Annotated in this window: 226 protein-coding genes, 1 tRNA gene, 1 other RNA gene and 5 pseudogenes (2 of these 233 cut by a window edge); 117 read left to right on the forward strand and 116 right to left on the reverse strand. The window is 46.1% G+C overall.

Going from position 1 to position 230686, the window contains the following annotated elements; all coding sequences use genetic code 11:
- Positions 1–879, reverse strand: the 5' portion of a protein-coding gene (locus TM_RS04920) for a M3 family oligoendopeptidase (RefSeq protein WP_004080599.1). 765 nt of this gene lie to the left of the window's left edge; only the first 879 of its 1644 coding nucleotides appear in the window; its start codon is at positions 877–879; its stop codon lies beyond the left edge, outside the window.
- A gap of 144 nt (positions 880–1023) precedes the next feature.
- Between TM_RS04920 and larC the strand changes: the two genes are divergently transcribed.
- Genes larC through larE form a run of 3 tightly spaced genes read left to right on the forward strand, consistent with a single transcriptional unit; the run spans position 1024 to position 3779 of the window.
- Entirely contained in the window at positions 1024–2232 is a 1209-nt protein-coding gene (gene larC, locus TM_RS04925; protein WP_004080598.1) for a nickel pincer cofactor biosynthesis protein LarC, read from the forward strand.
- Positions 2225–2980 (forward strand): nickel pincer cofactor biosynthesis protein LarB, encoded by a 756-nt coding sequence (larB, locus tag TM_RS04930; RefSeq protein WP_004080597.1) that lies wholly within the window; start codon positions 2225–2227, stop codon positions 2978–2980. The genes larC and larB overlap by 8 nt, the downstream gene beginning before the upstream one ends.
- The gene (gene larE, locus TM_RS04935) at positions 2973–3779 is read left to right on the forward strand and encodes an ATP-dependent sacrificial sulfur transferase LarE (RefSeq protein WP_004080596.1); all 807 of its coding nucleotides are present in this window, start codon (positions 2973–2975) and stop codon (positions 3777–3779) included. Before larB ends, larE begins: the two co-directional genes overlap by 8 nt.
- Positions 3780–3957: 178 nt before the next feature.
- Here the strand turns inward: larE and TM_RS04940 are convergent, their stop codons facing one another.
- Positions 3958–4719 carry a tyrosine-type recombinase/integrase gene (locus TM_RS04940; protein WP_004080595.1) on the reverse strand — a complete coding sequence of 254 codons (762 nt, stop codon included), beginning with the start codon at positions 4717–4719 and terminating at the stop codon, positions 3958–3960.
- Between the two features lie 63 nt (positions 4720–4782).
- On the opposite strand from TM_RS04940, the gene TM_RS04945 reads away from it, so the two are divergent.
- Positions 4783–5331, forward strand: a complete 549-nt coding sequence (locus TM_RS04945) for a GNAT family N-acetyltransferase (RefSeq protein ID WP_004080594.1) — start codon at positions 4783–4785, stop codon at positions 5329–5331.
- Here TM_RS04945 and TM_RS04950 read toward each other — a convergent pair.
- Both TM_RS04950 and TM_RS09805 read right to left on the reverse strand, forming a co-directional pair.
- Positions 5312–5596: a DUF234 domain-containing protein gene (locus TM_RS04950; RefSeq protein ID WP_010865227.1), complete on the reverse strand. Its 285-nt coding sequence runs from the start codon at positions 5594–5596 to the stop codon at positions 5312–5314. The genes TM_RS04945 and TM_RS04950 overlap by 20 nt on opposite strands.
- Before the next feature lie 9 nt (positions 5597–5605).
- Positions 5606–5791: a zinc ribbon domain-containing protein gene (locus TM_RS09805; protein WP_081434647.1), complete on the reverse strand. Its 186-nt coding sequence runs from the start codon at positions 5789–5791 to the stop codon at positions 5606–5608.
- 336 nt (positions 5792–6127) lie between these two features.
- On the opposite strand from TM_RS09805, the gene TM_RS04960 reads away from it, so the two are divergent.
- Entirely contained in the window at positions 6128–7378 is a 1251-nt protein-coding gene (locus TM_RS04960) for a sensor domain-containing diguanylate cyclase (RefSeq protein WP_004080592.1), read from the forward strand.
- Between the two features lie 170 nt (positions 7379–7548).
- On the opposite strand, the pseudogene TM_RS09810 reads toward TM_RS04960, so the two are convergent.
- Positions 7549–7728: pseudogene (locus tag TM_RS09810) on the reverse strand (methyl-accepting chemotaxis protein); the annotation flags it as partial.
- On the opposite strand from TM_RS09810, the gene TM_RS04970 reads away from it, so the two are divergent.
- Positions 7722–8108: a UTRA domain-containing protein gene (locus TM_RS04970; RefSeq protein WP_227738389.1), complete on the forward strand. Its 387-nt coding sequence runs from the start codon at positions 7722–7724 to the stop codon at positions 8106–8108. The pseudogene TM_RS09810 and the gene TM_RS04970 sit on opposite strands and share 7 nt — an antisense overlap.
- Before the next feature lie 65 nt (positions 8109–8173).
- Here the strand turns inward: TM_RS04970 and TM_RS04975 are convergent, their stop codons facing one another.
- A complete protein-coding gene (locus tag TM_RS04975) occupies positions 8174–9523 on the reverse strand; it encodes a hypothetical protein (RefSeq protein ID WP_004080589.1) in 1350 nt (449 codons plus the stop codon).
- Positions 9524–10113: 590 nt separating this feature from the next.
- On the opposite strand from TM_RS04975, the gene TM_RS04980 reads away from it, so the two are divergent.
- Entirely contained in the window at positions 10114–10359 is a 246-nt protein-coding gene (locus tag TM_RS04980; protein WP_015920043.1) for a hypothetical protein, read from the forward strand.
- On the opposite strand, the gene TM_RS04985 is transcribed toward TM_RS04980, so the two are convergent.
- The 6 genes from TM_RS04985 to TM_RS05010 form a co-directional block, all read right to left on the reverse strand.
- Positions 10356–10910 carry a sulfurtransferase TusA family protein gene (locus tag TM_RS04985; RefSeq protein ID WP_004080587.1) on the reverse strand — a complete coding sequence of 185 codons (555 nt, stop codon included), beginning with the start codon at positions 10908–10910 and terminating at the stop codon, positions 10356–10358. The genes TM_RS04980 and TM_RS04985 overlap by 4 nt on opposite strands.
- A gap of 86 nt (positions 10911–10996) precedes the next feature.
- Entirely contained in the window at positions 10997–11260 is a 264-nt protein-coding gene (tusB, locus tag TM_RS04990; RefSeq protein ID WP_004080586.1) for a sulfurtransferase complex subunit TusB, read from the reverse strand.
- Positions 11261–11271: 11 nt separating this feature from the next.
- Complete coding sequence (locus tag TM_RS04995; protein ID WP_004080584.1) at positions 11272–11625, reverse strand: hypothetical protein; 354 nt, start codon at positions 11623–11625, stop codon at positions 11272–11274.
- Between the two features lie 9 nt (positions 11626–11634).
- Positions 11635–11991, reverse strand: coding sequence for a DsrE/DsrF/TusD sulfur relay family protein (locus TM_RS05000; RefSeq protein ID WP_004080583.1), 357 nt, complete (start codon positions 11989–11991; stop codon positions 11635–11637).
- Between the two features lie 22 nt (positions 11992–12013).
- On the reverse strand, positions 12014–13012 hold the full coding sequence (locus TM_RS05005; protein ID WP_004080582.1) for a YeeE/YedE family protein: 999 nt from the start codon (positions 13010–13012) through the stop codon (positions 12014–12016).
- Positions 13013–13027: 15 nt separating this feature from the next.
- Complete coding sequence (locus tag TM_RS05010) at positions 13028–13267, reverse strand: sulfurtransferase TusA family protein (protein WP_004080581.1); 240 nt, start codon at positions 13265–13267, stop codon at positions 13028–13030.
- A gap of 199 nt (positions 13268–13466) precedes the next feature.
- On the opposite strand from TM_RS05010, the gene TM_RS05015 reads away from it, so the two are divergent.
- From TM_RS05015 to TM_RS05045, 7 genes are read left to right on the forward strand one after another with little or no spacing between them, the layout of a single operon-like run.
- Positions 13467–18077, forward strand: coding sequence for an alpha-2-macroglobulin family protein (locus TM_RS05015; RefSeq protein ID WP_010865234.1), 4611 nt, complete (start codon positions 13467–13469; stop codon positions 18075–18077).
- The gene (locus TM_RS05020) at positions 18055–18507 is read left to right on the forward strand and encodes a hypothetical protein (protein ID WP_004080578.1); all 453 of its coding nucleotides are present in this window, start codon (positions 18055–18057) and stop codon (positions 18505–18507) included. Before TM_RS05015 ends, TM_RS05020 begins: the two co-directional genes overlap by 23 nt.
- Positions 18449–19405 (forward strand): DUF1175 domain-containing protein, encoded by a 957-nt coding sequence (locus TM_RS05025; protein ID WP_004080576.1) that lies wholly within the window; start codon positions 18449–18451, stop codon positions 19403–19405. Before TM_RS05020 ends, TM_RS05025 begins: the two co-directional genes overlap by 59 nt.
- Before the next feature lie 50 nt (positions 19406–19455).
- Positions 19456–22482 (forward strand): DUF1156 domain-containing protein, encoded by a 3027-nt coding sequence (locus tag TM_RS05030; protein WP_004080574.1) that lies wholly within the window; start codon positions 19456–19458, stop codon positions 22480–22482.
- Positions 22482–25853, forward strand: a complete 3372-nt coding sequence (locus TM_RS05035) for an ATP-binding protein (RefSeq protein ID WP_004080572.1) — start codon at positions 22482–22484, stop codon at positions 25851–25853. Before TM_RS05030 ends, TM_RS05035 begins: the two co-directional genes overlap by 1 nt.
- Entirely contained in the window at positions 25850–26359 is a 510-nt protein-coding gene (locus TM_RS05040) for a hypothetical protein (RefSeq protein ID WP_004080570.1), read from the forward strand. Before TM_RS05035 ends, TM_RS05040 begins: the two co-directional genes overlap by 4 nt.
- The gene (locus TM_RS05045; RefSeq protein ID WP_004080568.1) at positions 26343–29384 is read left to right on the forward strand and encodes a helicase-related protein; all 3042 of its coding nucleotides are present in this window, start codon (positions 26343–26345) and stop codon (positions 29382–29384) included. The genes TM_RS05040 and TM_RS05045 overlap by 17 nt, the downstream gene beginning before the upstream one ends.
- 24 nt (positions 29385–29408) lie before the next feature.
- Here the strand turns inward: TM_RS05045 and TM_RS05050 are convergent, their stop codons facing one another.
- The 14 genes and pseudogenes from TM_RS05050 to TM_RS05110 form a co-directional block, all read right to left on the reverse strand.
- The gene (locus TM_RS05050) at positions 29409–31163 is read right to left on the reverse strand and encodes a GmrSD restriction endonuclease domain-containing protein (RefSeq protein ID WP_004080566.1); all 1755 of its coding nucleotides are present in this window, start codon (positions 31161–31163) and stop codon (positions 29409–29411) included.
- A gap of 293 nt (positions 31164–31456) precedes the next feature.
- On the reverse strand, positions 31457–35326 hold the full coding sequence (locus TM_RS05055) for a hypothetical protein (protein WP_004080565.1): 3870 nt from the start codon (positions 35324–35326) through the stop codon (positions 31457–31459).
- A 291-nt stretch (positions 35327–35617) separates the two neighbouring features.
- Positions 35618–35939, reverse strand: a pseudogene (locus TM_RS05060) (zinc ribbon domain-containing protein); the annotation flags it as partial.
- A complete protein-coding gene (locus tag TM_RS05065; protein ID WP_227738390.1) occupies positions 35939–36190 on the reverse strand; it encodes a hypothetical protein in 252 nt (83 codons plus the stop codon). The gene TM_RS05065 and the pseudogene TM_RS05060, both read right to left, overlap by 1 nt.
- 506 nt (positions 36191–36696) lie before the next feature.
- Positions 36697–36939, reverse strand: coding sequence for a thioredoxin family protein (locus TM_RS05070; RefSeq protein ID WP_004080561.1), 243 nt, complete (start codon positions 36937–36939; stop codon positions 36697–36699).
- Positions 36940–36952: 13 nt separating this feature from the next.
- Positions 36953–38041 (reverse strand): permease, encoded by a 1089-nt coding sequence (locus TM_RS05075; protein ID WP_004080558.1) that lies wholly within the window; start codon positions 38039–38041, stop codon positions 36953–36955.
- Positions 38042–38046: 5 nt separating this feature from the next.
- Positions 38047–38373, reverse strand: coding sequence for an ArsR/SmtB family transcription factor (locus tag TM_RS05080; RefSeq protein WP_004080556.1), 327 nt, complete (start codon positions 38371–38373; stop codon positions 38047–38049).
- 188 nt (positions 38374–38561) lie between these two features.
- On the reverse strand, positions 38562–38960 hold the full coding sequence (locus TM_RS05085; protein ID WP_004080552.1) for a HEPN domain-containing protein: 399 nt from the start codon (positions 38958–38960) through the stop codon (positions 38562–38564).
- On the reverse strand, positions 38957–39268 hold the full coding sequence (locus TM_RS05090; protein WP_004080550.1) for a nucleotidyltransferase domain-containing protein: 312 nt from the start codon (positions 39266–39268) through the stop codon (positions 38957–38959). Before TM_RS05090 ends, TM_RS05085 begins: the two co-directional genes overlap by 4 nt.
- A 196-nt stretch (positions 39269–39464) precedes the next feature.
- Positions 39465–40019 (reverse strand): PAS domain-containing protein, encoded by a 555-nt coding sequence (locus tag TM_RS05095; protein ID WP_004080548.1) that lies wholly within the window; start codon positions 40017–40019, stop codon positions 39465–39467.
- Positions 40016–40807, reverse strand: a complete 792-nt coding sequence (locus tag TM_RS09660) for an RNA-guided endonuclease InsQ/TnpB family protein (protein WP_015920032.1) — start codon at positions 40805–40807, stop codon at positions 40016–40018. Before TM_RS09660 ends, TM_RS05095 begins: the two co-directional genes overlap by 4 nt.
- Entirely contained in the window at positions 40804–41244 is a 441-nt protein-coding gene (locus tag TM_RS09665) for a transposase (protein ID WP_004080544.1), read from the reverse strand. Before TM_RS09665 ends, TM_RS09660 begins: the two co-directional genes overlap by 4 nt.
- Positions 41245–41274: 30 nt before the next feature.
- Positions 41275–42138, reverse strand: a complete 864-nt coding sequence (locus TM_RS05105) for a DUF438 domain-containing protein (RefSeq protein ID WP_004080542.1) — start codon at positions 42136–42138, stop codon at positions 41275–41277.
- Positions 42139–42218: 80 nt separating this feature from the next.
- Entirely contained in the window at positions 42219–43118 is a 900-nt protein-coding gene (locus tag TM_RS05110; protein WP_004080540.1) for an AraC family transcriptional regulator, read from the reverse strand.
- 128 nt (positions 43119–43246) lie between these two features.
- Between TM_RS05110 and TM_RS05115 the strand changes: the two genes are divergently transcribed.
- The 4 genes from TM_RS05115 to TM_RS05130 all read left to right on the forward strand — a co-directional run bounded on the left by TM_RS05115 (position 43247) and on the right by TM_RS05130 (position 46790).
- On the forward strand, positions 43247–44248 hold the full coding sequence (locus TM_RS05115; RefSeq protein WP_010865241.1) for an aldo/keto reductase: 1002 nt from the start codon (positions 43247–43249) through the stop codon (positions 44246–44248).
- A gap of 11 nt (positions 44249–44259) precedes the next feature.
- Positions 44260–45207: an MFS transporter gene (locus TM_RS05120; protein ID WP_244261680.1), complete on the forward strand. Its 948-nt coding sequence runs from the start codon at positions 44260–44262 to the stop codon at positions 45205–45207.
- A gap of 274 nt (positions 45208–45481) precedes the next feature.
- Entirely contained in the window at positions 45482–46342 is an 861-nt protein-coding gene (locus TM_RS05125) for an aldo/keto reductase (RefSeq protein WP_004080532.1), read from the forward strand.
- A gap of 40 nt (positions 46343–46382) precedes the next feature.
- Entirely contained in the window at positions 46383–46790 is a 408-nt protein-coding gene (locus tag TM_RS05130; protein ID WP_004080530.1) for a cupin domain-containing protein, read from the forward strand.
- A gap of 14 nt (positions 46791–46804) precedes the next feature.
- On the opposite strand, the gene TM_RS05135 is transcribed toward TM_RS05130, so the two are convergent.
- Positions 46805–47887 (reverse strand): AAA family ATPase, encoded by a 1083-nt coding sequence (locus TM_RS05135; protein ID WP_004080527.1) that lies wholly within the window; start codon positions 47885–47887, stop codon positions 46805–46807.
- A gap of 154 nt (positions 47888–48041) precedes the next feature.
- Between TM_RS05135 and TM_RS05140 the strand changes: the two genes are divergently transcribed.
- The 3 genes from TM_RS05140 to TM_RS05150 are packed head-to-tail and all read left to right on the forward strand — an operon-like array spanning position 48042 to position 52852.
- Entirely contained in the window at positions 48042–48518 is a 477-nt protein-coding gene (locus TM_RS05140; RefSeq protein ID WP_004080525.1) for a nucleotidyltransferase domain-containing protein, read from the forward strand.
- 4 nt (positions 48519–48522) lie between these two features.
- Positions 48523–51030, forward strand: a complete 2508-nt coding sequence (locus TM_RS05145; RefSeq protein ID WP_004080523.1) for a hypothetical protein — start codon at positions 48523–48525, stop codon at positions 51028–51030.
- Between the two features lie 49 nt (positions 51031–51079).
- A complete protein-coding gene (locus TM_RS05150; protein ID WP_004080521.1) occupies positions 51080–52852 on the forward strand; it encodes a DUF505 domain-containing protein in 1773 nt (590 codons plus the stop codon).
- A 36-nt stretch (positions 52853–52888) separates the two neighbouring features.
- On the opposite strand, the gene gdhA is transcribed toward TM_RS05150, so the two are convergent.
- On the reverse strand, positions 52889–54139 hold the full coding sequence (gene gdhA / locus TM_RS05155; RefSeq protein WP_004080520.1) for a glutamate dehydrogenase: 1251 nt from the start codon (positions 54137–54139) through the stop codon (positions 52889–52891).
- Between the two features lie 146 nt (positions 54140–54285).
- Between gdhA and TM_RS05160 the strand changes: the two genes are divergently transcribed.
- Positions 54286–54705, forward strand: coding sequence for a hypothetical protein (locus TM_RS05160; RefSeq protein WP_004080518.1), 420 nt, complete (start codon positions 54286–54288; stop codon positions 54703–54705).
- Here TM_RS05160 and TM_RS05165 read toward each other — a convergent pair.
- From TM_RS05165 to TM_RS05185, 6 genes are all read right to left on the reverse strand, one after another.
- Entirely contained in the window at positions 54685–55566 is an 882-nt protein-coding gene (locus TM_RS05165; protein ID WP_004080516.1) for a DMT family transporter, read from the reverse strand. The two genes, TM_RS05160 and TM_RS05165, sit on opposite strands and share 21 nt — an antisense overlap.
- A gap of 167 nt (positions 55567–55733) precedes the next feature.
- Entirely contained in the window at positions 55734–56735 is a 1002-nt protein-coding gene (locus TM_RS05170) for a hypothetical protein (RefSeq protein WP_010865243.1), read from the reverse strand.
- Positions 56732–58135, reverse strand: a complete 1404-nt coding sequence (locus TM_RS09670; RefSeq protein WP_244261681.1) for a hypothetical protein — start codon at positions 58133–58135, stop codon at positions 56732–56734. Before TM_RS09670 ends, TM_RS05170 begins: the two co-directional genes overlap by 4 nt.
- On the reverse strand, positions 58056–59882 hold the full coding sequence (locus tag TM_RS09675) for a hypothetical protein (RefSeq protein ID WP_010865245.1): 1827 nt from the start codon (positions 59880–59882) through the stop codon (positions 58056–58058). Before TM_RS09675 ends, TM_RS09670 begins: the two co-directional genes overlap by 80 nt.
- A gap of 77 nt (positions 59883–59959) precedes the next feature.
- The gene (locus TM_RS05180) at positions 59960–61228 is read right to left on the reverse strand and encodes an MFS transporter (protein WP_004080510.1); all 1269 of its coding nucleotides are present in this window, start codon (positions 61226–61228) and stop codon (positions 59960–59962) included.
- A 2-nt stretch (positions 61229–61230) separates the two neighbouring features.
- Positions 61231–61992 carry an alpha/beta hydrolase gene (locus tag TM_RS05185; protein ID WP_004080508.1) on the reverse strand — a complete coding sequence of 254 codons (762 nt, stop codon included), beginning with the start codon at positions 61990–61992 and terminating at the stop codon, positions 61231–61233.
- 97 nt (positions 61993–62089) lie between these two features.
- Between TM_RS05185 and TM_RS05190 the strand changes: the two genes are divergently transcribed.
- The 8 genes from TM_RS05190 (at position 62090) to TM_RS05230 (ending at position 68094) form a co-directional block, all read left to right on the forward strand.
- Positions 62090–62611 carry a VanZ family protein gene (locus TM_RS05190; protein WP_004080506.1) on the forward strand — a complete coding sequence of 174 codons (522 nt, stop codon included), beginning with the start codon at positions 62090–62092 and terminating at the stop codon, positions 62609–62611.
- Positions 62612–62679: 68 nt separating this feature from the next.
- Positions 62680–63141 carry a S24 family peptidase gene (locus TM_RS05195; protein WP_004080504.1) on the forward strand — a complete coding sequence of 154 codons (462 nt, stop codon included), beginning with the start codon at positions 62680–62682 and terminating at the stop codon, positions 63139–63141.
- Positions 63142–63458: 317 nt separating this feature from the next.
- Positions 63459–63740 (forward strand): hypothetical protein, encoded by a 282-nt coding sequence (locus TM_RS05200; RefSeq protein ID WP_004080502.1) that lies wholly within the window; start codon positions 63459–63461, stop codon positions 63738–63740.
- Positions 63741–63929: 189 nt separating this feature from the next.
- Positions 63930–65138 carry an RNA-guided endonuclease InsQ/TnpB family protein gene (locus TM_RS05205; RefSeq protein WP_004080500.1) on the forward strand — a complete coding sequence of 403 codons (1209 nt, stop codon included), beginning with the start codon at positions 63930–63932 and terminating at the stop codon, positions 65136–65138.
- 60 nt (positions 65139–65198) lie between these two features.
- A complete protein-coding gene (locus TM_RS05215; RefSeq protein ID WP_004080499.1) occupies positions 65199–65534 on the forward strand; it encodes a hypothetical protein in 336 nt (111 codons plus the stop codon).
- 277 nt (positions 65535–65811) lie between these two features.
- Positions 65812–66693 carry an ABC transporter ATP-binding protein gene (locus TM_RS05220; RefSeq protein ID WP_004080497.1) on the forward strand — a complete coding sequence of 294 codons (882 nt, stop codon included), beginning with the start codon at positions 65812–65814 and terminating at the stop codon, positions 66691–66693.
- Positions 66690–67481 (forward strand): ABC transporter permease subunit, encoded by a 792-nt coding sequence (locus TM_RS05225; protein WP_004080494.1) that lies wholly within the window; start codon positions 66690–66692, stop codon positions 67479–67481. The genes TM_RS05220 and TM_RS05225 overlap by 4 nt, the downstream gene beginning before the upstream one ends.
- A gap of 10 nt (positions 67482–67491) precedes the next feature.
- Positions 67492–68094: a TetR/AcrR family transcriptional regulator gene (locus tag TM_RS05230; protein WP_010865247.1), complete on the forward strand. Its 603-nt coding sequence runs from the start codon at positions 67492–67494 to the stop codon at positions 68092–68094.
- A gap of 24 nt (positions 68095–68118) precedes the next feature.
- Here TM_RS05230 and TM_RS05235 read toward each other — a convergent pair whose 3' ends face one another.
- Positions 68119–68361 (reverse strand): glutaredoxin family protein, encoded by a 243-nt coding sequence (locus TM_RS05235; protein ID WP_004080491.1) that lies wholly within the window; start codon positions 68359–68361, stop codon positions 68119–68121.
- Positions 68362–68505: 144 nt separating this feature from the next.
- Between TM_RS05235 and TM_RS05240 the strand changes: the two genes are divergently transcribed.
- Positions 68506–69615, forward strand: coding sequence for an MFS transporter (locus TM_RS05240; RefSeq protein ID WP_004080490.1), 1110 nt, complete (start codon positions 68506–68508; stop codon positions 69613–69615).
- Here the strand turns inward: TM_RS05240 and TM_RS05245 are convergent.
- Positions 69590–70597: a mannose-1-phosphate guanylyltransferase gene (locus tag TM_RS05245; protein ID WP_004080489.1), complete on the reverse strand. Its 1008-nt coding sequence runs from the start codon at positions 70595–70597 to the stop codon at positions 69590–69592. The genes TM_RS05240 and TM_RS05245 overlap by 26 nt on opposite strands.
- A 43-nt stretch (positions 70598–70640) precedes the next feature.
- Between TM_RS05245 and wecB the strand changes: the two genes are divergently transcribed.
- Entirely contained in the window at positions 70641–71777 is a 1137-nt protein-coding gene (gene wecB / locus TM_RS05250) for a non-hydrolyzing UDP-N-acetylglucosamine 2-epimerase (RefSeq protein WP_004080488.1), read from the forward strand.
- Here the strand turns inward: wecB and hisIE are convergent, their stop codons facing one another.
- From hisIE to TM_RS09815, 11 genes and pseudogenes are all read right to left on the reverse strand, one after another.
- Positions 71778–72368 (reverse strand): bifunctional phosphoribosyl-AMP cyclohydrolase/phosphoribosyl-ATP diphosphatase HisIE, encoded by a 591-nt coding sequence (hisIE, locus tag TM_RS05255; RefSeq protein WP_004080487.1) that lies wholly within the window; start codon positions 72366–72368, stop codon positions 71778–71780. It lies immediately after the preceding gene.
- Entirely contained in the window at positions 72368–73129 is a 762-nt protein-coding gene (gene hisF / locus TM_RS05260; protein ID WP_004080486.1) for an imidazole glycerol phosphate synthase subunit HisF, read from the reverse strand. The genes hisIE and hisF overlap by 1 nt, the downstream gene beginning before the upstream one ends.
- A complete protein-coding gene (gene hisA / locus TM_RS05265; protein WP_004080485.1) occupies positions 73119–73844 on the reverse strand; it encodes a 1-(5-phosphoribosyl)-5-((5-phosphoribosylamino)methylideneamino)imidazole-4-carboxamide isomerase in 726 nt (241 codons plus the stop codon). Before hisA ends, hisF begins: the two co-directional genes overlap by 11 nt.
- Positions 73823–74428 (reverse strand): imidazole glycerol phosphate synthase subunit HisH, encoded by a 606-nt coding sequence (gene hisH / locus TM_RS05270; protein WP_004080484.1) that lies wholly within the window; start codon positions 74426–74428, stop codon positions 73823–73825. Before hisH ends, hisA begins: the two co-directional genes overlap by 22 nt.
- Positions 74425–75012, reverse strand: coding sequence for an imidazoleglycerol-phosphate dehydratase (hisB, locus tag TM_RS05275; RefSeq protein ID WP_004080483.1), 588 nt, complete (start codon positions 75010–75012; stop codon positions 74425–74427). The genes hisH and hisB overlap by 4 nt, the downstream gene beginning before the upstream one ends.
- Complete coding sequence (hisC, locus tag TM_RS05280) at positions 75009–76016, reverse strand: histidinol-phosphate transaminase (RefSeq protein ID WP_004080482.1); 1008 nt, start codon at positions 76014–76016, stop codon at positions 75009–75011. Before hisC ends, hisB begins: the two co-directional genes overlap by 4 nt.
- Positions 76013–77299 carry a histidinol dehydrogenase gene (gene hisD / locus TM_RS05285; protein WP_004080480.1) on the reverse strand — a complete coding sequence of 429 codons (1287 nt, stop codon included), beginning with the start codon at positions 77297–77299 and terminating at the stop codon, positions 76013–76015. The genes hisC and hisD overlap by 4 nt, the downstream gene beginning before the upstream one ends.
- Complete coding sequence (hisG, locus tag TM_RS05290) at positions 77271–77897, reverse strand: ATP phosphoribosyltransferase (RefSeq protein ID WP_004080478.1); 627 nt, start codon at positions 77895–77897, stop codon at positions 77271–77273. The genes hisD and hisG overlap by 29 nt, the downstream gene beginning before the upstream one ends.
- Positions 77891–78718 (reverse strand): ATP phosphoribosyltransferase regulatory subunit, encoded by an 828-nt coding sequence (locus TM_RS05295; RefSeq protein ID WP_010865251.1) that lies wholly within the window; start codon positions 78716–78718, stop codon positions 77891–77893. Before TM_RS05295 ends, hisG begins: the two co-directional genes overlap by 7 nt.
- A 46-nt stretch (positions 78719–78764) precedes the next feature.
- Positions 78765–79973, reverse strand: a complete 1209-nt coding sequence (locus TM_RS05300; protein ID WP_004080474.1) for an RNA-guided endonuclease InsQ/TnpB family protein — start codon at positions 79971–79973, stop codon at positions 78765–78767.
- Positions 79921–80046 (reverse strand): annotated as a pseudogene (locus TM_RS09815) (IS200/IS605 family transposase); the annotation flags it as partial. The gene TM_RS05300 and the pseudogene TM_RS09815, both read right to left, overlap by 53 nt.
- Positions 80047–80406: 360 nt before the next feature.
- Between TM_RS09815 and TM_RS05305 the strand changes: the two are divergent.
- Entirely contained in the window at positions 80407–81672 is a 1266-nt protein-coding gene (locus tag TM_RS05305; protein ID WP_004080471.1) for an ArsB/NhaD family transporter, read from the forward strand.
- Here the strand turns inward: TM_RS05305 and TM_RS05310 are convergent.
- The gene (locus TM_RS05310) at positions 81655–82512 is read right to left on the reverse strand and encodes an alpha/beta hydrolase (protein WP_004080469.1); all 858 of its coding nucleotides are present in this window, start codon (positions 82510–82512) and stop codon (positions 81655–81657) included. The two genes, TM_RS05305 and TM_RS05310, sit on opposite strands and share 18 nt — an antisense overlap.
- Positions 82513–82571: 59 nt before the next feature.
- Here TM_RS05310 and minC point away from each other — a divergent pair, with 59 nt between their 5' ends.
- The 9 genes from minC to TM_RS05355 are packed head-to-tail and all read left to right on the forward strand — an operon-like array spanning position 82572 to position 89183.
- Positions 82572–83204 (forward strand): septum site-determining protein MinC, encoded by a 633-nt coding sequence (minC, locus tag TM_RS05315; protein ID WP_008193407.1) that lies wholly within the window; start codon positions 82572–82574, stop codon positions 83202–83204.
- 2 nt (positions 83205–83206) lie between these two features.
- Complete coding sequence (locus TM_RS05320) at positions 83207–84205, forward strand: M42 family metallopeptidase (protein WP_004080464.1); 999 nt, start codon at positions 83207–83209, stop codon at positions 84203–84205.
- A 3-nt stretch (positions 84206–84208) separates the two neighbouring features.
- Complete coding sequence (locus tag TM_RS05325; RefSeq protein ID WP_004080462.1) at positions 84209–85228, forward strand: M42 family metallopeptidase; 1020 nt, start codon at positions 84209–84211, stop codon at positions 85226–85228.
- Positions 85225–86220 carry a M42 family metallopeptidase gene (locus TM_RS05330; protein WP_004080460.1) on the forward strand — a complete coding sequence of 332 codons (996 nt, stop codon included), beginning with the start codon at positions 85225–85227 and terminating at the stop codon, positions 86218–86220. The genes TM_RS05325 and TM_RS05330 overlap by 4 nt, the downstream gene beginning before the upstream one ends.
- Positions 86221–86223: 3 nt before the next feature.
- Positions 86224–86925 (forward strand): hypothetical protein, encoded by a 702-nt coding sequence (locus TM_RS05335; protein ID WP_004080457.1) that lies wholly within the window; start codon positions 86224–86226, stop codon positions 86923–86925.
- Positions 86922–87467: a ComEA family DNA-binding protein gene (locus tag TM_RS05340; protein WP_004080456.1), complete on the forward strand. Its 546-nt coding sequence runs from the start codon at positions 86922–86924 to the stop codon at positions 87465–87467. Before TM_RS05335 ends, TM_RS05340 begins: the two co-directional genes overlap by 4 nt.
- 14 nt (positions 87468–87481) lie before the next feature.
- Positions 87482–87961, forward strand: a complete 480-nt coding sequence (locus TM_RS05345; RefSeq protein WP_004080454.1) for an OmpH family outer membrane protein — start codon at positions 87482–87484, stop codon at positions 87959–87961.
- On the forward strand, positions 87958–88671 hold the full coding sequence (lptB, locus tag TM_RS05350; protein ID WP_004080452.1) for an LPS export ABC transporter ATP-binding protein: 714 nt from the start codon (positions 87958–87960) through the stop codon (positions 88669–88671). The genes TM_RS05345 and lptB overlap by 4 nt, the downstream gene beginning before the upstream one ends.
- Positions 88668–89183 carry a TIGR00725 family protein gene (locus TM_RS05355; RefSeq protein WP_004080450.1) on the forward strand — a complete coding sequence of 172 codons (516 nt, stop codon included), beginning with the start codon at positions 88668–88670 and terminating at the stop codon, positions 89181–89183. Before lptB ends, TM_RS05355 begins: the two co-directional genes overlap by 4 nt.
- On the opposite strand, the gene cutA is transcribed toward TM_RS05355, so the two are convergent.
- Both cutA and TM_RS05365 read right to left on the reverse strand, forming a co-directional pair.
- Complete coding sequence (cutA, locus tag TM_RS05360) at positions 89164–89469, reverse strand: divalent-cation tolerance protein CutA (RefSeq protein ID WP_004080448.1); 306 nt, start codon at positions 89467–89469, stop codon at positions 89164–89166. The two genes, TM_RS05355 and cutA, sit on opposite strands and share 20 nt — an antisense overlap.
- Position 89470: 1 nt before the next feature.
- A complete protein-coding gene (locus tag TM_RS05365; protein WP_004080445.1) occupies positions 89471–90469 on the reverse strand; it encodes a potassium channel family protein in 999 nt (332 codons plus the stop codon).
- Positions 90470–90589: 120 nt separating this feature from the next.
- Between TM_RS05365 and TM_RS05370 the strand changes: the two genes are divergently transcribed.
- Positions 90590–92188, forward strand: a complete 1599-nt coding sequence (locus TM_RS05370) for an FMN-binding glutamate synthase family protein (RefSeq protein ID WP_004080443.1) — start codon at positions 90590–90592, stop codon at positions 92186–92188.
- 42 nt (positions 92189–92230) lie between these two features.
- Here the strand turns inward: TM_RS05370 and TM_RS05375 are convergent, their stop codons facing one another.
- The 11 genes from TM_RS05375 to TM_RS05425 all read right to left on the reverse strand — a co-directional run bounded on the left by TM_RS05375 (position 92231) and on the right by TM_RS05425 (position 105440).
- Entirely contained in the window at positions 92231–92494 is a 264-nt protein-coding gene (locus tag TM_RS05375; protein ID WP_004080441.1) for a stage V sporulation protein S, read from the reverse strand.
- 48 nt (positions 92495–92542) lie between these two features.
- Positions 92543–93877 (reverse strand): MFS transporter, encoded by a 1335-nt coding sequence (locus tag TM_RS05380; RefSeq protein WP_004080429.1) that lies wholly within the window; start codon positions 93875–93877, stop codon positions 92543–92545.
- 85 nt (positions 93878–93962) lie between these two features.
- Positions 93963–95117, reverse strand: a complete 1155-nt coding sequence (locus TM_RS05385; RefSeq protein ID WP_004080427.1) for a DUF2264 domain-containing protein — start codon at positions 95115–95117, stop codon at positions 93963–93965.
- A 5-nt stretch (positions 95118–95122) separates the two neighbouring features.
- Complete coding sequence (locus TM_RS05390; RefSeq protein WP_004080425.1) at positions 95123–96814, reverse strand: glycoside hydrolase family 2 protein; 1692 nt, start codon at positions 96812–96814, stop codon at positions 95123–95125.
- A 50-nt stretch (positions 96815–96864) separates the two neighbouring features.
- Positions 96865–97890, reverse strand: a complete 1026-nt coding sequence (locus TM_RS05395; protein WP_004080424.1) for an ABC transporter ATP-binding protein — start codon at positions 97888–97890, stop codon at positions 96865–96867.
- Positions 97877–98875, reverse strand: coding sequence for an ABC transporter ATP-binding protein (locus TM_RS05400; RefSeq protein ID WP_004080423.1), 999 nt, complete (start codon positions 98873–98875; stop codon positions 97877–97879). Before TM_RS05400 ends, TM_RS05395 begins: the two co-directional genes overlap by 14 nt.
- Before the next feature lie 11 nt (positions 98876–98886).
- Positions 98887–99990, reverse strand: coding sequence for an ABC transporter permease (locus tag TM_RS05405; protein WP_004080422.1), 1104 nt, complete (start codon positions 99988–99990; stop codon positions 98887–98889).
- A gap of 10 nt (positions 99991–100000) precedes the next feature.
- Positions 100001–100984 carry an ABC transporter permease gene (locus tag TM_RS05410; RefSeq protein WP_004080421.1) on the reverse strand — a complete coding sequence of 328 codons (984 nt, stop codon included), beginning with the start codon at positions 100982–100984 and terminating at the stop codon, positions 100001–100003.
- Between the two features lie 61 nt (positions 100985–101045).
- On the reverse strand, positions 101046–103010 hold the full coding sequence (locus tag TM_RS05415; protein WP_004080420.1) for an ABC transporter substrate-binding protein: 1965 nt from the start codon (positions 103008–103010) through the stop codon (positions 101046–101048).
- Between the two features lie 246 nt (positions 103011–103256).
- On the reverse strand, positions 103257–104657 hold the full coding sequence (gene aglA / locus TM_RS05420; RefSeq protein WP_004080419.1) for an alpha-glucosidase AglA: 1401 nt from the start codon (positions 104655–104657) through the stop codon (positions 103257–103259).
- 24 nt (positions 104658–104681) lie between these two features.
- On the reverse strand, positions 104682–105440 hold the full coding sequence (locus TM_RS05425; RefSeq protein WP_004080418.1) for a DeoR/GlpR family DNA-binding transcription regulator: 759 nt from the start codon (positions 105438–105440) through the stop codon (positions 104682–104684).
- A 107-nt stretch (positions 105441–105547) separates the two neighbouring features.
- Here TM_RS05425 and TM_RS05430 point away from each other — a divergent pair, with 107 nt between their 5' ends.
- From TM_RS05430 to TM_RS05450, 5 genes are read left to right on the forward strand one after another with little or no spacing between them, the layout of a single operon-like run.
- Complete coding sequence (locus tag TM_RS05430) at positions 105548–105892, forward strand: sensory rhodopsin transducer (protein WP_004080417.1); 345 nt, start codon at positions 105548–105550, stop codon at positions 105890–105892.
- A 5-nt stretch (positions 105893–105897) separates the two neighbouring features.
- Positions 105898–107040 (forward strand): L-rhamnose isomerase, encoded by a 1143-nt coding sequence (gene rhaI / locus TM_RS05435; RefSeq protein ID WP_004080416.1) that lies wholly within the window; start codon positions 105898–105900, stop codon positions 107038–107040.
- Positions 107037–107747, forward strand: a complete 711-nt coding sequence (gene rhaD / locus TM_RS05440; protein WP_004080415.1) for a rhamnulose-1-phosphate aldolase — start codon at positions 107037–107039, stop codon at positions 107745–107747. The genes rhaI and rhaD overlap by 4 nt, the downstream gene beginning before the upstream one ends.
- On the forward strand, positions 107738–109168 hold the full coding sequence (locus TM_RS05445) for a rhamnulokinase (RefSeq protein WP_010865260.1): 1431 nt from the start codon (positions 107738–107740) through the stop codon (positions 109166–109168). The genes rhaD and TM_RS05445 overlap by 10 nt, the downstream gene beginning before the upstream one ends.
- A complete protein-coding gene (locus tag TM_RS05450; RefSeq protein ID WP_004080411.1) occupies positions 109165–112125 on the forward strand; it encodes an alpha-L-rhamnosidase in 2961 nt (986 codons plus the stop codon). The genes TM_RS05445 and TM_RS05450 overlap by 4 nt, the downstream gene beginning before the upstream one ends.
- A gap of 71 nt (positions 112126–112196) precedes the next feature.
- On the opposite strand, the gene TM_RS05455 is transcribed toward TM_RS05450, so the two are convergent.
- Genes TM_RS05455 through metG form a run of 11 tightly spaced genes read right to left on the reverse strand, consistent with a single transcriptional unit; the run spans position 112197 to position 121780 of the window.
- Positions 112197–113108, reverse strand: coding sequence for an ATP-dependent sacrificial sulfur transferase LarE (locus TM_RS05455; RefSeq protein ID WP_004080410.1), 912 nt, complete (start codon positions 113106–113108; stop codon positions 112197–112199).
- 29 nt (positions 113109–113137) lie between these two features.
- Complete coding sequence (locus TM_RS05460; protein WP_010865261.1) at positions 113138–113611, reverse strand: metallophosphoesterase family protein; 474 nt, start codon at positions 113609–113611, stop codon at positions 113138–113140.
- Positions 113612–113615: 4 nt separating this feature from the next.
- Positions 113616–114458, reverse strand: coding sequence for a pantoate--beta-alanine ligase (panC, locus tag TM_RS05465; RefSeq protein ID WP_004080408.1), 843 nt, complete (start codon positions 114456–114458; stop codon positions 113616–113618).
- A complete protein-coding gene (locus TM_RS05470) occupies positions 114455–114967 on the reverse strand; it encodes a DUF501 domain-containing protein (RefSeq protein WP_004080407.1) in 513 nt (170 codons plus the stop codon). Before TM_RS05470 ends, panC begins: the two co-directional genes overlap by 4 nt.
- Complete coding sequence (locus tag TM_RS05475; RefSeq protein ID WP_004080406.1) at positions 114937–115731, reverse strand: 50S ribosomal protein L11 methyltransferase; 795 nt, start codon at positions 115729–115731, stop codon at positions 114937–114939. The genes TM_RS05470 and TM_RS05475 overlap by 31 nt, the downstream gene beginning before the upstream one ends.
- On the reverse strand, positions 115721–116152 hold the full coding sequence (gene rpiB / locus TM_RS05480) for a ribose 5-phosphate isomerase B (RefSeq protein WP_004080405.1): 432 nt from the start codon (positions 116150–116152) through the stop codon (positions 115721–115723). Before rpiB ends, TM_RS05475 begins: the two co-directional genes overlap by 11 nt.
- The gene (locus TM_RS05485) at positions 116149–116490 is read right to left on the reverse strand and encodes an anti-sigma factor antagonist (RefSeq protein WP_004080402.1); all 342 of its coding nucleotides are present in this window, start codon (positions 116488–116490) and stop codon (positions 116149–116151) included. The genes rpiB and TM_RS05485 overlap by 4 nt, the downstream gene beginning before the upstream one ends.
- An 11-nt stretch (positions 116491–116501) precedes the next feature.
- Complete coding sequence (gene lexA / locus TM_RS05490; RefSeq protein WP_004080401.1) at positions 116502–117095, reverse strand: transcriptional repressor LexA; 594 nt, start codon at positions 117093–117095, stop codon at positions 116502–116504.
- Positions 117092–117466, reverse strand: a complete 375-nt coding sequence (locus TM_RS05495; protein WP_004080400.1) for an archease — start codon at positions 117464–117466, stop codon at positions 117092–117094. Before TM_RS05495 ends, lexA begins: the two co-directional genes overlap by 4 nt.
- Complete coding sequence (gene gyrA / locus TM_RS05500; RefSeq protein ID WP_004080399.1) at positions 117463–119877, reverse strand: DNA gyrase subunit A; 2415 nt, start codon at positions 119875–119877, stop codon at positions 117463–117465. Before gyrA ends, TM_RS05495 begins: the two co-directional genes overlap by 4 nt.
- Before the next feature lie 13 nt (positions 119878–119890).
- Positions 119891–121780 carry a methionine--tRNA ligase gene (metG, locus tag TM_RS05505; protein ID WP_004080396.1) on the reverse strand — a complete coding sequence of 630 codons (1890 nt, stop codon included), beginning with the start codon at positions 121778–121780 and terminating at the stop codon, positions 119891–119893.
- Positions 121781–121840: 60 nt separating this feature from the next.
- On the opposite strand from metG, the gene TM_RS05510 reads away from it, so the two are divergent.
- The 26 genes and pseudogenes from TM_RS05510 (at position 121841) to TM_RS05635 (ending at position 143711) form a co-directional block, all read left to right on the forward strand.
- Positions 121841–122689 carry a DUF4438 domain-containing protein gene (locus tag TM_RS05510; RefSeq protein WP_004080391.1) on the forward strand — a complete coding sequence of 283 codons (849 nt, stop codon included), beginning with the start codon at positions 121841–121843 and terminating at the stop codon, positions 122687–122689.
- A gap of 4 nt (positions 122690–122693) precedes the next feature.
- Positions 122694–123362 carry a rhomboid family intramembrane serine protease gene (locus tag TM_RS05515; protein ID WP_004080389.1) on the forward strand — a complete coding sequence of 223 codons (669 nt, stop codon included), beginning with the start codon at positions 122694–122696 and terminating at the stop codon, positions 123360–123362.
- A gap of 19 nt (positions 123363–123381) precedes the next feature.
- Positions 123382–123813 carry a potassium channel family protein gene (locus tag TM_RS05520; protein WP_004080386.1) on the forward strand — a complete coding sequence of 144 codons (432 nt, stop codon included), beginning with the start codon at positions 123382–123384 and terminating at the stop codon, positions 123811–123813.
- Positions 123810–124466 carry a potassium channel family protein gene (locus TM_RS05525; protein ID WP_004080380.1) on the forward strand — a complete coding sequence of 219 codons (657 nt, stop codon included), beginning with the start codon at positions 123810–123812 and terminating at the stop codon, positions 124464–124466. The genes TM_RS05520 and TM_RS05525 overlap by 4 nt, the downstream gene beginning before the upstream one ends.
- Positions 124467–124484: 18 nt before the next feature.
- Positions 124485–125972, forward strand: coding sequence for a TrkH family potassium uptake protein (locus TM_RS05530; protein WP_004080375.1), 1488 nt, complete (start codon positions 124485–124487; stop codon positions 125970–125972).
- A complete protein-coding gene (gene hisS, locus TM_RS05535) occupies positions 125969–127231 on the forward strand; it encodes a histidine--tRNA ligase (RefSeq protein ID WP_004080372.1) in 1263 nt (420 codons plus the stop codon). The genes TM_RS05530 and hisS overlap by 4 nt, the downstream gene beginning before the upstream one ends.
- A 27-nt stretch (positions 127232–127258) precedes the next feature.
- Positions 127259–127780: a hypothetical protein gene (locus TM_RS05540; RefSeq protein ID WP_004080370.1), complete on the forward strand. Its 522-nt coding sequence runs from the start codon at positions 127259–127261 to the stop codon at positions 127778–127780.
- Positions 127773–128603 carry a hypothetical protein gene (locus TM_RS05545; protein ID WP_004080369.1) on the forward strand — a complete coding sequence of 277 codons (831 nt, stop codon included), beginning with the start codon at positions 127773–127775 and terminating at the stop codon, positions 128601–128603. Before TM_RS05540 ends, TM_RS05545 begins: the two co-directional genes overlap by 8 nt.
- A 37-nt stretch (positions 128604–128640) precedes the next feature.
- Complete coding sequence (argS, locus tag TM_RS05550) at positions 128641–130281, forward strand: arginine--tRNA ligase (protein ID WP_004080362.1); 1641 nt, start codon at positions 128641–128643, stop codon at positions 130279–130281.
- A gap of 3 nt (positions 130282–130284) precedes the next feature.
- Positions 130285–131604 (forward strand): 23S rRNA (uracil(1939)-C(5))-methyltransferase RlmD, encoded by a 1320-nt coding sequence (gene rlmD, locus TM_RS05555; protein ID WP_004080361.1) that lies wholly within the window; start codon positions 130285–130287, stop codon positions 131602–131604.
- A 414-nt stretch (positions 131605–132018) separates the two neighbouring features.
- Positions 132019–133314, forward strand: a complete 1296-nt coding sequence (purB, locus tag TM_RS05560; protein ID WP_004080360.1) for an adenylosuccinate lyase — start codon at positions 132019–132021, stop codon at positions 133312–133314.
- 5 nt (positions 133315–133319) lie between these two features.
- A complete protein-coding gene (locus TM_RS05565) occupies positions 133320–134513 on the forward strand; it encodes an adenylosuccinate synthase (RefSeq protein ID WP_004080356.1) in 1194 nt (397 codons plus the stop codon).
- Positions 134514–134516: 3 nt separating this feature from the next.
- Entirely contained in the window at positions 134517–135458 is a 942-nt protein-coding gene (argF, locus tag TM_RS05570; protein WP_004080343.1) for an ornithine carbamoyltransferase, read from the forward strand.
- Between the two features lie 288 nt (positions 135459–135746).
- Positions 135747–135998: pseudogene (locus tag TM_RS09680) on the forward strand (CPBP family intramembrane glutamic endopeptidase); the annotation flags it as partial.
- Between the two features lie 43 nt (positions 135999–136041).
- On the forward strand, positions 136042–136635 hold the full coding sequence (tmk, locus tag TM_RS05580) for a dTMP kinase (protein WP_004080341.1): 594 nt from the start codon (positions 136042–136044) through the stop codon (positions 136633–136635).
- Positions 136628–137728, forward strand: a complete 1101-nt coding sequence (locus tag TM_RS05585) for an ABC transporter permease (RefSeq protein ID WP_004080339.1) — start codon at positions 136628–136630, stop codon at positions 137726–137728. Before tmk ends, TM_RS05585 begins: the two co-directional genes overlap by 8 nt.
- A 2-nt stretch (positions 137729–137730) precedes the next feature.
- Positions 137731–138294, forward strand: a complete 564-nt coding sequence (gene yfcE / locus TM_RS05590; protein ID WP_004080337.1) for a phosphodiesterase — start codon at positions 137731–137733, stop codon at positions 138292–138294.
- A complete protein-coding gene (gene rnc, locus TM_RS05595; RefSeq protein ID WP_004080335.1) occupies positions 138281–139003 on the forward strand; it encodes a ribonuclease III in 723 nt (240 codons plus the stop codon). The genes yfcE and rnc overlap by 14 nt, the downstream gene beginning before the upstream one ends.
- Positions 139000–139953 carry an elongator complex protein 3 gene (locus TM_RS05600; RefSeq protein ID WP_004080334.1) on the forward strand — a complete coding sequence of 318 codons (954 nt, stop codon included), beginning with the start codon at positions 139000–139002 and terminating at the stop codon, positions 139951–139953. The genes rnc and TM_RS05600 overlap by 4 nt, the downstream gene beginning before the upstream one ends.
- Entirely contained in the window at positions 139938–140270 is a 333-nt protein-coding gene (locus TM_RS05605) for a Na+/H+ antiporter subunit C (RefSeq protein WP_010865264.1), read from the forward strand. The genes TM_RS05600 and TM_RS05605 overlap by 16 nt, the downstream gene beginning before the upstream one ends.
- Positions 140267–141625, forward strand: coding sequence for a cation:proton antiporter (locus TM_RS05610; protein WP_004080330.1), 1359 nt, complete (start codon positions 140267–140269; stop codon positions 141623–141625). The genes TM_RS05605 and TM_RS05610 overlap by 4 nt, the downstream gene beginning before the upstream one ends.
- Positions 141604–141975, forward strand: coding sequence for a Na+/H+ antiporter subunit E (locus TM_RS05615; RefSeq protein ID WP_004080328.1), 372 nt, complete (start codon positions 141604–141606; stop codon positions 141973–141975). The genes TM_RS05610 and TM_RS05615 overlap by 22 nt, the downstream gene beginning before the upstream one ends.
- Complete coding sequence (locus TM_RS05620; RefSeq protein WP_004080321.1) at positions 141972–142214, forward strand: hypothetical protein; 243 nt, start codon at positions 141972–141974, stop codon at positions 142212–142214. The genes TM_RS05615 and TM_RS05620 overlap by 4 nt, the downstream gene beginning before the upstream one ends.
- Entirely contained in the window at positions 142211–142447 is a 237-nt protein-coding gene (locus TM_RS05625) for a monovalent cation/H(+) antiporter subunit G (RefSeq protein ID WP_004080319.1), read from the forward strand. The genes TM_RS05620 and TM_RS05625 overlap by 4 nt, the downstream gene beginning before the upstream one ends.
- Positions 142444–143112, forward strand: a complete 669-nt coding sequence (locus tag TM_RS05630) for a Na(+)/H(+) antiporter subunit B (protein ID WP_004080317.1) — start codon at positions 142444–142446, stop codon at positions 143110–143112. Before TM_RS05625 ends, TM_RS05630 begins: the two co-directional genes overlap by 4 nt.
- Complete coding sequence (locus tag TM_RS05635) at positions 143109–143711, forward strand: Na(+)/H(+) antiporter subunit B (protein WP_004080316.1); 603 nt, start codon at positions 143109–143111, stop codon at positions 143709–143711. The genes TM_RS05630 and TM_RS05635 overlap by 4 nt, the downstream gene beginning before the upstream one ends.
- Here TM_RS05635 and TM_RS05640 read toward each other — a convergent pair.
- From TM_RS05640 to TM_RS05650, 3 genes are all read right to left on the reverse strand, one after another.
- Positions 143703–144149 carry a hypothetical protein gene (locus tag TM_RS05640; protein WP_015646145.1) on the reverse strand — a complete coding sequence of 149 codons (447 nt, stop codon included), beginning with the start codon at positions 144147–144149 and terminating at the stop codon, positions 143703–143705. The two genes, TM_RS05635 and TM_RS05640, sit on opposite strands and share 9 nt — an antisense overlap.
- Positions 144149–144414, reverse strand: an RNA gene (gene ffs / locus TM_RS05645) — signal recognition particle sRNA large type. The genes TM_RS05640 and ffs overlap by 1 nt, the downstream gene beginning before the upstream one ends.
- Positions 144415–144454: 40 nt before the next feature.
- Positions 144455–144724: a cupin domain-containing protein gene (locus TM_RS05650; RefSeq protein ID WP_004080314.1), complete on the reverse strand. Its 270-nt coding sequence runs from the start codon at positions 144722–144724 to the stop codon at positions 144455–144457.
- A gap of 129 nt (positions 144725–144853) precedes the next feature.
- Between TM_RS05650 and TM_RS05655 the strand changes: the two genes are divergently transcribed.
- The 6 genes from TM_RS05655 to TM_RS05680 all read left to right on the forward strand — a co-directional run bounded on the left by TM_RS05655 (position 144854) and on the right by TM_RS05680 (position 151163).
- Entirely contained in the window at positions 144854–145792 is a 939-nt protein-coding gene (locus tag TM_RS05655) for a hypothetical protein (RefSeq protein ID WP_004080312.1), read from the forward strand.
- A gap of 19 nt (positions 145793–145811) precedes the next feature.
- Positions 145812–146489: a hypothetical protein gene (locus TM_RS05660; protein ID WP_004080310.1), complete on the forward strand. Its 678-nt coding sequence runs from the start codon at positions 145812–145814 to the stop codon at positions 146487–146489.
- A 61-nt stretch (positions 146490–146550) separates the two neighbouring features.
- Positions 146551–147201 (forward strand): hypothetical protein, encoded by a 651-nt coding sequence (locus TM_RS05665; protein WP_004080308.1) that lies wholly within the window; start codon positions 146551–146553, stop codon positions 147199–147201.
- Between the two features lie 61 nt (positions 147202–147262).
- Positions 147263–148894 (forward strand): WxL protein peptidoglycan domain-containing protein, encoded by a 1632-nt coding sequence (locus TM_RS05670; RefSeq protein WP_010865266.1) that lies wholly within the window; start codon positions 147263–147265, stop codon positions 148892–148894.
- Positions 148891–150054 carry a general secretion pathway protein GspD gene (locus TM_RS05675; protein ID WP_004080304.1) on the forward strand — a complete coding sequence of 388 codons (1164 nt, stop codon included), beginning with the start codon at positions 148891–148893 and terminating at the stop codon, positions 150052–150054. The genes TM_RS05670 and TM_RS05675 overlap by 4 nt, the downstream gene beginning before the upstream one ends.
- A 2-nt stretch (positions 150055–150056) precedes the next feature.
- On the forward strand, positions 150057–151163 hold the full coding sequence (locus TM_RS05680) for a hypothetical protein (protein WP_004080302.1): 1107 nt from the start codon (positions 150057–150059) through the stop codon (positions 151161–151163).
- Between the two features lie 103 nt (positions 151164–151266).
- On the opposite strand, the gene TM_RS05685 is transcribed toward TM_RS05680, so the two are convergent.
- Positions 151267–152316, reverse strand: coding sequence for an AfsR/SARP family transcriptional regulator (locus TM_RS05685; protein WP_004080300.1), 1050 nt, complete (start codon positions 152314–152316; stop codon positions 151267–151269).
- A gap of 232 nt (positions 152317–152548) precedes the next feature.
- Between TM_RS05685 and TM_RS05690 the strand changes: the two genes are divergently transcribed.
- The 3 genes from TM_RS05690 to TM_RS05700 are packed head-to-tail and all read left to right on the forward strand — an operon-like array spanning position 152549 to position 155615.
- On the forward strand, positions 152549–153859 hold the full coding sequence (locus tag TM_RS05690; RefSeq protein WP_004080298.1) for an ABC transporter substrate-binding protein: 1311 nt from the start codon (positions 152549–152551) through the stop codon (positions 153857–153859).
- 45 nt (positions 153860–153904) lie between these two features.
- Positions 153905–154771: a carbohydrate ABC transporter permease gene (locus tag TM_RS05695; RefSeq protein ID WP_004080296.1), complete on the forward strand. Its 867-nt coding sequence runs from the start codon at positions 153905–153907 to the stop codon at positions 154769–154771.
- Positions 154772–154784: 13 nt separating this feature from the next.
- The gene (locus TM_RS05700) at positions 154785–155615 is read left to right on the forward strand and encodes a carbohydrate ABC transporter permease (RefSeq protein ID WP_004080295.1); all 831 of its coding nucleotides are present in this window, start codon (positions 154785–154787) and stop codon (positions 155613–155615) included.
- Here the strand turns inward: TM_RS05700 and fliD are convergent, their stop codons facing one another.
- From fliD to TM_RS05725, 5 genes are read right to left on the reverse strand one after another with little or no spacing between them, the layout of a single operon-like run.
- Positions 155616–157442 carry a flagellar filament capping protein FliD gene (gene fliD / locus TM_RS05705; protein WP_004080294.1) on the reverse strand — a complete coding sequence of 609 codons (1827 nt, stop codon included), beginning with the start codon at positions 157440–157442 and terminating at the stop codon, positions 155616–155618.
- 4 nt (positions 157443–157446) lie between these two features.
- A complete protein-coding gene (locus TM_RS05710; RefSeq protein ID WP_004080293.1) occupies positions 157447–157800 on the reverse strand; it encodes a flagellar protein FlaG in 354 nt (117 codons plus the stop codon).
- Positions 157801–157859: 59 nt separating this feature from the next.
- A complete protein-coding gene (locus TM_RS05715; RefSeq protein ID WP_004080292.1) occupies positions 157860–158264 on the reverse strand; it encodes a hypothetical protein in 405 nt (134 codons plus the stop codon).
- A gap of 1 nt (position 158265) precedes the next feature.
- On the reverse strand, positions 158266–160104 hold the full coding sequence (locus TM_RS05720; RefSeq protein WP_004080287.1) for a hypothetical protein: 1839 nt from the start codon (positions 160102–160104) through the stop codon (positions 158266–158268).
- Between the two features lie 13 nt (positions 160105–160117).
- Positions 160118–160612, reverse strand: a complete 495-nt coding sequence (locus TM_RS05725) for a prepilin-type N-terminal cleavage/methylation domain-containing protein (RefSeq protein WP_004080285.1) — start codon at positions 160610–160612, stop codon at positions 160118–160120.
- Between the two features lie 84 nt (positions 160613–160696).
- Between TM_RS05725 and TM_RS05730 the strand changes: the two genes are divergently transcribed.
- Together TM_RS05730 and mtnN are read left to right on the forward strand one after the other, a co-directional pair.
- Positions 160697–161188, forward strand: a complete 492-nt coding sequence (locus TM_RS05730) for a ferritin (RefSeq protein WP_004080283.1) — start codon at positions 160697–160699, stop codon at positions 161186–161188.
- 40 nt (positions 161189–161228) lie between these two features.
- On the forward strand, positions 161229–161882 hold the full coding sequence (mtnN, locus tag TM_RS05735) for a 5'-methylthioadenosine/S-adenosylhomocysteine nucleosidase (protein WP_004080281.1): 654 nt from the start codon (positions 161229–161231) through the stop codon (positions 161880–161882).
- Here mtnN and TM_RS05740 read toward each other — a convergent pair.
- Together TM_RS05740 and TM_RS05745 are read right to left on the reverse strand one after the other, a co-directional pair.
- On the reverse strand, positions 161879–162763 hold the full coding sequence (locus tag TM_RS05740; RefSeq protein WP_004080280.1) for a phosphate acetyltransferase: 885 nt from the start codon (positions 162761–162763) through the stop codon (positions 161879–161881). The two genes, mtnN and TM_RS05740, sit on opposite strands and share 4 nt — an antisense overlap.
- An 11-nt stretch (positions 162764–162774) precedes the next feature.
- Positions 162775–164010, reverse strand: a complete 1236-nt coding sequence (locus tag TM_RS05745) for a PLP-dependent aminotransferase family protein (protein ID WP_004080276.1) — start codon at positions 164008–164010, stop codon at positions 162775–162777.
- Positions 164011–164171: 161 nt separating this feature from the next.
- Between TM_RS05745 and TM_RS05750 the strand changes: the two genes are divergently transcribed.
- From TM_RS05750 to TM_RS05800, 11 genes are all read left to right on the forward strand, one after another.
- Positions 164172–165089 carry an AAA family ATPase gene (locus tag TM_RS05750; RefSeq protein WP_004080275.1) on the forward strand — a complete coding sequence of 306 codons (918 nt, stop codon included), beginning with the start codon at positions 164172–164174 and terminating at the stop codon, positions 165087–165089.
- On the forward strand, positions 165086–166324 hold the full coding sequence (locus tag TM_RS05755) for a DUF58 domain-containing protein (RefSeq protein WP_004080274.1): 1239 nt from the start codon (positions 165086–165088) through the stop codon (positions 166322–166324). The genes TM_RS05750 and TM_RS05755 overlap by 4 nt, the downstream gene beginning before the upstream one ends.
- Positions 166314–167570: a hypothetical protein gene (locus TM_RS05760; protein ID WP_004080273.1), complete on the forward strand. Its 1257-nt coding sequence runs from the start codon at positions 166314–166316 to the stop codon at positions 167568–167570. Before TM_RS05755 ends, TM_RS05760 begins: the two co-directional genes overlap by 11 nt.
- An 83-nt stretch (positions 167571–167653) precedes the next feature.
- Positions 167654–168766 (forward strand): ABC transporter substrate-binding protein, encoded by a 1113-nt coding sequence (locus TM_RS05765; protein ID WP_004080272.1) that lies wholly within the window; start codon positions 167654–167656, stop codon positions 168764–168766.
- A gap of 78 nt (positions 168767–168844) precedes the next feature.
- On the forward strand, positions 168845–169744 hold the full coding sequence (locus tag TM_RS05770; RefSeq protein ID WP_004080271.1) for a branched-chain amino acid ABC transporter permease: 900 nt from the start codon (positions 168845–168847) through the stop codon (positions 169742–169744).
- The gene (locus tag TM_RS05775) at positions 169744–170820 is read left to right on the forward strand and encodes a branched-chain amino acid ABC transporter permease (RefSeq protein ID WP_004080270.1); all 1077 of its coding nucleotides are present in this window, start codon (positions 169744–169746) and stop codon (positions 170818–170820) included. Before TM_RS05770 ends, TM_RS05775 begins: the two co-directional genes overlap by 1 nt.
- Entirely contained in the window at positions 170817–171671 is an 855-nt protein-coding gene (locus TM_RS05780; protein ID WP_004080269.1) for an ABC transporter ATP-binding protein, read from the forward strand. The genes TM_RS05775 and TM_RS05780 overlap by 4 nt, the downstream gene beginning before the upstream one ends.
- Positions 171664–172383: an ABC transporter ATP-binding protein gene (locus TM_RS05785; RefSeq protein WP_004080267.1), complete on the forward strand. Its 720-nt coding sequence runs from the start codon at positions 171664–171666 to the stop codon at positions 172381–172383. Before TM_RS05780 ends, TM_RS05785 begins: the two co-directional genes overlap by 8 nt.
- Before the next feature lie 12 nt (positions 172384–172395).
- Complete coding sequence (locus tag TM_RS05790) at positions 172396–173043, forward strand: CBS and ACT domain-containing protein (protein WP_004080265.1); 648 nt, start codon at positions 172396–172398, stop codon at positions 173041–173043.
- Between the two features lie 88 nt (positions 173044–173131).
- The gene (locus tag TM_RS05795) at positions 173132–173782 is read left to right on the forward strand and encodes a cytochrome c biogenesis CcdA family protein (RefSeq protein WP_004080262.1); all 651 of its coding nucleotides are present in this window, start codon (positions 173132–173134) and stop codon (positions 173780–173782) included.
- 15 nt (positions 173783–173797) lie between these two features.
- Positions 173798–174457 carry a thioredoxin family protein gene (locus tag TM_RS05800; protein WP_004080260.1) on the forward strand — a complete coding sequence of 220 codons (660 nt, stop codon included), beginning with the start codon at positions 173798–173800 and terminating at the stop codon, positions 174455–174457.
- A 20-nt stretch (positions 174458–174477) separates the two neighbouring features.
- Here TM_RS05800 and TM_RS05805 read toward each other — a convergent pair whose 3' ends face one another.
- From TM_RS05805 to TM_RS05820, 4 genes are read right to left on the reverse strand one after another with little or no spacing between them, the layout of a single operon-like run.
- Entirely contained in the window at positions 174478–176070 is a 1593-nt protein-coding gene (locus tag TM_RS05805; protein WP_004080253.1) for a methyl-accepting chemotaxis protein, read from the reverse strand.
- 1 nt (position 176071) lies between these two features.
- Positions 176072–176425, reverse strand: a complete 354-nt coding sequence (locus TM_RS05810; RefSeq protein WP_015646148.1) for a hypothetical protein — start codon at positions 176423–176425, stop codon at positions 176072–176074.
- 28 nt (positions 176426–176453) lie between these two features.
- Complete coding sequence (locus TM_RS05815; RefSeq protein WP_004080239.1) at positions 176454–177593, reverse strand: HD-GYP domain-containing protein; 1140 nt, start codon at positions 177591–177593, stop codon at positions 176454–176456.
- Positions 177594–177630: 37 nt separating this feature from the next.
- A complete protein-coding gene (locus TM_RS05820) occupies positions 177631–177921 on the reverse strand; it encodes a helix-turn-helix domain-containing protein (protein ID WP_407829906.1) in 291 nt (96 codons plus the stop codon).
- Positions 177922–178072: 151 nt separating this feature from the next.
- Between TM_RS05820 and TM_RS05825 the strand changes: the two genes are divergently transcribed.
- From TM_RS05825 to TM_RS05835, 3 genes are read left to right on the forward strand one after another with little or no spacing between them, the layout of a single operon-like run.
- A complete protein-coding gene (locus tag TM_RS05825) occupies positions 178073–179692 on the forward strand; it encodes a methyl-accepting chemotaxis protein (RefSeq protein WP_004080235.1) in 1620 nt (539 codons plus the stop codon).
- 12 nt (positions 179693–179704) lie between these two features.
- Positions 179705–180868, forward strand: a complete 1164-nt coding sequence (locus TM_RS05830) for a response regulator (RefSeq protein WP_004080234.1) — start codon at positions 179705–179707, stop codon at positions 180866–180868.
- Positions 180834–182033, forward strand: coding sequence for an NADP-dependent isocitrate dehydrogenase (locus TM_RS05835; RefSeq protein ID WP_004080233.1), 1200 nt, complete (start codon positions 180834–180836; stop codon positions 182031–182033). The genes TM_RS05830 and TM_RS05835 overlap by 35 nt, the downstream gene beginning before the upstream one ends.
- A 20-nt stretch (positions 182034–182053) precedes the next feature.
- On the opposite strand, the gene TM_RS05840 is transcribed toward TM_RS05835, so the two are convergent.
- The 7 genes from TM_RS05840 to zwf are packed head-to-tail and all read right to left on the reverse strand — an operon-like array spanning position 182054 to position 189626.
- Complete coding sequence (locus tag TM_RS05840) at positions 182054–183061, reverse strand: ABC transporter permease (RefSeq protein WP_004080232.1); 1008 nt, start codon at positions 183059–183061, stop codon at positions 182054–182056.
- A 43-nt stretch (positions 183062–183104) separates the two neighbouring features.
- Entirely contained in the window at positions 183105–184610 is a 1506-nt protein-coding gene (locus TM_RS05845) for an ABC transporter substrate-binding protein (RefSeq protein ID WP_004080231.1), read from the reverse strand.
- A gap of 15 nt (positions 184611–184625) precedes the next feature.
- Positions 184626–185603, reverse strand: a complete 978-nt coding sequence (locus tag TM_RS05850; RefSeq protein WP_004080230.1) for an ABC transporter ATP-binding protein — start codon at positions 185601–185603, stop codon at positions 184626–184628.
- The gene (locus TM_RS05855; RefSeq protein ID WP_004080229.1) at positions 185590–186561 is read right to left on the reverse strand and encodes an ABC transporter ATP-binding protein; all 972 of its coding nucleotides are present in this window, start codon (positions 186559–186561) and stop codon (positions 185590–185592) included. The genes TM_RS05850 and TM_RS05855 overlap by 14 nt, the downstream gene beginning before the upstream one ends.
- Positions 186558–187463, reverse strand: a complete 906-nt coding sequence (locus tag TM_RS05860) for an ABC transporter permease (protein ID WP_010865273.1) — start codon at positions 187461–187463, stop codon at positions 186558–186560. Before TM_RS05860 ends, TM_RS05855 begins: the two co-directional genes overlap by 4 nt.
- 25 nt (positions 187464–187488) lie before the next feature.
- Positions 187489–188151 (reverse strand): 6-phosphogluconolactonase, encoded by a 663-nt coding sequence (gene pgl, locus TM_RS05865; RefSeq protein ID WP_008195599.1) that lies wholly within the window; start codon positions 188149–188151, stop codon positions 187489–187491.
- Positions 188136–189626 (reverse strand): glucose-6-phosphate dehydrogenase, encoded by a 1491-nt coding sequence (gene zwf / locus TM_RS05870; RefSeq protein ID WP_004080226.1) that lies wholly within the window; start codon positions 189624–189626, stop codon positions 188136–188138. The genes pgl and zwf overlap by 16 nt, the downstream gene beginning before the upstream one ends.
- An 88-nt stretch (positions 189627–189714) precedes the next feature.
- Between zwf and TM_RS05875 the strand changes: the two genes are divergently transcribed.
- From TM_RS05875 to TM_RS05890, 4 genes are read left to right on the forward strand one after another with little or no spacing between them, the layout of a single operon-like run.
- Positions 189715–190098, forward strand: a complete 384-nt coding sequence (locus TM_RS05875) for a PspC domain-containing protein (protein ID WP_004080225.1) — start codon at positions 189715–189717, stop codon at positions 190096–190098.
- A complete protein-coding gene (locus tag TM_RS05880) occupies positions 190095–190892 on the forward strand; it encodes a hypothetical protein (RefSeq protein ID WP_004080223.1) in 798 nt (265 codons plus the stop codon). Before TM_RS05875 ends, TM_RS05880 begins: the two co-directional genes overlap by 4 nt.
- Position 190893: 1 nt before the next feature.
- The gene (locus TM_RS05885; RefSeq protein WP_004080220.1) at positions 190894–191577 is read left to right on the forward strand and encodes a GMP synthase; all 684 of its coding nucleotides are present in this window, start codon (positions 190894–190896) and stop codon (positions 191575–191577) included.
- A gap of 12 nt (positions 191578–191589) precedes the next feature.
- Entirely contained in the window at positions 191590–192312 is a 723-nt protein-coding gene (locus TM_RS05890; protein WP_004080218.1) for an arginase family protein, read from the forward strand.
- Here the strand turns inward: TM_RS05890 and TM_RS05895 are convergent.
- Genes TM_RS05895 through mgtE form a run of 3 tightly spaced genes read right to left on the reverse strand, consistent with a single transcriptional unit; the run spans position 192232 to position 195456 of the window.
- A complete protein-coding gene (locus tag TM_RS05895) occupies positions 192232–193176 on the reverse strand; it encodes an alpha/beta hydrolase (RefSeq protein ID WP_004080216.1) in 945 nt (314 codons plus the stop codon). The two genes, TM_RS05890 and TM_RS05895, sit on opposite strands and share 81 nt — an antisense overlap.
- A 6-nt stretch (positions 193177–193182) precedes the next feature.
- Positions 193183–194103, reverse strand: coding sequence for a prolyl oligopeptidase family serine peptidase (locus TM_RS05900; protein WP_004080211.1), 921 nt, complete (start codon positions 194101–194103; stop codon positions 193183–193185).
- A 12-nt stretch (positions 194104–194115) separates the two neighbouring features.
- Positions 194116–195456: a magnesium transporter gene (gene mgtE / locus TM_RS05905; RefSeq protein WP_004080209.1), complete on the reverse strand. Its 1341-nt coding sequence runs from the start codon at positions 195454–195456 to the stop codon at positions 194116–194118.
- A 207-nt stretch (positions 195457–195663) separates the two neighbouring features.
- Here mgtE and TM_RS05910 point away from each other — a divergent pair, with 207 nt between their 5' ends.
- The 7 genes and pseudogenes from TM_RS05910 to malP all read left to right on the forward strand — a co-directional run bounded on the left by TM_RS05910 (position 195664) and on the right by malP (position 204669).
- Complete coding sequence (locus TM_RS05910; protein ID WP_004080208.1) at positions 195664–196344, forward strand: metal-dependent hydrolase; 681 nt, start codon at positions 195664–195666, stop codon at positions 196342–196344.
- Between the two features lie 12 nt (positions 196345–196356).
- Positions 196357–197829 (forward strand): sensor domain-containing diguanylate cyclase, encoded by a 1473-nt coding sequence (locus TM_RS05915; protein WP_004080207.1) that lies wholly within the window; start codon positions 196357–196359, stop codon positions 197827–197829.
- A complete protein-coding gene (locus TM_RS05920; RefSeq protein ID WP_004080205.1) occupies positions 197826–199502 on the forward strand; it encodes a 2-oxoacid:acceptor oxidoreductase subunit alpha in 1677 nt (558 codons plus the stop codon). The genes TM_RS05915 and TM_RS05920 overlap by 4 nt, the downstream gene beginning before the upstream one ends.
- Positions 199503–200351, forward strand: coding sequence for a thiamine pyrophosphate-dependent enzyme (locus tag TM_RS05925; RefSeq protein WP_004080204.1), 849 nt, complete (start codon positions 199503–199505; stop codon positions 200349–200351). It begins immediately after the preceding gene.
- The gene (gene hemW / locus TM_RS05930; protein WP_004080203.1) at positions 200348–201472 is read left to right on the forward strand and encodes a radical SAM family heme chaperone HemW; all 1125 of its coding nucleotides are present in this window, start codon (positions 200348–200350) and stop codon (positions 201470–201472) included. Before TM_RS05925 ends, hemW begins: the two co-directional genes overlap by 4 nt.
- Complete coding sequence (locus TM_RS05935; protein WP_004080202.1) at positions 201469–202041, forward strand: hypothetical protein; 573 nt, start codon at positions 201469–201471, stop codon at positions 202039–202041. The genes hemW and TM_RS05935 overlap by 4 nt, the downstream gene beginning before the upstream one ends.
- 160 nt (positions 202042–202201) lie before the next feature.
- Positions 202202–204669, forward strand: a pseudogene (gene malP, locus TM_RS05940) (maltodextrin phosphorylase).
- 26 nt (positions 204670–204695) lie between these two features.
- On the opposite strand, the gene TM_RS05945 reads toward malP, so the two are convergent.
- Genes TM_RS05945 through TM_RS05955 form a run of 3 tightly spaced genes read right to left on the reverse strand, consistent with a single transcriptional unit; the run spans position 204696 to position 207860 of the window.
- Entirely contained in the window at positions 204696–205409 is a 714-nt protein-coding gene (locus TM_RS05945) for an SDR family oxidoreductase (protein ID WP_004080200.1), read from the reverse strand.
- The gene (locus TM_RS05950) at positions 205387–207243 is read right to left on the reverse strand and encodes an HD domain-containing phosphohydrolase (RefSeq protein ID WP_004080199.1); all 1857 of its coding nucleotides are present in this window, start codon (positions 207241–207243) and stop codon (positions 205387–205389) included. The genes TM_RS05945 and TM_RS05950 overlap by 23 nt, the downstream gene beginning before the upstream one ends.
- 11 nt (positions 207244–207254) lie before the next feature.
- Positions 207255–207860 (reverse strand): Crp/Fnr family transcriptional regulator, encoded by a 606-nt coding sequence (locus TM_RS05955; protein WP_010865275.1) that lies wholly within the window; start codon positions 207858–207860, stop codon positions 207255–207257.
- A gap of 89 nt (positions 207861–207949) precedes the next feature.
- On the opposite strand from TM_RS05955, the gene hcp reads away from it, so the two are divergent.
- The gene (gene hcp / locus TM_RS05960) at positions 207950–209245 is read left to right on the forward strand and encodes a hydroxylamine reductase (protein WP_004080194.1); all 1296 of its coding nucleotides are present in this window, start codon (positions 207950–207952) and stop codon (positions 209243–209245) included.
- A 25-nt stretch (positions 209246–209270) separates the two neighbouring features.
- Here the strand turns inward: hcp and TM_RS05965 are convergent, their stop codons facing one another.
- The 10 genes from TM_RS05965 to smc all read right to left on the reverse strand — a co-directional run bounded on the left by TM_RS05965 (position 209271) and on the right by smc (position 217780).
- A complete protein-coding gene (locus tag TM_RS05965; protein ID WP_004080192.1) occupies positions 209271–210245 on the reverse strand; it encodes an arsenic resistance protein in 975 nt (324 codons plus the stop codon).
- Positions 210246–210290: 45 nt separating this feature from the next.
- Positions 210291–210644, reverse strand: a complete 354-nt coding sequence (locus TM_RS05970; protein ID WP_004080190.1) for a hypothetical protein — start codon at positions 210642–210644, stop codon at positions 210291–210293.
- On the reverse strand, positions 210637–210849 hold the full coding sequence (locus TM_RS05975; protein WP_004080188.1) for an ATP-binding protein: 213 nt from the start codon (positions 210847–210849) through the stop codon (positions 210637–210639). Before TM_RS05975 ends, TM_RS05970 begins: the two co-directional genes overlap by 8 nt.
- Positions 210850–210852: 3 nt before the next feature.
- Positions 210853–211122, reverse strand: coding sequence for an ArsR/SmtB family transcription factor (locus TM_RS05980; RefSeq protein ID WP_004080186.1), 270 nt, complete (start codon positions 211120–211122; stop codon positions 210853–210855).
- A gap of 78 nt (positions 211123–211200) precedes the next feature.
- A complete protein-coding gene (locus TM_RS05985; RefSeq protein WP_004080184.1) occupies positions 211201–211878 on the reverse strand; it encodes a YjjG family noncanonical pyrimidine nucleotidase in 678 nt (225 codons plus the stop codon).
- Positions 211875–212714: a GNAT family N-acetyltransferase gene (locus TM_RS05990; RefSeq protein ID WP_004080182.1), complete on the reverse strand. Its 840-nt coding sequence runs from the start codon at positions 212712–212714 to the stop codon at positions 211875–211877. Before TM_RS05990 ends, TM_RS05985 begins: the two co-directional genes overlap by 4 nt.
- Positions 212711–213124, reverse strand: coding sequence for a flagellar export chaperone FliS (gene fliS / locus TM_RS05995; RefSeq protein WP_004080180.1), 414 nt, complete (start codon positions 213122–213124; stop codon positions 212711–212713). Before fliS ends, TM_RS05990 begins: the two co-directional genes overlap by 4 nt.
- A gap of 11 nt (positions 213125–213135) precedes the next feature.
- Positions 213136–213729 carry a hypothetical protein gene (locus tag TM_RS06000; protein ID WP_004080178.1) on the reverse strand — a complete coding sequence of 198 codons (594 nt, stop codon included), beginning with the start codon at positions 213727–213729 and terminating at the stop codon, positions 213136–213138.
- A complete protein-coding gene (locus TM_RS06005) occupies positions 213726–214265 on the reverse strand; it encodes an NUDIX hydrolase (RefSeq protein ID WP_004080176.1) in 540 nt (179 codons plus the stop codon). Before TM_RS06005 ends, TM_RS06000 begins: the two co-directional genes overlap by 4 nt.
- 2 nt (positions 214266–214267) lie before the next feature.
- Positions 214268–217780, reverse strand: a complete 3513-nt coding sequence (gene smc, locus TM_RS06010; protein ID WP_004080167.1) for a chromosome segregation protein SMC — start codon at positions 217778–217780, stop codon at positions 214268–214270.
- 73 nt (positions 217781–217853) lie between these two features.
- Here smc and TM_RS06015 point away from each other — a divergent pair, with 73 nt between their 5' ends.
- Genes TM_RS06015 through TM_RS06025 form a run of 3 tightly spaced genes read left to right on the forward strand, consistent with a single transcriptional unit; the run spans position 217854 to position 221414 of the window.
- Complete coding sequence (locus TM_RS06015; protein WP_004080165.1) at positions 217854–218993, forward strand: aldo/keto reductase; 1140 nt, start codon at positions 217854–217856, stop codon at positions 218991–218993.
- Positions 218990–220921, forward strand: coding sequence for a diguanylate cyclase domain-containing protein (locus TM_RS06020; RefSeq protein ID WP_004080164.1), 1932 nt, complete (start codon positions 218990–218992; stop codon positions 220919–220921). The genes TM_RS06015 and TM_RS06020 overlap by 4 nt, the downstream gene beginning before the upstream one ends.
- Complete coding sequence (locus tag TM_RS06025) at positions 220914–221414, forward strand: methylglyoxal synthase (protein WP_004080162.1); 501 nt, start codon at positions 220914–220916, stop codon at positions 221412–221414. The genes TM_RS06020 and TM_RS06025 overlap by 8 nt, the downstream gene beginning before the upstream one ends.
- Here the strand turns inward: TM_RS06025 and TM_RS06030 are convergent.
- Positions 221411–221617 (reverse strand): FmdB family zinc ribbon protein, encoded by a 207-nt coding sequence (locus TM_RS06030; RefSeq protein WP_004080155.1) that lies wholly within the window; start codon positions 221615–221617, stop codon positions 221411–221413. The genes TM_RS06025 and TM_RS06030 overlap by 4 nt on opposite strands.
- 4 nt (positions 221618–221621) lie before the next feature.
- Entirely contained in the window at positions 221622–222587 is a 966-nt protein-coding gene (locus tag TM_RS06035; RefSeq protein WP_004080153.1) for an AI-2E family transporter, read from the reverse strand.
- 43 nt (positions 222588–222630) lie between these two features.
- On the opposite strand from TM_RS06035, the gene TM_RS06040 reads away from it, so the two are divergent.
- The 3 genes from TM_RS06040 (at position 222631) to TM_RS06050 (ending at position 226345) form a co-directional block, all read left to right on the forward strand.
- The gene (locus TM_RS06040; protein WP_004080152.1) at positions 222631–223641 is read left to right on the forward strand and encodes an acyltransferase family protein; all 1011 of its coding nucleotides are present in this window, start codon (positions 222631–222633) and stop codon (positions 223639–223641) included.
- A gap of 90 nt (positions 223642–223731) precedes the next feature.
- Positions 223732–223807, forward strand: a tRNA-Asn gene (locus TM_RS06045).
- 381 nt (positions 223808–224188) lie between these two features.
- Entirely contained in the window at positions 224189–226345 is a 2157-nt protein-coding gene (locus tag TM_RS06050) for a KAP family NTPase (protein WP_004080141.1), read from the forward strand.
- 354 nt (positions 226346–226699) lie between these two features.
- On the opposite strand, the gene TM_RS06055 is transcribed toward TM_RS06050, so the two are convergent.
- The 4 genes in view from TM_RS06055 to lacZ are tightly spaced (at most 5 nt apart) and all read right to left on the reverse strand, a layout consistent with a single transcriptional unit that may run on beyond the window.
- Complete coding sequence (locus TM_RS06055) at positions 226700–227752, reverse strand: galactokinase (RefSeq protein WP_004080140.1); 1053 nt, start codon at positions 227750–227752, stop codon at positions 226700–226702.
- Positions 227749–228705 carry a galactose-1-phosphate uridylyltransferase gene (gene galT / locus TM_RS06060; RefSeq protein ID WP_004080138.1) on the reverse strand — a complete coding sequence of 319 codons (957 nt, stop codon included), beginning with the start codon at positions 228703–228705 and terminating at the stop codon, positions 227749–227751. The genes TM_RS06055 and galT overlap by 4 nt, the downstream gene beginning before the upstream one ends.
- On the reverse strand, positions 228702–230360 hold the full coding sequence (gene galA, locus TM_RS06065; RefSeq protein WP_004080136.1) for an alpha-galactosidase: 1659 nt from the start codon (positions 230358–230360) through the stop codon (positions 228702–228704). The genes galT and galA overlap by 4 nt, the downstream gene beginning before the upstream one ends.
- Positions 230361–230365: 5 nt before the next feature.
- Positions 230366–230686, reverse strand: partial view of a beta-galactosidase LacZ gene (gene lacZ / locus TM_RS06070; protein ID WP_004080135.1) — the 3' end only. The gene runs 2934 nt beyond the window's last position; 321 of the gene's 3255 nt are visible here — the last part of the coding sequence; its start codon lies off the right edge, out of view; it ends in the stop codon at positions 230366–230368.

Genomic DNA, 230686 nt, shown 5'->3' on the forward strand with positions numbered 1-230686 from the left:
GCGAAATCTTTCCGCGAAGGTGGGGTTCAACCTTTTGAGTGCTCTCTCGGTTTTTTCCATGAATTCTTCCACTGAGGAAAAAGGTTTCAAGACCTTTCCATCCACATCTACCGCTGTATCCCAGGGTCTGACGCTTTCGATTCCCAGCTTTCTCTGCCTGATTTTTGTTCTTTCCACCAGATAGGGAACGACTTCTTTTTCCACCGCTTCGTGGAAACGGTACAGGTCTTCCGGGGTGTATTCGAACCTGCTCTTAAGTCTGTGCATGTAATCTCTGTAGTTGGAAAAACCCGCGTTCAGGGCCTGCTGGTGCCTGATTTCTTTGAGTTCGTCGAAGAGTTTGTTGAGCTTGTCCCGTACTTCCCAGATTCCTTCGTACCTTTTCCTCCAGGCGAGTTCCCTCGTAGATCTGTCGGGATCTCTCAGGTACACGGAAAGCTGCTGAAGCGTCTTTTTCTCTCCTTCGAAATCGACTTCGATGTTTCCCACGATCGTGCCGTAGTTTCTAGAGAGGATACTCTCTTTCACCTGAAGAGGAACGTTTTCCTCTCTGAACAGTTCCACATCGTTTTTGATCACCTTTATCATGTGTTCGTAACCACGCGGAGCGAAGTGTTCGTTTTCTACGATTTTCTCTTTTATCTTCTGTTCGTAAGGCTTGAGTTTTGCCACGATCTCTTTTTGGAACTCCTCGTAAGCTTTTGCGAACTCTTCCTTGTCTGCGTTCACAGTCATTTTGATGTAGAGCCATCCGTGTTCTTCTCTTACCCGGTCGAAGAAGTCCGTCACTTTGTTGATGAAGGTTCTGAATTCTTCAGGAGAACTGATCTGAAAATCCAGAAGTTCTCGAACAACCGGTTCAACCTCTTCCCAGCGCATTGTACATGCCCTCCTTGTTGGGTTCTCCATTATTATTTTGCGGCAAGGATGCTTCGAAGCTTCCCAATTTAAATCAACTGTTACTTAGTTCGCATCAAGAATTAGTGTATACTTACTTAAAAAAGATATGGAGGTGCGAATACGATGAGGATACTATATCTCGATCCTTTCTCAGGGATATCTGGGGACATGTTCCTTGGCCTTTTGGTCGATCTTGGGGTGGATCCAGAAAAGATAAAATCCCGTCTTGAAAAGCTCAACGTCGAATTCGATCTCGTGGTGAAAAAGGTAAACAAAAAAGGAGTAACCGCCACAAAAGTTGACGTTGTTTTCCCTAGAAAAGAGCACCACGAGGATCACATTGTGTCGGATCATGATCACCACCATCACCATGGAAGACATCTCTCCGAGATCGTTGAAGTACTCAGCAGACTCGAAGATCCTTTGAAAGAGAAAGCGATAAGGATGTTTGAAGCTCTCGCAGAAGCGGAAAGCAAGATCCACGGCCTCTCAAAAGAAAAGGTTCATTTCCACGAAGTTGGGGCCATGGACGCTGTGATAGAGATCGCGGGAGCTGTAGTTGGATTGGAGCTTCTCGAAGTAGAGAAGGTTTTCTGTGGCACTGTCAACACGGGAAGCGGTTTTGTGATGACAGAACACGGCAGATACCCGGTTCCCGCTCCAGCCACCGCTGAGCTGCTGAAAGGCATTCCGATCTATATGGATCAGAAAGTGCGCGCGGAACTGGTCACGCCGACGGGAGCAGTGATCTTGAAGATCCTGGTTGACGAGTTCAGGACACCGATCTTGAGAGTAGAAAAAGTGGGATACGGAGCTGGGACGATGGATCTCGAAATACCGAACGTTTTGAGGGGGTATCTCGGTTACATCGAACCCTCCGAAAGAACCGGAGATGTTCTCATAGAAACGAATGTGGACGATATGAATCCACAGCTGTTCGGTCATCTCATGGAGAGACTGTTTGAAGCGGGGGCAAAGGATGTCTTCTTCACACCCATATACATGAAGAAGAACCGTCCGGCTGTCAAGGTTTCTGTTCTCTGTCACGAGTCGAAAAAAGATGAGATCCTGAAACTGCTCTTCAAAGAAAGCACCAGCATAGGTGCGAGGGTTTTCTATCCCGAAAAGGTAGAAGCGACCCGCACATTGAAGACGGTAAAGACCGAATACGGGGAGATTCCAGTCAAGATAGCGAGTTTCGATTCGGAGATCGTGAACATCTCACCAGAGTACGAGGCTTGCAAGAAGGTTGCACAGGAGAAAGGAATTCCTCTCAAAGAAGTATACAGAGCGGTCTACAAGAGTGTTTCGGAGGTTCGAAACGATGTTTGAAGATGTACTGAGATCTCTCGCAAGTGGTGAGATAACCATTCAAGAAGCGGAAGAGAAGATTTTGAGCAAATTTTTTGAAAGAACAAACGAGTTGATGCTCGACATGGAAAGAGACAAAAGGCAGGGATTTCCCGAAATCGTCTTTGCACTGGGGAAAACTAAGGAGCAGACGATAGCCGCTGTGGAGAAGTTTTTAGAGAGAAAGGGAATCGCCTTTGTCTCCGGTCTGGACGAGGAGAAAAAACGGGAGTTGAAAGATAGATTTTTTGGCTACGTGATAAAAGAAGCTGGGAGACTCGTGGTTTTAAAGAGAGAAAATACAACTCTGGAAAAGTTGAACGGAAAAGTTGGAGTGATAACTGCTGGAACTTCTGATGTTCCCTTCGCCGAGGAGACTTCTCTCATACTTGAAGAACTCGGTGTCAACGTTCAGAAGGTTTACGACGCGGGAGTTGCGGGGATACACAGATCCTTTTACGCACTCAGCAAGACAGAAGATTCTGACCTTCTCATAGTCTTTGCCGGAATGGAAGGAATTCTTCCTTCTCTCATAGCTTCTCTCACAGATCTTCCGGTGATAGCCGTTCCCACACCCGTTGGTTATGGATTCGGTGGAGAGGGACTGGGAGCGCTTTCCACGATGCTTCAAACGTGTGTTCCGGGTCTTGTTGTGGTGAACATAGGGAACACCGTTGGAGCCGCAGCGGCCGCCGTGAGAATTTTAAGGAGGATAAGGAAAGATGGATAAACTTCAGAGAATAAGTGAAGCTATTAAAAGCAAGAAAAAACTCGTCGTCATGTTCTCCGGTGGGGTCGACAGCACCCTTTTAGCGAAACTGGCACGTGAAGTGCTGGGAAAAAACGCCGTGGCACTCACGATAGACTCCCCGGTGATTCCAAGAAAAGAGATAGAAGAAGCGAAGAATCTGGCAAATCTCATTGGAATAAGGCATGAATTCATCGAACTGAACGAGCTCAAGAGCAGACACCTCATAGAGAATCCTCCAGACAGGTGTTACCTGTGCAGAAAGCTGAGAGACAACATCGTAAAGAACTGGGCAAGGGAGAATGGTTTCGATGTGATAGCTGATGGGTTGAATTTTTCAGACCTTCAGGATTACAGGCCGGGAGTGAAGGCATCCACGGAAGACGGCATCTGGCATCCCTTCATAGATTTTGAAGTGACGAAGGAAGAGATAAGAGAGTACTCCAAGAAGCTGGGGCTTCCAACTTGGGACAAACCCGCCATGGCCTGTCTGTGTTCGAGGTTTCCTTACGGATTTGGATTGAACGAAGAGCGCGTTCGAATGGTGGAAAAAGCGGAGAACTTTCTCAGAGAACTGGGATTCAGAGAGGTGAGGGTGAGATTTTTCCCGTACAAAACCGCTGTTGTCGAAGTGGGAAGAGATGAGATGGAACTCCTCATGGGCAAAAGAACAGATATTGTATTGGCACTTCAGAAGATCGGTTTTTCTTTTGTGACGCTGGATCTGGAAGGTTTTGCCAGCGGAAAGCTGAACAGGACGATAGAGGGTATGTCAAAGTAATGTTCTGGCAATGTTCCAGTAATATTAGTTTACGCAATCAAGTTGTACATAATTATAAATATTGAATAGTAAAATTTAGGGTAAATTAAATAACAAAGAGTATATTGTTTAATATTAGTTTAGATTAGCAAATATTAATATCTTCTTTGTTTCAAAATCGTTATTGTCATTTATTTCATTAAATAATTTTTGGAATCTCAATTCCTTCACTTGCTATCTTTAGGTATATAGAAGTGGTGGAGATGTTTGCGTGACCCAGAAGGGCCTGAATCTTGTTCAGGGGAACACCTCGTTCAATCAGCGCCACAGCGAAAGAATGTCTGAATATGTGGGGAGTCACTTTTTTCTTTATACCCGCTTTCCTTGCGTATCTTTTGACGGCTCTCTGTATCGATCGAACGGAAGGTTTCTTCTCGAAAAAGCCGGAATTCATGAGTTCTTCTACCAGTTCCTTTGAGACGTTGATGATTCTTTCCTTGTTTCCCTTTCCCTTTATTCTTATCCTGGCAGTTTCGTTCACCGAAATATCGTGAACTGACAGATTCACAATCTCCGATACTCGCATCCCGGTATTGGCGAGCACTTTGAATATCGCTCTGTACAGAGGGTTGTCACACGCTTCGATAATACGACGGACTTCATCGAGTTCAATGGCTTTTGGTAACACCGTATGACGGGGAGGCTCTGCTTCGTTCCAGAAGCGCTCTTCCGCGTTCAGCAGTCCTCTATCCGCTCTCCAGTTCAGGTAGTTCTTCACAACGACGAGCTTGTTCCTCTGGGTAGCGGGAGCGTTCTTCGATATTGTGTTGAGATACTCCTTCCAGGTTTCTGGAGTGATGGGCTCGAACCTGGTGAATTCTCTTAGAATAGATCTGTATTGATACAGCGTCCTTTCGCTTCTTTTTTTAACCACTTTGAGGTACTCCAGGTATTCGTCCACCGAAGATCACCTTCCCAATAATTTATGTTACACTATAAATCAAAAAACGAACGGAGGGATTCTATGTTTGAAGGAAAGCTGGTGAGGCTCAGGGCCTACAGAAAAGAAGACATAGAGAAAGCCCTGGAATTCGCCAACGATCCTGAAGTGAAGAAGTGCCTCGTTCCGGGTATTCCTTTTCCGTGGAGAAAAGAAGACGAAGAAAAATGGTACCAAAGTTTGAATCCCTTCAGCACAGATTCCTACTCGTTCGCCATCGAGAAGTTGAGTGATGGAGAGTACATAGGGGGATGCAGCATTAACAAAATCGACTGGAAAAACTCTGTGGCAGAGGTCGGCATATTTCTGGGGAGGCCTTACTGGAGCCAGGGATATGGAACGGACGCTATGAGGGTACTGGTGCGGTTCATTTTCAACGAGATGAATATGAACAAGATCAAGCTCCACGTGTTCAGTTTCAACGAGCGGGCAAAGAGAGTTTACGAGAAAATAGGCTTCAAAGTGGAGGGTATCTTAAGACAAGAACTTTTCAGAGAAGGAAGGTATCACGACGTTATCGTGATGGGCTTGCTGAAGAGTGAATGGGAAGACCTCACCGAAACAGATCTTTGAGTTCGACCAGTTTCACTTCTTCGGTCTCTTTTAGTCCATCGAAACCACTTCTGGAAAAGAGATAGTAAACAACGGAGAGATTATCTACTTGAAGATCCTTTAGAAGGTATGGAACTTTGCTTCTCAATCGATCCAGAACACGAACATCTATTTTCTTGTTTGACCACTTACATTCGCCAACGTATAGGGTGTTTCCTTTTATTCCTACGATATCTATCTCTACATCCTTGTTCATCGCCGAACCACAGTGTTTGCAAACGTACAAACCTCGGCTTCATCTGTCCACAGCACCGCATATAGAACATGTCTGTGAGGTGTGCGTTTCGAGCACTTCAATAACTCTGATTCCTACTTGATCGGCTTTGTACTTCAGTTTGCTGAGAAACTTTCCATACGGCATCTGGTGGAGTTTCTGGTTGTTGATCGAGTCGATGTCTATCTCGGTGATACCGTGGCTCAGTTTTTCAACAACTGATGATCAAAAGTTCTGATTTGTTGCTTGAAATCTTTCTTCTTAAAAACTCACATTCCCTTTCCCTGTCAATCAGCATGCCCATTCCCCCTTGAGATTCCTTACAATAAAAATTATAAATGATGATTTGCTAAATGTGAATTTAGTAAATTCAGATTTATATTTTTGGGAGGAAGACTTTGGTGTCGTAAAATGTCAATTTTACGACACCGCGATTTGAGAAACATCTACCGTTTAATTCTGGAGTGAAAAAAGCAGGTACATGCGGTCCTCTCACCATGATATAATTTCCTGTGATTCACTTTTGTGTGGAGGGGATTGGCTTTGAAAGCGATCACCAAAAGATTCATTTTCATTTACATACCAGTTCTCGCTGCGCTGTTTTTTCTCTCAAGGATAAACTACCTGCTTTATCATACAGTAATAGAGTTCTTTGCGATATTTACCGGTCTGTCGATTGGTTTAATAGCGTATGCCACACGTGGATTCAATCAAAACAGAATCTTCATAAAGTTTGGAATCGTTTATATATTCGTTGCAATTGTCGACTTCCTTCATACGCTTGCGTATAAGGGTATGGGAGTTTTTCCAAACTGGACGTCAAACCAGCCCACCCAGTTTTGGATCGCAGGAAGATTGCTTGAAACACTCGGTTTTGTTCTGATCCTGTATTTTCCTAAGCTCAGCGAGAGAACATTGTTTTTTCTGTTCGGCCCTCTGACCACATTTCTGATCACATCCATCTGGACTGGAGTTTTCCCAGACTGTTTCATCGAAGGTTTCGGTTTAACAGAGTTCAAAATATCAATGGAGTACATCATAATTTTTGTTCTACTTGCGGTGCTTGTTCGAACGCTCAGAAGTAAAGATATCTCGATCTCTACATTCCGAAAACCTCTCGTAGCTGCAGTAATTCTCACGATCTTTGGAGAGCTCTCTTTCACACTGTATTCAGATGTCTATGGTTTTTTCAATTTCCTGGGACATGTTTTCAGATTTCTCTCGTACATGGTGATTTTGAGGGGAATGATAGTGAACGCTTTGGCGAATCCTGTTCGAGCTCTATTGTTTGAACTTCACGAAGAAAAAGAAAAACTCAAGGAAATCGCTCATCGCGATAGTTTAACAGGGCTCTTCAACAGGGCGTTTTTCAACGAGTGGATTCAGGATCAAGTTCGAAAAGCGCAGTTCCAGAACGTTCCGCTGTCTTTCATAATGATCGATGTTGACGATTTCAAACAGATCAACGACACATACGGACATTTAACCGGAGATAAGGTGCTCAAATTCGTTGCAAGATGTATTAGCGATTCGATTCGCTCTTCGGATTTTGCAGTGCGCTACGGTGGGGATGAATTTTTAGTTGTCCTTTACAACACCAGCAAACAACAAGCAGAACGGGTCGCTTCGAGGATAAGGGAGAAAATCAGAAACTCGAATGAACTGGGAGTGGATGTCGATATCAGCTACGGTGTGGCTGAACTCAATCCAGGTGACAACTATTTGAAATTCCTTCAAAAAGCGGACGAAGAGATGTATGGAATGAAGAGAGAGAAAAAGTCCTGTTGTGATTAAGAAAAAGAGGAGCCAGAGGCTCCCCGTATTGTGGGTTTTTCCGCAGATTCACAGCACCATGTCCTCGAAGTTTTCCTTAATCATCGAAAGTAGATTTATGGTTTCGTTCACACTATCGAGAACAACCTTCAACTGGGAGAAGAAATTCTGTATCGTCGAATACCCGTGTTTATGGTCGATAGATATTCTGCTATCTTTGAAGAGGAGCTTCGACTCTCTTCGGCAAGCTTTCTGATTTCATCAGCAACCACTGCAAAACCTCTTCCGGCTTCTCCACTCCTTGCAGCTTCTATGGCGGCATTGAGGGCAAGTAAATTCGTCTGTTCGGCAATACTCGATACAGTTGCAACAACCTGTTGCAGACACAGCCTGGCAGTTTTGGTCTGGTCCTTCAACCGTACTGGGGTGGCGGCTCAGGTACGTCGACGAAGGCCCCATCGTGGTGGAAAAGTCCTACTTCCATCCTGAGGTTTCAAAATCGTTCGAAAACGAAGATTTGACAAAATCCCTCGCCAAACTGTTCTTCAACAGTTTGAAGGATGCAAAGATTTCCAGGATCGAGCAGGTCATAGAACCCTGCACCCGGCAGGAAGCGGAACACGTGCAGAACCTGATCGACGCCGAAGAATTTTTGAAGATGTCCCGCTGGATCTACGTTGAAGGCCGTGACGAGCCGGTTTATTACCTACTGCTATTCATGCGCGCCGACCTGGACAGGATTAGAAGTTGAGACAGACAACCCTGGGCTCATCTTTTGAAGCCCACACAGCAGCGATCGTTGTTCAACTATCCTACCTATGCTGAACCGCCGGCGGGAATCATACGCACTTCTTTTATCTGCTTGTGGTCTTGGTCCATGAAAACAACCAAGTTTACCTGTTTTTCCGCCTCAAGCTGGTTCAACCGTTCCTCAAAATTAGCTAAGGATTCGTACAGCCTTTCTCTCATTTCTTCAAGTTCGCGCAAATTCCTTCTGACGTCCTGTCTTAATGACCTTTTAATCTGGTTTTCCGTTTTTTCGCTTGTGAACAATGCCCAAAACTCTTCAATTCTGTCTAAACTTTGCTCTATGAATTCTTCGATCTTTCTTGTTCTTTCCAAAAATCTCAGTGATTCCTTCAGGTCATTGATTCTAACCCTCAAGATCGATTTACCAACTGGTAAGAATGTCTTAAGATAAATCGTGACTAACCTTTCTTGAAAGACCAACAAAAGATACTTAGAATAGTGGAAAAAACTGTTCAAGACCTTCCTGAATTCTTCTCCTTGCTTCTTTAGTCCCTTTCCAATCCAAGCGCCAATCTCGAATTCTTCCAATTTCTTGAAGCAGTTTTCCATATCGATTTGATAATGTAAGACGGCCTGCTGACATTGCCTTTCTATGGATTCAAGTTGGCTATTGAAACTATTGATATCGTACTCTGAAAGATCTCCGTTCTTCAAAGCCTCGTATACCTGTTTCAAGTAAAGCAGATTACCCTGAATTCCGGTATCCCGCTCTTTTTCAAGAAATTCCTTTATGTCAGCAACACCCTCTTCGATTTTCTTCAACCTTTGCTCGATATCGTGCAAATATTTCTGTCTCGTTATCACCGCCAGTATAGCCCAGACCGTTGCTGCCGAACCTAAGAATCTGTAAAACCCGGGAGACAAAACGTTGGGAAGCCCTGTGATCGTACCATCTGGTCTAAGTGCTACAGCTTTATAAACCCCATTCGAGCGCATGAGATGATCAAAAGGCTGACTGAATCTCACCAGGTAGACTCGAGGTGAGGATAGAGGAACGCTGAAAAGCAGCAATGGCATGCTCGAGAACGCTGCAGACAGTTTCGAGAGGACCTTTTGCGGTAATTCTACTTTCTCCCATCTCCCAACATAATCACCAGTGTATGGTTCAATCTGTAGTACTGGTGAATTGAACTCATCTTCTATGATCACTTTCTCAACCTTCTCTGGCTCCTTTGACGAACTGAGTGTTTTTTCCGTAGTATTGCTCATACCCATCGACGATTCTTCCGCTGCCGATTTTTTAGGATCTACAGTACGTTTTCTTCTCATTCTCATTGTACTTACGAATAAACCCACTGAGACCCCGAGTGCCAGGAAAGCAATCGCTACAAGGATAAACTGGAATCCCGTAACCACTCGACACAACCCCCTTTCAAAGAATCGCCGAGAATTTTCACGTGAACGGTCCAGCAAAGTTTTGCGTGAAGAGCGACTCGATACAAATCAGCTTTCTTCTGCTTGAAATTATAATCTAACTTTCTGACCGGATCAAGAGTATTTTTCATGACGTTGAGAATCTCGAGAAAAAGATGATAAACTGTGGTCAAGGCATTAAAAGTGGCACTAATCAAAAATCAGATCAGCAGTAATAATCAACATAACTTAAACACTCAAACCAAAAACCTGGCAGCGAAATGGCCGATTCTTGAGATGGTTAAAACCGCAATACCATCTCCAGAAAGAAATGAACGTCATTCAATACTCTGGTCGAGTACGCTTCAAAAAAATCGTTGAAGGGCTGAGATGATCTTCCAGTCCGAGTCTATGGCTTTGATACGCTTGTCTCCTTGCCCACCGCGCAAAAACTCATAGCATTTTCTTCTCACAACACCCTTGTTGTTCGGTAGTCCTTGCTTAAGTTCGTTTTGGCACCTCGCTATGCCAGACCCACACACTTGGTGATGAGAAAACGTGTTTGATTTTACAGCCTCACAAGCGTCAGAACGATGATTACACTTACTCTTGCCGTCGCGATCGGTGAGATTCTGTTTGTGAGGGTGTTGCATCTTGACAGAGGATTTGAGCGAACTCTGATCACCCTTATGGTTCTTCCGCCACCGTTTATAATGCCGCTGTTCATAAGTGAGAGGAATCAAAAAGACATGCAACTCGTTCTCAACACGCTCTACCTTCACGTTCTGGTCACTTTTGTGATTTTCACTCTTCTCTTTCCCATCCTTTTCAATTTTTAAAGAGATTGCGGTTTCTTTATGTAGATCTTGGTTACGGGTCCGATCTGTTCAGTGGCCACTTCATAGCCTTCCCTCAGAGAGAAACTTGTGATCCTCTCTCCCGAGAGTGGATAGTCGCACATCACGATCAGGGTTTCTCCAGGCTGGAGTTTTTCCAGTTCTTTTCTGGTCGTGATCTCTGGAACGGGACATATTTGTCCCCGCATATCGAGAAATTTCTTCGACCCAGGCGACTCTTCTACTGAGATGATACTGGAAATTTTCTTTTCTTTTTCGTTCTCGTGGAGCAATTCCACCGCTGCTTCGAGCATCCTGAACACCTGAACAGAAGAAAAATCGTACCTGTCACCCTCGGGTGTCTTTACGACTTTGAGGATCCCCGCTTTAACCATCTGGTTCAAATACCTGTAAGCGGTTGAGGGATTGATCTTCAGCTTCTCCGCCACTTCTGAAGCGGTGAGACAACTGTCTCTCAAAAGCATCAGGATGTCGAGTCGTGTCTGATTCGATAAGGTTTTAAAGAGTGTCAAAACGCTTCCGCGCTGTCCCATGGGTTACCACCTTCTGCAAAAGCCGCGGACGAGCCGCGGCCTGCTGTTGACTTAGCGTATTCTTATTTTATCACATCTAAATCTCATCAGCCGATGAATTTCTCTTCACCCTCCAGAAGATCTATGAATTCACTGTAAGTGATCAGTGGAACTTTTGAATCCTCTTCGGAATATCCTCTCGCAAGAAAATCGTCCTTGATTGCGTAGACCTTTGCTGGTGTTTCGAGTTCTTCCAGAGCCCAGAAGACACCGTTTTGTATGAGAACTATCTTATCTTCTGCCTTTGCAGATCTTATTTTGAGTTTTTCCACTGGGTGATCCGTTCCGTACTTAACGAGTACGAGTGCCATCTCCTATCACCTCACATGAATATAACGTAGTCGAAACTGTGTAAGAATTCTGGGAGATTCGCTTCGTCGATCACTTCTGCCCCGAAATTTTCGTCCAGTTCTTTTACCCTGTACTTCTCGAGATGCTGTTTGACTGCGTAAACTTTGGTACCGTATCTTTTGATGTATTTGTGACAGATCGAGAGAGGAAGTAGTCCCAGCATCTCCGGCTTCGTATTTTTGGATAACGCAACAGAAGCCTCTTCAATTAGGAGAACATTTGGTTCCAGATCCTCTCCGTACATTCCAAAGGCAGTTCTGAATGCTTCGTTGACCCAGACACTTCCAACCGGTGATTGATAGGCTACAAACAGAAGTTTCTTCATGATCTCACCTCAAGCCATCAGATTTATGAATCTGTCGCAGGTGGCAATCAGGTTTGCGAGTTCTGGAAGACCGCTCGGTTTCGAACCCTCTATTATCATGTCTGTGGTTATCCCTCTGTAGTCCATACATATTCCACATATGTGAACCTCGAAGTTTCCTTTTTGCATCAGTTCTACAAGTTTCTGTGGAATGTTTCTGTCGATTTTGATTGGCTTTATGTTCTTGTTAGTACAAATGACGGAATCCGCGAAGAGAAAGAGTGTTACTTCATGACCTTTTTCCATTGCGGCTTCAGCGATCTTTATAGCGGTATCCAGATCTTCATATGTATAGGGTGGAACCATCACCTGTATTCCTATCTTCATAGTTTTTCCTCCTCTTGAAGTTTCATTTCTGTCTTCCAAACAGGAACCAGGCCATTGTCCAGTTTCCGAGAATGAAAAAGATAGATGCTACTATCGATGAGATGGCCAGTGTCGGAACACCGGTGAGGAAATGACCTATATTACATCCTCCAGCTGTTACCGCACCGAATCCCATGAGAAATCCTCCCAGAAGAACCTGAGCGTAGGTTTTGGGGTTCTTTGGCATTCTCAGTTTGAACTCTTTTCCTGCAATGGCAGATATGGCGGCTCCTATTATTATTCCGAGAATCTCAGCACCTTCCCAGTTCAGAGAGGCGTTGTTTGCGTAAACAGAAACCAGATTTATCCAGCCCCCTGTGATACCAAGACCATAGTTTCTTCCTGTACTCGCACTTGCCCACCAGGCTATGGGTGCGAGTATCGCTATGAGAACAGAAGCAGCGATCCAGTTCAATTTGGAAGGCCTCTGGGACTTGTTTTTCACTCCGAAGGCGTACCAGAGCATGAGCGCAAGGAAGATAATTGAGGCGATCCATGGACTGATACCGAGCACCGTTGCGATAGTTGGCCCTGTCTTTGGTGCGTAAACGGGATTTGTGTTCGAAACTGTCACCGTGTAGTTGCTCAGCCACTTGATCCATCCCGAGAACAATCCCTTCTTTGTAGCGTGGGCCGTCAGAGCGTAGGCCAGAGCTGCGAACCACGCTGTTGTCATTCCTTCGCCGGTTCTGTAAGTCACTCCCGAAGCACATCCACCAGCGAGCACCATTCCCATTCCGAAGATGAATCCACCAATGATGTTTCCAATCCAGTTGAGGGGTTTGGGGTTGAGAGTTATGATGCCGGCCTGAGCGAAGATCAAGAGCGTGATGGATTCGAGACCGAGTGTCAGCGCAGCGAGCCTCATCAAGTAATTGTCCTTGAAGATCAGAACGTCTCTGAAAGCGGAGTTAAAGCAGATCCTGCCACGCTGAAGGATTACACCGAACAGAACTCCGATTAGTAGACCGGTCCAGACCATGACTTCTGCACCTCCTTATTTCACTTTGATGTAGATCTTCCATTCGCTCGGACCCACTTCTTCGATTTCCAGGACTTCGTGGCCAAGTTTTTTGACAGTTTCCGGGATTCTTTCTTTCGACATTGGATAGTCGATCCACACTTCAAGGATTTCTCCTGGCTTCATGTTCTGCAGAGCCCTTTTGGTTTCAACATCAGGCACTGGACAAACCTCTCCTCTCACATCCAAAGTCTTGGTGACCTGGTACTTCGCCATACTGCACACCTCCCCTTGAGTTTTTGTGAAAAAAATCTCAATCCTCGTGAAAATAATAATATTCTAATGTTACATAGACGTTGAATAATATTACGATATGGTAAATTAACCAAATGATCACGTTTAAAGATTGATCTTCTGATTTTCTTTCGTTAAGTGGTATCATAGTATTAACATTTTAAAAACGTGAAAGAGGGGGATGGGTATGAAGAGATTGATTTTCTTGGTTTTTCTTCTGATCAGCTTCAGTCTTTTTGGAGGATACGCCTATTTCTCTAGATATCCTGTTCTGCACCCAGATGAGGGGCTCTCCTTTGTGATCTCAGATCTGGAGAATATCACCCTGAACGTGTGGAAGATAAGTGAAGAAGACTTTTTGAAAGCAGTTTTTGATCCAGAAAGCTTTAACTTTTCACTGTTAGAGATAACACGTCCTATCTACAGTAAAAAGTTCTCCTCAGAAGAGTGGAAAGAATTCTCATTTCCGCTCAAAGACAGGGGATTTTACTTTGCGACTCTGGTTTCCAACGAGGGGACGGTTTTCAGAAGGGTGATTGACAGGAGCCTGTTCATCGTCACCGATCTGGAAGCGATCTACTTTTCCGACAGCGAAAAGCTGAGGCTCCACGTATTCGACTCAGACGGTGATTTTGTAGAAGGAGCGGAGGTCCTCCTCTTTGAAGATTCAAAACTGATCGACAGAGTTTTCACCGGCAAAGACGGGGTCGTTTCTATCACGAAACACTTCGACACGTTCTACATCAGGTACGGGGACTCTCGATTTTTTGGAGGGGTGTACTTTTCAGGTGGAGGGCTTGAAAGAGAAAAGCTTTTCTTTGTCACAGACAGGCCGATCTACAAACCGTCCGACACGGTCCACTTCAGAGGTCAGATCTTCTCTTTTGAAGAGGGTCTCTACAAAGCCTTTGAGAAGACGAAAGTCACCGTTTCCATCTTCGACACAAAGAAAAACGAGGTTTACAGATCGGAGTTCGAAACCGACGAGCTCGGTGGATTCAGCGGTTCCATGAAACTTCCAGACACAGCCTCGGTCGGACTCTACAAGGTGAATGTCGATCACGGAGGAAGACGCTACTACGAATATTTTCTGGTGGAAGAATACAGGAAACCGGAGTACAAAGTCGAAATCGAAACGGATAAAGACGTGTACATATCTGGCGAAGTTGTGAACTACCTTGTCAGGGTGAAGTACTTCAACGGCCAGCCCGTCGCGAAGGCGCAGGTTGCCTACTACGTTCGGGCCTTTCCAGAGGAAGGAAGCGGCTATCTAGTTTACAGGGGAACGGACTTCACGGACGAAGAGGGAAACCTCAGGCTCGGTGTGAAAACAGAAGAAGGGTTTCAGGGCTCTTACCGGCTGGAGGTGATTGTGACGGATGAGAGCCAGCGTCAGATCGAGGAAACAAGGTCTGTGAAGGTGTACGCCGACAACGTTCTGATATCTCCTCTGGATCGGTACGTTTCCACTTCACCGGGCAAGCAGGTGAGGGTGAAGGTGAAAGTGACGGATCTTTCAGGAAATCCTTTAAATGGACTGCTCACCACCTCTTCTGAGGATTCAACGAGCACGGTGGCCGTGGAAAACGGTGAGGCGATCGTCACTTTCACCCCAAAAGAGCCAAAAAGTTACAGAATAGAACTCTCCTTTGGAAAAGCGAATACTCACTTCTACGTGTACGCTTACTGCGGTGCAGGAACAAGCAGCGAGTTCGTAATCAATCCGGCAACGAACACAGTGAAACCCGGGGATGAACTTTCGGTTCAGATCCTTGCACCTGGTAAGGTGATGGGAGTTCTGGGAATCGTCTCAAACAGGGTTTACGACACTATTCCCGTCTCCTTCACCGGATCTGTCAACCTGCGTGTCAGAATACCGAAAGATATCCCCGAGAAGAATCTATTCATCAGCTTCGTTGGACTCGACGATAATGGGCGTATCTACAAGCTGGAAAGGCTGAACGTTCTGCTCGACACGAATTTCACCACCATGAAGATTCTGTTCGACAAAGATCAGTATGAACCTGGAGAAATGGCACAGATCACGATCGAATCGAATGTGGACAGAGTCTGTCTTTTCCTCGTTGATGAAGCGATATACGCCATGGTTGGAGCAGAACCACCGGTGCTCGAAAACTTCCTCTATCCATACATGAACTATCCCCGGACAAGAGGAGGATTTCCGCATTACTGGAGGCTCTACGTTTCAAGGAATTCGTTCCGAAACAAACTCGCTTCCCTCCCGGAGGAGAAGACCTTTGCCGATTTCAAGCAGAACGCCCTTCCATCCAAGTTGAACGTCAGGGAGTACTTCCCCGACACGGCCCTCTGGATCCCATCACTGAAGCTTCACAACGGAACGGCAAGGGTGAGCTTCAAGGTACCAGACAGCATCACTTCTTTCAGGGCAACGGCCTACGGTTTCTCAAAGGATCGATTTTCCCAGACAGAAAGCGAAATGGTCGTTTCCAAAAAGTTCTATCTGATGCCACATCTTCCATCTTTTCTGAGGGAGAGTGATGTGATAAAAATATCCGCAACCGTTTTCAACAGGACTTCAAAGACGCTTCCGGTTCAACTCACGGTGGAACTTCCCGAGAACATAGAACTCCTCGAGGGGAGTTCTTCAAGGCACTTTTTGATGGAGGCGAACTCCTCACACACAGAGACCTGGACAGTGAAGGCTGTCTCCGCTTCTGAAGGAAGTTTCGTGAAGTTCGTTGCGGTCGGAGAAGATCTGAACGATGCGGTCTCCATGAGACTGCCCGTTGAAAGATTCGCCTTCGAAAGGGAATTCTACCGCATCATGCTCTTGGACGGGAAAGAAACGCTGGAAATTCCAGGGCAGTTCATCTCATCGAGGATAAGGTTTCTGGACAGCATCGTTCCGCTTGTCGAGGATAGCCTGAAAAGGTTGATAGACTTCCCGTACGGTTGTGTCGAACAGACCATGAGCCGGTTCTTCCCGGCTGTGGTTGCAGCAAGCGCAGGAATAGAGGTGGAAAACCTGGAAGAGATCATCCAGAGGGGGCTGTTCAAACTCTACTCTTACCAGCACAACGATGGTGGCTGGGGATGGTTCAGATTCGGCGAATCCGATGACTTCATGACCTGCTACGTGATGGAAGGGCTGTACTTTACCATGAAGGCAGGATACGATGTCGCAGAAAGCGTTCTGCAGAGAGGAATAGAGTATCTCAGAAAACATCCATCGGCCTACGGATCGTATGTTCTCGATCTGTACGGAGTGAATCACGAGCCGTTCAAGCCAGAAAGCGAAGCGGATCTGGTGTTTCTGAGTTTGAGTTCAAAAGAGGCTCTGAAACAGCTGATGAACTACGTCGTCCAGGACGAGCAGAAGGCCTATCTGAATGTATATTCTAATAATCCCCTCATCAGTGAGATCCAGCTCAACAGCGTCTTCCTCAGGGCTCTTGCGAAGTGGAAAGAATTTCCAGAACTGGAAAGAAAAGTGACAAATTACCTTCTCTTGAAAAAAGACAGCGCTTTCTGGACTTCCACAAAAGACACGTCCTTTGTTATTTTGGCGCTCCTTGAGGCGATGCCGGAGTACGCTTCAACCACACTGAAAGTCATCAACTCCGAAAACACCTTCGAACTGAAGCCAGGTGAAGAAAGGTCCCTCGTTCCCGGTTCACTGACCGTCTCTGGAAAAGGCATTGTGGAAGTGGAGGTAGTTTACATCGAAGTTCCGAAAGAGGCTGTGAGCGAAGGTTTGGAGATAAAAAGAGAATTCTACAAAAGGTACGAACTGCTCATAGAGGAGAATAAAATGATTGTGGATGCCTTCGTGCCGATCGGGAGAGGATACGTACCGCGCTCGATACACCCTGTCGAGAAAGAGCAAACTGAAGAGCTCTACATCCTGCCGTACAAGTACTGGAAGAAGACAATCGAATACAGAGGAGTTCCCCTCGAGATAAACGGTGCAGAAGTGAAAATAAAGGGAGAGACTTACACGTTCTTCAGGATCGAAACGTTCAACGGCTTGATTCTTGTTTTTTTCAGAAACGAAGCGCTCATCTACGATACGGAAAAGAACACCATCACCAGGTATCTGGATGTAACGGACGCAGGTTTCATGAGAAGTGGTCCCGTCTTTCTCATGAAGGGATTCGTGCTGGTCGGTGATGAAAAGATACCCGTTCCCGAAGACGTTACGGGACTGTCCTGCACGATGGACGAAATCTTGCTGAGGGGAGAAAACAAAACGTACTGGTACAGGAACGGAGAGTTCGTGGATCTTCCGTTTGTTGCCAGAAGGGTATTCTTCTGGGATGGGAAGAAGCTGGTTGCGGAGAACATACGCTTCAGTGGATCTTCAAAAACTCTTCGGAACAGAGTTTTCGAGGTGGTCTTCGATGTTGGAGACGTGAAGATAGAATTGGGAGACATAATCAAAACGGTGGTGAGGGTTAAAGGAGATGGAAATTATCTCATAGTGGAGGATTTCATCCCGTCCTGTGCGCAGGTGCTCTCGAACTACAGAGAAAAAGGGATCGAGGAAAACAAGTTCTCGTACAGCTGGTACTCTTCATGGAACGCATGGTACTCTGGAAGGGAGATTCGAACGGACAGGGTGGCGCTCTTTGCCCGATATCTTTACGGTAATAGCTTTGACTACGTCTGGAGGGCGACTGCAGAGGGGGTGTTTCATCTTCTTCCGGCACGGGTTTATCCGATGTATTCTCGTGGTCTCTATGCTCATACAGATCCAGATGTGCTTTTCATCGGGGCGGATTTTATCGATGGAAGAGATGATCAACCTTGAGCTGGGAAAAGACTTTCTGGATCGCTTCACGAAGGTATGTGAATTCTTGAGGGTCGAGCCGAGTCTGGATGTGGTAGTCTTCGAGTGCGAAAGTCTTGAAGAGTTCCACGAAATTACGGGTATGCCGTACCACACAGGCGGGGTTTACCACGAAGGTGTCATATACACCCAGCCGCTCGATGTACTTCGAAGGAAAAACTCCCTCGAAGCGACGATCCTCCATGAGCTTCTACACCATGTTCTGGAGATGTATTTTGATCTGCCGCGGTGGATGGAAGAGGGTGTGGTCCTTGCAGTGCTCGGTGTGAAACCGGAAGAGGTCTTTGGCTACCACAGGGACTGTCTTCTGAGATTTATGGAGAAGGTGCGTTATGAAGAGATACCTGATCTTGTTGATCGTTACAGGCGTTCTTCTGTGGAACGTCGTTGAGGTTTTGAGGTTCAGGGTGGAGTTTTCTGGTGGGACTTTCGTTCTGAAGAACGTCCAGGACATTTTCGTTCCTCTTGAAGTCAGAGGAGCGAAGGTGGAGTGTTCCAAAAACTTCGTGCTCGAAGAAAACGGTGTTCTGATCAAGCAGGTGAGACCCGGCGAGACTGTGACTCTGCACTTTGAAAGCGGTGGCATTTTCAGGGTGAAGAAGGAGCTAAAGATCGAAGCCAGAGCCAGCGAAGAAGACAGCGACGGTGATGGATATCCGGACTCTCTGGAACTCGACAGTGAAGACAGTGAGAGGTTCAGAAACTGGTTCGTCTGGATAGCCCTGTCGGCGTTCAAGAACGATCCTCTCCTCTGGCCGAAAGAAGAAAGGGATTGCTCTGGTTTCGTCAGGTACTGCGCAAGAGAGGCACTGAAGAAACACACAGGAAGCTGGTTTTCTCTCTCAGGTTACAACGGACCCGTTTGGGAAGACGTGGAGAAGTACAACTACCCGAATCTTCCTCTTGTTGGAACGAAGATGTTCAGGATAGAGAAGGGAGCTTACAGGGGAGTTGAGGACTTTTCGAACTTTGCGGTTGCGAGGATTCTTGTGGAGTGCAGTATGGAGTTCGTCACAAAGAGTGTCTCGGAAGCGCTTCCGGGTGACATAGCGGTTTTCTTTCATCCGGAAGACGTTGAGATGCCGTACCATCTCATGATATTCGTCGGAAATCTGAACCTCGCTGATCATGAAGGATGGTTCGTTTACCACACGGGTCCGATCGGAGAAAATCCGGGAGAGCTCAGGTTCGTCAGATACTCCGAACTTGTGAACTACGACCCCTCCTGGGCACCCCTTGAGATAAATCCGTACTTTCTTGGATTTTACAGGTTCAGGTTTTTGAAGTGATTTTGTGTACAATTTAAGTTGGATACAGCAAATCCAAAGGGGGATGTACAATGAAAACATTCCTTGAAAGTCTCAAATTCCCGGTCCAGGAAGTAAATAAAAAAAGTTCCGGCGAGAAAGGACCTGGAAGGCCTCCGTACTGGGAGATGGTGTTTTACTGGACGAGGAAACCTCTCGTAGGTGCAAGGTCTGTAATAGCGGGGGCACTGCTTCCCGAAAACGTGGATGAAAATCTATTCAAAGCGGCTGTAAGACTTTCTTCGCCCACACCCCACAGAGAGAACCCTCAAATTCCCGCGGAATTTGCGAAGTACTTTGAAGGGAAAAAGTTGCTCGATCCCTTCGCTGGGTTCGGTTCGATTCCCCTCGAAGGGCTGAGACTCGGCCTTGATGTCACGGCTGTTGAACTTCTACCAACAACCTACATTTTTCTCAAGGCCGTTCTCGAATATCCAAAGAAGTTCGGGAAATCCCTCGTGAAAGACGTTGAAAGGTGGGGTGAGTGGATAACCGAGCAACTCAAGAATGACCCTGAAATCAGGGAGCTTTACGACGATGACGTGGCCGTTTACATCGGAACGTGGGAAATCAGGTGCCCTCACTGTGGGCGGTGGACTCCTGCGATAGGAAATTTCTGGCTGGCAAGAGTTAAGGACGGCAAGGGCTACAAGAGGCTCGCCTACATGAAGCCTGAGAGGAAGGGCGATGAGATTGAAATAAGGGTGATTGACCTCAACGAAATCCTGGACGATATTTCTAAAGCGAATGTTGACGGCAATGAGATCATCTTCGAAGGAGAAAACTACGTGAAAACAGTAGAAGAAGCTGTAAGAGATGGAAAGCTGAAACAGAGTGATGTGAAGATAGATGGAAACACGGTTATCTTCGAAGTTCCTTCGGCGAATATCGAATCAAGACGGGATCAACTCACCTGTCTTATGTGTGGAAATGTCATAAAGTACGCGGATGAAAATGGAAATCACCACATGAAGCTGAAAAACGGGGATTTTTATGTGAAGTTCGCGCTGAGAAAGTACCACGAAGGTGATGAGCGCTTCGCAAGGCAGAGACTGCTCGTGAAGGTGAAAGTCAAGGATGGAGATCTGATCTTTGAACCAGCGACAAAGGAAGACAGCGAAAAACTCTGGAAAGCGAAGGAGAAGGTCAGGGAGATGCTTGAGAAGGGAGATCTGGACGTGCCGAGTGAAGCAATACCTCTTTACGAGAACCGCCGTATTACTCCAATACTCAGTGCAGAAAAATGGTATCAGTTCTTCAACCCCCGTCAGCTTCTCACCCTCATAAAGATCGTGAGGCTGATAAGGGAAGTTGGCAGAAAGGTCGAGGAGGAAAAGATTGCCGAGGGCTGGAATAAAGAAAGGGCATTTGAGTATGCGGAGGCAGTGGCAACGTATTTGAGCACGGCGATGTTGAAGTATGCGTACTACAATTCAATCGTTACCCGGTGGGATTCTACTTGGTGGAAAATTGGGGAAACAATGTCCACCCGTGGAATCGCAATGAATTGGAACTGGACAGAAAGTCCTTGGTTTAGTAGTTTTGGTGGGATGATCAAAACACTCCTTGCAATATTAAGGGGTGTTAAATACCTCACCTCCGCTCTCTCCTCCTCCCAGAGAACCCTTGCGGATTTCACAGAAAACTCCGTTAAAGTTCTCCAGGGCGACGCGACCTCGCTCAACCTTGGAGAGAAGTTCGACGTCATCGTAACTGATCCACCCTATGCAGATGATGTCCCATACACAGAACTTTCTGACTTCTACTACGTCTGGCTCAAAAGGGCTCTGAGCGACGTTGAGAACGGAAAACTCATTCCAAGGTTCCACAAGGAAGCGTTTTTCAAAAGAATCGGCCCCAAATGGGTGGAAATCAAGACCCAGTGGCAGGAATTTGCGAAGAAAGAAGTTTCGACGAATCCGGGTCGTTTCATGGAAGACGAAAACAAAAAGGAGAAAGCCGTCCAACACTTCGAAAACCTCTTCAGTCAGGCCTTCGTGGCCATGAGGGAGCACCTCAAGGACGATGGGGTTCTTGTCACCTACTACGCTCACACAGATCCGGGAAGCTGGATAAACCTCATTGAAGCCGGCTGGAGGCGAGCAAGACTTCAAATAACGAGGGCAATCCCTCTGACAACCGAATCGGAAACGAGCATCGTGAGCAGGGGTAAAATGAGTCTCGACACCTCGATCGTTGCTGTCTGGAGAAAACAGAAAGAGGAAAAAACCGTTCAAATATCGACTCTGAAGGAAGAGATCGAGAGAAAAGCAAAGTCTTCGGCTCGTGAATTCATAGAGTATGGTTATGAAGGACTCGATCTGCTGTACGGTGTGATGGCGGCTGCCCTCGAGGAAGTCACAAAGTACAGAGAAATTTCCTCCCTGAAAGGTCCTCTTACGACAGAAGAAATTTTGAACGAATACGTATATCCCGCTACTATAAGAGGAATTGTGAACGCGATTGCGGAGATCGAAGGAACTGGAACACTCCATTCTGGCACTGCCATGTTCTACACCGCTTACAAGATACTATTTGGAAACGCATCTTTGAGCGCGAACGATATCGTCCTCCTCAGGCTCGCAACATCAACAGATCCGAGTGAGTTGATCAGCAGTGGAGTTCTCAAAGAGAAGAGATCTTCAAGCAGTAAAGAATACACGCTCTACACACCGGATCTTCTCGGCAAGAAAGCTTTGGACACGAAGGAGTTCCAGAAGTTCCTTCATGAAAAGAAACTCGATCCGGTAGAGCCAAAACCAAAAAACAGTGTGGATGTGCTTCAGCTTCTCGAGTACTACTCACTGCTTGGACGCTCCAGAGTGAAAGAGGAGATAGAAAAACTCAGAAAAATGTGGGCTGGTGAGGTAGAAGAGGCCCTTTTTATCGCGAGGCTCGTGTCTGAGTACTACGCGGAGATCTACATCAGGAAAATAGATCCTGTCAGGAGGATGAAAGAAGAGTTCGCTTCAGAGATAGACAGGGAGCTGGAAAAGGACGGATTCCTCGAAGTCGTTTTGATGAGAAGACTCCTGGGTTATGTAGGGGGTGCTGTGTGATGAAATTCGGTCCTTACGAAGTTTGGGAGGACGTTCTGGATGAGAGTTTTGATTCTCAAGTTGCGCCGGAATTAGGGGATGTGTACACCGGTGAAGCGCCGGAGATATACAGAGATCCGAAGGAGTTTTTCAAAAGGACGTATTTCACCGATGCAACGGTGGAGATATTGAAAAGAATCCTTGATACATTCGAGGGAAAAGAGAGAAGAAACATATTTCTGATCTACTCTCTCTTCGGTGGTGGAAAGACGCATCTGCTCCTCACCCTGTATCACGCCTTCAAAACACCTGAAGCTCTGGAAGACCCAGAGGTCCTCGAGGGATACATTCCCGAAAAAAGAGAAACCATAAGAGAACTGGCAGAGAGGATAAAGCTCCTTGGAGAAAGCGTAAAGGTCGTTCCCGTGTATGGTAAGGGAAGGGTAGGCCAGCCAAGTATCCCTCTGAACGTGGACCCCTACAGTGTGAAGACGATCTGGGGGTACATAGCACATTCCCTCGGAAAGTACTCCATCGTCGAGAAAAACGACAAAAATCTCACGGTGCCGGACATAGAAACCCTGAGAGATCTGTTCAAAGGTGAAAGAGTACTGCTTCTAATCGATGAAATTGCGGATTACGTTGACAACCTTCACAACTCCGGAGCAGAAGAGGACCGCCGCTACGCGGGAAATGTGGACAACTTCATCGACAGACTTTCCTCTGCTCTTTCAAATTCCACGAGTTCTATGGTGATCACACTTCCCATGACAGAGGAAAGAGGCAATCTGAGAACTCAGGAAGAATACAACCACAGTGTTGTAAGGGCTCTGTGGGATGCTGTCAGAAGAGTTGGTGGGGCTGATTCTTACACACCTGTGAGAACCGTTGGCATAAACGACGAGCTCGTCGAGGTCTTGAAAAAGAGGATATTCAAGCATGTGGATCCCGATATCCGAAGAAGAACCCTGGAAAGAATAAGATCTGAAACTAATGATGTGGAAATCTTCGGTCACGGAGGATTCGCTCAGGAAATACCCAGAACCTATCCGTTCCATCCCGAATACATACAGATTCTGAGAACGATCATAGAAAAGACGGATCTTCAGAGAACGAGGGACATGATCAGAATAACCAGAATCGTTGTGAGAAACCTGATCGATCGCTACGAGAAAGAGGGATTTGCACCCGCTATCATACTTCCTATTCACATCGATCTTACAAACGACAGAATAAGGGGAATGCTCTTTGGAGAAAAGTCGAAGTTCGCTGATTACGCTTCGATTATAGATGCTGAACTGGTCAACGATGAGAAGTACAGAGCTTTCAGACATCCAGAGCTTGCAAGGATGATTCTCACTTACATCTTTTTGAGAACATATCCATTCGATGCACCGACTCCTCTAAATGATTTCCCAACGCTGACCACTATATCGAGAGCGATCTACGACCCCGAAACTTTCTCCAAAAAACAGTGGATTCCCGCTGATATAAAAGACACCGTCGAAGAGATAGAATCCCATCCACACTTCGTCTTTCTGAACAGAAAAGACGGTGTTTTCTGGTTCTGGAGAGTTGCCAACGTGACAAAGATGGTTGACAGCAAGACTGAAGAGCTCATCCAAAGTAACTATGGTGAGATCTGGAACCAGCTTGTCCGATATGTGGACCAGTTAGTGAGGGAGAAGAAGAGCATCGCAACAACAAGAGGTAAGGGATCCACTGTAGAAGAACACGTGAGGTTCTTCGAACAGGTGATCGTTAGCAAAGAACCACAGGAACTTATGGACAATGAAATGTACAAGCTCTTCGTACTGGTGAGTGAGGATGTCGATGAGAAATTACTGAAAGGCATTGTGTTCCAGATCGGTTCTGGAAGCAGAACTTACAAGAACACTGTGGTTGTCTGTTATCCCATTCCGGGAACGATGAAACATCTGATAATGACGACGGCAAGAGATATGGCATGCCAGAGGGTGATGGATACGGTAAAAGAGATGTATGGAAAGTATGGAGAAGACGTGGTGAAAATACAGCTGAACCAGCTCAGAGATATAAGAAACAGGGCCCTTGAAGACCTTGAGAATCAAATTGTGGGCTCTTTCAGAAAAGTAGCTTACCCGGTTAAAGATGGTATAGACACCGCTGACGCTCCTGCCAGCTCGAAATCTGTTGTCGAAAACGTGTATTCTGCTCTGAAAGGCAGAGGAAAGATCGCAGAGGAATTCGATTTCATCGAATTCGCTAACTGGTTGAAAGAAAACATCGGCCTCAATATTCTGAAACCGGAAGGATACTGCGTGTCAGAACTGAGAAAAATCATCTGTTCGAATCCCTCTGCACCCATGGTGGACTTTGAGAATCTCAAGAAGTCGATAAAGGAGGCTGTTCGAAAGCTCAAGATCGGCCTTGAAAGAAAAGGAAAGATACTATTCAAAAGGGTCTATTCGGAGATTCCCGACTTTGCACAAGAAAGCGGTGTGGAGATCTCCAAAGTTGAGCCCGATGACATAATTCTGCCAGCTAATGAAGCCCTCAGAAGACAAGTCTGCGAGCTTTTGAAACAGGAAAAGGATGAGATTAGGGATGGAAAAAGATATCGCGTGTGGTACGAGATTTATCTTCCGAGTTCGGAATTTTCAGAGCTTTTGAAGAACCTGGTTACTGTGGAGAACGAGGAATGTCAGATAGGGGACGAAGAAGCCGTTATGTACGGTTTAATCCTGGAAAAAAAGGAAGAAGTGGAGATTAAAAAAGGAGAATTCGACCTTGAGGTAGCCCGACGAAGCGTTGAAGGAAAACCGGGCGAGAAAGTAGAGATCCCCGTTAGGATAACCGCTTTTGGTGATGCCGAGATCGAACTCTCATCCGAATACGGGGAACTTTCCTATCAGAACGTTTTTCTCAGAGAGGGTGAATCTCTTGAAATTCTATGGAATATGACCATACCGTCTGAGAAGAAAGTTGTGAAGATAGAGGCAAAAAGTGAAGAGAAAATGATTCCCAAGGAGATCGTTCTTGTACCGAAAGTTGAATCGAGTGTTCTTGAGACAAATACCTTGGACGAAACTCACAAAGGAATGTTTCTTGTTTCCGTGAAATCCATCAGAGATCTCGATACACTGAAATCTCTACCAGAGGACTTCGAAGGAGTGGTGAGTGGTCGTCTCGAAACGGAAAAGCCTGAGTGGAAAGTTCAGTTCAGTGAAACCGACAGAAAAACTTTTGAATACATTGCCGGTGAGCTCGAAGATTTTCTGGGAACAAAGGCTTTGCTCGATGTGAACTTCCGTTTGTCGGAACCACAGATGATCAATGACCTTATCTTTGAGAAACTGAAACCTCTGAATGGAAAAGTATCATTCATTCTAAAGAAAGGAGATCAGAAATGAACAGTGCGATCGAATACCGCATATCTTTGAAGTACGTCAAAAAGTCCACTCTTCCTGTGAAGAGAACTCAGAAGCTGGCGGAGTTCGTTCCGGTTTTTATCGCTGGAAAAAACGGTAAAGAAGAGCAGATACCCGGGAAAGCAGAGGCACGTGCGAAGGTGTTTTTGCCAGAGTTTTTGAACTTTGCGAAAAAAGTAGGAGCGATACACGATGAACAGATCAGCCTTTTTCAGATGGAAAATGATCGATCCAGAAAGCTTGTACTGAAGGTCTCGGATGACTACGCGTACTTGAGATTGATGATCTACGGTGTTTTGATGTCTGTTTTGAAGAATCCTGTGGAGTGGGGGTATCTCGAGGATCTCGTTCTTTCAATGGAACCTTTAACTCTACGGTTCTGGGGCTCGAAGATAAAATACACTTTCTGGAAAGCCAAGAATCGGAGAGTGCTGAATTATCTTGCAAGGCGTATCCTGGAGGTAGAAAGGCTTGGAAAGGTTACCTGAGGTCATACTCAGAAAAGTTACACTGAGCAATCCCGCTCTCTTTTATTCCTCGCTGACTTCTCCCTCGAACAGAAGGAGAATAGAAGCTTTCAAGCATCAGTTTCAGACGCTCTGTCATGCCATGCTTTCAAGGCCTGTGAGAATTCTAATAGCCGATGAGATAGGCCTCGGAAAAACCATCCAGGCTCTTGCAATAGCGAGATATTTAGAGCTTCAAGGTGAAGCAAAAAAGATTCTGATCCTCGTTCCCAAGATCCTCAGAGAGCAGTGGAAACAGGAGATAAGAAGATTGGGAGGAAAACCGGTTGTCATAACGAATGGAAGCGAAGTGGAAAGAAAACTTCTCAGAAAGGCTACTTTTAATAATGCTGCCGAGTATTTTGTGGTGTCAATCGATCTGGCAAAGAGTCAAAACCATTCAGAAAAGTTCTCGGCGATAGATTGGGATCTTCTAATCGTTGACGAGGTTCATAATGTAACTTACAACACACAGAGATACAACTTTTTGAAGAGTCTGATCGAAAAATCAAAAGAGGACCTCAACATCGTATTTCTCTCCGCAACACCGCACAGAGGTAATCCGAAAGACTATATAGAAAGGCTCAGACTCCTTGATCCAACACTGACAGCCGATTGGAACGCTCTGGACAGCGAGAAGTTCTACAGAAGAACTCACGGGGTTCTGGTTTTTCGTCGAACAAAAAAGGTTGTCAACGATCTGGAGAAGAGAGAGATCTTCAAAAAGTGCGATTTCAACGCTGTGATAGTTGATATTACCGAAGAAGAAAAACGTTTCTTTGAGGAACTGGATGAAGTGCTCTTTGAAATGGTCAAGGATGTTCATATGAACTCTCCTGTTGCTCTTCTTGCTGTACTTTTGAGAAAAAGAGCGGCTTCGAGTTACGAATCCGCTTTGAAAACTATAAACAACATCATCAAAAATCAGTATTCCGGGGCTTCAGGTGAAGACGTGCTGGAAGATCAGATCAAGCAGATATTCGGCCTCGGGTACGATGAGATGGAACTGGAAGAAAATTCAGAAATAGACGATCTGATCAGTAGCATAATAAACAGCGTGGCCAAAAGATACCCTCTTGATAAAGGACAGATTAACGCGTTAGAAAAGATCCTGAAGATTGGAAAGGCCATCGGAAAAAACGACAGCAAGTTGAAAACTCTTGCCGAAGTTCTCGCATATCACCTGAAGAAAAACGAAAAGGTGATCGTATTTACAGAATTCAAGGACACACTGGAATACCTTAGGAACAATCTTCCAACACTCCTCGAACAAGAAGGTATTCACCTTTCTGAGGAAAAGGATATATCTGTACTTCATGGCGGAATGAAAAGCGAAGAAATAGAAAAACAGGTGGAGAAATTTGCAAACGATGGAAAACTACTGATCTCAACCGATGTGGCATCCGAGGGATTGAACCTGCAGGTGGCAAACATCCTGATCAATTACGAAATCCCTTGGAGTCCGATAAAGCTCGAACAGAGGGTGGGAAGAATCTGGAGACTGAATCAGACAAAAGAAACGATCGCTTACACCCTTCTTCTCAACCACGAGGCAGATCTTCAGATACTGGAAAGCCTTTATCAGAAGATCCTGAACATAACTGATGCTGTTGGAACTGGGCCGAACGTTGGTAAGCCAGTTTTTGGAACGAGAACGCTCAGTGGAAATTTCGAGTATCGGCTGGAGAACGTTCAGGACGAGGAAACTTCGGATTCTCCTGTGTCCGAGTTCGAACTGATGCTCTCTGCCATCAAAAGGAGGAATTTAGATGAACAGACAAAACGTATAATCAGCACTTTGAAATCTCTCAGAACGAAGATCGAAGAAGTCGTTCCTTTGAACACCTGTAATGAAATTCAAGAAGAACTGAACAGTGTTCTTTTACCTGACGATATGGAATCGGAGATCGTTTTCGAGAAACTTAAAAAGTACATATCAGTTTTTGAAAATAGTTTTATCAATAGTATAGGTTCATACCTTTTTAAAATTCTGACAGATAGAATACATGAACCACTTCTGAACGAGAAGTGTTTAAAAATAGCCGTTAAAAATGAGTCAAAAGAATACAGACTTTTCCAGGTGGAAGTCATCGATCGAGGAAGAAAGATATACGAGTATCCTGTACTAATTGAAATCGGTGGAAACGTTTCACCTCAGCTCTACCGTGGTACTTCTCTTTTGGAAAAGCTGGCAGATGTGTTTTCAAAAGAATGGTTCGTTATTGAATGGGCAAATCCAAAAGAGAAGATGGATATTCAAACCGCGAAATTGATAGATCGGAGTGCCAAAGATTTACAAAGCATCATGGATAAACACACGGACTATGACATTAAACTGAATGAATCTCTCATGAAAACAGACTCACTGTTCAGAAGGTTGAACACGAGGTCATCTGAGATTTTGAGAGTTGAGGGTTTATCCGACAGGGAATTTTCCGTTTTTAAACTACTCCATCCTTCCATTCTTGAAATCCTTGGTCTTTCTCTGGACAGTATCGAACTTCCACCGAGCGACTATGAAAAATGGATGGAAAGAAGCTTCGTTCCGCTCGAAGATATTCTTGAAAGTGAAAGAAAAGCCATGGAAATAGTTATGGACATAGAAAAGAAGCGTCTAATTGAAAAGTATGGGGAAAGCTCTGACTGGAAGGTAGAGGATGTTTCTTTGAAGGAACACTACGATATAAAGGTCTCTGAACCAGAAGGTGAGAAGTACATAGAAGTCAAGGGACACAAACCCTTGTGGCTGTCCGCTGAGTTGACCGCGGCTGAGCACAGATTCGCAAATGACAATCGGGATAGATACTGGATCTACATAGTTTCCAACCTTGGAGGTAAAAAGCCCGTAATTTTAAAGATCTTCAGCCCGTTCGATGATGAAAAAAGAAAAATATACCTGGTTCACGAGAATAAAGACATTGATATCACCGAAATATTTGGATCGACAATAAAAACAAAACAACGATACGTCATTTCGCTCGGACAGAAAATATACCGCAGGAGATGATTTCTTCCAATTAGACTGACTTTTTCACTTCAAACTCTCAAACCCTTTTCGAATGATTTCTGCCATTCGACGTCGGCGTTCCTCCAAAAATGTCCAGTAATCCATGTTGTACCAGCCTTCGGGCAGTGCATGGTACCAGTACATTTCTGTGAGTTTATCGGGTGGGAAACGACGTTCATACTCGGGTGCGTAATCTGAGGGAGGGCGATCTCCTATTTCAACGTTGTCGTGCCATTCTACTAGTGCGAAGTTGGCAACCTGGTTTATGTCGTGGTTATCTTTGATGCCCAGTTTTTCAAGGTATTTGCGTGGAAAGAGATGGTGTCTTTCCAGGGCTGATCTGTGTGATTGTGATGTGGGATCGAGCAGATCGCGAACTTTCATGGATGAATAAAGTACCGGAGCGTCGAGCAAACAGAGAGCTGCGAAAAAGGCATATTGTCCCGGGTTGCGAGCGGAAGCTGTGGCCAATTCGTTGGGAAGCGTAACGTTCCAGTAATCATTTGTTAGAACCGCCGATATTTCCTGTTCCAGTGTCCGAACGAACTCTTCTGAACTGGAACAGCCTCGTATCAATGTGAGATCCTGTTCCATACGAGTTTCAGCAGAAGAGGAATAACGGCTGGTGAGCGAACTCATGAAGAACCATCGTGCCATCAAATCGCGAAGGGTGTGCTGGTCCAGACCAAAGTCTTGTTTGCCGATGAGCCAGAGGGAGTAAGTGTAGACCAGTGCCATTTCAGAGGTAATAAGACTGTGATGAATATATCCGGCACGTTTTATAACTTTCAAAAAGTCGTGCCAGTTTTGCAGGTTGAGAACTTCTTTCTGTGCTTTTTCCAAGCGATCAAACTGTTCGTCGCGACGTTCCGGTGAGAATTCACCGGTTTGAAGATCCTTGCCCCGTAGAATGGAATAAACGTATTCCAACCGGGCACGACGAAAAGCCAGTACTACATCGACTCTCAGTAGCTGATCTGGCTGGGGTTTGAAGTATGGGTTATAGGGTGAAGGACGATTATCCGAAGGTGGATTCTTAGCCCGCCGGCAGAATTCTTCCAGTTGTTTTCGCCCTTCATCCCAGAAAACGGACATCAACGTCAGGATGAAATCGGCCTGATTGAGTGTACGACCTCTGCTGTTTATGCGAACAAAGATCTCAGAAACCTGTTCTTCTGTGGCGCTGGCAGAAATTTCCAGAGCGGTCATTGGATAATTGACGAGGTTGACCAGCTTTTGAATGGATCGAGGAATCCGCTGCCGTTCCTCTTCGGTTAGACCACGCCGTTCTTCCAATCTCTTCATGAAACTGGAGATAAAATCGTACAGCGCGAAACCTTCCTGCCACAGGATACTGATATCAGATATCCAGGTAGGATCTCGTTCAATAGATGTATTGGTGACCTCGAATTTTTCTTCCAACGGATTGAAGGCTATTCTCAAGCGCCGTTGTCGAAAGTTCTTGTCTACGATGGGAACACCCTTCATTACGGAGTAAAGGGCAGTGAGTCGCTGTTGACCATCTACAACGAGCAGGCGAGGCACTTTCTTCTTGGGGCCTGTCCCGATAGTGCGGTGTTCACCAGGGAAACCATTTTCCCAGAAAAGAAGAGTTCCAATAGGATAGCCACGGTACATAGAATCAAACAGATCACGCACACGCGTTGTATCCCAGACGAAGGGCCGTTGAATATCAGGAAGACCTATTTCACCGCTATCGATATTCTCTAACAGTCCACCTACACTGTAATCTACCTTCTTGAACAAAAGACCGTTCACGATTTTTCCCCCAATCTCCTGGAAGAGGTAGATTCTTCACTCTTGATCCGTTAGAATTTTAACTAATATAGCTGTTTATCACAACCCCCCTCAATGGAATATGATTCCTGACTCGTATCCTGTAGCAGGAGAACCTGCGCTTTTTCAGGAGAATTCATGTAGCAAACCTTAAATTGCCTTGCTCCATACTTTTCATGTTCCTGTTCATTTCAATTTCTCATCTTTTCTTATCCAGTCTTCCACATCATCCTCTTCAAATCCAAGAATTCTTTGCACAACAATATTAGTTTGTCTTATTCAATTTCACAAATCTGCACTCCATAATCAAATGGCTCAGTGTGATGCATCCATAAAAGCAAAACAATATTTCCACGCAAGGGATATATTCCACTCAGAACGTTTGCTCCCTGTTCACTTTCGTTACCTTTCCACAGCGTGATTTTTTCAGACGTGCTCAGGTTTTGAGCAATAACTTCAAGAGAATTTCCATAAACAATCCATTTTCCACCTGGCAAAAGAGCGCAGACATAGTTTTCCAGCGTGACATCATACGTTTTAAGTGTTTTACTCTCAACATCGTAGATATTCATTTTTGAGTTCTGATCTTTGAAGAAAACGGAATCTGTTCCTGGCACCCACTGTAAAATACTTTTGTCATATGTGGTTCCAATTTGCTCTATCTTGGCATCACTAACTCTCAACACATGAATGGCATCACCATTTGAAGTTAATCTACTTGCAAGGATATATTCCCCTGAGGGGCTGAAACTGTGTAGTATAAAACCCATTCCCTGAATAGTTGTAACTGGTTTTTCTTTGTAGCTACCAGATTCATCGATTTCAAAGCCTTCACCATTGTACGCGTAGAAGTACACTTCATCTTCTGATATCCATTCGAAGTTGTAATCCCTTGAGAGAGTCGCTTTTACAGGTTCGGGCAGAGAAAACTCTTCCAGGGTCTTCGTCTCTATGTTGTATAGACTAAACCCGGTTTGACGCTCAATTAGTAGTTTTTTGCCATCAGGTGAAAGGCTGAATCTATGGGTGGGATACCCATCCTGCATGACGTTCAGCCATACAAGATCTCCAAAAATTATCCTCTCTGGCTTTTCAATCGAAGGAAAACTGCTTGCATTTCCCTCAACAGCTTGACCTACCTTTTCTTCAGGAACACTAATGCTTTCTATCCTGCGTTTCAAATCCCACCACCTTGATGAACGCCAGCTGGTGCATTCAAAACCGTAACTTTGGAATGCTTCGATTGCCTTTTTTTCCGCTTCAGTAAGTAATTCTGTAAGAGCTTCTTTCTTCGTAAGAGTTGTGAATCCCCCTGCTTTTTCAATAGATTCTACTTCGATTTCAACCTTATCCAGATAAGTATTCAGAACTCTGTCTGCTTCATTGGTTGCCTTTACACGTTCTTCAGCGTCTTTGATAAACTTTTCGAATCTTTGGCAAAGGTTGAGGGCTTTTTCGAGATCTCCACCAATAACTCCCATTATGTCTGGATCGTCAAGTATCAAAAGAAAAGATATTCCTCCTATCTGTGTGGAGATTCCTTTCCACAAATATGAGTTGTCATCCGATCTATAGTAATCCAGTATTAGAGCCTTCAGATCGTGAGAGTAGTCATGAAGAGAAGCCTTTTCATACTCTTCTATTACCTGAGAAGCACTCTTTTTAAGGCTCTTATTCTCTTCAATCATCGAATTTATATAACTGGAATACTCTTTCGATGGTTCAAGATTTAACATTTCTACACCAGCTGAGCTTATTCTGTAAAGATCTGAGGACATAACTTCCAACATATCGCGCATCTCAATCCAGTGTTCATACATTGAATCCACAGCTTCGGTGGTTTGGGAGATTCTTTTTAATTCATTCCGGGCCTCATCTGGAGTTATCTTCTGTTTCCACATATCTTTTATTGTGAAGGCCATTTGTTCGATCCTGTCTTCCCATTTTTCCAGATAGCTCGATTTTAGAGAGTCGAAACTATCGACAACAACCTGAAACGTTTCCTGGAATATTTTCACTTTTTCTCTTAGAAACGCCAAATAGACCTCAAGATACCGCTTCGTCATTTCGTTTTTCAATTCCGTCATGTACACCCATTGAGATATTGTAGTTTTCCATTCGAGTGTTTTTTCCAATCTCTGTAGTAAAGAACTTTTGAATTCCTCAATCAACATCGCATTTTTTGAATATGAAACTAAGCCATCTTCATCTGTGTAGCAATACCGAGGGAAGCTCTCATACAAAGCTTTGATTTCCTCAGATAATTTGTCAACCTTTTCAATCAGAGCTCTGGTTAGACGCTCGTCCTCTTGACAAATCGCCAGCAAGTTTTCCAGAATCCACCCGCCGTTCTGTAGCAAGAAAAATGAAGGTGATTTGGAGTTGAGTTCCTTCATGAATGCCTTGCCGATTCCATTAGTAAAACCTTCCATCATTTCTGAAAAGCTACTAAATGCAAACGACCAGACAGCCTGTCCTATTTTCTGCTTGTAGAGTTTCAAAAACTGATTGAATTTTGCCAACAAACTATCCTGTAATAGTTTCATTTCACTTCCTTGATCAAGGGTTTTGACCAGTTGTGATAGCTTTTCCTTGAACAACTGTCGCTGTTTCTCTATCTCCTGATGCTTCAAATAAACAAAATCGTTCAATTGTCTAATGTTTCCTTCGACATCTTTATCCAATTGTTTGAGCTTCTCCGAATATTCGCTTTGGCTGATCGATCCTTTATGGTATTCAGATTCAAGATTGTTGGCAATCGTCTTTTTAGCGGTATTTAATTGACCCGTATAAACGCTTACTATTCGATTGATTTCGTAGTTGTACTCTCCGAGAGTTATCTCATTGTTTTCAAGCTGTCCAAAGGTGTACTCGATTAATCTTTTGGCACTGTTAAGATCTGGCAGTGCATCCCTTAAAGACAAATCGTTCATCTCTTCAATCCTCGTCTCTATGTTCTGTACCGCGCTCACCTTGAGAAAGGGATCCTTTGCCAATACTATTTCCTCCGCTTTTGCTATGACTTCTTGAGGAATAACATCTTCTTCAGATTTTCTTTGTCCTTTTGTCGATCCCTGTTGTGTCTTCTCCCCGACATCGTTGATAGCAGCTTTCTTTGCGGCTTTCTTTTTTGATAGAAAATAAGCTCTGTCGAAGTAACATCTGTTTATCTCGTTTTCATCGTTACCAACTAACTCCCTGATCTGCTTGATAAACACAACCTCATTACTGGCTATATCGTTGAACGTGATCTGAAAATCGACAACATTGTAGTATTTTGTGAACAACTCTACAATCAATGATGGTGTTTCTATAATGTTCTTCAAAATCGATTCAGCGCTTTTCTTAGCAGTTTCTTCTATCACTTTTTCGGCCAGTGCGTTACCTTTGCTGACAATCTCCAATTTTAATCTTTCCGTCAACCTGTCTTTTAATCTATCTTTTAGTTCGTCTGAAGCTTTGGTGAGAACCTCGTCTAAGACTTTCTTTTCCTCTGAAGACTCAAAAGGTTCGACAAAATACGTTTTCCACCAGTACTGAGCAATTTTTTCAGTGGCACCATAATTTGCTTTGCAGTAATCAATAAACGTTATTTTGTACGTTGAATCTATCAGTTGAAGAATCGCATTTTTTATTACTCCACCGAAATCCCCTTCAAGTAACGGTTTTAAAATCTCTTTCCAGTTCTTCAAAACATCGTCTATTATCTTATTCGCTGTCTTCAAAGAATTTTTCAACGTTTCCGATGCAAGGTAGTCTATGGAGTTATACAAATTAGATTCAATTAAAGCGATAAATTGCTTGTTTTCCCGCAAACGAGCTTCTTGATATGCGAGCTGAAGTTTTAAGATCTCTTCATTAGAAGCCCCTTCTCTTCTTGCTTCTTGAACCTTTCGAATAGCCTCTTGGCTTTCTTTCTGATATCTGGCCAGAAGCGGGTCGTTTGAATAAAGCGTCTCTAAGAAAAAATCGCTTCCTGATTTGAACAATCCGTTGTATCCGACAATGTTTTGAATTGCTTTCAAATAGCTTTTATTCAGTTCGCTAATGGTGTTTAAGCGATACCGCAAAGCGTCGCTATCGTTTGAAAACACGCACAGATAAAATGTCAACAGAATAGCTACTACCACAGCAAGTTTTTTCATTATTAATCCCTCCAAAGTTCAGAATTCCTACCATTATAGCATTTGTTCTACGAAAGATACAAATAAGTTTTCACAATCTATGAAATTTTTCACACGTGTAGAAAAATCGATTGCAATAAAGAAGCTGGAAACACATATCCTCTCAGAAAATCTGTGTATTAACGGATAAAAAACTCAAAGGGAGATCAGAGTCCCTATGTATCTAACAGCGAGCGCTTTTACAGATTCAAGGAATTGAAAGAAGTCGACCTCCTTCCAATCCCCTGAAGAGGATGGGACTTTTGGTAGCTCTCAGGCCACCTTCCATGGAGTCAAAGATGCTCCATGACCACAGAAGTGAGGGTGGAACCTCACACCTCTGACGGGGGCCAAGCTCGCTACTACCTGGCCTGTGCCAGGATACCTTTTCCAGATGTTAATTGCTCCTACTCCGTCCCCGTGATACTCAAAATCACAGGCTTTGCAGTGGTATCTTCTTACGATTGGCTTATTCCTTTCACCACAGATGGGACACGTCTTGCTTGTGTTCACTTCCGGGATAATTCATCCCGATTAGCTTTCTGAACTGTCGTCGGTGGATTTTCTGGGTCGCGTTGTCTTTTAGTTGACTCTTCAAAGGGAAGGTGTTGGGTACATCCTCACCTCTGTGGCAGGTGTTGGGACAACATCCTTTTGTTCATAGGAATAGATATAAATTGTCCAGAAGTACAGTTCGCCGGAAACTTCTATCATTGGAAGCGAAAAGAAGGTCTTTGTTCCGTCCTGAGTGATTCCCTCTACCGTTAGAGCATAAACATTTTCCACAAAATCTGGTTTGTTGCTCAAACTCCATGGAATGGCCTTGGTGGTCTCGAGTTCGCTCACAGAAACCAAACTGCAACTGGTGATGGTGGAGGGAAATGTAAAATCATAACCCAAGATCTCTCCTGTTCCGAAAACGGTATTTTCGACATCGAAATCGTCTACATCAGATTGTGGAACATGGATGAGCTCTCTCAGGGATACATAGTCGATGTCATTACCCGTTACGATGTTTCTTGCCTGATCGATTAATTCCTGTGCCTTTGTTTTATGCCTTCTTCAGCGATGATGCCTACAACCGCTGTACATCCGGCGAGGACCACAAGAAAGGACAGAAGGACAAGTAACATTTTTCTGCTCATGAAAATCACCTCCCGTATATGGTGCAGTAATTATAACATAATTGTAAATGAATTTAATAGATGATGTCACAGTTTTTTGTTTTGTGAGGTAAGAGCTGTTAAAATGATGTCAGAGATTGAGGAAAACTCTTCAAAAAAGCTTTCAATGAGTTACGATGATAAAAAAGCCGCCTTCTCAGGCGGCTTTGTCGTAAACAGAGTTCTGTCTCAAGCCTGCTGAAGGACCTTTTTGACTTCATCTAGGGATGGAATTTTACCGGAGATGACAACTTTTCCATCCACCGCTACTGCGGGGGTTGCCACGACACCTCTTGAGACAATCTCGTTTATGTCCTGAACCTTTTCAACAACTGCATCGATTCCCAGTTCTTCGATTGCCATTCTCACGATTTTTTCTGTCTGTTTGCACCTCGGACACCCTTTTCCTAGTATCTCCACCTTTTTTGCCATGCTATCCCTCCTTTTAAATTACTCCGTATATCATTCCAAACAGAGTGGAAAAAACAACCACAAGGCCAAAGTAAGTGAAGGCCTTTTTCTTTCCAAGAAGCTTTGTGATAACGATCATGCTTGGCAGGCTGAGGGAATTACCGGCCATGAGAAGAGCAAGGGTTGGACCCTTTGCCATTCCAAGTTCTCTCAGAGCCTGAACTATTGGAACTTCCGTAAGAGTGGCAAAGTACATGAGAGTTCCTATGACGGACGCTACAAGATTTGACAAGAAACTGTTGCTTCCAAGAAGTGCCGTTACCACCTGCTGGGGCAGAAGTCTGGTCAGAACACCTGCGAAGAACACACCGATGAAGAGATATGGCAGTATTTTCTTTGCGAAGTCCCAGGTTTCGTACAGCCAGTTTTCAACGGTGTCTCTTTTGAAACCAAACAAAGCCATGAAAAGTGCGGAGATTCCGAGCAATGTCATCAGGGAATATTTGAGGGTCTGGTTGATACCAAGAGAACTCGTTACCAGAAATCCAAGCTGTATCAGGAAAAATATTATTCCTCTTACGCCGTATTGATCGTCATCGGAAGTGAACGCGAGTCCACCTTCTCCCCTTTCCTGATAGATCATTTCCATGATCAAGCCTATCAGGACAGCTGCTGTTATCGTTGCAATGAGACGGGCAAGTCCCAAATCCCATCCAAGAACTCGGGCTGTCAGAAATATCGCAGCGATGTTTATGGCAGGTCCGGCAAACAAGAAAGTGGTGGCAGGACCTATACCCGCACCTTTTTTGTAGATCCCTCCAAAGAGCGGAAGAATGGTGCAGGAACAGACAGCCAGAATACCACCGGAAATCGCAGCGACAGGATAAGAAATGATCCTTTTTGCGTTTGGACCAAGGAGTTTCAAAACGGCGTCCTTTTTGAGCATTACTGATATCGTTCCGGCGATGAAGAATGCGGGAACAAGACACAGAAGAACGTGTTCACGTGCGTATTCGTGAAGCAGGTAGAATCCGTTCAGAATACTCTGATCGACAATCGGATGCCCGAACGGAACGAAATAGAAAGCCACAAAGATCAGAGCGATCAGGATGAAGGTCGCCAAGTTTCTCACTCCTTATTTGATAGATTTTGTAAAGAGCAGGAGTTAACGGCTTTAACACCATATTCCTTTCTCGCACGTTCGAGAATAGTGATCAGAAAGGGATATTTTTCGAGGAATCTTTCATCGATCGAATAGTAAACGAAGGAATCTTCTCTGCGAGATTTGACAATGCCGTGGTTTTTGAGAACGTGGAGATGCTGTGAGATGTTCGGCTGAGTCGTTCCTATACTTGCCAGTATCTGGCAAACGCACATCTCTTTCTCCAGAAGAAGAGTTAAAATCTTCAGCCTGGTTTCGTTTGAAAGGATATGGAACAACTCGTGAAGCTTCATATAATCACCTTCTTATATAATTGATCACTTATATACTATCAGAAAAGATAAACTTCATCGTTTAGACTGAGCAACGAAGAGAAGACCTGTGAGTTACAAAACGAATAATTGAAAAAAGCACAGGTTCTCCTGCGCTTTTTCAGGAGAATTCATGTAGCAAACCTTAAATTGCCTTGCCTCATATTCTTTCATGCTCGTTTCAAATCCTCTATTAGTTTTTCAATAGCATCCAAGAATCCTTCCGCTTTTCTTATCCAGTCTTTCACGTTCTCCTCCTCAAATTCAACAAGCTCTCCATAGTCTCCTGTCTTTCTATGCTCAAACATGCGATTGTAGAACTTTCCCAGTTCCTTGTTTACTTTTCCAGTTTTTACAAACTCTCTGTTAAAAGCTGCCAGAACACCACTATGTTTGGAAAATGAAAGACCTTTGGCGAGAAGAAGCGCGGAAACTTGATAAAATAAAGCATAATAAATTCTGTTTACTGCGGAATGTAATCTCTCATTTTTTAAAAGCAGTTTCGCGTCGTCAAGACATTCTCTTGCTCTTCTTCTCCAATATTCAATGATTTTTTCCTTTTCGTTCATACGATTATACCTTCTTTTTCAACGTTGACGATGAAAGGAAGGATCTTCCTGTATCTATCCCACTCCTTCTTTGAATAAACGCTTACATCCAGAACAATGTCGTAGTTGAGGTTAAACTCATAAGCGATATCGTAAATGGATTCTTTTACTTTAATATCGACATCTCTATCCAGTATCACGAAAACATCAATGTCCGACTCTTCTCTGGTACTTCCCCTTGCACAAGAACCAAATAGAACAACTTCTACCTCACCGAATTTTTCAGAAACTCTTTTTTTGAATTCCGATAGTATTTGTAGTATTTCCATCATTTCACCACCCCAACACAGTCACAGAAAATCTATTGAATCCAAACTGCTCAAAAGTAGCAGGATTTTGTCAAACAATTCTTGCTCTATGGAAAATGATAACATAACATGGTTTTAAGGTAATGACAGGATTATGCTCACAGCATCAGAAGCAAACCTTGCCTCCGAACCTGAAGGTTTCAGGATTTCCCGAATATTAATTTTCCCAATCGAGGAGCCTCTTTTCTCCTTCGAGTTCTTTTATCCTCGTGATGTCCTGTACCACTTCCAGTGTTCCCAGATAGTTTCCTTCTTTGTCCAGGACCTGGAAATAGCGTATGTGGATCTTTCTGTCACCCATGTTGATCCAGAACTCCGCAGGTTCTTTCCTTCCCTCTTTGAAAGCTTTGAGGATTTTGTTCACGATATGAACGCTCCTTGGGGGATGACAGAACTGGACCGGTCTTCCAAGAACGGTGGGAGCTCTGTGGAAGATCCTGTGACCTCCAGAGAAGAAACGAACTCTGCCGTGTTTATCCACAAAGGTAATATCGAACGGCAACGTTTTGAAAATAGCATTCAGTTCTTCTAAAGATAGATAACCACTTTCTATTTTTATGTCGTTGTCTCGAACCAGCGAATATTCTGTGTCTGGTGTGAGCATTCCGGCAACCCTTTTGATCTCATCGGGAAGTTTCTCATAAGTTTCAGGTGAAACGACGGGATCTATCTCGTCAGCTACCCTCTCCCTGAAGGAGGAGGGCTTGCTCAACCCAAACGGGGAGCATCAGGCCGACTGACATCGGCCCCTAAAAGCTTTTCAAGATTACCCTGCTGGTCTTTGACAAGAACTCTCAGGGCTATGTTGATCGCACCAACTATGTCTGCGTGTTCTTCGTAGCCGCAGTTCTGACATACAAAACGCTCTCCATGGTCTGGTCTGTTTTCTTTCGAGACGTGGCCGCACCTGGGACAGGTTTGCGAGGTGTAGCTGGGGTCGACCTTTTCGGACTGAACTCCGTAGTACAATTTCGCTTTGTACTCTATCTTTTGCTGAAGACTTGCAAACGGCCATTGTTCTGACTGTCTTCTTGCTTCTTTGTCTTTGCCGCGGTAGGTGATTCTGTTAGCTCTGATCTGAGTCAGGTCTTCGAGAACAAACCTGGCACCAGGGTGGCTTGTGATGAGCTTTTTTGCAATGATGTGCAGTACGTTCTCAGTGAACCGTTTCTCTCGCCTGCTGATCCTGGCAAGTTTTCTCTTAGCAGAGCGAGTGCCTTTTGACATGAGTTCAGAGCGAAGACGTTGATAGTGTTGTTTTCTTTGTTTGAACTCTTCAGGAAGGTCTATCAGATACCTGGTGCCTTTGGTCGAGGTGGCAGCAGCAATGTGTCTTTCTCCAACGTCAACACCGAGGATTTCTTTTGGTTGATGTTCCTGAACTTCAAGCGTTACAGGAACAAGCAAGAAGAAGGTTTTGGATGATTTGTCGTAAGTCAGTATTGGATCGCCGATCTTGCCAGACTTGAGGTACTCAAAGTGTTTGGACCAGCCCTTCATCGGGATCCATTTGATTCGACCTTGAAGTGTGGAGAAGCGTGCCACTCTCCGTTGATCTTTTTGAAGCTTGCAGTTCTGTTGTACGTGTATTTGACGATCAAGCTCTTTCGCTTCGGTGGTTTATCCCAGAACTTCTTGACTGCTTTCGAATCGGGTTTTCGACGTTTGAGTTCTTTGAACTGAGCCCAGAGAGTTTTGTACATTGCAGAGACGTCTCTGTTCACATTGATGGCTATTTGAGCGGGAAGGCAAAATTTCTCACGGATGGTGCTGTAGTAAAGCTTATGGAGTTTTTTGACGTTCGTCGATTTGTCCTTGAGGTTTTGTTCGAGCACATAGTTGACGGCGTTTGTGTAAGCCGTCGCAATATCCAGGAACTGCTGTTTTTGGTCCTTGCTGAGTTCGAGTTTGAATCTACAGGTCAGAGTCACAGTCATTTGTTCAATCACCTCATCTATATATTAACACTATTGAATCTGGAGGTGGTACACATGTCTGCTTCCTCCCAATCCCCTAAAGGGGATGGGTCTCCGCAGACAATTTCTGTGAGGAAGGAGAGGTTTCTCAGGAGTTTCCCACTCTTCTGTCACTTCAATCTTGTAGTACCCTATGTCTTTTTCCAGCATCTTTATCGCTTTCCATTCTCCTTCGGTGAGTAACACCTTCAGCGTCGGATAGAGTATGTTGTTTTCTCTGAAGACCATATCTGAGAGCATTCTTGAAAGTTCCAGTGCTTCTTCTTTCAGCCGTTCATCGGATTCTTCTTTCTTCAAAAGATTGAGAAGGAGCCTTATCTTCAATCTGGTCTCATCGTGTTTGGACCAGAGGACTGTTGGAACGGCTGTGATGCCTCTTCTCTCAATGTATGGAAATATCAGCATCTCTTCCCTCGTGTAATGGGTGAGACCTATCCTGTGAAGCTCCGAGACGTGCTGAACGAGCTTTTCATAGAACTGTTTCCTGCGGGGATCGTCTTTTGGAAGAGAGAACATGCTGGAGGCGAGTAAACTCAAAGCTTCCGCATCTTTGAGTATCTGTTTGTTCTCTTCGTAGAGCGTTCTCAACGGGTGCCCATTCGGGAGCTTCTCTATTTCTCTTCCGGCTTCTGATACGGCTCCTCTGAAGAACTCAACATGAAGATCGCACATCTTGATGATGTCTCTTACGTCTATCTCTCCGCTTTTCAGCAGTTCCTGCTCGATGACGGGTATCTCGAACGGAGGAATCTGTGAGAGTAACTCTCCGAATTGTTTTTTCAAAGATTCCACGTCTTCACCTTTGTGGAGTTTTTTCAGCACTTCTTTAAAAAGTTCCACTTTTTCTCTTTCCATAGGAATCTCCCTTCTTTAATTATTCCTACCTAATTATCGATTCCAAGCATATTGTAGCACAGAAGCACCATTATCTGCAATCAATAAAGGATCCTCGTGTAAGGTTCTTCCTTCAGCTTCTTTGCATCCTGTGAAGGAGAGACACCGAAAAATCTTTTGTACTCTCTGCTGAACTGAGAGAGGCTCTCGTATCCCACCTGGTAGGCTGCGGTTGTGACGTCGCTTCCTGCCATGAGAAGCTTCCTTGCCTCGCACAGCCGAAGTTTCTTCTGATACTGAAGAGGAGTCATGCCAGTGAGAATCTTGAAGTTCTGATAAAAAGTCGATACGCTCATTCCCACCATCTCGGCAAGCCTTTTCATATTCACAGATTCATTGAAGTGTTCTTTCAGATAATTCAGTGCTGTTATCACATCGTTCTTTCCAGACAACGCGATCTGAATGAGTCTCGGGCCCTGTTCGCTCACAAGGAGCCTATAGATGATCTCTTTTTTTATCACGGGAAGGAGTGCGGAAATGTGTTCCGGTTCATCGAGGAGCTCCAGCATCCTTCTGAATGCGTCCAGGAGCTGATGAGTGACTTTTCCCAGTGATGTACCGCGGGATGACGTGATTGGTCTTGTATTGAGCTTTTGTTCAACAACGATTTCCATAAGGATCTCCATGTCTATCTCCCAAGTCATTCCGATATAAGGTTTTTCCTTAGAAGCTTCTATCACCTGAGCAACGACGGGAACATCGAAGGAGTTGAGAAGAAAATTCTCCACGTCGTAAACGTAGTACTCTTCTCCAATGAGAACGCGCTTTGCACCCTGAACAGCGATGCATATCGATGGCGGAAGGATGTAAGTGGAAGGTTCTGTAGGAGACTCCCTCCTGCCCACAGTCAGACCCGGAAGTGGCCTCACCACGGGTTGCTTTTCTGTGAGATGTAAAATCCTTTCAATCAGCTTTCTCCGAACGTAATCGAATTCATCCATGATTTCTTTCATCTCCTTTCTGCTAAAATTTTACCCTTTGATGGAAAATCAGGCAAATATTCGAGAATATCTTTCTAACGTTTGCGGAGTAGATAGCGGTATGTTTTAGAGCGAAAGGAGGGGGAAGTATGGGTATTCCGAAGAGAAAACTCGGAGAGAGAGGACCAGAGGTTTCTGCCATAGGGCTCGGCTGTATGAGAATGAGCTTCGGCCAGAAAAAACTTCCAGACAGAAAAGAGATGATCAAACTCATCAGAACGGCCGTGGAGCTCGGCATCAACTTCTTCGATACCGCAGAAGTTTACGGCCCTTACACAAACGAGGAACTCGTAGGCGAAGCACTCGAACCGTTCAAAGGTGAAGTCGTGATAGCAACGAAGTTTGGTTTTGAGCTGTACGAAGATGGAAGGCCAGGCTGGAAAGGACTGAACAGCAATCCGGAACACATCAAAAAAGCAGTGGAAGGTTCTCTGAGAAGGCTCAGAGTGGAAGCCATAGATATTCTTTACCAGCATAGGGTGGATCCAAACGTTCCAATAGAAGAAGTAGCTGGGGCTGTAAAGGAACTCATAGAAGAGGGTAAGGTGAAACACTTTGGACTTTGCGAAGCTTCTGCCGAAACGATAAGAAGAGCTCATAAAGTCTGTCCTGTTGATGTGGTGCAGTACGAGTACTCCATGTGGTGGAGAAAACCTGAAGAGGAATTACTTCCCACCTGTGAAGAACTTGGAATAGGCTTTGTGGCGTACAGTCCGCTGGGAAAAGGTTTTCTTACAGGAGCGATAGGTGAAAACTCCAAGTTCGATGAGGAAGATAGTCGAAGCAGGATTCCACGCTTTCAGAAAGAGAATTTGAGGGAAAATCTTGCACTCGTAGAACTCCGTAAAACGATCGCTGAGCGAAAGGGTGCGACACCATCACAGATAGCTCTCGCATGGCTTCTTGCACAGAAACCCTGGATAGTTCCCATACCAGGTACAACGAAACTGAGTCATCTTCTGGAAAACATCGGAGGGGCTTTTGTTGAACTCACACCGGAAGAGCTCCAGGAAATAAACGATGCTCTCTCAAGAATAGAAATAAAAGGTAGCAGGTATCCTGAGGATATGGAAAAGATGACGTATCTGTGAGGTAGAGTTTGATGGAAAGAACGGGAATTCTTCTTGGAATATGTCTTGGCCTCACCAGTTTTTCAATACTTCAGGGATCGGTGTTCGGAGCGGTTCTTCCCTCCATTGTGGAAGAATTCGGCGTGGATTGGAGTATCATAGGAGTTGCTATGAGTGTCTGGACGGTCATTTCTGCTCTCTCACCCATGTTATTTGGAAGATTTGTTCATAGATTATATCCAATGAACTCCATGGCTCTGGTCATGATGATGCTCTCTATTCCAACAATTCTTGTTGCTTTCGTGAAAGACTTTTTCTCTTTAAACGTTGTGAAGATAGTGGGGAGCCTGGCTGTTCCCTTCTCTTATCCTCTTGCTGCAAAAGTGGTGGAGATGTATGTGGACTCCAGAAAAAGGGGAATCGCAACTGCCATATACAACACTGGTTCTATGATCGGACTTGCACTCGGATACGCTGTTGTTGCGTTAGCAGGTGGTTATTGGAAAAGATCCATGATCACTGGAGGATTTCTCGGTGTTATTTATGTTCCTGTTGCATACATTCTGTGGAAAAGCTTGCTGGAGTCAAAGGTACAGAGAAAGCCGGAGTGGAACGATTCTCAAAAGAGATCACATGTTTCTTTCAAACGAGTGTTCTCCATCATACTGTGGCTTTCCTTCGGTCATTTTTCTGCTGTTTACACCTGGAATCTCATGTTCAATTGGCTTTCTACTTTCCTTGTTCGTGAGATCCAGCTGGGTTATAGTTTCATAGCCCTTGTGCTTGGAATCATGGCTGTTGTATCGAGCGTAATGGAGGTTTTCGTTGGATTGTGGTCTGACCGGGTGAGAGGAATGCGTGGAAGGTTAATTCCCCTGTATACCGGTTTATTTCCGTCGGCTTTTCTTTTAATACTTTCCACTCTTTCAACCAATCCTCTTCTGACATCCATTCTGGTGGGGTTCTCCATCCTCTTCTGAGACTTTCAACCCCTTCTTTCTGGGCAATATTTGGAGATCTCATTCCGCAGGAACACTTCGAAAAAGCGAGTAGTATCTACGTGGGAGCTGTCCTTCTTTCTGGTATTGCTTCTTCTATTATGAACGGTTACATAGTCTCGTTGACAGGTTCGATGAAGTACGCCATACTCCTTTCGGCTTTTATACTGATTCTTTCTCCGATTTTCTTCACGGTAGCGGGAAAAGTTGGTACGAGAATTTCAGGAGCATGGATCCATCTATAGGAGGTGTTAACATGCAGGTTCCAAAAGTTACTTTGAACAACGGTGTAGAAATGCCTATTCTGGGATACGGAGTTTTCCAGATACCACCAGAAAAGACGGAAGAATGTGTCTATGAGGCTATAAAGGTGGGATACAGACTCATCGACACAGCAGCATCGTACATGAACGAAGAGGGAGTGGGAAGAGCGATAAAACGCGCGATTGACGAAGGAATTGTCAGAAGAGAGGAGCTCTTCGTCACGACCAAACTGTGGGTGTCGGATGTTGGTTACGAATCCACAAAGAAGGCTTTTGAAAAGTCTTTGAAGAAACTGCAACTCGAATACATAGATCTCTATCTAATTCATCAACCTTTTGGAGATGTACACTGTGCCTGGAAAGCTATGGAAGAAATGTACAAAGATGGATTGGTAAGAGCCATAGGTGTGAGCAACTTCTACCCTGATCGGTTGATGGATCTAATGGTTCATCACGAAATTGTTCCCGCGGTGAACCAGATCGAGATACATCCGTTTTATCAGAGACAAGAGGAGATCGAATTCATGAGAAATTACAACATCCAACCTGAAGCTTGGGGTCCTTTCGCTGAGGGAAGAAAAAACATTTTCCAGAACGGAGTGCTCAGATCGATCGCGGAAAAGTACGGCAAAACGGTTGCACAGGTCATTCTGAGATGGCTCACTCAGAAAGGAATCGTTGCCATTCCCAAAACTGTGAGAAGAGAGAGGATGAAAGAAAACATCAGCATCTTCGATTTTGAACTCACACAGGAAGACATGGAAAAGATTGCAACGCTCGATGAAGGGCAGAGTGCGTTCTTCTCCCACAGGGATCCCGAGGTTGTCAAGTGGATTTGTTCACTGAAAAGATGAAAAATCATCGCGTGGACTATTATTGAAAGGAGGTACAACCATGGTGGATGATATCTTTGAAAGGGGTTCTAAAGGTTCGAGCGACTTCTTCACTGGGAACGTCTGGGTGAAGATGTTGGTTACTGACGAAAACGGGGTATTCAACACACAGGTATACGACGTGGTGTTCGAGCCAGGAGCGAGAACACACTGGCACAGCCATCCGGGAGGGCAGATTCTGATCGTGACTCGCGGAAAAGGCTTTTACCAGGAAAGAGGAAAACCCGCTAGAATTTTGAAAAAAGGTGATGTGGTGGAGATACCACCAAACGTGGTTCACTGGCATGGTGCGGCACCCGATGAAGAACTCGTACATATTGGTATCAGTACACAGGTTCACCTCGGTCCTGCTGAGTGGCTTGGATCTGTTACAGAAGAAGAGTATCGGAAAGCCACGGAAGGAAAGTAACGAATTTCTCCGTTTCATTCGCGCAGAATCCTCTCAAAAACCGGATCAACTATTCTGTATCCGCTCTGCGTTTTTTCTATGAAGGACATCTTTTCCAGAGTTTCAAGGAGGGAGTACAATCGGGAGTCACCGATGAAGTCGCCTTTTGCGCGGAAGATGTTTTTCAGGGCAGACCAGGTGTTTATTCCCCTTGCGATCTGTCTCAATATGAATGGATACCTTTCGCTCCTTTTTCTGAGCTCTTCCATTTCCTTTTCAAAAAGAGCCTTCACGGCATGGAACACCTCTTTCAGTGCTTCATCTTTTTTCTTCTTTTCGAGGTACTTCACTCCAAAAAGGACAAGATACCCCACTATACCGTCTATTTCTCTCACAATTTCTTCCACGTCGAAGTTGATCTTCTCTCCCACTTCGCGGAAGCCTTCCATGAGGAAATCCACGGATTGATCGAAGGTGAACGGTCTCACCGTGAGAAAACCTATTCCACGGCCATGGAGGGGTGAGCTGTAGTCTTCGAGTTTCAAAAAATCGTGAAGAACGCCGACTTCTGAACCACTGATGATGAAGCGCACGTTTTCGAAGTTGTCGTAGCAGTAGGCAAAGAGTGCCAGAAGATCGTTTCCACCGCGAGAACCGTAGTATCTGAGATACTGCGCCTCATCGAAGAAGATGACTATCTTTTTCTTCCGCCTCTTTGCCGTTTCGTTCAGCTTTTCGAGAAGATCGGAAAGACTGAATTCCTTTGGATTGAGTTCTATCGATGTTCCACTCACTGTGATTCCACGGACCCTCTTGAGAACGTTCAGAAGTTTCTGAGATTTCGATATTCTGGACAGCTCCTCTCCGAGAAACCTTGTGAGATGATGGGACGAGATGTTACCCCCCGATGTCTCGTAGAGTCTTCTTCCGTCCACGGTTATGTGTAGAAGATCGCTTTTGTTCAGAAAGACTTTCACAAGGGAGGACTTTCCAACCCGCCTCAGGCCGGTGATCACAACGATCGGATAGGTTTCGAGCAGTTTTTCGAGGTCTTTCAGTTCTCTTTCTCTATCGAAGAGATCTTCCTTTTTCGTCTTGGGAGTAAGGGAGAAAAGCAAGTCGATCACCTCCATTCTTATCATATCACTTCTGGGGTCGGAAGTTGCTTCCGGGGGCGGAAGTTACAAAAGTTTCTCTTTTTGACTTTCTGGAGTGATAACATAATGGTGAAAAGTATGATTTAGATGAAAAGCTGTCTGGGGAGATGAGAAGATGATAAGGCCCGAATATCTTCGCGTTCTTCGTAAAATATACGACCGACTGAAAAATGAGAAAGTGAACTGGGTAGTTACAGGTAGTCTCAGTTTTGCGCTGCAGGGAGTTCCTGTTGAAGTTCACGATATCGACATTCAAACTGATGAAGAAGGAGCTTATGAAATCGAACGCATTTTCTCTGAGTTCGTAAGCAAAAAGGTCAGGTTTTCTTCCACGGAAAAAATCTGTTCTCATTTCGGTGAATTAATTATCGATGGAATAAAAGTTGAAATTATGGGAGATATTCGAAAACGGCTCGAAGATGGAACCTGGGAAGATCCCGTAGATTTGAACAAATACAAAAGGTTTGTAGAAACACATGGAATGAAAATACCGGTTTTATCCCTGGAGTATGAATATCAGGCATATTTGAAACTGGGCAGGGTAGAGAAAGCCGAGACGTTGAGAAAGTGGTTAAACGAAAGGAAGGGGTGATACATTGATCAAGAGGTTGTTTTTTGCCGTCGTTCTTTTACTTGTTGCAGAACTCTTCTCCGGTGTTCTCCACTTCGAGCACGCGGATGTTGTTTATCCAGAAGGATACTTTGAAAACGCCGTTCTTGTTGGAAACATCTTCGAGGCGATCAGGCCGAAGGTGATAGAGCTCGTTGGAAACGACCCGGGACGGATAACTATTGTCCTCAAAGACAGGGGCACCATCTCGAATGGCTACACGATGCCTTTCTTTCATAAAACGATTGTGGTCTACCTGTGGCCCCCTGAAAGCTGGCTTTCCTTTCGCCTTTCTCTCGAGGACTGGTACGCTTACGTTCTCATTCACGAATTCTCCCACATGTGCCATCTCACCTATCAGGACGAAATAGGAAAGACGGTAACAAAACTCACGGGAATTCCTCTTTATCCCCAACTCTTCAGCGACCTGGTGGAGGGTGTTACCGTTTTCAACGAGAGCTCTTTCTCGATCTCATCTGGAAGACTAAACAATCCTTTTTTCTCGAATGGTCTGTTCTACTACTCACTTCCCAACTTTCCATCTCCTGGTTACATAAAAGTAGCACCCGATGACGACTACAGAGACGGGCTTCTGTACTACAACTTCACAGCCGGGTTTTACAGCTACCTTGTGGAGACGTACGGCCTTGAGAAAGTGAAGGAGTTTTTCAGGGAAACTTCCAAAACGTTCAGTACTTTTGCCTTTGAGGGTTTCAAGGACCCATACGAGAAGGTCTTTGGAAAAACGCGCGAAGAGATCTACACGGACTGGATCTATTCTCTCACAAAACACGAGTACCCTCAGGGAGATCTTGTATACAGCGCAAAAAACACCTGGCTTCACAAGATCGATTTGTACGGGGACCATCTGGTTGTCCTTTCGGAAGAGTACGGGCCCTCCACTTCGTACACGGGGATGAAAAAACAGATTTTGAAGATCCTTGACCTGGATGGGAAAGAAGTTCAGAAGATTCCCGTGAGAAACGTTCTGGACGTGAAGATCGATGGAGAGAAGATCTACGTGCTCACCAAAGAAAAATCTTTCAACCGTTACGAAAATGTCCTGTGGGATGTGAAGGGTGGAAGACAGATTTCAAAGGGGAACATAAGCGCTTTCGATGTGGAAAACGGAAAGGTTTACCTTGCCTTTTACGATACGAAGACAGGAAAAGCAACAATAGAAGGATCGGAGTTTCACACCACGCTCGACGAATTCATAAGGTACATGGACGTATCAGATCGTTTTGTGGCGCTCTTCACAGAGAAAAACGACATTATCGTTCTGAAAACAAACGGAGAAGTCATCCTTGAACTGAAAAACGAAACAATGAAAGGACCGTACGTGAAGTTCTGGAAAGATGGAATAATATTCGTTCAGGTGGAAGGAGAACACACCGTTCCCTGCTACTACGATCTTGAGAAGAAAGAACTCCACAGACTTTCATCGAAGAGCCTCGTGGAAGATTTTGTGATCCAGGGAAGTGAAATTTACTACATAAGTTACATCCCATACGGCCAGACAGGGGGAACGGGTGTTTACAGAAAAGATCTGAGTATGGAACCTGTGGTGGTCGAAGTGAAAAAGAGTGAACCTTTTGTGATAGAAGGCAAAAAGTTTTCCACTGGAAACGAGTTCGGCTTCAGACTGAGAAAGTTTTTCCAGCCTGCGATGTGGTTTCCAGTGTATTTTGACAACGCTTTCTCTCTTTTCCTCATGTTCTCGAACGTGGAAAACAACACCTTCCTGTTTTTGATGCCGTCTGTTGATTTGAAGGGAAATTTCAATCAATACACCGGCTTTGTGGCTTCCAGGGACAATTTCACAGCGTACGGTGAATACTCCTCTTCTGGGGATTACAGTTTCGGTTTGACGGGGGTTTTAGGTGATTTTCCTGTTTCCGCAAACACACGACTCGACGTTACCTTTGAAATGAACTTCAGTTCGACCCAAACATCTCTGAACAGTGAAGCAGGAGCCGCTAACAACATTGGAGTGGGTGTCGATCTCAGAACGTATCTGCTGGATATGCCTTCCTCTTTGAAGGTGTCCCTGAATCTTCTCAATGACGACCTCTCACACCTTTTCGATCTGAACAGTTTGTTCTGTTTCGCTGGCCTGACTTCAGCGCTTGGAAAAGACGGAAGTTTCTCCGCAAACATCAAGTTTCAGCTTTTAAACTCGGAGGATTTCTCCTACGACGTGTCTTTTGCCCAGACGCTTTTCAAAAACAGTGCAGAGCTTTTCGATGGTTTTATTCTTCTCAGAAACACGGGGAACACGTTGGGAATCGCTCGACTGAGATTTTCCAATGGAGAAGAGGAGCACGTTATCTATGATCACCTTTTCCAAGAGGTGTACATGGAAGGGCTCAAGTTCTATATCACAGTTGGCGGATTTTTGAACATGAACGATATTTCCTCCGGTAGTTTCTACGTGGGAATAAGTACCAGTCCGAATGGATTACCTTCTATTTCACTTTTCATAAGAAACTGAGTGGTAAAATATTAATGCGAGAAGACACATAGAAAAGGAGGTGGCATTAATGATTGTAACAAAAAGGCATGCGATCGTGCTGAAGAAGCTCTACGAGAAGGGAGAAGAGTTCAGCGTAAAGGAATGGGAGGACTTCGACAGAGAAACGCTGTGGCACCTTGAACTTGCTGGCCTGGTCAAACCCGTCGGTGTTGAGATGTACGATCTGACCTTTTCTGGTAACATCCTTGGAGAACTCCTCACGGACATGATAAGAGAAGGTGTCTTGAAGAATCCTGAGGAATGGGACGACTCGTTCAGGTGGATCGGCTCCGAAGTCATTTCCATGATCAGATACTCGAAGCTGGCTCAGTCGAGAGTGAGAGGAGAAGTCGCTAAAGCGCTTGAAGAGAGAGGATTCGCGAAGGAAGGAAATCTCACGCCTTACGCTTATACTCTCGATGAGATTTACCATGCGTCACATCCCAGACTGGTTGTGAACTTGAAAGTTGCGGAGTACCTGAGAAAGATGGTGGAGGGTCCGGGGGAGTCCAGCACGCTTCCTGTGGGAGGAGATGAACTCCTTCAGCTTGAAGCGATGAGGATGATAGCCTTCTCTGTTCCAAGGTCTGATGTTTACGCTCTCACAGGACTCGGACAGCAGATCAGGGCGGCACTCAGAAAGGGTCTTGTTGTGACGGATGAACTGATTCTCGACGAACTCATTCTGGACACTGTCGCGAAGGCTTACGAAGGGAACCAGTTGAGTGATTTTGAAAGAAACGCACTTCTCGAAAGAGGCCTCATTGACTGGACGGGAGAGCTTCACCCAATGGCGGAGCATCTCTACCTTGCGTGGAAGATATACAAAAAGGGTCCTTACCTCATGACCCCCGCTTTCCAGATCTCGGAGGACGAAGCGAGGCTCCTGGAAGTGATCGTCAAGCTCTGGAAGAGGCATGAAAAGGAAGATGATGTCTTCCCAGAACCGAAGCAGATAGAGAAGGCAGTGGACTGGGAGTGGAAGAGAAAGGATCTCACCGTGAAGCTTGCACTCTACAACCTTGAAGGTTTCGGCCTTTTGAAATCGAGAGAACACAAACACGGAGCAAGGAGGACGCTCGTTTACGAGTTGACCAGCTATGGTGAAGAAGTGCTTGAAGATCAGAGAAAGAGCCTCAGGAGTGTCACGGCTGTCGGTGTGAAATCAATTACCATGACGAAGAAAGAATTCGCAGCTCCAAACATGGAATGGTATGAACAGGCAAGAAAAGAAGGCCTCGTCAGCGATGCTGCTCCCACTTCTTCTGGTCGTCTCTACGCGAGGCTTTCTGTCGAAGCCGAGAGAAGACCGCTCATAACGAACACAGAAATGAAGGTTCTCAGAAAGGTTCCGTACAAAGCGGGTGTTTTCATCGAAGATATGAATCTTTCAGAAGAGGAAAGAATAGCACTCGACAGTCTCGAAGCGAAGAATCTGGTGGAGATTTTGCCCACAGACGTTGTCACGCTCACAGAAGCGGGTCAGCTCATGAAGAGAGCTCTCTCTGCTGTTTCCGATGATGTGGAAGCACCGGTGACACCCCTTGTGATCAGACTTCTTCAGGCTATAAGAACACACGGCGGACTTCAGATGAGGGAGAAAAGGATCAGGATAAACCCGGAAAGCTGGAAAGTCGTAGAAAGAGAACTCGGTGTCGACCCGGAAACTTTCGATGATACAGTCAACCTCGCCAGAATATCTAAATTCATCACAGAAAACGCACTGACAGAAGCGGGAGTAGCACTACTTCAGGCAGTGGATGAACTAGCAAGAAAAGAGTATCCATGGGTTGAAGTTTGATGAATACAAAGCCCCACCTTCCCGGTGGGGCTTTTTTCACGGATAGATACCTCTCTTTTTCGTGGCGTACGCAACTCGATCGATCGCAAGAATGTAAGCTGCTGTTCTCATATCGACGTTGTATTTCTCCTTTACTTTCATAACATCGTTGAATGCTCCTTTCATCATCTTTTCAAGGGCGTTTCTCACCTGATCCAAATCCCAGAAGAAGCTCTGAAGGTCCTGAACCCATTCAAAGTAAGAAACCGTAACTCCACCGGCGTTGGCGAGTATGTCTGGTACCACAAGAATTCCTCTTCTGCTCAGGATTTCGTCGGCTTCAGGTGTTGTGGGACCGTTTGCTCCTTCCACCACGGCTTTTGCCTTTATTCTTTCCGCGTTTCCAGCGTGGATAGCACCTTCCAAAGCTGCAGGGACGAGAATGTCAACATCCAGTTCCAGAAGTTCTTCGTTGGTTATTCTTTCACCCTTCGGATATGTAACGACCGTTCCGTGTTCTTTTTTGTATCTGATCAGCTCCTCCACGTCGAACCCCTCGGGATTGTAGATACCGCCTCTGCTGTCGCTCACCGCAACGACTTTCGATCCGAGTTCTTGAGAAATCAAAAGAGCGGCGAACTGACCCACGTTTCCAAATCCCTGAACGGCAACTGTTGCTTTCTTTGGATCTATTCCCAGAACATCCATTGCAAGCCCTGCACACACCTTAACACCACGACCCGTGGCTTCTTCACGACCCTTTGATCCTCCCAGTTCCACGGGTTTTCCTGTGACAATTCCCAAAACGGTGTGACCCACATTCATACTGTATGTATCCATGTACCACGCCATCACATCTGCGTTCGTGTTTACATCTGGTGCAGGTATGTCGTTGTACGGGCCTATTATCACCTGAATCTCTGAGAAGAACCTTCTTGAGAGTCTTTCAAGCTCGTTTCTTGAGAGTTTCTTTGGATCTACCCTGACTCCTCCCTTCCCTCCACCGAAAGGCAGATTCATCACAGCAGTCTTCCATGTCATCCAGAATGCGAGGGCTTTCACCTCATCGAGTGTGACATCGGGGTGGTACCTGATACCACCTTTGGCTGGACCTCTCGCAACGTTGTGCTGCACACGGTATCCTGTGAAGACTTCGACGTGGCCGTCATCCATTCTCACTGGGAATTCAACGATCAAAACACGTTTTGGTCTTCTGAGAACCTCTGCAAGGTCTGATTCCAGATCCATGAGTGATGCGGCACGGTTGAACTGTTCAACTGCCATCTCGTAGAGGCTTTTCTCCGGCATACATTTCCCCCCTCGAACAGAAGTATGCGATATAAACCATATCGTTACCTATTGTATCATTTTGGAAACAAAAATAAAAATTTCATGAAAAATTTCTTGAATTCTGTGACCAAAAGGGTTTAATATATAGCCGGAGGTGATGTGAGATGTATAGAGATAAAATTGCAAAAATTATCGGTACTGTCTTTTCGGCATTGACAGTACTTCCACTTGCGATTCCTGTCTTTCTCTCGTTGTTGGTTCTTGTGACGAGGGGAAAATTTCTCTACGATTTTTTCATGCCGGCGGAGCTCTTCGTTTTCACACTGGTGGGAGGTTTGGGTGTTATAGTTGTCCTTGCACTGATGAAAAAAGATTTCAGAAGGTTGGCAGTGGCTCTTTCGCTGGCGCTTCTCAATCTGATCGTTTCACAAGTCTATGCCAACGTAAGTGGGCTTGCACATGGAAGCACGGAACTTACAGGAACACATCTGTTCATTGTGAGCACATTCATCGTTCTTTACCACTTCTTTGCCTTCCTGGTGGTGTTTGAAAGTTTTAGATCGTTAAAGTTTCTGCGCTCTTGATAGCCTTTTATAACTCCTTCTGAGACTCATGATTATCAGAGAAGATATTATCAATCCCATCCCTGCAATCTGTTGAATCCCAACCGTTTCGTTTCTAAAAACAACCCCCGCTATCACAGAAACCACCGTTGTGAAGTTGGAGAAGAGGGTGGTGAAGATGGGAGACAGTTTCCTTATGGCGTAGTTGAGGAGGAAAAACGCGACGGTGGAAGAGAGAACACCGAGATACAGGGCACCGATTACCACATCAACGTTGAACACCGGTCTGAAATCACCCGTTGAAAGACTCAAAAGGGTGAAGAAAACTGCTCCGGTCATCATCATGAAGAAGGTGATTTCAGTTGGCGTGAACTCCTTTGAAAACTTTCTCGAGAACACACTGTACATCGCTCCAGAGAGTACGGCAAGGAGCATGAAGACTTTCCCAACGATGTTTCCCGGTGTGATGTTGAAACCAACTATCAATGAAACTCCAAGAAAACCCATTCCCACAAGAAGGTAGTGAAGAAGATCTCCCTTTTCTTTGAGAATGAAAGGAGCAAGGAGGTTGACAACGATCGGTATCAGGGCGATGATCATACCGGCTTCTGAGGAGTTCACTCTCTGAAGGCCGTACGTTTCGAAAAGAAAGTAGAGCACAGGCTGAAAGAGAACGAGTTTCCAGAGCTTCCAGTAGGGTTTCTTTCCAAGCTTCACAGCACCAGTTATCAAGAGGAGAAGGTAAGAGAGAAAAGCCACGATGAATCTGAATGAAAGAAAAGTCAGGGGAGTTACATAATCGAGAGCGTTCTTCGTGAAAAGAAAAGAAAGTCCGAATATCGTGGAATAAGCAAGACCTGAAAGAAGAACTCTTAGATCCATGTTATACCTCCAGCGTTTTTGTCTGTGATGGCATCACAGTTGAGATTTTACTATAAGAAATTCGAAAAGCTAACTACCATTCCACAGAGATTCTCTGGACCATTATTCCGCGATAATAATTGTACGCGGTGAAGCCAAGAAGGTAAAAGATGTGCAGCCTGTTGTTTTCATGTATCAGATTTATGCTCCAGGGGGCCAGGAAAGATCCTCTTTTCTCCGATTTCAAAGTAGTCCAGGCTCTCAAGACCGTACTTTTCCATGATGGCCTTTGTGAGGTCGAAGGTCTTTTTCAATTTTCCATCCAAACCGATTTCGATAACGACAGTGTGAAACGTTGAGTAATCTAAGCCCAGAGTGAAAAAAGAATCATCCGTGTGACCGAGAACCGGGTATCCACCGCCACCGCTTGGTATGGAGAAAGGAATCTTTACCGTTCTTTTCTTTTTCTTTTTTCCGAACTCGTAAACGGTCAGCTCTCTGTTCATCCATCCTTCCACTCTGTAGTACTTTCCGTCTGCGAAAAAGTCCGGAAGATAATCCAGCTTGAATTGTTTTCCTTTCTCAGAGAGAGAACCTGAATAAGAGAACACCTGACAGAGGTAAGCAGAGGAATGTCCAGAACCGGTGATCTTGTAGGCAAGAAATTCTACTCCCGATTCGCTCGCTTCGTTGACCAGAAAATTCTCGAAATCCAGTTCTTTCTCATCGAGAATGTTTCCTTCTCTGTCGATTCTCATCAGATATAGAAAATTCTCTCCATCGAGCCCGACACTTCCGAGAAACAGAAAGTCGTTGTCGAGTTTGTACAGTTCTCCGTGGTAGAACGATACATCTTCATAAGGAATGTTCCAGATGTTGTTGTAGGTTGGTTCTCTGTAATCCCAGACATTGGAGTTGAGTTTTCTGTATCTTAAGATGAACCCGTCTCCGCTTGCTTGCCTGTAAGCGTATATCTCGAGAACGTTCTCTCCATCAATGATGGCATCTTCAACGTAGTTGTAGTTGTTCCCGAGGTAACACAGATCCACTCCTTCGAACGAAACGGCTTCTTTCGACACAGATCCCACAAAAACCAAAAATTTCCCGGAATCAAATCTAACTTTATCGATGCTCTGAGCGAAGAGCACAGCCGAGAAAAGAACAAACAGGATCAAAATACCCCTCTTCATTGCTTTACCACCTCCTCGAGATACGCTTGAAGTTCAGAGGTGATTCTGTTCCATTCTTCGTAGAGATCCGGATGTGTGACATCCAAACGTCTCAAGAGCCAGTATTTAATTTCTTCTGGCACTTTTGCTCCCACGGCAGCGAACGGATCTGTCATGATTTTCTTCTGTATCTCTTCTTCTTTCCTCTTTCTTTTCATTCTGCTCATTTTTTTGAGGGAATCTATTTCCGACATTATTCCGGATTTGTAGTTCGGGAGGGCTTTTATTGTGGCTTCGACCAGGCGATTCTCGAGAACAACACTGGGATCTCGAATCTCGTAACCTTCCCTTGTTGGATCGTCAGTGATTCTTCTAAGATAGTTGTTGAGGATGTATTCCTGATTTTTTCTGTTTCTCTGTGAGAGCCATCTCAGAAAGTCATAGGTTGGATATGTTTTTTGAACTGTTCGACCGTCTTTGTTTATGTATGAGTAAGACAGTACGTTGGTTTTGAAGGGATCTTCCTGTTTGTAGGCTTCGTATAGATCTGTCCATTCGTCTATGATCGCGTTGAATTCCTCCACAGTGTCAAATGAAGACAGGCTGTAGAGTCTTTCGAGTGTTTTTCTCACTCTGTCTCCTTCCGGATCTTCTCCTTCTAGTTTCTCCCTGAGCCGGAAGAACTTTTCCAAAAGTTCAGGAACGTTTTCCAGTTTACGTGAAATCCCTATGCTCTTGTACGGAAAATTTTTGTCGAAGAAGTCGATCGAATAGCGATAATAATTACCGGCCAATCTGTAGTTCTCGTCAACTTTCAGCTCGTTGTCTGTCAGAGAGACGTAATAGTGAAACATGTGATACTGTTGTATTTGTTCTCGAGTCTTTCTCACGGCCTGGTTGAACGCTTCAGATCGCTCTGCGAGCTCTTCTTCTTTCAGAAACTCCTGGAAAGTTCTGGCTGCTATCTCGTCGATTCCGATCGCTCTAAGATGCTCGTTTTCTCTCAGATAAAGGAGGTTGATTCCATCGTATTTCATCATCTCTGTCAGATGATGAACGTACTCGGGTTTGAATTCTTCAATACTCCTTTTTATCTCATCGCCCTGTTTCATCAGAAGATTCCATTGATCGACAAGTGTATTGTAAATCTCTGCCTTTTTGTAGGTATTGTTCACCAGAGCCAAAAAGGTATCGAGATATTCTTCGGTTTTGATTTCCATACTCTCCAGATCGTTCAATCTGCTCATCGCCTCGTCGATTTTCTCCTGAATTTTTCTTATCAATTGTGAAGTTTTCATGATCAGATGAGTCTCGAAAAGAATATCGAGTGCGATCTTTTGATCAACATTCTTTCTGAGTTCTTCTGCTTGCTCTAAAATTTCCGAGAATTTGTTCAGAATTCCTTCCAGGTTGCTTTTCATTTCTTCTATTTCTTTCTGGTTCTGGAAGGTCTTCTTTTGCCTGTACGACGTACCTGTAGTAGGCCGGTATGACCGCCCCCTTATCGAGCGTTCTGGAAGAGATGTGTTCAAGGTTTCGAGCGTTGTAGCTGATTTTCCCCCATTCCGAATCGGTCTCCTGAAACTTCTGGTTCAGGGAGGAGAATTCGTCGTCGAGATTTTCGAAGAGAAGTTCTTCGTCTGTGAGTCTGTATTCATCACCTATGAATTTTCGCGAATACGCGATGACTTCAAAAGAAGACCGAGCGAGTGGGTTAGCGTGAAAAGCGTAGAAGGCTTCCTCCAGTTTTTTCCGAAGTACCTTCACGGCGTTTGGATCATCCACATTCTCGAGAAATTCTTTCTTTAATTCTTTGAGGTACGCACTGTACTCTTCTTCACTTTCGAATTGTATTTTGGACACCTTCGGTTCATCCAACATGATTTCACCGGACGATGGAACAAACGTTTCGTAAACCATCAGATGTGTTTCTGTGGCAGAATCGATTATCTCGGCTTCCACCCTTATTTCTTCGTCCAGGGTTAAAACCAAGTCTGACAGCGAGAAGGAAGGAGAGTTCTCAACGTGAAGATCTGTTTTTTGAGTCTTGATCGTAACCGTGGCGGATTTGACCTCCTCAGGAAGTTGAACGCGAAGATTTTTCACAATCTTTCTTTTGTAAGTGGGGATTATGTTAATGGTTTTAACGTAATAGGTGCTCTTCTTGTCTGAAAGCCACGGATCGTATCTTGAGAAGAGATCTTTCTCATCGAGTACCTTTGTGTAAACGGTGTTGCCTTTGAGATCTTTCAAAACGATGGTGATCTGTCTTGATTTCATATCTTCCAGCGAAGAAGAGATCTTGTGTTCCTTCTGTACCTGTGCACTCAGGTTGAGCTCAGGAACTGTGAGAACAAACACTTCAGGGCTGTTGATTTTTAGAGTGATGTTCACGGTGCTTTCTGAGAGAAAGTAGTTCAGCGCTTCTTTTTTTCTCTTGAGAACGTATTCCGCTCCACGTTTGAAAAGCTCCCTTCTCCACTGTGTGATCCAGAAGTGCTTGACTTCGTCCACTGTGTACGCTTTGTAGGAGAAGTTCAAATACAGCTTTTTCAGTTTCTCATACCACGGTTTGGATGCGAAGTCGCGTTCGTTCAAAACCTTGTTTCCCACGTTGTAGAGTCCATGCTTCATTCCCTCGTTTACGAATATGTCTTCAAGGAAATCTCTGACTTCGATGGAATCATCTGTCTCCAACCATCTTTTGAAATCCTCTCCCTTGAAAGCGAGCGGATCTTCCTCGAGGATTTCTTCCAGTTCTTTCATCTTCAAACTCACAAATTTCTGTGAATACTCTTTTATTCTCTGATCGAAAACGTACTTTTCCACTCTGTCCCAGAAAGGCTGGGAGAAGCTTAGAACGGTGAGCATTGTGTTGACGTAAGGAATCAGGTTCACAATCTGGGAGACGCCTACTTTTGAAAAATTTTCGAAAGCCTTGTCGTAGTTTCCTTCTTTCAAGTGAGAAATTCCTTCGCTGACATCGAGAACATCGAGAAAATTGGAAGCTCCTGAAACAAAGAAGCTGTACTCCTCAGCAGGTATTTCGAGAAGACTCGCAAAATCCTTTGCCATTCCAAAATCATTTCTGACCTCTTGGTAGGTAGTAAGTTGAGCAAAGAAAAGGGAGGCCACAAGAAGCAATGGAAGGATAACGAATCTAAACACCTTATAAACATCTCCCTTTGATTGAGATAACTCAGTATATCATTTTTAACTGCTGTTTGCCAAAGAAAAGCAGAGATTCATCTTGTCTGGGAATTCTTGGCAAGTTCTATCATGGTCTTCTGGAGCCTTTCCACGTCCTTTGCAAAGTAAAAAACCAGAACGAAAAGCAGCACCGCACAGATAAGCCAGAAATACGCAGAGACTTTCAAGGCAGCCCCGAGAGATCCGAGAGCAACGGACATCACTCCTCCCGCGAATTTTCCAAATCCCGTTCCGAGTGAATCGGTGAGGTTGAATATGGAGAATATTCTTCCCCTTTCCTGGGGTTCGTTGACGTTCAAAAGCATGAACTTCACGTTCGGGCCCGTGAGACTCGCGGTGAAAGAAGCGATGAAACCAAGTAACATGAGCACGAGAAGACTTCCCATGTAGTCCAGGGTCATAACAGTGAAGAAAGTTCCAAGAGCGGTTGTGATAGAGCAAAACAGCGGTAGGAATGGTCTGGATTTCGCGTAGATGCTCGCTCCCCACAGCCCTCCAAGGATGATCCCCACGATGTTTCCAAGACCGAACACGAGGAAAACGAGGGTGGCCGTCTCCACCGAAAGACCTCTTTCTCTTCTGAAGAATTCCACAAGGAAGTAAGGAATGGCACCCCAAGGAATCGTCCCTGCTATGCCCTGAAAGAACAGAAGAAGATTCGTTTTCACCTTCACGAGTTTCGCGTAATCAGAGAGTTTTGGTGCTTTTGGATATTCGTACCCGGACTGAACGAGCTCTCCAATTCCTTTTTCAAAAGCACCTCTTTTCGGTTCTTTCAAAACAAAGATACTGAGAACGGCAAAGAAGATATTCGGAACAGAAACAGCGATAAACGGGACTCTCCAGCCGTATTTCGGTCCCAAAAAGCCTCCAACGATCATTCCAAGAACACTTCCTATGGAAATCGCAGAAGATATGAGAGCCACGACTTTTCCTCTCTTTACCTCGTCGAACATGTCTCCTATCATTGAATAAACGATGGGAAAGGACGCTCCCACACCTATTCCGGTGAGGGCTCTCCAGAAAAAGAGTTCCCCATAAGAGCGAGAAAACGCGCTCATGAGACAGGGAATCTCACCGACAAGAATGGAGTAGATGAGCAGGTTCTTTCTGCTGTATCTGTCGGCGAGGTACCCCCATACGAGACTCACAAGGGCTCCTATCACCGTGAAAGACGAAGCAACGAGACCTATCTGAGCATCCGTGATGTTGAATTCCTGTTCTATCGCTCCTATGTTTGGAGACATCACCATCTGATCCGCGTTCAGGAGAACCATGAGAATCAGAATGAATATAACTGCCATATTCATTCCCCCTTCAGCCACTCGATAACTGCTCTGGTGACATCTTCCTTTTCCACATCGTTGCTCAGAACGTGACCGGATTTTTCAAAAACAAGAAGCTTCCTCTTTTCTGATCTGATGTTGTTGTATATGAACTCGGCTGCCTTCATGGGAACCATGTTGTCGTTTTTTGCCGCGACGACGAGAGTGGCTGATGTGATCTTTGAAACACTCTTTCTTGCCAGTTTCATGAGTTTGTAAAGCTCAGCTGCCTGTTTTGGCCAGTTGTAAGACCAGTACTCTTTTCTCAGGTATTCGATGTCCGGGTCTTCGTACTTTTCTGTGTTTTCACAAGGCATCTTCTTCGTAAACAACTTCAGAATCGGTGTGAGAACTATTCTTTTGTCGAACACATGAGTTGCTGCAGCCAGTGTGACCAGTTTGGGAGGATTCATCTGAGAGGCAAGGATCAGAGCAATCACACCACCCATGGAAAGTCCCACCACATAGACTCTATCGCATATGGCTTTTAAATCGTAATATGCATCGAAAGCGCGTCTCAGCCAGTCTCGAGCGGTTGTCGTCAGAAAATCCTCACCGCAGGTTCCGTGTCCTGGAAGTCTCGGAACAGAAACGGTAAAGCCGGCTCTGTTTACCTCCTTTGCCATGTACTCGAAATCGTGTGGAGAACCGGTGTATCCATGGATGAAAAGAACCCCTTCGTTTCCTCCCTCAAGAAAGATCGGAAGCGACTTCTTCACAGTTTTACATCGTGGAAAATTCATAGGAGCACCCCCTGTTGAGTTTTTGAATACAACAATATTTTAACATTTAGTTACAGGGAATATGAAACGATGGTAGAATTCCTGTTGAGGTGGTAGGATGAAAAGGTCTTTTCTGGTTCTAACCCTAATACTGATGTGGATCGGTCTTGTTTTTTTCTTTTCATCGCAGCCTCCCGATGTTTCTGGAAGGCAGTCCGGAAACGTCTATAAATTCCTCAAAAAGGTAGATAACGTTCTCGACTTCACCCAGACGAGATGGTACAGAAATCTGAGATCCCTACTCGAAAAATGGTGGTTCCCTGACAAGAAGCCAACGGGGGAAGATCTTGTCAGAAAATCAGCTCATTTCGGACTTTACTTTATAATGGGTATTCTTTCTTTCACATTTAGTTATACTTATCTTAGAAAGTATGTTTTTTCTATTTTGATGGGAGTGTCTTTACCTACATTGATAGCCGTTCTCGATGAGTACAATCAAAGTTTCAGAGGAAGAGGGGCTTCTTTGTACGACGTGATAGTGGACATGAACGGCGCTGTGATAGGAACCGTCTTGATTTTTCTATTTCTTCTCACCCTAAAGCTGTTCAAGAGGAGAGGCCTGCGCAGACGGATTCTGTGATATAATTGGCCGAGAAAATCTTCACCGAAAATGGCGGGAAACACTAGACAAAGGAGGGGGACAATAATATGGAAGAAAAGGTGGAATTCATTCTGGAGGTCAGATCGATTCCCGTCTACGGTGATGAGTTCTCTCCCAGGCTCAGAAAGTTTTTCCCGATCGATTACGAACCAGTAGAAAGAGTTACGGTTCCCACTAGCAAAAAAGCGGACTATGCCGTGATGATCTCCTCGAATTTGAAACCTTTCTCCATTAAGGAAGGAGACTACATCCTGATAAGCCTTGACGACGAACCTCAGGAAGGAGATCTGGTGGCGGTACTGGTAAAAGATTTCAGGATAACAGTAGGAAGAGTAAAGGAGAGGCAGGAAGACATCTTTGTGGTAGAGGTGGGCAACGAGGTCGGAATCTATAGGTGTTTTATATTCCCATATCTTGACCAGTTGCACAGAAGTTCATTCGAACTGAGTTTTAATCCTTATGTTCTTGGGAAAATAACAGCGATTCTCAGAAAAAAACCGGCACATTAATTTTCTCGTTTTCAAACACACTTTCCGCTTCCCTCCTGGAAAGAAATAGATTATTTGATGAGACAGAAACCTTCTCCCTCGTTATGGTTCCCAGAGAGAAAACTCACAAACGAAAATCTTGCCAGAAAAAATCATCCTGTTTTTGACTTTTTATAATGGGTATTTTTTGCAACTGAATCATACTAATATTAGTTAGTATGAATACAACCAATAGACATGAACGGTGCCATGTTTGGAGTGATGACTGCTCTTCTGGTGCTGGTCGTTGTGAGGTTGATCACCCGAGCGTACAATATCCGCCGGGGAGGGGGGATAGTATGAAAAAATTTGTGGTGTTGTTAGTGGTTCTTGTCCTTGTCTCGTGTTTCGCCCAGGTGCCAGACTTTCTTTTTTCCTCGAAATATCCCGTTTCTGAATGGATCAGGCCGGGTCTTGTGGTTGTGTACCAGCACGAGGGAGGTACTCAGTCTGGAGAAAGTGCTCTATACGCAACTGGTTACAGAATTTTGATAGTAACGGATGTTCAAAACAGCGTACCCTGTGGAATAGGCATCACATTATTCATCCATCTGACTGATTCATGTTTACTTCAGGGCTGAATCCCGTTCTGGTGTTCGTCCATCCTCAGGAAGTTCAGGCTACACTCGACAACGCAGATGTGTATGCTCAGCAGGAAACGGTTGTACAGGGTGGACAGAACCCCAACCACGCAAGCTATTCTCCTTCAGGGAGATAGTAAGTGGTTGTTGTAGCTCGACTGTGTTACAATTAGCACAGGGAGCGAGAAAATGCCCAGACGTGTGATACGAACCTACAAACTCGCCATACCAGGACATTTGAATCAAATATGCGAAGAACTCAACCGCATCGCAGCAAGAATCTACAACAAAACGATGTCTCTTGTGCAAAAGATACACCAAAAGAAAGGCTTCTGGCTGTCCTGGCCCACCGCAGACAAATACATCCTCCGCTGGGCAGAAAACATCAAAATCCACGTCCACTCAAAGCAGGCATTTGTTCAGCTCTACTTTCAAGCCCTCAAAGGGTACTTCAAAGCAGCCAAAAAGAATCAAGATGCAAAACCTCCCTACAAGAAAAAACGCTATCTACCGTTCATATGGAAAGAAAGCGCTGTAAAACTTCTATCAGACGGCACCCTGAGACTGTCTTTGGGCAAAGAACGAGAACCATTTGTTGTACAAACACCTCTCAAACCTCCCCTTCGCATCAAACAGGCAAGACTTGTCTTTGAAGATGGATACTATCTCCACCTTGCGATAGAGGTGGAGATTGAAGAAAAGAGTGCTAATTCTGGTGTTATGGCAGTCGACCTTGGAGTGCTCCGTCCCATCACGTGCTTTGATGGAAAAGAAGTCATCAGCTACCACGGAGGAGTCCTCAGTAGTGTTCTTCGCTATCGAAACAAACGCCTTGCAAGCCTTCAGTCTGCCATAGCAGAGTGCAAGAAAGGGTCAAGAAGGTACAACAAGCTTGTTCGTGCAAAGAAAAGAGTCCTGAGACGGCTCAAAAACCAGATCAACGACATCATGCACAAGATCACAAGCAGTTTCATCGGACTGTGCCTCAGAAAACAAATCGGAACCATCGTGATAGGAGACGTCACAGGGATCAGAGAAAGAGCGGACTACAGCGACAACGCAAACCAGAAGATCCACCAGTGGCAGTTCAGAAAACTCATCGAGATGATAAGGTACAAAGCAGAGCAGTTCGGAATCGAAGTAAAGCTCATCTCAGAAGCGAACACGAGCAAGACGTGTCCTGTCTGTGGTGCAAAGAACAAGCCGAACGGAAGAAGGTACCACTGCAAAACCTGTGGTTTTGAGTATCACAGGGACGGAGTTGGAGCAATCAACATCTGGAAAAGGTATCCTGGCACAGGCCAGGTAGTAGCGGGTTTGGCCCCCGTCAGAGGTGTTAGGTTTCACCCGCACCTCTGTGGCCATGGAGCGTCTTTGGCTCCATGGAAGGTGGCCTGAGAGCCACCAAAAGTCCCATCCCCTTCAGGGGATTGGGAGAAGGTCAATCCTCAGGGTAGTGTGAGCAGTGAATTTTTAGGGGTCCAGGGAAATATCGCAAGATACAGCGCCACGTACAGCATGGGAACTGTGTTTCCACAGAAAGCAGAATTGATAGGATTTCCCTCGATAGGGCCGTTCTACATACACCCTGATCTTTTGAAGAAGGATGTGGTTCTGGAAATACCCGATATCGGCTTTGTCTGGCAGAATGAACCCGGCAGCTACGGGGTGGACTCTGTCATCTACTTCAACGGTCAGGAATGCTACAGGGCATCATGCTACGAGAACGGCCTCGCTGCAGAGATAAAGACTGTCCAGACGGGTCTTGTTATCGTTCAACAGCTTGTTGAATGAGAAAGGGATGAAAGTGAAAATAGCTGGCTGGAATATATTAGCCAGTATCCGGAGCTTTTTGAAAAGCAGTTCCTGGGTTAGTATCTCGGTTGCAAATTCATTCGCTGGCTTGAGGATGAGCTTTCACTCGAGAGGATAGCAAAACTGAAAAGGGAAAAGATCGAGAGTAAAATTTTAGAGTTTCTTCGATTATGAATGCTTTCAATTCAGGAGATTTACCTTACTTGATTTTATTTTGTTATAATTTGACTGACCAGTCAATCAGGGAGGTGTTAAGGTGTCGGTAGTTGAGGTGAGAGATCTCACCAAGTACTACGGAAAGTCCAGAGGAGTGGAAGGTGTAACTTTCTCAGTTGAAGAAGGAGAGATATTCGGCTTCATCGGACCGAACGGTGCGGGGAAGACAACTACCATAAGGCTTCTCCTCGGTTTGATCTTTCCGGATTCTGGTCTGGCAGAGATTTTTGGGAAAGACGTCCTGAAAGAAGGAAAAGAAATCAGAAAGAACGTTGGCTACATTCCAGGTGAGGTGAGCTTTTACCCGGAAGTGACTGTGGAGGAATTTCTCAGGTACTCCGCCAGTTTCTATGAAAAGGTAGACTGGGATTATGTGAAGGAACTCTGCGGTGTTTTTTCGCTCGACACGAAAAAACGTATCAAGGAACTCTCCATGGGAAACAAAAAGAAAGTGGCTATCGTTCAGGCTTTGATGCACAGACCGAAACTTCTCATCCTGGACGAGCCCACGAATGGCCTCGATCCTATCGTTCAAAACACCTTCTTTGAAATTTTAAAAAACGAGAAAGAAAAAGGTACGACCGTGTTCTTTTCCTCGCACATATTAAGTGAGGTAGAAAGACTTTGCGATCGCGTTGCGATGATAAAGGATGGGAGAATCATCAGGGTGGAAAAGGTGGAGAATCTCAAAGGGGAAAGATACAAGGTGGTCCGTGTCAAAGGTGAAAATCTGGAAAAACTGAAAGATCTGGCTGAAGTGAATCGACTGAAGTTTGAAAACGGCACGGCGGAGTTTCTCTTTTCAGGAAACGTTGAAAGACTCCTCGAAATTCTTCGAAGTTTGAAACTGTCCGATTTCTGGGTGGAAGAACCTTCTCTTGAAGAGATATTCATGTCCTACTATCGGGAGGGAGAAGAATGAACATATTCAGGTGGGATATGAAGAGGTACATGAAGAGCACGATCGCTTGGACGGTCGTTCTCATTCTCCTTCAGCTCATGTACGCTGCGTTCTATCCGAGTATGGCAAAGGAGACAGAGTTCATAACGAAGTGGATGAAAGTGATGCCTAAGGCGTTCGTGAAGCTCTTCGGACTGGAAGACATGGACTTTTCCAACATCATGAACTACCTTGCCATGGTGTCCAGTATCTACGTGACACTCGTTGGAGGGGTTTTCGCTTCTTTGGTGGGTGTGAGGAGTGTTTCAAGAGAAGAAAACGAAAAGACCGTTGAGTTCCTCCTTTCGAAACCGGTTTCGAGGTTCGAAGTTGTGATCTCAAAGTTTTTCTCATCTCTGGTACACGTTCTCATTTTCGATGCGCTTCTGTTCAGCAGTTTGTTCATGTTTGCAAATATCTACAGTTCGAGCCCGGTTGAAGTAGAAAAATTTGTTGTCTTTGCTTTCAGTCAGGTGTTTCTTCACTTCACGTTGATGAACATTTCTTTCTTTGTGGGCACTTTGAGGTCAGACGGTGCGCTCTCTCTTGGGCTCGGTACAGTGTTCGTTCTATACGTTTTGAACATGATATCGAAGATCACGGACAAAGCGGAGTTTTTGAAGTATTTCACTCCGTTTTCCTATGCGGATCCTTCCACTGTTATAAGACACGGTTTTCCGGAATTCTCCGGTCTTTTCTTTGCGCTTGTGAACATAGCACTTCTGATCAGTTCGATCGTTTTGTTCTCGAAGAAAGACATTCTCGTGTGATGGAGGGATCGTGTTGTCGAAGAGGGATGCAATACTGAAGGCAGCGGTTGAGGTTTTCGGGAAAAAAGGTTACGATCGAGCCACAACAGACGAAATAGCAGAGAAAGCCGGGGTAGCCAAGGGTTTGATTTTTCACTATTTCAAGAACAAAGAAGAACTGTACTATCAGGCATACATGTCCGTTACAGAAAAGCTCCAGAAGGAGTTCGAGAATTTCCTTATGAAAAACAGGAATAGAGACATATTTGACTTCATGGAACGGTGGATAGAAAAGAAACTGGAGTACTCCGCTTCTCATCCCGAAGAAGCAGATTTTCTGATAACGCTCGTGAGCGTGGATGAAGGACTCAGGAAAAGAATACTTCTCGACCTCGAAAAATCACAGAGGGTCTTTTTTGACTTCGTAAGGGAAAAATTGAAAGATTTAGATCTCGCAGAAGATGTAACGGAGGAAATCGCTCTGAAATTTCTGATGTGGTTCTTTTCCGGATTTGAAGAAGTCTACCTGAGGACCTATCAAGGTAAGCCCGAACTGCTGAAAAGAGACATGAACACACTCGTTGAAGAAGTGAAGGTCATGCTCAGGATTTTGAAGAAAGGCATGACAAAATAATAAAGCGGGGGATTCCCCCGCTTTTTACGATATTCCAAGGAGTCTGTCGATTTTTGCCTTGTCGAATCCGATGACTATCTTGTTGCCGATCTCTATCACGGGAACTCCCATTTGTCCGGTCTTCTTCACCATGAGCTCGGCTTCTCTTGGATTTTTTGTTACATCGACTTCTTTGAACTTGAGCCCCAGCGATCTGAAGTATTCCTTCGCCTTCCTGCAGTACGGGCAGGTGGGAGTTGTGTAGATTTTGATTTTCAGGTGCTGCATCGCTTCACCTCCATTTTCTACTTTTTTAGTCCAAATTTATTCTATCACAGCTGACGGATCATTTCAATTAGTTCTCACAGAACTGAAAAGTTCAGGAAGCGAATCAATATGCTACAATTTCTTCTATGCAAAGGAGGGAGCTTTGTGCGGTACAGACTCATGTCGATAGAATTCTTCGTCTACGGCACGATGGCCGTTTATTCACTGTTGAGTCAGTTTCTGGCAAACGAAGAACTCTCGAAGTCTCAGATAGGGATCCTGATGGCTATCTTGCCGATCACATCACTCTACGCGAACCATCTGAATTTTGAAATCGCTTCCACCATAGGAAGGGTGAACTGGCTGAAAAGAGTGATTCTATTCGCTGGGATCCTTTTCTGGGGACTGTTTCTGTTCGATGAGTTCTACCTGAAACTCTTATTCATGGCTGTGTTCGCTTTTTTCTTTTCTGCAGTGACACCACTCTCCGAGTCTGTTATCGTGGACATCACATATCAGATGAAGATGAACTACGGCAGAATCAGATTGTTTGGAACCTTCGGTTTCTCTTTCACAGCTCTTTTAATGAGCGGACTCATCAGACTGGGCTTTGTCACGATATTCTGCACTTTCACTACCCTGATGTTTTTGACCTTCTTAATATTGAACCCAATGAAAGAAGTAGAACTCGGTGAAGAAGAAAAAAGAAAGAGTAAGAAACCTCTTCCCACTTTCTTCTGGCTTCTTCTTCCCGTTGTGATCTTTGGAATAGCAGCGAACAACTTCAATTTCGTTTTTCTGCCTGTTTTGATGAAGGAAAGAAACTACGACGTGTCTCTTGCGAGTATCGCCCTTTCTCTCATGGCCATCACAGAAACACCGTTCCTCCTGTGGGCCGATGAGATAGTGAAAAAGCTCGGTGTGGGATTCATGCTCGCTTCGGGTGTTTTCGTTGTGGGTCTCAGGAACCTGCTTGTGACCATGACAGGGTCTCCAGCTGCCTTGCTGATGGTTCAACTCCTGCAGGGATGGACCTACATAGTGATCTATTACTCCATGATGTTTCTCATTCGAACGTTCGGCTCCGCGAGGATCAGGGCACAAAAGTACTTCTGGGTCGCTATGGGAATAGGGCCATTCATAGGCTCATCGGTAGGTGGTGTGCTCGCAGAAAATCTTGGTCTTATCAATTCATACAGGATCCTCGGTTTGGTTCCTATGATTGTCTCTCTCTTTGTCTTTCTTTTCCTCAGGAAGTACGAAAGAGCTTCTTGACCACCTCTCTCACTTTTTGGGCATATTCTTCTTTGCAGATCAGAATTCCGTTCGGTGTATCGATCACGATCACATCAGAGAGCCCAACAACCGCTATGGGTTTGTTGTGGGTTTTCACAAAGACACGATCACTGTCCACGAGTATCACTTCGTCCGATTCTTCTGTGTATCCCTCTATTTCTCTCACAGAAGACCAGTTTCCCACGTCGGACCACTCGAAATCTGCCTTTACAACCCGCACTTTTTTCGATTTTTCCATAACTGCGTAGTCCACGCTGATTGAAGGTACTTTTTCGTAAGCTTTTTTGAGCTCTTCGAAATTTCTTGGATCGACATCCTTCAGATTTTCGTATATGGATGGTTCACACACCTTCACCTCTTCGATGAATTCTCTCGCTTTCCACAGGAACATACCGCTGTTCCAGAGAAATCTTCCGCTTTCGACGAATTTTTTGGCCGTTTCGAGGTCTGGTTTTTCCCTGAACTGAGCGACTTTGTGAACTCCTTCTTCCAGTTCTTCCCCGATCTCTATGTAGCCGTACCCGGTTTCCGGCCTTGTTGGAACGATACCAAACGTGAAAAGACCATCGTACTTCTCCAGGGCATCGAGTGCTTTTTTCACCGTTTTCCAGAATTTTTTTGTGTCCGGTATTCTGTGATCCGCAGGTAGAACAAGCACCGGCTCATCGTCATCTGCCAGCTTTGTTCCTATGAAACAGGCTGGAGCGGTGTTTTTCTTCATCGGCTCTGCGATGATGTTTTCGTCTGGAAGCTCTGGAAGCTCTTTTTTCGTTCTCTCAACGTAGTCTTTGTGAGTTACGACGATCACGTCTTTTGGGTCCATTTCCTCCAGAACGCGCTCGAAAGTCCATCTCATGAGACTCTTGTTTCCGAAGAGTTTCAAAAACTGTTTTGGAGTCTCAGGAGTGGAAAGGGGCCAGAATCTCTCTCCAGATCCTCCTGCAAGAATCAGTGCTTTCATCACTTCACCTCCTCGTGTACAATTTTAACAGGAGGTGGAGGACGTGATCAGAGTTCTCAGCGTCTTCGGAACAAGGCCCGAGGCAATAAAGATGGCACCACTTGTGAAAAAACTCGAAGAAGAACAAAACGTGGAAAGTTTGGTCTGTGTCACCGCTCAGCACAGACAGATGCTGGACCAGGTGCTGGAAGTTTTCGATATAAAACCGGATTTTGACTTGAACATAATGAAAGAAAGGCAGAATCTCTCCGATATAACCGTGAATGCGCTGTCTGGTCTTTACGATCTGATAGGAGAGTTGAAGCCGGATATCGTATTGGTTCAGGGAGACACGACGACCACGTTCGCAGGGGCGCTCGCGGCCTTCTATCACAGGATCCCGGTTGGCCATGTAGAAGCGGGCCTGAGGACGAACGACAGATACTCTCCCTTCCCGGAGGAGATCAACAGAAGACTAACGGGTGTTCTCTCCACACTGCATTTCGCACCCACAAAGAGGAACAGAGAGAACCTTCTGAAGGAGAACGTCATGGGGAAGATCTACGTGACGGGAAACACGGTGATAGACGCCCTCAGGTACACCGTGAAGGAGAACCACGTTTTTGAGGATCCGATTTTGAGGAATATGGATTTTTCTGACGGAAGGTACATCCTCCTCACTTCACACAGAAGAGAGAACATCGGAAAACCCCTGGAAAACATCTGCAGGGCAGTGAGAAGGATCGTTGAAGGCTTCGAGGATGTGAAGGTGATTTACCCGGTTCACATGAACCCCGCTGTGAGAGAGATCGTATTTCCGATGCTTGAAAACGTGGAAAGAGTTTTCCTAATCGATCCTGTGAATGTGATTGACATGCACAATCTGATGGCAAGAAGTTATCTCATTATGACTGACTCTGGAGGAATACAGGAGGAGGCACCGGCCCTTGGAAAGCCGGTGATCGTTCTGAGAAAGGAGACAGAAAGACCCGAAGCGATCGAAGCGGGTGTAGCCGTTTTGGGAGGAGTGGAGGAAGAGAGAATATTCGAACTTGCAAAAAAGCTTCTTGTTGACAGAGAAGAATACGAAAAAATGGCGAAAGCCGTGAACCCATTCGGAGATGGCAGAGCTTCAGAGCGCATTGTGAAAGCGATTCTTCACGAGTTCGGGCTTTCAGATCCACCAGAGGAGTTCTGCTGATCACTTTCTTCTCTTTTCGAGTTCTCTCATGACATCCTGGACAGTGACACCAGCGTCGGCCATGAGGACGGTGAGGTGATACATCATGTCGGCTATCTCCCAGACGAGGTTTTCCCTGTCGTTTTGAAGGTAGCCAGTTATCACCTCGACTGCTTCTTCTCCGAACTTCTTTGCGATCTTTCCCTTTCCTTCTTTAAAGAGTTTTACGGTGTAGGATCCCTCTGGCATCTCTTCTTTTCTTTTTCTCACCAGTCTGTACAGCTCAAGCCAGAAGGTGGGAGAGCCCGTTTCTTCAAACCTGTGCTCCACCTTGAAAAAGCAGGATCTGTTTCCCGTGTGGCACGCCACCTTATCTTCTGGAAAATCAACGATGTACAGGTAAGCATCGTCATCGCAGTCCCTTCTTATTTCAACCACTCTCATCGTGTTTCCAGAGGTTTCTCCCTTTTTCCAGATTTTCTGTCTCTCTCTCGAGAAGAAATGCGCGTATCCCGTTTTCTTGGTGAGCTCCAAAGCCTCTTCGTTCGCGTAGGCCAGCATCAACACCTCACCCGTTGTTCTCTCCTGAACCACCACCGGATAGAGCGTCATCACAACCCCTCCAGTCTCACGTTCACTCCGTGTTTTTTGAGGTACTCTTTCAGTTCTCTCACGTCGATCTCTCTGAAGTGAAAGACAGAAGCCGCAAGGGCAGCGTCGGCACCTGCCAGGAAGGCTTCAAGGAAATGTTCCATTTTTCCCGCACCACCGGAAGCGATGATGGGAAGTGTGGTTAGTGGCCTCACGAACCTTATCATCTCCGTATCGTAACCCGATTTTGTGCCGTCTCTGTCGATACTGGTGAGCAGGATCTCTCCTGCTCCTCTCTTTTCTACTTCAACCACCCAGTCTCTCAGAAGTATGCCCGTGTTCTTCTTTCCGGAGTAGGTGAAGACCATGAACTCTCCATCCACTCTTTTTGCATCTATCGCCACGACAACGGCCTGACTCCCAAAAGTTTGAGCGATCTGTGTGATCAAAGAAGGATTCTCCACAGCCGCCGTGTTTATGCTCACCTTGTCCGCACCACGGAGAATGAGCTCCGAGGCCGTTTCGAAGTCGTGGATACCTCCTCCAACAGTGAACGGAATGTCGATCTGCTCGGCCACCTTTTCGACCAGTTCCAGCATGGTTTTCCTCTTCTCAACGGACGCGGTGATATCCAGAAAAACGAGTTCGTCTATTCCAATTTCGGAATAGAACTTTCCCAGTTCGACAGGATCACCGCTGTCCCTGAGGTTTTCGAAGTTCGTTCCCTTCACCACACGACCGTCTTTCACATCGAGACACGCGATTATTCTTTTAGCGAGCATATCTCTTCATCACCTCAACTGTGAGAATTCCCTCCAGAAACGCCCTTCCCACGATCACACCTTTGAGAAGCCCGTTCGTTTCTGTGTGAACCTTCTGCGCTGTTTTCAAAGAGTTCTCCGAAGAGATACCACCCGCTGCGAGTACTTTCACTTCAGCTTCGATCGCTATCTTTTTGGTGAGAGAAAAATCGTGCTCCTGAAGAGTGCCATCTTTTTCGATCTCCGTGTGTACGATCTCTTCAAGGCCGTATTCTTTCAGTCTCTTCAGAAGAGAAACAGGGTCGATCTCCTCTTCCGCCAGCCACCCTTTGAACGCTACTCTTCCACCTCGAGTGTCCAGACTGAACACGGGCTCCACATCGATTTCTCTCAGGGATTTCAGGAAAGAAGGATCTTCCAGAACCTTTGAGCTCACGATCTGTCTTCTGTATCCCAGCTTTCGGAGTTTTTCCGCGTAATCGAGCGATCTGATCCCGCCTCCGATCTGTATGTGCTCGGCAAATTCAGAGAGTTTCTCGAGAACTGGAAGATTCTCGCCGCTGTTTTCTATCGCATTCGAGAGATCCACCACGTGAATCAGTGTGAATCCCTCTTCGATGAGTTTTTCCACCAGTTCTACGGGATCTTTTTCGTAAAATATGGTGTTCTCTTTTCTTCCTTTTATCATCCTCGCTACCTTTCCTCTGAAGAGATCTATCGCCGGGACAACGAGCATTCGATCACCTTCTCAAGCAGTTTTCTTCCGATTTTTGAACTCTTTTCGGGATGGAACTGAAACCCCAGAATTCTCCCCTTCCTCACCGCGGATGGAAAGATCTCACCGTCGTATTCAGTTGTTCCCAGAACGTGTTCCTCCTCGCACACAGCTCTGTAGGTGTGGACGAAGTAGTAATACCCGTTCGGAAACGTGTCTTTGAAGATCACCTCGTTCCAGCCCATGTGGGGAAGTCTTCTGCTCCTCAGTTTCACGACGTTTCCTTCTATGAGAGAAAGACCTTTCACGCCGGGTGCCTCTTCGCTCTCTTCAAAAAGAAGCTGCATTCCAAGACAAACTCCGACCACGTACCTCTCGTCTTCGACGTGTTTTCTTACGAAATCGATGAGATCATTCTCCCTGAGACGTCTCATCCCTTCGCCGAAGTGTCCCACACCCGGGATGAACAGAAGATCGTACAGGTCGTTTCGAGGTGATTCCACGAGCTCTATCGAAACATCCTCAAAATTCTCGGATGCCCTTTTCACTCCGCGATACAGATTCATTATGTTCCCCGGACCAACAGAGATTATTCCGATCCTCAATCTATCACACCCTTGGTGGTCTTTTTTTCTGAACTCTCCAGAGCCTTGGCAATCGCTAGTCCAAAAGATTTCATGGCAGATTCAGAGATGTGGTGGTCGTTCTTTCCGAAGAATTTGAAGAAATGAACCGTGATCCTTGCGTGGTTCACAAATCCGCACATAAACTCCTCGAATCCCTCGACGGGCATGTCCTCTATCTTTTCAACGGAGAATTCGAAATTCTTCTGGAAGAAGGGCCTTCCGGAAAGATCCACGTAGCATCCCACCAGCGCTTCGTTCATGGGAACGGTGGCTTCACCGAATCTTCTCACTTTCGTGTAGTCGAAAAGCTCCCTGAATGCAAGCCCCAGTGAAATACCGAAGTCCTCTATCAGGTGGTGAAGGATGCCGTCTTTGCTTTCGCAAGTGCTAACCCTGAGACCCAGGCCAGAGTAATGACAGAAGGTGTTCAGAAGGTGATCGAAAAAATTCACCCCCGTGCTTCCTTCGAGTTTTCCGTGTACCGTGTCGAGCGTTATGGAAATCTCGATCTCGTTGGTGTTTCTCTGAACGATCACACCGTTTTCCAATCTTTCTACCGTCATTTGAACACCTCCAGTTCTCTCAGAATCATATCGTTCTCTTCGCGTTTTCCGATAGTGATTCTAACACCTTCCCTGAAACTGCGAACAGCGACGTTCTTCGTCCGGAGGTGTTCGAGAAGTCTTTCTTTTTCTTCCTTCTCCATGAATACGAACACGAAGTTTCCTCTGGAGTCGGTGATTCGGTATCCCATTTCCCTGAGAGCACTCTTCATCCTCTCGCGTTCTTCCACGATGAACTTCGTTCTTTCTTCAAAGATCTCTCTGTGATCGAGAGCTACCTTTGCGAACATCTGGGAGACGTAGCTCACGTTGAAAGGAAGTCTCACCCTGTTGTAAGCGTCAATGAACTTCTCCGAGGCCACAACGTATCCGACACGTTGCGCTGCCAGGGAAAACGCTTTCGAGAAAGTCCTGATCACAGCGAGATTTTCGTATTTCTTCAGAAAATCCACATAACTTTCTCCGTGGAATTCGTAGTAGGCTTCGTCCAGCGCGACGAAGGCACCCGTTTTCAGGATTCTTTCTATTTCCTCTCTTTCGAAGACATGGCCCGTTGGATTGTTCGGGTTCGGAATGAAAACAACGTCTCCTTCTCCCACGTTCACCTCAGGTATCCTCAGATCTTTCGTGAGCGGCACTTCCAGGAATTTCGCTCCAACTGCCTTCGCAAAGATCCTGTAGCAGCTGTAGGTCGGGGGAAAGAAAACGGAACGGTCGAACATGAGCATCATCACGTAGATGATCTCATCCGCTCCGTTTCCCACAGAGACGTTGTTTTTCGAAAGAAAATCGGTGTCGAGGTATGAGAGTATCTTTTCTATTAATTCTTCATCGGGGGAGTCGTAGTAGATCCTCAGGGCGTCGCTGTTCAATCGTCGAAACACTTCATCCACGAGGTCCTCTGGAAAGGGAAACGGATTTTCATTCAGCGCAAGGTAGGTTTTGTCTCTCTTTTCGGTTTCGTACGGATACGCCCTCTTTGCAATCAAATCGAGAGGATTCACAGCTTTTCCCTCCTGACGTCTATCGCCCGAGCGTGGGCTTCAAAACCTTCCCAGCGCGCCATCTTCGAGTAAAGCTCGCTCTTTCTTCTGAAATCTTCTTCGGAGAGGTGTGTGATGAATATCTTCTTCGTGAAATCGGAAACCCTGAGTCCTGAGGAGAACCTCGCGGATCTGAAGGTGGGAAGAACGTGGTTCGGTCCCGCACCGTAGTCTCCCACAGACTCACAGGTGTACTTTCCGAGAAAGACAGATCCCGCGTTCTTTATGTGTCCCAGTGGCTCAAACGGGTTTTCCACGAGGACCTCCAGATGTTCGGGGGCGATGAGGTTGGAGATCTCAAAGGCCCTTTTCAGACTGTCCGTCAAGATGATGGTACCGAAATTTTCCGTTGAAATCCTGGCCGTTTTTCTTCTCTCTTCTGGAAGAGCTTCCAGGTGTCTTTCAATGACCTGAGGTAATTTTTCGAAGACTTCTTTCGAAGTGGTTATCACCACACTCATCGCGTTCTCGTCGTGCTCTGCCTGGGAGAGGAAATCCGCGGCTATGAGATCCAGGTCGGCACTGCCGTCTGTCACGATCGCAATCTCGCTGGGACCCGCTATGGAATCGATTCCAACGTCTCCGTAAACGTGTTTCTTTGCGAGCGTGACGAAGACTCCACCGGGTCCCACGATCTTGTCAACGGGTTTCACTGTTTCCGTGCCGTATGTGAGGGCGGCTACCGCGTGAGCCCCTCCCATCCGGTAGATCTCCTTCAGACCGAGGATTTCGCAGGTTTTCAGGATGTATGGAGAGATGCCTCCGTTTTCATTCGGTGGTGTTGTGACAGCGATCCTTTCCACACCAGCAACGATAGCGGGAACCGCGCACATGAGGAGCGTGGAAAAGTACGGAACCTTTCCCCCAGGAACGTAGATTCCCACACTCTCGAGAGGAACAACCATCTCTCCCAGGAAGCTTCCACCCTTCGTCGTGAAAAAGAAAGATCTTTCCTCCTGTCTTCGATGGAATTCCTTCAGGTCTTCTATCACGATTTTTATCGTTTCAACGAATTCTTCCTCTACTTGGGCTTCCGATATTTCCTTCTCTGTGACACGAAGGTTCTCGATGCCCACCGGGTGCTTCTCGAACCTTTTGAGGAATTCCTCGAGGGCTCTGTCTCCTTCTTCTTTCACTCTCCTGATGATTTCTTTTACGGTCTCTTCCACCTGCGATACAGATTCCATCCTTTGTTTCAATAGTCTGAGCACTTCTTTATCCCCGGGATTGTTCATTAGAATCATGTTCGATCACCTCCTGGAGCTTTTCAAGGAAGGAAACCACCTCTTCTCTTTTCGTTCTGTAACTCACCGGATTCACCACAACATGGGTTCTTATGACGAATATTTCATCGAGAATCTCCAGGTTGTTCTCTTTCAGTGTTCTTCCAGTTTCGGTGATGTCCACGATGAGATCTGAGAGTCCGGCTATTGGAGCGAGTTCGACAGAACCCTTCAGTGGTATTATGCGACAGTGCCATCCTTTGGATTCGCAGTATCTCTGAGTTACGTTCGGAAACTTCGTGGCGATTCTCTTTTCACCCTCTGGTATTCCCCTTCCCTTCGGACCGGCAAGAACCATTCTGCTAATGTTTGTGGGAATGAAGAAGGGCTGAATGAGACTAGTTTCTTTTTCGAGGAGTACATCGGTTCCACAGAATCCAATGTCTGCCACTCCGTGAACGAGATACGTTGGTACATCGAACGGTCTCACCATGAAACAGACGATATCCTTCCCTTCCCGAAGAATAGAAGACTCCCTTTCGAAAATAACTCCCGTTTTTTTCAGGTAGGTCATCACCTTCTCTTCTAACCTTCCTTTGGGGATTGCCAGTTTCAGCATGTTTTTCCCTCCAGAAAGATGGATCCACCCACACCTTTTTCTCCGTTCACTGTGTACTCTCCGCCGGCAGCTACGAGTCTGGAAGAAGATGTATCGTAGATGGTGAATATCAGGCCACAGTACTCTTCGATCGTTCTCGCAAGGGTGAGATCGATCTCAACGGAAACGGTGGGGAACTTCTCCTGAAGGAAGGAAGATGCCGAAAGCAGATCTTCCCTCACTGAAAGCGGGAGATCCATCGTCTTCAGATGTTCCGGTGATCTCCGGTATATGCTGTCTTCGATAATCTTCTCTACCCTGGAAAGATCAATTTTCTTCATGTGAGAGAGAAACTCGATTTCCGCGAGGTTTTTCGTGTCGATGAGATTCAGAACCTTCTCGTGGAGGTCCTTCGGAATTTCTTTCAGTAGATCCTCGTAAACACCGGTGTGTCCTATTTCCACTATCACCGGACCTTCAAAAAATTCCGATGCACTTTCGACGATGATCTCAAGAACTTCCAGCGAATCGTCCAAGGAGTTCCTTGGAACCTTTTCGAGTCCAAGTTGATACTCCGCCACCAAATCGCTTCCCGAGTATCTGTAAACGAAATCGGCGTACCAGACCTTGATTTGAGAATCGGGGGAATATCTTTTACGATGGTTGAGGACAGTTTTTGTGAAATCTTCTCTGATGGAGAAAAGATTGCCCTTTCTGTCGAGGAAAAAATTCCCCGCCGGCTCTTCTGCCTTTTCGAGCGCTGGGACGAAGAACGGTGAGAATCCTTTTTTCGTGGCTTTACTGTAGAACGAAAACACCTTCTCGAAATCCAAGAAATCCACCTCCCCAGTGAACTACCATGACTTATAGAAGTCATGGCTTCCCGCTTCAACCCGTGATAGCTCGTAGACCCCTTTCGGGTTCCGCCGCCAGAGCACTGTCCACAGGCGTAAATTCGGACGGTTCCCGCCCTATTGAAAGCATCAAGCCGTACCTGACCAAATTCTTCGCAGCGTTCACGTCTCTATCGTGATGCGCTCCACATACAGGACACGTCCATTCTCTAACGCTCAGGTCTTTGACTTCTTTGTTTATGTACCCGCATTCACTGCACATCTGACTTGAGGGATAGTATCTGTTCGCTTTTATCACTTCGATCCCACAGCGCTTTGCCTTGTACTCGAGAAGTTCTAAGAATCTCCTCCACGACTGCATGTGGATGTGCCTGGCAAGTCTGTGGTTTTGAACCATACCTTTGATGTTGAGGTCTTCCACCACGATCTTTCCAGCTTGGCTTTCGCTGACAAGATCGTGTGTGATCTTGTGAAGCCAGTCGTTTTTTATGTTGACTATTTTCTCGTACAGCTTTGCAAGACACAAACGTGCTTTTTCCCAGTTCTTTGAACCTCTCTGTTTCCTGGATAATCGTCTGTGAAGTCTTTTGATCTGTCTCTCGTATTTTGAAAGGTCTGGCATTTTATATTTCTTGCCATCGCTCAATGTGATTGTGTCTTTGATTCCAAGGTCTATACCTAGAATGCCGGTGGAAGTATTTTGTACTTCAGCATCTTGGACTTCAAAGACTATCGCAGCGTAGTATTTGTTCGTCGCTGTTTTGATGAACGTTGCTTGTTTTATCTTTCCGTCTTTCGGAAGCTTTCTGTGAAGCCGCACTTTTATCCCTTCTTTGAACTTGGGAACGAATATACAGCCGTATTTTGGATTGTCTTCTTTGATATACAGCTGAATGTGCTGTGGAATACGAAAGGTTTGGCGGGAGAATTTCTTTTTCTTGAACTTTGGATAGCCAGCTTGCTTTTTGAAGAAATTTTTGAATGCGCGTTCTAAATCTTTCAGCGACTGCTGGAGCGCTTGAGAGTTCACTTCGTTGAGCCATGAATATTTGTTTGTCTTTTTGAGTTTTACCAAAACAGATGCCCATTCGTTGTAGTATGTAGGACGTTCCATTACTCTGTAGATGATGTTGGCGTAGTTCAGAAAGAAGTTGTACACGAATCTGGTGTGACCGAAATGTTTGGCCAGTTTTTCTTCTTGTTCTCTCGTAGGGTAGATTCTGAACTTGTAGGTTCGAAGCATTTTTGTCACGTCCTTGAGATTTGATGTATTCTTTTAACACTTCCAAAGGTGATCCGCCTACTGTCAAAAGACAATCTTCTTCATTTCTCTATGATATATTAACATTTTGGCACATATTAAATTGCAAATTCATCCCCACCTTATAGAAAATGGTGTCTTCTTTGCGGTTTTATTCGATAAACAAAAAGGCCACGTCTTCTCGACGTGGCCCGTGCGATCTCCCACCATCACACACCCGGTGGAGAAACCGCCGGGCCGTAGCAATGATGGTGGTGTTCACCGAAAAACATTTTCATGATTGCATCCCACATTTTCATACCCTTTCACTCCTTTGGTTTTTATTCTACCATTCTTACCGTGGAATTCACTTTTTTGAATAATAATTTTAAAAAAACCGGTGTTAGAATAATCCCGTGACAGGGAGGCGAAGAGTATGAACGAAGCAATGTTAGTTCTATTGTTTGCGATCCTCGCTTACTACTTCATCATATTCGGAAAGATCGCCAAATCCGTTGTAACCCTGCTCATTGCACTCGTTCTCATGGCAATAAAAGTTGTCGAAGGCCTCGATCTTAAAAACATAGGTGAAGTGGTCGATTTCAACACACTGGGGCTTCTCTTAGGAATGATGATCATCGTTCACATATTGAAGGGGACTGGTTTTTTCGAATATCTTGCAATTTCCGCTATAAAGATTTCCAGGGGTAGATTCTGGCTTCTGTTCGCCTTCCTTATGGTACTCACCGCTGTAACCTCCGCGTTCCTCGACAATTTGATCACCATCATTCTCGTTTCTCCTATACTGTTTTTGATCCTCGATACGATGGAAGTGAATCCCGTGCCTTTCTTTCTCTTCACGATCTTCATAGACAACATCGGAGGAATGTCAACACTCATCGGAAGTCCTTTGAACATCGTACTTGGTTCGATAAGCGGACTCAGCTTCAACGATTTTCTGAAGAACATGGGGCTTGTAACTGTTCTCATGTTTGTAGTCGTCTTTTTCCTCTTCAAGAGGTACGTTCGCATCGATGAAAAAGCCTTTGAAAAGCTTAGAAATCTTCTCAGCGTGGACCCGAAACGATCGATCACAGACCCGGTGGTTCTCAAAAAATCGCTGTTTGTTTTCCTCTCGACTCTGGTGTTGTTCGGTCTTCATTCCTTCGTGGAAGTAGAGCTTTCGTTGATAGCGCTCATAGCTGCCTGTGCGCTTCTTCTCATGCTTGGAAAGAATTTCGAAAAAGTGTCAGAAGGAATAGACTGGGACACGCTGTTCTTCTACACAGGCCTCTTCATCATCTCGTACTCTCTGGAACAAATCGGTGTTATGGAAGTCATAGCCAGTTTCCTGAAAGCTCTATCTTTCAACAGATTCCTGTTCGTTGCCACGGTAACATGGATCTCCATCCTTTCCACTGCTTTCCTGAGTGCTGTTCCCGCAACTCTCATAATCGCTCCCACACTGAAAATTCTCGTCTCGCAGGGTTTCCCCGCTTCACTGTGGTGGGTGTACGCCGTCGGTGCGAATCTTGGAACGAACCTGACACCTCTTGGAGCCGTTCAGAACATAGTTGGTCTTTCCCTTCTGGAAAAGTACACGAAACACACGGTGAGTTTCAAGGAATTTTTCAAGGTGGCGTGGAGCTTCATGTTCATACCGTTCATAATCGCAACGCTTTACTCACTCATCATCTATTAAGAACCTCACCACTCTTTTTGCGATGTATCTCCTGAAGAAGTAAGAACCTTTGTGACCCGATGGAAGATAAACGGTCTTCTTGTTCTTGAGAAGCTTGTGAAGGCACGCGTAAGACTGGTATGGTATCACATGGTCGAAGAGCGCCCAGAAGAATAGCACTTTCTGGTCAACGAACGGAGCGAAAGATGCCGGGTCGTAGAAATAGCAACCCACCGGTGGTTTTTTTCTGATATCTTCGATGGAGTTGAACGACTTGATAATCTCAGGGGCATTCCTTCTGTTCTTGATACAATCCTTCTCCGATCTACAACCGTATTCGTTTCCATTCTTCCTGTAGAGTTCTCTCAATCTCTCCGTGTAAGGTGAATACCAGTTGATCCATCTCCAGTCTCCACCAGAACAGCAGATAACACCCTTTTCGATTCGTTTTTCACGGGCGAGTGCTATGGTTGTTATCATTCCTCCGAAGCTGAAGCCCATCAACGAAATGGGCTTGTCATTGTCTCTCTTCACAACATCAACCAGATCGATCACGTCCTGCACAGCCTCGTCGAATCGCTTCACACAGAAAGAGGGTGAAGAGTGGTAGAAAGGCTCTCCTCCAGACCAGTTCTCCGGTGCACGTTTTTCGTGATAGGGAAGGATGAGAAACCAGGTTTTGATGTTGTACTCTCTGAACTTCTCTCCAAACCAGAGAAGGTATGGAATATTTCCGTTTCCTATCCCGTGAAGGAAGATCAGATTGCGTTCAATCTTCTCCGGTTCAAAGACATAGACCCGCACAGTTTTGCTTTCTTCAGCGATGGGATCGTACGAAGCATCGAACGTTATCAGTCTCATTTCAGACACCTCCGATTATTATTTTAAACATGATAGAATCTAAAGATGAGGTGATAGGAATGGTGGATTTCAAGATGACGAAGGAAGGTCTCGTACTTCTCATAAAAGATTATCAGAACCTCGAAGAAGTCTTGAACGCGATCTCCGCTCGCATCACCCAGATGGGAGGATTTTTTGCCAAGGGAGACAGGATCTCTCTGATGATCGAGAATCACAACAAACACTCTCAGGATATACCAAGGATCGTTTCTCACCTGAGAAATCTCGGTCTTGAAGTCTCACAGATACTCGTTGGAAGCACTGTCGAGGGAAAGGAAAACGATCTGAAAGTGCAGTCACGAACGACGGTTGAAAGCACCGGTAAAGTGATAAAAAGGAATATTCGATCCGGTCAGACTGTTGTTCATTCCGGTGATGTGATAGTCTTCGGGAACGTGAACAAGGGGGCTGAAATCCTTGCCGGAGGTTCTGTTGTTGTTTTTGGAAAGGCGCAGGGCAACATACGTGCGGGATTGAACGAAGGAGGACAGGCCGTGGTAGCCGCCCTAGATCTTCAAACCTCCCTCATTCAAATAGCGGGTTTTATCACGCATTCCAAAGGAGAAGAAAACGTGCCTTCTATCGCACATGTGAAGGGAAATCGTATAGTGATCGAACCGTTTGACAAGGTGAGCTTTGAAAGGAGTGAATGAAGATGGAAACCGGAAAACTCTTGATGGAACTGTCGAACCTCGACGGCCCTTCAGGTTACGAGACGAACGTGGTTTCTTACATAAAGTCAGTCATTGAGCCCTTCGTGGACGAAGCGAAAACAACCCGCCACGGAAGTCTGATCGGATACAAAAAGGGAAAGGGGATAGGAAAACTCGCGTTTTTTGCCCACGTGGATGAAATCGGTTTTGTTGTTTCAAAGGTGGAGGGGCAATTCGCCAGACTCGAGCCCGTGGGTGGAGTGGATCCGAAGGTCGTTTATGCCTCAAAGGTGCGAATCTACACAAAAAACGGGATCGAACGCGGTGTGATCGGAATGCTTGCTCCACACCTGCAAGATTCGGAATCCAGAAAGAAAGTCCTCACATACGATGAAATCTTCGTCGATTTATCTCTGTGTGAAAGAGATGTTCGTGTAGGTGACATTGCAGTGATAGATCAGACGGCTTTCGAAACGAATGGGAAGGTGGTCGGGAAGGCTTTGGACAACAGAGCGAGCTGTGGAGTTCTTGTGAAAGTACTCGAATTTCTCAAAAGATACGATCACCCATGGGATGTCTATGTGGTCTTTTCTGTTCAGGAAGAGACAGGGTGCTTAGGGGCTCTCACAGGTGCGTACGAGATAAATCCCGACGCGGCGATCGTGATGGACGTTACGTTCGCTTCCGAGCCTCCATTCAGTGATCACATAGAGCTTGGAAAAGGTCCGGTGATAGGCCTGGGACCGGTTGTGGATAGGAATCTTGTTCAGAAGATCATCGAGATAGCGAAGAAACACAACGTTTCCCTTCAGGAAGAAGCGGTTGGTGGAAGGTCCGGCACGGAAACGGATTTCGTTCAGCTTGTTCGAAACGGTGTTAGAACGTCTCTCATATCCATTCCCTTGAAGTACATGCACACTCCCGTTGAAATGGTGGACCCGCGCGATGTGGAGGAACTCGCTAGACTTCTCTCCCTTGTCGCGGTAGAACTGGAGGTGTGATAGATGTATCTCAAAGAGCTTTCGATGATGCCGGGTGTGTCTGGAGATGAAGGGAAGGTCAGGGATTTCATAAAGTCAAAGATAGAAGGTCTTGTTGACAACCTTTACACCGATGTCCTTGGGAATTTGATAGCTTTGAAAAGAGGAAGAGATTCTTCGAAAAAACTGCTCGTTTCGGCTCACATGGATGAGGTCGGTTTCGTTGTGAGCAAAATAGAAAAGGACGGAAAAGTGTCGTTCTTGCCCGTTGGGGGAGTCGATCCCAGGATACTTCCCGGAAAGGTGGTTCAGGTGAAGAATCTCAAAGGAGTTATCGGCTACAGACCGATCCACCTTCAGCGCGATGAAGAGAACACTCCCCCAAGGTTTGAGAACCTGAGAATTGATTTCGGTTTTTCTTCGGCAGACGAAGCGAAAAAGTACGTATCAATAGGAGACTACGTCTCTTTCGTGAGTGATTACATCGAAAAGAACGGCCGGGCAGTCGGGAAAGCGTTCGACGACAGAGCGGGTTGTTCTGTTCTGATCGATGTTCTCGAAAGTGGTGTGAGTCCCGCTTACGACACGTACTTTGTCTTCACAGTTCAAGAAGAGACGGGTCTTCGTGGAAGTGCAGTTGTGGTGGAACAGCTGAAACCCACCTGTGCCATCGTCGTGGAAACCACCACGGCCGGCGACAATCCGGAACTGGAGGAAAGGAAATGGGCAACACATCTGGGTGACGGTCCTGCCATCACCTTTTACCACAGAGGATACGTGATCCCAAAGGAGATCTTTCAGACCATCGTGGATACGGCGAAGAACAACGACATTCCGTTTCAGATGAAGAGAAGAACCGCTGGGGGAACGGACGCGGGACGTTACGCCAGAACCGCCTACGGAGTACCAGCAGGTGTGATCTCCACTCCAGCTCGGTACATTCACAGTCCGAATTCGATCATAGATTTGAACGACTACGAAAACACGAAGAAACTCATAAAAGTACTTGTCGAGGAAGGAAAAATCGTGGAGGTGGTCTCATGAAGGAACTGATCAGAAAGCTGACGGAAGCCTTCGGCCCAAGTGGACGGGAAGAAGAGGTGAGAAGTATCATCCTCGAGGAACTCGAAGGGCACATAGATGGCCACAGGATCGATGGGCTCGGCAATCTCATTGTCTGGAAAGGAAGCGGCGAGAAAAAGGTGATACTGGACGCTCACATAGATGAGATAGGTGTTGTCGTCACAAACGTGGACGACAAGGGATTTCTGACAATAGAACCCGTCGGCGGTGTCTCTCCGTACATGCTTCTTGGAAAAAGGATCAGGTTCGAAAACGGTACAATAGGCGTTGTTGGTATGGAAGGTGAAACAACAGAAGAAAGGCAGGAGAATGTGAGAAAGCTCTCGTTCGACAAGCTGTTCATCGATATCGGTGCAAATTCCAGAGAAGAAGCACAGAAGATGTGCCCAATTGGAAGCTTCGGTGTCTACGACAGTGGATTCGTCGAAGTTTCCGGGAAATACGTCTCGAAGGCGATGGATGACAGGATAGGATGTGCCGTGATCGTGGAAGTTTTCAAAAGAATCAAACCCGCTGTTACGCTCTACGGTGTTTTCAGTGTTCAGGAAGAAGTGGGACTGGTCGGTGCCTCGGTGGCGGGGTACGGCGTACCAGCGGACGAGGCCATCGCGATCGATGTGACTGATTCGGCAGACACTCCGAAGGCCATCAAGAGACACGCAATGAGGCTCTCCGGTGGACCCGCTCTGAAAGTGAAAGACAGGGCATCGATCAGCAGCAAACGCATCCTCGAAAATTTGATAGAAATCGCGGAAAAATTCGATATAAAGTATCAGATGGAGGTTCTGACGTTCGGCGGTACGAACGCCATGGGGTACCAGCGGACTAGAGAAGGGATTCCTTCGGCCACGGTGTCTATTCCCACACGATACGTTCACTCACCCAGTGAGATGATCGCACCAGATGATGTTGAGGCAACGGTCGATCTTCTCATCAGGTATCTGGGGGCGTGAGAGATGGCCAGAATCACTCTTTCCGATGGCCAGTCAAGGTTTTTGTTCTGGCTGATCGTCGTTATTTTCGGTGTGGCTATAGCTCTGCTGTCCTGGAATATTTATTTGAAATTCCAGCTCAGAAACGTGAAAGTAGAGATCGTGGAGATAAAGCCCGTGGAGTTGAAGATACCTGAAGAAATAGAAGAGTCCTTCTCGGTAACACCTCCACCGACTCCCCTCCTCGTGGAATTCGAGGAGTTCGACTACGAGAAGTTGAGAGACGAGATGGCGGATTTCGTCTCTGAAGATCAGGTGGTTTCTTCCTTCGTTGTGAAGAAGGAAGATGCTCTGAGGATCATCAGGAGGTCGGGTCTTCCGTATCTCATTTCTCCTGTTTCAACGGACACCTATTCGGTGGTTCTCCTCGGTGAGTTCGAGGATTTCTCGCAGGTTGCCCAGAGGTCCCTTTATGGAGTCTTTGTGATAACAACGCTGTCTGAGAGTCTTTCAAAAGAACTCGCTTACGATTTGAGAGTGGCAGGTTATCCTTCCTACGTTTACGCCTTCCAGAAACTGGATAAGAAGTACTACTCCGTGGTGGTGGGAGCTTTTCCAACACTCCGACTTGCCGAAGATTACTTTGAAAAACTGAACTGGGAAGACATCATGAAGCGGGTGAAGGTGAACAGGCCGGGATACGCCGGGAGGCTGATCAGTCCTTGAGACTCAGAAAGCAACATCAAAGAACAATTCTGTTCGTGGCACTTGTTTTCTTCATATTGCTTGGAATTGTTATGGAACGAGAAACGAGAACAGAAGAGGACACAACAGCTTCTCAGAAGGTGGTCGCCTTTCCTGTGGAGCTGAACACCGCTTCTCTGGAGGACCTGATGTCGATTCCAGGGATCGGGCCTGTGAAAGCCCAGAGGATCATCGATTACAGAGAGTCACACGGTGGATTTTCGAGTGTAGAAGAATTGAAGAACGTCTCTGGAATCGGAGAAAAAACCCTGGAGAAGATTTCCAGATATGTGACCGTCGAAGGAGTTGAACAACATATCAAAAGAGAAGTCACAAAACTGAACGTGAACACAGCTTCGGTTGAAGAACTCGAAACCCTTCCCTACATAGGTGAGGTAAAGGCAAAAGCCATTGTCGAGTACCGAGAGAAAAACGGTCCCTTTCGTTCTCCCGAAGATCTTCTGGACGTGCCTGGAATAGGTGAAAAGACGCTGGAGAAAATAAGAGGAAAAATCACATTTTGAAAGGAGGAATAAGCATGAAGAAACTGCTCCTACCCCTCGTTCTGGCAGGTGTTCTCCTTGCAACGCTACTCGTTTCACAGAGTTCCTCGAGCCCTTCCCTGAGGGTAGCCTACGTCGATGTTGAAAAAGCGACAGAGAGTTACTACAAGTGGCAGGATCTGAACGAAAAGTACAAGAGAGACTATTCTTTCTATCAGAACAAGTTGAAGGAGATGGAGGATGAGCTCAAAAAGATGCAGGAAGAAGGAAGATCTCAGGAAGAGATACAGGCAAAACAGAAGGAGATTCTCTCGAAAAAGGCTGAATACGAAAATCTTCTGAAGACTGAATACCAGCAGAAGATTCAGGAAGTGATGAAAGAAGTTGTGAGTAAAATCCAGGAATACGCGAGTGTTATGGGATACGATCTTGTGATTGCGAAACAGATGGTTCTCTATGGAAAGCCATCTTACGATATAACAGACCAGGTGATCGCTTACATCAATCAGAAATGATGGACGTTTTGAGGTGCGAGAACCTCAAAAAGAGGTTCGGCAGAAGATACGTCGTGAACGGAGTGAATCTGGAGTTTCACAGGGGTGAGATAGTCGGTCTTCTCGGTCCCAACGGAGCCGGGAAGACCACTATTTTCAACATGATTCTTGGTGTCGTTGTACCGACTTCGGGAAAGATCATCTTCAGGGATGTTGATATAACGAAGTTTCCCGTTTACAGGAGAGCAAGACTCGGTATCACCTATCTTCAGCAGGAGACTTCGATCTTCGGGGGCCTCACTGTGAGGGAAAACATAGACCTCGTGCTTCGCTTCCATGAGAAAGATAAAGAAAAAAGAGAAAGAAAAATAGAAGAACTCCTCCACGAATTCCATCTGAAACACCTCGAGAATCAACCCGCGAGCTTTCTTTCCGGGGGAGAGAAGAGAAAGCTAGAACTCGCAAGAATGATGTGTTTGAATCCCGCTTTCATTCTGCTCGATGAACCCTTCAGCGGAATAGATCCGAAGACTGTGAAAGAAATTCAAAAAATGACCCTGGAATTGAAGCAGAAAAATTTCGGAATCGTCATCACCGACCACAACGTCGATGAACTCGTTGAAATCGCTGACAGGATCTACGTCATCTACAAGGGAGAGATCCTCGCCGAAGGTTCTCCTGAAAGAATTTTGGAAGACGAAACAGTGAGGGAGGTGTACCTCGGAACGTGAAAAAAGTCGTCGTTGTCGGATACTCCGGACCGGTGAACAAATCTCCGGTGTCGGAACTTCGAGATATTTGTCTGGAACTTGGAAGAACCCTGGCAAAGAAAGGGTACCTCGTGTTCAACGGCGGAAGAGACGGTGTGATGGAACTCGTATCTCAGGGGGTCAGAGAAGCGGGCGGAACCGTGGTGGGAATACTTCCCGATGAAGAAGCGGGGAATCCGTATCTTTCCGTCGCCGTGAAAACAGGCCTTGACTTTCAGATGAGATCTTTCGTTCTTTTGAGAAACGCAGATGTAGTTGTCTCGATTGGCGGAGAGATTGGAACAGCGATAGAGATTCTGGGAGCTTATGCGCTAGGGAAGCCTGTGATCCTGCTGAGAGGAACGGGTGGGTGGACGGACAGGATCTCTCAGGTTCTGATAGACGGAAAGTACCTGGACAACAGAAGAATCGTAGAGATTCATCAGGCGTGGACTGTGGAGGAAGCTGTTCAGATCATAGAACAGATTCTCTGAGCCAGTTCATGTATTCAGTCAGGACGTTTTCCACCTTCAGTGTGAAGATCGCGGGTGTTTCGTATGGATGAAGTTTTCTCAACTCTTCGTAGAGTTCCTTTTCTTTTTCTTCTGTAGTCTTGAAAATAGCCGCCCACTCTTTGTCTTGAACGATTTCACCTTTCCACCAGTATCCGGATCTGATTTCGAACGCGTTGAAGCAAGCTATTAGCCTTTTCTCGAGGAGTTTTCTTCCTATCTCGAGCGCTTTTTCTTCATTTGGAAAGGTCGAATACACGAGTATCATTCTATCCCTCCTCGATTAATCTGTGGAGTTTTTCGAAGTGATCGCTTTTTCCCACCACCATGAGCCTGTCCTCCGGGAGTATCTTCGTGTCTCCTGTCGGGTTGAAGATCACCTCTCCTCCACGTCTGATCGCAATGACGATGGTTCCGGCTCTCTTCGCAAGGTTTATTTCACCGAGCGTTTTGTTGGCAACAGGACTCTCTGGGGGTATTACCACTTCCTCTATTCTGAAGGATTCCTCGCCGAAGGAGAGAATGTCCAGGAAGCTTATAGTAGTGGGATTGAGAGCCATCTGAGCGAGCCTCACACCCGCGAGCTCCGATGTAGCGATCACTTTGTCCGCCCCCGCGTAAACGAGCTTGCTCAAAGCCTTCATGTCAGAGACTCTGGATACAATCTCGAGATTCGGATTCAAGGACTTTGCGGTGAGAACAACGAACGTGCTTTTCGCGTCGTCGGGAAGTGTCACCACAAGAGAACGAGCCCTTTCAACCCCCGCTTTCATGAGAATTTCTTCTTCTGTGGCATCTCCCACAACGTAGGGGAATTCCTCTCCCAGAAAATCTTTGAGTCTGGCGATTGCTTCTTCCGATTGATCTATCACAACAAAGGGCTTCTTTGCTTTCATTATCTCCAGGGTGGTGTGCCTTCCTGTTCTTCCCGCTCCCACTACGATGAAGTGATCTTTCAGTCTGTCGATCATCTTCCTCATCCTCCTGCTTTTGAAGTACTCTCCTATGTGTCCCTCAACGATCATCGATGTCACCGATGTGAAACCGTACAGCACGATCGTCACACCAGCGCTTATGAGAATGGAAGCTATCACCTTTCCAGCTTGAGAGAGGTTCTCAGGAATAGAGTATCCCACCGTAGAAACTGTGATGAGCGTGAAGAAAAATGAATCGAAAAGGTTCCACCCTTCTATCAGGTGAAAGGCAACCGTTCCAAAAACAAATACGAACACTATCATGAGTGCGAGTATGATTACATTTTTTTTCACACTTTTATACCTCCTCATACAAATATTACAATATTTTGACTGCCTCTTGTAGTCCTCTCTGTTTGTTTTATAATTAATCAAAATCTCTGGCATATAAATTCCATTTGGGGGGGAACGGTAGTGGGAAACCTCAGAAGGCCAAATGCGAACGAAGCGACTGGAACGTTCAACCGCTCAAGGGATGTTGTCCCTATGTCAGGCCTGTGCGCCAAGTGTGTAGATGGCTGTACCGGAGGATGTGAAACCTGGCTTGCGTCGTTCAGGGGAAGAGAGGTTCTCTATCCAGGTCCGTTCGGTGACATCACCGCGGGTGCCGTCAAGGACTATCCTGTTGACTACTCACACCTTAACATTCTCGGGTACGCACGCGGTGCGGAAGGTCTTCCCGAAGGAGTGGAACCAGGTCCTGACACCGCAATATTCACGAACGTTGATACAACCACAGAGTACGGCTGGGACATCAAAGTGAAGATGAAGGTTCCCATATTCACGGGGGCACTCGGTTCCACAGAAATCGCGAGGAAGAACTGGGATCACATAGCGGTGGGAGCTGCCATCAGTGGAATAACGGTTGTCTGTGGAGAAAATGTAGCGGGTGTCGATCCGGATCTGGAACTCGACAGCAACGGAAAAGTGAAGAAATCACCGGAACTCGACAGGAGAATAGAAATATACAAGAGATACCACGACGGGGAATACGGTGAAATACTTATTCAAATGAACGTTGAGGATACAAGGCTGGGTGTTGCGGAGTACGTTATAAACAAACACGGCATCGAAACCATTGAGCTCAAGTGGGGGCAGGGAGCCAAGAGCATCGGTGGAGAGATAAAGGTGAGATCCCTTGAACGCGCTCTGGAACTGAAAAGAAGAGGTTATATAGTTCTCCCCGATCCCGAACTTCCGGAAGTTCAGAGAGCGTTCAAAGAGGGAGAAATCAAGGAGTTCGAAAGACACTCAAGACTTGGTTTTGTCTCTAAGGAGTCCTTCCTGAAAGAAGTGGAAAGACTCAGAAAACTCGGGTTCAAACGAATCACCTTGAAGACGGGAGCTTACTCGGCTGTTGAACTTGCCATGGCTCTCAGATACGGTGCTGAGGCGAAGGTGGATTTGATCACCGTCGATGGAGCACCGGGTGGAACGGGTATGAGCCCGTGGCCGATGATGAACGAGTGGGGAATTCCTACGTTCTACCTTGAAGCTTTGACGTATCAATTCGCGGAAAAGTTGAGCAGGAGAGGAATCAGGGTTCCTGACATAGCCATAGCCGGCGGTTTCTCCACAGAAGACGGTGTTCTCAAGGCCATTGCGATGGGTTCTCCGTACGTGAAGGCCGTCTGTATGGGAAGGGCTCTCATGATACCCGCGATGGTGGGAAAGAACATAGGCGAGTGGCTCAAGAGCGGAAACTTGCCGAAGACAGTTTCGAAATACGGAACAACCGTAGAGGAAATCTTCGTCACCTACGAAGAACTGAGATCCCGATTTGGAGAGGAAGAAGTCAAGAAATTGCCTCTTGGTGCCATAGGAGTCTACACGTTCGTTCAGAAGTTCAAAACGGGTCTGCAGCAACTCATGGCGGGTGCGAGAAAGTTCAGGCTCTCTGCTCTTTCCAGGAAAGATCTCATCGCTCTCACAAAAGACGCAGCAGAAATCTCAGGAATTCCATACGTTATGGAATCTTACAGGGATGAAGCGGAAAGGATTCTCGAAGAGTGAAACAAGAAATGGGAAAAATCAAAGGGGAGCTGATGCTCCCCTTCAGCTTTTTGGAAAGACTATGAACTTGATGGCTGTCCGCTTTTCGTTTTCGATCTCGACGTCCGTGAAGGCAGGAACGAAAACGAGATCGATACCACTCGGTGCCAGGTACCCCCGCGCAATGGCGATGGCCTTCACTGCCTGGTTCACTGCACCGGCTCCAATGGCCTGAATCTCCGCTTTACCGTGCTCCCTCACCACACCGGCAATAGCACCAGCGACCTTGTTAGGATCGGACTTCGACGATACCTTCAGTACTTCCATGTTACTTACCCCCTTCGTTGTGTGATCTCAATATTATTTTACCATGTCTCAACGTTTTCTTCTAAAAATGTTCAGTGTGTTCAACCTTTCTCTGATCCACGGAACCGTTCCTGAGAAGAACGACTCCTTCACAGCCTGGATCAGAGAATCCACTTTTTGAGGTGTTCCAAGATCCATCCTGGATATTATGTACGCCGCCGATGCTCTCAAAAAGAACGATATGAACATGGTGAGTCTGATAGCGGATATTCCAAAGGGAAGACTGATGTTCTCCAGCGAGGCAACTAAAACGCTTGCAACTAAAGATCCAGCGAACAAAGAAAGATTGGACAGACTGTTGAACACAGAGAAGGCTTCAGTTTTGAGGGATGAAGGTGCTGTGTACATGAGGGTGTAGAAAACAAGCTGGCTCGTTCCTGCTGTTACGAATATACCAATTATTATCTGAAGGAAGAAGACGTAAAGGAACGATCTAGGAGTCAGTGTCCAGAGGAGAATAACAATCGCATGAATCCACAGACAGACTTTGAGAAAGTATTGAAATCCATACCTGTCTCCCAACTTTCCCCAGAAAGGTTGGAAGAGAGTTCCTATGAACATTCCCACTGCGTTCAGAACACTTATTTGAAGATAGGAAAACTCGACCTCTTTTAAAAGCATCACGTTTATATAGACCGTACCAACACCGATAGCGAAGTTCCAGAAGGCGAATCCAAAAAGAAAGTTTTTGAAGTGTTCTTCTTTCAGGAGAAACTTTACGGCTTTTGTTATGGAAACAGACGCCTCGCGTGGTTTGTACGGTGGCTCGTACTGTATCTTCAAGAAGTATCCGTTCAGGGCCCCGAGAGAACCCGCTATGAGAAAGAGTGTGCCAAAACCTTTCCAGTTTTCTCCAAGAGAATCGAGTATCGCACCAGCAAGGAACATAGCAGGAATCTGAACCGCTCCATGGATGAGATTTCTGAAACCAAAGTAGCTTCCAATCATATCTTTTGGCACAAGATCTGACATCCAGCTCTGCCAGAGAGGAGCAGACAGGGCACCTGCGATCTGGATGTAAAAATAAAGAAGATACGCAAGGAGAAGACCATGCTTGATAGCGGGAAATACGGCGAACAGCAATATGGACGTTCTGGCAGTCCACATCAGTGGAACGATGATCTGTTTCCTGGATTTCAAACGATGTGAGAATGAGAGTGTGAGAAGTTGGAGCGTGTTTGCCAAGAAGGGAATAGAACCGAAAAGGCCAATGAAGAAGCTTGAGGCTCCCATCCACAGGAAATAGCCCGTCAGATAAGCTCCACCGAAGAACTGGTTGATGAGAACAGCAAGCGCTCCCTCTATTATGGAAATGTTCAAGGCCTTCTTTACCTTGGGGTCCAAGTTCGTCTCCCCCCGGGAATGTTCTGACTTTAGTCATGATATCACCGGAAAATTAATGAACCGATTCATCAGATTTTAATGTGTGTTAATCCTCTAAGGCTCTGTCCGGAGCGACATCTTCTCCTTCCCATACCTTTTTATTCGTCCATTTCTTGCAGGGATCTCTCCAAAAGGGGTCTGAGGTGGGAAGTCCGAGAGGCAGAAAGACCGTTGTACACAGATACAGACTGCCTGTTGTGATGTACTCCTCACCGAGTGAGGGTTGAGAACCGATAACACCAATTTTCAACCAGCCGTTTTCATCGAACGTCGAGGGATTCTCAAAAATCCTTCTGAGAACTGCGGTGAGCGCACACCTGACCTGAGCTGGAGAAAGACTCGCTGGAAGAAGGTGAAGAAGTGACAATTGGCTCAAAAGATGAAAGACCGCCGTTCTGTAGGTTATCGATCTACCGATGATGGGAAAAGTTCCTTCAGGGGATATCATTCTCTCGAGAACAACGGCATACCTCTGAGCCCGCCTCAATACTTTCACGTACAGTTCTTTCCATTCTGTCTTTTCCTCGGAAATAATCCTCAGCACGTCTATCGTCATCGGATAAATAACGAAACTGTTGTAATAGTCCCACCTGAAAAAAGGACCATCACCGTAAGCTCCATCTCCTTTGTACCAGCTTTCTACATTTTTCAATATCAAATCGACTTTCGTGCTGTCCCATTCTTCCCCTGCGAAGAAGAAAAAAGTCTCAATCATGGCGGAAAACAAAAGCCAGTTGGAAAAATAAGGTTCTATCTTTCTTGTTGCCTTCAATTCTCTTATCAATCTTTTCTTTGTAGAAACATCGAGATCTTCCCAGAGAACCTTAGGAGCCCTCAATATAGCCTCTACAAGAAAAGCAGCATCAACCAGTGGCTGTCTTCCTTCTTTGAAGTTCATGTAATCTTTGCAGTTTGGATTCGTTGCAACATCGAGGGATTTGACTGCAAATTCTGATAATCGGGTTGCGATCTTTCTCTCCTCTGGATCCGTGCTCGGACTTTCCCTGTTCAATTCAAGAAACGGGGAGATTCCGCAGAAGATTCTCCCCAGAAGTTCTAGATGTGTGAACTTTCTCCTTTCTTCGCTCTTCTTTCCCTCCACAGGCATCGATTTCTTCAAGCGATCCGATGCGCAAAGTTCAAGAGGCATTTCACAAATTTTTCGAAGAAGAGAAATCCAGTAGCGCCGAACATCAGTCATAGACCTCAAACCTCACTCCACAGTCTTCTCAGTACATGAGCAACGAGTTTGGGTTGTCTGTCTCTTGTGAAAACACCCTTGTGGTTGAGAATGGGTCTTCTCACATTCTGAGGAGTCTTAAAATCTGCAAAGGCCCACACGTGTGTTCCGATGATGTAGTCTTTTTTCAAAAGGAGCCTGATCGTCTTTTCAACGAGCTCTGCTTGGTACTCTTCGGAGAACATTTGAGGTGGATCGTAGTGGATGCCAGCTATCGCGTCCGCACCGAATTCTGTGACAAAGATGGGCTTTCTGTGCCTTGCATAGAGCTCTTCTATGTCTTTTTCCAGAGCTTGAAGTCCTTCTTCTATCCTTCCCTGATAGATGTACCAGCCGTAGTACCTGTTCACACAGACGATGTCGAAGTACTTCAGCGCCACGTCTCTTGTTCTCTCGTCTGGTGCGTCCATCATGCTCACCATGACAACGGGGCGTGTTCGATCCATTTCATTGGCAGTCTCATAAAGGGCTTTGAAGAAACCCTCCGCGTCTGGATGGTTGGACTCTGGTTCGTTCGCCACACTCCACATGATCACACTGGGATGGTTCTTGTGTCTGTCGATCATTCTTCTTATGTTGTCTTCTGCTATCTTCTGAGTCTCGGGATTGTAGTGGTACCTTGTGATACCAACGTGCGGGGCTTCGTCTATCACAAGGATTCCGAGTCTGTCGGCAAGATCCAGCCACTCTTCACTGTAAGGATAGTGAGAGGTCCTGAAAGAATTCGCGTTGATCCACTTCAGAAGGTTGAAGTCTTTTATCATCAATGGATAAAAGGTGCCCTGCCCCAGAACGGGGAATTCCTCGTGCTTTCCAAAGCCCTTCAAAAAGACAGGTTTCCCGTTCAGATAGAGCCTCTTCTCGTCCCAGCTGATCGTTCTGATTCCGATGTCCAGAGTGTACTCGTCTTTTTCAAGTTCCACCTTGAGAGGATAAAGATATGGATCTTCGAGGCTCCAGAACCTGGCGTTTTCGAGGATGAACTCCCCTTCGACGAATCTGTTGGATGTTCTAATCTTTTTCTCTTCCTCTCCAAGTTTGATCGTCATCTCCTGTCCCACCGCTTCTTCTGAGACTTCTATCTTCACTTTCACTTTTCCAAGTTTCTTCTCCGGTTCAGACTCACTCGTGTCCACCCAGATGTCGAGTATCCTCGCGTGGTCTGTGAACTCTATCAGAACAGGCCTTATGATTCCACCGTAGGGGAAGAAGTCGAAGTTTGCAGGTGGAAAACTTCCAAAAAATCCCACGGTGTGAGTGCCGCTGTCTGGAACCTTCGAGGGAAATCCTCCCACTTTCAATCTGTTCTCAACAACCACCCTGAGTTCGTTCTCTCCGGATTTCACTTTCCCCGTCACATCTACTTCGAAGGGAAGGTATTCAATGTGATTCTCTCCCACTTTCTCTCCGTTGAGGAAGACCTCGCAGTCCGTGTTCACCGCAGCAAAGTAAAGTCTGATGTGTTTTTGTGAAAGTTCCTTCGGAACGTAGAAGGTGGTTTTGTAGGTGAAGGGTCCTTCTTCGTAGCACAGATCCTGGTACTGCTCATTCCAGCTTCCAGGAACGGCGATTGGTCTGTCTTTGCTGGTTACTTCAAGATTCCAAACTCCATTCAAGATAAGAATAAATCTCTTCTTGTTTCGTTGCGGTCTTACCATGTTTTTATCCTCCTTTATTATCCGTAATCACTTGTTGGATTAGAAATATCTTACATTGTACCTACTCCTTCTAATTTTAGCGAATCAGCGAAATGACACGCCACGAGATGAGGATTTTGATCAGTACCTACGTTTCTGAGGTCGGGATACACCTCCTTACAGATAGCTTTAGCGTAAGGACACCTGGGATGGAAATAACAACCAGACGGTGGATTCGAAGGATCCGGCACCTCACCTGTGAGCTGAGCTTTCTTTCTCTTCCTCTTTGGATCCGGTTTTGGAACAGCAGAAAGAAGTGCTTCCGTGTAAGGGTGCTTTGGAGAAGAGAAGAGTTCTTCAGTTTCAGCCAGTTCCACGATCCTTCCCACGTACATCACAGCCACCCTGTTTGTGATATGTTCCACCACCCCAAGATCGTGCGAGATGAACAGGTACGTGAGGTTGTATTCCTTTTGAAGATCCTTCAGAAGATTTATGATCTGAGCCTGAACGGACACATCCAGAGCGGAAGTGGGTTCATCGCAGAGCACAAGTTTTGGCTTCAGTGCGATCGCACGTGCGATGGCGATCCTCTGTCTCTGCCCCCCAGAGAAAGCGTGCGGGTATCTCTGCATGTACTCAGGCCTGAGACCGACTGCCCTCAAAAGATCAGAAACGATGGCGTCTATCTCCTCTTTTCCCTTTATAACACCGTTCACCACAAGAGGTTCCGCAATGATATCACGCACCGTCATCCTCGGATTCAAAGAAGAGTAAGGATCCTGGAAGATCATCTGAAGAAACCGCCTCACACCCTTCTCCCTGAGTTCCTTCTCAGACAACTTGGTAATATCGACCTTTTCTCCATCCATATTGAGAACAATCTCACCCTCTGTCGGTTCGATCCCTCTCATGATGAGCTTTGCCGTTGTGGTCTTTCCACAGCCGCTTTCTCCAACAAGTCCTAAGGTCTCTCCCTCTTCTATGTGGAAGGAGATACCATCCACCGCCTTCAGATACCCAACAACCTTCCTTCTAAAACCCCGCTTTATGATGGGAAAGTACTTCTTCAGATTCTTCACCTCAAGAAGCGCCATCTTTTTCCCCTCCATAGAGAAAACAACTGACTCTGTGTTCTGGCCCCACCTCAACCTCGACCGGCTCCCTCTCATCGCAGATTCCCTTCATCATGTAAGGACACCTCGGATGAAACCGGCAACCCTTCGGCATGTTCCTTGGATCTGGTACGTCTCCCTCTATCACCTCAAGCCTTTCTACCCTCTTTCCCACAACCGGAATGGACCTCAAAAGAAGCGATGTGTACGGATGTTTGGGATTGTAGAAGAGTTCTTCAACCGGAGCGCTCTCTACCACCCTCCCAAGGTACATCACCACCACATGATCCGCCATCTCCGCCACAACACCCATATTGTGCGTGATCATCATGATCGCCATTTTGTACTCCTGTTGCAGGTCCTTCAAAAGATCGAGAACCTGTGCCTGAATCGTCACATCCAGAGCAGTTGTCGGCTCATCCGCTATCAGAAGACGAGGATTACACGAAAGAGCCATCGCTATCATCGCACGCTGCCTCATACCACCCGAGTACTCAAACGGATAAGAATCTATCATCTTCTCCGGCTTTGGAATACCAACTCTTCTCAGAAGTTCTACCGCGCGCTCTCTTGCCTCCTGCTTTGTGATTCCAAAGTGGTAGATCATACCCTCCGTGATCTGATCTCCAATCGTGTACACAGGAGAAAAGGCAGCCATGGGCTCCTGAAAGATCATCGCAATGTGCCTTCCTCTGACCTTTCTGATCTCTTCCTTTGAGAACTTCACAAGGTCCACCATCTGACCGTCCATGTTGTAGAGGATCTCCCCCGAGACGATCCGACCTGCTGTACTCAAAAGCTTGATGATGGATCTTGCCGTGACGCTCTTTCCACAACCACTCTCTCCCACAACACCCAATGTCCTTCCTTCCTCTATCTCAAAACTCACACCATCCACTGCCTTCACAACACCTTCGTCTGTAAAAAAGTACGTTCTCAAATTTTTTATCTGAAGCAATGTACTCATTTCTGTCCCTCCTACATGTTCGCGTACGGATCTGCCGCATCCCTCAAACCATCTCCAACGAAGTTAAAACACAGAACAGTTGTGATCACAAACACAACTGGTATCAAAAGCCACGGATACAAAGCTACAACCGTGAGATTCTGTGCTTCCTGAAGAAGCACTCCCCAGCTGATCACAGGCGGCCTCAAACCAAGCCCCAAAAAACTGAGACTCGTCTCACCGAGGATCATCCCCGGTATGGAAAGTGTGATGCTTGCTATGAGATGACTCATGAAAGAAGGAAGCATGTGCCTGAAGATGATCCTCGCCTCCGAAGCCCCCATGAATTTTGCTGCCATAACAAAATCTTCTTCCCTCAAAGATAAGAACCTGCTTCTCACAACCCTTGCAAGATCTGTCCAACCTGTGAGAGAAAGAATTATCACTATTACAAAATAAACTCTCAATGGTGGCCAATTTTGTGGAAGAGCAGCACTCAAAGCTAACCATAAAGGTATAGTAGGTATGCTCTTTATAATTTCTATAGTCCTTTGGATGAAGTTGTCCACAGCACCACCAAAGTATCCAGAAATACCCCCTATGGCAACTCCAAGAATGAAGCTCAAAAACACCCCTATCAAACCTATGGACGTGGAAATGCGGGCACCGTAAATGATCCTTGAGAGCATGTCTCTCCCAAGACTGTCTGTTCCAAGAAGGAACATGTGACCATCTTCTACTCCTATGAAGTGAATGTTTGTTTTCCAAATACCCCAGAATTTGTACTCGTCCCCACGAACAAAGAACTTTATCTTGAAGATCTTGCTTTTATCTTCCTTGTATATCCTCCTCAAAGTCTCAAGATCCACCGTGTAGGTGTAACCGTACACAAATGGCCCTATGAACTTTCCCTCGTGGAAAAAGTGTATCCTCTGCGGTGGTGCGTAAGGGTATCTGTAGTTGTATTTGTTCGGATCGTACGGAGCAAAGAACTCACAGAAAATAGCAAAAACATAAATGATGAGAAGCACCACCCCTCCTATCACTGCAAGCTTGTGTTTTCTGAACCTCCACCAGATCAGCTGCCACTGAGACGCATAATAGAATTTCTCCTCCATCTGTTCTCTCTTCTTCATGTTTCCCCTCCTACTCGAACCTGATCCTGGGATCTACCCATGCAAGCAAAATGTCTGATATCAATGTCCCTATCACAGTGAAAAAACTCAAAAACATCACCAAACTCCCAGCAAGGTACATGTCTTGGTTTTTAAGAGCGTTTAAGAGTAATGGACCAACAGATGGTAAATTTAGAACGATAGCTGTTATTGTGGCTCCAGAGAAAATCCAAGGAAGGCTCCACCCCACCGTGCTGATGAAGGGTATCATCGCTATCCTCAAAGGATACTTCCAGAACACTTTGTTCTCCGGAAGCCCCTTGGAAAGTGCTGCCTCCACGTATGGCTTGTGAAGCTCATCCAGAAGATTTGCCCTCAAGGTCCTGATGAGTCCTGCCATTCCTGACGTTCCTAAAACTAATACCGGTATCCATAAATGATTCAGAATATCCAAGAACTTATCAATGGTCATAGGTGTATTCAAATATTTTACGGAATGCAATCCACTTAGATTTATCCCAGTTAGACTATAAATTCCCCACATCAAAATCAAAGCTAAAAGAAAATTAGGAACAGCTAAACCAATGTATCCCAAAATAGTTGCCAGGTAATCCCCAATTGAATATGGATGAACGGCCGAATACATACCGATGATAAAGCCAAAAATCCAGCTGAATATCAGGGATAAAGTAGCTACGAGGACAGTAACTCCCAATCTATTCCATAATAATTCATTAACAGGTTTTTTCCAGGAAAACGAATACCCAAAATCACCATGTAGGATACCCCATAGCCATTTCAAGTACTGAACATAAATTGGTTTATCGAGTCCATACTGTTTCTTTAAAGCTTCAATTGTAGCAATATCCACGTCTTCTCCGGATACTTTCAATTGGGCAATATAAGACGTTAAAAAATCTCCTGGAGGAAGTTGAATTATTACAAAGGATATTATTGATATTATCCATAACGTTATAAAAGCAGTTATCAGTCTTCTAAGAATATACGCTACCATGATTTACCACCTCGTTCTATCTAAGGTGTAAATAAAAGGGAGGGAGGCCCTCCCCTATCGTTCACTCAAAGTAAAATTGTTCAGGCCTGAAATTCTTCGGACTTCTTATCAGCGGAAAATCCCAGAGTAGACCTTGCGGAACATTTTTGAAATTCTCTTTCACCACGATAGGCTGGGGCAGAGCTCCTACAAAACCCACCATCCAAATATTTTTCTTATGAAGGTTGATTATTTCTTTCATTAGTTCATCTCGTTTTTCTGGGGCCACTTCTTTGACAATTTGATCCCATATTTCATATAGTTTCCACATATCGGTTCCCTCTTCTGGTGGCATACCAGTTTTTTTACCACTGTTGTACCACTGCCAGGTAAGAGGCGCCCATTGACTACCCAAAATGTGGGCAGGATCGCCAACAGGATCTATGTTCCTGTCGAATTCCCATACTCCTATTTGCAGTTGACCCGCTTCCAATCTTGTAACATACAATGATCTATCTATAGGTTTCAAAATAACACTTATTCCAACTTTCTCAAGATAAGATTTGACCATTTCCATTGTTTTTTCTCTAGTTTGGGAAGGAGTTGTGTATTCAATAACAATTTCCAATTTCTTACCATCTGGCCTTAACCTATAGGTACGAGAAGGATTCCATTTGAGCCCCATTTCATCTAGTAGTTGATTCGCTCTCTCTGGATTATATTCGGCAAATGCTTTTTCCCACTCTGGATCGTAATATTTTACGCCTTTTACGAAAGAAGCTTGTCGCGGTTCACCGAGCCCTTGGTAGACCAATTGCCATATTTCTTCCCTGTTTACAGCCAAGGAAATAGCTTGCCTGAATCTAGGATCCCTTAATATTTCACCTATAACAGGATCGTCAGTGTAGTTTTGATTTATCATGAGGGTATCGGCACTACCAACGGCCTGCCTTGCAAGGATCAATTTGTAACCGCCTTTTTCTCTATTAGCTGCAAGTATTGAATAATCTGCGACTGTTAAATGTCTCCCCTGCATATCTATTTCCCCAGATATAGCTTTCATCAACAACATCTGTTGATTTTCAACATAATGGAATATGATTCTATCGATGTACGGTAATTGATTTCCTTCAGGATCAACTTTGAAGTAATACGGATTTCTTTCAAGTATTAACGCTCTCTCTGAAGATTCTTTAGACAATTTCCAGGGGAAAAGAATCGGGAGGTCGGGATTAACCAGCCAAGAATTGGTTTGCAAGCATTTGTCACTAACGAATTGATACCAAGAACTATATCCATTTTCCTTTGCTATTTTTTCTGCTTGTTCTAAACCAATGTACTTTGGATGAAATTTTTTTATGTAATGTGAAGGAACAACGAATTCAATTCCCGCTCTTCCTCCATCACCAGCTAGAGCAAATGGAAATAGTGGATAAGGCTCTTCGAAAATCACTTTGAAAGTGTAATCATCGACAATCTCCAATTTGAAAACTTTCCCACCTGGCTGGAAAACTGAAGGTATGGAAGGAGTAAGTGATTCGTTAAGTAAAATGTCATGATACCAGAATTCAACATCTTTCGTGGTAACAGGTTCTCCATCAGACCACTTCAATCCTCTTCTAATTCTCATTGTATATTCTCTACCGTCTTTAGACACTTCTAAGCTCTCAAGAACATCAGGCAACAGGCTTTTACCCGCTTTGTCTGAAATTACCATAAACTCGTAACAAATACGACCAGCGTTCCATTCATCTGACAATCCGTACCATGCTCTGTTCCAGGTACCGCCATATTTTCCAATGCTTTCATACGGCGTTACCACAACCGGATTCTTCGGAAGCCTTTCCTCCACAGGTGGAAGCAGTCCTTTCTCAACCATCTCTTTCAGCATCGGTGATTCGTTGAATTTCGTGATCTTCTTACCCGTCAGACGTTCGTAATCAGTGAGATTGTAATACTCACCGGGAACGATTTCGTTGAGTCCAATGGCAAGAATCTGAGCTGTGAAGATTACTACAAGAAGACTCCACAGAACTTTCCTGAACATCATACCACCCCCTGCGTTATAGAATGATCATAAAAATGAACCATTATGATCTTGAAGTTATCAATATAATATCAACAAACATACAACAAGGTCAAGGGCTTTCAGTATAAAATAATCCTAATATCGAACTATAAGAGATAAATATGGTTGATTATTATTGATTATATTAGTTTTCCTTTTGCTTACAACCCCTTACAACAAAAAAGCGCCCCTTATGGGGCGCTACGGTTTTTACAAATCGATTTTTCAACTGCCGTAATGCTTCTTCATTTCCTCGTTGAAGGGGAGGTTAAGGATATCATCAATAACAGCGACGGCCTGTTCGTAGGATCTGGTTCTTGGATCCCTGACGAGGATCTCCTCCAGAACCCTCCTGTCACCAGATATGAACGCCTCAAGTGCCCACTCCATCCTGAGTATCCTCGGAAGTAAGTAGAACTTCTTGATCCTGTCTGTAAGATCAGGCTCTATCTTCTCCGGATGTATCCCCTCTTTATCAACTACCACCGGCACCTCCACCATTACATCGTCCGGTATTCCCTTTATCACCCCTCTGTTCTCTACGTTCAATACAAGCCTCGCCTTCTTGTCATTCACAAGCGCGTTGATGAAAGGTATATGCTGTTCTACACTCTCACTGCCTGTTGTGAACACCTCAGGCCACACCTTCGTCAGCTCTATCGTCGGATCTTTCTCCACTTCTTTCGCAAGTTCCATCAGCCTCTTCCTCTGCTCCCTCAAACTCTCGTAGAACTTCGGCCTTTCCACTTCGTTGTCTATCCCTCCAAACTTCCCGTACCATCTCTTCTTCGTCTCAAGATCGTAGTGGTATTTCCATGTCCCACTCCTCACCGTGTCCCCTATCGGGTACATCCCGTAGAACCTGTACATGTCTATCGCTGCAGGTGAAAAGTCCACATCCCATGGATTCTTCGGCTCCCATCGCGATGCGTTCTCCTCTATCCATTCGTCCAGCTTCGGATAGAGATCTTCCCCTCTGCATCTGAACCTGTTCATCCATATCGCATGGTTCACCCCTGCTACCTGCCAGTCTAATTCCTCTGGCTCCACACCGAGTACTTTCGCAAGGTGGAACACGTGCGCATACCCGTGGCAGAAACCCACTATCTTCGCCTTCGTAAGCCTCTTCACAAGTTGTGTGATCTCAAAAACAGGATTGGCCGTCTGCAGTATCCACGCATTCGGTGCTATCTTCTCCACTGCCTTTGCTATATCAAGGCTCATCTTCAGGTGGTTGTAGTTGCTGAGTGTGTAGTAGTCCGAGACCATGTTCAGCTCCTGGCTGTCTATCCCTCTGTAGTAGCCATGTCTCTCCCCTACTTCCCTCATGATCTCGTAGTGTACGTATCCGTCTTCGTGCCCTGGTGCCCTGTAGAGGGCTGTGTTGATGACAAAATCTGCCCCTTCAAGTGCCTCCTCAAGGCTTGTCGTCTGTTCCACTGTGTACTCTGCATTCAGTTCCCTGAGGTACTTTGTGACGAGAATGTACGTTGCTTTCAACCTTTCTTCGTCGATGTCCATCAGTACCAGTCTTGACCCATACAAATCCGGTGTCTTCGCCAGGTCCCCTACCAGCTTGATCGTGTACCTCACACTCCCCGCTCCTACAAATACTATGGTAGGCATGTGTGCACCTCCCTGTTGAATTAATCAATAAACAATTTCCACACCTTTTTCCCTGAATATTTCATATTGATTTTCTGGAGGTTTTCTGTCGGTGATGAGATGATCGATTTTTTCTGCGGGTATCAGATGTGCCAGCGATCTTTTTCCTATTTTGCTGAAGTCAGCGAGTACGAAGATCTCTTCCGCTCTTTCCACGAAAATTCCTTTTATTCCCATTTCCATGGTGTTTATTTCGTAGGTTCCTTCTTCCGCAGTCACTCCTCTACAGGAGACAAAGGCTTTTTTCACAGAGAATTTTTTTCCACACTCTATCGTCAGAGAGCCTTCCACAGCCAGGTTCTCCGGATTCACCTTTCCTGTGAGCAGAACAACGCTTATATCGGAGTTCTTCGAGAGCTCCATTGCAGTGAGCAGGTTGTTTGTGATGACATGAACGGACTTTTGAGACGAGGCCAGGTGTTTGGCAAAGATATGCGCAGTGGTGCTTGCGTCCAGAAAGATAATGTCTCCATCTTCAACGAAGTTCAACGCAAGTTGGGCAATTTTTTCCTTTGCTTCTCTGTTTATTGAGAGCCGTTTCATGAAGTCTGTTTCCTTTTCAAAATAATTCACCTTCCTTATGCCACCATGTACTTTTTTTACCAAATTCCTTTTCACCAGTTCTGCCACGTCTCTTCTCACGGTGATCATCGAAACGCCGAGTTGTTCCTGAAGATCCTTCATGCTGATGAAACCGTTTCTGTCAACGATATCGAGGATTTCCTTCAATCTTTCCTCTTTCATATCAACACCTCCTTTCCTTTCGAAAAATTTTATCACAAATATCGTTGACTTTTGTGATTAATTTATGATAACTTTATGTATGAATTCGTACCCAGAGGTGATGAATAATGAACGGTGCCAGAAAATGGTTCTTTCCAGATGGTTACATTCCAAACGGCAAAAGAGGATATCTTGTTTCTCATGAATCTCTGTGTATCATGAATACGGGTGATGAAACAGCAAAAATAAGGATCACGTTCCTCTTCGAAGACTCTAAACCAGTTGTTCATGAAGTAGAAATTTCACCAATGAAGAGTTTGCATCTGAGACTGGACAAACTTGGTATACCAAAATGTAAGCCTTACAGCATAATGGCGGAAAGCAACGTACCTGTTGTCATGCAGCTTTCACGTCTCGACGTTGGAAAAAACCACTACACTCTTATGACAACCATCGGTTACTGGGAGGAGTGATAAACATGGAAAGGATTTTTAAGGAGCTGGACGAGTTGAAGTTCGAACTTCCCTCCTGGGCGTTCAGCGATGCAGGAACAAGGTTTGCTGTCTTCCACGAAGAAGGAGCCGCCCGGAACGTTTTTGAAAGGATAGAAGACGCTGCTCTCGTTCATCGTCTCACAGGTTGTTGTCCTTCCGTTGCCCTTCACATTCCCTGGGACAAAGTGGAAAACTGGGAGGAACTGAGAGAGTTTGCTGAAGAGAAAGGCTTGAAGATAGGTGCCATCAACCCGAATCTGTTTCAGGATCCTGATTATAAGTACGGAAGCCTCACGAATCCCAGCGAAAAGATCAGAAAAAAAGCGATCGCTCACGTAATGGAGTGCGTGGACATAGCCGAAAAAACTGGTTCAAAGGTGATCAGTCTGTGGCTCGCGGACGGAACGGACTATCCTGGTCAGGACGATTTCCGCTCCAGGAAGAAAAGGCTCGAAGAGTCCCTGAGGTACATCTACGAGAACATGCCGGCTGATATGTACCTCCTCATAGAGTACAAGTTCTTCGAGCCCGCTTTTTATCACACTGACATTCCAGACTGGGGAATGAGCTATCTCCTTTCGGAAAAATTGGGAGAACGTGCTCTTGTACTCGTCGACCTGGGGCATCATCCCCAGGGAACGAACATAGAGTACATCGTTGCAACACTTCTGTCTGAGAAGAAACTCGGTGGTTTTCACCTGAACAACAGGAAATACGCAGATGACGATCTCACGATCGCCTCCATAAATCCGTACGAGGTGTTTTTGATCTTCAAGGAGATCGTCTTTGCGAAGAGAGATCCTGAACTCTCTGATTCTGCAAAGAAGGTGGTTCTCATGTTCGATCAGGCCCACATCACAAAACCGAAGATCCTCGCGATGATACAATCTGTTTTGATCGCCCAGGAACTTTTCACAAAGGCACTTCTCATAGATGAAAATCGACTGAGAGAGGCTCAGAAAAACTACGACGTGGTTGAAGCAGAAGAAATTCTTCTCGATGCGTTTCGAACAGACGTAAGGCCGATTCTGAGGGAGTACAGAAGGCAGAAAGGTCTTCCGGAGGATCCGCTCAGAGTCTTTCGGGAAGAAGACTACATGGAAAAAAGAAGGAGAGAGAGACGATGAGAGAGACGATAAGAGAGATTCAAAAAGTAGCTTACTGGCTTGCCATAAAGGGCCTTTCCGAGGCGAACGCAGGGAACATCTCTGTCAGACTGGATGAAAGACCAGAAGGATACGAGGTCAAGAGTGTGAACGAATACGGGTTCGATTACGACGGTCCCGAGATGTACCTTCTGATCACGGCAACGGGCTCGAGAATGAGAGAAGTCTACGAAGACGACAGCAAGATCTGTCTTCTTCACGTCCTTCCGGGGAAACACTACGAAATTCTCCACGGAAACGGAAAACCCACCAGTGAGTTTCCCACACACCTCATGATCCACGCAAAATTCAAGGAGATGAATCCGGAAAAGAAAGCCATCGTTCACACTCATCCTCTGAACCTGCTCACTCTGATGAACTTAGAGGAATTCCAGGAGCTTCTTCCGAAGATGATGAAGATTCATCCGGAAGTTTTGATCTTTTTCCCACAGGGAATCTCCGTCGTCGAGTTCGAAAAGCCAGGCAGTGTGGAACTCGGCCTGAAGACGGTGGAGAAGTCAGAAGGGAAAGATGCAGTTCTCTGGGACAAGCACGGTGTTGTGGCTTTCGGAAAAGATGTCGCAGAAGCGTACGACAGGGTCGAGATCCTGGAAAAAGCGGCGGAGATCCTTTTGAGAGTGCTCAGCCTCGGAAGAAATCCCACGGGTGTTCCGGAGGGATGGCTGTGAAGGTCCTCTCGATCGATCTTGGAGCAACGAACGGAAAGATCTACGAGGTGGAGTTGAAAGACAGGTTGACGGTGAAAGAAATAAAGAGATTCAGAACAGAAGGAACCTTTCTTCCTGGGAAGGATAGAGAACACTTCGTGTGGAATCTTCCCGGGTTCTACGAGGAGATAAAGGGTGTTCTTGAGGCCTCTGACGCACAATCCGTTGGGGTGGATACATGGGGTGTGGATTTTGCCTTACTCGACGAAAACGGAAGACTCGTATCTCTTCCCTATCACTACAGAGATGTGAGAACGAAGGGAGTCATGAAAAAGGCCTTCGAAGTGGTTCCAAAAGATGAGATATTCCAGAGAACGGGTATACAGTTCATGGAGATAAACACGCTCTATCAGCTGTATTCCATGGTGCTCTCGAACGATCCGTTCTTGAAGACGACAAAGCACCTTCTGATGATCCCCGACGTGTTCAACTTCTGGCTTTCTGGAGAGATGGTGAGTGAGTACACCATCGCGAGCACTTCTCAGTGCTACAGCGTGCCGGATGGGGAATGGGCGTACGACCTTCTCGAAAAACTCTCCATTCCCACTGAGATCTTTCCAAAGGTGGTTCCGCCGGGTACCATCCTGGGAAAATGCAGAGTGAAAAAAGGTATAAACGTGATCGCCACCGCCTGTCACGACACCGCTTCCGCTGTTGTTGCTGTACCGCTTGAAGGGGAAGGAATCTACATCAGCTCTGGAACGTGGTTTCTTGTGGGAACGGAGCTGGAAAGACCACTTCTGAGCAAAGAGGCACTGGAGAGAAATTTCACGAACGAAGGTGGGTACGGGAAGATCAGGTTTCTAAAAAACGCAACGGGCATGTGGCTTCTGGAAGAGTGTAACAGAATCTGGAAGAAGGATTATTCGGAGATCATCGAATCGGTCAGGAATGTCCCTGGTTTCCAGGCGTTTCTCGATCCCGATAGAGAAGAGTTTCTCCACCCTGGAAACATGCCGGAGAGGATCAGAAATTATCTTGAAAGAACGGGCCAGAAAATCCTGGAGAGGATCGGAGAAATCTCCCGGCTCATCTTCGAATCCCTTGCGTTCAACTGCAGATGGATCGTGGAGCAGATCAAAGAACTCACCGGCAAAAGATACGGGAAAATCCACGTGGTGGGTGGAGCTGTGAGAAACGATCTTTTGATGAGTTTCATAGCCAGTGCGACGGGGAAGACGGTGGTGGCGGGTCCTGTGGACGCCACTCCCATCGGGAACGCACTCGTTCAGCTGATCACCCTGGGAGCGATAGCAAACATCAACGAAGCCAGAAAGATCGTGAAAGAATCCTTCGAATTGAAAACGTTCGAGCCGAAGAATCCGGAGTTGTGGAGCGAAAAGTACGAAGAATGGAGAAGGTACAAGGGGATGAGAGTGTGAACCTGAAGGATCTGGAAAACCCTGGAGTGTGGTACAGACCCGCTCCCTTCTGGAGCTGGAACGATAAGTTGTGCGAGGAGGAACTTCTAAGGCAGATAGACGAAATGTATGAGAAGGGCTACGGAGGCTTCTTCATGCACTCGAGAGTGGGGCTTGTAACGGAATACCTCTCTGAGGAGTGGATGAGACTCGTAAGAAGCTGTGCAGAACACGCCAGAAAACTCGGGATGCTCGCCTGGCTCTACGATGAGGACAAATGGCCTTCCGGATTCGCTGGAGGAATCGTGCCACTCGAAAAACCGGAACACAGGCACAAATACCTCACACTCTTGAAAAAGGATCAGATCAAACCAGAAGATGAGATCCTGAAAAAGATAGAAAGAGACGGCGAAGAATTCTACGTGGTAAAACGCGTTATGAAGCTTGGTGATCCGTGGTTCAACGGAACCTGCTACGTCGATCTGCTCTCAAGAGAGACCACAGAGGCGTTTCTCAGATCGACACACGAGAGATACAAAAAATCGTGCGGTGATCTTTTCAGAGTCTCCATCCCCGGGATCTTCACCGATGAACCCACCTATCTGAGAGTGCATCACCCTAAAGAAACCACACTCCCCTGGACAGAACGATTTCCAGAGGAGTTTTTGAGGCGAAAGGGATACGACATCAGAGACCACTTAGAAGAACTCTTCTTCAACGTGAAGGACTACATGAAGGTGAGATACGATTTCTTCGATGTTGCGACGAGTCTGTTCATCGAAAACTTCACGATCCCGTACGCGAAGTGGTGTGAAGAAAACGGCATCTTCATGACGGGACACTACATGGCAGAAGATACACTCAGAGGACAGGTGGAGTGGATAGGTGCCGCGATGCCACACTACGAATACATGCAGATACCGGGAATAGACAAACTCGCCAGACACCTGGAACAGGTGGTCACGATAAAGCAGGTTTCATCGGCGGCAGAGCAGTTAGGGAAGAAATGGGTGCTCTGCGAAACGTTCGGTACAACGGGTCAGCACGTGAGTTTTCTGCACAGAAAATGGATAGCGGACTGGCAGGCGGTTCTCGGTGTCACGTACATAAACCCGCATCTCAGTCTTTACTCGATGAGAGGAGAGAGAAAGAGGGACTACCCACCGAATCTCTTCTATCAACAGCCTTGGTGGAAGAACGAAAGATTCCTGTCGGATTACTTTGCAAGACTGAACCACATCGTCACACAGGGAAAGAGAGAGGTCAAAGTGCTCATGATACATCCCATCTCCTCAGCGTGGTGTGTGTATTCTAAGTTCGATGACGAGATCGATAAGCTCAACGAGCTCTTCGATACGATCACAAAGGAACTCGTTGCGAACAAGATAGACTTCCACTTCGGCGACGAGATGATCCTCTCAAAACATGGAAGAGTGAAAGAGGCAAAACTGAGAGTAGGAGAGTACGAATACGAAGTCGTGGTGCTGCCACCGCTCCTGAATCTGAAAAGTTCTACTGTGGAACTTTTGAACTCACTGGCAGAAAACGGTGGTAAGGTCTTTGTTTTGAAGGATTTCAGGTACGGCAGGTTCTTCCCGGAAAGAGTGGAAGGAAAGAAGGGAAGAATCGAATTCCTCAAAAAGGCTCGTGTTTTTGAAACGCTCGAAGATCTCATCGAAGAACTCAAACCCTTCTTTTCTGTGGATGTTCTGGATACGAAAACGAAAGAGAATGCAAAAGCGGTGATCGCGCAGAAGAGAGTGCTGGAAGACGGATCTTATCTTCTCTTTCTTGCGAACACGGACATCGACCGGGAAGTGCACTGCCATCTGGAACTGAAGGAAAAGAGAAAACACACGTACGCGATAGACCTGTTCAATTTCAAATTGGTGGAGCTGAAGGAAAACGAGTTTGTCATGTTCCCAGCGTCGAGTGTTTGTATCTGGGTAACGGACGAGGAGGTTCCTGCAGAGGATGAGAAAGTGGTTTCAACAGGAGTTCTTCTGGAGAAAGAATTCGATTTCGAGACGGCACTGAACGACTTTGAAGTGAAGATGAACTCTTTCAACGTTCTTCCAGTGGACAGGGTGGAGTATTTTGAAGCGGGTGGAAGGGTTTTCAGGAACGAGTTCGTCTCGAAGATCTGGTACGAGTTCTACAGATTACCGGATGGTACACCGTTCAGGGTGGAGTACTCTTTCGAGGTCAGGAAAAAGCCTCAAAAACTCTTTCTCGTCGTTGAGTGCGCGGAAAATCTTGACAGAATCACGGTGAACGGTCGAGAGGTGAGGTACGAAAGAAAAAGCTGCATTTTCAACGAGGAACAGAATTTCCTGGATGTGAACTTTGGAAAGATGGAGATCACAGATCTCGTCAGAGAAGGAAAGAACACGGTTGTTCTGGAGGGAAGAAAAGAAAACAACATCACAGGCCCGGGGTGTCACACGAGGGTGAAAGATCCAGAGAATCACAGGCCAACAGAGGTGGAGACGATATATCTTGTGGGAGATTTTTCACTTGTGAACGTGGACGAGACGAGGTACGTGATCGATGCACCCAAGATACCGGATCACAGGGACATCACACGGGATGGGTACCCGTTCTATGTGGGATCCTTCACGCTCAAAAAGATATTTGAGTGTAAAAAAGACCCGGGGAAAAGATACTTCCTCAAGCTGAACGGTGTGGAGGCGGCCTCGGTCGAGGTGATCCTGAACGGGAAGTTCCTGGGCGTTCTTTTCTGGAGACCTTTCATGATAGATATTACAGATGCTCTGAGAAACGGAAAAAACGAACTCCAACTCGTCCTCACAAACACACTGTTCAACCTCATAGAGGCGAACCACAAGGCAGACGTTCTCGAGGAGACCTTCAGAAGACCGAAGAGCTTCATAGATTTCGAGCACCACACGGACAGATACATCCTGCTGCCCTTCGGCCTGGAAAACGTCGCCGTTCTCAGCTCTTCTTCACGATGAACTTCGGTTTTCTTCTGAACTTGAATATCTTTCTCAGAAAGAGCAGAAGGGGACACCTGAAGGCCATAGTCTCACTCCTTTCTGGCATCGACCACCTGAAAGGTGCGAAGTTTGTTGTTCTTCGATTCTCTCCACTCGATCTCGATGGGGAAGGCGAACTCCGGTTGAAGCCTTCCCTCCTTTATCCACTTTCTTGACTCTTCGTTCCTGTAGATCGCGGGACTGGCCAGAACCACGAGTTTCATAGGGCCATCGACCACGATGACCCCGTCTATCGTCTCTTCTGCGGAGAGCTTTTCGACGATCTCGTTCATCACCTTTTCTGGTGGAAGAGGTTTCACATTCACGAGGGCGATGTTTCTTGAAAGCGGCCCGATGATCTTCACGTTGGCGAGTTCCGGCTTGAAGCCATGTTCTTCGAGAACTCTGAGAAGGATCTCGTTTGCAGTAGAAACAGCTTTTCCGTGGTAATCCGGGTTTATGAGCATCTTCAGAAGGTGTTTCAGTTTGCATCCTTCTCTTCCCGCAGACTCACCGATCTTCTTCACTTCCAGTCCGAGGAACTTCAGCATCTCGTTTATCTCTTCTTTACCGACCCTGCAGAGTGGTGAGTAGACACCGTCGAAGACCTTCAGGCCCGTTTTTCCCCAGCTGTCGGAGGCGTTTGCACCGCTCGCAACGAGGTGACCCTGAGCGTATCTTTTCACCAAAACGGTCTTCACGTCGCGGGTGCAGGCGTTGCAGGATGGACCGTGTTTCCAAACCTTCTCCTGCATCCTGTTGGAAGGAATGAAAGTGTGTTTCAAGCCGTGTTTTTCTGCGAAGTTTCGAACAATCTCTCTCGATCTCTCGTAGGTGTAAGGGCTCCAGTCCACGGTGACGAGCTCCACCCTTTCTTCTCCGAGGGCCATCTTCGCCAGGATTGCCACCAGCGAACTGTCCTTTCCCCCGGAGAAGGCAACGTAGAGCTTTCCGTCTTTCACGGTTTCTCTTATGTCCTCGACGATCTCTTTTACAAGGTCTTCAACTCGAATCGTACTTCACCCCCGTCCAGTTCAAGGACGGCGTAAGAGCCTTCAGCGAGGCTTCCCGGGTTCAGAAATCTCACACCCGCTTTCACCGTGTCCTCCGGTTCGTGGGTGTGTCCGAAGAGTATCACCTGAGGTTTTTCGTTGAAGACCTTCAAAAGACGGTCTTTCAGATCCCACGGGGCACCCCACCCGTGACACATTCCTATGGTGACACCCTCTACAAGCAGGACTTTCGAGAACGGAAGGTGTTCTTTCACGTCTGGATAATCCATGTTTCCGTGAACTCCGTAGAATTCCTTAGAAAATTTCTCAAGAAGGATCACCGTGTCCAGATCCACATAGTCTCCAAGGCCTATCACGCCATCGTACTCTTTCAAAGAGTTCAGTATCTCATCCGGAAGACTGGCCATGCGCACGGGAACGTGTGAGTCGGAGATCAAAAGGAACCTCTTCACGTTCTCACCCCAGGATCGTGTTATCTATGAGTCTTGCATTTCCAACCCAGGCAGCCACCGCGACGATCACCTTTCGATCGATCTTCTCAACCGGCTCCAGAGTCTCCTCGTCCACGATCTCCACGTAGTCTATCTTCACCTTATCGAACCTGGAAAGGTGTTTTATCATCTCTTCTTTTATCTTTTCTGCGTCTCTTTCACCGTTCAGATAGAGATTCTCCGCTATTTTCAGAGACTGATAGAGCGAAAGCGCCTGCTGCCTTTCTTCGGGCGACAGATAAACGTTTCTTGAGCTCATCGCGAGGCCATCCGGTTCTCTCACGATGGGACACTCGATCATTTCCACGTCCATGTTCAGATCTCTCACCATCCTCCTCAGAACCCTGAACTGCTGTGCATCTTTTTGACCGAAGTACGCCCTGTGAGGTTTCACGATGTTGAAGAGCTTCGTGACCACGGTGCACACTCCACGGAAATGACCAGGACGGGATCTACCACACAGGTGTTTTGAAAGTTTCGTTTCTTCAACGTAGGTGGAAAAATCGGGAGGATACATCTCCTCGACTGATGGGTGGAAGATGCAATCCACGTTTTCTTTTTCGAGGAGCTTTCTGTCTCTTTCGAAATCCCTCGGGTACCTCTCGTAGTCTTCGTTGGGACCGAACTGGGTGGGGTTCACGAAGATACTCACCACGACCACGTCGTTCTCTGCCCTTGCTCTTCTCACGAGTGAAAGATGACCTTCGTGAAGATATCCCATTGTGGGAACGAAACCGATTGTTTTCTTCTTTTCCCTCATTTCTTCGGAGAATTTCTTCATCTCTTCGATAGTCTCTATGATTCTCATTCTCTCGCCTCCCCCGCTCTGCAAAGCTTCTCTTCGCAGAACTTTCTCTCCACAAGATCCCACACCATCTCCCCTACGGGGTTTTTCACTCCGGCCAGATAGTCTGCAAGATGAAGGTGGAGACATTTCAGTTTGGTGAAGTCTCTGATACCACCGGTTCCAACCTTTGAAAGAATCTCCCGGAAGGGGTGATCTTCTGGCAAGAGTTCTGCCCTTTTTTTTATGATCTCAACGTGAGCTTTCTTCATCTTTTCTCGAAGCTTGCCTTCTCTTTCCAGTTTTTCCTCGAACTCTTTTACATATCCCTGTGATTCGAGTTTTGAGACTTCCTTTCTCAGATGAGGGCAGGTGAGCCAGTAAAGTGTAGGAAAAGGCTTTCCGTCTTTGATGGGAAAGCTTTCTATAACGACGGGGTATCCATAGGGACATCGAAAGACAACGCGTCTCATGTTCGTGATCTTTCTACCAAGTTGCCATCCTACGATCTTTTCATCACGAGGGTCACCCATTCTCTCTCCTGCTTTCTCTCCAGAACGTTCCATCCGTGTTCACTGGCCTTTCTTTTCACCATGTCTTCTTTCCTGTCAACGATCCCTGAGAGTATGAGCATGGAATCTCTGTGTGTGACACGATTCACATCTTCGAGTAGCTTCACGTGAATCTCAGCCAAAATGTTGGAGACCACAATATCGAAAGTACCCTCCACCTCTGAGAGAAGATCCGACCATTTCACCAGCACGTCGACATCGTTCTTTCGAACGTTCTCTTCAGCCACCTCGACGGCCTGCTCATCTACATCGACCGCTACCACCCGAGATGCACCGAGTTTTTTGGCAGCGATGGCGAGTATTCCCGTTCCACATCCAACGTCGAGCACAGTGTTTCCTTCCTTCAGATACTTTTTCAAGAAGAAGACGCTCATTCTCGTGGTGGGATGGAGCCCTGTGCCAAATGCCACACCGGGAGACAGTTTTATCACGATCGCATCTCTTCTGTTTATCTTTTCAGTTGGATCTATGAATATTCCTTCGACGATTTCAAAGGGTTCGAGCTCAACTATCCAGTCTTTGGGAGTGGTGATCTTCTCGTCAACAATCTCCCAATCTTTCAAAAAATCGGGAAGGGGTTCGCCCTCCCTAAGGTAGATCTTCAACACCTTCTTTCCCTTTTTGTCCTCTTCTATCGCAAAATTGAAGAAACCCTCTTCGTAAAATTTCTCTACGAGTTCTTCCTCTTCGATTTTCAAAGGAAGTATCAGCTCTTTAAACCTCATCGATCTTTCTGATTCTCCTTTCGTGCCTTCCTCCATCGAAGGGTGTTGAAAGGAAGGTATCCACTATCCAGAAAGCGAGCTCTGCTCCGATGAGCCTTCCCGGAAGAACGAGGATGTTTGCATTGTTGTGCGATCTCGCGAGTCTTGCCATGTCCGGGAAAAGACAGAGAGCTGCTCTTATGCCCCTGTACCTGTTTGCAGCAATTGACATCCCGAGCCCTGTCCCACACAAAAGGATTCCAAAATCCGCTTCGTTCGACAGAATGGATTGAACAACTTTTTTTGCGTAGTCCGGATAATCAACGGATTCCTCGGAATAGGTACCGTGATCTTCCACTTCTATTCCCTTGCCCAGAAGGTAGTTCTTCACCTTCTCTTTCAGTTCAAAAGCTGCGTGGTCCGATGCAATAGCGATCTTCACTTTCTTCGCACCTCCTCCATGGCCTCCGATATCGTATCGTATATCTTCACTATGCGATCCAGATTCGTCAGAGAAAGGACTCGCTCTACCTTCTCGTTTGGAGACACCAGTGCAAAGAAACCACCACTGCTGCTGATACTCTTCAAGATGTTTACAATGACACCCAGACTGAAGCTGTCTATGCTCTCCACATCCGAGAGGACCAGAAATATCTTGTTGTAACCCTTGTTCAAAAACTCGTCAAAAACCCATTTTTTGAACAGATGCGCGTTCTCTATGTTGAGCTCTTTGTTCGGCATCAGTATCACCACGTCATCCACAATCTTGTAGGGAAACATTTTATCCCCCCTTAGAGTTTTCTGAAAACTCCCACCACTTTACCCAGGATTTTCACCTTTTCCGCCCTGAAAAACATCGACGACATCTCTCTGTTAGCGGGCCTCAACTCTACCGTATCACCCCTCTGATAGAACTTTTTTAGCGTCACCTCTCCGTCAACCATCGCCGCCACGATATCCCCGTTCTGCGCCCAATCCTGTCTTCTCACAAGAACTAGGTCCCCATCACAGATGTGTTCTTCTATCATGCTTTCTCCTTTTACCTTCAACAAAAAGTGATCGTAACCGCTCGAAAGAAAGCTCTCGGGAATTTCTATGTAATCTTCCAGATATTCGATGGCTTCTCTTTTTTCACCTGCACGAATCTCTCCAATCAGAGGTATTTTGTTCCTTATGCTTTTCGATATCCTCAGTGCCCGCGGTTTGCCGTTTTTCCTTTCGATGTAACCCTTCTTCTCCAGAGCAATTAGATGGAGAAGAGCGCCGCGCGGAGTGATCCTGAAGCGCCGCGCGATCTCCCTCACCGAGGGGGGATATCCATTTTTCTCTATGAACTCTTCTATGAACAGAAGCACCTTTCTCTGCCTTTCCGTGAGATCTTTCAAGTATCGAACACCACCTTCGTTTTCAGAACATCTCCATCACGCTCGAACTTCAGAAGATGGTATGTGAGAGCTTTTATTTCGGTTCCCTCTTTTTTTCTGATCTTCCTGAAAGTTACTTTTAACTCATTCCCTTCCCTTTTAATCCTCCAGGGAGCCCATCCTTTCGATATCTCAAGAATCCAGTCGTTCACCGTGTCAAAAAAAGCGTCTTCCGTCTCTTCAAGAGGATACATTTTCTCTTTCTCTTCGGTGTCGAGGACAATCCCTTCTTCTTCGAGAAGGATGTTTCTCGCCTCTTCCAGAAGTTCTTCGTAAGAGTTCCCGGATATCTCGTAAGCGATATCGGCGGTATGTTCTATGGGTTTCCTCAATCTTTCACCACCGCCACCTTCGATATGGTATCGTCTCCAAGTTCGATGAGTTTCACACCTTTCGTTACACGACCGATGACACCGATTTCAGACACGGGAAATCTGATCATCATACCGTTTCTTGTGACCACCACTATCTCTTCGTCGCCCCTCACGTACCTCACAGCTACTACGTATCCCGTTTTGTTCACATCGGAGATGTTTCTGAGACCCGTTCCTCCCCTTCTTTGAATCCTGTACAGCTGAACGGGTGTTCTCTTGCCGAATCCCTTCTCTGTCACGGTGAGAATCTCTCCTTCCTCACCTGGAGGTATCACGTCCACACTCACCACTTCGTCTCCTGGCTGAAGCTTTATCGCCTGAACTCCGGCCGCATTTCTTCCCATTCTGCGAACATCACTCACCGGAAATCTGATGGCCATACCCATCTTCGTTGCCACTATGAGTGTTTCTTTTTCGCTGTTAACAACCCTGGCGCTGACGATCTCATCTCCAGGTTCTATCTTTATGGCTCTGACACCGCGATTGCTGGTGGCGTTTTCAAACTCTTTGAGGGCGGTCCTTTTGATCTTCCCGGACTTCGTAGCGATCACAAGATCCCTTCCTTCACCGTTCAGAGAAGCGAGTGCCACGATCTTTTCTGTGTCTTCGAGATTCAGAAACGCGGTGATGTGTCTTCCTCTCGTGTTTCTTCCGGTAGTTTCCAGCTGATAATTCTTGAGAACGTACGCCCGCCCGAGGTTCGTTATAAACAGGGTCGATGAGGTGTTCTTCGCGACCACAACGAACTCGACCTCATCATCTTCAGAGAGTTTCGAGACGGTGATACCTTTACCTCCACGCTTCTGCGATCTGTAGCTGTTCAGCGGTGTGCTCTTCAGATAACCCTTATGACTCAGTGTGATCACCACGTCCTCTTCGACAATGAGTTCTTCTTCGTTGTATTCGATACTTTGATCTGTTACTTCTGTTCTTCTGGGATCTCCGTATTGCTGCTTCAGGTAGAGGAATTCTTTTTTCATTATCTCCTTTACTTTTTCGTCCTTCTCGAGTATTTCCTTCACTTCTGAGATCTTCCTGACCAGATCGGAGTATTCGTTTTGAAGGTTCTCTATTTCGAGGGAAGTCAGCCTCGAAAGTCTCATGTCGAGAATGGCTTTTGCCTGTTCTTCGGTGATCTCGAGTGTTTCCATGAGCGATTGCCTCGCACTTTCCACATCTTTGCTGTTCCTCACGATGTCCACAACAACACCTATCGCTCTTGCCGCTTTCAGGAGACCCTCGACAACGTGTGCCCTCCTTGTGTACTGCTCGTATTCGTACCTTGCTCTTCTTCTGATGACTTCAAAGCGGTGCTCAAGGAAAGCTTCCATCAATCCTTTCAGATTCATCAACCTGGGCCTTTTGTGTTTGTCTATGACCAGCATCTGAACGTTGAAGTAATCCTGAAGAGCGGTTCTCTTGTAGAGATTGTTTATTATGACCTCTTCGTTTGCGTCTTTTGGAATTTCTATGACTATTCTCATTCCGCGTTTGTCAGATTCATCTCTTATGTTCCTGATTGGGAGTGATTCGTCGTCTTTTGCAATCTTCGCTATTTGCTCTATGAGACCCGCTTTACTGACTCCGTACGGAATCTCCGTGATGACGATTCGCTTCACTCTCTTTCCATCCTCGACGTGCACCTTCCCTCTGACGATGATCCTGCCTCTTCCCTCTTCGTAAACCTTCTTCAACTCAGAAGCGTTCACTACCACGGCTCCTGTGGGGAAATCCGGCCCCTTTATGAACTGCATGAGTTCTTCAACCGTGGCTTCTGGATGGTCGATCAAATAAATCAGGGCATCCACGGTCTCGGAGAGATTGTGTGGAGGTATGTTCGTGGCCATTCCCACCGCTATACCGGAGGCACCGTTTATTATGAGATTTGGCACTTTGGATGGGAGGACTTCAGGCTCCTTCAGCGTGCCATCGAAATTGTCGATCATGTTCACCGTGTTCTTTTCTATGTCTTCGAGCATTTCTTCTGCGAGCCTCGTGAGTCTCGCTTCCGTGTACCTCATCGCGGCTGGAGGGTCTCTGTCTATGGAACCGAAGTTTCCCTGACCCTCTATGAGTGGATACCTCATCGTGAACGGTTGAGCCATCCTCACGAGGGCATCATACACGGGTGCGTCGCCGTGAGGATGGTACTTACCCATCACTTCACCGACGATTCTCGCACTCTTCTTTGTGGGTGAGTTGTGCTTGAGGCCGAGTTCGTACATTCCATAGAGAATTCTCCTCTGAACGGGTTTGAGGCCGTCCCGAACATCCGGAATGGCCCTTCCCACTATAACGCTCATCGAGTACAGAAGATAAGACTCAACAAGCTCATCCTCTACGGGTTTGTTTATCAGGATCTCTGGCATTCACATCCCTCCGTCAGGACACCTTCGCACCTGGTGTGATTTCTCCATCTACAGTCAAAAGTCTCAAGGTATCGCCGGACTTTGCGGCGAGAAGCATTCCCTGAGACTCTATGCCCATGAGTTTTGCGGGTTTTAAATTAGCGACAACGACGATCAGTTTTCCTACGAGTTCTTCAGGTCTGTAGTGTTCTGCAATTCCCGCCACTATCTGTCTCTTTTCCGTTCCAAGATCGATTATCAATCTGAGAAGTTTTCTGGAATTTGGAACCTTCTCCGCTTCGAGGACCTTTGCGATTCTGAGGTCTACTTTGGAAAAATCATCTATTGTGATCGCGTTCTGTTCGGCCGACACCGTCTCCACCACCTTTTTGAAGTCTTTCGCGTCGATTTTCTTGAAGAGAGGTTCGCCGTGGATCACTGTGGAACCAGGCTTCAGAACACCCCAGTTCTCCAGATGTTCCTTCGAAGGCTTTTCTTCAAAGGACACTCTTCTGAACACTTCTTCGGAGGTGTCTGGCATCACCGGGAGCGTCATCAGAGCCACCTTGAACACTGCCTCCAGTGAGTTGTACAGCACCGTTCCGAGCCTTTCCATATTCCCCTCTTTTCCAAGTATCCAGGGCTTCGTGTCGTTGAAGTACTTGTTTACGTCCGCTATGAACTCCCATATCTTGTCCAGGGCTTCTGTGAGCCGGTAGGAATCCATGAGTTCATGGTAAGCGTCTTTTGTTTCGAAGAACCTCTCCTTCAGCCAGCTGTCGAACCCTTCCTGAGCGGAAGGAGAAGGGAGTCTTCCGTTGAAATACTTCTTTATCATAGCCGTGATCCTGTGAAGGAGATTTCCGTAGTCGTTCGCGAGATCGGAATTCAATCTGTGGACGAGTCTTTCCTCCGAGAAATCGCCGTCTTTTCCGAACATGATATCCCGTATCAGGTAGTACCTCACCACATCGTTGCCGTATCTCTTCACGAAGAACCTGGGGTCTATAGCGTTGCCGAGAGACTTGCTGATCTTCTGGCCGTTCACCGTGAGCCACCCGTGTGCGAACACCTTCTTTGGAAGTGGGAGTCCAACCGACATGAGCATCGCAGGCCATATGATGGAGTGGAATCTGTTTATTTCTTTTCCTATCAGATGCAAATCTGCGGGCCACCATTTGTTGAACATCTCATCGTTCCAGCCGTACCCTATAGCGGATATGTAATTTATGAGAGCGTCCACCCACACATAGATCACGTGTTCCGGATCGTCCTTCATGGGAACGCCCCATTTGAAGGTCGTCCTGGTGATGCTCAGGTCTTTGAGACCACCTTCGAGGATCTTCAACATCTCGTTTCTTCTGAAGTCCGGTTCCACAAAATCGGGATGCTCCTCGTAGTACTTCAGAAGGGAATCTCTGTATTTCGAAAGTCTGAAGAAGTAATTCTCTTCCTCGACCCATTTGACGGGTCTTTTACACTCCGGACAGAAACGTTCTTCTCCTTCCTTTATAACCTCGTCCTCGTTCCAGAACGTCTCACAGGGAACACAGTACCATCCCTTGTAGATGCCCTTGTAGACGTCTCCGTTCTCCTTCATCTTCGCAACGAATTCCTGGACAGTTTTCATGTGCATTTCGTCTGTGGTTCGGATGAAATAATCGTTCGTGATCTTCAGTTCTTTCCAGAGCCGTTTGAACTTTTCAGCCAGTTCGTCACAGAATTCCTGCGGGTCCTTCCCCGCCTGCTGGGCTGCCTGCAGTACCTTCTGGCCGTGCTCATCTGTTCCCGTGAGGAAGAACACATCGTAACCCATGAAACGTTTGTAGCGAGCGATGATATCGGCTACAATAGTGGTATAGGCACTTCCTATGTGGGGCTCAGAATTCACGTAGTAGATTGGGGTGGTGATGTAAAATTTCAAAGTGTCACCTCCTTGTTTTCCCTATCTATTCAATGATACCACACACCGGAGGTGAGATTTGTGAGAACTAACAAAGACAGACTCGTTCGAATTTCGGTTGTTGGAGAGATCGCTCCAGCGAAAATGAGGTCTCCTTACAGTGTAACAACCGAAGGGACAGTGAGGGTAATTCCAGTGCTTGGAGGCATCACCTACAACGTGAAGGTGGGTGACAGTGCTTACGGATGGGCAGGAGACCATGTAGAACCGGGTGTGTCTGTCATGGCAAGAAGAAAAGAAGAGGAAATACCGCTGATGACTCTCTCGTGTATAGGAAACGAAGTGATCGTGATGTCTGGAGACGCGAAGGGAAGCAGAGGATTCGTCACGGGAAAACACGGAGGTGTGAACCACGTTCTCGTTCACTTCGAGGAAGAAGTACTCGGAAAGCTCATGGTGGGGGATAAGATATTGATAAAGGCCTGGGGGCAGGGACTGAAGCTTCTGGATCATCCGGATGTGAAGGTGATGAACATCGACCCAGATCTCTTCGAAAAACTTGGGATACAGGAAAAGAATGGGAAAATCCATGTACCTGTTGTTGCGAAGATTCCAGCGCACATGATGGGATCTGGGATTGGCGCTTCGAGCAGTGCTTCCACCGACTACGATATAATGGCATCGAATCCTGAGGATCTTGGAGTAGCGGATCTGAAACTTGGAGACATCGTCGCAATTCAGGACCACGACAATTCCTATGGAGTTGGAAAGTACAGAAAAGGGGCAGTATCGATAGGTGTTGTGGTACACTCTGCCTGCGTTTCAGCAGGACACGGTCCGGGTGTGGTTGTGATCATGACGGGAGACGAATCGAAGATATTACCGGAAGAGGTGGAAAGGGCGAACATATCTGATTATCTTGTGAGGTGATATCGTGTTTCCTCTTTACGATGTTCTCCCAAGTAGAAAGAAGCCTTACGTAACGATAGCTTTGATTTTGATAAACGTGGTTGTTTTCGTGTATGAACTCATGTTGAACGACAGAGAACTTCTCCTGTTCATGTACAGATATGGCCTCGTGCCAGCTCGTTACACGGTTGAGAGAGTAAAAGAAGCGCTCGGCTTTTCTCTTCTTCCTTTCATAACTCACATGTTTCTCCACGGAGGGTTCTGGCACATCCTGGGTAACATGTGGTTTCTCTGGATATTCGGAGACAACACAGAAGACGAGATGGGCCACGTTGGCTACACTCTGTTTTATCTATCCGCCGGTATTTTTGCCGCACTCACCCAGTTCGTTTTTACGCTTCATTCAACAACTCCCATGGTTGGGGCATCCGGGGCGGTGTCCGGAGTTATGGGAGCTTATTTCGTACTGTTTCCGTACTCGAGGATCGTGACTCTGTTTCCAATTTTCTTCTTCCTCACACTCGTGGAAATACCGGCGTTCTACTATCTGATGATCTGGTTCTTTATCCAGGTTCTGAACGGCCTTGTTGGATCCTACGGAATAGCGTGGTGGGCACACATAGGTGGATTTGTCTACGGGATGATTTGGGGATATATTTTAAGGATGAGAAGGATTCACAGATACAGATATTGAAGGTGAGGGAGTTAACATTATGTCAAAAAAACAAAAAAGCAAGTACATCGTGATATTCGGCTGTGGAAGACTTGGATCGCTGATAGCAAATCTTGCTTCCTCTTCGGGACACAGTGTCGTGGTCGTGGATAAAAACGAATACGCGTTTCACAGGCTCAACTCCGAGTTTTCCGGTTTCACCGTGGTGGGAGATGCCGCGGAGTTTGAAACTCTGAAAGAGTGTGGTATGGAGAAGGCAGACATGGTGTTTGCGTTCACGAACGACGACAGTACGAATTTCTTCATCTCGATGAACGCAAGGTACATGTTCAACGTGGAGAACGTGATCGCCAGGGTCTACGATCCGGAAAAGATAAAGATTTTCGAAGAAAATGGAATAAAAACCATCTGTCCCGCCGTTCTCATGATAGAGAAAGTAAAGGAGTTCATCATAGGGAGTGAAGAAGATTGAAAGTCATAATAATCGGTGGAGAAACGACGGCGTATTACCTTGCGCGTTCCATGCTGTCACGAAAGTACGGTGTAGTGATCATAAACAAAGACAGGGAACTCTGCGAAGAGTTCGCCAAGAAATTGAAGGCGACGATCATACACGGAGATGGAAGTCACAAAGAGATACTCAGAGACGCCGAGGTTTCGAAAAACGATGTGGTGGTGATCCTCACTCCAAGAGATGAGGTCAATTTGTTCATCGCACAGCTTGTTATGAAGGACTTCGGGGTAAAGCGGGTAGTGAGTCTTGTCAACGACCCGGGAAACATGGAAATATTCAAAAAAATGGGTATCACAACCGTCTTGAATCTCACCACTCTCATAACGAACACGGTGGAAGCTCTCATCTTCCCAGATGAGTTCTCCAGCATCATACCGCTGGAACAAGGTATTGAGTTTCTAAGTGTGAACGTGGAAGAAGACAGTCCGGTTGTGGGAAAGAAGTTGAAGGATCTTCCGCTTCCAAGGGATAGTATCATCGCTGCCATCGTCCGCGGTGGAGTGCTTGTGGTTCCGAGAGGAGATACGGAGATCCTCTCCGGTGATAAACTGTACGTGATCGTAAGTGCAGAAGCCAAAGAAACAGTCGAAGAGACACTGCTTGGAAGGTGAGAAAAATTGGAAGACCTAATGACCAGTACCAAATACAGACTCAAGGTGATTTTCTGGTACGTAGGTCAGCTTTTGATATGGTTCCCTGCGATCCTTCTTCTGCCAACAATTTTTGTGATTTTCTATCCTGAAGAGTGGATATACATCGAGTCTTTTTTGGTTCCTTCAATCATTTCCTTTGCCTCTGGTGTTGTTCTTAAAAAAGTTTCAAAATTGAACGAGACTCGTGTAGTGGGGTATCAGGAAGGAGCGGTGATAGTTGTCACAACGTGGTGCGCCGCGGTAGTCCTTTCAGCACTTCCGTTCGTTATAGAGGGTCTTTTGAATTTTCACCAGGCAGTATTCGAGGCCACAAGCGGCTGGACCACAACGGGGCTCACCATGTTTCCTGACGTGGAGAGTCTTCCCCATGTGTTTCTGGTGTGGAGAAGTGTCATGCAGTTCATTGGAGGTGCGGGATTTGCCGTCATAATGCTCGCCACATTGATCGGACCTCTCGGAGCTTCCCTTTACAGTTCCGAAGGTAGGGTGGACAACATACTCCCAAATGTGACCCACTCCACGAAGGTGATCATGGTCATATACGTGGCGTACGCCGCCGCTGGTATGTTCTTTCTTCATATGGCCGGTATGCCCTGGTTCGATGCCTTCAACCATTCTCTCACCGCTCTCGCAACGGGTGGTTTCTCGGTGAAAAACGCGAGTATTGGATACTACGGCAGTGTATCGATAGAAGTGATAACCATCGTTCTCATGCTGCTCGGTGGAACGGGTTTTGGAATCCATTACACCCTCTGGAAGGGAAACTTCAAAGCCTTCGTCAAAAACGGGGAACCCTGGATCATGGGATCCACCATTGTCATCGCATCGCTGTTTCTACTGCGACCAGCCGAAAAGGTTTTTCACGAAAAGGCGCTCAGATACGTGGTGTTTCAGGTAGTCTCTGCAATAACGGGCACCGGGTTCTCCAACGCCGATCTTGTTCCGTGGGTTACTCTCTTTCCAATCGGCGTGTATCTTCTCACCGTTATCATGATGCTCGGTGGAATGATGGATTCAACGGCTGGTGGTTTGAAACAGTTCAGAGTGTTCGTCACACTGAAATTGATATATCGATCTATCATCAATTTCATGGGACCGAGGCGAAAGGTTGAAAAGATCATAGTTTGGAAAGGTGAAAACAGGAAAACCATAGACGATGGGATCATAAAGGACATGTTCGTCTTCTTTGGGGTCTACGCCCTGACCTATCTGGTGGGAACCTTGATCCTCATGAGTTACGGATACGATCCACTGGTTTCCATGTTCGAATTCTCCTCCGCAATGAATGGAGTAGGTCTCTCGGTGGGGCTCACCAGTCCGAATCTTCCGGTGGGTGTAATATGGACCATGACGGTGGGCATGTTCCTCGGAAGACTGGAATTCCTCGTCGTCTTTTACGCAATTGTGAGAATCATAAGAGATGTGAAGATTCTTCTCGAGGAAAGGGGAGGTGTGAATAGTTGAAATACAGAAGGATAAAGGGAACAAACGATATCTTCGGTGAAGAGATATGGTACTGGAGGTACGTCGAGGAAACCTTCAGAAATGTGTGCGAAAGCGCGGGAATAGAGGAGATCAGAACTCCCATATTCGAACAGACGGAACTTTTCGTTAGAAGTGTGGGAGAAGAATCAGACATCGTTCAGAAAGAGATGTACACCTTCCAGGACAAAGCGGGAAGGAGCATCACTCTGAGACCAGAAGGTACCGCGCCCGTCGTCAGGGCTTTTCTGGAGAATTCTCTGATAGATAGGGGGTTTCAACAGAGATACTACTACATAGGTCCCATGTTCCGATACGAAAAACCACAATCGGGGAGATTGAGACAGTTTCACCAGGTGGGTTTCGAGATCATCGGCCCCGAATCTCCAAAAGCGGATTTCGAGGTGATCATGCTGGTTGATACCTTCTTGAGAAGGCTCGGACTCACGAAATACAAGATTCACCTGAATTCCATAGGCTGTCCGGTGTGCAGGAAAAACTATCGCGAAGCCCTCAAGGAGTATTACGGTCGAATCCTGGACAATCTCTGTGACGACTGCAAAAGACGTTACGAGACGAACATTTTGAGACTGCTCGATTGCAAGGTGGACCACGAATACTCTCTGAATGCACCAAAAAGCGTCGACTATCTCTGTGATTCCTGCAGGGCACACTACAAGAAGTTGAAAGAGTACCTCAACACTTTCGAGATCGAATACGTGGAAGATCACACCCTGGTCCGCGGGCTCGACTACTACACCAGAACGGTTTTTGAGGTGAGGCACGAAGGTCTTGGAGCCCAGAGCGCCATCGCGGGTGGTGGAAGGTACGATGGCCTCTTTGCGGAGCTTGGGGGCTCTTCCGTACCCGCCCTTGGTTTTGCAGGTGGTATAGAGAGAATTATACTCGCTTTAAAAGCAGAGGGAATAGAAATCCCGATGAAAAATGTTCATCTTGTTTACATCGCAACTCTTGGTGAAAAAGCCTTTATGGATGGTGTTCGGCTTGCGGGTGAATTGAGAAAGAAAGGCCTGAGTGTGGATGTGGACATCATGGATAGAAAGCTCTCCGGTCAGCTTAAGCACGCCAGCAGAATGGGATCGAGGTATGCGGTCATTATTGGTGATGAAGAACTGGAAAAAGGAATCGTCATTCTCCGCGACCTCGAGACGGGAGACCAGGTTGAAATCGATCGGGACTTCGCCGCTGACTACATCGCTGAAAGGGTTTCAAAAGATTGATGCTATACTTGAAATGGGTGGATCAAGTTGAAAATTCTGGTTGGATCACCCGTATCTCTTGAGGAGTTTGAAACAATAGACCTTTTCATATCATGGCTGGATGTGATTCCAGACAACGCCAGATTTTCCATTGTGGGTACCAGCAAATTTTTCATCATCGGAAAGAACGGAAGGGAATGGAAGAAAGGTTACGAATTCGGAATCGTAGATGCTGACATAAATATTTTTGTGGTGGGTGGGGATCTTGCTCTCTACCCGGAAGTCTTTTACATTGCAAAAGAGAACGGTGCGAAACTGGTGGTTGGTTTCTGTGAGATTCAAAACTTCATAGATTTTAATTTTGTAAAGGCAAAGTTCTGGGCACACACGCAGGAAACATCTCTGGCCTCCATAGTCTTGTTGAATTTCCTGGGAAAGGTTCACAACAATATCTACTTTCCTCTCGAAAAAACAAAAAACCAAACGGGGGTCGTGGCAGAGGGAGTAGCTCCCGTTTTTCTGGAGTTGAAAAAGAATTTCTTCTCTTCGGAGGAAGCCGAAGATGTTTGAGAACATTCTCTGGAAGATGGTGAAAAAAAGGTTGATCCCGAAAAGAAAAATCTCAAGAGTGCACCGAAGCAGAAAAGGTGTAAAAAGGGTAGTGTGCGTCGCGTTTCCTCTGGACCAGATGTTCAAATCCGCGGACGATTTCATAGATGCTCTGATGGAAATCTTGCAGGAGGATCTTCCTTTTGTGGACCTTCTCATTTTCCCAAGACTGACAGGTAATCTCCTCGCCGGGGTTTCTCCGATAAGAATAGAGAATTTTGAAAAACTCGATCCATTTTACACAGATCTGCTTCGATACATTTCGAAAGGACTGGACGTACCAATTGTCGCTCCAGGTGTGGAGACTTTTCGAACATCTCCCGATGTGCTGGTGATAGAAAACGGTGAAGTGTTACATCGATACACCCTCAGAGAAAGGTTCGCAGTTGCGGATTTTGGGGAATGGTACGCCGCAGTTCTCAGAAAGGAAGACACACTCTCTTCAAAGGCTCTGAGGCCGCTCGTGGAAAAGAACGTCTTTGCTTTCATCCACTTCGATCTGGAAACGGAAGAAAACGACTGGTGGAAAGAGAAAAAAGGTCTATGGGCACGTTCCCAGAGTCTCGAGGTTTTTGGAATCAAAGTTTCTCCAAGAGGAACTTTTCTTGGAAAAACTTACCGAGGGAAAAGCTACGTGAGCGCACCTATCCCGCTCACCCCGAACCTGACGGGTTTTCTGCGACAGGATTGTGGTGTGAAAATGTCCGTGGACCTCGAACTGGATCTTCTAAAGGGAAAGAGGCACAGGATAGATACGGTGAAACACATTCTCTTCAGAGGGTAACAGATCAGCAGAATCCGAAACATGGAGGTGCGGTAGAGTGCTGGTGAACGCGATCAGGCAAAAGGTGTCCGAAGTCATCTCTAAAGCGTACGGTTCAGAAATCGAATTCGAGGTCGAAATTCCACCCAGAAAGGAATTCGGAGATCTGTCCACCAACGTTGCCATGAAGCTCGCAAAAACTTTGAAGAAAAACCCGCGGGAGATAGCTCAGGAGATCGTAAAAAGTCTCGATGAAGATCCCTCGTTTGACAGGATAGAAATCATGGGACCCGGTTTCATAAATTTCTTCCTGTCGAACGAACTGCTCCGTGGAGTGGTTAAAACCGTGCTGGAGAAAAAAGACGAGTACGGGAGAGAGAACGTTGGAAATGGAATGAAGGTGCAGTTCGAATACGGAAGTGCAAACCCAACGGGACCATTCACCGTTGGGCACGGTAGACAGATCATCATAGGTGACGTGCTTTCCGAGGTTTACAAAGAGCTCGGTTACGATGTGACGAGGGAAATGTATATAAACGACGCCGGAAAGCAGATAAGGCTTCTCGCTCAGTCGCTTTGGGCAAGGTACAATCAGCTTCTCGGAGTTGAAAAAGAAATTCCCGAAGGGGGCTATCGCGGGGAATACCTCGTGGACATCGCGAGGGATCTGGTGAACGAAATCGGAGATAGATACAAAGATCTGTGGAACGAAGAAGTGGAGGAGTTTTTCAAACAGACAGCGCTGAACAGAATTCTCTCCTCCATGAAAGATACCCTTGAAAAGATTGGTTCTTCGTTCGATGTGTACTTCTCAGAAAAGAGTTTGATAGAGGATGGGACTGTCGAAGAGGTGCTGAAACTCCTCAAGAACAAGGACGTTGTTTACGAAAAAGACGGTGCTGTGTGGTTGAAAGTCTCTGCCTTCATAGATGAGGAAGACAAGGTTCTTGTGAGAAGCGACGGTACATACACGTACTTCATGACGGATATCGCGTATCACTACAAGAAATATAAGAGAGGCTTCAGGAAGGTTTACGACATCTGGGGTAGTGACCATCACGGTCACATACCAAGAATGAAGGCAGCGATGAAAGCCCTCGACATTCCCGACGATTTCTTCAACGTTATACTGCATCAGTTCGTTACTCTGAAACGTGGTGGGGAAATCGTTCGCATGTCCACGCGAGCGGGAGAATTCGTCACTCTGGACGAACTTCTCGACGAAGTGGGAAGAGACGCCACCCGATATTTCTTTGCGATGGTGGACCCCAATACCCACATGGTGTTCGATATCGATCTGGCGAAGGCCAAATCCATGGACAACCCAGTTTACTACGTTCAGTACGCACATGCCAGGATCCACAATCTCTTCTCCAACGCGGAAAAGAAAGGTGTGAAGTTTGAAGAGGGAAAACACCTTGAACTGCTTGGAAACGAAGAAGAAAGGGTTCTGATGAGAAACCTCGGTATGTTCAACACCGCTTTGAAAGAGGTCGCGCAGATGTTCGCACCAAACAGGCTCACGAACTATCTCCAGTCGCTTGCTGAGTCCTTCCACGCATTCTACACCAAACACGTGATAGTGGATCCTGAAAATCCCGAACTTTCGAACGCGCGACTCAACCTTGCCCTCGCAACGGGTATCGTTTTAAGAAAGGGTCTGAAACTCATAGGAGTTTCCGCACCAGAGAGGATGTGAAAGATGCTGGAGCAGGTGAGGATACAGAAGATGGTCAACGGAGGTTACGGCCTTGCCCATCTTTCAAACGGCAAGGTAGTTCTCGTAGAAGGAGCATATCCCGGTGAGGAAGTCCTGATAAAGACCTACAGAGAGAAAAGGGATTTTTCTTTTGGAAAGGTTGTTTCCCTTCTGAAAGAATCCGAAGATCGAATAAAACCACCCTGCAGATACTTTGGAAGATGCGGTGGCTGTCACTGGATGGATGTGAAGTATGAAACCCAGCTTCGTTACAAAAAGGAGGTATTGATCGATCTTTTCGAACGCTCAAATCTGAAGGTAGAAGTGGAAGATGTGGAGCCGAGTGATCTTGTTTTTCACTACAGGACGAAAATGGAGTTTCATTTTCAGGGGAGAAAATTGGGTTTGAAAAAGAGAAACTCCGATTTTGTGATTGACATAAAAGACTGTGAGGTGGCACCGGAAGGCACGGGTGAGATTCTGAACACTGTAAAAGAGGCCGTTCAGGTACTCAACGTTCCTGTTTACAACTGGGAAACGAGGAAGGGAGTGCTCAAGCACCTCGTGATCAGGTACGCATTCAGCACGGACCAGTTCATGGTGATCTTTGTGACAAAGACAGAATCCTTTCCCTGGGGAAGAGATCTGGTTCGCGCTGTGTTAAAGAGATTTCCAAAGATTCACTCCATCATTCATGTGATGAACTCTAAAGACTCTGTGGTCCTAAGGGGGCCGTACAAGACTCTCTACGGTGAAGGAGTAATTGTGGAAGAGTTCGACTGGGAAAGGTTTCAAATTCCACCGACCGCCTTTTTCCAGAGCAACTACTCCATCACATCCAAACTGATAGATCACGTGTACAGAGAACAGGCACTTCAGGGTAACGAGGTGGTGCTGGATCTGTACGCGGGTATCGGTACGTTTTCTGTGAGGACTTCCTTTTCGGCAGCAAGGGTGATCTCCGTTGAATCCAGCAGGGTCGCTGTGAAGGCTGGAAAGGCTAACGCGAACATAAACAGCAGAAAGAACATAGAATACGTGGAACAGGATGTGCTAGACTTTCTGAAAAACTACAGCGGAAGGGCAGACAGGATAATCCTGGATCCACCGAGATCAGGTGCGGGTCCAGAAGTGATGAAAGAAATAGCGAGACTTTCACCTGAAAGGATCGTTTACGTTTCCTGTGACCCTTCTACTCTGGTGAGAGACCTCAAGGTGCTGGTGGAAAACGGCTACTCTATTGTCAGGGTGAAGCCCTTCGACATGTTTCCTCAGACTTACCATGTGGAAACTGCTGTGACTCTCGTGAAAGGGGATCGATGATGTTAGGCCTGGGACTTTCTCTGATCTTCGCTGTTCTCTCGTGGAAAGACAGTGCTTTTGTATCGATACTCGCTCTTGTTGCTTCTGTTATTTTCTTCTTCACCAGAAGTGAGAGAGAAAAGACCCTGTTTCATGTGAGTCTGATCTTTCTCCTCGTCCTCGAGGGGTTCGAATATTTGAAAGGGACAGATTACGATCGAGCCGAGTTGTTTCTGGTGCTGTCCTTCTTTCCTCTGATCGCCACCAGTTTCGCAAAGAAAAAAACCGTGAACATACCTCTCAAATCGCTTTTCTGGTTTCTCGTTGCGATGGCGTTGTGGAAGGTAGCGAGCATTAAATATCCAACGGCTTCTTATCTTGTTTTTCCTGTTGTTGCGCTCGTGTTCACGAGAGATCTGTTTGGGAGGGAAAAAGATGGTAGAAAGGTATTCGCTGTCACCGATGAAGGATCTCTGGACGGAGGAAGCGAAGTACAGAAGATGGCTGGAAGTGGAACTGGCAGTGACGAGGGCGTACGAAGAACTGGGAATGATTCCGAAGGGAGTCACAGAGAGGATAAGAAACAACGCTAAGATAGATGTGGAACTGTTCAAAAAGATAGAAGAGAAAACAAACCACGATGTGGTGGCGTTCGTCGAAGGAATCGGCTCGATGATAGGAGAAGACTCGAGATTCTTCCACTACGGTCTCACCTCGTCAGATGTTCTCGACACCGCAAATTCCCTCGCTCTCGTGGAAGCGGGGAAAATCCTGTTAGAGTCTCTAAAAGAGTTCTGCGACGTGCTCTGGGAAGTCGCGAATCGGTACAAACACACTCCCACCATCGGAAGAACACACGGAGTCCACGCGGAACCCACCTCCTTTGGCTTGAAGGTCCTTGGATGGTACTCCGAAATGAAAAGGAACGTTCAGCGCCTTGAGAGGGCGATAGAGGAAGTTTCTTACGGTAAGATCAGTGGAGCTGTTGGAAACTACGCAAACGTACCACCGGAGGTGGAGGAAAAAGCGCTTTCGTACCTGGGCTTGAAACCTGAACCCGTCTCCACACAGGTTGTACCGAGGGATCGTCACGCTTTCTATCTGTCCACGCTCGCGATCGTGGCAGCGGGGATAGAAAGGATCGCTGTCGAGATCAGACATCTTCAGAGAACGGAAGTGCTCGAGGTGGAAGAACCGTTCAGGAAAGGTCAGAGGGGCTCGAGTGCCATGCCCCACAAGAAGAATCCCATCACCTGCGAGCGGCTCACGGGACTTTCCAGAATGATGAGGGCGTACGTCGATCCTTCCCTTGAAAACATCGCGCTCTGGCATGAGAGGGACATTTCGCACTCTTCCGTCGAAAGATACGTTTTTCCTGACGCCACGCAGACTCTTTACTACATGATCGTCACGGCCACAAACGTGGTGAGGAACATGAAAGTGAACGAAGAAAGAATGAAGAAGAACATAGATCTCACGAAAGGTCTCGTGTTCTCCCAGAGAGTCCTGCTGAAACTCATAGAGAAAGGACTCACGAGGAAAGAGGCTTACGATATCGTCCAGAGGAACGCTCTGAAAACCTGGAATTCCGAAAAACACTTCCTCGAGTACCTCCTCGAGGATGAAGAGGTTAAGAAACTGGTTACCAAAGAAGAGCTCGAAGAACTCTTCGATATCTCTTACTACTTGAAACACGTAGACCACATCTTCGAACGCTTTGAAAAGGAGTGAAGCGAATGAACCGTGTTGTGGTGGGTCTTCAATGGGGAGACGAAGGAAAGGGCAAGGTGGTAACGTATCTTTCCAGATATCACGATATCGTGGCGAGATTTTCAGGTGGAGCGAATGCCGGGCACACTGTGAATTACGGAGATTTCAAGGTGATACACCACCTCCTCCCTTCGGCCGATTTCACAAAAAACAGAGGAATCGCCATAGGAAGCGGGGTTCTCCTGGATCCTCAGGTGCTGACAGAAGAATTGAGGGAATTGAAAGAGAAATTTCCCGATTATTCAGGTGAAATCTTCATCTCTGAGAGCGCACACGTGGTTCTTCCAGTGCACAAAGAAATGGACAGGATAATAGACGAAGTGTTGAAAATAGGCACTACGAAAAGAGGAATAGGTCCCGCTTGTGCTGACAGGGTTATGAGGGTGAACGTGAGAGTTGCAGAGCTCGGCAACGAAGAAAAACTCAGATATTTCCTCGAAAAGAATCTCTCTTTGAAGAAGATCTACGGGGTGGATTTCGACGCAGAGAAAATGATGGGAGATCTTTCCACCTTCTATGAGACAATAAAAGACTTCGTCGTTTCACCGGTCCAGTTGAAAAGAATCCTCGAAGAGAAGAGCGTTCTCTTCGAAGGAACACAGGGGGTCCTTCTAGATCTGGACGTGGGAACGTACCCGTACGTCACGAGCATGAACTGTTCCTCCTCAGGCGTGAGCGCGGGAATGGGCTTTCCTGTGGAAGTAGATGAAGTTTTAGGCGTCTTCAAGGCGTACACAACACGAGTCGGAGAAGGTCCCTTCCCGACGGAGCTCACAGGAGAAGAAGGAGAGAAGTTGAGAAAAGCGGGACACGAATACGGTTCCACGACCGGTCGGCCGAGGAGATGCGGCTGGCTCGATCTGCCGCTCCTCAGGTACGCCATTGAGATCTCCGGTGTCGACTCTCTGGTCATGACCAAGGCAGATGTGCTGAACGGTTTTGAAAAGATCAAGGTCTGCGTGCGCTACTCCGATGGAAGAGATCTCGTTTCACTCAGAGATCTGGAAAAGAAAGAGCCCGTCTACGAAGTCTTCGATGGCTGGAAATCTCTGGAAGACAAGAACTTCGAGCGCTTTGTTGATTTCATAGAAAGAGAGACAGGAAGACCGGTAAGGTACATATCCACAGGTGAAAAACTCGAGGATATAGTGGAGGTGTGAAGTGTGTCTGTGAATCTGAAAGGGAGATCTCTTCTCACTCTTCTTGATTTTTCTCCTGAAGAGATCAGATACCTTCTCGATATCTCAAAGCAGGTGAAGATGGAGAACAGATCCAAACTGAGAACCGAAAGGTTCAAAGGAATGACCCTCGCCATGATCTTCGAGAAACGATCAACGAGAACGAGACTCGCCTTTGAAACCGCTTTTGCAGAAGAAGGAGGACATCCGATCTTTCTTTCACCGAACGACATACACCTTGGAGCAAAAGAATCTCTCGAGGACACCGCACGCGTCCTTGGAAGAATGGTGGACGCCATCATGTTCAGGGGCTACAAACAGGAGACTGTGGAAAAGCTGGCTGAGTACTCCGGTGTTCCCGTGTACAACGGACTCACCGACGAGTTCCACCCAACGCAGGCGCTCGCCGACCTGATGACCATAGAGGAAAATTTTGGCAGATTGAAGGGTGTAAAGGTTGTTTTCATGGGGGACACCAGAAACAACGTTGCGACCTCCCTCATGATCGCCTGTGCGAAGATGGGGATGAATTTCGTGGCGTGTGGTCCCGAAGAACTCAAGCCCAGATCTGACGTATTCAAAAGGTGCCAAGAAATAGTGAAAGAAACCGATGGGAGCGTTTCTTTCACATCGAATCTGGAAGAAGCACTCGCAGGTGCCGATGTCGTCTACACAGACGTGTGGGCATCCATGGGTGAGGAAGACAAAGAAAAGGAGAGAATGGCTCTTTTAAAACCTTATCAGGTGAACGAGAGAGTGATGGAAATGACGGGTAAATCGGAAACGATTTTCATGCACTGCCTCCCCGCGGTGAAGGGCCAGGAGGTCACCTACGAGGTAATCGAGGGAAAACAGAGCAGGGTCTGGGACGAGGCGGAGAATAGAAAGCACACCATAAAAGCGGTCATGATAGCAACACTGCTGTGAGGTGAAGCCGTGAGCGTTCTTTACTCAATAATAGCCCTTGCTTTGTATCTTGCGTTCATGTTTTCGATAAATCTCTTCAGGATACGCCGATTCGAGAAGGCGATCTTCTATCAGTCCCTGCTGGGACTCGCCGGCGCTGTGACGGTGTGTGTGGCCTTTCGATACGTTCCATCGTTCAGAGTAAGCTTTGTCGATCTACACTGGTTCCTGATTCTCCTCTTCGTGAACGTGTTTTTCTTAGGAGGCAGTGAAGTTCGATTTCCACCCTTCATGAACCGCTTCATCGTGATGGTTTCGGTGGTGTTTCTGTCTCCTTTCTCGGAAGAATTGTTCTTCAGGGGAGTTTTTTTGAAACTGAACGGAAACGACATATGGACCAACGCACTCGTTTTTTCTTTCCTTCACCTCTTCAACGTGATCGTGGGCTTCGAAAGATTTTCCTTTGCGAACCTCGTATACAGATTCGTCGTTGCACTCATATTCGCTCACAGCGCAGCCGTCAGTGGTTCTCTGTTTCCCGCTGTTCTGTACCATACCACCAACAATCTTGTCGCCTTCATCCTTATGACCAGGAGGGGAAGGAATGTTCATAACGTTCGAGGGAATAGACGGATCCGGGAAGAGCACACAGATCCAACTTCTGGCTCAATACCTGGAGAAGAGAGGAAAGAAAGTGATCTTGAAGAGAGAGCCGGGCGGAACGGAGACGGGGGAGAAGATCAGAAAGATTCTTCTGGAGGAAGAAGTGACTCCCAAAGCTGAGCTCTTCCTGTTTCTCGCCTCGAGAAATCTCCTTGTGACAGAAATAAAACAGTACCTTTCCGAAGGATACGCCGTTCTTCTTGACAGATACACGGACTCCAGTGTTGCATACCAGGGTTTTGGAAGAAACCTGGGAAAAGAGATCGTGGAGGAGCTGAACGATTTCGCCACGGATGGACTGATTCCTGACCTGACTTTCTACATAGACGTGGACGTCGAAACGGCCCTCAAAAGAAAAGGAGAGCTCAACCGCTTTGAAAAAAGAGAGTTTCTCGAACGTGTAAGGGAAGGCTACCTCGTGCTCGCCAGAGAACATCCCGAAAGGATCGTGGTGCTGGATGGAAAACGCTCCATAGAGGAAATCCACAGGGACGTGGTGAGGGAAGTTAAAAGAAGGTGGAAACTCGATGTTTAGAATAGCCATTGTGGAACTGAAGAGGATCTTGAAGAAAAGATCTTCACTGATGATGATAATCGCTGCACCCGTTCTGGTTGTGCTGATCTCTCTTCTCTTCATGCAGGGGTACAACCTTCAGACGATGAAGCTCGGAATATACAACGAAGACAACAGCATCTGGTCCTCCCTCGTCATGAGATTCATTGGAACCATCCTGAGACAGGAAAACATAGTGAAAGTCGATCAGAACTACGAGAAACTTCTGAAGGAAGGAAAGCTGAACGCGGTCATAGTGATTCCAAAGGGCTTCGCGGCGAAACTGTATTCCAAACAGCCAACCCAGATGATCTTCATCCCGAGTCCCATCGATCTTCACCTCGCCGCCGCGATATACAACGTTCTCGATTCTGTTCTGGCGGATTTCCAGGGGAGTGCCTTCTTCGATCCAAAGGTGCTCCGGTACATATTCACAGAGTCCGATTATCCCGTACCCAGATTGAAATTGAAAGACTCAGAACTCAGATTTTCTGATCTCATCTCCCCGTTCGTCGTCTTCTTCACGGCGATTTTGATAACCGTATCACTGGCGAGTGTCTCCACCTTTCTCGACAGAGAGAAGAACCTGCATGAGATGTTCCTCGTGTACAACCTTCCGGCATGGAAATACGCCTGCGGGAAGATACTCGCTTACACCATCATTGGAGCATCCGTTTCTTTCATAGCCTACTCCCTGACGGTGATACTGACCGGAGACAGCCTGGATTTCTTCATTACGTCTGTTCTCATCCTTCTCAACGCTCTTCTTCACACGTCTGTAGGTTTTCTGGTTTCTTCCATTTCTCCCGACAAGAGTCTTGCAAACATACTCGGTGTTTCTGTTATAGGAATATCCCTGTTCTCAAGCGGTTTTGCCATTCCTATAAGTAACTTGCCAGATATCTTTCGAAGAATCGCCATGTCAACGCCCGTGTTCAGAACCATGTACGCCCTCAGGGTGTACCAGCTGGAACATACCGTCGATAATCGCTCGATCTTTGTCGTCTTGCTCTGGACAGTTGTTTTGTTCTCCATTTCCATTCTATCGGGAAAGTTCGTTATCAGGAGGGGTTGACCTTGAGGATTCTTGTGATCTCGGATACCCACGGTTCACTTTCTTGCACAGAGAAAGCTTTGAAAAGTGCGGGGAATTTCGATGAAATCTGGCATCTAGGTGATGTTCTCTACCACGGCCCCAGAAATCCGCTTCCCGAGGGATACAGTCCAAAGGAACTCGCATCACTTTTGAAGAAACACCGTGTGAAGTACATACGCGGAAATTGTGATGCGGATGTGGATATAAGGGTTCTGGAAATTCCGGAAATGCCCAGGATCGGAATGGAATTTTTAGGAGATGTGAAGATACTCCTTGTTCACGGCGACCAGTTCGAATACGAAGGAGGAGATCCTGTGAGCCTGGCACAGGCTCATGGATGCAGTGTGGTTCTCTTCGGTCACACTCACGTTCCTCTGGCAGAAAGGTGCGAAGGGGTGCTGCTTTTGAATCCGGGATCGGTTTCTCTTCCAAAATCTGAGGCCGGTCCGACTTTTGGTATCATCGATATGGATGAGAAAAAATTTTACCTCTGCTCGCTGGAAGGTGATGTTTTGAAAGAGGTGATGCTCGTTGAACGAGAGTGAGAGAAAGATCGTGGAGGAGTTTCAGAAAGAAACTGGAATCAACTTCAAGAACGAAGAACTTCTCTTTCGGGCTCTGTGCCACAGTTCTTACGCGAACGAGCAAAATCAAGCGGGAAGAAAGGACGTGGAATCGAACGAAAAGCTGGAGTTTCTGGGGGACGCCGTTCTAGAACTCTTCGTGTGCGAAATACTTTACAAAAAGTATCCGGAAGCGGAAGTGGGAGACCTGGCCCGGGTGAAATCCGCAGCGGCGAGCGAAGAAGTTCTCGCCATGGTTTCCAGGAAGATGAATCTTGGCAAATTCTTGTTTCTTGGAAAGGGAGAGGAAAAAACTGGTGGACGTGATAGAGATTCCATACTCGCCGACGCGTTCGAAGCGCTTCTGGCTGCCATATACCTCGATCAGGGCTATGAGAAGATAAAGGAGCTATTTGAGCAGGAATTCGAGTTCTACATAGAAAAAATCATGAAGGGTGAAATGCTCTTCGACTACAAAACGGCTCTCCAGGAAATAGTTCAGAGCGAACACAAAGTGCCACCAGAATATATACTGGTGAGAACAGAAAAAAACGATGGTGACAGGATTTTTGTTGTGGAAGTGAGGGTGAATGGGAAGACCATCGCCACAGGCAAGGGTAGAACAAAGAAAGAAGCGGAAAAGGAGGCCGCAAGAATCGCCTACGAAAAGCTTTTGAAGGAGAGATCATGAAGATAATTCCCGTTTTTCTTCCATACGCGGGTTGTAAGAAAAGGTGCGTCTTCTGTGACCAGATAAAAGCCACGGGACAGGCAAAAGTCCCGTCTCTTGATGATATTGCACGAATCATAGAAGAGTACTCCAGAACGTCGAATGAATACGAACTGGGATTCTACGGAGGAACGTTCACCGGTCTCTCAGAGGAAAAGATGGAAGAGTACCTGAGATTCGTGAAGAGATTCCCCGTGGTGAAGTCAGTCAGAGTCTCGACGCGCCCGGACGAGATAAACGAAAGAAAACTGAAGATTCTGAAGAAATACGGTGTGAACGTGATCGAAATAGGAGTACAGTCTTTCTTGGATGAGGTTCTCGAGAGGTCGAAGAGAGGTTACACCTCCGAAGAAGCTGAGGGAGCCTGCAAACTCATCAAGAAGAACGGATTCGTTCTCAGTGTTCATCTGATGGTAGGACTTCCGGGAAGTGATCGAAGAGGGGAAATTCTGTCCGCGCTGAGGACCGTAGAATGTGGAGCGGATATGGTGAGAATACACCCGACACTCGTTTTCGAAGGGACAGAACTCCACAGGATGATGGAAGAAGGAGAGTACACACCTCTGAATGTCGAAGAAGCGGTAGATGTCTGTTCTGATCTCGTCTGCATTTTTGAGGGCTGGGGGACAAAAGTGATCAGAATAGGATATCACGTTCCCGTTGAGCTGCGAAAGTACGTGGTCGCGGGTCCCATCGATCCATCTCTCGGTGACAGGGTGAGGAGAACAACGATGAAGAAGGTAATTGAAAGTTTGAAACCATCGAGAATTGTTGTTCCGAAGAATTACCTCGTCTGGTTCGAAGAAGCAAAAGTAGAAGTAGGAGATGAATTCAGATTCGATGACCTTTCTTACGCGGACGCTCTCTTCTTTACCGGAAAAGAGGTGGTTGAGAGGTGGCTGAACGGTTGACCCTTCTTCTTGTCCTGATTGGGCTGTTAGGAGTTCTGATCAACAGAGATCTGATAAAGAAGATCATCTCGCTCGATATCATGGGAACGGGTGTTGTCAGCTTCTTTGTTCTCATCTCCAGAAGGCAGGGAGAAGCCGTTCCGATACCGTTTCAGCAGAACTCAGCCGACCCTGTCCCACAAGCTCTGATCATCACCTCGATAGTGATAGGGTTCGCCACCGTAGCGCTCCTTGTCACCACCGCGAGCGTGATCGCTTCCAAATACTCTTCGGTCTCTTCCGACAGGCTCGACAGAGAAGGGGGAAAGAAAGAGTGATCTTTCTTGTTTATAATTTCCTCATTATATCGCTCGGGATTGTCTTTCTTTTCTTAAAGAGGAAAGCTCCCTGGTGGACAGCACTGGTGAATCTTGTTTTCACAGTCACGATGGTACTTTCTGGATATCGTTTCGATCTTGTTTTGACAGGAAACTTCGGTGTCCACCTTCTGTTAGATCAGACATCATATTTCTTTCTCATCCTCACGGCCGTGGTTCTTCTCGCAGTCTTCACGAAAGGCCTGAACGTCAGTCTTTCGAACCTTCTTCTGATACTCCTTGGAGCGCTGAACCTTGCGTTCGTGAGCTACGATCTCTTCAACATATACGTCACGGTTGAGGTGGTATCCCTCATCACTTTCCTTCTCGTCGTAGAGGGAAGAAAGAAGATTCAGTACTGGTCCGCTTTCAAGTATCTGATCCTGGGTACTGTGGGTATGAATCTGTACCTGATAGGAATCGGCGTTCTATACGCGGGAAACGGCACACTCTCGATCTCTGACATCTCGAAGGTTGATTCATTCGCCTCCGTTCTCGTCGCAGTTGGACTTCTTTTAAGAGCCGGTGTGTTTCTCTTCAGTATGTGGCTTCCACAGGTTCATTCGGAGGCAGAAACACCCATTTCGGCAGTTCTATCCGGTGTCGTTGTGAAGAGTGCTGTGTACGCACTCGTTCGGCTGGAACACGTGGTGAACTGGGATGTGGTAAAGATCTTTGCCATCTTTTCGGCACTTTCAGGTGTTTTGTTTGCCTTTCTTTCGAAAGATTACAAGAGGATACTTGCCTACAGTACTCTTTCACAGATAGGGATCGTCCTTGCGTCACCGGTTACAGCTCCAGTTTACGCCCTCGCACACGGTGTTTTCAAATCCTGGCTCTTTCTTCTGAAAGATGAACTTCCGGAAAGGGACGTGACGAAGTGGAAAAGGCTTGATTTCTGGACGTGGCTTTCTCTTTCGCTGGCAAGTCTTTCTATCATGGGACTTCCCGGCCTTGCGGGTTTTTCGAAGAATCTGGTTCTCGAACAGCTTCACGGATGGGAGAAGATCTTCATGGAAGTTGTTTTCGTTGGCACCGCGGCTTCCTTCTGGAAATTTCTTCTGAAACCTTTTGAATTCAAAAAGAAGCTACCAGGGATGTACAATCCCGTTCTGCTCATTGCTTCCCTGACGATAGGACTCTACTTTGCCAGCTGGGAAAGAGTTCTTGAAAGCTTTCTCTTAATGGGTGCAGGACTTTTGGTTCATTTCCTCTTCAAGAACTTGAAGATAGAAAAATATCCGCTTGAAGACTTCGAGTCCATGCTCGGGGTCTATCTTCTGGGGGTGGTGGTTTGTCTTTTCTTGTCGCTGTGATAACGGGAACCGTTTTCTTCATGGTTTTGTCCCAGAAAGCGACCTTGACAACAATCGTACTTGGAGCTGTGATGAGTGTTGTCACATACATCTTCACAAGGCCTATCCACTTTGAGAAGTTTCCCGTTCTTGTGTTGAAACTCTTCTACAACGTTCCAAAAGCGGTTTTTGAATCTATCTTGGTTTTGCTCTTCCACAACGGGGCTAAAAGAGCTTACGAAGTTCCGGTGAAAGATGAGTGGGAGGAACTCGAGAAAACACTCACTATCACACTCACTCCGAAAACACTGGTGATCGTCTCAGAGGAAGGTTACATGGTAGTCCACCAGGTGGGGGAGAGAAAAACATGAAATGGCTTCTCGTTTCTCCGTTGATCTTGAGCGTTCTTCAGGTGCTTCTGGGGAAAAACCAGTGGGAAAAACTTCTGGGGATTTCGTCGCTCTCGACGAAGGTCGGTGTCTTGATCTACGCCCTTTCGTACCTCGTTCCGGGGCTATCTCAGGCAAGAGATGTCGCGGTGTTCTATCTGCTCGCCGGTGGAAGCGGAGTCATCTTGTTCTCCTACTTTCTGAGGAGGAACAGAGAATGATATACGTCGGTGTGGTTTTGATGTTTCTCGGCACTCTTCTTTCGCTTCTGAAAAAAGACTTCCTTCTGAAAATCCATCTCATAGGAATTTCAGACACGGTGGGATCCCTTTTCATCGTACTCAACTTCTGGGAAGACGTCTCGAGAACGATCCTCATGGTGGTACTCCTTCTCGTATGGGGGCCTTTCGTTTCACACGTTATAGCGCGCATGTACACGGAGGGATCGTCTTGATAGAAAATCTGGTACTGATTCTGATGGTCTCTGTATCTCTGTACACGATCTTCACCCCGATAAGATTGAACGCGGTCATTGGAAGAACGGCCTTGAGCGTTCTGGCAGTTCTTCTGTACACACTCTTTTCTTCTCCCGACGTGGCCATCGCGGAGGCCCTCCTTGGAGCACTTCTCACCACCCTCGTTTATCTGATCGCTCTGAAATCGAGAGATCGAGTGAAGATCGGTTTCACATCCGTCAGGCTCCTGTTCGAGAAATTGGGAGAAGCGTTCATGGGTTTCGAATACGAACTTCTGAAGAGGTTCTGTGAAAAGTACGACTACAGATCAGAATTCGTCGAGTTTTCCTCTTTGGAAGATCTCCTTGAGGCTTTGAACGATGGAAAGGTGGACGTTGCCTGTGGCGGAGTGTTCAGTGAAGACAAAAAAGGTTATCTGGAAACAAAGATCTTCTACCTCGAGGATGAAAAACTCGATCTGCTGAGGTACACAGAGAGGGTGTACAGAGGCGAGCGATTGAACCACGTCTTACACAGAGATGGGAGTTATCACATTCTTTTCGCGGACGAGGAGTTGAGAATGAGATTCAGAGAATTTCTCAGAACCGAAAGGGAGTTCGTAGAAGAATTGAAAAAGAAATACTTTGGGGAGGAGATCGGATGAAATGGGTGTGGATCACCATCTTCGTTGTTTTTTGTTTTGCTGTTCTGCTGAACGGTAGTTTTGAAAAGGTTCAGGTGAAATTTGAAAACCCTGTGGTGAAGAATCCCATCACCCAGATCTACCTTCTGAACAGGGTGTACGATACGGTCTTCGAGGTTCTTGTCTTCTCGCTCGCAGTACTCGGAGTCTCCCTCCACATGGCCTACCTTCCCACTCCAGAGGAGATAAGAGGCATATCGGACGTCACGATCAGGATCTTTGCCAGATTCATAGCGTTCTTTCTCCTCGTGGGATCGCTCTACCTCGCGCTCGAAGGCCATGTGAGCCCAGGTGGTGGATTTTCTGCTGGAGTTGCGGGCGGAACGGCGCTCGCTCTGATTGCCATGGTAGAAGATTTTGAAAACTTCGAGAGAAAGTTCGAAAGAACGCGAGCGTACTTTCTGGAAAAGTTCATCATGATCGTTTTTCTTTTCCTCGTTGTTCTGATACTTCCCGGAAGAAACCTCATAGTTCCGGCGAACATGGTGGTGTACCTGAAAGTGATGCTGGGTAGCTGGATCATCGTGTACTACTTCATAAAACACAGAGGGCTACTCTGAGATTCCGAGGTCATAGATAGTGTCCCCTATCATCACGGAGAATACCTTTCCTTCCTGTGAAAAGTGAATTTCCTTTTTTGTTTCTATCAGGTAGTTGTTTCCCTCTCCACTCAGGCCGAAACGAACGATTTTGTACAGACCGTCTTTGAACATCACAAGGTAAGAGATTGTACCACTTTTCTTATCGTAGCTCGCGTTAAAACTCAAACTGTTCGATGTGACAGAAACAGAAGGAGACGCTGCGGCTTTAACTTCGTATTCGTGTTTCATAAAATCCACTGCGTAGAATTCGTCGGTTAGAAGATCGATGTCGTAAACAAGACGGGCGCGTGTTTTCATGGCAAGAGATAGTGAAAGAAGACCTATCATCACAACTGTGCAGATGCAGAACATGAGGGCTAACGTTTCAACGAGGGAGTAACCAGAAGAAAAATGCACCACGCACCCACCGTCGACTTCTCCGGACCGGGGCGTGCATGATCGGAAGGCTCCAACCGGGCTCCCCCACGGCACACGGAAACACCTGCTTATGGCTGCTCCCTCCCGGGCCTGACCAGGTTCACAGGGTTCCGTTGCGTGGGACCCGGTCTTCATCGCCCCCGAGTCACGCCGTTTCCCGACCCGAAGAGCCTCGGGTGGGAATTCGGCCCCGCGTACGGCGGATTTCGGGTACAGGGGACCGCCAGCCCCCCGCCTAGCGTGGTGCATCAGTATTCTACAACACTTTCCAGAAGGTTTCAAGTTCAGAAGAGGTTGTAGTGCTTTCTGACCGGCTCTAAAACCTTCCACCTGCACCTCAAACCTTTCGGAAAGGTGACGAGATCACCTTTCTCTATGACGTACTTTTTTCCATCCTCTGTTGTGACTTCCACCTTGCCTTCCAGTATGTAGCAGGTCTCGTTCGTATCGTAGTACCAATCGAACTCGCTGACCTCTTTTTCCCAGATGGGCCATTTCTCAACGCTGAGTTCCTTGAGTTTCTCGGGTGTGGGCTTTTCTATCTTCACTTCCACGTCTATCACCTCCCATTGGAAGTCTACCAGTTTTTATTGTTTTTTCATTGAACACTCATTGAAAATTTCTTTCAATTTCAACTCTGTTTCATTCATTTGAATAGAGTTTGAAACGTAGGAGGCGGTACCGTGAGAAAGTGGGGATTGGGGATACTCATTGTTTTTCTTTTCGCTTTTTCTTTTTCCACAACGATCTACAAATATAACAAAGAACTCGGGAGGTGGGAAAAGGAGGTCAAAAAAGACGTGTTCGTTCTCCCACCTGCTCAGAGACAAACCACAGGGAGCGTAGTTGAAATGAACTCCTATCGCGGAAAGGGTCAGTGGTACTACTACATGGAATACGATCTGGGAGATGGGGAGGAACTCTTCAGCTTCTGGGCAGGCCAGAACACAGTGGTGGGAACCGTCACCGTCTGGAACGATTCAGAATACCTCTACGTCAGAGTGGATATCGACGATGAGTGGTATCTGGAAGAAACACATCTCAACGTTCTCTCCGAAGAGCCCGAGGGAAATCAGGCACCGGGTCAGTTTCCGTTCAAGGAAGAATTCGACTCACCTGTGAGCACCTACACCTTCGAGGTTCCTCTCTCCTTTCTTTTCCAAAACAGTTTCACCAGGTTGAACAGACTGAACAACAAATACTACATCCTCCTTCATGGAGTTGTAAACAGCAGCGGAAGAGAAGAAACCGCATGGGGAGGAAGGCTTTCACAGTGTGTAAAGATCCATCTGAGCGGTACAAGGGTCACCTGGTTTGTGAAGAAACCCGGCGTGTACGTTGCGAAAGTGCTCGAAGTTGAAGCGAACACACACCTTTCCATCTACGTGAATTTTCCCGATCCTTCGAACGAGAAAGATAGTGTGGATCTGAAAGTGGCCTATGGTGACGAGATTCCCACAGAGTGGTTCGACGACCTCAGTTTTCTAGAAGACAGCTTCTCTCTGTGGCAAAAAATCAACGTTCCAAGGAGTCTGTCAGCGGACACCTACACCAGCACGGGTGTTATAACCTTCACCATCAACAATTCGAAACTCTACATCGATGTCTCACCTGAAAGGTGAGTAGAAGGAGGGGATTTTTATGAGAAAGTTACTCTGGTTAGTTTTGATGGGAGCACTGTTCACGTTTGCACTGGCACAGTCAGCACTCGAAGTCTGGAAGTACGAGAATGGTCAGTACATCAGTCTGCCTGCAACAAACGATCTGGCGAGGGCATTCAGTGCGTTCCCGGCCGATGGATCCTGTAACAAACCCGAGTGGCAGATTGAGTTCACAACGGAGGTTCAGGTCGCCCAGTGGCTCGAGTGGAGTCTGAGCGCAACGAAGTGGACCTGGTTCGTGAGAAAACCCGGAGATTACTACGCGAACTCTGTTACAGGAACAATCGCGAGCAACGGTGATGTTATTGTGAGCTTCAGCGGATTCGACGATCCAACCTACACAGGAACAAGCAGTGTCAATCCAGAGATCGAAGCTTATTACACAGTGATGACAACAGAAGGTATGCCAGATCAGAACAGCTGGGTGAGAGCACCAGACGTCAACAATCTTTCCTACACACTGGTTGACAGCGAGGCGCTCCACAACGGTATGCTTTTCTACCTCTGGAACAGAATCAAAGTGGTTAACTGTAACAGTGCGTCCACCTACAGAAACACCGGATACATCTATCTGACACTCCAGAATCAAAAACCGTGGATCGACGAGGAAGGAAACTATGTGGAAGATCTTGAAAATTACGTGACCAGTGAAAGATGAGAAAGAGGAAGTCAATGATAGGTAATGAACTCTATCGAGGATAATTGAGGAGGGGATTGGTATGAGAAGACTTTTGTTGATTATGCTGGCTTTGGTAGTGAGTTCCATGTTCTTCGCTGGATTTGTAGACGTTTACGCTTATGAGGGAGACCCAGATAACGCGAAAGCGTTCGTCAGTATGGGTGATAGTGGCCACTGCAACAGACACGTATGGGAAATTCCCATGACTCTCGAAGTTCAGGTTGCCCAGTGGGTGCACTGGAATCTCACGGGAACGAAATGGACCTGGTTCGTGAGGAAACCCGGAACGTACGTTGCCAATTGTATCACAGCCACGCTTCAGAGCAACAGCGATCTTGAGATCACTTTCAGCGGGTTTGATCACCTGAAGTACGCGACAGGAACGAGTGTCAACGATACCATTGAAGTGGAATACGCTTTTGGTCAGCAGGTTTATAGTATACCAGAAGACAACTGGACACCAGCACCTGATTTGAACAGTGTTGAGCTCCTGGTACCTGACAGCCGAGTTCTTCACAATGGAGCAACCTACAAACTCTGGAACAGGATACACGTTGTAAGATGCAACAGCGCATCCACCTATAGAGATTCTGGAATAATAATGCTCACCCTTAAGAATCAGAAGCCGTGGATAGACGACGAAGGAAACTACGCGGATGATCTTGAAAAATACGTGAACAACCAGAGATAAATCTTTCAAAAAAGGAAGGCGAGGGGTCTTCCCTCGCCTTTTATTTTTTTATGGGAGAGTGATGGGGATGAGAAGGATAAGTTTAATGGTTTTGATTCTGATGAGTGGTGTTTTTCTCGCGCAGGGTATCTCCGTTAGAATGGATCCCATCGTGGTGAGTAAAACCGTGAACCCGGGAACGAGTTTCAACTACGAGATCTTTCTGGAGAACGACAGCGAATTCGAATCCATCACACTGAAAGCGATGGTGATGGACATAACGGAAACTGAGGATGGAGCGTACGACCTGAAACAGCCGGGAAGCACAAAATATTCGATCGCAAGGTGGGTGAAGGTGGAACCCGACACGATCACCGTTCCTCCCAAAGAAACCAAAACTGTCATCGTTACGGTGAACATTCCAAGGGGTGTTTCTGGAGGACTCTACGGTGCCGTTACCTTTGAAATCCAGACGCCCCAATCGCAGGAGACACAAAGACCCGCCGAAGAGGGAGCATACGGTGAGATCGAATTCAAATACAGAATGGCGAGTTTTTTAGAAATCGTTGTTTCCGGAACGAGAAAGAGGATAGAGGCATTTCCCGCTTACTTCAAAGTGGAGAGGTCCGATGATATACCTTCCATAAGGATGCAGATAGGCGATGGTGCCCTTGTCTTCACGCTCGGCGTGCTGAACAAGAGCAACGTTCACATCGTCACGAAGGGTACACTCACGATAAAGACAAAAGAAGGTCGAACAATAGCGAAGATGCCTCTTGGTGCGGGAAGAGGTGTTGTTCTTCCCGACATCACGGTCAACATGAGAACGATCACAAGAAGATTCTTTCCTCCCGGAGAATACGTCGCGAGGGCCGTTGTCGATTACGGTGGAAGAAGACCGATCGTGGCAGAGACCACGTTCACAGTAACGTCAGAAAAAGTGGAGACTAAAGAAGAGAAAGAGGAAGCAAATCCTGTGATGATCACCGTGGATCCAGCAGATATCGAAATCAAAGCGATTCCAGGATCTTACAGATCAGCGATAGTGAAAGTATCGAACTTGGGAGAAGAGACCCTTCAGGTAGAAGGAAAGATTCTGCCCCTGGTTTATGACCTCTACGGAGAGATCCTTCCGGAAGAAGAAAGGGGTACTCCTCCCGAGTGGATCAAACTCACCCCAGCTTCTTTCAGTTTGAGACCTGGACAGTCCAGAAACGTGCGCGTCGCCGTGAGAATTCCAAAAGATTTCACGGGAGGTTATTACGCAGATGTGATCTTCAAAACAGAAGGTGGTTTACAGACGGAAGTGGGGGCAAATCTTCTCGTGTTCGCTGGAAAGGACGAGGATATAACTAAAGAAGCGAGCGCCGATCTGGTTTACACCGTGAAGGAAGATGGTATTTACGCGGACATCGTCTTTGAGAACACGGGGAACTATCATCTTCTGCCGAAGATCACTTTCGGTTTGAACAGGATCACACCTCAGCAGGTGACGGACGAAGGTCTCATAATACCAGAAAAAGTGGAAAGTCTCATCCAGGAAGAGATCTCGTCGACGAATCCCGTACTTCCAGGAACGAAGAGGATCTTCAGCATCTTCATACCCGTCGTTCTGGAAGAAGGTCAGTACGAACTGCTCGCGAGGTGCGACTACGGTAAGTCACCGATCGTTTTGAGAAAGTCTTTCCAGATGGAAGGGAGGAATGGGGAATGAGAAAACTCGGTTTCGTTTTATTCGTGTTGATAACGGCGGTGATGACGGCACAGGAGGAACCCCTGGTGAGCAACATATTCCAGGACACCTACATTCTGGATGCTCTCGCTGATATATCCGCGCAGACAGGAATTCCAATCATAGCGGACACGACTGTGACTGGTTTCATCACTATGGAGCTAAACGAAGTACCCCTGGAACAGGCACTGAAGATGATCCTCATGCCTGGAGGATACGTTTTCAAGAAGATGGACGGCTTTTATCTTGTGGGATCACCAGATCCAGCGAATCCTGCCTTCAGATACCTTGCAGTTACAAAGACCTACAAGCTGAAATACATAACCACAGCCGACGCACAGGAACTTCTACCAGCAGTTTACAAGAGCTACGTCAAATTCAACGAGAAGAACAACATGGTAACCATCACAGCACCTGAAGAGATCATACAGGAGTTCGAAGAAGATCTCAAAAAGATAGACATCCCGATACCGCAGGTGAAAATCAGCGTGATCGTCACAGAAGTTTCCAAAGATTACTCGAACGAACTGGGGTTGAACAGTTTAGATTACTCCTTCGGCTCTGGTCAGGAATTCAACGAGAACTGGTCGGCCACCCTCGGTCTGGTAACAGGTATCATCGACGTTCAGACAGATGTCTTCGGTCAGATTCTAGCTCAATTGAAACTTCTCGAGGAAGATCAGAAAGCAAAGATTACAGCCGATCCCTGGATCATTGTGAAGAGCGGAGAAAAGGCTTCTCTCTTCTTGGGGGAAAGACAGGTTGTTCTCCTTCAGGCTGAAGGAGCGGTGAGCAGGATCGAGTCCATAGACGTTGGGGTGAGCATCGACATTCAGCCACGTGTGATGGACAAAGAGGAACTCGAGCTCACACTCTCACCAAAGGTCAGTCACTTCGCAGGAGAAAAACTCGGAACATTTGCTGTAAAACAGAACGAACTCTCTACAACACTTTTCCTGAAAAACGGTCAAACTGTTGTGATCTCCGGTGCCACCATCGAAGACAGCGCCCAGACCAGCTCCGGAGTGCCCATACTGAACAAGATTCCACTCATAAGATACCTCTTCGGTGGTACGACGAAAAAAGATTCCCAAAAAGAACTCTACATATTCATCAAGGCGGAAATCCAGGGAAGTGAGTGATTATGAAATGGTCGTTGATGATCTTTCTGATTCTCGCTGTTGCAACGGTGTTCTCAGAGTCCATGATCATGTATCAGTTCGTGATGGCAGAGGTGAAAGAAAGCACTGGAACTGGAGTTTCTCTGGAGGAGCTCTATCTCAGTACCGATGAGTCCAGCGAGGGTTCGATACACTACTCGAGTGATACAGTAGAATTGAAGCTTTTTCCACTCTCTATAAAGGTGAAATTTCCCGTGATACGCGATTCCTACAGAATTCTTTCAAAACCCTGGATCCTCACTGTCCTCGGAAAACCTGCCGTTGTACGTGTAGGAAGGGAGGAGATCCTCACAGTAACACAGGGGATGACAACGGTCCAGGAAATGTACCTTTCGATAACACCACAGCAACTGGATAAAAAAAGCGTTCTATCTGAGATCGAAATGAAACTGGATGGTGCGCATCTTCGAACGAAACTCTGGATTTCCCAGGAAGATTTCCAGCCGATAGCCTACTCCAAATTCAAAACGGATGAGAAAGAACACAGGATGATCGTTTTCTGCAGGTCTCTCGTTGTAGAAAAACCTCCTGAAGAAAAAGTCTTCGTTGCGGGGAATGTTTCTGGACTTGAGGAGTTCATGGGTAAAGAAGAAGAAGAAAGATCTGAAGAGAGTTTCATACTGCTTTCCTCTCATCCAGAAGCCAGAGTAAGTCTCTGGTTGAACAAAAACATCCACTTTTCCGCTTCTTTTCCCGATGGACTTCTCATAGAAACGAAACTGTTTGGAGAAGAATTGAAACTCGGGGCCATCTACTGGCGGTTCAGATATTTGGGAGTAGGATTTTCAGATCGTACCAGTGTGGGAAACCTTTCACTTTCAGCTGGTGTGTACGCACTCTTCGATTTCACAAAATTCTCTGGAATACTCTGGTGGGGTAGGGGGGATCTGAAACTCAACAGATTTTCCGCAAGCCTTTCTTTCAGAAGTCACTGGACACTCGAGGAAACGCCGTGGGAAGTGTCATTAAGTGCAGGGTACGATCTTAGCAAGAATATAACTGTTCTTTTAGGAGTAACATATGACTCTACAAACTACAAGATTTTCGTTGGGGTGAGGTACTCATTTTGATCCTTCTCTATCCCCATTTCTCCCGATACATTCATTAACCACATTTCTTTGAGCGTCGCTGCTTCAAATGCGAGGCAGCGGCGCTATTTTTTGATCTGTGTTTTCAGGAAATTTCGTACTGACCTTTCTTCACTCCAACTTTCTCAAGAGCGTCTACCACACGTTTTTCCATTGTTGGACGACGCTGTTCGGGACAGTGGAAGAGAATTCGGATAGTTTCACCTGAGAAGGTAATCACGTCTCCCTTTCGAAGCTGAGATGCTACCCTTTGGGAAACATCTTCAGTGCTGATACTCTTATCTGTCAGTTTCACCTCGACGAGGACAAAGGATTTTTCTCTTCTTCGACTCTCCAGAAAGAGGAATCTTTCAAAGAGCTTTTCATCGACCACCACTGCTTTGTTACCGTTCAGCATGAATTCTGAATCTCTTTTGGAGAGAAAGTCATCGAATTTCAATCGAGGCTTGATCCCTATCTCCATAAGATGACTCGAGAGCTTGTCGTATACACGTTTTGCCCTTGTGATATCACCCTTTTTCAAAAGAACTTCAATGGCTCTGTAGTACATATCCTCGTCGTAAGGCTCTCTCTGAAAATAAGCGTTTACCATCTCGAGAGCGGCGTCGTAATCTTTTTTCGATAGATACAACTTGAAGAGCTCTTTTAGAACATCTGAGTACCACGATTCGTAGATTTCTCTGATTTCCTGCACCCATTCTGCGAAAATGTCTTCGACTAGAAATGGCCCTGTGTAAATCTCGAACATCCTCTTAAGGAGTTTTTCACGTTCAGCATCTGATGTGGCTTTCATCAGATTTCTGTGACACTCTTCGAAAATATCTGCGTCTATGGTGATTTCACCTCCCGGGAAGAAACAGCAGAGGTCTCCCTTCACAAAGAGTTCTTCGCTCGTTATTCCGGTAGTTTTCCTTATGATATGGAGTGTGGTGTTCAGATTGGATTTCGCGAATGTGTCGTCCATGTCTTCCCAAAAGAGGTTGTAGATCTCTTCGACGGACACTTCTTCGTTCCTTCTGAAAATGAGATACCTGAACAGGGCAAACGCTTTTTGTGATGGCCAGTCTCTTGCGCTCACGATATCATTGTCTTTGATAACCCTTGTCCCGCCAAAGGTTTTCACAAAAATGCTCATAATCCCCCCTCCCATCTATTTAAAATAATTTGAAATTTTTTAGAGTTATTTTACTATCATTATATCACAGATAGAGTATTTTTTGTGTTTCTCTACGAAGAAACATATTATTGACATGGCAATCTCTGTGTTGTAAAATACTAAGGCACGGGGGGAGAACTAGAGAAGCAACCCTGGATGGGTTGCTTTTTGTTTTTTTCAAAATCAATCCTATTCAAAGGGGGGATATGTTATGAAGAAGTTTTTTGTTCTTCTGATGATTCTTCTCGTAGTTACCAGTTTAGCAAAGGTCAAGATTCAGTTCTGGCACGCCATGGGAGGATGGAGGATCGAACTTCTTCAAAACATGGCAGAGGACTTTATGAAGACCCATCCAGACATTGAAGTAGAAGTTCAGTACACCGGAAGCTACAGAGATACTCTGAACAAACTCGTAGCAGCTGTACAGGGAGGAACCCCTCCACACGTTGTTCAGATATACGAAATTGGCACCCAGTTCATGATCGACAGTGGTATAGCCGTCCCAATTGGTGATTTGATCGAGAAAGATCCTTCCTTCGATGTTGGAAAATTCCTTCCACAGGTTCTGGACTACTACAGAGTGAAGGGGAAACTCTACTCGATGCCGTTCAACTCTTCAAATCCGATTCTCTACTACAATAAAACCCTCTTCAAAGAAGTGGGTCTCGATCCAAACAAACCTCCCAGGACATTCAATGAGTTAATAGAATACTGCAAAAAACTCACGGTTAAAGATGAAAAAGGAAATATCGTTCGTGCTGGCATCACTTGGCCACTCCACAGCTGGTTCTTCGAACAGTTCGTAGCTCTTCAGAATGCTCCTTTAGTTGACAACGAAAATGGAAGAGCGGGAAGAGCAACAAAGGCGGTTTTCAACCACGAAGGGGCACTCAGGTTTCTCAAACTCTGGGATACACTTACAAAAGAAGGTCTTATGATCAACACAACAAAAGAAGACTGGACAGGAGCAAGACAGCTCTTTATTTCTCAAAAAGTTGCCATGCTCATCAGTTCTACCTCTGACGTGAAACTGATGATGGACGCTGCCAAGGAAAACGGATTCGAGCTCGGAACAGCGTTCCTTCCAAAACCAGAGGGAGTTGAGCTTGGAGGAACACCAATAGGTGGTGGAAGCTTGTGGATCATAGGAGGCCATCCAGAAGAGGAGATAAAAGCAGCCTGGGAGTTCGTGAAATGGATGGCGGAGCCAGAACAACAGATACGCTGGCATCTTGGAACAGGTTACTTCCCGGTAAGAAAAGACGCAGTAGAGACACTTCTTTACCAGGGTTACTATTCTGAATATCCTCATCATCTCACGGCGCTTTTGCAGCTTCTGTTGTCGGTTCAAACACCGAACACCAGAGGAGCTGTCATAGGACCATTCCCAGAGGTGAGAGACATAATAGAAACCGCTATTGAAAAAATGATTAATGGAGAAATGACGCCCGAAGAAGCTCTCGCTTGGGCTGAAAAAGAAGCTACAAGAGCCATTAGAGAATACAACGAGCTCTACGAGTGAGGGGTGTTCCCCCTCACTCCTTATCATTTTTCTGGGGGGATTAAATTGAAAAGAGTTCTCCCGTACTTACTCCTTCTTCCGACTTTTGTGATCATTACTCTTTTTATCTACTGGCCTGCTGTTTATTCTTTGAGGTTGAGTTTCTACAGAATTACCCCATTTGGAAACAGAATGGTGTTTGTGGGGCTTAGAAACTTCCAGAGGTTGTTTCAAAGTCCAGAGTACTTAAACGCCATAAAAGTGACGGTTGTTTACGTTCTTGCATCCCTCTTTCTGACCATATTTCTTGCATTCTTTATAGCACTGCTTCTGAATATGAACCTCCCTGGAAACAGAATTTTCAGGGCACTGATTTTCACTCCTTATGCTATTTCTCCAGCAATAGCAGGTGTTCTCTGGTCTTTTCTGCTTAATCCTGTTGTAGGGCATGTCAACTACATTCTTTCCAAACTTTTTGGACTACAGGTGGAGTGGCTTACCACAAAGCCGTACGCACTCATAGCAGTTATAATAGCTACTGTCTGGAAAACTCTTCCTTTCGATATTATCTTTTATCTTGCAGGTCTTCAAGATATTCCTCAGGAATTGATAGAGGCCTCTCTTGTGGAAGGAGCCAATTCCTGGGCCAGAACCTGGAAAATCGTTTTTCCGCTTCTTTCACCGATTACTTTCTATCTTGTTATCATGAATCTTGTAAGTTTTATGTTCTCCTCCTTTGCTATCATTGATGTCACCACAAAAGGTGGACCGGGAAATTACACGACCACATTGATATACAGATTGTATCTCGACGCCTTCGCCTTCCAGAAAATAGGCCCGGCCGCAGCACAGAGTGTTATTCTTTTTCTGATAATGGCGATCGTTACGATCTTCTATTTCAAATTCGGTGAAAGAAGGGTCCACTATCAATGATGGGGGAGAGAACATGAGGAGGAAGAGATCAATCACAATCCTCTACGAAATAATTCTTGTAATGGTGACTTTCATAATGGCTCTGCCATTGTTTCTTGCGATAACTATAAGTTTTCAAAAACCTGAGGCTGTATTTTCATACCCCCCGAAGTTTTTTCCAACGAGTTTTTACTGGAAAAATTATGTAGAAGCTTTCAAATATGTTCCGCTGGCAAGGCTTTTTTTGAACAGCTTGATCGTTGCATCACTTATAACGCTTGGAAAACTTACCACTGGAGCGCTCGCGGGTTTTGCTTTTTCTCATTTCAATTTCAAGAGTAAAAAAATTATGTTCGCTACTTTGTTTGCCACTCTATTCCTTCCCGCAGAAACTGTTATGATTCTCCCCCTATTTCTGATCATGAAAACCTTTGGCTGGGTCAATACTTACTGGGCTCTGACAATTCCTTTCATGGCAAGCGCAACAAATACCTTTCTCATGAGACAGCATTTTCTTACGATTCCAAGAGAACTCCAGGACGCTGCACTTATAGACGGAGCAAGTTACATGCAATTTTTCTGGAAAGTGCTGATCCCCCTCTCAAAACACATGTTAGCAGGTGCTTCCATAATAAACTTCGTTTATGCCTGGAACATGTATCTCTGGCCTTTGATAGTGAGCATGGAAGACAAAATGAAAACGGTCCAGGTAGGAGTGAAGATGCTCATGCAGGCTGAATCAGCCAACAACTGGGGTGTAATAATGGCGGGTACCGTGGTTGCTCTAGCGCCAACCGTTGTGATGTTTCTCGCTCTTCAGAACCTGTTTGTGAAAAGTCTTGTGAGGAGTGGTATGAAAGGGTGATCACTTGTTGCTACTGCCCTGCAACGCCTGAGAGATCCAGCTTCCCTGGGACTGAAGCTGAGAGATCACTTCCTCCATGACCGAAAACTTCCTCCAGAGTTCCTGTTCTCTCTTGGAGAGCCTTTCAATCCAGCTCGCTATCTGTGTGGCGAGGAATCTCTGTTCTCTTTCTATTCGACCGCTTATTCCCGCGACCTGGTCGATTCTACCGTTGAATTTCACCAGTTCCCATAGATAATCGTCGAGCTGTGTGGCAAAACCGTTCTCCCCACCAAAGAATTCCCACACCTTGTTCGGATCCTCTTCCACTATCTGCTTCAGTTTCTCCTCATCCACTTCGAGATGACCCTTCATCATGTTCTCGTATCCGGTTCCTATGTCTCCTGTACTGATCCCAAGTTCCCAGAGATAGTTTATGTCTCCTTCGGCTTTATACGTGATGAATCCTCTGAGACGAGAGAAGATCTCTTCTAACAGATCATCTCCTTTCAGAACCCCTTTCATCTTCTCTTCTTCTGTCATCTCTTCTTCGTCTTTGTCAGTTATCGACTCTTCTGTGAGCTTTTCGTTCAGATAATCCATCGTTTCGTTCCATTTATCCACGAATTCTTTTATCTTTTCAACTATCGCATCCGTGTCGACTCTCACATCAACGGTGATCGTCTCGGATGTCATTCCAGAGATGTGGAAAGTGACACCGTTGTACTCCACGTCATTCGTGTCTGAATACACATCCGCCCAGTTCGTGCCGTCCATACTGATCTGAAGATGAGCCTTCTGACCCACGTAGAGACTGTGATTTTCTATTCCAAGAAGCGAGAACAAACCCGTCCCGTATGTGTCTTCCAGGGTGATGGCCTCGGGACCAGAGGTCTTTGAAATGATCACAACTCTGTTCGCATGGTAATCATAACTGGCGGTAACCCCGGCTTCGCTGTCGTTTATCTTCTCTATAAGAGAAGACAACGTGTCGTTCTGATCCACATCTATCTCCACACCGTTTATCTTCACCTTTCCGCTTATTATGGTCTTTGAAGTGTACGTAGCAATCTGCTGAAGAGTTTTCGCTGTGGAAAGCCCGCTCACAGAGGCGGTGCTGGTGAAAGAATAATTTCCTCCACTGTAGTTCAGACTGGCTTCATCCAGATGAAATACCTTCGTGAAGTTTCCTGTGATGTCAACGAGCGAGAAATTCTTATCGGAAGTGATGCTGATTTTGCCGGTGCTGGTATCGTAGCTGACGCTTCCCGTTATTCCAGCAGAGGAAAGAGCGCTGTTTAACTTGCTGACAATATCGTCTATGGTATCTGTGGAGAGAACCTGGACTTCCACGTAGTTTCCCGTTTCGTTGTTGTACAGTCTTACAGTTCCTTCCTGAGGTGTGTACATGTAATCGAGTTCCCCAAACGTCTTCGTTGAATCGGGAGGTGGAACAACTTCACTCGCTCCAGCCAACGTGGTGTAAGTTGCGGTCTGAACGATCTTCACATGGTATACACCCGTGACGGCCACAGAGGAAGCCTCAGCTGAAAGAAGAGAGCTGGAAGAAACGGCTGTTTTCTGGACAACGGTACTCTGGAGTTTGAAACTGTAGACCAGATCTCTGAACTCTCTGAGTTTGGTCTTCACTTCTGTGTAGGCTTCTTGCATGAGCTCGTACTTTTCGTACTTTTCTGTGAGATTCTGAAGCGGCTGGCTTTCTGCTTCGAGAATAGCGTTTATGATGGACTGGGTGTCGAGTCCGCTGACAGCTCCCCCCACCTGGAAACCACCCAGCTGTGAGTAATATCTCATATTTATGGTGCTCGCTATTTTACTCAGGTCCATACGATCACACCCTTTCGTCTACGAGGATCCCAAGCAGCTCGTTTATGCTCTTTGCGATCTTCACCATCACCTCTGGAGGGATCTGTCTTATGATCTCTCCTGTTTCGGTGTCTTTTATCTTCACAATCACCATGTTCAATTCGCTGTCGTATTTGAATTCAGCCTCTCCTCTGAAGATCTTTCTTAGTTTCTCCAGCTTCTTCGAGAATTCTTCTATAGCTCTCTGAACGTCCTCTTCCTGCTGTTTTTTCATCTCAGCAACAGGTGTCGACTCGTTCTCTTTCACATGTAGCTCCCTTCTCGTTATTTCTCTACGAAGCACCTCGTTTCCTTTCCCATCCGTGGGATCGATCCTCATCGTGGATCCCTCCGAATCTAATCTTCCATTCATATATATCGGTCAGTTGGCAGGAAAATTTAATCCCCTATTATAACAATTCTCTCTATTGAAGCTCCTTCGTTGATTTTTATCTTCAACGTGATCTTTTTGTATTTCACGTCACTGCTGCTGGGCAAAGCAACATCCTCAACGGTTGAAACTGAAGGATCAATATGAGGAAAAGGAGGATTTTGATCGTTCCATTTGTCTTTCCAGAATTCTCTGTTTATCTCTTCGTACACACCTTGTTCTATCTCATGTCCAACCTCGTACTTGGAAAGAAAATCGTACGCAAAATTGGTAAAAAGAAAGGTTTCAATGGATTCTTCGGTGAATGTCACATTTTTTGCCACTCCCACAATGATCGTTGTGAATATAACGACGGTGAGAAGAATGAGAAACAAACTTATCAATGTTTCAACTATAAGACTCCCATTTCTCATGTCAATACACCTCTCTCACATTGAGTATGTTCGATTCCTTCGGCACAGTGGGGGTACCAAACACAGAAAACCCCTTGAGGATTCTCCAGTCGTAGATGTAGTTTTTACGGTAACCAGTTTTGATGGTAGGTTTGCCATCTCTTGACCAATAGAAAGTTCCAACGGCTCCTCTCACGTACTGTGCAAGAGAACCAAAAATAGTAAGCTCACGCTCAGTAAGCTCACGCTCATTGTTCTTGAGGAAATCCTTTTCGTTGTAACCTTTTACATAAAAACTTCCGGTGAAAGCGTATATACTTGCAAAAATCTTCATATTAGGCTTTTTGTCAGTTATCACCACATTTTTGTACGCTACCAGATTGAGGAAATCGTCTGATTCGTGATTTTTCAAAAGCTCTGAGTAATCTTCTTCGATGTTTCCGTCCACACCGAGCTTTCTGATCACAGCCTGTGCGATCTTCTGATCAGAGTTCCCGCTTATTTTTTCCTTATCGGCGATCTCTTCCAGAACTTCTCTGTAATCGTTGTAGATGATGTGGTCTTCTATATATATGTTGTTTGCAACGATGGTGTACCTTCCATCAACGAACATGGGTTTTATGTTCCCTTCGCTCATATTTTTCAGATAAACATCGTTGTCTGTTTTGATAACACCGTTGAAGTATATATCGTACTCGTTTCTGTCAAGGCCAAGAAATTCTCTTGCTTCATTCCCCTGGAGAACAAGATGATATTGATCGCTGTTTGGTTTGGATTTGATGTGGAAAAGTTCTCCCTCACCTAACACCTCTTCTCTAACAAAATTCCATTTTTCCTGGTCTTCACTCTTGTAGATTCTGTAAACTTCCTTGTATGATACTTTTATCAAGTAATCATTCCCACTACTTCCTTTCGGAGTATTGAACTCTAGCGTGTAAACAATTTCTCGTTGTTTTTTGTAATATATGGTCTTGTCATTCTCTTTTTCTTCCCAACTTTCAACGAATTCATTAATCGACGGAAGTTCTATCCCAACTGGTTCACTCGAAAGAACAACTTCAGACGCTGGCTTTACTATTCTCTCGATCTGTTGTGAGTAATAGTCTTTTATCTTTTCTATGTTGTATTTCTTTATGTCCTCTTCCGTCAGATACTTCGGAGGCGGATTTTCGTATCTTGGACCTTCTCCTGCTTCCAAATCGATATCCTTGAACTCCACGCTTCCTTTGAAAAGAGGCTCTCCTTTCACGTGTATCACATCGTTGGATCTGAAAGGCCCATCGATAATATCTTGGGTGATGAAGTATATCTTATCTCCATCCGGTCTTGTTTCTTTTTCTGTGAAATACGCGTACTTGTTCAGAAAGTCTGAAGAAAGAACAGCGTATTTATAAACCACAGCCTTTCCGACTTGTGCTCTTACAACAAGCAGAGCAAAGAACGGGTTGTTCTTGAACGGAATGGCTACTGCTTCAAAGTTAGAAAATCCCAATTTTGATGCTTCAGTAGAGAAATCGATGTCTGAAGAAAGATTGTAGTATTTTTCTGTGTCCAGCAATGAGAACACATTCTCCCAGGCATCTCCATCTGACTGAAGCAGAACTCTTTTTCTGAAATCATCAAACCATGTCACACTTCCAGTGGACCAGTTGATTTCCATCCCCAAAAAACCGAAGTGTTTTTTTAGACAGGCAACACCAAGGTTCAAAATGTTCGAAGCTCTGTAAGTAGCCTCCAGTCTCTGAGCGGTCAATTCCACATTTTCACGGTATTGATTGAACGCGAAGAACACAGAGATTCCCAGAACGGAAACGATGACCAGAATTATCACAGTGGTCACAAGAATGGAACCATTCCTCATAAAGATCACCCCTTCACTTCAGATTGGGAAGTGCTACGCTCATAAAATAGGTTCTTTCGATGTTGTGTTTTTCTTTTCCTATAACAAAAGAGACAGTACCGGTACCCGCCAAAAATGTGCAGGTTGAAATATCTGTCACGAGTATCCTCGTATCTGTGCTGTTCGAATCTTCCTGGAAGATGTACAATTTGATGTCCGGTTTTTCAAATGCAATGGTGTATGTGTAGTTCCTGGAATAGTACTTTTCTCCACCGAAAGGAACGTTCACAAGGAAAGAAATTTTTTCAGGATTTTCCGGATAAATCTGATCCGCTCTGGGACCTGCTTTCAAAATCTCCTTTCTTATTTCCATCGCTGCTTTCAAAAGATCGTCCGCTAACTCGATCGTGGTAAACGACTGAACAGTGGCAACAATTGTTCTCGCTGTGAATCCCAGAACCAAGAGTATTCCGATGAGAAGAACAGCTATAGTTATCAAAAGCTCTACGATCGTGAAACCATTCCTCATCGTATCACCCCCATTTTGATTATTAACAGAAAAATGTGGCAAAACTGTGGCAAGTGGTAGAATTGTACAGTAGGAGGTGAGATGATGGTTATCTCAGAAAAAGTGAGAAAAGCGCTCAACGATCAGTTGAACAGGGAGATCTACTCTTCCTATCTCTATCTTTCGATGGCAACTTACTTCGACGCTGAAGGATTCAAGGGTTTTGCCCACTGGATGAAAAAGCAAGCGCAGGAAGAGCTCACTCACGCGATGAAGTTCTACGAATACATCTACGAAAGAGGAGGAAGGGTCGAACTCGAAGCCATAGAGAAGCCACCTTCGAATTGGAATGGAATAAAAGACGCCTTTGAAGCGGCTCTGAAACACGAAGAATTCGTCACCCAGTCGATTTACAACATCCTGGAACTCGCTTCGGAAGAGAAAGATCACGCCACCGTGAGTTTCCTCAAATGGTTCGTTGACGAGCAGGTGGAAGAAGAAGATCAAGTGAGAGAAATCCTCGATCTTTTAGAAAAGGCAAATGGTCAGATGTCTGTGATCTTCCAGCTAGACAGGTATCTTGGACAGAGAGAGTGAAGGGGCACTGCGCCCCTTTTTCTCATCTGGAGGTGGGAACGTGATCCTGGTTCTCGGTGTGTTCAAAATAGAAGTGGAACCCATGCTCAAAGAGATGGAAGTCCTGGAAAAAGGACGTCTCTTGAAAAGATACTACCAGCGGGGAGTTGTAGGAAGAAACGAGGTGGTCGTGAGCTACGGTTTCATTGGGAAGGTCGAAGCCGCGCTCGTTACTCAGGCTTTTCTGGATAGGTTCAACATAGATGCTGTTTTTCTAACGGGAAACGCCGGTGGTCTGGAAGGTGTTGAAGTTGGGGATGTCGTGATAGGAGATTCCTACGTTGAGTATGATTTCGAAACGGCCCTTGGTGATGAAGGAATCATCGTCTCGGGCAGTGAGGATCTTGAAGACAAGGTGATCGCTTATTCAAACAGAGAGATCAAAACGGGATTGATAGCAAGCGGGGACGCCTTTGTGACAGTGAAGGAGAAAGCCGAGGAGATAAAAAGAAGAACGGGAGCCCTCTGTGTCGATATGGATTCCGCCGCCGTGGCAAAGGTGTGCTATGAAAACGAGAAAAAGTTCCTCGCCATAAAGACGATCGTTGACATATGCGGCAGAGAAACGGAAGAAGAGTTCAGAAAAAACTACGAGAGATACGGCTTTCTCTCCAACCTGATCCTCCTCGATGTTCTGAAAAAGTGTGTCTTCTAAGCGAAGACCGCCGAGAGGGCTATGGAATAAAACTTCGTTTCTTCCGAGTCTGCACGTGATGTGAGAACTACAGGGACTTTCCCACCAAGAATGGTAGACGCGGATTTCGCTTTAGCAAGAAAAACCAGAGCTTTGTACAGAATGTTCGCCGCCTCTATATCTGGCAGTATCAGGATGTCGGCTTTTCCCGCCACAGGGCTTTGTATCCCTTTCTTTTTCGCCGCTTCTTCCGACACAACGTTGTCCAGCGCGAAGGGACCATCGACGATACATCCCTTTATCTGCCCTCTCTGGTTCATCTTCGAGAGGATGGCCGCTTCCATCGTGATGGGCATCTTTGGATTCACAACTTCTATGGCACCGACAACGGCAACTTTCGGTGTTTCTAAACCCATGACGTTTGCCACTCGAACACAGTGTTCTATCATGTCCACCTTCTGTTCCAGAGTGGGGCTTATCAGCATACCGGGATCGGAGATGATGAGAGGCCTCGGAAAATCGGGTATCTCCATCACGCTCACCATCGCCATCGTCTTTCCCGTTCGAAGACCGTACCTTTCGTCCAGATAGATCTTCATCAAATCTCCTGTCTTTATCTTTCCCTTCATGAGAAAATCGCATTCTCCCTTTGAAACGGCCTCCACAGCGAGTCTTCCCGCTTCTTCTGGGGGACAATCTATGATTTGAGGGTTCTTCCATTCAGGGACGAGTTCCTCGATGATCCTGGTGATCTCTTCCTCTGGACCGAACAGAACGGGCTCGCACACTCTCTCCCTCCAAGCCCTGTATACGGCTTCTATCACGTGATCATCGTTCGCAGCCGCAACCGCGAGCTTTTTTCCTTTTCCCCGAGCCATCTCAACCAGTTTTTCCAGAAACATTCTCTCACTCCTCACAGAAGGTGTTTTTCCTTGCCGTACTCGAGGACAACTTCCCTGAGCCTTTTGATCCCTTCAACGATCTTTTCATCCGGCGGCAGACAGAAGGAAAGCCTCATAGAGGGACTCGGCTCGTCGTACACTTTGAAAACCCTTCCAGGAACGTAAAACACCTTCTTTCTCTTTGCGTACTCGAACATCTCCCAGGTGTCGAAACCCTCAGGAAGGGTGAGCCAGATGAAGAGACCGCCTTCCGATTTCACCCATTTCACGCCTGGTATGTCGGAGAAGTACTCTTCGAGAGCGTTGAGCATCACCGTTCTCTTTCTTCTGTAGAGTTCGATGGTGGGTTTCAACTGCTCGAGAAGATCGTACCTCTCCAAATAACGGGCAGCGAGACGATGAGTGATAGCGGGACTGCACAGATCCGCTGACTGCTTCGCCTGAACGATCTTTCTGATGAACTCCTTGCTTCCCGCCACCATTCCTATTCTGAGACCCGGAGCGAGGACTTTGCTGAACGTGTTGAGAAGAACCACTCTTTCTGGTCCACCTATCTTGAAGATGGGATCCACAGTTTCTCCTTCGTACCTCAAAGCACCGTAGGGATCGTCTTCCACTATGAAGAGGTCGTACTTCTCTGCGATCTCGACGAGCGCTTTTCTCTTTTCCAGAGAAGTTGTGACTCCCGCTGGGTTGTGGAAATTTGAAACAACGTAGATGAACTTCACCTGTTTTATCTTTCCGTTTTTGTCGAATTCAGAAAGCTTTCTTTCCAGAACGTTGAGATCCATTCCGTCGTCTTCGAGCGGGACCACAACGAAGTTCGCAAGATACTGCCTGAACGCGTTTATGGCTCCGAGGTACGCGGGATCATCGAGAACGCAGTAACTCTCATCGTCGAGGAAGAGCTTTCCAATGAGATCCAGCGCCTGCTGGGATCCAACGGTGAATATCAGATTGTCTTCGTCGAGTCCTGTGATGCCGTACATCCTCTCCAGAAGCTTCAAAATTTGCTGTTTAAGAACGGGATCTCCTTCTGTTGTGGAGTACTGAAGAGTGTAATGGTACTCTTTTTCTATGATTTCCTTTGCGATTTCTGCGAGTTCTTTTCTCGGGAAAGTCTCAGGATCGGGTACTCCCCCTCCGAAAGAAATGGCGTCTTTGTCCGCGGCAAATTTGAGAATTTCCCTGATGATGGAGGATTTCATGTTTTGGCCTATCTTTGAGATCTTGCCTTCTAGATTCACGACCACACCTCCTGGAATATCTTTTCTTCTGAAAAATTATACACCAGTACTGGCGAAATTTCTGCATTAAAATTCAACGTGTATTCGAAAAATTGAGAATTTGATAGAAAAACTGGTATACTTTGAAGTATGCAAATACTTCTATCTGGAGGGATCCTCGGTTGATAGAGCGGGTGATAAACAACATCGAAAAGGTGATAAAAGGAAAGAGAGAAGCTATCGAAGTTGTTGTCGCAGCGCTTCTCGCAAAAGGACACGTTCTCATGGAAGATGTGCCGGGAGTAGGAAAGACGATGCTTGCAAGAGCCCTTGCGCTATCCCTTGGAGTGGACTTCAGACGAGTTCAGTTCACACCGGACCTCCTTCCAACGGATCTCACAGGTCTGTACATATACGATAGAAAGAAGGAAGACTTTGTCTTTAAAAAGGGGCCCGTGTTCACCGATGTTCTCCTCGCGGACGAGATAAACAGGGCAACACCGAGAACACAATCTGCGCTCCTTGAGGCAATGGCAGAAGGTCAAGTGACCGTGGATGGAGTCACACATAGGCTTTCTGAGAGATTCTTCGTGATCGCCACACAAAACCCAATCGAGTACGAAGGGACCTTCCCTCTCCCGGAAGCTCAGCTCGACCGTTTCATGATCTGTGTGAAGATGGGGTATCCCGATGAGGAAGCAGAGATTCAGATGCTCACATCCCAAGAAAAAGAGCATCCCATAAGCCAGCTGGAACCGGTCATGAACCCTGATGAGCTTTCAGAACTTCAAAAAAAGGTGAGGAATGTTTTTGTGAGCGACGAAGTGAAGAAATACATCGTCGATATAGCCAGTGCCACAAGAAATCACCCATCGCTTCTTTTGGGCATGAGCCCCCGTGGAAGTATAGCCCTCATGCACTTTTCCATGGCTCTCGCTTTCATGGATGGGAGAGATTTTACCCTTCCAGACGACGTGAAAAGAGCCGCTGTGTACGTGATACCCCACAGAGTGATCCAGTCTGCGGAGTCCAAACTCAAAAGGGAGAAAAAGGAGGATATAGTGAGAGAAATTCTCGACCGTGTGAAGGTGGTCAAATGAGGGTAAGAAAGAAACCACTTGTGATTCTCACAATCTTTTCCGTTGCAGTATGGATCCTCACACAGAACAACATTTTTCTTCTGATGGTTTTCTTTACCGCAACGAGGTGGCTGGATCTTCTCTTGACTCTGAAGGCCATTCCAAAAATAAAGATAGAAAGGCACATCACAAAAACCAGACTCTTCGTGGATGAAAAGGCAGAGATGATCTACAAGATCAGATATTCTGGTCATTTGCGGATTTCGATGAAACTCAACCCGAGTTTTTCTCCCGTCAGATTTTTCAAAAAAGACACCGAAGAAGTTTCTCTGACACCATCTTCTTCAGAAAAGCTGGTGTTCATTTTCTCGTTTGGAACACGTGGAAGAAAGATCCTGAAGGGATTTTCTATAAAAATCGAGGACACGTTCGCAACTTTTTCTGTGGAAAAGGAGTTCAACGCAGAGGACGAGGTGATCGTTTTTCCCGAGTACGTGCCGATCGAATTCTACAAAGAGGCCCTGAAAGAGCTCCTGCCGGGTAGAAAAAGCCCCCAGAGACTTCTCGAGGACAACACGATGCTGAAGGGACTCAGAGATTACAACGGAGAACCGATGAACAGAATACACTGGAAAGCCTCCGCGAGATATGGAAGGTTGCTCGTGAAAGAGCACGACCACACCGCGCTGGGAAGGGTGAAGATTTTTCTCGATCTGAACCTTCCAAGAGATGTCCAGCTGGGAGAGGTCTGGAAAGAACTGAGGAGGTACTACGAAGAGGAAGCGGTGCGGTTCGTGGCGAGCGTGGTGAAAGACCTGAAAGAACGTCACACACCAGTGGAATTAACGGTCATAGGTGAAGAAATCTGGAAGAATCACGATCGAGACTGGGTGATGGATTTTGAACTGCTCGCCACCGTGAGAGGAACGGACAATTCTCGTTTCGATACGAAGAGTGTCCTGGAGACGGTCGTATTTGATCCTTCAGATACTGTTCTCCTTTTCTGCGTACACCTGACGGAGCAGGAGCTTCCCTTACTTCTCAGAGTGAGGTCTCAGGTTTCAAAATTGATCGTATTTGTCATACCATACGGTTTACGCGATCCAAACACGAAGCCTTTCAGGAGCTATCTCCTCATGAGGAAGGATCTCCTCGATCTTCTGGAAAAGGTGAAGCTGCTCGAAGAGAACCACGTGATCGTGAGGGGAGTGCGGGAGAACATGACCGTTCAGGAGGTTGTAGAAAGTGTTCCATGATGTGTTGTTTGGTAGCGCTTTACTTCTGGTTCTGATGAAAGATATCAACCTCTACTCTCTGTTGCTCCTTTCAGGCTCAGCGGTAACGGCGATACTAAAGAGAATCTCCAGAGCCTACCTGATCGTTCTTCCGGTCTCAGGGATCCTCCTCTGGATACTTTCGAAAGAAAAAGACCTGGTTTTCGCATCTCTCATAGTTACTTTCTTCCTTGTGTTTTCAGATTTCGAAAATGAAAGGTCAAAAGTGTATTCGCTGGCCTTCTTTTTCGTGCTTTCGTTGATATTTGAGAAAAATCCATCTTCATTCCTTTTTGTCTCCGGAGCTATGGCCCTCTTTTTCCTTCATGAGAAGAAGTTCCTCTACGCTTCTGTGATTCCACTTCTGGCTTTTGTTCCAGAATTCAGACTTCCATTCCTTCTTCCAGAAACGCATCAGCCAGAAAGTGGTGAATCGGTCCAACAGATGGTGAAAAACGTTGTGGTCGTGATAGAAAAATTCACCCAGAGTGGTAGTCTTGCTATGAAACTTCTCTGGGAAGTCATTTTCTGGGTCGCTGTGGCAGGTGTGGTGCTACTCGTTGTTGTTTTCTTCAAAGAGTTTCGAATGAATTTAAAGGTGTCACATTACGTCTTTGCCGCTCTCGGTGTTTTTGTGGTTAGCTTTTATCTGTTCGTGTTGTTCGTGAACATGGTGGTTCAGAACGTGAACCTCGACGTAGGAATTCCAGAGCTCACACCAGTAGGTCAGATGCTTTCGTCCACCTCTTCCGCATCTGTGACCGTCGTTGAAATCGAAAGAAATCCTTCGTGGAATTCGGTAAGATGGGTTTTAACCGCTGTTTCTCTTTTCGTGGTGGTATTGTTCTTCCACACCACTTTGAAGCTCTTCCTTAGAACGTTGAAAACGTCGAGCGAAGAAATTGAAACGGAAGAATCGAGAGAGGAAGAAAAAGAAGATATTGAAGAAAAGGAACATCACACTGAACGAAGAGTAATACACACGTTAGAAGACGCGTACCTCTTCCTGAGGTGGAAATATTTTCCAGGAAAGGAACATCTCACTCCGTACGAGTTGATATCCGGGAAAAAGTTTCGACACTTTAGAGATTTGACCGAGCTGTACGTCGAAAGTAAATATGCAGGAAAAGGAATAAAACTGCCTGAGAAAGAAATAGCAAAGATTTTCTCGGAATCAGAGAAAGAACTGAAAAAGACAAACATTAACCTCCAGAAAAATCTGCATTAAGATTCAAAAGGATTTCTTGACCGTTTCGTGGTGAGCCTGTAAAATACTTATAAAAATCATTCTCATGAGGGGAGGGAAGAGATATGAGGAAGGTACTGGTAACCGTTCTTCTTGTATTGACAGTTTTGAGTCTTTTCTCCGCTGTTAAGATCGCTGTGATTCTTCCAATGACGGGTGGCATTTCCGCTTTTGGAAGGATGGTGTGGGAAGGGATTCAGATCGCTCACGAAGAGAAACCTACGGTTCTGGGAGAAGAGGTAGAACTCGTTCTCCTTGACACCAGAAGTGAGAAAACAGAAGCAGCGAACGCAGCAGCAAGAGCCATTGACAAAGAAAAGGTCCTCGCAATAATCGGTGAAGTGGCCAGTGCACATTCTCTCGCCATAGCACCTATTGCAGAAGAGAACAAAGTTCCTATGGTGACTCCTGCCTCCACGAATCCACTCGTAACACAGGGAAGAAAGTTCGTCTCCAGGGTTTGTTTCATCGACCCGTTCCAGGGAGCAGCCATGGCAGTATTCGCTTACAAAAATCTGGGTGCAAAAAGAGTGGTTGTGTTCACAGATGTCGAGCAGGACTACAGTGTCGGACTCTCTAATTTCTTCATAAACAAGTTCACTGAACTCGGAGGACAGGTGAAGAGGGTGTTCTTCAGAAGTGGTGATCAGGACTTTTCCGCACAGCTTTCCGTTGCGATGTCGTTCAACCCGGATGCAATCTACATAACAGGGTACTACCCGGAGATCGCCCTCATTTCCAGACAAGCAAGACAGCTTGGATTCACCGGTTACATTCTGGCAGGTGACGGTGCAGACGCACCGGAACTCATAGAGATCGGTGGAGAAGCAGTGGAAGGCCTCCTCTTCACCACACACTACCATCCGAAGGCAGCCAGCAACCCTGTTGCAAAGAAATTCGTTGAAGTGTACAAGGAGAAATACGGAAAAGAACCAGCTGCGCTCAACGCTCTCGGATACGACGCTTACATGGTGCTTCTCGACGCGATCGAAAGGGCAGGAAGCTTTGACAGGGAAAAGATCGCTGAAGAGATCAGAAAAACGAGAAACTTCAACGGTGCCAGCGGTATCATAAACATCGACGAGAACGGAGACGCTATCAAATCTGTTGTTGTAAACATAGTGAAGAACGGTTCCGTTGACTTTGAGGCTGTCATCAATCCTGATGACCTCAAGTAAAAACTTCCATTGAAACAAGCAAAAGCGAGGCCCCTCAGGGGCTTCGCTTTCTTTGATTGAAGAAAGGAAGGTGAAAGAGTGGTATTCTTTCTCCAGAATCTCTTCAACGGAATCATGCTCGGAGGTTTGTACGCGCTCATAGCGATTGGTTACACCATGGTTTATGGTATTCTGAGGCTCATCAATTTCGCCCATGGCGATGTTATGATGATGGGTGTCTACTTCGCCTTCTACGCTGCTACTCTTCTTTCTCTGAATCCACTTTTTTCTGCCATCGTAGCGATCCTCGGAGCAGCGCTATTGGGTTTTCTCATAGACAGAGTTGCTTACAAACCTCTGAGAAACGCTCCCAGGATTTCCGCTCTTATCACCGCTATCGGAGTTTCTTTCTTCCTTGAGAGTCTCGCTGTGGTCGTTTTTGGAGCCATTCCCAAGTCTTTTCTGAAGGTCTTCAAGGACAGGACCATACTGAACAAAGTGCTGACTGTAGCGGGAGCCAGAATACCACTCCTCACGTTCCTCGTGATCTTCATCACCGCCGTCATTCTGATAGTCCTGTTCTTCATCGTTTATAGAACGAAGATCGGTATGGCTATGAGAGCGATTTCCATGGATATTCCAACGACTGCCCTCATGGGTGTCAACGTGGACGCCGTCATCGGTTTCACGTTTGCCCTCGGTTCGGCACTCGCTGCTGCGAGTGGGATCATGTGGGCAATGAGATTTCCGAACGTACATCCTTACATGGGTTTCATGCCAGGTCTCAAGGCTTTCATTGCGGCGGTGTTTGGAGGAATAGGTTCGATCCCCGGAGCTGTTCTCGGTGGCGTTCTTCTCGGTCTCATTGAGATATTCCTCGCAGCTTATTTCCCAGCTGTTATGGGTTACCGGGATGCGTTCGCTTTCATCATCCTGATCATCATACTGCTCGTGAAACCTTCTGGACTTCTCGGTAAAAAAATCGTGGAAAAGGTGTGATGAAGATGGAGAAGAAACTATCTGCACGAACGAACTTCATTCTCACGGTTGTTTTCCTGATCTTCATGGCCCTTCTTCTCTATCTGGCTGATAGATACATGGACAGCTACAAGCTGAGAGTAGTGAGGCTCATCGCCATATACGGTATCATGGCGGTGAGTTTGAACCTGATAAACGGTATCACGGGTATCTTTTCTCTTGGACACGCCGGTTTCATCTTGATAGGTGCTTATACGGCGTCTCTTCTCACACTTTCACCAGAGCAGAAAGCGATGTCTTTTATAATAGAGCCGATCGTTCCCTGGCTTGCGAACGCGCACACCGACTTCTTCACCGCCACAGTGGCAGGCGGTGTTCTGGCAGCCGTCTTCGCTTTTCTCATAGGGTGGCCGGTTTTGAGGCTTTCCGGTGATTACCTCGCGATAGCGTCCCTTGGGTTCGCAGAGGTGATAAGGATCATCGCTCTCAACGCCATCAGCATCACAAACGGCCCTCTCGGTCTCAAGGGAATTCCGGAATACTCAAACATCTGGTGGTGTTACGGCTGGCTATTCGTAACGGTTCTGTTCATGGCAAGCCTTGTGAACAGTAGCTACGGAAGAGCTTTGAAGGCCATCAGAGAAGACCGCATAGCAGCCGAAGCCATGGGAATAAATGTTTTCAAACATCAGCTTCTTTCTTTCGTCATAGGAGCCTTCTTTGCGGGTGTTTCTGGTTCGCTCTACGCGCACTGGCTCACCACGATAGATCCCAGAACGACCACACTCGGTCCCATGCTCACTTTCTACGTTCTCATCATGATAGTTCTGGGTGGACTCGGCAGTATTTCCGGTTCGCTCATAGGAGCCGCTCTCTTCGCTATACTCTTCGAGTGGCTCAGGGATCTGGAAGAGCCTTTCACGTTCTTCGGCATACACGTTCCCGGTATAAAGGGAATGAGGATCCTCGTGATATCCGCCATTTTCATCCTTGTGATGATCTTCTGGCAGAGGGGTATCATGGGAAGAGAAGAACTCACCTGGAACAACCTTTACAGATGGCTCTTTGCTCGTCGCAGGGGTGGTGAAGAGAAATGACGGTCACGGATCTTTCCAAGAAACCTCTCCTCCTTCTGGATCATGTGACGATGCAGTTCGGTGGACTCGTAGCGGTGGACGATTTCACGAACGAAATCAGAGAGGGAGAACTCGTCGGTCTCATAGGACCAAATGGTGCGGGAAAGACAACTGTATTCAACGTGATAACGGGTATATACACCCCTACGAAGGGAAGAATCGTGTTCAACGATATAGATATCACGGGGTTGAGACCGTACCAGATCACACACCTTGGAATCGCAAGGACTTTCCAGAACATCAGGCTCTTTTCTGACATGACCGTTCTCGAGAACGTTCTTGTGGCTCAGCACCACGTTCTCTCCAATCCCGATGCAGATAGAATTCTTGTGAAGCACGGAAAACCGAGAAAGGGCCACGGACGTTTCTGGTTCTGGAGGGCTGTCACGAAAATCGGATACTTGAAGAAAGAAAAAGAAATGGTGGAAAGAGCCAAAGACCTCATCAAGAGGGTAGGACTCGAAAAGGTGATGTACGAGAAGGCTTCCTCGCTTCCGTATGGAGAGCAGAGAAAGCTGGAGATAGCCAGAGCTCTCGCAACGGAACCGAAACTGATCTTGCTGGACGAACCCGCCGCAGGTATGAACCCGAAGGAAACAGAGGACCTCATGGAGTTCATAAAACAGATCAGAAAGGACTTCAACCTGACGGTGCTTCTCATAGAGCACGATATGAAAGTGGTCATGGGAATTTGTGAGAGAATCATAGTGATGGACTACGGCAGAATCATAGCGGAAGGAACGCCGAAGGAAATTCAGAACGATCCGCGCGTGATAGAGGCGTACCTCGGAAGGGAGTGGGAGAGTGTCTGACATCGTCCTTGAAGTCCAGTCTCTCCACGTTTACTACGGTGCGATCCACGCCATCAAGGGAATAGACCTGAAAGTCCCGAGAGGTCAGATCGTAACGCTGATCGGAGCAAACGGTGCGGGAAAAACCACAACGCTCTCCGCGATAGCAGGACTCGTAAGAGCGCAGAAGGGAAAGATCATCTTCAACGGCCAGGACATAACAAACAAGCCAGCCCACGTGATAAACAGAATGGGAATAGCTCTGGTTCCCGAAGGAAGGAGAATCTTTCCAGAGCTCACCGTCTATGAGAATCTCATGATGGGAGCGTACAACCGGAAGGACAAAGAAGGAATAAAACGTGACCTGGAATGGATCTTCTCGCTTTTCCCGAGGTTGAAAGAGAGACTAAAACAGCTGGGAGGAACTCTTTCCGGTGGAGAACAGCAGATGCTCGCAATCGGAAGAGCTCTGATGAGCAGACCAAAGCTTCTGATGATGGACGAACCTTCTCTGGGTCTTGCTCCCATCCTGGTCTCCGAAGTTTTCGAGGTCATCCAGAAGATCAACCAGGAGGGAACCACCATTCTCCTGGTGGAACAGAACGCCCTCGGTGCTTTGAAGGTTGCCCACTACGGTTACGTCCTCGAGACTGGACAGATCGTTCTCGAAGGAAAAGCCAGCGAACTTCTGGACAACGAAATGGTCAGAAAGGCCTATCTCGGTGTTGCATAAAGGGGGGAAAACATGCTTGTCAAGGATTTCATGACGAGAAATCCCATCACCATCGCTCCAGAGACCTCTTTTTCTGAGGCCCTCAAACTCATGAAACAGAACAAAATCAAACGCCTCATAGTGATGAAGAATGAAAAGATCGTCGGTATCGTGACAGAAAAGGACCTTCTCTACGCATCTCCCTCCAAAGCCACGACACTCAACATCTGGGAACTCCACTACCTTCTTTCCAAACTCAAAATCGAGGAGATCATGACAAAAGATGTCGTCACAGTGAACGAAAACACACCGATAGAAGATGCGGCAAGGATAATGGAGGAGAAGGATATAAGTGGGCTCCCTGTAGTTGACGACGCGGGACGTCTTGTTGGAATCATCACACAGACTGATATCTTCAAAGTCTTCGTGGAGATATTCGGAACCAAGAGGGAAGGAACCATAAGGTACACGATGGAAATGCCAGACAAACCGGGTGAACTTCTCGAAGTGGCAAAGAGAATCTACGAAGCAGGCGGGAACATCATCTCCATCGCAACACTTTTCGAAGAAGGGAAGGATTCTTACCTTGCCACACTCAGGGTGGAAAACATCGACCATGAAAAGTTCGTGAAATCCCTCGATGAAATCGATGTGAAGCTTCTGTACTACCATTCAAACTGAATCGTTAGCCCCCTCGTTGTGAGGGGGTGTTTCTGTGTTATAATTATTTTGGACTTTTTCAGTAGAAAAAATGAAGAGGAGAGAGAACATGAGTTTCGCCGTTGCAGAAGTGAGTTACTGGATGGCTCTTGGATACGGCCTCCTCGCATTTTTCAGCCCATGTGTTCTGCCCCTGATCCCCGCTTTTCTTGGCGTGCTCTTTGCCTCGAAAGGAGATTTCCTGAAGGTCATAGGTTTTTTCGTGGGAATATCTTCTCTCTTTTCAGTCATAGGAGTCCTTTTTGGACTGTTTGGAAATTTCATTCCTACTTACATACTCACGTGGATTTCCGGGCTTGCTCTCGTAGTCTTTGGGCTGTTTTACCTGTTCGATGTTGAACTTGTGAAGATGAAAAAGAATCCCAACGTGTGGCGCTACAAAGGGGAAGGATTCCTGAACGGTTTCTTACTCGGTGGTAGTGTGGGGCTCGTGTGGATTCCCTGCTCGAGTCCCATACTGGGAAGTATCCTCGCGATAGTGGCGAGTGGAAGAGAACCGGTGAAGGGGGGAGTACTTCTTTTCCTCTACTCTCTGGGTATTTCGATTCCGTTCATCCTGATGGGAGGATTCGTCAACAAGCTTTTGAACCGCGTCAGCTTCAAAAAGCCTGTGTGGATGAACGTTCTCAAAATAGTGGGTTCTCTCTCACTCATTCTCGTTGGAGTGCTCATTCTCACGGGAAGATTCATCACATACTGATGGGAGGATGGTACTGTGAAAAGGTTCTTAATCATCACAATTTTGGCTTTGAGTGTGTTCTCATTGGCCCTCACTTTAGATGACGCCTACAGACTCGCGAACATCACCCAGAGAAAGCTGATCATGATGTTCTCGAGTCCAACCTGTTACTACTGTAATCTGTTCAAAAAAGAAGTATTCCCGAAAGAAGATTTCCAGGAAATTCTGATTCCAAACTTCGTCTTCGTTGAGCTGTACGCCACAGATGAAAAAACCACACTCTTTGCGAAGGAAGTTCTGGGAGAGGAATCGGTTAGCTACAGAGATCTCTTCGCTGGATTCGGTGTGAGAGGAACGCCTACGTTTTTCTTTTTTAAGGGAAAAGAAGGTCTGGGATACCTTCCTGGCTATGTGGACAAAGACAACTTCATAAAGATTCTGAAATACGTTGCTCAGGAGTTGAAAGAAGACTTCCAGACCTACCTGAAGAAAGACGATCCGTTCGTGGGCGAACCGTTGATCATCGAAATTTTCAAAGAAGACGCAGATTTTGTTCTGGAAAAAGACGAAAACGCCGTGAAAGTGGATACCGTACCGAACGAAGTGAGAAGAGACAGGATATACGTGACGGATTCACCAGATGTTGCAAAGACCCTTCAGGAAAAAGGCGCTCTCCGGGTTCTGCTCGCTAAATGAAAGAGGGTGCGGAAGCACCCTCATATTTTGTATCTTGCGACGATTTCTTTGAGCATCTGTACATTTTCCCTGATGGTCTGTACTCTGCTCGTAACTTCTTCTGTCGAGGCACTGATTTCCTGAAGCCTTGCGTTCACTTCCTTGACACTGTTTGTAATTTCTTCTGCGTTTTTCGCGTTTTCTGTCATAGCGGTTGTGATCTCGTCCACAGCTGCTGTCTGTTCTTCTATCGCCGCTGCTATATTCTGAAGCATCTCGTTTATTCTCTCCACAGCTCCTACAATGGAGTTCAGTTTTTCATCAGCTTCGTCAGCCAGTTTTGTACCCTCTTCGACACGCGCTGTGATTTCAGAAGACACCTTTCCTGCATCTTCGGCTATGCTTCTGATCTCGTTGACAACTCTTCTGACGTTCTCTGAAGCCTGCTGACTTTCTTCAGCGAGTTTTCTTATTTCATCTGCGACGACCGCAAAGCCCCTTCCCGCTTCTCCCGCTCTTGCCGCTTCTATCGCCGCGTTCAACGCGAGCAAGTTCGTCTGCTCTGCTATTGCATTGATGGTTTCAACAAAGCTTGTGATCTCTTCGGCTCCCTTCTGGAAACTCTCCACAACCCTTTCCACGTCTTTGGCACTGTTCGATATCATTCGAGTGACTTCTATGACTTTCTTCAAAGCATCTCCAGCTTCTTTCGCTAGTTGTGTACTTTGGTCGGCGAAACTTGCTGCCTGCTGGGCGCTGTCTGCTATGTTTTTAGTGGCACTGCTGATCTCTTCGGATCCCGCTGTGGTTTCCTGAACCGAGGCAGAAATGGACTCTATCCTCGTGGAAATGTTGTCCATTTCCTTTGAAATTCCAAGAAGCTGGTTTGTGATCTCTTCGTTTGCCTTGGAGATCTCCTCGATACTCTCGGCAACTGAGAATGTCTCTGTCTGTACATCTTTGAGATTGTTTCTCAGATATTCTATGGAAGCTTTGAATTCATTTAAGAGAGTGCTTATCTCGTCTTTTCCTTTCGCTTCCTGTATGTTAATTGTGAGATCGTTGTTCCTCAAAGATCTTGACGCTTCCATAACAGGTTTCAAGAGTCTCAGACTACGAGATATCATGACGAACAGAAATACTCCACTTGCCACCGCTACGATTGGAAGAACAATGAAAAGAACGTTTCTGATGAGCTCAGAACTGTACGAAATCTCTTTGTCAAGGTTTTCTCTGGTTCTGTCCAGATTCGCCATGATATCTTCCTTCACCTGATCCACAGAACTTTGAATGCGAGAAACCACTTCCGTTTTTCCGGAAATTATCTCTGAAATGTTTCGCTCCAGAGCGTCCATATGCTCCTTCAAAGAAGGTATCTTATCGGCTACTTTCTTCAATTCATTGAAGAGCGATGATACCTCCTCTATTTTCGCCGCGTTGTTTACAAACAGAGCAACTTTGGTTTCAAGTTCACCCAGTTTATCCAGGGCTTCCACTGCGAGTTCGTACTCTTCAAACGCTTTTCTCACGTTCTGACCAGCTTTCAAGAAGACACTACCCCCCAGGAGGGCTACAAGAACTACTGCAGCTAATGTTATAGTCGATACTAGAAGTGTTTTTCCTTTTAAACTCATACTATCTATCCCTCCTTTCTTCGATTTTGAAGACAAAATGTGGGACGCCCGCTATCCTGATTTTACCAGTGATGAATCCTTCGTACGAACCTTCGGGGGTCTCTATTCTGGAGATTTCTCTTCTATCTACTTCCATGTCCCTAACTCCCGAGAGAATAAAGACAATTTCTTCGTTCGATGTATTCGATATGATGATATTTCTTTTCCTTCCCTTTAATTCGAGAATTCCTATGGTAGGATTCCACCACTTCTGCTGTGTTGTGATTGGTACTTCTACGATTTCCAACCTTGCTTTGTCATGATCCAGTGGAAATAACTTCACATCGAGTTTGTGCAAAGAATTGTATCTGGACACAAAAAGTGTCCCTCTTTCCTCGTTAAATTCAAACGTAATCAGAAATAAAAACATGATATCCATCGTTTTTTCGCAGAATACCTTCATGTATCCCTTCACCTGCGATCAGTGTAGCAGGAAGTATCCTTCCTTCGAAAAGACCTAAACTCTCTTTTTTCTCCCTCAATAGATCAACAGTTAGATCCGCGAGCAAGGGGTCGAAATCTTTTCCTCTAAGTCTCTCGATTTCTTTGATCACATCATCCAAAGGAAACGGATTTCTATACGATCTGGGAGAGAGCATCGCATCCAGAGTATCCGCTATCTTGAGTATCCTTCCTTCGGGCGTTATCTCTTCTTCCTTCAATCCGAACGGATACCCGCTCCCGTCGAATTTCTCGTGGTGTTGAACCACCCAGAGAGCCACATCGTCCTCAATATCCCAGATCATCAGGTCTTTTACCATGTTATAGCTGTAATCCACGTGTTTTTTCATCTCCTGGTACTCCTGGAGTGTTAATCTTCCTTCTTTGTTCAAGATGCGCTCATCTATATACACTTTACCTATGTCATGAAGAAGACCCGCCAGATACAGCTTCGCAAGTCTTTTTTCATCCAGACCCACTATCTTTCCGATTTCTTCCGCCCAGAAAGCCACGTTGTATATGTGGTTCAGCGTGTAGCGGCTGACTCTGGAAAACAGTCTGTCTATCAGTATCGCCACGGTGGTTAAAAGCTGATCCAGGACGACAGAGTACTCCAGGAAGTAGTATTCGAGTCCGTGTGCTTTCAAAAAATCTTGAAGATCCCTAATTATTCCCTCTGTTTTCTCTGCATCCCTCTTTTTCTTCGAGGCAACGTACACAAACCCTGTGGGAAATTCTTTGAAAACAACGGGAATGTAGAGCTCCCATTGAACATTCTCCACAAGAGCGAAACGAGTTTTCTGTGGATGATTCTCGAAAGTTTTCACATTGAACAGAAATTCCTCAACCAGGGGAGTTAAAGTAAGATTGAAAATTGTTCCTGCGCTGAAAGAAACGGGATTGTCGGCCGAGTTGATCACATGAATCGCCAAGCTCTGCCTGATCGCAAACAGGGCAATGATATCTACTCCGTGCTTTTTTCTGATCTTCTCCAGTGTTTTCACGAAATTATCTTTGACACTGGCTACTTGGATTGCTTCCATGTTTTCACCTCCCATGCTGGTAAGATAAAACCCTAGTTTACTTTTTCATACTTAAGAAGAGTCTCGACAGTTCCAAGGGATCAACGTTCAATACCTTGGCGAGTTTCACCAGATTCTCCGGAGAAGGAACGCTTTTCCCCTGAAACCACAGATTCACGGTTCTTGGAGTTACCTTAAGAATTTTAGCCAGTTTTCTCTGACTGTAACCTGAAGCGTACAGAACCCGCACTAGATCCTCTAAAGATTCTAATTTCATATTCTCACCTCTCTGGCGACGTAGTAATAAACAAAGTAAAACAAGCACATTTCCCATGTGTAATTGTACCATCACGATCTCAAGGTCAATAAATTGTAAATTATTGTAAACTATATAATAACGATGATGTTACGGATATTATAACGACGATGTATAATGATGTATGAATTATAATAGAATTATAATACTAATAAGATCATAGTGTGGTGGGGGTGTTGAAACTATGAAATCGGTTGCATCGAAACTACTCCTAGGTTTTGGACTCGTATGCGCAGGACTCGTGCTGTTCGGCCTACTGACGTTCTACAACATTCTTTCTCTTGAGAAGATAGTCGCCGACACTGCAAACATCAACAGAGCCATCGTGGAACTGGCGATAAACCAGGCAGGAGTACTCGTAGCGGTTCAGAACAAGGATAAATCGCTTCTTTCATCTTCTGTGGAGGGACTTCGAACAAGCCTTGATGATATTAAAGCGTATCAGAGTGATTTCTCTGGAGAGAACCTGAAACTTCTCCAGGAGTCGATAGCTCATCTTGAAGAGATGATACGGATAACAGATTCACTGATAGTAGACGGTGTGGATCAGTCCATCTATGACCGTTTCGTGGAGTTGCAAGCAGAGATCAGGAATCCTTTGAGGAAACTAGTTCAGAATCTCGGTGTTGAAAACGTTTCCATGACGAAGAACATCAAAAGGAACATAATCTTCTTCCTCGTTGTGGTATGTGCCGCAGCCATGTTCATCGCCATCTTCACTACACGGAATCTCACGACTCCTCTGAAAAAGCTCGCCGTCCTCGTCGAAAACCTCAGCCACGGTGTACTGAATGTGGAGATAGAAAAAATCCGTAGCAAGGACGAGATAGGAAAAGCAGCTATGGCCGTTGAAAAGCTGAGAGAAATCCTTCTTGACATCATCACAGGAATAAACAAAGCTTCGAGCGAGGTGAGTTCGTCCAGCGAAGAGCTCTCTGCGACTTCTGAAGAACTCTCTGCCAACGTGAACAGCATATCAGAAGCGTTGGTGTCATTGAACAAAGAAGCAGACGAGAACTCTGCAACACTCGAAGAGTTCACTGCGAGTATAGAAGAACTCTCTTCCACAGCAGACAGCAATTCCAAATCTGCCCAGGCCATGCTTGAGTCTACTCAGAGGGTGCATGAACAGGTAGAAAAAAGCACGGAGAGAATAAGAGAAATCACAGAAAAGGCTCACAGCACAAGAGAGATGAGCGAGAACACAAAACAAGCCCTCAACAGGCTCCTGTCTATGGCAGAGAACATAAACAGCATCGTGGACACGATCAATTCCATAGCAGAGCAGACAAATCTGCTCGCGCTGAACGCGGCGATAGAAGCAGCAAGAGCGGGAGAAGCGGGAAGGGGCTTTGCGGTCGTCGCAGATGAAATAAGAAAACTCGCTGAAGAGAGTAAAGCGGCAACCCAGCAGATAGGAGAAATACTTGGAAAACTCAGAGATGAAATTAACAATTCTTCCAAGATTGTAGAAAGCACAGCCAGCGCTATTGAAGAAACAGCATCGCTTGTAGAAAGTATAAAAGACGTGTTCGAGAGCATCAGAATCGCCATGGAAGATGTTCAGAGTAGGGTGGAAAGTGTCGCTGCGAGCACCCAGGAACAGAGTGCAAGCCTTGAAGAACTTTCCGCAGGAGTTACTAGACTCACCGAACTTCTCAACAAAACAAGAGAGAACACAAGCAGTGCCAACAGTGCTCTCCAGGAAGCCAACGCTGCCCTTGAAGAACTCTCTGCTTCTGCCCAGAGCCTTGCTGAACTTGCACAGGAACTTCAGAGGAGGATCGAATTCTTCAAGATATAAAGAGGTGGTTCTGTGAGGCTGCTTCTCTACACAGAAGACAGTAGCGTGGAATGGATAAAACCTCTCTTGACGCAGATTGGTGTGGAAATTGTAGAGTGTGAACACGGAGACATAAACGGAAAGCTTCAGGATGTGGATGGAGTTTTCCTTGTACTGAACACTGTGACGGATGAAATAGTGGAAAAAATAAAAAGTGTCAGGCGGAAAACAGACAGGTTTGTTCTTGTGGCCGTTCCGCACAATGAAGATTGGTTCGAAGCACTAGAAGATGCAGGTGTTGACGACTTGATTTTCCGCCCCATCAATCCCTCTGAGCTCGTTAGCGTGATTGAACACATGTTTCGTACAAGAAAATTCTATGAAACGAAAACTTCTCATAAGAGAACGAGGGAGGAAAGCTGGATGAACATCATAAAATCACAGCAGAAAGAAATAGTAGAGTATGTGAGAAGAGAAGAAAGTTACATACGTGAGAGGGACAAACTGAGAAGAGAAAACAGAGAACTCCTTGAAGAACTGTACACACTTCTGCTGCGCGTCATAGAGCTCAAAGATTACGAGACTCATGAGCACACTTTGAGGGTTGGAAGGATAAGCGCTCTTGTAGCGGAGGCGATGGGCTGTTCCTCAGAATTTGTGGAATTGATAGAAAAGGCCGCTCCTTTCCACGACATAGGAAAAGTGTTCATCCCAGAATCGATCCTGCTGAAAAGAGGCAAGCTCACCAGCGATGAATACGAAATAATGAAACTTCACACGATATTCGGATACGAGCTGCTCAAAACCTCAAAAAATCCCGTTTTATCGCTTGCCGCTGAAGTAGCCCTGTTTCACCATGAAAAATACAACGGAAAGGGATACCCACACGGACTAAAAGGAGATGAAATACCCCTTTCCGCACAGATAGCTGCAGTAGCTGACAGTTTTGATGCTATGGTGTCTCACAGGCCTTACAAGATCAGAAAAAGTTTTGATGAAGCCATCAGAGAGATTAAAGATCTTTCGGGAAGATTCTATTCTCCCTTCGTTGTCAAAGCTTTCGTGCAAACAATAGACGAGATAAGGAAACTTTACAACTGGGGAACGAAAGGGGATGATATCATTAGTAATAGCAGCCATCACAGAAAAGGAGGTACAAAGGATGGAGAAAGTCAAAGTCAAAAATCCTATTGTTGAGCTTGACGGTGACGAGATGGCACGCGTGATGTGGAAGATGATCAAAGAAAAACTCATCCTTCCCTATCTCGACATCCAGCTGGTTTACTTCGATCTCGGAATAAAGAAGAGAGACGAAACAGACGATCAGATCACGATCGAAGCGGCAAAGGCCATCAAAAAGTACGGTGTCGGTGTCAAGTGCGCAACGATCACCCCGGATGCGGAAAGAGTGAAGGAATACAACCTGAAGAAAGCCTGGAAGAGTCCAAATGCCACCATCAGAGCGTATCTCGATGGAACGGTTTTCAGAAAGCCCATCATGGTGAAGAACGTGCCACCGCTTGTGAAGCGCTGGAAGAAACCGATCATCATAGGAAGACACGCCTACGGTGACATATACAACGCTGTGGAAGCAAAAGTAGAAGGCCCAGCAGAAGTGGAACTTGTGGTGAGAAACAAAGAAAACAAAACACTCCTCGTACACAAATTCGAAGGAAACGGTGTTGTCATGGCAATGCACAACCTGGAGAAATCGATCAGAAGCTTCGCTCAGTCGTGTATAAACTACGCTATCTCTGAAAAGGTCGACATCTGGTTTGCGACGAAAGACACGATCTCCAAGGTGTACCATGCGTACTTCAAAGACATATTCCAGGAAGAGGTCGACAAAAGAAAAGAAGAACTCGAAAAAGCTGGAGTGAACTACAGATACATGCTCATAGATGATGCGGCTGCGCAGATTTTGAGAAGTGAGGGCGGCATGCTCTGGGCCTGTATGAACTACGAAGGGGATATCATGTCCGATATGATCGCCTCAGGATTCGGCAGTCTCGGCCTCATGACGTCGGTTCTTGTCTCTCCCGATGGGGTCTACGAGTTCGAGGCAGCCCACGGCACGGTGAGAAGACACTACTACAGATATTTGAAGGGAGAAAAGACCTCGACGAATCCAACCGCATCGATCTTCGCGTGGACAGGTGCTATAAGGAAAAGGGGAGAACTCGACGGAACACCGGAGGTGTGTGAATTCGCAGACAAACTGGAGAAGGCTGTGATAAACACCATAGAATCCGGTGTGATCACAAAGGACCTTCAGCCTTTCACAGAACCACCGATCGACAAGTATGTCACTCTCGAAGAGTTCATAGACGAAGTGAAGAAGAATCTCGAAAAATTACTGTGAGCGGGCGTGTCCCGCTCTTTTCAATATCTCACCCTGGGATCTATCAGAGCGTTGATCACGTCGACGAGAATGCTTATCACCACCACGATCAAAGCGAAGAAAACGACCGTGCCCTGTATGGCAGGAAAGTCCCTGTACCTGATCTTCATCACAAGATAACTTCCAAGACCGGGCCATGAGAAAGTGGTTTCTGTGAGGACCGCACCTCCCAGAAGGAGTGCGAACTGCAATCCCATCATCGTGAAGATGGGTACCAGAGCGTTTTTCAGGGCGTACCTGAACAGAACCACCCTCTCCTTCAAACCGCGAGCACGAGCCGCCTTCACGAAATCCTGGGCCAGTGTTAAAACGGTGTTGTTTCTCACCATACGGACAAAGACGCTGGAGATCACAAGGCCGAGCGTGAGTCCCGGAAGTAAGAGATGTTCGAAAACGTCTTTCAGCGCTTCCCAGTTTCCTGTGAAAAGCGCATCTATCGAATAGATACCCGTTATCACTTTCAAATTCATAGTGGGTGACAATCGTCCGCCAACGGGAAGCCATCTCAAGATAACTCCGAAGATGTACTGCATCATCAAACCGAACCAGAAAACCGGAACCGCGTACATCACCATTGAAAACATCCTGGCACCTATATCAACTCCACTGTCCCTTTTGTACGCAGCGAAGCTTCCCCAGAAGATGCCTATGAGAACGGCTACGATGAAAGCGAAGAGTGTCAGCTCCAAAGTCGCGGGAAATCTCTCCTTTATTTCTTCCCAAACGGGTCTTCCCGTCAGTGTAGATTTTCCCAGGTCACCTTTGAGAAGATCTCCGATGTAATCGAAAAACTGGACGATGATAGGTTTATCGAGACCGAGTTCGTGTCTCTTTTGTTCGATGACCTCCTTCGGTGCTTTCCCTCCGAGAATAGCGAGCACCGGATCCCCGGGTATGATCCTGAGCACCAGGAATATGAGTGCCAGAAGGATGAATATCATGGGGGCAGCGAGGAGAATTCTTGTTATCACGTAGTTTTTAAGAGACATCACGGCACCTCCGAAAGCCGCCCCGGGAAGGGGCGGCGGGAGTTCACTCTTCCCAGTAGAGTATGTAGTATCTGAATATCTGTGTGGGTTCAAGCAGAATTCCTTTCACCTGTTTTTTCGCTGCACAGGTTGCAACTCCCTGCCAGAGCGGTATGTAAGGAACATCCCTTGCAAGAATCTCCTGGACTTTGTAGTAGATCTCTGTTCTCTTTTCCAGATCGGTGAGTTTTCTCGCTTCTATCATCAGGTTTTCTACCTCAGGATTCGAGTAGAAGCTACCGAGGGATTTCGCACCACTCTCACTGAGGAACGGCCAGACGTAGTCATCCGGATCAAGGTAATCGGGGTACCATCCAAGGAGGAAGAGACCCATCGTTCCGTTCAGGAAGTACTCCACGTAGGTGGACCACTCCGCATACTTCAGGTTCACTTTTATGACACCGGTTTCTTCGAACGACTCTTTCAGCACCTGAGCGACATCCGCTTCTGTCGTTCCGTAGTGTGAAGGTGTGTACCACAGGTCTATCACGAGGGGATTGTTCTCATCGTAGCCAGCTTCCTTGAGGAGCGCTCTTGCCTTTTCTAGGTCTCTTTCAGGGAAAACATCCTTGTGTCCCCACATGCCTTCCGGGATCATCGAGTACAGTGGTTTTGCAAGTCCCACGAACACATCTTCAACTATGACATCTCTGTTCACCGAATAGGCGAGTGCCTGTCTCACCTTCACGTTGTCGAACGGGGGTTGTGTGACGTTGATCACCAGATATCTGATCTGTGGACTGTTACCTTTGTAAACGACGATGTCTTCTCTTCCCTCGAGATCGATAACATCTCTGGGGTCGAGATGTCTGTAAGCGACATCGATTTCTCCCGTCTCGAGTGCCAATCTGAGTGTGGAAGCGTTCTCATAGAAATTGATCACGATGGTCTTTGTCTTTGGTTTTTCACCGAAGTAGTTCGGATTCGCTTCGAGAACGATTCTCACATCTCTGATCCATTCCTTGACCCTGTATGGACCAGAAGCTGACGGGATACCTTCGTAGAAGGAATCAGCTGGATAAACCTTCGGATTCACCGGATACGCAACGGTGTAACCGAGGACGGAAACGAACGCAGAGAATGGATACTTCAGAGTTACACGGAAGGTGTAGTCGTCCACCACTTCTGTTTTTTCGACGACATCAGAGAGTAAGAATGCCGGATCTCCATTCAGTTTCATCACCCTGTCGAAAGAGTACTTGAAGACGTGTGCATCGATGGGTGTTCCATCCTCGAACTTTGCATCCTTTCTCAGATAGAACGTGTAAACCGTTCCTGTTTCATCGACTTCCCATCTCTCTGCCAGAACGGGCTTGAGAACGCTGGTTCCTATTTCGTAATCAACCAGTCCAACCATGACGTTTTGAAGGATGTTTGAAGAAAAGTAATCGTAACAGTTGGCAGGATCGAGAGTTCTGATTTTGTCCGTTGTACCCACCACGATGATGTCTTTTGCCGCGAAGGAGAGCGTTACTGTTAAGATCAGAAACAACCAGACTAACTTTTTCATACCCACTACCTCCCTTCAGTTGTAAAGATGACATGCCACCTTATGATTTTCCTCCACAGCCTTGAGTTGAGGTTCTTCTTTCATACAGATATCCATTCTGTAAGGGCAGCGCGGGTGGAATCTACAACCAGATGGCACGTCTATCGGGTTTGGTGTTTCTCCCTCAGGGATGAACTTCTTTTTCTTCTTGAGAGAAGGTTCCGGTACGGCGGATATAAGAGCCTGTGTGTAAGGATGCTTTGGATTGAGGTATATGTCCTCAAAATCACCGATCTCCACAATCTTTCCGAGGTACATCACCGCGATTTCGTCGCAGACGTATTTGGTCGTAGCGAGGTCGTGTGTGATGAAGAGCATGGTGAGGTTGAATTCCTTTCTGAGTTCCTGAAGGAGCCTCAACAACTGCGATCTCACGGAAACATCGAGCATAGCCACCGCTTCATCTGCCACCACCAGACGGGGTTTCAAAATCAAAGCACGGGCAATGACAACTCTTTGCCTCTGGCCACCGGAAAGCTCCCTCGGATACCTTCTGTAGATATCCTCCGCGGGCTCCAGATTCACTCTCCTCAACATCTCAAGCACCATCTCTTTTCTCGACGATCTGTCTCCGATTCCGTGAATTTCAAGGGCGTGTTCTATGGCTTTTCCCACCCTCATATATGGATTCAGAGAGGCCATTGGATCTTGAAAGATGATCTGCATTTCTTTTCTCAGCTTCCTCATTTCTTCTTTTGAGAGTTTTGTGATATCTCTACCATCAAAAATGATTTTGCCATCGGTGGGTTCTTCAAGTCTCAGAATGACTCTTCCCGTTGTGGTTTTTCCGGATCCCGACTCCCCCACCAGCCCCAGACTCTTTCCTTCATCAATCTGAAAATTCACACCATCCACCGCTTTCACAAACTTCCTGGGTTTTCTCAAAAGCACATCTATCGGTCCCTGTTTCACAGGGAAATACTTTTTAAGGTTCTGCACTTCAATCAGTGCCATTTTGATCTCCTCCGTAAAGCCAACATTTCACGCGCGTTCCATCTATTTCGAACTCCGGTGGTTCTTTCTCCCAGCAAATTTTCATTGCCTTCTCACATCTTGGAGCGAACCTGCAACCTTCAGGGGGATTCGAAAGATCAGGAGGAGAGCCTGGAATGTATCTCAGTTCTTTATCGTTCACGTCCGTGTTCGGAATAGACCTCAGAAGACCAACGGTGTATGGATGAAGAGGATTGGTGAATATCCTCTCTTTCGATGCGAGTTCCACGAGGTGCCCTGCGTACATCACCCCTATTCTGTCTGCGGCTTCCGCGACCAGTCCCATATCGTGGGTGATCAGAATCATGGCGGTTCTGTGCTCTTTCGTCAACTTCTCAAGCAGTTCCATTATCTGAGCCTGAACTATCACATCCAGAGATGTAGTGGGTTCATCGGCGATCAAAACAGCGGGATTGAGAACTATGGAGAGGGCGATCATCACCCTCTGTCTCATTCCACCGCTGAACTGAAACGGGTAATCCTTCAGTCTGTTCCTGTTTATCCCGACATCTTCTAAGGCCTTCGCTGCAAGTTCTCTGGCGTCCTCCTTACTCAGTTCGGGTCTGTGGGTGAGGATCATCTCTACAAAATGATCCTCTATCCTGAGAATCGGATTGAGCGACGTCATCGGATCCTGGAAAATCATCGCAACTTTTGAACCTCTTATCTGTCTCATTTCCTCGTCCGAAAGAGATGAAATATCTATTCCTTCAATTTTTATACTCCCATCAATCTTTGTTCCTTTTGGAAGAAGCCGCATTATGGAAAAACCGAGGGTAGACTTTCCACAGCCGGATTCACCGACGAGACCCAGGGTTTCTCCTTTCTCCAGGTGAAAGGAGACGTTTTCGACGGCGTTCACAGTTTTTTCTCCAGTTTTGTATCTCACGCTCACGTTTTTCAGTTCGAGCACCTTCATTTGCTTCTCTCCCCGATATTCGGATTGAGAATTTCGCTCAATCCTTCACTGAACATGGAAAAACCAAGAACGGAAGTGATGATTGCAAGGCCGGGGAACAACACTCCCCACCAGGCTCTACTCAGGATGAACCTCTGGCCGTTGCTGAGGTCGAATCCCCAGTCCGGAGTGGGAGGAGCTATTCCAAGTCCAAGAAAACTGAGTCCCGCTTCCGTCATGATCGCATCAGCGAGGTTCATTGAGAGAACCACCACTATCGATGGGAAAACGTTGGGAAGCACGTATTTGACCAAGATTTCCCAATCTTTCGCACCGAGCGCCCTTGCCGCTTCCACGTAGAGTTCGTTTTTCACACTCGTGACCTGGTTTCTCACCACTCTGAAATATGTGGGCGCATAAACGACGGCGATTGAAACGGCTATGTTCATCATTCCGGGTCCCAAAACTGCCGCAACTGCTATGGCAAGAATCAAACCCGGGAAAGAGTAAACGGCGTCCATCACAAGAGTTAAAACGCGATCGAAGATACCTCCAACGTAACCAGAGATCAAACCGAGGGGAATACCTATCGCAGACGCTATAACAACAGCGAGAAACGCCACCATCAGGGCAATTCTCGAACCATAGATCACCCTGCTGAAGATATCCCTTCCAAGGTTGTCGGTGCCGAATAAATGCTTTTCCGAAGGAGGTTGCAAAGATCTTCCCACCCGTACGGTGGGATCGTAGGGAGCAAGAACTGGGGCGAAAATGGCCAAAAAGATGTAAAACAAAAGAATGATCATTCCGACGAAAGCCAAAACACCTGTTCTTCGTCTGAATAGTTTGAAGACCGGTCTGAAGATTCTCTCAGAGACCACAACCTTCGACCTCGCTTCTCTTTTTTCATAATAATACCACATACAGGAATAAGTTTCAATTTCCGAATTATTTTCCCACAAACCAGACGGTTTTCTCTTTGCCTCTCACGAAGTAAGCGGGAAGTGGTGTATCTTTTAAGATCTCCGTTAGTCTGTTTATCTTTTCTTTTCCCCTGATGAGAAAGAGCACGTACAGTGATGTGTTCAGTGCACGAAACGTCAGGGTGACTCTGGGAACCTTAGGGTCACCGGAAGGATCTGTGAAAGTCACAAGGTTGTCTTTATTTCCCGTTTCCAAGTCGAATATGGACGCGACATGGCCATCGGGACCCATTCCAAGAATAGCGAGGTCGAACTGGTCAGTAGCTGATCTTATTTCCCTCTCATATTTCTCGCAGGCTTTTTCAATAGGAAGAGAAGTGTCAACGTAGTGAACATTACCGGAAGGGATCTTTGCTCTGCTGAAAAGAACCTCGTTTATGTTCCTGAAATTGCTTTGATCTGAGTCGAGGGGCACGTACCGCTCGTCGCTCAAAAAGAAGTGGATGCGATTCCATGGGAACTTCTGTTCTGCCAGTTTCTCATAAACGGGAAGTGGGGTTCTCCCGCCGGCGAGAACGACGAAGATCTTATCCTTTTCCTCGAGAAGTTTTTCCATCTTTGTGCGAATTTTCTCGACTACAAAATCAACGTACCCATCTTCGAGCAGGTATATCACAGTTTTCTCCATTTTCTACCGTCCCTTTCTATGAGTAGATCGGCTTCTCTCGGTCCCCACGTTCCCGCCGGATACACATAAGGTGAAAAGCGAACGGGATCGTTTTCCCAGGCTTTGAGAACGGGATCGAGAAGTTCCCAGGAAACTTCGAGGTCGTCTCTTCTCATGAAAAGTGTAGGATCTCCAAGTATCACGTCCAGAAGGAGTCTTTCGTAAGCGTCGGGCAGTTTCACTCCAAAGTAATCCTCGTATCTGAAGTCCATACTGAGAAGCTGTGGAAACATGCCGGGACAGGGCCTTTTCACCTGAAACTCAAGAGAGATTCCCTCGTTTGGCTGCAAGGTGAAAACTATCGTGTTCGGCTCCAGTTCATCAGAAGGTACACCGGCAAAGATCGAATGAGGAATCTTCTTGAAAACAACAGCAACCTCGGTTATTTTCTTGGGGAGTCTCTTCCCGGACCTCAGATAGAAGGGTACACCGCTCCATCTCCAGTTGTCTATGAAGAGTTTCATGGCAACGAAGGTTTCCACGTTGGAGTCTTTGGCCACACCCGGTTCCTCTCTGTAAGCCGGCACTTCTTTTCCGTTCACAACCCCTCTTCCATACTGGCCTCTGACGATCCAGCTTTCCAGTTCCTCCACAGGGAACGGTCTGATCGATCTGAGAAGCTTCACCCGCTCGTTTCTGAAATTCTCTCCATTGAAAGAAGAAGGAGGTTCCATGGCGATCAGTGCGAGGATCTGAAGCATGTGGTTCTGGAAGATATCCCTGAGGAGTCCCACGTTTTCGAAGTATCCTGCCCTGTGTTCAACACCTATGTCTTCGGCCATCGTGATCTGAACGTGATCCACGAACTTGTTGTTCCAGATTTCCTCGAATATGAAGTTGGCAAACCTGAACACCAGTATGTTCTGAACGGTTTCTTTTCCAAGGTAATGATCGATTCTGAAAATCTGATCTTCCTGGAAGTATTTCTGAAGAGTGTCTTCCAGTCTTCTGGCCGATTCCAGGTCTTTCCCGAACGGTTTTTCGATCACAACGCGCGCAGGTTTTTCGTTCAATCCAGTTTTCGAGAGGTTTTCCAGAATAGGGATGTAAAGATCCGGAGGAACAGCGAGATAGAAGACCAGATTGCTGGAATCGATCCTTTTTATGAGAGTCTCGATGGTGTTTTTCAACTGTTTGAAGCTCTCAGGATCCTGATAATCCACGCTGATGTAACTGCAATGTTCCAAAAAATCAGGGTTGGCATCGAATCTGGATCTGAATTTCTTATCGTCCATTTTCGTTCGTGCCGCACCGAGAACGAAAAAGCGTTCGGGCAGAATACCTGCCTCGAACAACCTGTTCAAAGCGGGAATGAGCTTTCTTTTTGTGAGGTCACCAGAAGCACCGAAGATCACAATTCCGAAAGGTTGTTCGATCTTTGGAAAACACCGGAGGGTATCATCCGGACATTTCTCCAATCCCAGACTGCACTTCATGATCTCACCTGCCTTTCTGGATTTTTACCACGAAATGAGGAATAACTAATTTCCTTTGTGTTAAAATTCCTTAAAAGGGGGGATGTTCATGAAACAGCTCAGACGATCAAGAAAGAACAGGATCATAGCGGGTGTTTGCGGCGGCTTTGCAGAGTACTTCGGGGTCGATCCGACCCTTGTAAGACTGATCTGGGTTCTCATCACACTCGCGTGGGGAGCGGGTCTTCTGCTATACATCATCGCCTGGTTGATCATGCCTGAAGAAGAGGGAGAAACAGAGAGCGAAAAAAAACCACTTCAGAACACAGAAGGATTGAAAGTATTGGTCGGTGGCCTTCTCATCTTCCTGGGAATCGTCTTTCTCGTGTCCGCTTTCTTTCCAATCTTCTTTGGAGTGGCATGGAAGGTGGTTCTTGCCCTTCTGTTAGTGATTTTTGGTGTGCTCCTTCTTTTGAGGAGAGATGAAAAATGAAGATAATATTCGGTATCTTTCTCATTTTCATTGGAACTCTGCTCCTTACAACGATTTTTCTGGATGTCTTTTCTCTTTCATTCCTCACAAGGATATTCCACAATCTCGGCCTCTTCTGGCCTCTGATACTGATAACTTTCGGTGTTTATTTCATCTATCTCAGCGTGAGGAAAAGATGGTTGTACTTTTTGAGTGTGGGTGTGTTTTCTGCTTTTCTTATATTACTTCTTGTGTGGCCATACGAATCTGTTTCAACACCCGGGAAATATCAAGTTTTCACTGGTGTGAAGAGGATCTCGCTCAAGAGCGGAGGGTTCACCGTCAGGTTCATTGAAGGTGAAGAACTCAGAGTGTACGCGTCCAGCGGAATAGAAGTATCAAAACTCGGTTCAGATCTGATCGTGAAGGGTTCTCTCTGGAGAAAACTCGGTCCAAAGATAGTGGAGATCGAACTACCGAGGGATACCTTCGAACTTTCTTTCGAAAACGGTGCTTTCACGGTGAAGGGTGAATTCGAAGAAAACAGATTCACGCGAATTGAAACAAAAGACAGCGTTTTGAATATAAGATTCAATTTCCAAAAGATGAACGTTCCGCTTTATTTCGAGGCAGAAGATTGCGTTCTGGAGGTCCTGTTCAGACTACCCACTGGGGTCTCTTACTTCATCGATAAAAAAGACGGACTTCTTTTGAAGACCATCGAAGGGAATATAGTTGAATCGGATTTCAATCCTGATCTCTTCTTCAAACTGAAAGACGGTGTCTTTCGAGTTCATCTTGAAGGAGGAATATAGTGTGAGAGTGCTCGCTATTAGACACGTCGAGATAGAGGACCTTGGAATGATGGAAGATATCTTCAGGGAGAAGAACTGGAGTTTCGATTATCTGGACACTCCAAAAGGGGAAAAACTCGAAAGGCCTCTCGAAGAGTATTCTCTCGTGGTGCTTCTTGGAGGGTATATGGGAGCCTACGAGGAAGAGAAATACCCTTTTTTGAAGTACGAATTTCAGTTGATAGAAGAGATCCTGAAAAAAGAAATCCCGTTCCTTGGAATATGTCTGGGTTCTCAGATGCTCGCTAAAGTCCTTGGGGCGAGTGTCTACAGAGGAAAAAACGGAGAAGAAATAGGCTGGTATTTTGTTGAAAAGGTCTCCGACAATAAGTTTTTCAGAGAATTTCCAGACAGACTGCGGGTGTTTCAGTGGCATGGAGATACTTTCGATCTTCCACGCAGAGCAACCAGGGTCTTTACTTCTGAAAAGTATGAAAACCAGGGATTCGTCTATGGCAAGGCTGTGGGGCTCCAGTTCCATATAGAAGTGGGAGCCAGAACCATGAAACGCTGGATAGAGGCATACAAAGATGAACTTGAAAAAAAGAAGATAGATCCCAGGCTTCTCCTTGAAACGGCGGAGAGGGAGGAAAAAGTCCTGAAAGGCCTCTTGAGGTCTCTTTTGGAAAGGATGGTGGAAAGCTGAGGAGGTGTTATTGTGATACCTCCTCACATCCACATCCTCGATTTCAACGGAATTTACGAAGAACAGCGGATCCTAAAATCTCTCGCTGAGTTTGTGTTTTCCAAAAAAATCGAAGGCATCAGGTACATGGTCCTTCCCGAAAAGATTCCTGAAATTGAAAACATCCTTCCTTCACATCTGGGAGTGACGTTTCTGGGCGATGGAGAGTTCCACCACCTCACCTACTTCATCATCAAGAAAATAAAGAGACCTTTCGTACTGGTTGTTTTCGACAATCACCTCGATGCCAGAGAGGAAGAGTTCCTCACCTGCGACAGCTGGATCAGAAAAGCTCTGAAGCTGAAACATCTGGTGAAAGTGGTGGTTGTTGGCACTCAGGAACAGGAAAAGATCCACAGAGTGTTTTACTCTGAAACGGATCCGCAGAAGATCCTGAAACTCCTCGGAAGACATCCGGTGTATCTGAGTATTGACAAAGATGTTCTGGATATCGGGATAACGGGATGGGAGAGCGGGAGAGTTTCGCTGGAAGATCTTCTCAACGTGCTCCGTCACATCCCCTTGAGAAAGATCCTGGGAGCGGACATCTGCGGTGAACCGGATCCTTTGGAATTCTGGAAGATGCAAGAAAGTGAGAAGGTGAATCTTTCAATTCTAAGCGCTTTGTTCTTTGAGAAGCTTCATTATGTACCTGGCAGCGAGCACCTGGAAGGGAAGCCAGCTCACGTGACTTGATGGAACCTTTATCCTTTTGGGCTTTCCAAGATGCTCCCATAGAATGTCTCTTGTGCTCTTTGGGAGCGCTTTATCGAACATCGCTTCCAGCATCACGATCCGTGAGGTATCCACGAACTTCGCGTAAGCGAGCGGATCGAGTTTCAAAAGGGGATGTATGTTTGAACTCAACATCTCCTGCACCGAGGAAAATTCCTTCAGCCTCTCCAGATCGCTCCTGTAGACATCGTAGAAATTCTCCTCGTTCGTCATTCCGTGTTCTTCTCCCTTTCCGCTTTTCAATTCACGTCTCACAAAGGACAGAGTGGGTGACTTCCAGAACAGAGTGGCAAAGTCACCACCCGCCATCATGATGATCGTCTTTTTGAAATCACTGCTCAGTGCGTTGAGTAAAACAGCGATCATGCCTCCAAGGCAGTATCCAAAGAGGCAGTTTCTCTCGTGCCACATCTTCTTAACTTTCAAAAGTTCCAAAAGACTGAGGAGATCTGTGAGAGCGTGTTCCCAGAACCTGCTCATCCTGTCCAGGTCGGAGGAGAAGTAATCCTTTCCACTCACAGAACCTTCAGCAACACGCGTGAAATTTCCTGGAAGGACCGGTAGAATCGCCTCTATTCCTTTTCTGGAAAGATAGTGGGCCATCCAGATGAGATAGAGCACGTTCTGACTGCCAAGGCCCTGAAGTATCATCACCGAGCCCTGCTTTTTCCTCTTTGGGGAGAAGATGTAGACCTCAACGGGATCTGTACCTTTTTCTGCTCTGGAGTAGGTTGAATCGAACTTTAAGATAGAAACACGTATCTTCTTTCCCCTGTGAAGGTACCCCAGTGAGTATTCGGAAGGTATTCTCACGTCGTCAAACACTCTTTTTCACCTCTTCAAAAAGGAAACCGTTTCATAAAGGAACTTCACGGTCAGGGAATCCTTCAGGACGAATTCGAAGCCGTGTTTCCCTTCCGGATGAAGTCTCAGTTTTGCTTCCACTCCGTTTTCTCTGAGCTTTTTGTACATTTTAACAGATGAGATGTAGGGTACAACGTCGTCTTTCATGCCGTGAACCAGCATGGTGGAAGGTGCCTTCGGGTTCACCCAGGCTACAGGAGAGTAGAACACATAATCTTCTTTTTTTCGTACAGGAAACCCTTTCAATGTTGTGGCAACGGAGAACCTCGCAAAGAGAGAGGATGTCTCCATGCTCCACAGGTCGAGAAGATCGCAGGGGGCGTACCAGGCTACCACGTTACCATCGAAATCTTTTTCCCCTTCCTTAGAAGATCTCATCGCGTGGTACAAAACGAGATGTCCTCCCGCTGAAAGTCCCATGAGATTCAGATTTTTAATCAACAGATGCTCCCTGTTTTCGTTCAAAAACGATATCGCACTTTTCAGATCTTCCAGAATATCTTCGATGTAATGAAAGTAGCCGTATCTGTAATCAAACGTCGCTACAGCGAAACCGTTTGCATTGAGGAATCTGTACCAGGAAACGTTGTTGGGTTGTCTCCTGTATCCGGAGATCCATCCCCCACCGTGTGCAAAAAGCACGAACGGGTAACTCTCTCTCTTCACAGATGGATAATACACGTCCATTTTCAGGCTGTTTTTGTATTCGTAGGTGTAGACGTTGCCCGTTACCGATTTTTTTAGCTTTATCGGAAGTCTTCCCAGAACGGCGTTTCTCACCACAGGAAGGGAAAGCAGGAAAAAGAAAAGAAGCCCCAGAAGGGCATTTGAAAACAGCACAACGAAGGAGATTATTATCAAGCCAAACTTGATTATCAGCTTAACCATGGTCTCCCCTCTTCAACTCAAGAAGCTGTGCACCACGTAGAAATATATCATGATGCCTGTCACGTCGACGATCGTGGTGAGAAGAGGCCCTGCCATGAAGGCCGGGTCGATTTTGAAAATACGGGCGATGAACGGAAGCAGCGCTCCCATGATGTTCGCGTAAAGAATCAACACGAGCAAGGCCGTTGCTACGGCGAAATTCAGTGTGGGATCAGAAGAGATCAGAAAAGCCCTCAGGTAGAGAACACCCGCAAGAATCAAACCCAAGGTGGAACCTATCAGAGATTCCCTCAACAGAACCTTCCACCAGTCTTTCAAACTTATCTCGTTCAGTGTGAATCCTCTTATCATGAGTGCAGATATCTGCGCTCCTGTGTTACCCGCAGAACCTATCATTGTCGGTATGAAAGCTGCTATGATCGGTATTGAGGCGAGAAATTTCTCGTAGCTTGATATGATGTTCCCGTTGACGCTCTCGAGGAGAAGGAGTACCACAAGCCATGGAGATCTTTTGAGGATGAGTTTCCACGCGGGAGTGTGAAAATAAGACGTGTACGTAGCACTCATTGAGGCCATCTTCTGTATGTCTTCCGTTGCCTCTTCTTCGATGACGTCAACGAGATCGTCGAAAGTGATCACACCTATCAATCTCTCTTCGCTGTCAACCACCGGTAGTATGATCAGGTCGTACTTCTTCATGAGTTCTGCCGCGAGTTCCTGGTCATCGATGGCGTGAACAAAAACAGGATCTTTGTTCATGATTTCTGATACCTTCTGATCGGGATCGGCAACTATCAGGTCTCTGAGTTCAACGGTTCCCTTGAGCTTTCTCGTTCTATCTATCACCATGAGAGAGTAGATATTCTCTTTTTTCTTTCCTTCTTTTCTCACCTTTTCCAGCGCTTCTCTGACGGTCATATCCTCGAAAAGCTCTACGTATTCCGTAGTGGCGAGTCTTGCCGCAGAATCTTCAGGATAATTCAGGATGTAAAGAAGTTCCTCCCTTTCCTGTGGAGGAAGGTACGAAAGGAGTTTTTTCACCACGTTTGCGGGCATCTCTTCGAGTAGTTCCACTCTGTCGTCCGGATCCATCGATTCGAAGATCTCTTTCAGGCGTTCCTCTCTGAAAAGCTTTATGAGTTCCAGCTGATCGTCGGGTTCGAGTTCACTGAACACTTCAGCAGCTTTATCTTTGGGAAGGAGCCTGAAAACAACCACTTTCAGGTCGGGCGGGAGCTTTTCGATCATCTCTTTCACATCGGCGGGATCCTGCTGTTCGAGAACCCTTTTGAGCGTCTTGAAGTCTCCTTTTTCGATCAATTCCTGAAGATCGATCTCTACCTTGATCTTCATTTTCACACCTCCTCGGACCGCTTTTTTACGGAGGAAGACTGGTGCTTTCCACTTAGAAATCACCTCCCGAAAAAGCATCTGCGTAGAACTATTCTAACATCACACCGGAAGAAACACCAGTACAGAAAGAAAAATTTTTCAACGAACACATTCCTTCTTCAACGTTAATTTCCGAAAAGAGTATAATCTAAAATGGGAGGTGGTAACATGAAAGTCACATTCTTAGGACACGCCGTGGTGCTGATAGAGGGAAAGAAAAACATCATCATCGATCCTTTCATTTCAGGGAATCCCGTCTGTCCCGTAAAGCTGGAGGGACTTCCAAAGATCGATTACATACTCGTGACACACGGACACGGTGATCATCTCGGTGATGCCGTGGAAATAGCGAAGAAAAACGATGCCACGGTGATATCCAACTACGAAATCTGCCATTATCTCGGAAAAAAGGGTGTGAAGACCCATGCCATGCACATCGGTGGAAGCTATCTCTTCGACTTCGGAAGGGTGAAGATGACACCTGCCGTTCATGGCTCCGGAATTCTCGATGGTGACAGTATGATCTACGGAGGGAATCCCAGTGGTTTTCTCATCACAATTGAGGGAAAGAAGATATACCACGCAGGAGACACCGGTTTAACCAGGGAGATGGAACTTCTCGCTGAGGAGAACGTGGATGTTGCGTTTCTTCCGATCGGTGGAAATTTCGTCATGGACGTGGAGGACGCCGTGAGGGCGGCAGTGATGATAAAACCGAAGAAGGTTGTTCCCATGCACTACGGAACCTGGGAACTCATCTTTGCGGATGTAGAGCTGTTCAAGAAAAAGGTCGAGGAAAAGGGTGTTGAATGTGTGATTCTTGAGCCGGGAGAATCATTAGAATTGTGAGGGGGAAATAGTTTGCAAGTTTTTTTCTACGTTGTCTCGTTCGGATTTCTTGTGTTTGCGCTTTATCTTTTCTGTCATGTGAGAAAGAAGATCGAGTATTACAGACGGCTGGAAAAGAGCTTCGATACCATAGTTGATGGACTTTCAAAACTCGATCCGAATTCACCCGAAGAAGAGTTCTTTCAGAAAATTCTGAATATCGCGATGGAAGTTGTTCCGGAAGCAGTAAAAGGGAGCGTCTCCAGGATCACACCATCGGGGGACTGGATCTTTGTTGCCTCGAGGGGACACATCGTAGATTTGCTTGGAAAGAGATTTCCATCCAGATACTTGTTCAGAGCTGGAAGAGATCCAGTAGAAGTGAATTTTCTCGATTATGACAGAGATCTTTTTCCAGACGACATGTGGAAATTCTTTGAAAGGACTCTTCGGGGTACAAAAAAGAGCCTTGTTGTGGGTATTTTTTCTGGAGACGAATTCGTGGGAAACATCGCTCTCGACAGTCCGTACTCTGGTTTTTCAGAACTTTCAAAAAAGGTCTTGAAATCACTGGGAAACCTTGCGAGCACTTATCTTCTCATGAGGAAAACACTGGCAAACGAACAGCAGCTTCAAAAGGTCATGAGCACTATATTCACTCTCTTGCTTCTCTTCAGAAAATCCATCTCCGTTGAAGAATTCCTCAAGGAAGCCCTGCAGAAGATCGTTGAAGCGAGCAATGTCTTCACAGGCGGAATCGTATTCGAAGGGAACATTCCCGTGTTTCATACGGATCTGGAAGAGATACCGGAATTCGATTTTGAAGAATCAAAAGAAGAGGAAAAAATAGAAAAATTAGTAAAAGACGGTGTTCATTACATTGTCGTACATCTGGACTATAAAGATATGCCCTCTTACCATATGGTCTTTCTGTCAAACGAAGACATAGCACCCTCTTTCTTCAGTGTTCTCAATACGTTCGCGGAAGTAGTTTCTCTCTATCTGAGAGAGTACCATCTTCATCAAAAGTACCGTGAACTCGCACTGAAAGATCCTTTAACCGAAGCTTATTCAAGGCACTACTTCAACGAGTGGATATTCTCCCACATGGCGTGGCTCAGGCGAAATCAGAAGAAATCCGTTCTGGTGATCATGGATGTGGACGGTTTGAAAATGATAAACGACACTTACGGCCACCTCATGGGGGACAAAGCACTCGTCGAATTCGTCAAAACCCTGAAGAGAACCGTTCGAGAGTCGGATCTTGTTTTCAGATACGGTGGTGACGAGTTCCTTCTGGTACTCGTCGATAGCACCAAAGATAACGCTGCCAGTGTTTTGGAGAGGGTTGAAGAAAACCTTAAAGATGTAGACCTGCCCTTCAAAATCGAATTCTCCTTTGGTTATGAGGAGATAGATGGTTTCATGCCGATAGAAAGAGCGCTCGCGAGAGCGGACGATCTTCTCTACAAAAACAAGTTCGAAAAGAGAGGTGGTTCAGAATGAAAGACGTGAGCATCGTCCTGAGCGGAGAAGCGGGACAGGGAATACAAACGGTCGAGAACGTTCTGACACGGGTTTTAAAAGACTCCGGATTCCATGTGTTTGCCACCAAAGAGTACATGTCGAGAGTGAGAGGAGGAAACAACACCACGGAGATCCGGGTTTCATCGAGAAGGGTTCGTTCCTTCGTTGACAGAATAGACGTGCTCATACCCCTGGGAAAGGGGGCCACAGAAAGGCTGAAGAATCGTATCACGGAAAAAACACTGGTCATCGGAGAGGAAGAGTTCATCAAAGAATCACCCGGAGAAAAGATCGTGATTCCATTCCTGAACATAGCAAAACAGATTGGAAAGAGCATATACGCGAATTCAGTTGCCATAGGTTTTCTCTCTGGACTGCTCGGCGCCGATGAATCCGCTCTGAAAGACCAGATCACCAGACAGTTCAGCAGTAAAGGTGAAGACATCGTGAACGACAACATCCGCGCTGCGCTGGAAGGATACAAGAAAGGTCAAGAACTCTCTCAGAAAATCGAATTCGACGTTGAAAAGGATCCATCGATAAAGAATGAAGTTCTTCTGAATGGGGCGGAGGCTGTGGGACTTGGAGCGATCGCTGGAGGCTGTAATTTTGTCTCCTCCTATCCCATGTCTCCTTCCACCTCCGTGCTTGTTTTCCTTGCCCAGCACAAGAACGACTTCGGAATAGTGGTGGAGCAGGCAGAAGACGAAATCGCCGCCATGAACATGATCATCGGAGCGTGGTACGCCGGTGCGAGAGGTCTTGTCACCACATCGGGTGGAGGCTTTGCCCTCATGGAAGAGGCACTCAGTCTTGCAGGAATGATAGAATCGCCCGCTGTGATCCATCTGGCACAGAGACCTGGACCCGCTACCGGCCTTCCCACAAGAACGGAGCAGGGAGATCTGAACCTGGCTCTGTACGCCGGACACGGAGATTTTCCAAGGGTCATTTATGCTCCCGGAAACGTGGAAGAGGCTTTTTATCTGACGCAGAAAGCTTTCAACGTCGCCGACAAATATCAGGTGCCTGTCTTCGTCCTGACGGATCAGTACCTCGTTGACTCGTATTACAATCTTCCCGGTTTTGATCTGAACGAATTGAAAGTAGAAAAACACTTCATAAAAACAACCAGGGATTACATCAGATACGCCATCACCGAAGACGGTATCTCTCCAAGAGGAATTCCCGGATACGGTGAGGGTCTTGTGAGGGTCGACAGCGACGAGCACGACGAGTTCGGTCACATAACTGAAGACTTCAATACCCGTGTGAGGATGGTCAACAAGAGACTCAGAAAAGGGGAAACTCTGAAAAAAGAAATTGTGAAACCAAAACTGATCGGTGATGAAAACTACCGCGTTCTCCTGGTGGCATGGGGCTCCACTCTGGAGCCGATAAAGGAAGCGATAGAAGGCCTTGACGGTGTGGCGCTCCTTCATTTCTCTCAGGTCTGGCCGATCGATGAGTCCGTCGCGACATACTTCGAAAAGGCCGAGAAAGTTGTGGCAGTGGAAGGAAACGCGACAGGGCAGTTCGCGAATCTGATCCGCCAGGTGACGGGTTTCCATATAAAGGACAGAATCCTAAAGTACAACGGTCTTCAGTTCTCCGTCGAAGAGCTGAAAGAGAAAATAGCGGAGGTGTTGTGAATGAGGCTGGATGAATACATAAGCAGGGACATCGCCTGGTGTCCGGGGTGCGGAAACTTCGGAATAAGGACCGCTCTCATGAAGGCGCTGGAGGAACTGAACGTCGATCCACGACAGGTGGTCATAGTATCGGGTATAGGCCAGGCGGCGAAGATGCCCCAGTACGTTGGAGTTAACATGTTCAACGGACTTCACGGAAGGGCACTTCCCGTGGCAACGGCGATAAAGACGACGAATCCGAACCTTCTCGTGATCGCAGAGAGTGGAGATGGATGTATGTACGGTGAAGGTGGAAACCACTTCATACACACGATCAGAAGAAACCCGGATATCGTGAACATAGTCCACGACAACCAGGTTTACGGTCTCACGAAGGGTCAGGCTTCTCCCACGAGTCTGAAAGGTTTCAAAACACCAGTGCAGGTGGACGGTGTGATTCTGGAACCGTTCAATCCTCTGGCTGTTGCCATAGCGCTCGATGCTTCCTTCGTTGCAAGAACTTTCATAGGAGACATAGAGTTCACAAAAGACATACTGAAGGAAGCGATGAAACACAAGGGATACGCTTTGGTGGACATTCTTCAGCCCTGTGTCACCTTCAACAAGTTGAACACCTACGAATGGTACAGGGAAAACACGTACTATCTGAAAGACCACGACCCCACAGACAGAGAACTCGCCTTCAAAAGAGCCATTGAAACTGAAAAACTCCCGCTTGGAATATTCTACGTGAACAAGAACAAAGAGACCTTCGAGGAACTTGCAAGAAAAGGTGACAGGACACCTCTCTACGAGTACGAAGTGAATTTTGAAAAACTGAAGGAGCTGATCGAAAGCAAAAAGTCATGAAACTCGCTGTTTACGTCCATGTTCCCTTTTGCAAGAGCAAGTGTGTGTACTGCGATTTTTACTCTGTTGTCTCTGAAAAATTTGACGAGTATTTCTCTCATCTCCTGAGAGAAATCGATCTCTACGAAGAAGTACTCAGCGAAAGCGAGATAAAAACCGTCTACTTCGGTGGAGGGACTCCTTCCGTTGTCCCTCCTTCTTTTTTGAAAATGGTTTTGGAAAAACTGGAGAGAGTCTCCAGAGGTTTCACACCAGATGAAATAACCATCGAGGTCAACCCGGAGTCTGTTGAAACAGAGAAACTGAAAATCTACAAACAAATCGGAATCAACAGAATCAGTCTCGGTGTTCAGGCCTGCGATGACACTGTGCTGAAGAACGCTGGAAGGCTCTACAAAGAAGAAACCCTCAAGAAAAAAGCGAAGATAGTTCTGGAACAGTTCGAAAACGTGAATTTCGATTTTATTCTTGGACTTCCTGGTGAGACCGACATCACACTGAAGAAAGACTTCCGTTTCCTTGAAGAATTTCCCCCTCAGCACGTTTCGCTATATCTCCTCGAGGTAGACGAAAGAACAAGACTTTTCGATCTCATTCAGAAAGGTCTTGTAGAACTCCCCGAAGAAGACGATGTGGAAAGGAGGCACGACCTTTTCGTTGAATTTCTGAAAGAACGAGGATTTCTCAGATACGAGATCTCGAACTTTGCCAAACCAGGGAAGAAATCTCTTCACAACCTCTTCTACTGGAGAAATGAAAACTATCTGGGACTCGGTGTTTCCGCAGGTGGGCACATCGGAAGGTTTCGATACGTGAACGCCTCTGATCTTAAAGAGTACGAGGAAAAAATCACCAAAGGAGAATTACCTTACGAATACGTGCACGAAAACACAGAAGAAGAGGAAGCGCTGGAGACAGTCTTCATGGGTTTGAGGATAAAGGAAGGAGTAGAGTTAAACCGGGTGAAAATTCTCCTTCCCCTGCTAGAAAAGTTACAGAAAAAGTACCCTTGTTATCTGAAGGTGAAAAATGGTAAAATTTTTTTAAGCGAGGATGGTATGAATTTCTCAAAGAAGATACTCTCTGATCTCATCGAATGGTACAGGGAGGGCGGGAGATGACACACATAGTTCACAAAGGACTCGATTTCTTTGTAAAACCACAGAAGGTTTCACTCAACCTGAACATGAAAATTGGAAGCTTGAAAGTTCATCCCGAAGATTTGAAACTCCTGATGAAAAAGGTGCCGGTTTTTATGATGAGTTACTACGACAACAAGGCTTTCATGGAAAGGGAACTCGAGATCTCATCGGCGGATTTTCCAAACGGCGTGGTCTTTTTTTCTTATTATGAACCGGTACCCGCAGAGCTCAACTGGGACGTGGACAAAAAACTCATCTCTCAGCTCACAAAGTACTTCCATCTCTACGATTTGGTTCACTCTATAAATTCTCTCATAGACGAAACAGAAGGTTCTTCACTGCACATCGGTGTTTATGAGGAGTGGCTTGACAGAATAATGGTGAAAGTTCCAAGCGAAAACACGGAAGAGCTCAGAAACATGCTTTCCAGATTCTCTCTTCTCTACACGACAAAGATCCTGTGGAAAATCTTCCGTGGAAACTTCGAGGAACTGAAGAAGAGAACACACGAGATAGCCTACAAACTCTACGAAGTGGCTGGGTTCTGAATTTTCTTCATCACCCTCCCCTGAGGAGTCTGTCCTTTTCAGATTTCCTTTCATTAATCATGTCTATATTCTGGTTTACAGAAATATTTTTTAATTGACACCATCTTATAATCAACGTAGAATACTTCTGAAAGAAACCTCTCTGAGAGGAGGAGAAATTGTGCTGGAGAAACTTCCCGAGAACCTGAAAGAGCTCGAGAGCCTTGCCTACAACCTCTGGTGGAGCTGGTCCAGACCTGCTCAGAGACTCTGGAGAATGATCGATTCAGAAAAGTGGGAGGAACACAGAAATCCCGTCAAAATACTGAGAGAAGTCTCAAAGGAAAGACTGGAAGAACTATCGAAAGACGAGGACTTCATCGCTCTCTACGAACTGACGCTCGAGAGATTCACAGACTACATGGAAAGGGAAGACACCTGGTTCAACGTGAACTATCCCGAATGGGACGAAAAGATAGTTTACATGTGTATGGAATACGGACTGACGAAAGCACTTCCGATCTACTCTGGAGGACTCGGTATCCTTGCCGGAGACCACCTCAAATCAGCCAGTGATCTTGGCCTTCCTCTCATAGCCGTAGGTCTTCTTTACAAACACGGGTATTTCACTCAACAGATAGACAGTGACGGAAGACAGATCGAGATCTTTCCAGAATACGACATCGAAGAACTCCCGATGAAACCTCTCAGGGATGAAGACGGAAACCAGGTGATCGTAGAAGTACCCATAGACAACGATACTGTAAAAGCGCGTGTGTTCGAGGTACAGGTCGGAAGGGTGAAACTGTATCTTCTCGACACTGACTTCGAGGAAAACGAGGATAGATTCAGAAAGATCTGCGACTATCTCTACAATCCCGAGCCTGATGTGAGAGTTTCCCAGGAAATTCTGCTCGGCATTGGTGGAATGAAACTCCTGAAGACTCTCAAGATAAAACCTGGAGTCATCCACCTGAACGAAGTCATCCCGCTTTTTCATCCCTCGAAAGGATAAAGAGCTACATGGAAGAAGGATATTCCTTCACCGAGGCCCTTGAGATCGTCAGACAGACCACAGTTTTCACGACACACACCCCCGTCCCCGCAGGTCACGACAGGTTCCCGTTCGATTTCGTGGAAAAGAAGCTGACAAAGTTCTTCGAAGGATTCGAATCCAAAGAACTGCTTATGAACCTTGGAAAAGACGAAGACGGAAATTTCAACATGACGTATCTTGCTTTGAGAACCTCCTCCTTTATAAACGGAGTGAGCAAACTTCACGCTGACGTATCGAGAAGGATGTTCAAAAATGTCTGGAAGGGAGTTCCGGTGGAGGAGATCCCCATTGAAGGCATCACGAATGGTGTCCACATGGGAACCTGGATCAACCGCGAGATGAGAAAACTGTTCGACAGGTACCTCGGTAGAGTCTGGAGGGAACACACTGACCTCGAAGGAATATGGTACGGAGTTGACAGAATACCCGATGAAGAACTCTGGGAAGCGCATCTGAACGCAAAGAAACGATTCATAGATTACATAAGAGAATCCATCAAAAGGAGAAACGAAAGGCTTGGAATCAACGAACCACTGCCGGAGATCAGTGAAAACGTGCTCATCATAGGTTTTGCCAGAAGGTTCGCAACTTACAAGAGAGCCGTCCTGCTCTTCAGCGATCTGGAAAGACTCAAGAGAATTGTCAATAATTCCGAGAGGCCGGTTTACATTGTGTACGCTGGAAAGGCCCACCCGAGAGACGAAGGTGGAAAGGAGTTTCTCAGAAGGATCTACGAAGTTTCACAGATGCCCGATTTCAAGAACAAAATCATCGTACTCGAAAACTATGACATCGGAATGGCTCGACTCATGGTGTCGGGTGTTGACGTGTGGTTGAACAATCCAAGGAGGCCCATGGAGGCAAGCGGGACAAGTGGTATGAAAGCTGCAGCGAACGGTGTTCTGAACGCGAGTGTATACGATGGCTGGTGGGTTGAGGGATACAACGGCAGAAACGGATGGGTGATAGGTGATGAAAGCGTGCTTCCAGAAACAGAAGCGGATGATCCAAAGGATGCCGAGGCTCTGTATGAGCTTCTCGAAAACGAAATAATCCCCACCTACTACGAAAACAGAGAAAAGTGGATCTTCATGATGAAAGAAAGCATAAAGAGCGTGGCTCCAAAATTCAGCACCACCCGCATGCTCAAAGAGTACACGGAGAAATTCTACATAAAGGGACTTGTGAACAGGGAATGGCTGGAGAGAAGAGAAAACGTCGAAAAAATCGGAGCCTGGAAAGAAAGAATCCTCAAGAACTGGGAGAATGTTTCCATAGAGCGCATTGTTCTTGAAGATTCGAAGAGCGTAGAAGTAACTGTAAAACTGGGCGATCTCACACCGAACGACGTGATAGTCGAACTTGTGGCTGGAAGAGGAGAGGGAATGGAAGATCTCGAAGTGTGGAAAGTGATACACATCAGAAGGTACAGGAAAGAGAACGATCTATTCGTTTACACTTACACCAATGGTGTTCTTGGTCATCTTGGATCTCCCGGATGGTTCTACGCGGTGAGAGTCATACCGTACCATCCCAGGCTTCCCATCAAGTTCCTGCCCGAAGTACCGGTTGTCTGGAAGAAGGTTCTCTGACGGGGGGCTCTGCCCCTCTTTTTTCTTTAGAGCGGAAATTTGGAAAGCCCACCATCCACAACAATGGTTTGTCCAGTTAGATAAGAGGCCTTTTCGGAACAGAGAAATGCCACAACACTGGCTATCTCTTCGGGTTTTGCCATCCTTCTCATGGGGATCTGAGATTCCACCTGTTTTTTCTTTTCTTCACTGAGAAGCTCTTTCACCCTCTCTGTCTCCGTCCAGCCCGGTGCCACACAGTTCACTGTGATACCGTACGGTGCCACCTCAAAAGAGAGTGTCTTTAGAAATCCGGTGAGGGCCATCCTCGCAGAATTGGATGTGTAGAGATTTTCTATCGGTGAGATCACGGAGAAAGAAGTGATGGCTACGATCCTTCCCCAGCCCTTTTCTTTCATCGCTGGAAGATAGTTTCTCACAATTTTGATCATGTTCAAAAAGAGGCTGTCGATCGCTTCTTTGAAATCTTCATTCGTAAGTTCATCGAAGAATCCCGCTTTTGGTCCTCCTGCGTTCAGAACGAGGATGTCCACCTCTTTCACCTTTTCGAACAGTAGATCCAGATCCTTCCTGAGATCGCAGACGACGTATCTGTGGCCGCTTCTCTTCAAAAGTTCTTCATTTCTCGCACAGATGGTAACTTCCGCTCCTTCCTGGCTCAAAACATCCGCTACAGCTCTTCCAATACCCCTGCTCGCCGCAAGAACGAGTACTCCCTTATCCCTGATGCCCAGTTCCAAGGTCTCCTCCCCCTTCCAAAAACTCTATGAACTTCTCCACGATGACGGGGTCGAACTGCCGTCCCGCATTTCTTCTCAGCTCTTGAATCGATTCTTCGACGCTCTTTCCTCTCTTGTAGGGCCTGTCGCTTCTCATCGCCTGATAGGAATCCGCCACACACAGAACACGGGCTTCGAAGGGTATTTCTTCACCTTTGAGACCGTCCGGGTAACCTTTTCCGTCCCATCTTTCGTGGTGATGCCTTATCCAGATAGCAACATCTTCAAAACCCTCGATCTCCTTGACCAGCTCGTATCCCCTAACGGGATGTATCTTTATCAGCTCAAATTCTCGTTCGTCGAGTTTACTTGTTTTGTTCAAAACAACCTGGGGTACGTAGATCTTCCCGATATCGTGCAGAAGGCCTGCCCAGTAGAGTTTTTCCAGCTTTTCATCGCCCAAGTCAAACATCCTTCCGATCTCAACAGCGTAATAAGCTGCCTCTTCCGAATGCCCTTTCGTGTAATAGTCGTAATACTCGAGAGCTTTCACCCAGGTTTTCACGATGTCTCTGTAGAGTTTTCTTTCTCTGCTTATCAACTTTCTGTACGTGTATATGGCAGAGACAATGGTTAGAAGCGACTCGAGAACTCCTTTTTCATCTTCGCTGAGATCGCCTTCCAGCACAATGTAACCGTGTTTTTCATTTGAATGGGATATTTCAAATACCGTTCCTTCGACTTTTTCAGGTGCACGATCATCGAGGATCACTTTCAAGTTTTTCACGTTCAGAAGGTATTTCACAATTTGTCCCACTTCGAAAGAGAATCTGGACTTATCTTTAATGAAAACCAGTTTGGCCATTCTCCTCACCGATTCTCTGAACCTCTCGTCGAGTTCTCTGATCTCACCGTAGAGCTTCTCGAGTTCTTCCTGGCTCGCGGAGACCTCCTGATAGAGGTCCTCTATCTCTTCGTTCTGGGCTTTCAATTCTTCGTTTGCTTCTTTCAGCTGGAGGGTTCTTTCCTCAACTTTTCTTCTCAACGAGTAGATGAACGTCAGGGCAATGCCAAAAGATATCACGAAAGCTGCGGTTCCATAAAAGACCACCCTCAAGAACCATGGAGGTGTCACGAGGACAAGTGGTACGTAGTTTCTGATGATATCATTCTTTTCTCCCTCAGAAATACGGCTCAGTCCAGAATTTATGAGCGATAGAACGCTTTCATTACCCTTCAAAACGGCAACGTGGAGATAATTCGTCTCAAGATGAAGAGTTCTGAACTCTGGAAGGAGATTCCCCTTCGAGAGGTAGTACCTTGTCGCTATATCATCACCAAGGAAAACCGATATTTTCTTCTCTTTCAACGCTTTCACGATGGAGGAATAATCGTCGAAGAACTCGAATTCCACATCCGGATTTTTCTCCAGAAGAGTTTTTACAGATCCTTCCCCTCTGAGAGCGCCAACAACGTAAGAAGACAGGTCCGAAAAATCTTTTATGGGAAGGTCTTTCCTGAAGAACACACAGGATCTCATTTCGAAGATGGGTCTGGAAAAAGAGAGGACTTTTTCTCTCTCGGGGGTTTTAAAGATCTGATCGATCGCGTCTATCTTTTTTTCAGTCAACAATTCCTGCGACCTGTACCACTTCACGGGCACGAGCTCGACTTCCACACCAGTTTTCTCTGAAAAAAGTTTCCAGAAATCGACGGAGATCCCGACAAGATTTCCGTTTTCATCGTAAAAAGAAAATGGTGCGTAGTCTTCATCGAGGGCTATCCGAAGGGGCTGAGAAAAGATCGAAATCGATAAAATCAGAAAGAGAAGAACAATCCCCCTGATCCCTATCACCCTCTTTCTGTTCAGATTCTATCATGTTCGAAAGGATTTTTGAGAACCTTTATCCTCCTTCCATGCTTCTCTATGTAACCTTCCCTCTCCAGTTCCTGAAAGACCCTCGAAAGCGCCGGCCTGGCACAGCCAAAGAGTCTGGAGAGCTCCTCTAAGGTGACAGGGAGTGTCAATTCTCTCTTTTCGTTCATGTGACGCACCAGAAAGTTCATCAACTTTTCTCTGAGCGTCTTTGTGGTGAGGAAAAAGAGCTTCTCAGAAACTACCCTGAAGTGTTCCGATACGTCCTTCAAAAAGAAAAGAAGAAGCTCTCTGTCTTTCATCAGAAGATCGAGAAAAACCTCTTTCGGTATCGAGAGGATCTTTGAGTTCTCTCCTGCCACCACGTTCACCGGAAATCTGGGTTCACTGGAGAAGATGAAACCGGATGCAATGATCTGAACGGGCTTTATCTCGTCGATCTCGAGTGTTTTTCCGTTTTCAGAGACGTGTTCTGTTTTCAGAGTTCCTTCCAGGAGAATGAGTACATCTTCTATCGGATCATCCTGGTGTTTCACGATTTCACCTTTTCTGAACACGATCACTTTTCCACATGGAAGCAGTTTTTTCAGATCCACTCTCTCACCCCGTAACAATTGTTACAGACAGGATTATTCCAACCTAATTATACTTCATAGTGGAAAGCCCAGAAAAAGGAGGGAAAAGTATGCAGATGTTCTGTTACCAGTGTTCACAGACCGCGAATGGTACCGGTTGTACAGAGTACGGTGTTTGTGGGAAGAGCCCAACAGTTGCAAGACTACAGGACAACCTCGTCTTCGCAATAAAAGGAATCTCTGCTTACTACTACCACGCGAGAGAACTCGGCTACGACGATCCAGAGATCGCCGGTTTCCTCGATGAAGCACTCTACAGCACTCTCACCAACGTAAACTTCGATGCACAGTCCTTCGTGGAGTACGCACTCGAAGCAGGCCGAATGAATCTGAAAGCGATGCAGCTTCTGAAAAAGGCACACATCGAAACCTACGGAGAACCCACTCCCGTCGAGGTGGAAACCGGAACGAAGAAAGGAAAGGGAATCATCGTGACGGGGCACAACCTGAAAGCCCTCGAAGAACTCCTGAAACAGGTCGAAGGAACGAACGTCTACGTTTACACCCACTCCGAGATGCTCCCAGCGCACGGATACCCCGGTCTGAGAAAGTACAAGAATCTCATCGGGAACCTTGGAAAAGCCTGGTACGATCAGAGAAAGCTGTTCGCAGAGTACCCCGTCGCCATCCTGGGAACTTCGAACTGTGTCTTGATTCCCTCTGAATCCTACAGAGACAGGATGTTCACAACGAGCATCGCAAGACTCCCCGGTGTAAAGCACATAGACGGATACGACTACACCGAGGTGATAGAGAAGGCAAAGAGCCTGCCAGATCTTGAAGAAAAACCGGGAAGTTACAAACTCAGAACAGGATTTTCCACGTCCGTTGTGGTTTCTCTTGCAGACAAAATAAAAGAACTCGTGGAGGCCGGGAAGATAAAGCACTTCCTCGTTGTAGGAGGATGTGATGTGCCGTTCAAGAGGAACGAGTACTACAGAGAATTCGTTCAGAAACTCCCGAAAGAAACCGTTGTGATCACGCTCGCGTGCGGAAAGTTCAGAATAAACGACCTCGATCTCGGAGACATCGATGGCATCCCAAGGCTCATCGATGTGGGACAGTGTAACGACACGATCGTCGCGATAGAAATCGCTCAGGCACTCGCGAAAGTTTTCGGTGTGGAAGTCACAGAACTTCCTCTCACACTCGTTCTCACCTGGATGGAGCAAAAGGCAGTTGCGATCCTGTGGACACTTCTCGCACTTGGCCTGAAAAACATATACGTTGGTCCTGTTCTTCCCGCGTGGGTGAACGAGGACATTCTGAAAGTGCTCACCGCGGAGTTCGGATTGAAAACGATCTCGGAACCGGAAAAGGACATAAAAGAAATACTGAAGGTGTGATTTTCCCCGCCGCCCGGCGGGGTTTTTAACTCTTAGACCACCACTTCTGTATTCTCTCACTGAGATGCAGGTAACTCATGAGGAATATTATCTGAAACAGCGACACAATGGCTGGATACATGGCCAGCTGTCCACTTGCAAAAGACGTAGCCAGCAATCCTATGGTCAGAGCAACGTTCTTGCTCACCGTTGTGAAGACGACCGCCTGATGGTCTTCATAGCTGAGTCTGACTGCGTAACGATTCAGCAGAATCGCTGATGAGATGGCTGTTAAATAGTAAAGAGCAGAGACGGGAGCAACCAGCAGAGAATTTTTCCAATGTTGTACTATCATTTTTCCTTTAGTCAAGAATATTATCGATATTAGTAGATAGAGCGCCAGGATGTTCAAGAGTGAGAGGAGTGGTTTGATCCTCCGGTGTTCTATCTTGAATTTTCGCTCTAAGAATTCCCTTGTGAGCACACCGAGGGTTAGAGGCAGTATCAGCACCAGCAGCAGATCTTTCAGTATCTCTGTGAAGGGATAAGACTCAGATACGACTCCCAAAAAATGAAAAGTGACGGGATAAACCACCATAGACAGGAGAAAGGTGAAAGCAACTATGACACTGGCAGAAACGATGTTTCCCTTAGAAAGACCAACGTAACCAAGTCCCATACTCGAGGACGGAGCCACCGCCAGCAGAATCAGGGAGATTCTGATGGTTGTGGGCACTCTGAAAACAAGACAGAAAAGGTAAAAAAGAAGAGGAGAAACCACAAAGTTCAAAGCCAGGGCAACTAAAAGAGGATTCACAGCATACTTTACGTTTTTCAAAGATTCGAAGGACACGTTGATCATCATAGGGTAGATCATGAGAAAAACCACCGGAAGAACGAGTTTCGACAGTCCCCTGAAATCACCGAGCAGACTCACTGTAGTTCCCACAAGGACGATGCCCAGAGTGTAGAAGAGCATGTTTTTGGAAAAGTGACTCGCCATTTTCTGGATGAAGTTCATACTTTCACCTCTTAAAAGCAGTATGGGAAGCTCTTTCGCTCCCCTTTATTTTTCCAGAACTTCCTTTATGGCTTTCACAGCTTCGTCCGTTGTCATGTTCCTTATGTCAACTCCCACGTGTTTTTCTTTGTCGAATCCAGCTGCCTCGAAAGCGTCTCTGAACATCTTTCTCTGCATCGTGGGATCGCATCCTGCCACGTACAACTTTTCTACGTCCGCTCCCTTGAGAAGTTCCTGAAGGAAAACGTCCCCATCGTCCGAACAGAGCTGTGGATGTATCGCTACAAAATCAACTACCTTTTCTCTTCTGAGGGTGTTCAGCACCTCGAATATGTTCATCTTCTGAAACGAAGGGCATGTTCCCTGACAGACGCACAGAAGGAGTCCTTTTTTACCCATCGGCGCTCACCTCCGCGGAGTAGTTTATCGCCCCGGCTGGGCAGATCTTCTGACAGCCCTTGCAGAACTCCACACATGCATCCGGATTAGAAACCTTTGGCTTTCCGTTCTCAGCGGTGTAAACACCGTGTGGGCAGAAGTTCACACAGGTCAGACACCCGGTGCACTTGCCGTAATCGATCACGGGGTACCAGTTCTTTGCCATTCTTCATTCCCTCCCTTCGGCTATTCTTTCTGCGAGTTCTATCAGTTCCAAAATTCGCGGATCCTTCAAAATCAACCTTTTCCTTTTTCCTTCACGGATCACGTCCACTAGCCCTGCCTTTTTCAAAACGGAGATATGCCTTGAAAGCGTTGATGGGTCGAGATGTTTCATTGCCTCTAGTTCACACATGCAGAGATCTTTCTGTGCGATCTCTTTGAGTATCTCCACCCTCCACCTGCACGCCAGCGCTTTGAAGATCTCTTCAATACCCATTTTTCCACCTTCCTTGTATATTTGTACAATAATACAAATAAAATTTCAACTGTCAATTGTATTAATTCTCTGTGACTCTCACAGGAACTCTTCTACGATCTTCTCCAGTTCTTTGAAATTCCTTGCGACTGGGAAATCTCCAGAGGAGTCACCGTCAGATGAGAAGAGCACGAAATCTATCCCGGCGTTTCTGGCACCCTCGAGATCACTGCTGAAATCGTCTCCCACGTAGAGGACTTCTTCTTTTTTCAATTTCATTCTTTCGAGTGCCAACCAGAAGATGCGTGGATCTGGTTTTTCGACTCCCGCTTCTTCAGAGGTGAGGACGAACTCGAAGAATCTGTCGAGTTTTAGCTTCCTGCTTCTTTTTTCCTGAACGAACCTGACTCCGTTCGTCACAACAGCCATTCGAAGATCTTTCTTTTTCAGTCTTTCGAGGAATTCTTCTGCACCTGGAAGGAAATGGGCTTCTTCAGAGAGAAACTCCAGATAATCTTTTGCAACCTTCCTTGGATCCAGTGGGATGTTCAGTGTTTTCAGAAATTCTTCGAATCTGGCAACAACAACGACATCCTTCGACACCTTGCCTTCTGCAAGCAATTTCCACCATTTCCTGTTTATCTCTCTGTACAAAAACACCTGATCCTCGGTGAGAGGAATTCCGTACTTCAGGAAGGTTCTTTTCAGAGCCTGATCTTCGCTCTTTTCGAAATCCAGAATCGTTCCGTCTAAATCGAACAGAACTCCCTTTTTCAACTCAATTTCAACTCCATTTCGTACTGTACGAGAACTCTCTGAAAGCCGTTCACCTCGAGTGAACGAGAAAGAGGATCGTCTTCGGGCACCGCGGTGCACGTCACAGCTGTTTTTCCGCTCTCTTTCTGGATGTGATCCACGCACTCTCTTATGAACTCGTCCATGCTTCCACGCAGGGCAAAAGCGTCCACTATGAAAACACTCTGGGGAGTCTCACCCCAGACCAGATAACCTTCTCCGTCTCTCCAGCTTGCCCTTTCCATTCGATACCGTCCATCTGCGAGAAGGAGAGTGGTACACTCCCTCTGCCAGTTCGGGTTTCTTTTAAAATCCGTTCTCGCCTTGAGGGCGTACATGTGGATCCTCTTTTCGTCCGTTTCGAAGAACTTCACCGAACCCGTTCCATCTATTCTTCTGTCGAAGAAATAACTGTAGAGCTCTCTTCTCTTTTTGAAACCGTTCTTCTCGTAAAATCGAACCGCCCTTTGATCATCCGCTACAACCTCAAGAACAACGCTTTTTACACCTTTCCACATGAGATGTTCCAGAGCATGTTTCAAAATCATATCCGCAAGTCCCGTTCCTCTCTTCGGTTTGATCACTCCCATGGAGTCTATTCTACCCCTGTCTTTCCTTATGCACAGTAGGATGAATCCCACCGGAACATCATTTTCAAAAAACACGAAAGAATCGTCAAGAGAGATCGAATTTTCTCTCACATCGAGGTTGAAGTTGTAAACATCCCAGTTCACAGGCACCGCATAATCCTTGAAAATCTCATTCACGAGGTTCACAAGATCTATCACAGAAACTTCGCTCGCTTTCTTTATTGTCACCCCATGAGATTCAACCCCCCTTGCTTCTTTTCGGGAGGAGTAACGTTCCCTGCTTTCTTCATAGCTTCTTTCCAGACTTCGAGCAGTTCTTCGAGCATCCCGCGAACTTCCCTGATTTTCTCCACATCCTTTTTCACGTTCCCCTCTACGAGCCTCTGGAACATGTAGTTGTAGAGAGCTCTCAGATTCTGCGCGATCGTTCCTCCCTTTTCCATGTCGAGAGAGAGGTTGAGCTCGGTGATGATGTCCTGCGCCCTCGTCACCTTCTCGTTGAATTCAACGAATTTTTTATCGGCCAGCAAATTCTCGGCCTCTTTCAGAACCTCTACCGCCTTCTCGTAGAGCATCTGAACGAGTTTGGCAGGACTTGCGGTCATCACCATCTTTTCAAGATAAGTGTTTTCTTTCATCTTTTCACCTCTCAGGATGGTTCTTTCTGAAGCAGCTCTTCAACCCTCTTGAAAAACTCTTCGTAATATTCAAAAACGTCTTTGAGCTCTCCATCTATGAGATCCGCTATTTTCACCAGATCTTTGCTTTGAAGAGCGTTCACAAAGTCCGTGAGGATACGAACCAGATTCTCCTCTTCGACTTTCAGCCCGAGTTCTTTCGAATTGATTCCAGTGATCCTCACAGTGTTCATACGGACGTTCTCCATTGCGTTCAGTCCTTCGGCAAGATCGTTTATACTCCTGTATCCCTCTGTGGTTCCAGCAACAACCGCGTCCGCCACTTTGCCGAGGAGAGGTTTCACCCGTTCTATATACCTGAGCACCTCTTCAATCGTTTCGAGGAGAAAATCCTTCAGCGGAGAGAGTTCCAGTTCGATCTCCATTTCCTCGTTTATTTCCATCTGTTTCAGGTCTTCCAGTCTGGACAGAGGTTGTTCTTCGTGGTCTATAACTATTCTCTTCACAACGAGATTCCCTTTGTTTTCTCTCACTCGATTCAGAAGCTCTCCCAGTGTCTGGACCCCTTCAACAACTATCTCCTCGCCGTTCACGATCACCTTCATCGAATCACTCCCTTCGCAAAGAAAAACCGTGTTAGCGCACAGATGGTTTTGGAATCTTCTATCTCCGCGTTCTTGAGCAGAGAAAGTGCTTCTTCAATGGGAACTTCTTTAACCTCGATGAATTCATCCGGGTCTGTGTTCTGAGAGGTTTTCTCCAGGTCTTCGGCAGCGAATATGTGTATCACTTCCGTGGTGAAACCCGGTGTGGTGAAGATCTTTCCAAGATAAGAGAGCTTCTTCGCCCTGTAGCCCGTTTCCTCCTCGAGCTCTCTTTTTGCACATTCTTCCGGTGACTCTCCGGGATCCAGTTTTCCCGCGGGAAGCTCCAGAAGGACCTGCTCGATGGGATACCTGTACTGTTCAACGAACAGAATCTTCCCACCGAGCACGGGAACGATCACCACGGCACCGGGGTGATCCACCACTTCACGGGTGGACTCTCTGCCGTCTGGAAGCCTCACACGGTCCACCCTCACACTTATCATCTTTCCTTCGAAGACTCTTTTACTGTCTATCTTCTCTTCGTAGAACTTCATCGCTACACCTCCAGTATTTTCTCCACCTCTACCGGAACGATGGCCGACACACCGTTCACCATGGTCACCCCATGTAGAAGATCGGCCGCTTCCATCACGATTTTATTGTGTGTGATCACGATGAACTGGGTGTGCTTCGAGTTCTCTTTGAGGAGCCTCTTGAACCTCTCTGCGTTGTAATCATCGAGGGGAGAATCAACCTCGTCGAGCACGTAGAAGGGACTCGGTTTTATCTCCATGAGAGCGAAAAGCAGAGCCAGTCCCACGAGCGCCTTCTCGCCACCCGAAAGAAGACTCAACTTCTGATCTCTTCTTCCCGGCTTTCTTATGGATATTTCAAAACCCGCATCGAGAATGCTCTTGGCTTCAGAAACGATGTTGAGTCTTCCTTCACCACCGAAGAAGAGCAGAGAAATGAACCTGTTGAAACTCTCGTTCACCCTCTGGTAAACGTCGAAGAGCAAGCTCTCCGCTTCTCGATCCGTTTTTTCTATGATCTCTTCGAGTTTTCGTTTTGCTTCCTCGAGATCTTCTTTCTGTTTCAGTATTTCCTCGTACTCTTCACGGAGTTTCTCGTACTCGTCTATCGCCGTGAGATCGACAGGACCGAGGTACTTTATTTTGTTCTCCAGATCTTTTATCTGTCTGTAAATCTCCTCGAGCTTTTCTTCGTCGAGCTCTTCAACGTCCTCTTCGTTTCCAGAGAACTCCTCCAAAAGGTTTGCTATCTTCAATCTGGTCTCCTGAAGAGCCAGATCTATCTGGTGGAGGTGATTTCTCAATCTTTCCTTTTCTTCCTTCAGTTCGTCCATCCTGTTTTCTACTTCCTGAAGCTCTCGCATCTTTTCTTCTTTACCTGATCTGTGAAGTTTCATGGCTTCGAACACACTGTCCATTTCTTTCTTCAAATGCTCGATTTCTCTTTCGTGTTCTCTTATGAACTTTCTGTAGTTTTCCATCTCTTCCTCAAGGCTTGTCATCTGCAGTTTTATGTCTTCTGTTTCCCGGGCAATGCGTTCTATCATTTTTCCCGTGTCGCGCATTTCCTTTTCGTATCGATCTTTTGTTTCCAAAAGATTTCCAACCTCTGCCCTGAGCGTGAAGATCTTTTCGTTGAGTTCATCGAGAATCTTCTTTTCTTTCTCGAGTTCTTCGGAGTATTCGGTCAGCGATCTTTGGAGGTTTTCTCTGTTCTGCTTCAGCTCGTCGATCTCCTCGAAGATCTTTTCTCTTCTCGCGTTCAGTCCTTCCTCTTTTGCCCTGTACTCAACCAGGAGCTTCTCCAGATTTTCCACCTCTTCCTGAAGCTGATTGATAGATCTCAAGATCTCGGACAGAACGGTTTTGGTCGAAGACGATTTCCTGGAGAGTTCGAACAGTTCCCTCTGAACGAGCGCTTCCTGATTTTTCAGGTTTTCCTGTTCTGTCTTCAGACTGGCCAGTTCGTCCCTCTTTTCTGCGATTTGTCTCTCTGTTTCTTCCATCTCCTGCTCCAGGTGCTTCAATTTTATGCGTCTTTCAAACACGTTGCTCGATCTTTCTTCCCTTCCTCCTGTTATGGCTCCTCTTCCGCTTATGAGTTCACCGTCGAGGGTAGCGATTCTGGTGTTCAAGCGGTATTTTTTCTTCATTCTGATCGCGTCGTCTAGTGTTTCCACCACCACGGAATTCCCAAAGAGAAATCCTCCCAGAACTTCCAAGTCCGAAGGAAATTTCACCAGATCAACAGCGTACCCCACAAATCCTCTTTCGTTTTCCAGACCGGATATCCTGTTGAATGAACCGTCTATCAGATCGAGTGGAAGAATGGTCACCCTTCCCGCTTCGTTCTGTTTCAAAAATTCCACGATCGCTTTCGCTGTATCCACATTTCTCACCACGATGTTCTGAGCCGTCCCACCGAGAAGCACGCTCACAGCGAGGGAATACTTTTCATCCACCTCTATCAGATTCGAAACCACGTCCACAAGTCCGGGAAAGCGCTCCTTTTCTTCGAAGACTGCCCTCACCGCCCTCGAGAATCCACGGTACTCTCGCATATCACGCTCGATCATTTCTTTTTCGAACTGGATCTCTCTCAATCTCTTCTCTTTCGCGTCTATTTCCAGATTGACCCTTCTGATCTCTCCCTCGATCTCTTCCAGTCTTTCACGAACAGCGTTCAATTCTTCTGTCAATTTTTTCTCCTCTTCATCGAGTTCTTCCACACGCCTGGATATCTCTTTGAACTCGTTCTTTTTATCTTCGAGCTCTCTTCTCCTCGTTAGTATCTGATTTTCTGTTATTTTTCTCCTCTTTTCGAGGTCTTCGAGCGTTTCTCCTATCCTCAAAAGTTCGTTCTCCAGTTTGAGTATCTGCTTTTCTAACTTGGAGATTTCGTCTCTGACCCTCAGAAACTCTTTCTCCTTATCGTTGAATCTCGAAAGGAGATTTTCTTTCTCTTTTTCGAACTTTTCGAGCTCTTTCGCTTTCCTCTCGTAGTCTCCCATCACTCCTTTGAATATGTACTCCATCTCTTCAAGACGTTTTTTGTACTCTTCTCTTCGCTTCTCCAGTTCATCGAGCCTGGTGGACAATTCCACGTACTTGTTTTCACTGTCTGCGAGCTTTGAAGAGTAGAATCCTTTCATCTCCACGAGGTCGTTCTGTCTTTTCTTGTAGTCTTCGAGGAGTTTCGTGTAGCGTTCTATTTCCTGGTCCATCTCTCCGAACTCACTTCTCAGGGTGCTCCACTTCGTCTCCAGTTCCACCAGTTCTTTCTGGATGTTCTTTATCTTCTCGTTTGTCTTCTTTTCTTCTTCCTGGTAGAACTCCAGTTTTTTTCTTTCTCTCTTCAAAACGTTTCCGTAGTAGATCTTTTGAAGTTCCTCGAGCTGGGCCGTGTACTCTTTGAACCTCTCAGCGCGTTTGGCTTTGAGGTAGAGAGATTTCATCTGCCTTTCGCGCTCAAACAGAACGTCTTTCACCCTGTCGAGGTTCGCTTTCGTCCTTTCGAGGTTCAGCTCTGTTTCCTTTTTCTTCTCTCTGTATATGGAAACACCCGCCGCCTCTTCCAGCAGCAATCTCAGTTCTTCAGGTGAGGCATTAACGATTCTGTCTATCTGTCCCTGTCCCACAATGGAATAGAAATCCACTCCAAGACCGGTACCCGCGAAGCGATCCCTGATGTCTTTCAATCTAACCGGGCTTCCGTTGAGGTAGTAAGTGTTTTCTCCCGTTCTCTTCAACTCACGGGCCACGGTTATTTCCTCTCCGTTTTCTTCAAAGACAAGCTCCACATAGGCAGAGCCAGCCGGTGGAAGGTTCTCCGATCCAGCAAAGATCATATCGAACTTTTCACTCGCGCGGAGTTCTTTCTTCGATTGTTCACCGAACACCCACTTTATGGCATCTATGATGTTGGATTTCCCGCTACCGTTGGGACCAACGATAGCGGTCACGCGATCGGAGAAACCTATCAGGGAAGGTCTTCCAAAGGATTTAAAACCTTTTAAGTAGAGTTTTTTCAGTCTCAAACCGATCCCCTCCCACACGTTAGATTTTATCATTGTGGAGTGATAAAATTGATAACTGCAAGGAGGTGAAAATATGCAGTACAGAGAATTCGGAAGAACCGGAGTGAAGACGTCGCTCCTCGGTTTTGGAGCCATGCGACTCCCCGTCATTGGAGAGGATCATTCAAACATCGACGAAGAGAAAGCCATCGAAATGATCCGTTACGCCATCGATCACGGTGTGAACTACGTTGACACGGCCTATCCTTACCACGGAGGAAACAGTGAAAAAGTCGTGGGAAAAGCACTGAAAGACGGATACCGTGAGAAAGTTTTTCTCGCAACCAAATCTCCCGTCTGGCAGGTGGAAAAACACGAAGATTTTGAGAGAATTCTCGACGAACAGCTGGAGAAACTCCAGACGGATCACGTTGATATGTATCTCATGCACGCACTGAACAAAGAAAGATGGGAGAAGATCAAGAATCTGAGATTCTCCGATTTCTTCGAGAAAGCGAAAGCAAAAGGAAAGATAAGATTTGCGGGCTTTTCGTTCCATGACAGCTATCCAGTTTTTAAAGAGATCGTCGATGGGTACGACTGGGACTTCTGCCAGATACAGCTCAACTACATGGACGTGAACTACCAGGCAGGACTGAGAGGATTGAAATACGCTGGATCAAAGGGACTTGCCGTTGTGATCATGGAACCTCTGAAAGGTGGAAAGCTCGCAAGACTTCCAGAGAAGGTCATGGAAATTCTGAGGAAATACAACAAGAACTGGTCTCCGGTAGAACTGAGCTTCAGATGGATTGGACATCATCCGGAGGTTTCCACCATATTGAGTGGAATGAGCACCCTCGAACAGGTGAAACAGAACATAGATATCATGAGCAAGATCACTCCCGGCAATCTCACAGACGAAGATATGAAGATGATAGAAGAGATAAGAAAAACCCTCGAGTCTTTTGCTGTGATAAACTGTACTCAGTGTGGATACTGCATGCCGTGTCCGAACGGTGTGGATATCCCCGGAAACTTCCGTCTGTACAACGAAACCGTCATGTTCGAAGATTGGGAAGGTGGAAGAAGAACGTACAAATGGCTTGAAAGTCAAAAATCTGCTGCCTCTTTCTGCGTTGAATGTGGTGAATGCCTCAGCAAGTGTCCGCAAAAGCTCGACATACCGAACCTTCTGAAAAAAGTTCACAGGGAGCTGGCAGAGGTCAAATGAAAAAACTCATCTGGCCGGTGCTCCTCGTGGGCACCGCCTTCCTGATCATTTATTCTTTCCTGATCGGCACCCCTCTTGAAATTCACTTAGCGACTCGCTGGGAAATTGCCCTTCCCAGAGTTCTTTTTCTTCTCGGATCTTTTTTGCTGAACACTTTGTTTTCCCTGACAGGATCGTACGTGGTTCTTTTCGGAAGCGTTTCTTTGTTTCTCGGCGCGCTGATGAATCTTCTGGAATTTTTCTTTGTTTATCCGCCTTTGTTCTATGCAGTCAAATTGATCTTTTACGTGGCCGGTTCTCTTCTGCTTCTAATTGGAATCTTCAGAGTATTTTTAAAACTGAAAAGATTCACCCTGATGTTCAGAGGACTCTTCGAGGAAAACAACGACATGGTGATATACTACGACCCATCTGGAAAGATCGTTGATGTGAATCCAGCCGCCGAGAGATTCCTGGGATACACCCGCATCGAGCTTCTCGGAAAAACCATAGAGGAGATTTCTAAGCCAGCTGAAGAAAAGGTGTTGTTTCAAATCTTGAATTTTTCACAGAATGGGATAAAGACTCTGGAAAGAGAATTTCTCTCAAAGGATGGAAGAACCATTCTGTGCGAGTGTAAATTGGTTCCGGTATATGAAGGAAAGAAGATCGCTATGATTCAGGAAATCGCACGCCCCATCGATGATATAAGGAAAATAGAGGATCAGATCAGAAAAGAAAGAAAAAGATTCCTCACTTATTTCAACAACATTCCCGTTTTGAGTGTGATTCTGAGAGAAGATGGAACGGTTGAAGACGTGAACGAAGCAGGCTGCAAACTTTTGGGAGTGAACAGAGAACAGCTTCTGAACAAAAACTGGTTCGACATGTTCCACGAAAGTTTTCCACACGAAACTTTTGAAAGATCGTTCAAAGAAAAAATGGTGCATGAAGGTAGAATAGATGGAAGAGTCATAAGATGGGTGTTCATACCCCTTGAGGAGAACAGAGTGATGGTGACAGGCCTTGACATCACAGAATTGAAGGAAAATCTCACATCTCTGGAAAGTGACAAAAAATTCTATCAGCTTCTTCTGGATCTTTCAAAAAGCCTTCTATCGCTCGGATGGAACGATTTCGTGTTCAAACAGTATCTTTCTCCGCTCGGTGAAGTGTTCGGTTCAAAGAGTGTGGCCCTGTACGAAAAAAAGAACGGGAATTTTGTTCTGACAGCCTCTCTCAACGGTTCTTTCGAAGAGATTTTGTCCAGGATACCGGAAGACATAGATTGTGAGAATGAAATGTTGGGAATTCCTCTTGAGTACGAAACTGAAACTTTTGCAGTGCTTCTCATCGGCTGTGGAAAAACCGACGAGAGACTTTTTGAGATGGCCAGACTTTTGAAAAATTACCTAGAACTCATCTACTGGAAATTGAAGGGGGAGGAGAGGATCCTCTGGCTTGCCGAACGCGATTCCCTGACGGGTGTGTACAACAGAGAAGCGTTCGAAAACAGACTCGCTTACCTCATCAACCTTTCAAAAAGGTACAACAGAAAACTCTCCTTCGTCTTCATCGATCTTGATGATTTCAAGCGTATAAACGACTCAAAAGGCCACCTGGTTGGAGATCGAGTTCTGAAGGAGTTTGTAAACAGACTCACTTCGCTTCTGAGAAAATCGGATGTAGTTGGTAGACTAGGAGGGGACGAATTCGGTATCGTACTCCCTGAAACGGATCGAACGGGAGCGGAAATTCTCATGAAGAGAATAGAAGAGCACTTCAGAGAACCTGTTCTAGTGGATGGAGAATTGTTTTCAGTGAATTTCAGCTACGGTATCAGCGTGTTCCCCGAAGACGGAGAGAGTGTGAAAGAACTCCTGAAGGTCGCAGATGAAAGGATGTACATGAATAAATTCAGCAAGAAGAGGGGGAGAGAGAATGTCTGACAGACCAAGAAGGTACAAGATATTTATGGACAAAAAGAAGAGGATCGCTCTCATAGCACATGACAGAAGAAAGAGAGATCTTCTTGAGTGGGTGAGCTTCAATCTTGGAACGCTCTCCAAACACGAGCTTTACGCTACAGGTACAACCGGCGCTCTCCTTCAGGAAAAACTCGGTCTCAAAGTACACCGACTGAAAAGCGGACCCCTCGGTGGAGATCAGCAGATCGGTGCAATGATCGCCGAAGGGAAGATAGACGTGCTCATATTCTTCTGGGATCCTCTGGAACCTCAGGCACACGACGTGGATGTGAAAGCGCTCATCAGGATAGCCACAGTGTACAACATCCCCGTCGCCATCACAAGATCCACAGCGGACTTCTTGATCTCCTCACCGCTCATGAACGATGTGTACGAGAAGATTCAGATAGACTACGAAGAAGAACTGGAAAGAAGAATCAGAAAAGTGGTGGAAGGCGAGGAGGAAGAGACTTAGCTACAGCCCGAACACCCTCCACAGCTTCCACCACACGAGGAGGAAGAAGAACCACCCTGAACGGAGAAGGAAATCTTCCTGTACACTCTTTCCTTCTCCTTTGAGTTACACTTAGGACATCTCACCTCGTCTATTTTGCTGTAAGAGGTGAATACCGTGTATTCTTCCCCACACTTTTTACACCTGAACGTGTAAGTGGGCATCGTTTCAGCCTCCCATAACGTATTGCTTCCAGAAGTTTTTCAGGAATATCAGAAACGGAAGCGCAATTAGAACACCACCGAAACTGAAAAGATCGCCGAGAATGAGTATCATGATCAGAATGATGAACCAGTGAACGTTCAAGGTGTTGCTCTGTATCTTTGGAGCGAGCACCCACATTTCCAGTTGATTTGCCGCGACGAGGATGATCGTTCCTATGAGAAGACCGCTCAGGCCATGAACGGAAAAGGCGAGCATCAGAAGAGGAATGGCAGATATCACCACCCCAAGATACGGAACGAAATCCGTCACGAAAGCAAGCATTCCTAAAAAGAACGCACTCGGTATTTTGAAAATGAAAGCACCAAAGCCAACAAACAGACCGACGAATATCGCAACGAGCACCTGACCACCCACGAACCTCTCGAACTCGGTGTAAGTAGTTTTCAGGAACTCTTTACCGTCACTGGGATTTGTGGGAAACAGGTAGTGTACATTTTCTTTTATGAGTCTCTTCAACGAGGACACGATAAAGGCCGTGATCACTATGAGTATGGCAGCCGTTATGAAAGAAGGAACGTAGCCTACGATTTTGTTCACAAGCGAGAGTGCCCCTTCTGAGAAGGATGCGCTGATGCTGCTCAAGATGGAAGACAACCATCCGGGTATGTCGATGTTTTCCAAACCCGATCTTATTCTGTCTATCTCAGAGAAGACCTTCTGGGCTTCTCTTACGATCACCGGAAAGAAATTAACAGCCGAGTAGGCTATCGTGAGGAAGACCAGAACGTTCGATATCACGCGAGGAAGAACGCGCGGTTTTTTTATGAATACCTCCAAAAATCGCGCAACGTAATCGATAATTATCGAAAGATACAGTCCCATTATCAGAGCGGTTATAATGAAAGGGGAAAGTTTTGCGAGTACTAAAAACAGAACAAGATACAGCAGGGCAAAGTGTTTGTTCTTCAAGTTCTTCACTCCTTTCGATACTATTTTAGCAGAGGTGGGACAGTTGGAATCGTTGAGGGGGCTTTTGATTCTGTTCGTTTTAACGGGCCACGCCATCGTGGGGGTGTACAGAGACCTCACTTTTCTCGTTCCACTGCTCAGATTCGTGAGTCCTTCCGTTTTCGTCTTCGTGTATCTGTTCGGATATTCACAGGGAAGAGTGAAAAAGAATCCTTTGAAGATTCTCCAGAAGGCCTCTTCCTTCTTTCACTTCTATCTCTTCTGGGCTTCCCTTTCTTTCCTTGCTTATGTGTTGTTAGATGGAGAATATACAAACGTCTGGGTGACAAAGAGGGTTTTCAGCGTTGATGATTCAATACTCAAAAAATATCTGATCACCATCTTTTCTTTCACAGGATCGTGGCAGTACTATTTCGTACTGGTTGTAATGATTCTGCTGCTGATATCGATTTTCATAAAAGATCCGCGGAAGATTCTGCCGTTTTCCTTCGCCGGAGCAGTTGTTAACTCATCCTTCGTGAGTTTCTGGTTCCTCACGAAGAACAGACTCCTTCCTCCCATAGAAGGTGCCTTGATCACTTATCTCAATCCCGTTCACTGGCTTTTTCCATTTCTGATGGGATACAAAGACGCTGTCGAGAGAAAGAAGAGAGAACCACGAAAGCTATCTTTGTTCCTATACGTCTTTCTCTTTGCGATCGGATCTCTGGAGTACTGGAACGCGTACGGAAAGTTCCACACACTTTTGGGAGTCGATCAATTTTCCCTCACAGGAGTGCTTCTGGGAATCTACAGTATAGAGGTGTTCACCTGGCTGGCTGAAAAAGTTAATCTGCCTTTTTTGAAAAGGATGGGAAGGTATTCTTTCCTTCTCTTCATGATTCACATGCCGTTTCAGTGGATGTTCTACGTGTTCCTCGACTCTTTCGTAGATCTTCCCGAGTGGTGCTGGGTGATCATCATGGTGATGTTTTCTTTGATCTTCATGGAGATTCTGCTGAAACTGTCACGGATCCTTCCAAAACCGGTAAGAAAAATAGTCATCGGGGCTTGATATCAACCTTTTTTTCAACTTTTTCATTCATTTTACCATCGAGTCCACTTGAAATTCAGGAAGGTATGTAGTACAATTATCCGTGGAGGTTCCGGCGTAGCTCAACCGGTAGAGCGCCTGGCTGTTAACCAGGTGGTTGCAGGTTCGAGTCCTGCCGCCGGAGCCATTTTTTTATTTTATACCCTCCTTTTTTGGTATCCTCCACTTTGGTCACAGTTTTAAATCTTACTGTAGGAGTTGGCAAGATTGATATTTGTTTCAAACTCTTTCTAAGGTATACTTCCAACTTATCCATATATGAAAAATCAAACTCTATTTTTCGCTTGAAGGTTTGATGATAACGAGACCCTAAACTATTCTAAAACTATGATATCATTTGTGATGATAAATTCCAGCAAGTTAAAAACTCTTCTTTTTGACAAGCAAGTGGTTAAACTTATGGAAGTTTTTAGAGAAATGATAAGCCAAGAAGCAGTTACAAAATATTTAAAAATTATTGAAACCAACAAATGAGAGTCTGCCGTCGTTTATACAGGGGGGTAAAAGCATGACTGAGAAAAAAATAATTCTTGCAGATGAACCTTTAAAATCTCCAGATCAAGACAAACTGGGTTTTGCACCCTTTGCAAAAAGGATTGCTACTGTTATACAAAGTGTACAACTGAGGGAAAGCATAGTTTTTGCAGTATACGGTAAGTGGGGGTCTGGAAAAACAACTTTTATAAACTTTCTTACTTCTTATCTTAATCACGATAGCTCTATAACTATCGTCAAATTTGATCCTTGGTGGTTTAGTGAAAAAGAAGACTTGATTCGACAATTCCTCAGCAACCTACAATTTACCTTAAATAAATCAACAAAGTTTAAAGATATTGCAAAAATGTTGAAACCTTATATAGAAACTCTTGGAGAGATTCCGAAATTTGGCTGGATTTTTAAAATAGCTAGCAGATTCAAAAAGAATTTGCAAAAAAGCGTTATTGAAACTAAAGAAGAAATCATCAATCGATTAAAAGAGAAAGACGGAAAAATAGTTGTAATAATAGATGATATAGATAGGCTCACAGCAAAAGAGATAAGAGAGCTTTTTACAATTGTTAAAGCAATTGCAGATTTTCCAAATACTGTGTATATTCTTGCCTTTGATAAAGACATAGTGATAAGAGCTTTAGAGAAAGTACAGGAAGGAAAGGGTGAAGATTATTTAGAGAAAATTATTCAAATTCCCATAGAACTACCCTTAGCTGACAAAACTTCCATTAGAAAAATGTTGTTTGAAGAGCTTGACGCAGTACTGTCTGGAACATCAAATGAACTTTTTGACTCCACCTACTGGAGGAATGTATATTGGGATGGAATCGATCCGTTTATTAATACGGTTAGAAATGTTAAAAGATTAATCAATACGATAAGAGTAACCTATCCTTCTGTAAAAAATGAGGTTAATGCTGTAGATTTCATTGCTATCGAAACTCTTCGTGTTTTTTGTCCAGAAGTTTATAGTATTGTAAAAGATTATCCAGACATGTTTTGTGGATATAGTGGTGAAATCTATGATGTTTCACGACGTCACATAGAATTTTTAAAACAATTTCATCAAAATTGGTTATCTCGCTTAAACTTTCCAGATGATCTTAAAGAAAACATAAAAAACTTACTAAAGAGATTATTTCCTAAATTCGAAAGTGTTTTTGAAAACATCTATTATGGACCAGATTGGGAGCGGGAATGGAGGAAAAAGTATAGAATATGCTGTAAAGAAATTTTCCCAAGGTTCTTTATTTTTTCTGTTCCGTCAGATGACTTATCGAAACATGAAATGGATTTTATTTTGAGTTCTCTTCATAATAAAGAAGCTCTTATCGAACACTTAAAGCGCCTCGCTACACAAATTCGCTCTGACGGTTCTACAAGGCTCAGTATATTTTTAGAAAGAATGGAAGACTATGCTTCTGAAATTTCACAAGACTATATTCCAGTTGTTATTGAAGTTTTCTTTACTATAGGGGATAAACTCATAATCCCAGAAGATGAAAATAAAAGTTTTCTTATTCCTTGGGGAAACGATATTAGAATGGAAAGAATAATTTGGCGTCTTTTAAGGAGATACGACAATAACAGTAAAAGATTTGAAGTCTTGAAAAACGCTTTTAAGAATGGACAGGCACTTTTTATGATGGTAAACGTGTTAATATTATTTTGGCAACAACATAGAAAATACAGAGATGCCAAAGAATCTGATGCTATTTTACTGGATGAAAATCATTTAAAGACACTACAAGAGATAGTGTTAGACAAAATAAGAAAGGCGGTAGAAGAAGGCAGTTTGTTAAATACTCCTTCTCTTCCAGTTATTCTACATCAATGGCGAGAATGGGCAAATGAAGATGAAGTGAAGGAATGGGTAAAGGAAATCGTATTTTCAGATGAAAAACTACCGATATTCCTAACAAAATTTTTACAAAAAACGGTTTCATGGACAGAAACTAGTAGAGCGACTAATATTTATTGGCAAATTGATCTAAATTGGTTGAAAGATTTTATAAATCTGGATTTTTTAGAGAAAAGATGCAATGAAATATTATCTAATGACTCGATTATTGGTACATTAGAAGATAAGCAAAAATTAGCCATAAGGCTCTTTTTGAATGAAAAAACTAAGAGTCTAGACAGCTCTACAGAAGAACAGGGGAAAGATGGTTGACTTCAATCCTGGTAGATTTCGATCATTCAATAAGCAAGTATCTTTGAAGGAAACTGTACCATAGGAAAACTCCGACCGTAGAGTTACAAATTATTTCGATATAACGGTTTCGATCTGTTAATCTTGCGCTAGCCCAGGGTTTCTGTTCCCTGAACTTACTCATTGCCGTCCACGATTCGATCAGATATCCTTCCACGTTTACAGTGTAGAAGAAGATGGAGAATATCAAAATGAACAGAGCGGTTGTTACCGCTATAGATGGAAGATAGTGCCTCAAATAAACAAAGATCGCAGATCCCCCCGAATCTGGAAATACCAACTTCATTTTAACAAAAAAGGGAGCTCATGGCTCCCTTAGATTTTTTGAACACCGTCTGAACTCTCTATCTCGTGGAAGATGAGATCTATCCCGAAACGCTTCCTGTAAGACTCCACCAGCTCTTCTTTTATCTTCCCAAAAGCCCCCTTCTTTGAAAGAACGATCACTCCCCCTCCGAATCCGCCACCGACCATCCTCGCACCGAGGATACCTTCCTTTCCTCTCAAATAATCCACGATGAAATCCGTTTCCTCGCAGGAAACTTCGTACAGGTCTCTGAGACTCTCGTGAGAAGAAAAGAGCAGTTTTCCAAGGGTTTCAAAATCTCCTTCTTTCAAAGCCTGAACACTTTTCAGGACTCTTTCGTTTTCTTCGAGCACGTGCTGGGCACGTTTTCTCAGGGTGCCTGAGAGTCTTTCGAGATCTTCTTTTGTCACTTCTCGAAAGCTCTTTTTCTCAAGCGTTTTCAGTACCTCTTCGCACTCCTGTCTTCTTCTGTTGTACTCCGAAGAGGAGAGCTCGTGTTTAACGTTCGAGTCGACGAGGTTGATCTCGTAACCCTCCAATTTCAGAGGAACGTACTCGTACTCGAGCGTCATCGTGTCCAGAAAGATCGCGTGGTCTTTCTTTCCAAAAACGGCCGTGAACTGGTCCATGATGCCACACCTGACCCCCACGAACTCCACTTCGGCTTCACGAGCGATCTTTACGAGTTCGAGTTTCGGAACGTTGAAACCGAAATATTCTGAAATCGCGTAAGCGGTCGCCACCTCGAGAGCGGCGGAACTGGAAAGACCCGCTCCTATGGGAAGATTGGAAGAAACGGAGATTTTAACAGGAGACACCCTGTAGCCCCTTTTTTCAAAAGAAGCGATGACTCCAGAGATGTAATCCGTCCATTTGTTGAGTTTCTCTATCTTTTCCATCTCCACCGTTTCGTTTACGTTTTCTGAGTGGAAGATGAATCTCTCTGAACCTTCTATCGAGAGAAACACGTATCTATTCACCGCAAACGGCAGAACGTAACCATCGTTGTAGTCGGTGTGCTCCCCGATGATGTTTATTCTTCCTGGTGCCTTCACTTTCATATTTCCACCTCCGTCTCTCTGAGTTGTCTCGCTGCTTCTTCGGGAACGACGGGGTTTATGAACGCCCATGTACCCGTCTCGACACTCGCCATCCACTTCAGTTTATCTCTGTCTCGCTTCGGTGGGTTGAACTCCACGTGGAAGTGGAAGAAGTGAGACACGTCCTCTTCGTTGAACGGTGCCTGAAAGAACATCATCATGTAGGGAAACTCCTGATCGAAGAGTTTGTCGTATTTTGCAGTCACCACCTTGAGAACTTTGGCGAACTCTTTCTTTTCTTCTTTCGAAAACTCCAGAAGAGTACTCACGTGTCTCTTCGGATAGATGTGCACTTCGTACGGAAAGCGTGCGTAGAAAGGAACGAGAGCGAGGAAATGTTCCGTCTCGTAAACTTTTCTCTCCTCTCCTTCGCTCTCCAGGACCTCGCAGATGGGGCACTTCCTTTTCTCTTCGTACCATTTTCTCATCGCGCCTATCTTCACTTCTATTCTCTTTGGAAGGAAGGGGAACGCGTATATCTGACCGTGCGGGTGTGGAAGGGAAGCACCGACTTCCTTTCCGCGGTTTTCGAAAATGAAGATATATTTCACAAAGTCGTGCTGAGAAAGGTCCCTTGTTCTGTCCACCCACATCTCAACGAGCTTTTCTATCTGCTTCAAAGGCATTCCAGGAAGTGCTGTGTTGTGATCCGAGGTGTAGACGACCACCTCGCAGACACCGCGGGACTCTTCTTTCCTGAAAGGTCCCTTCTCTTTCCAGTTCACAGGAGGTGGATCTTTTTTCAGAGAAGGATACCTGTTCTCGAAGGTGACAAGATCGTACTCCTCGGGAAGTTCGAGGCCTCCAACACAGATAGGACACTCCGTCTTCGATGGTTGTACCGGTCTTTTCTGTGTGGCTGCAGAAACGATCACCCATTCATCTGTGAGCGGATTGTACCTGAGTTCCATCATTCTCTCTCACCCTCTTCGTAGAAGTAGAAGTTTCTTCCGTCTTCTCTTTTGACGACTCTTTTTTTCAGGGAGGACTTTCCTTCTTTTTCCAGGTGGTACTCTCTGCTGTTCAGATCGACCACGATCTTGACGTTTCCTGAGAGAGTGCCAGACGAGACGATCTCGTATCTCAGATCCTCCGACATGATGTTTTGAACCCGTGGTCTTCCACCGAGGAGTTCGAGCGTTTCTTTCAGAACCTTTTTTCCATGATCTCTGACGAGCGAGAGATCATCGCTTTCTATGATCATGTTGTCGAGCACTCCACACGTGTACGAGTAGAGCTCCTTTTCCTTCTGTGTGAGATCCGTTTTCTCCTCTCTCAGTATCAGACAGTCGGGGTCGTTCAGCCAGAACCTGTCGTGCATGAAGTACCTCGTTATGGCGTTTCTCAGCGCCCATCTTGCAGCGGGAGCTCCGTTGTCTTCTATATGTTCTCCCCAGAACGGCGCAGTGTCAGGTCCTATCCTCATCCCGTCGACGCATCCCACTGCGGGAAGAAGGGGAGAGCCGCATCCGAGGATGAAAGAATCTTCTCCCACCGCTTTTCTGATCGTCTCAATCCCTTTTCTGAACGCCTGAATTGGTGTTATGTTCTTTTTTCTTTCTCCTGGAACGGCACCCGCGAAGAGAAAGTCGATCTTGAAGTACCTGTAGCCCATCTTTCTCAGAGATGAGAAGAGATCGAAAAGCCAGTTCAGAACCTCATCTTTCGAAAGATCGAGGGCGTATATCTTTTTGTTCCAGTTTCTGTAAGCCATCTTCGGCTCTCCGTTTTCCTTCACTACCCAGTCCGGATGTTCGTTGAATACATCCGAGGTTTCAGAAACACTGAACGGGGCGGTCCATATGCCCGGGATGAAACCGTTTTCCGCTATAACTTTTGCCATCTCTTCCACCGATGGAAAGTCTCCTCTTGTCACGAGCCAGTCACCTATGTCCTTTTCGTAGGCGTCGTCTATCTGGAAGACCTCGAACGGGAAATTCTTCGCGAGCTTCAGGTTCTTGAGGGTCTCTTCCCAGGTGAGATCAAGGAAGTAATGGTACCAGCTGCACCATCCAGTGGGTGTGTGTTTTGGAACTCTCGCGTTGTTTTCCATTCCGACGAGTTCCGCGTATTTCTCCAGAAGAAGGGGTGTGTTGGGATCCTCGAGTACAACGAGAGGTTCAAGAGGAACAAAGTCGTCGAACTCGACATCGAAATATTCGAGGTATGCCACAAGTTCCCCATCTTCCACAGCGAAGAAAGGATGTGCGATTTTCGAACTCAGAAAACCGTACACTTTTCCTTCTTCAGCCACGAAATAGTCGCTCTGGAGGTTCCTTTCAAGTACATCGGGCACCACCGAAGCGGTGTATCTCCAGTTCGGATCTATTTCAGGTGGTTTGAAAGAAAAGGCATCGACCACCCTGCACGGTCCCCAGGACTGCCAGTTGTTCACAAGTACCTTTTCCGGTGCTTTCGTTCGAAGAACCTCAAGCCTTCCCGGACTTCCCTTCACCCTGCCGGAGATCTTCCAGCCAAGGTGTATCTTCTCCACCGCGAACTCAACTGTGAAGTTTTTCTCTTTGAGAACGAATCTTCCCTCTCTGAAGGTCTTTCCGAATATTTCCACACAGATCACCTCACGTAGATAGTTTTTCTCGTGTTCAGATTAGTATGTATCAGATGTTCACCCTTCTTCAATCCTTCTACTTTGAACACCAGCTCTTCCTTCTTGAAGGGTGGAATCACCACTCGCCTCACCGAGTATTCGTTTCCATCAACAAAGAGAACCACCTGTTTTTCCTTGCTCAGTGGAGTGTCGTTCAGAAGGGAAAATTTCACTCTCAGGGTGTCTCCTTCGCGTATCACGTCTTCTGAGGACATCTCAACATGGAGCGTTTCAGGGATCGCCGCAAGAACCCTCCAGGATGGAATCTCTTCGCTAATCCTCATTCT

Origin of the sequence: Thermotoga maritima MSB8, from assembly GCF_000008545.1 — a bacterium.
Taxonomy (GTDB): Bacteria; Thermotogota; Thermotogae; order Thermotogales; family Thermotogaceae; genus Thermotoga; species Thermotoga maritima.

Coding starts and splice junctions, on each gene's coding strand:
- larC (WP_004080598.1), top strand. CDS start 1,024: ATGAGGATACTATATCTCGATCCTTTCTCAGGGATATCTGGGGACATG.
- larB (WP_004080597.1), top strand. CDS start 2,225: ATGTTTGAAGATGTACTGAGATCTCTCGCAAGTGGTGAGATAACCATT.
- larE (WP_004080596.1), top strand. CDS start 2,973: ATGGATAAACTTCAGAGAATAAGTGAAGCTATTAAAAGCAAGAAAAAA.
- TM_RS04945 (WP_004080594.1), top strand. CDS start 4,783: ATGTTTGAAGGAAAGCTGGTGAGGCTCAGGGCCTACAGAAAAGAAGAC.
- TM_RS04980 (WP_015920043.1), top strand. CDS start 10,114: ATGATTACACTTACTCTTGCCGTCGCGATCGGTGAGATTCTGTTTGTG.
- TM_RS04985 (WP_004080587.1), bottom strand. CDS start 10,910: ATGGGACAGCGCGGAAGCGTTTTGACACTCTTTAAAACCTTATCGAAT.
- tusB (WP_004080586.1), bottom strand. CDS start 11,260: ATGGCACTCGTACTCGTTAAGTACGGAACGGATCACCCAGTGGAAAAA.
- TM_RS04995 (WP_004080584.1), bottom strand. CDS start 11,625: ATGAAGAAACTTCTGTTTGTAGCCTATCAATCACCGGTTGGAAGTGTC.
- TM_RS05000 (WP_004080583.1), bottom strand. CDS start 11,991: ATGAAGATAGGAATACAGGTGATGGTTCCACCCTATACATATGAAGAT.
- TM_RS05005 (WP_004080582.1), bottom strand. CDS start 13,012: ATGGTCTGGACCGGTCTACTAATCGGAGTTCTGTTCGGTGTAATCCTT.
- TM_RS05010 (WP_004080581.1), bottom strand. CDS start 13,267: ATGGCGAAGTACCAGGTCACCAAGACTTTGGATGTGAGAGGAGAGGTT.
- TM_RS05015 (WP_010865234.1), top strand. CDS start 13,467: ATGGGTATGAAGAGATTGATTTTCTTGGTTTTTCTTCTGATCAGCTTC.
- TM_RS05020 (WP_004080578.1), top strand. CDS start 18,055: ATGGAAGAGATGATCAACCTTGAGCTGGGAAAAGACTTTCTGGATCGC.
- TM_RS05025 (WP_004080576.1), top strand. CDS start 18,449: ATGAAGAGATACCTGATCTTGTTGATCGTTACAGGCGTTCTTCTGTGG.
- TM_RS05030 (WP_004080574.1), top strand. CDS start 19,456: ATGAAAACATTCCTTGAAAGTCTCAAATTCCCGGTCCAGGAAGTAAAT.
- TM_RS05035 (WP_004080572.1), top strand. CDS start 22,482: ATGAAATTCGGTCCTTACGAAGTTTGGGAGGACGTTCTGGATGAGAGT.
- TM_RS05040 (WP_004080570.1), top strand. CDS start 25,850: ATGAACAGTGCGATCGAATACCGCATATCTTTGAAGTACGTCAAAAAG.
- TM_RS05055 (WP_004080565.1), bottom strand. CDS start 35,326: ATGAAAAAACTTGCTGTGGTAGTAGCTATTCTGTTGACATTTTATCTG.
- TM_RS05070 (WP_004080561.1), bottom strand. CDS start 36,939: ATGGCAAAAAAGGTGGAGATACTAGGAAAAGGGTGTCCGAGGTGCAAA.
- TM_RS05080 (WP_004080556.1), bottom strand. CDS start 38,373: ATGAAGCTTCACGAGTTGTTCCATATCCTTTCAAACGAAACCAGGCTG.
- TM_RS05085 (WP_004080552.1), bottom strand. CDS start 38,960: ATGAACGAAAAGGAAAAAATCATTGAATATTGGAGAAGAAGAGCAAGA.
- TM_RS05090 (WP_004080550.1), bottom strand. CDS start 39,268: ATGGAAATACTACAAATACTATCGGAATTCAAAAAAAGAGTTTCTGAA.
- TM_RS09660 (WP_015920032.1), bottom strand. CDS start 40,807: ATGAAGGGCTGGTCCAAACACTTTGAGTACCTCAAGTCTGGCAAGATC.
- TM_RS09665 (WP_004080544.1), bottom strand. CDS start 41,244: ATGACTGTGACTCTGACCTGTAGATTCAAACTCGAACTCAGCAAGGAC.
- TM_RS05105 (WP_004080542.1), bottom strand. CDS start 42,138: ATGGAAAGAGAAAAAGTGGAACTTTTTAAAGAAGTGCTGAAAAAACTC.
- TM_RS05110 (WP_004080540.1), bottom strand. CDS start 43,118: ATGGATGAATTCGATTACGTTCGGAGAAAGCTGATTGAAAGGATTTTA.
- TM_RS05115 (WP_010865241.1), top strand. CDS start 43,247: ATGGGTATTCCGAAGAGAAAACTCGGAGAGAGAGGACCAGAGGTTTCT.
- TM_RS05120 (WP_244261680.1), top strand. CDS start 44,260: ATGGAAAGAACGGGAATTCTTCTTGGAATATGTCTTGGCCTCACCAGT.
- TM_RS05125 (WP_004080532.1), top strand. CDS start 45,482: ATGCAGGTTCCAAAAGTTACTTTGAACAACGGTGTAGAAATGCCTATT.
- TM_RS05130 (WP_004080530.1), top strand. CDS start 46,383: ATGGTGGATGATATCTTTGAAAGGGGTTCTAAAGGTTCGAGCGACTTC.
- TM_RS05140 (WP_004080525.1), top strand. CDS start 48,042: ATGATAAGGCCCGAATATCTTCGCGTTCTTCGTAAAATATACGACCGA.
- TM_RS05150 (WP_004080521.1), top strand. CDS start 51,080: ATGATTGTAACAAAAAGGCATGCGATCGTGCTGAAGAAGCTCTACGAG.
- gdhA (WP_004080520.1), bottom strand. CDS start 54,139: ATGCCGGAGAAAAGCCTCTACGAGATGGCAGTTGAACAGTTCAACCGT.
- TM_RS05160 (WP_004080518.1), top strand. CDS start 54,286: ATGTATAGAGATAAAATTGCAAAAATTATCGGTACTGTCTTTTCGGCA.
- TM_RS05165 (WP_004080516.1), bottom strand. CDS start 55,566: ATGGATCTAAGAGTTCTTCTTTCAGGTCTTGCTTATTCCACGATATTC.
- TM_RS05170 (WP_010865243.1), bottom strand. CDS start 56,735: ATGAAGAGGGGTATTTTGATCCTGTTTGTTCTTTTCTCGGCTGTGCTC.
- TM_RS09670 (WP_244261681.1), bottom strand. CDS start 58,135: ATGAAAAGCAACCTGGAAGGAATTCTGAACAAATTCTCGGAAATTTTA.
- TM_RS05180 (WP_004080510.1), bottom strand. CDS start 61,228: ATGGCAGTTATATTCATTCTGATTCTCATGGTTCTCCTGAACGCGGAT.
- TM_RS05185 (WP_004080508.1), bottom strand. CDS start 61,992: ATGAATTTTCCACGATGTAAAACTGTGAAGAAGTCGCTTCCGATCTTT.
- TM_RS05190 (WP_004080506.1), top strand. CDS start 62,090: ATGAAAAGGTCTTTTCTGGTTCTAACCCTAATACTGATGTGGATCGGT.
- TM_RS05195 (WP_004080504.1), top strand. CDS start 62,680: ATGGAAGAAAAGGTGGAATTCATTCTGGAGGTCAGATCGATTCCCGTC.
- TM_RS05200 (WP_004080502.1), top strand. CDS start 63,459: ATGAAAAAATTTGTGGTGTTGTTAGTGGTTCTTGTCCTTGTCTCGTGT.
- TM_RS05205 (WP_004080500.1), top strand. CDS start 63,930: ATGCCCAGACGTGTGATACGAACCTACAAACTCGCCATACCAGGACAT.
- TM_RS05225 (WP_004080494.1), top strand. CDS start 66,690: ATGAACATATTCAGGTGGGATATGAAGAGGTACATGAAGAGCACGATC.
- TM_RS05235 (WP_004080491.1), bottom strand. CDS start 68,361: ATGCAGCACCTGAAAATCAAAATCTACACAACTCCCACCTGCCCGTAC.
- TM_RS05245 (WP_004080489.1), bottom strand. CDS start 70,597: ATGAAAGCACTGATTCTTGCAGGAGGATCTGGAGAGAGATTCTGGCCC.
- hisIE (WP_004080487.1), bottom strand. CDS start 72,368: ATGACGCTCTATCCGGTGGTGGTTCAGGAGAGAACAACGGGTGAGGTG.
- hisF (WP_004080486.1), bottom strand. CDS start 73,129: ATGCTCGCTAAAAGAATAATCGCGTGTCTCGATGTGAAAGACGGTCGT.
- hisA (WP_004080485.1), bottom strand. CDS start 73,844: ATGCTCGTTGTCCCGGCGATAGATCTCTTCAGAGGAAAGGTAGCGAGG.
- hisB (WP_004080483.1), bottom strand. CDS start 75,012: ATGACGGTAGAAAGATTGGAAAACGGTGTGATCGTTCAGAGAAACACC.
- hisD (WP_004080480.1), bottom strand. CDS start 77,299: ATGATTCTAATGAACAATCCCGGGGATAAAGAAGTGCTCAGACTATTG.
- hisG (WP_004080478.1), bottom strand. CDS start 77,897: ATGCTGAAACTGGCAATCCCCAAAGGAAGGTTAGAAGAGAAGGTGATG.
- TM_RS05300 (WP_004080474.1), bottom strand. CDS start 79,973: ATGCTTCGAACCTACAAGTTCAGAATCTACCCTACGAGAGAACAAGAA.
- TM_RS05305 (WP_004080471.1), top strand. CDS start 80,407: ATGAACGAAGCAATGTTAGTTCTATTGTTTGCGATCCTCGCTTACTAC.
- TM_RS05310 (WP_004080469.1), bottom strand. CDS start 82,512: ATGAGACTGATAACGTTCGATGCTTCGTACGATCCCATCGCTGAAGAA.
- minC (WP_008193407.1), top strand. CDS start 82,572: ATGGTGGATTTCAAGATGACGAAGGAAGGTCTCGTACTTCTCATAAAA.
- TM_RS05320 (WP_004080464.1), top strand. CDS start 83,207: ATGGAAACCGGAAAACTCTTGATGGAACTGTCGAACCTCGACGGCCCT.
- TM_RS05325 (WP_004080462.1), top strand. CDS start 84,209: ATGTATCTCAAAGAGCTTTCGATGATGCCGGGTGTGTCTGGAGATGAA.
- TM_RS05330 (WP_004080460.1), top strand. CDS start 85,225: ATGAAGGAACTGATCAGAAAGCTGACGGAAGCCTTCGGCCCAAGTGGA.
- TM_RS05335 (WP_004080457.1), top strand. CDS start 86,224: ATGGCCAGAATCACTCTTTCCGATGGCCAGTCAAGGTTTTTGTTCTGG.
- TM_RS05345 (WP_004080454.1), top strand. CDS start 87,482: ATGAAGAAACTGCTCCTACCCCTCGTTCTGGCAGGTGTTCTCCTTGCA.
- lptB (WP_004080452.1), top strand. CDS start 87,958: ATGATGGACGTTTTGAGGTGCGAGAACCTCAAAAAGAGGTTCGGCAGA.
- cutA (WP_004080448.1), bottom strand. CDS start 89,469: ATGATACTCGTGTATTCGACCTTTCCAAATGAAGAAAAAGCGCTCGAG.
- TM_RS05375 (WP_004080441.1), bottom strand. CDS start 92,494: ATGGAAGTACTGAAGGTATCGTCGAAGTCCGATCCTAACAAGGTCGCT.
- TM_RS05385 (WP_004080427.1), bottom strand. CDS start 95,117: ATGACTGATGTTCGGCGCTACTGGATTTCTCTTCTTCGAAAAATTTGT.
- TM_RS05390 (WP_004080425.1), bottom strand. CDS start 96,814: ATGGTAAGACCGCAACGAAACAAGAAGAGATTTATTCTTATCTTGAAT.
- TM_RS05395 (WP_004080424.1), bottom strand. CDS start 97,890: ATGGCGCTTCTTGAGGTGAAGAATCTGAAGAAGTACTTTCCCATCATA.
- TM_RS05400 (WP_004080423.1), bottom strand. CDS start 98,875: ATGAGTACATTGCTTCAGATAAAAAATTTGAGAACGTACTTTTTTACA.
- TM_RS05405 (WP_004080422.1), bottom strand. CDS start 99,990: ATGAAGAAGAGAGAACAGATGGAGGAGAAATTCTATTATGCGTCTCAG.
- TM_RS05410 (WP_004080421.1), bottom strand. CDS start 100,984: ATGGTAGCGTATATTCTTAGAAGACTGATAACTGCTTTTATAACGTTA.
- TM_RS05415 (WP_004080420.1), bottom strand. CDS start 103,010: ATGTTCAGGAAAGTTCTGTGGAGTCTTCTTGTAGTAATCTTCACAGCT.
- aglA (WP_004080419.1), bottom strand. CDS start 104,657: ATGCCTACCATAGTATTTGTAGGAGCGGGGAGTGTGAGGTACACGATC.
- TM_RS05425 (WP_004080418.1), bottom strand. CDS start 105,440: ATGAAAGAGGAAAGATTGAAGGAAATCCTCGATATCGTTGACAGAAAC.
- TM_RS05430 (WP_004080417.1), top strand. CDS start 105,548: ATGAACGGTGCCAGAAAATGGTTCTTTCCAGATGGTTACATTCCAAAC.
- rhaI (WP_004080416.1), top strand. CDS start 105,898: ATGGAAAGGATTTTTAAGGAGCTGGACGAGTTGAAGTTCGAACTTCCC.
- rhaD (WP_004080415.1), top strand. CDS start 107,037: ATGAGAGAGACGATAAGAGAGATTCAAAAAGTAGCTTACTGGCTTGCC.
- TM_RS05445 (WP_010865260.1), top strand. CDS start 107,738: ATGGCTGTGAAGGTCCTCTCGATCGATCTTGGAGCAACGAACGGAAAG.
- panC (WP_004080408.1), bottom strand. CDS start 114,458: ATGAGAATCATAGAGACTATCGAAGAGATGAAGAAATTCTCCGAAGAA.
- TM_RS05470 (WP_004080407.1), bottom strand. CDS start 114,967: ATGGGTGACCCTCGTGATGAAAAGATCGTAGGATGGCAACTTGGTAGA.
- TM_RS05475 (WP_004080406.1), bottom strand. CDS start 115,731: ATGAGGTTTAAAGAGCTGATACTTCCTTTGAAAATCGAAGAGGAAGAA.
- TM_RS05485 (WP_004080402.1), bottom strand. CDS start 116,490: ATGTTTCCCTACAAGATTGTGGATGACGTGGTGATACTGATGCCGAAC.
- gyrA (WP_004080399.1), bottom strand. CDS start 119,877: ATGCCAGAGATCCTGATAAACAAACCCGTAGAGGATGAGCTTGTTGAG.
- TM_RS05520 (WP_004080386.1), top strand. CDS start 123,382: ATGTCAAAAAAACAAAAAAGCAAGTACATCGTGATATTCGGCTGTGGA.
- TM_RS05530 (WP_004080375.1), top strand. CDS start 124,485: ATGACCAGTACCAAATACAGACTCAAGGTGATTTTCTGGTACGTAGGT.
- TM_RS05545 (WP_004080369.1), top strand. CDS start 127,773: ATGTTTGAGAACATTCTCTGGAAGATGGTGAAAAAAAGGTTGATCCCG.
- rlmD (WP_004080361.1), top strand. CDS start 130,285: ATGCTGGAGCAGGTGAGGATACAGAAGATGGTCAACGGAGGTTACGGC.
- purB (WP_004080360.1), top strand. CDS start 132,019: ATGGTAGAAAGGTATTCGCTGTCACCGATGAAGGATCTCTGGACGGAG.
- TM_RS05565 (WP_004080356.1), top strand. CDS start 133,320: ATGAACCGTGTTGTGGTGGGTCTTCAATGGGGAGACGAAGGAAAGGGC.
- tmk (WP_004080341.1), top strand. CDS start 136,042: ATGTTCATAACGTTCGAGGGAATAGACGGATCCGGGAAGAGCACACAG.
- TM_RS05585 (WP_004080339.1), top strand. CDS start 136,628: ATGTTTAGAATAGCCATTGTGGAACTGAAGAGGATCTTGAAGAAAAGA.
- TM_RS05600 (WP_004080334.1), top strand. CDS start 139,000: ATGAAGATAATTCCCGTTTTTCTTCCATACGCGGGTTGTAAGAAAAGG.
- TM_RS05620 (WP_004080321.1), top strand. CDS start 141,972: ATGAAATGGCTTCTCGTTTCTCCGTTGATCTTGAGCGTTCTTCAGGTG.
- TM_RS05625 (WP_004080319.1), top strand. CDS start 142,211: ATGATATACGTCGGTGTGGTTTTGATGTTTCTCGGCACTCTTCTTTCG.
- TM_RS05635 (WP_004080316.1), top strand. CDS start 143,109: ATGAAATGGGTGTGGATCACCATCTTCGTTGTTTTTTGTTTTGCTGTT.
- TM_RS05660 (WP_004080310.1), top strand. CDS start 145,812: ATGAGAAAGTTACTCTGGTTAGTTTTGATGGGAGCACTGTTCACGTTT.
- TM_RS05665 (WP_004080308.1), top strand. CDS start 146,551: ATGAGAAGACTTTTGTTGATTATGCTGGCTTTGGTAGTGAGTTCCATG.
- TM_RS05670 (WP_010865266.1), top strand. CDS start 147,263: ATGGGGATGAGAAGGATAAGTTTAATGGTTTTGATTCTGATGAGTGGT.
- TM_RS05675 (WP_004080304.1), top strand. CDS start 148,891: ATGAGAAAACTCGGTTTCGTTTTATTCGTGTTGATAACGGCGGTGATG.
- TM_RS05680 (WP_004080302.1), top strand. CDS start 150,057: ATGAAATGGTCGTTGATGATCTTTCTGATTCTCGCTGTTGCAACGGTG.
- TM_RS05685 (WP_004080300.1), bottom strand. CDS start 152,316: ATGAGCATTTTTGTGAAAACCTTTGGCGGGACAAGGGTTATCAAAGAC.
- TM_RS05690 (WP_004080298.1), top strand. CDS start 152,549: ATGAAGAAGTTTTTTGTTCTTCTGATGATTCTTCTCGTAGTTACCAGT.
- TM_RS05700 (WP_004080295.1), top strand. CDS start 154,785: ATGAGGAGGAAGAGATCAATCACAATCCTCTACGAAATAATTCTTGTA.
- fliD (WP_004080294.1), bottom strand. CDS start 157,442: ATGGACCTGAGTAAAATAGCGAGCACCATAAATATGAGATATTACTCA.
- TM_RS05710 (WP_004080293.1), bottom strand. CDS start 157,800: ATGAGGATCGATCCCACGGATGGGAAAGGAAACGAGGTGCTTCGTAGA.
- TM_RS05715 (WP_004080292.1), bottom strand. CDS start 158,264: ATGAGAAATGGGAGTCTTATAGTTGAAACATTGATAAGTTTGTTTCTC.
- TM_RS05720 (WP_004080287.1), bottom strand. CDS start 160,104: ATGAGGAATGGTTCCATTCTTGTGACCACTGTGATAATTCTGGTCATC.
- TM_RS05725 (WP_004080285.1), bottom strand. CDS start 160,612: ATGAGGAATGGTTTCACGATCGTAGAGCTTTTGATAACTATAGCTGTT.
- TM_RS05730 (WP_004080283.1), top strand. CDS start 160,697: ATGGTTATCTCAGAAAAAGTGAGAAAAGCGCTCAACGATCAGTTGAAC.
- TM_RS05740 (WP_004080280.1), bottom strand. CDS start 162,763: ATGTTTCTGGAAAAACTGGTTGAGATGGCTCGGGGAAAAGGAAAAAAG.
- TM_RS05755 (WP_004080274.1), top strand. CDS start 165,086: ATGAGGGTAAGAAAGAAACCACTTGTGATTCTCACAATCTTTTCCGTT.
- TM_RS05765 (WP_004080272.1), top strand. CDS start 167,654: ATGAGGAAGGTACTGGTAACCGTTCTTCTTGTATTGACAGTTTTGAGT.
- TM_RS05775 (WP_004080270.1), top strand. CDS start 169,744: ATGAAGATGGAGAAGAAACTATCTGCACGAACGAACTTCATTCTCACG.
- TM_RS05780 (WP_004080269.1), top strand. CDS start 170,817: ATGACGGTCACGGATCTTTCCAAGAAACCTCTCCTCCTTCTGGATCAT.
- TM_RS05790 (WP_004080265.1), top strand. CDS start 172,396: ATGCTTGTCAAGGATTTCATGACGAGAAATCCCATCACCATCGCTCCA.
- TM_RS05795 (WP_004080262.1), top strand. CDS start 173,132: ATGAGTTTCGCCGTTGCAGAAGTGAGTTACTGGATGGCTCTTGGATAC.
- TM_RS05805 (WP_004080253.1), bottom strand. CDS start 176,070: ATGAGTTTAAAAGGAAAAACACTTCTAGTATCGACTATAACATTAGCT.
- TM_RS05815 (WP_004080239.1), bottom strand. CDS start 177,593: ATGGAAGCAATCCAAGTAGCCAGTGTCAAAGATAATTTCGTGAAAACA.
- TM_RS05820 (WP_407829906.1), bottom strand. CDS start 177,921: ATGGTACAATTACACATGGGAAATGTGCTTGTTTTACTTTGTTTATTA.
- TM_RS05825 (WP_004080235.1), top strand. CDS start 178,073: ATGAAATCGGTTGCATCGAAACTACTCCTAGGTTTTGGACTCGTATGC.
- TM_RS05835 (WP_004080233.1), top strand. CDS start 180,834: ATGGAGAAAGTCAAAGTCAAAAATCCTATTGTTGAGCTTGACGGTGAC.
- TM_RS05840 (WP_004080232.1), bottom strand. CDS start 183,061: ATGTCTCTTAAAAACTACGTGATAACAAGAATTCTCCTCGCTGCCCCC.
- TM_RS05845 (WP_004080231.1), bottom strand. CDS start 184,610: ATGAAAAAGTTAGTCTGGTTGTTTCTGATCTTAACAGTAACGCTCTCC.
- TM_RS05850 (WP_004080230.1), bottom strand. CDS start 185,603: ATGGCACTGATTGAAGTGCAGAACCTTAAAAAGTATTTCCCTGTGAAA.
- TM_RS05855 (WP_004080229.1), bottom strand. CDS start 186,561: ATGAAGGTGCTCGAACTGAAAAACGTGAGCGTGAGATACAAAACTGGA.
- TM_RS05860 (WP_010865273.1), bottom strand. CDS start 187,463: ATGTGGTATTATTATGAAAAAAGAGAAGCGAGGTCGAAGGTTGTGGTC.
- pgl (WP_008195599.1), bottom strand. CDS start 188,151: ATGGAGAAAACTGTGATATACCTGCTCGAAGATGGGTACGTTGATTTT.
- zwf (WP_004080226.1), bottom strand. CDS start 189,626: ATGAAGTGCAGTCTGGGATTGGAGAAATGTCCGGATGATACCCTCCGG.
- TM_RS05875 (WP_004080225.1), top strand. CDS start 189,715: ATGAAACAGCTCAGACGATCAAGAAAGAACAGGATCATAGCGGGTGTT.
- TM_RS05880 (WP_004080223.1), top strand. CDS start 190,095: ATGAAGATAATATTCGGTATCTTTCTCATTTTCATTGGAACTCTGCTC.
- TM_RS05900 (WP_004080211.1), bottom strand. CDS start 194,103: ATGGTTAAGCTGATAATCAAGTTTGGCTTGATAATAATCTCCTTCGTT.
- mgtE (WP_004080209.1), bottom strand. CDS start 195,456: ATGAAGATCAAGGTAGAGATCGATCTTCAGGAATTGATCGAAAAAGGA.
- TM_RS05910 (WP_004080208.1), top strand. CDS start 195,664: ATGAAAGTCACATTCTTAGGACACGCCGTGGTGCTGATAGAGGGAAAG.
- TM_RS05920 (WP_004080205.1), top strand. CDS start 197,826: ATGAAAGACGTGAGCATCGTCCTGAGCGGAGAAGCGGGACAGGGAATA.
- TM_RS05925 (WP_004080204.1), top strand. CDS start 199,503: ATGAGGCTGGATGAATACATAAGCAGGGACATCGCCTGGTGTCCGGGG.
- hemW (WP_004080203.1), top strand. CDS start 200,348: ATGAAACTCGCTGTTTACGTCCATGTTCCCTTTTGCAAGAGCAAGTGT.
- TM_RS05935 (WP_004080202.1), top strand. CDS start 201,469: ATGACACACATAGTTCACAAAGGACTCGATTTCTTTGTAAAACCACAG.
- hcp (WP_004080194.1), top strand. CDS start 207,950: ATGCAGATGTTCTGTTACCAGTGTTCACAGACCGCGAATGGTACCGGT.
- TM_RS05965 (WP_004080192.1), bottom strand. CDS start 210,245: ATGAACTTCATCCAGAAAATGGCGAGTCACTTTTCCAAAAACATGCTC.
- TM_RS05970 (WP_004080190.1), bottom strand. CDS start 210,644: ATGGGTAAAAAAGGACTCCTTCTGTGCGTCTGTCAGGGAACATGCCCT.
- TM_RS05975 (WP_004080188.1), bottom strand. CDS start 210,849: ATGGCAAAGAACTGGTACCCCGTGATCGATTACGGCAAGTGCACCGGG.
- TM_RS05980 (WP_004080186.1), bottom strand. CDS start 211,122: ATGGGTATTGAAGAGATCTTCAAAGCGCTGGCGTGCAGGTGGAGGGTG.
- fliS (WP_004080180.1), bottom strand. CDS start 213,124: ATGAAAGAAAACACTTATCTTGAAAAGATGGTGATGACCGCAAGTCCT.
- TM_RS06000 (WP_004080178.1), bottom strand. CDS start 213,729: ATGAAGGTGATCGTGAACGGCGAGGAGATAGTTGTTGAAGGGGTCCAG.
- TM_RS06005 (WP_004080176.1), bottom strand. CDS start 214,265: ATGAAGTTCTACGAAGAGAAGATAGACAGTAAAAGAGTCTTCGAAGGA.
- TM_RS06015 (WP_004080165.1), top strand. CDS start 217,854: ATGCAGTACAGAGAATTCGGAAGAACCGGAGTGAAGACGTCGCTCCTC.
- TM_RS06020 (WP_004080164.1), top strand. CDS start 218,990: ATGAAAAAACTCATCTGGCCGGTGCTCCTCGTGGGCACCGCCTTCCTG.
- TM_RS06025 (WP_004080162.1), top strand. CDS start 220,914: ATGTCTGACAGACCAAGAAGGTACAAGATATTTATGGACAAAAAGAAG.
- TM_RS06030 (WP_004080155.1), bottom strand. CDS start 221,617: ATGCCCACTTACACGTTCAGGTGTAAAAAGTGTGGGGAAGAATACACG.
- TM_RS06050 (WP_004080141.1), top strand. CDS start 224,189: ATGACTGAGAAAAAAATAATTCTTGCAGATGAACCTTTAAAATCTCCA.
- TM_RS06055 (WP_004080140.1), bottom strand. CDS start 227,752: ATGAAAGTGAAGGCACCAGGAAGAATAAACATCATCGGGGAGCACACC.
- galT (WP_004080138.1), bottom strand. CDS start 228,705: ATGATGGAACTCAGGTACAATCCGCTCACAGATGAATGGGTGATCGTT.